We start from the raw sequence: 227,786 nt of genomic DNA, 5'->3' as shown, positions 1-227,786 counted from the left end.
GCCCGCATACGCCGGCGAGTTCCCGGCCATGCCATAGCCCGAACAGTCCCTCGCCGTGCTTCAGGAACTTGTTGCGGCCGCTTGCCCAGCCATCGGCCAACCGCACCAGCATCCAGTAGCCTTCCAGCCGGCTCTCGTCCTTCAACGCGTCGAAGGCCGCCACGGTTGGTCGCAAACGCTTGAGCGCATAGTCGATCTCCGGGCCAACCTCTCGGCCGATCTCCGGACTGACCTCTGGCGATCCACCCATGCGCCTACTCCGCCGGCCGCGTCTCTTCGAGCACGCTTTCCTCGTGATAGAGGAAGCCGCCGGACTGGCGCTTCCACAGCCGGGCATAGAGCCCATCGCGCGCCACCAGTTCGTCATGCGTGCCTTGCTCGACGATGCGGCCGCCGTCGAGCACCACCAGGCGATCAAGTGCCGCGATCGTCGACAGCCGGTGTGCGATGGCGATCACGGTCTTGTTCTCCATCAGCCGCGTCAGATTCTCCTGGATCGCCGCCTCGATGTCGGAATCGAGCGCCGACGTCGCCTCGTCGAGGATCAGGATCGGCGCGTCCTTGAGGAAGACGCGGGCGATCGCCACGCGCTGGCGCTGGCCGCCCGACAGCTTGACGCCGCGTTCGCCGACAAAGGCTTCGTAGCCCTGGCGATCCCTGTTGTCGCGCAAGCTCAGGATGAATTCGTGGGCCTCGGCCTTCTTGGCCGCCGCGATCACCTCCGCGTCGGTCGCATCGGGCATGCCGAGCTTGATGTTGTCGCGCAGCGAGCGATGAAACAGGGCGGTGTCCTGGCTGACGACGCCGATATTGGCGCGCAGCGAATTCTGCGTCACATCGGAGACGTCCTGGCCGTCGATGGTGATCCGGCCGCTTTCGAGGTCGTAGAGGCGCAGGATCAGGTTGGCCAACGTCGTCTTGCCGGCGCCCGATGGCCCGACCAGCCCGACCTTCTCGCCCGGCTTGACGACAAGGTCGACGCCGTTGAGCACGCCAAACCCCTTGCCGTAATGGAACTCGACATTCTTCACGTCGATGCGCCCACCCGTCACGACCAATTCCCTGGCATCCGGGGCATCGGTCAGCCCCAGCGGCTGCGAGATCAGCGCCTTGGAGTTCTCCAGCACGCCGAGGTTTCGCAAGATACTGTTCATCTGCATCATCAGCCGGCCGAGCAGCATGTTGAGGCGCAGCACCAGCGACAGCGTGAAGGCGACGGCGCCGACGGTGATCGAGCCCTCGACCCAGAGATAGACGGCAAAGCAGCCGATCGCCGTGATCATGATGCCCGACAGCGTCGTCAGCGCCATGCGCACGCCGGTCAACCGGCGGGTGAAGGGGCGCAATGCGTCGAGATAGATGTCGAAGCCGTTCCTGATGTAGCGGTCGTCGCCGTCCGCCGCGAAAAGTTTCAGCGTCTGCACGTTGGAGTAGGAATCGACGATGCGGCCATTGATCATCGAGCCCGCCTCGGCCGTCGCTTCGGCGTGCTTGCGGATTGCCGGCAGATAGCGCCTGGCCAGAAAGCCGAAAGCGGTGATCCAGATCACCACCAATGCCGCCAGCCTGAGATCGAGTCCTGCGACCAGTGCCAGCGTCGTCACCGTATAGACGATCATGAACCAGACGACCTCGATGAAGCTTTCCATCAGGTCGCCGGTCGCCTGCCCCGCCTGCCAGACTTTCGTCGCGATCCGGCCGGCGAAGTCGTTCTGGAAGAAGGCGTAGGACTGGCGCGAGACGTGCCGGTGCGCCTGCCAGCGCACCAGATTGTAGAAGCCGGGCGTGATCGTCTGCTCGTCGACCAGCGCCGAGAGGGCCACGACCATTGTGCGGAGGACCAGCACCACTGCGACCATGAACATCAGTTCGGGGCCGGCGGCGGTCCATAATGCATGCCAGCTCCGCTCGCCGGGCAATTGATCGAGAATATCGACCAGCCGCCCGACGAAATAGAACAGCCCGGCCTCGACCAGCGGCGCGATGCCGCCGACGACCAGCATGGCGAAGAAGGCGAACTTCGCCTGGCCGACATAGTGCCAGAGGAAGCCGGCGACGCTGGCCGGTGGCCGAAGATGCGCCGGCTCCCTGAACGGATAGACCCAGTTTTCGAACCAGCGGTAGACGGCTGTCATCATGCGGCGGCCATCATTCTGCGGCTTGCCCCTTCGCGCCAATGTCGTTGGCGACACTGTCGTTGGCGGCGCCGACCGGACTGTCCTCGAACAGGAATCCACCCGACTGGCGCTGCCAGAGTTGCGCGTAGAGCCCGCCGCCGGCGACCAGTTCCTCGTGCGAACCCTCCTCGATGACGCGGCCCTGGTCCATCACGACGAGCCTGTCCATCGCAGCGATGGTCGACAGCCGGTGCGCGATCGCGATGACGGTCTTGCCCTGCATGAGCTTGTAGAGATTCTCCTGGATGGCGGCTTCCGCCTCGGAATCGAGCGCCGACGTCGCTTCGTCAAGGATAAGAATAGGCGCGTCCTTCAACATAACGCGAGCAATGGCGATGCGTTGCCGCTGGCCACCGGACAGTTTGACGCCGCGGTCGCCGACATAGGCGTCGAAACCCTTGCGGCCGCTATGGTCCGAAAGCGCCGATATGAAATCCAGCGCCTCGGCCCGCCGTGCCGCCTCGACCAACATCTCATCGCTCGCATCGGGCCGGCCATAAAGGATGTTCTCGCGCACCGAACGATGCAGCAGCGAGGTGTCCTGTGTGACCATGCCGATCTGGGCACGCAGCGAATCCTGCTTCACGCCGGCGATCTCCTGGCCGTCGATCAGGATCCGGCCGGATTCCAGGTCGTAGAAGCGCAGGAGGAGATTGACCAGCGTCGACTTGCCGGCGCCCGAGCGTCCGACGATGCCGACCTTCTCGCCCGGTTTCACCGCCAGCGACAGGTTTTCGATGACGCCCTTCTGCTTGCCGTAGTGGAAGCGGATGTCCTCGAAGCGGATATCGCCTTTTGAAACGTTGATCTCCCTGGCATCCGGCCTGTCCTCGACGAGGCGCGGCAGCGAGATGGAGGCAATGCCGTCCTGCACCGTGCCGATATTCTCGAACAGGCCCGACATTTCCCACATGATCCACTGCGACATGCCCCACATCCGGAGCACCAGGCCGATGACCACGGCGACCGCGCCGATCGTCACAGCTTGCCCCATCCACAGCCACAGCGAGATGGCGGTGACCGAGAACAGCAGAAGCGCGTTCAATATGTAGAGCGAGCCGAACAGCACCGTCACCAGCCGCATCGACCGGTAGACCGTGTCGAGGAAGCCCATCATGCCTTCCCTGGCGAAGGCGGCCTCGCGGCGCGAATGACTGAACAGCTTGACCGTCTGGATGTTGGTGTAGCTGTCGACGACGCGGCCGGTCATGGTCGAGCGCGCATTGGCCTGCTCCTCGCCGACCTTGCCCAGGCGCGGGATGAAAAAGCGCAGCAACAGGATGTAGCCGACCAGCCAGACCCCGAGCGGCGCGGCCAGCCGCCAGTCGGCCGAACCGACGATCAGCAGCATGCCGAGGAAATAGACGATGACGTAGTTCAGGACGTCGATCACCTTGATGACGCATTCGCGCACGGCGAGCGCCGTCTGCATCAGCTTGGTGGCGATGCGGCCGGCGAATTCGTCTTGGTAGAAGCTCATCGATTGCTTGAGCAGATAGCGATGCACCTGCCAGCGGATGCGCATGGGATAGTTGCCCATCAGCGTCTGCTGGTTGAGCAGCGAATGCAGCCAAACCGTGCCGGGCAGCGCGAACAGCACGATGAACGCCATGCCGGCGAGCTTCCAGCCCTCCGTCTGCAGGAAGGTCTCGCGGTTCTGCCCCGACAGCCAGTCGACGATGCGGCCAAGGAAGCCGAACATCCACACTTCCGCGATGGCGATGGCCGCCACCAGTACCGCATCGATAAGGATATAGGGCCATGCGCCGCGCGTATAATGCAGGCAGAAGGCAACCAGCGTCTTGGGCGGTTCGACCGGTTCCGCAGCCGGGAACGGATCGAGCCTTCTTTCAAACCAGCTAAACAACAACATTAGGGCATGCCTGTAAAATCTGTTTTCCGCTTACGCGGCTTGGCGACGTACAAAGTCCTCGGATCGCATGGCGTCGAGGGCCGACGCTCCGGAATCATCCGGAGCGTCGGCCCTGCTTCGCGCAATATAGGGGCTCGCCGGCTTTTCGCCGACAGCCACCTTTGTCGATGCTGACGACACGGTGCCACCAGTGCGGTTTTTCGCGCCCGGCCGGATCAGCCGGATGATGCGGCGCACCAGCGACGGTCGGCTCAGGTCGGGAACCGCGTGCGAGAAATCGACATCCGGCAGCATGCCGCGATGCGGACGCCGGCGCACTTCGGCATGAACCGCCGACGAATAGGTTTCGCCGATCAGCAGCGCCCAGGTCGGCAGCCGGTGGATATGCAGGCTCCTCGAGCCCGGTATTCTGTATGGATCGAACATCGGTCCGTCCTCCGTGTTGAAATAGAGATAAAAAGGATGATCGACATCGTGCCGCGGGATCGGCGGCGGATCAGTCGGGACGCCTTGGGACGGGGCCATCGGCCCCTTCGGCAGCTTGAAAAACATCGCAGGATTCCTTCGAAGACCAGGGTATGGTTTCGGCGGAGATCGGTGCGGAAGTGCCTAAAAGATCAGGAGAAACGTCGTACCGAAACCGCCAGGGCGCAAGTAAGCCCACGGGTGGGGCGCTGGATGTGCATGGTCATCATGAATTACCCCTCCTTCGGTTCGGGTTGACAATGCTGGTCGTATACCCGACTTCGAAAAAAATGGCCACCCGCAGGTCCAGGAATTTCCAAAACCAGGAAGCTGCTGTGGCCGATCTGCCACTTATTAGAAGGACGCGAAAGTGAACCGTGGTCTCCGCATCGCGCTCTACCAGCCTGACATAGCTGGCAATACCGGGACAATCCTGCGCTTCGCCGCTTGCCTCGGCCTTGGCGTCGACATCATCGAGCCGGCCGGCTTCCCGCTTTCCGACAGAGCGCTCAAGCGCGCCGGTATGGACTATCTCGAAATGGCCGACCTGACCCGGCATGTCGACTGGAATGCCTTCGAGGAGTGGCGCAAGGCCCGCGCGGACCGGCTGGTGTTGCTGTCGACCAAGGCCACGGCCCGCTACACCGACTTCAGCTTCACCGACCGCGACATCCTCCTGTTTGGCCGCGAATCCGCGGGCGTGCCGGATCCAGTCCATCAGGCGGCGGATGTTCGGCTGACGATCCCGATGCAGCCCACCGCGCGCAGCCTCAACGTCGCCCTTTCCGTGGCCATGGTGGCGGGCGAAGCCATCCGGCAACTCGGCTAGGGGATCGCCGGCAGCGCGGTCCGCGGTGATTTTTGCCCAGGCGCACATCCGCCTTCTCCTTCGTTTGCACATCCAGGCTTTCTTGGCTACAAGCTCAACTTAACTTGAGGTCAAGGGGAAAGTGCGAAGATGGCGCCGGTAACGGAATTGACGGTCGGCCAAGTGGCCGCGCGCAGCGGCGTGGCGGTGTCGGCGCTGCATTTCTATGAAGCCCGCGGGCTGATTCGCAGCCACCGCACCTCCGGCAACCAGCGCCGCTACGGCCGCGATGTCCTGCGACGCGTGGCCATAATCCGGATTGCCCAGGAGGTCGGCATCACGCTCGCGGAGATCGGTGTCGCACTTGAATCATTACCTGAAGGCCGCACCCCGACGCGCGAGGATTGGAATCTGCTTTCAACGGCTTGGCGCGATAGCCTCGATCAGAAAATCAGCCAGCTGAAGAAGCTGCGTGATGGCCTGACCGACTGCATCGGCTGCGGCTGCATGTCGATCGACAAATGCCCGCTGAGGAACAAAGGCGATAGGCTGGCCAGGGAGGGAACGGGCGCGAGAAGGCTGTTGGTCGAGCGTTAATCCGCTGCCGGCAGGCGCCTGATCGTGAACTCGATCAGATCGCCCGGGCGCTCGAACCAGCTTTCGATCTCGGTCCAGTAGGCCTGCTTGGGAAAGCGCTCGAACCATTCCTTGGCCTTGAGCCGGGCATCGGAGCGCGGCAGGACGAACGTCTCGCGCAAAAAGCCGTCGCGTGGCATACGCGCACGCTCGGCCCGGCTTTGGTCGAGCCTTTTCTTCAGGCCATCCAGCGGCGGTCTTGCCGGGGTGCGCACGAAGCAACTCCTTACACCCTAAATCAGACGGGACTTGACCCTGACCCTCAAGAGATTAGGGATCGCGCCGGCAAAAGACGAGTCATTTATCGGGAATCCCCACAACGGGTGGCCCACAACCGGAGACGGCACTTGGAACGACCCGAAATACCGGCAGGGCTGCCCGCCGACATCGAAGAGAAGAAGATGAAGGCCCGGCTTTGGTTCGAGGCGCTGCGCGAGCGTATCTGCGGCGCTTTCGAGCAGATCGAGCAGGACCTCGGGGGTCCGCTCGCCTCGTGGTCGCCCGGCCGCTTCGAAAAGACACCGTGGGAACGCGATCAGGGCAAGGGCGGCGGCGGCACCATGTCGATGATGCATGGCCGCGTCTTCGAGAAGGTCGGCGTCCACACTTCGACCGTTTATGGCGAGTTCTCGCCCGAGTTCAGGAAGCAGATGCCCGGCGCCGAGGAAGACCCGCGCTTCTGGGCATCGGGCATTTCGCTGATCGCGCATCCCTGGAACCCCAACGTTCCGGCCGTGCACATGAACACGCGTATGGTCGTCACATCCAGGCAATGGTTCGGCGGCGGCGCCGACCTGACGCCAGTGCTCGACCGCCGCCGCACCCAGGATGATCCCGACACGGCAGCCTTCCACCGCGCCATGCAGTTCGCTTGCGAGAAGAATGCCGACGTCGCCGACTATCTGAAATTTAAGGCCTGGTGCGACGAGTATTTCTTCCTGCCGCACCGCAACGAGCCGCGCGGCACCGGCGGCATCTTCTTCGACTGGCTGCATTCGGGCGAGGAGAAGGGCGGCTGGAACGCCGATTTCAACTTCGTCCAGGATGTCGGGCGTTCGTTCCTCGTCGTCTACGGCCACCTCGTGCGCGCCAACTTCAACGAGAACTGGACCGATGGCGACCGCGACGAACAGCTCATCCGCCGCGGCCGCTACGTCGAATTCAACCTGCTTCACGATCGCGGCACCATCTTCGGCCTGAAGACCGGCGGCAATGTCGCCTCGATCCTGTCCAGCCTGCCACCGGAGGTGCGCTGGCCATGACCTCGGCGGGCGGGGTGCACGATGCTTTGATGCAACCATGCCGCCCCTCCCGTGTTATAGCTTTCGCCCTGCTTACGTCTGACCGACCGTAAGCCAAAAGTGGCGGAGCCTCGACCGGCTCCATGGAGCAAGAGGAGAAATCCCATGAAGCAATTTCACTGCGGGTCGCTCGTTCCCGGCTGCGAATGGCACACACGGGCCGACGAGGAGGCCGAGGTGATGCGCCGCGCCGTCGAGCATATGCGCGAGACGCATGGCGAGACGACCATCCGCGAGACGATGATCGAGGCGATCCGCTCGCGCATCGAGAAGGTCCGCGACGCCGCGTAGGTGCGGCGGGGGGTTTTCAGGTAATAACAAAAGAACCGCGGTGCGCTTGGGTAACGCGTGCCGCGTCGATTTATTTGCGAGACAGTGCCTGCATCTCAAAAAATTATATTTGCTCCAGCTAAAATAAACCGTGCGGTAACCGAACCCGTGCGATCGTCGGACTGATTTCCAGACTACAGGGGGCTGCCAGAGAAGCCCGTCGCCGGCAGGCACTGGTCCGGAATCGGTGGGCGAGGTGTTCGCGCATGCGCGAAAAGTCCGGCAATCGTGCCAGTTTGTGCGCAACGGCGCTCCTGCCGTGGGCGCTCCTTGGCGCGTCGCCGGCGATTGCCCAGGACATGACGACATCGCTCATCGACATCCATCAGGGCTCGCCGGTCAGCGACAAGGCGAGAGGCCTGGGTGACGGCGGGTATGAGTTGCAGACCGGAAGCCGGGTATCGTTCAACCAGTGGTACCAGACAAACTGGGTCGACACGCATGTGGACCTGATGACGCAGATCACGCAGGACACCGGTATCCTTTGGGGATTTGGCACTGGGGAACAAGGCGAGAAGTATCGCATCGCGCCCAGCCTCAAGCTCGGATTCCTCACACAGCTGCATCCGAGCGCGAACAGCATCCTGTCCCTGTCGTTCACCACGACCTTCGGCGGCAAGCTCAGCGAAAAGCCCTGCCAGGCCGATTATGGCGATCTGGGCACCTTCAGCGTCAATTGCCGGCTCGCCGCCGGGGAGATGGCACCCGAGGAAACCTTGAAATATCTGGCTAACGCTAAACCGGAGAGCCAGCATCTGTGGCTGAATTACCGTGTTACTTTCTGATCGCGAGGGGCCGGGCACGAGATGTCGCGTAGCCGCGGAAGATCCGCGATCCTCCGTCCTAGCTTCTGTTTGAACCGGGGTAAAAACATGTCAAATACGCATTGGAAATTCGCTATTGCCACGGCCCTCGCCCTCCTGCCGGCATCGATTGCCGTGGCTCAGGAAGCTGTCGGTCCAGATCCGCTGTCCGCGCTCTGCGGCGGCGGTCAATCCAACGCATCCATATGCCTGAGCGCAACCCTGCCGGCGGCCACGTCGCAGACCTTGCAAAACTGGATGAGCCCGGATGTCGGGGCCGCATGGCGTGCCGGTTACAAAGGCAAAGGCGTCACCATCACGATCGTCGACGACTTCTCCAGCACCTCGAAGTTCAGCGGCAATTTCGGCATCGGCACCCAGACCCAGCGCCATGGCGAATGGACCCGCGAAGAAGCCAGCATGATCGCGCCGCTGGCGACGATACGGTCGAAAGACTTCTCCACCAGTTCCTCGGTCGCGCTGGCGCCGGGCCTGAACGTGCTCAATCTGAGCTATGGCATGTACGCCAAGGCAGGCTACAGCCCCAGCCAGATCGGATGGAGCGCCGAGGAAGCCTCCATCATCTCCTATGCCACCAAGGGAACGGCCGTGGTTTCGAAGGCCGCGGGCAACGACGCGGTTGCCGTGGGCGGCGTCACCAGCGGCCAGCAGGATTATCTCGACCTCGCCTTGGTCGGAAAGGCATCCGCGATTTTCGTCGGCGCGCTCAACAGCAACGGCACGACGTCGAACAAGGCCACCATGGCCTGGTATTCCAACACCGCCGGCACCAACACGGCTGTGCAGAGCCATTTCCTGGTCGTGGGTGTCACCGGGGACAAGACCGGCCTTTACGGCACCTCTTTCGCCGCGCCGATCGTTGCCGGCTACGCCGCCATCGTGGGCAGCAAGTTCACCAAGGCAACGTCGACCCAGATCACCAACCAGTTGCTGAATACGGCCCGGACCGACACGTTGGCCAACTACAGCGCCTCCGTCTATGGCAAGGGCGAGGCAAGCCTTTCGCGTGCCCTGGCTCCGCTGTCGATCAAGTAGCAGGACGGAACAGCAGGGCAACACCGGCGGAGACCCGGCGTTTCCGACCTACGTGTCAAGCGCTTGCGCGGCGCGTTCGAGCAGCGTGTCGCGATCAGGCGCAAATCCCGCCTCGACCCATTCGGCTTCGAGGTTCTTGAGGATTTCGCCGAGCTTCGGTCCCGGCTTTGCGCCGAGCGCCGTCAGATCGGCCCCTCTGAGCGGAAACTCGGGCCGTTCCCATTTGAGCGCAAAGCCAAGCAGGCGCGAAAAGCCGCCCGCTTGAAGCAATGCGTCATTGTCCTCGACGGCGCGCACCCGCGCCGCGGCAAGCGACAGACGCAGGCGGTCGACAAGCCCTTGCCGGTTGCCGCGATAGAGCCGTTTCGCCAGTTCGCCTTCGGTCGTCTTCGGCTCGACGGCCGTGGTGAGGGCCCAATGGAGCATGCGGTCGGCTTCGGCGGTCGAGAACCTGAGCCTCTCGGCCAACGTCTTCATGCGCGCCGCATCCGGCGGCACGATTGCCTCCAGCCGCAGCATCGGATCCACCGCCCAGCCCAGGTCTTTCTCGGCCTTGGTCAACCCGTGGATCGCATCGATACCCCATTTCTCGCTTTCCGACAGCGCGGCGGTCAGGACACCAGCCTGGCGCATCCACAGCAGTGCGCGTGAGGGATCGGGGGCCGACAAAAGCTTCTTCAGTTCGGACCAGACGCGTTCGGCCGAGAGCTGGCCAAGGCCGTCCTTCAGCCGAGCGCAGGCCTTCAACCCCTCGGCATCCGGCCGGCCGTCGCCATACCAGGCAAAGAAACGGAAGAAGCGCAGGATGCGCAGATAATCCTCGCGGATGCGCGCCTCCGGGTCGCCGATGAAGCGCAGCCGGCGCGCCTCGATGTCGGCGATGCCGCCGACAAGGTCGACAACCCTGCCGTCGGCCTCGGCGTAGAGCGCGTTGATGGTGAAGTCGCGCCGCTCGGCGTCGAGCTTCCAGTCGCGTCCGAACGACACCTTGGCGCGGCGGCCATCGGTCTCGACGTCGGCGCGCAAGGTGGTGACCTCGTAGGGTTTGCCGCCCGCGACCACCGTGATCGTGCCATGTTCGATGCCGGTCGGCACCGCCTTGAAGCCTTCCGCTTCGGCACGGCGGATGGTCTCCTGCGGCAGGCAAGAGGTGGCGATGTCGACGTCGGCGACAGGCTGGCCCATCAGCGCGTTGCGCACGGCGCCGCCGGCGATACGCGCCTCTTCACCGCCTTCGGTGAGCGCGCCAAGCAGGCGCTGCAGATGCTTGTCGGAGAGCCAGTCGGCCCTGCCCGCGATCGAAACACTCACGCATAGAGCCTTTCATAGAGCGTACGGATGATGCCGGCGGTGACGCCCCAGATGCGCCGGTCACCATAGGGCATGTCGTAGAAGAACCATTCGAGATCGTTCCACATGCGGCTGTCGCGCTTGTGATTGGCGGCGTCCATCAGGAAGCGCAGCGGCACCTCGAAGGCGGCATCGACTTCGTCGGCGTTCAAAGCCAATTGGAAACCCGGCCGCACGATGCCGAGCACCGGTGCGATGCGGTAGCCGCTGCCGGCAACGTAATCCGGCATGCGGCCGATGATTTCGATACGATCCTGGCCAAGGCCGATCTCCTCGAAGGTCTCGCGCAGCGCCGCCGCCTCCGGGCTCGCGTCGGTCGCATCGATCGTGCCGCCCGGGAAAGCCACTTGCCCGGAATGATTGCGCAGTCTCTCGGCCCGTTTGGTCAGGAGAACCGTCGCCTCGCCGTCATGGTCGACCACCGGGATCAGCACCGCAGCGTTGCGCAGCGGCTTGCCCGGGTTGAGGCGTGGGTGGCCGGGATTGAAGCGGTGATCGCCATAGTCGTCGCCGGCATGCGCGTCCGGCTGCGCGGCGAAGCGCGCGCGAAAATCCGCCGATGAGAACGGCGCCGGCGATATCTGGTCCATCACGCGCTCAACCGCTTCAACTGATCCGCAGGCATGATCGGAAACACGGCATTCTTCGAGCGCACCGAAAACATCGTCCGGCCGTCGATCTCGATCTCCTCGCCATGCCCCACCAACTCATACATGACCGGCCGCGCCACCAGCGCCTCCAGCCTGCCGCGCACCAGCAGATATGGCTTCAAACCGCCCGTCTCGTTCTCGTCGACGAAGCGCAGCGGCCGCTCCGGCCCGGCCTCGACCACGTCGCCGACATTGGTGCGGAAGGTGATGACCTGATCCTCGCCTTCGCCCGAAACATCCATCTCGACGGCGATGAACGGCGCATCGGCGACGCGGATGCCGACCTTTTCCACCGGCGTCACCAGATAGGTCCTGCCGTCGGCGTCCTTGCGCAGCACGGACGAGAAAAGTTGCACCAGCGGCATGCGGCCGATCGGCGTGCCCAGGTAGAACCAGGTGCCGTCGGCCTTGATCTCCATGTCGAGATCGCCGCAAAAGTCGGGATTCCAGCGCTCGACCGGCGCCGCGCCCTTGCCGGCACGGGCCGCGCGCGAGATCAGCGCCTCGAGGCCTCGGGCCTCGGTGGCCTGCGTAAGGCTTTGTTGGCGATGTTCGTGGTGTTCGCTCATCGTCACGAAATAGTCACTGTTGTTCCGCTTGTCAGCCTAAGTCTGTGATTTAAGTTCCAGCATAGGCGCTCCGCGAGGCCGAATCGCGGCAACCTATGGTATGGTGCGGGCCAGTATTTCCAAACCATGGCATTTCCAACCAAAGGGATCGATGCGGCATGAGCGTGATGGTCAAGGAAAGCCCGATTAGCGAAACGGACATGGTCGCCGAGGCCGAGAAGGCGCTTGCAGACATCTCCAGGATCCGCGACGGGGTTGGCCGGGTGATCTTCGGCCAGGAGCACGTCGTCGAGCGCACCCTGGTGGCGCTGCTTGCCGGCGGCCACGCGCTGCTGGTCGGCGTGCCGGGCCTGGCCAAGACCAAGCTGGTCGAGACGCTGGGCATCGTGCTCGGGCTCGATTCACGCCGCATCCAGTTCACGCCCGACCTGATGCCGTCCGACATCCTCGGTTCCGAGGTCATGGAGCAGGACGAGACCGGCAAGCGCTCGTTCCGCTTCATCTCCGGCCCGATTTTCGCCCAGCTGCTGATGGCCGACGAGGTCAACCGCGCCTCGCCGCGCACGCAATCGGCGCTGCTGCAGGCGATGCAGGAATATCACGTCACCATCGCCGGCGCGCGCTACGATCTGCCCTCGCCCTTCCATGTGCTGGCGACGCAGAACCCGCTGGAGCAGGAAGGCACCTACCCGTTGCCCGAAGCCCAGCTCGATCGCTTCCTGATGCAGGTCGACATCCTCTATCCAGAAATCGAGGCCGAGCGCCGCATCCTTCTGGAAACCACCGGCGTCGAGGACGCCAAGGCCACCAACGTGCTGCAGCCGGCGCGGCTGAAGGAGATCCAGACACTGATCCGCCGCATGCCGGTGCCCGAAAGCGTGGTCGAGGCGATCCTCACCCTGGTGCGCTCGGCGCGTCCCGGCCAAGGCAATGCCGACACCGACAAGCATGTCGCCTGGGGCCCAGGCCCGCGCGCCAGCCAGGCGCTGATGCTGTGCACCAGGGCCCGCGCGCTCTACGACGGACGGCTGGCACCCTCGGTCGACGATGTCAGGGCGCTGGCCGAGCCGGTGCTGCAGCACCGCATGGCGCTGACCTTCGCCGCCCGTGCCGAAGGCACCAGCGTACGCGATGTGGTGGCGAAACTCGTGAAAGGTATTTGATGGCGCGTATCGGCGAGGTCCAGGCTCCGGCAGCGACGCGCGACGCGCTCGCCCGCGGCCGGTTGCGGGCTTCGCTCGTGCCTGACCTGCTGGTCGAGGCGCGCCGCATCGTCAACACCGTGATCGCCGGCTGGCATGGCCGCCGCAAGCGCGGCATCGGCGAGAATTTCTGGCAGTTCCGGCCCTACGTCGAAGGCGATTCCTCGCGCATCGACTGGCGCCGCTCGGCCCGCGACGACCACACCTATGTGCGCGACCGTGAATGGGAAGCCGCCCACACGGTCTGGCTGTGGGCCGATCCCTCGCCGTCCATGCTCTACAAGTCGACCGGCGCCGGCGTTTCCAAGCAATCGCGCGCGCTGGTGCTGACGCTGGCCATGGCCGAGCTTCTGTCGCGCAGCGGCGAGCGCATCGCCTGGCCAGATCTGACCGATCCGTTCACCGCCCGCAACGGCGCCGAGCGCATCGCCGCCCAGCTCATGCACGCCAGCGAGCTGCCGGCAAAACCCGATCTCTCCGACATCAGGCGCTTTTGCGACATCGTCATCGCCAGCGATTTCCTCGATCCGGTCGAAGAGACCATGGCCTGGCTGGACGTGCTCGCCCGCCATGGCGTGCGCGCGCATCTGATCGAGGTCGCCGACCCGGCCGAGGAAACCTTCCCTTATGCCGGCCGCACCGAGTTCACCGATCCCGAGACCGGCGACAAGCTGACCGCGGGGCGCGCCGAAATGCTGGCCGACGAATACCGCCTGCTCTACACCGCCCGCCGCCAGGAACTGGCCAGTTGGTGCAAGCGGCTCGGCTGGAGCTTTACCGTCAACCACACCGACCGGCTGGCGTCCGACGCGCTGGTGCGCCTGCACATGGCGATGACCGCCGATGGCGGTAAGCCCGGCATTTCCGCCGATGGCGGTAAGCCTGGCATTTCCGCCGATGGCGGTAAGCCTGGGAAGGCTGTCGCATGAGCTGGCTGCCGCTCTCCTTCGGCGCCCCCATGGTGCTGTGGGGCCTGTTGGCGCTGCCGGTGATCTGGTGGCTGCTGCGGCTCACCCCACCCAAGCCGCAGACCGAGGTGTTTCCGCCGCTGAAGATCCTGGCCCGCGTGCTGAGGCGCGAGGAGACACCGCAGCGCAGCCCCTGGTGGCTGACGCTGCTCAGGCTGCTGATGGCGGCCCTCGTCGTCGCGGCATTGGCCGAACCGGTCTTCAATCCGCGTGAAAAGCTGCCGGCCGAGGGTGCCGCGCTTGCCCTGGTCATCGACAATGACTGGGCCAGCGCCGCCGACTGGAACAAGCGCGTCGCCACGGCCGAACGGCTGATCAACGACGCCGGCTCGAACGGCGTGCCGGTCGTTATCGCCTTCACCGCCGAAAAGCCCAATGCGGAGATCGGCCCCTTCGATGCCGCCGCCGCACTCGACCGCTTGCGCGCCGCCAAGCCGCGGCCGATCCCGACCGACCGGCCCGCCGTCTATGCCCGCGTCGCCGGCGTGCTGGGGGGCTTGCCCGGCGCCAGCGTCGCCGTGCTCGCCGATGGCCTGGCGGCAAAGGGCGACGAGGCCGCCTTCAACACGCTGTTGTCGAAAAATGCCGCCCGCGTCGTCTGGGCGGTGGCCGACCGGCTTTCCCTGACCGGCCTGACGTCTGCCGAAAACCAGGTCGATGGCTTTGCCCTGACCGCCGTCCGCGCGCCCGGCGATCCCGCCCCGGCTCAGGTCACCGCCGGCGCCTTCGACGACAAGGGCCGCCGCATCGCCGATGCGACCCTGACCTTCGCGCCGGGCGAGGCCGCGGCCACCGGCACCATGGCGGTGCCGTTCGAATTGCGCAACGACTTCGCCTCGATCGCGCTCGATGGCGAGCGGCATGCGGGTGCCGTGCGCGTGCTCGACGAAAGCTCCAAGCGCCGCCGCGTCGGGCTGTTGTCGCAAGCCGAGGCCGACCAGGCGCAGCCGCTTCTGTCGCCGCTCTACTACATCAGGCGCGCGCTGCAGCCCTTCGCCGATCTGGTCGAGCCCTCCAGCGCCGATCTCGCCGACGCCATCCCGCAGATCCTCGACCAGAAGCCGGCGATGATCGTCATGGCCGATATCGGCACCATTCCCGCCCAGGTTCGGCAAAGGCTGGTCGACTGGGTCGACAATGGCGGCACGCTGGTGCGCTTCGCAGGCTCGCGGCTGGCCGCCGCCGGCAATGATGACGATTTGCTGCCGGTCCGCCTGCGCACCGGCGAACGTTCGCTCGGCGGCGCGCTGTCATGGACCTCGCCGCAGCCGGTCACCGAATTTCCCAAGGCCGGCCCGTTCGCCGACCTGGCGCCGCCGACCGAGGTCACGGTGACCAGGCAGGTGCTGGCCGAACCGACACCCGACATCGTCGAGCGCACCTGGGCCGCCCTTGCCGACGGCACGCCGCTGGTCACCGGGCTGAAGAAGGGCAAGGGCACGCTGGTGCTGTTCCACGTCACGCCCGAGGCGACATGGTCGAACCTGCCGATCTCGGGCAGTTTCGTCGAGATGCTGCGCCGCATCGTGCAGCTGTCGCGCAACCAGGGCGCGGCGGTCGCCAATGCCGAAGCCGCCGCCACGTCGCTGGCACCCTATCGGATGATCGCGGCCGACGGCTCGCTGGTGCCGCCGACACCGGATGCACGGCCGCTGGTGCCGGGCGCTGGCACGCTGCCGGTCACCTTCGAGAACCCGCCAGGCCTATATGGTTCGGAGACCGGCGTCTTCGCCCACAATCTGCTCGATGTCGCAAGCACCTTCGAGCCACTGGCGCGCCCGCAAGTGACGGTGCCGGTCACCACCATCCAGTATGCCTTTGATGAATCGCGCAACCTGAAGGGCGCGCTGGTCGCCGCGGCTCTGTTGCTGATGCTGCTCGACACGCTGGCGGTGTTGTGGATGGGCGGCCTGTTTTCGCGCCGGCCGCGCCGCGCCGGTGCCGCGGCAACCGCCGCCGCCGTGCTGATCGCGCTTGGCGCGCTGTTCGGCCACGCCGACCTTGCCCGTGCCGACGACGCCAAGCCGGGTGACCGGGGCGCTATCGAGGCAATTTCGAAAACCCGCATCGCCTATGTGCTGACCGGCGTGCCGGGTGTCGATTCGATCAGCCGCGCCGGGCTCGAGGGCCTGACCCGCTTCCTGATCGAGAAGACGGCGCTCGAACCAGGGGCGCCGGCCGGCGTCGACATTTCGAAGGACGAGCTGTCCTTCTATCCCCTGATCTACTGGCCGATCGACCCGGCGGCACCGATGCCGAGCCAGGCGGCCATCGCCCGCATCGACGCCTATATGCAGCAAGGCGGCACGGTGCTGTTCGACACGCGCGACCAGTTCGCCAACGGCATCGGCGCCGATTCCACCAGCCCGGCGACCGAGCGGCTGCGCGACATTCTCGGCAACCTCAACGTGCCGCCGCTGGAGCCGGTGCCGTCGGACCATGTGCTGACCAAGTCCTTCTTCATCCTGCCCGAATTTCCAGGCCGCTTCGCCGGCAGCCCGCTCTGGGTCGAGGCATCGCTCGATGCCAGCAATGCCGACAACCGGCCGGTACGCACCGGCGACGGCGTGTCGCCGATCATGATCACCGCCAATGATTTCGCCGGCGCCTGGGCAGTCGACGAGAATGGCGACCCGCTCTTGCCGACCGTGCCCGCCGACCCGATGCAGCGGGTCTACGCGCTGCGCGCCGGCGTCAACATCATGATGTACATGCTGACCGGCAATTACAAATCCGACCAGGTGCATGTTCCCATCCTGCTCGAACGTCTGGGGCAGTAGGATGATGCGTTTTCTTGCGCCCCTCACGATGATCGATCCTCCCCCGACGCGGGAGGATAGGGCATGAACTGGTCGATCTCCTTCGAACCGCTTCTATCCTGGCCGCTTTTGGCCCTGGTGCTGGTGCCGTTGGCGCTGCTGGCGCTCGTCGGCCTGTGGTTCCGCCAGCGCGGCGCGGTCCTGCGCTTCGTCGCCCTGTTGGCGCTCGCCGCCGCCCTCTTCAATCCGGTGTTCCTCAATGAGGAACGCGAGCCGCTGAAAAGCGTCGTCGCGCTGATCGTCGACCGCAGCCAGAGCCAGGATATTGGCGACCGCACCAAACAGACCGACGAGGCAGTGGCCGGGTTGCAGCAGCGTCTTGGCAGCTTCAAGCAGTTCGACGTCCGCGTTGTCGAGGCCGGCAAGTCCGACGCCGCCGAGGAGCGCACCGAAACACGGCTGTTCGGCGCGCTGGAAGGCGCCTTCCGCGACGTGCCGCCCTCGCGCATCGGCGGCGCCATCATGATCACCGATGGCGAGGTGCATGACACGCCCTCGGGCACGCCCGATTTCAACGCCCCGCTGCATGCCTTGATCACCGGCAACGATCACGAAAAAGATCGCCGCATCCGCTTCGAGAACGCGCCGCGTTTCGGCCTTGTCGGCAAGCCGCTCGACATGAGCTACCGCGTCATTTCGACCGAAAACGAGACCGGACCGGTCGATGTCAGGGTCTCGGTCAATGGCGAGCAGGTTTCGGTCGAGCATGCCACCGTCGGCCAGGCCATGCCGCTGCAGGTGACCATCCCGGGTGCCGGCCGCAACATCATCGAACTGGCCATCGACCGCGAGCCGGGCGAACTGACCGACACCAACAACCGCGCCATCGCGCTGGTCGACGGCATCCGCGAGAACCTGCGCGTTCTGCTCGTTTCGGGCGAACCGCATGCTGGCGAGCGCACCTGGCGCAACCTGCTGAAATCCGACGCCTCGGTCGATCTCGTCCATTTCACCATCCTGCGGCCGCCGGAGAAGCAGGACGGCACGCCGATCAATGAATTGTCGCTGATCGCCTTCCCGACCCGCGAACTGTTCGTCGAGAAGATCAAGGATTTCGACCTGATCATCTTCGACCGCTACCAGCACCGCGACGTGCTGCCGATCCTCTACTACGACTACATCTCCGAATATGTCGAAAAGGGCGGCGCGCTGCTGATCGCGGCCGGTCCCGAATATGCCGGCGAGGCGTCGATCGCGCGCACGCCGCTGATGTCGGCCCTGCCGGCAATGCCGACCGGCGAGGTCGTCGACAAGGCCTTTTATCCCCGCCTCACCGAACTCGGCCAGCGTCATCCGGTGACGCGCGGCCTCGATGGTTCGGCCACCGAGCCGCCGCACTGGAGCCGCTGGTTCCGCACCATCGGCGTGCAGAACCCGCAAGGCGAAGTGGTAATGAAGGGAGCCGACAACCGGCCGCTGCTGCTGCTCGACCGCAAGGGCGAAGGCCGCGTCGGCATGCTTCTGTCCGATCAGGGCTGGCTCTGGGCGCGCGGCTTCGAGGGCGGCGGCCCGCATGTCCAGCTCTACCGGCGCATCGCCCACTGGCTGATGAAGGAGCCCGAGCTCGAGGAAGAACGGCTGACGGCCGAGGGACGCGGCATGGTCCTGGAGATCCGCCGCCAGACCATGGCCGACGATCCCGGCCCGGCGCAGATCATCACTCCGTCCGGCAAGACGCTCACCGTCAAGCTCGACAAATCCGAACCCGGCGTCTTTCTCGGCAGCGTCCAGACCAGCGAGATCGGCCTCTTCCAGGTCGCCAATGGGGATCTTACCGCGCTCGCTCACGTCGGCCCGGTCAACGCGCCCGAATTCGCCGACGTCGTCTCCACGCAGGAGCGGCTGAAGGCGCCGGCGGACGCCACCGGCGGCAGTGTGCGCCGGCTGGCCTCGTCCACGGGCAGCGACGTGACGCTGCCATCCATCGTGCCGGTGCGTTCGGCCGGCGAAGCGTCGGGCAGCGACTGGATCGGCCTGCGCACCACCGACGACAGCGTGTTGAAGGCCGTGTCGCGCGTACCGCTATTCGGCGGCTTCCTCGGCCTCGGCCTGCTGCTTCTGGCGATGGGCTCGATGTGGTACCGCGAGGGAAGGTAGCGGAGCGCTCTTCCCTTCTCCCCTTGTGGGAGAAGGTGGCCTCGCGAAGCGAGGTCGGATGAGGGGTGCTCCAGCTTGGCGCCGACGACACACCGGCACCCACCCCTCAACCGTCTCGGCGCTGCGCGCCGATCCACCTTCTCCCACAAGGGGAGAAGGAAAAAGCGCCCTCCCCTACTCCTCCGGTTCCGTCGTGAACAACAGCGGATAACCCTTCGCCTTGCCGGCGTCGGTGGCTCTCGTCGCCTTGGTCTCGGCGACATCCCTGGTGAAGACCGCGACCACGCAGACGCCGTGCCGGTGCGCGGTGATCATGACCCGGTGCGCCTGGTCCTCACTGAGCTTGAACTCGCCCTTCAGCACCGTCACCACGAATTCGCGCGGCGTGAAATCGTCGTTGACGAGGATGACCTTGTAGAGCTTCGGCCGCTCTGTCTGCGGCTTGACCTTTACGCGCGGTTTTGTGGCGATTTCAGGCATTCGAACCGACTGTTTCGCGATCGAGCTTAAGTCCGCATTTTGCCACGGGCGGCAGCGATCGTCCATTTGCGGACCGTCGGCGGGCACGCCCGGTCCTTCACGATCATGTGGGAAATGGTCTGTCGCGGTTCAACGGCCCTGACGGCCGAAGATGCGGCGACTTGCATCGGCATCCGCCCGGCGTTCCAGCCATGCCGCGATCGGCCATCCGGCAACGCAGATCAGTGTCGCGCCGGCGAGCACGATCAAGAGCCAGGCCTGCACGGGCGTGATGTAATCCCAATTGCTGGAAATCGCCGGCGCGAACAGCGAGGGCTCGGTGCGCCCGCTTGCCGGATCCGGCACGGGGCTGGCGGTGAGCAGAATCAGCACCCTGGCGGCGCCGGTGGCAACCAGGCCGCCGATCACCATGGAGCGAAAAATGGACGAAGGCCGCTTCTTCATGCGGATTGTCCTACAGGGCCGGCATTGCAAACGGGTTAAGCACGATCGAGATGCGTGGCTGGAAGCCGCCGGTGTTCAGCTCATCGATCATGCACTTGGCAGAAGGCCGCCCCAGCCGGTTTGCGGCTGGAGCGGCCTTGCTAGAACTGACCTCGAAGCTGATCAGGGCTTCTTGGGAGCAGCCTTCGCGGGGGCCGCCGTCGCGGGAGCCATCTTCGCGGGGGCCGCCTTCGCGGGGGCCTTCTTGACCGGGCACTTGTGCTTCTTGGTCTCCTTGCAGACGGTCTTCTTGGCGACCTTCTTCGGAGCAGCCTTGGCCGGAGCGGTGGTCGTCGCGGCAGCAGCCGGAGCGGTGGTCGTGGCGGCGGCAGCCGGGGCAGCGGTCGTGGTGGCGGCTGCATAGCCGAGAACCGGCATCGAGAAGGCGAGAGCGACGGAGAGACCAAGGGCGGACAGGATGGACTTGTTCATGGCTTCATTTCCTTTTGTATGCGGGTCTTTTTGAGTGTCACTGGACCGGGTCGTTCGGTGTCACTCCAAGCAGCTTCAGAGCATTGGCGAGCATCCGGATGCCCTGCGCCTGTTTCTTGGCGGCACAGTACCGGTTGCCCTTCCTCTGAAGTGCCTTTGCCGCGGTGACCTGCGTTGCCGTGGCATGGGTTTCGAGGGCTTCATCAAATTGGTGGCTGAGATTGGCGCACCGTTCGCTCCGGGTGAGCGGCGCCTTTGCATCCGATTGGCCGACAGCGGCAGTGAGCAGGCCAAGGCCCAGCAAAACTCCCAACAAACTGATCGACAATCTTGGCATTGGTTTATCCGTGAACCCGGAGACTAGCGTCGCAGCCGATGACCTGACCGCCACGGCACCTTTATGCCGACCTACCTTTTCAGGAGTTTTTCCCAATTGTAGAATTTTGTTTCTGGATTGTGTCTGGCTAGGCCGGGGCCAGGCCGGCCGTCGCTTTCCATGTGGAGAAGGCGGAATTCATTCTCCCTTGAAAAGCAAGGCACTGGCCAACATATGGCCCGAATTCTATCGTGTGGCTCACCAGCCAAGAATGGCTTGGCCGGCAAACCAGACAGGGCAGCTGTGAAATCCGATGCGCACATACTGATCGTCGACGACGACAAGGGCATCCGCGACCTGCTTCAGGAGTTCTTCCAGAAGCGGGGCCTGCACACCTCGGTTGCCGCCGACGGCAACGAGATGGAAGCCATCCTGCGCCGCTCGCAGGTGGACCTCATCGTGCTCGACGTGATGCTGCCCGGCAGGAGCGGGCTGGAACTGTGCCGCGACCTGCGCGCCCAGTATACGACGCCTATCATCATGCTGACCGCCGTCACCGAGACAACGGACCGTGTCGTCGGCCTCGAGATGGGCGCCGACGACTATGTGCCCAAACCCTTCGACCCGCGCGAGTTGCTGGCCCGCATCCGCGCCGTGCTGCGGCGCAATGGCGCCACAGAGCCCAAGCGCGCCACCAGCAAGCAGATTTACCATTTCGCCGGCTGGACGATGGACTGCTCGCGGCGCCGGTTGACCGCGCCCGACGATGTCAGGGTCGAACTGACCATGGCCGAGTTCAACCTCCTGCACACCTTCGTCAAGAGTGCCCAGCGCGTGCTGACCCGCGACCAGCTCATCGAACTGTCCGGCGGCGACAGCGACTATTCCTTCGACCGCAGTATCGACATCCTGGTCAGCCGGTTGCGGCGCAAGATGGAAGATGATCCCAAGACGCCCAAACTGATCCTCACCGTGCGCAGCGGCGGCTACCAGTTCCTGCCCGAGACGACCTCCGAATGAGACGTTTCCTGCCGCAGACCTTGCCTGTCTGGGTGCTGCTGATCGTCATTGCCGGCCTGCTGATCAGCCAGGTCGCGACGCTCTACATCGTGTCGCGCGACCGCGCTGCTGCCAATGACGTGGTCGACCTCTACCGCCTCAACGACCGCGCCTTCTCGCTCGTGCAGCTGATGAGTGGCGCCACGCCGGAGGAGCGCAAGGCGACCGCCGCGGGCCTGTTCAACTCAACATACGCGCTCACCGTCTCGGACACGCCCGCCGTCACCTCCTCGATCGCCGGCGATGACGAACTGGCCGAGCTCGAGGACATTCTTGTCGGCCGGCTGTCGAAGTTCGGAATCACCGACGCGCGCGTGCGCCGCGATCCGGCGACGCGCGAAGCCGACGATGCCGGCGGCGCCGCGCCGGGCCCCGATATCGGCCAGGTCGAGCGGGACCTCCTGGTGCTGGCCGCCGATTTCGCCCAGAGCGACAAGCTGACGGCCTCGCTGCGCTTCGCCGACGGCCAGTGGCTGAACTTCACCGAACCGATCACGCCCGTCGGCCCGATCCTGAGCATCGACAGCCTGCCGCTCTATGCGCTGATCGCCGGGCTGGTGGTGATCATGTCGATCTGGTCGCTGCGCCGGCTGACCGCGCCCTATCGGATGATGGAAACCGCCGTCAACCGGATCGGCAATGATCTCAAGAGCCCGCCGGTCACCGAGAGCGGCAGCCGTGAGGTGCGCGCCGCCGCCAGGGCGATCAACGCCATGCAGAAGAGGCTGCGCGAATATGTCGAGGACCGCGAGCACCTCGCGGCGGCCCTTGCGCACGACCTGCGCACGCCGATGACAAGGATGCGGCTGCGTCTGGAACTGTTGCGCAGATCACCGGCGCGCGAAGCGCTCGCCCACGATCTCGCCGACATCGAAAGCATCGCGAGCTCGGTGATAGACTTCGCCAAATTCGAGGTCACGGAAGAGAAGGCCGAGAGGATCGATTTCTGGTCGCTCGTGGAATCGATCGCCGACAGCTACGAGACCGTTTCCTTCGACAATGACGACACCCGCTCACGCGGCCTGATCTGCATGGCGCGGCCGGTGGCGCTCAAGCGCTGCGTTACCAATCTTGTGCAGAACGCCGTCACCTACGGCAAGCATGCGCATCTCAGCCTCAGCCGCTCGGACGGCACGATCACGCTCGCCATCCGCGACGAAGGGCCGGGCATACCCCAAGCCCAGATCGACGCCGTGTTCGGCTCCTTCGTGCGCCTCGAACACTCCCGCAACCGCCAGACCGGCGGGCTCGGGCTTGGGCTGACCATCGCCCGCAACATCGCGCGGGCGGCGGGTGGTGAAGTGCGCCTGTCCAACCACCCGCAAGGTGGGTTGCTGACGGAGCTGAGGCTGCCGCTGGCGGCTTGAGCCTTGTCGCTTGGGGCCTCTACCGCCGCAGCACCGCGCTCAGCACATCCCTGATGCCGATGGCGCCGACGAAGCGGGACTGGTCGTCGAACAACGCCACCGGCGCCGTCTGCGAGCGGTGCATGGCCAGCATCACGGTTTTCAGCGACGTGCCCGGATTGGCCCAGAACACCTGACCTGCTTCTTCGGGCTGGCCCTCTATCCCGGTGCACGACGTCCACACCGCCGGCTTGCCGTCGCGTTCGGCCGCCGCCACCAGCCCGTGCTCGTCGATCTTGAAACGGGTCGTCTTGCGTCGGTCGAGCCACACCCAGCCGTCCGTGCCCTGTTCGAGATCGCGGCGGTCGCGCATCACGTTCCATGCGGTCAACACCGAGAGCGGGTTCACGTTGGCGATGAAGTCGCGGACATAGTCGTTGGCGGGGCGCAGCACGATGTCTTCCGGCGCGCCTGTCTGCACGATACGCCCGCCCTCCATGATGGTGATGTGGCTGCCGATCTTCAGGGCCTCCTCGAGGTCGTGGCTGACGAAGATGATGGTCTTCTTCAGCTCCGCCTGCAGCTGCAGAAGCTCGTCCTGCAGCTTGGTGCGGATCAGCGGGTCGAGAGCCGAGAACGGCTCGTCCATCAACAGGATAGGCGCCTCGGTGGCGAAGGCGCGCGCCAGACCGACGCGCTGCTGCATGCCGCCCGAAAGCTCATGGGCGTATTTGTTCGACCATTGATCGAGGTTGACCAGCTTGAGCTGGCGATGCACCCGCTCCTTGCGCTCGGCATCCGGCACGCCGGCGAGTTCGAGACCCAGGCCGACATTCTCTTCCACCGTGCGCCATGGCAGGAGGCCGAACTGCTGGAACACCATCGCCACCTGTTTCTGTCGCAGCCGCCGCAAGGTTGGCTCGTCGCAGGTGACGACGTCGACCGTACGGTCGCCGTCCTTGACCAGCACTTGTCCGCGCGACACCACGTTGAGCCGGTTGACCGCGCGAAGCAGCGTCGACTTGCCGGAGCCCGACAGGCCCATCAGCACCGAGATTTCGCCTTCATGCACGGTGAGGCTGGCGCCTGCGCAGCCGAGCACATTGCCGGTCTTCTCGAGGATCTCGGCTCGGGTAGCGCCCTTGTCGATCATCGCCAGCGAGCCGGCCTGGTCGGCGCCGAAGACGATATCGACATTCCTGAAATCGACGGCGACGGTCATTTCTTGCCTCCAACGCCAATGCGGGTCATCCGGTCGAGCACGATGGCGAGCACGACGATGGCGAGACCGGCCTCAAGGCCAAGGTCGATGCGGCGCGAACCGAGCGCCCGGTTGATTTCCGTGCCCAGACCACCGGCGCCGATCAGGGCCGCGAACACCACCATCGACAGCGACAGCATGATCGACTGCGTCAGGCCCGCCATGATGGTGGGCAGTGCGGAAGGCAGCTCGACCTTCCACAACAGCTGGCTCTTGGTGGCGCCGAAGGCCTCGCCGGCCTCGATGATCGACTTCGGCACCGAGACGACGCCGAGATGAGTGAGCCTGACCGCGGTCGGGATGACGAAGATGATGGTGACGATCAGGCCGGGCGCGTTGCCGAGGCCGAACAGCGTCAGCACCGGGATCAGGTAGACGAAGGTCGGCAGTGTCTGCATCAGGTCGAGCACCGGCAGCATGACGCGGTAGACCTTCGGCTTGTGCGCCGCCCAGATGCCGAGCGGCACGCCGATGGCCATCGCCATGGCGGCGGCGGCCACGACCAGCACCAGCGTCTGCACCGTCTGCTTCCAGAGGTTCTGGTTGATGATGAAGATCAGGCCGAGGAAAACGCCGATGGCGAGCGGCCGCGAGCGCTGCAGCAGCCAGGCGACGACGGCGATCACCAAAGCGAGCAGCACCGGCGGCACCATCAGCAGGATGTTGACCAGACCGTCGAGGATGAAATTCAGGCCATTCGAGAACGCCCTGAACACAGTGTCGAAATGGTCGGTGAGGAACCCGAAGAAAGCCTTGCCCCAGGGCCCGATCGGAATCTTGTAATCGACCAGGAATTTGGAAATCGGATCCATCTTGCCCCTCTTTGGCCTGCGCCGTCCTTGCCGGACGGTCATCTTCTCACAGCATATGAAAAAGGGCAGCCTTTTCCAGTGGCTGCCCTGTTTTTGAGGTCACGCCGAAATCAAAGCCGGCTCAGCTCCCGAGCGCGGTCTTGACCGCCGCCGCCGCGTCGCCGCCGTCGAAGGTGGTCACGCCGGCGATCCAGGGCTTGATCGCATCCGGGTTTTTCTTCAGCCAGTCGGTTGCCACCTTGTTGGCATCGCTGCCCTTCAGGATGGCGTCCATCATCTGGCCTTCCATATCCAGATTGAACTTCAGGTTGGTGATGAACTTGCCGACGTTCGGGCACTCGGTCGTGTAGCCCTTGCGCACGTTGGTCGAGACGGTGGCGGCGCCGAAACCGCTGTCGCCCATGCCGTCGAGATAGGTGATCTTCATGGCGCCCATCACCGGATGCGGCGTCCAGCCGAGGAAGGCGATCCACTCATTGTTCTTCATCGACTGCTCGGCCTGCGTCAGCATGCCGGCCTCCGAGGATTCGACCAGTTCGAACCCGTCGAGATTGTCCTTCGGGTTCTTGATCATGTCGAGGATGATGCGATTGCCGTCATTGCCGGCCTCGATGCCGTAGATCTTGCCGTTGAACTTGTCCTTGAACTTGCCGAGATCGGTCAGCGTCTTGACGCCGGCATCCGCGACATAGGTCGGCACGACGATGCCGTAACCGGCGCCGGCCAGGTTCTGGCTGACGGTCTCGACCGAACCGTCGGCCGTGTAGTCCTTGATGTCGTTGGTCATCGACGGCATCCAGTTGCCGAGAAAGACGTCGAGGTCCTTGTTCTTCAGCGACGCATAGGTCACCGGAACCGAGAGCTGGATCACCTGCGGCTCGTAGCCGAGCGCGGTGAGCAGCACCGAGGCCAGCCCGGTGGTGGCCTGGATGTCGGTCCAGCCGACATCGGAGAGGCGAACCGCCTTGCAGCTTGCCGGATCGCCGGCGAAGGCGGCGCTCGTGGACAGGAAGGCCGCCAAGCCGAGGCCGGCGACGAAGGAATTCATACGCGACATCTGTATTCTCCCATTGCGATTCTTTGGCGGGGCGAAGTTACGGTTTTTGTGTCCGCCTTGTTTCGTCAGCCAAACACCATTCTGGAGTGGTTTCAAGCGCTAAGACAATCACGATCAACGGCGCTGGCTGGCCAATCAGCGACACCGCTGACGCTTTCCGTGCCAAGCCTGAGCGCAATCTGCCTCGGCAACGGCGGCTTTTTCAGGGGAATGCGGCGGCGGCCCCTCCCCGCGCGGCGGCAAGTCGGCTTAAGGTCTGTTTGGATTCAGGTCAGGCCGCGCCGAAAATGGTGGGCTCCGAGAACCGGAGCGGAGCGTACTTTGAGTACGCGAGCACCGGAAGCGGAGGAACCGCCTTTTGCAGGCCGGCCTCACCTGAATATGAACAGACCTTAAAGGGCGGCATGGCCAAGCTTTATTTCCATTACGCGACGATGAACGCCGGCAAGACGACCATGCTGTTGCAGGCATCGTACAATTACCGCGAGCGCGGCATGACGACGATGCTGTTCGTCGCCGGCCATTACCGCAAGGGCGATACCGGCCTGATCTCGTCGCGCATCGGGCTGGAGACGGAAGCCGAGATGTTCCGGGACGGCGACGACCTGTTCGCCCGCGTGGCCGAGCATCACCAGCACACGGCGGTGCATTGCATCTTCGTCGATGAGGCGCAGTTCCTGGAGGAGGAGCAGGTCTGGCAGCTTGCCCGCATCGCCGACCGGCTCAACATCCCGGTCATGTGCTATGGCCTGCGCACCGATTTCCAGGGCAAGTTGTTTCCCGGCTCGCGCGCGCTGCTGGCGATCGCCGACGATCTGCGCGAAGTGCGCACCATCTGCCGCTGCGGCCGCAAGGCGACCATGGTCGTGCGCCTCGGTCCCGACGGCAAGGTGGCCCGGCAGGGCGACCAGGTGGCGATCGGCAAGGATGTCTATGTCTCGCTCTGCCGCCGCCACTGGGAAGAGGAAATGGGCCGCGCCGCACCCGACGACTTCATCGGCTTTGTCAGCGGTTGAAACGAAGGCCCGCTGGACGTCGGCCTCGGGTAGCCGGCTGCCACCTCTTGCAGCCACGCCATTCTATGGTGCCTTTGTTAAGGTCAGCGCCGTATTTTCACGCGCTCAGCCAGAACTCTCCGGGGTCAGCCATGCTTCGAGCCGTCTTGTCCGCCAGCCTTCTTTTGCTTGCCACTTCCCTTGCCGCCCGGGCCGGAGGCGATCCCATCCTGGGCAAACATGTCTTCAATCGGTGCATGGCCTGTCATGAGGCGGCGACCGACCACGACAAGGTCGGCCCGCATCTGATGGGCGTCGTCGGCCGCAAGGCGGGGACCGCCGAAAGCTTCCTCGGCCATTATTCGGATGCCATGAAGAACGCGGGGGCTGCCGGTCTCGTGTGGGACGAGGCAAATCTTGCCGAATACCTCAAATCGCCCAAGCTGAAGGTGCCCGGCAACAGGATGGCCTTTGGCGGCCTGGGCAATGACGACGACATCGCCAACGTCATCGCTTATCTGAAAGCCGATCCCAAGCCCTGAGCAGCCGTTCGTTGTCGGACGGGGCGACTTGTGCGCGCCGGGTCGGGGCTGCAAAGCGCCAGTTGTTGTCGAGTTTCAGAACGATCCGCTTCGGCGTCGACTGATTGCTTTGCCGGCATGAAAGTTCAAAATCAGCTGAACCAGGCTTGGCCGGCCAGTTGATCCCGCCATGACCACGGCTCCATTACCATTCAAGGGTTCGGCCGAATATTTGTTTTCGCGCCGCGCACTCTCTTCACGTCTTTCAATCCCCTGATACCCCACATATATTCGCCGCTGTTCGCAACCAGCGAGCGGAAGCCGAAGCGGGAGGCCCCTATGGCGACATTGCAGAATTTCGATGCCGAAATTGCCAAGACCAAGCAGGTCGTCCAGGATATGCGCACCAAGATCGAGCAATCCGGCACCGTGCTCGACACGCTCGCAACCGCCGACAAGAAGATTGGCGACGCCAATTTCGACATCGAGAACGCCCGCATCGAGGATGTGCTGAAGCAGCAGAAGGTGATGGAAGGCAACATCGCCGACCTGATCATCGGGCTCGAGGACGCCACCAATGTCTTCGGCGCCGAGTTCGAGAGCATGAAGAACTATACCGGCTGGGAAAACTTCGTCGGCGTTTTTTCGGCGCAGCGCAAGCAGCGCATGCGCACCGACCGCGTGCGCAACATGTCGCTCGCCGGCAATTTGCAGGAACTGCTGGCCAAGTCCGACACCATCGTCGGCATATTGAAGGCGCAGAAGGAAGTTCTCGACCAGCGCTACAAGACCTCCGAGGCCAGCCTGTCGCAGGTTATCGAACGCCGCAAGACCACCATGACCAACCTCGAAGCCGTGCAGAAGCGCATCGAGGAGCTCAATCCGATGTTGCTCGACATTGAGAACAAGATCGCCGCCTCGACCAGCCAGAAGGACCGCACGCAGCTCGAGGGCGAGCGCTCCAAGCTCGCCACCGAATACAATGAAAAGCAGGCCAAGGAGCAGGAGCTGCTGGCCGAAAGCCAGACGCTGGAGCGCTACACCTCGATGTTCCAGACCTTCGTCGATTCGCTCAACAACCAGATCGCCGCGCAGTCGACGCTGATCAACAAGCTGACCATCGATACCGAGCAGCGCATCGTGCTGTACAAGGCTTTGGAAGATTCCTTGAAGACCGCCGCCCAGCAGGACGTCGCCCACAAGATCAACACGCTGGGCAGCCAGGTCGACAACACCGCCGAGGAAACCATGGCCGGCATCGGCGCCGCCTCGCAGAAGCACATTGGTGACCTGCTGGAGATGCACGAGAAGAACATGGTGGCCAGCGCCGACATCCAGCGCCGCAAGAAGCTGGCCGACGATGCCTTCGCCCGCCGCTTCGACGAGGTGCTGAAGAAGCACAATTCGGCCAACTACGTGCAGTCATAATTGCCGCGCGCACCGGTGCGACAATCCCAGGGCTGACAGCATGACCCCCGAAAACGACGCTGCGGCGCGGTATTTCTCGGCAATCACGGCCGCGCTCAGCGGCCTTGAAGTGTTCATGCGCGACGACCGCTCGCCGCTCTACCGGCACGGCATCGTCGCCAGGATCGTTGCCGAATACATCGCCCGGCTCGACAAGTCCTTCTCCTGCTGGCGCAATCGGCTGGGCTTCATGGACACGTTCCGCATTTCGCGCGCCGAAAGCGGTTTCCCGGTGTTCCAGAACCTGCTCGAACTGGAGAACGACCGCCGGCAGGCTGATGCACGCCTTGCCAACATCCCGCTGGCCGGCGAACTGCGCGAGGAGATGGCCGACTTCATCCTGCGCCACAAGACGTTCCCCGAGGCGCTGCAGAAATCGATGGCCGAGCGGCTCTATCTCGAGGACGTCAAGAGCGAACAGACCTTCGGTCCGTTCACGCTGGCGCAGACAGCCAAGGTGTCGGTCAATCCGAAGACGGCGCGGCCTTATTATCTGGTCCACTGGGCGACCTTCGACGGCAGCGCCAACTTGCCCTTGATCTACATGGTGACGGTGGAGGATTCCTCGGAAAGCATGGTCAGCCAGCTTGTCGACCGGAGCGGCAAGCTCAACGACAAGGTCGACATTCCGCTGCCGGTCGACGGCTTGCTCAACCCCGAGCTTGCCCACCGCTTCGACGATTTCACCGAGAAGAATTCGGCCTATACGCTGTCGCCGGCGACCATCGCGGTCAACCTCGACAAGGATTTCGAGCCACTGCACCCCAAGCAGCTGAGGCGCGTGGTGCTCGGTCCCTTCTATTCGGCGGGCATTACCGACAACAATTCGACGGTGACGGAAGTGCTGGCCAAGGTGCGCAAGCCGGAAAACGCCTGGCTTTTGACCTGGACCATCCAGGAGGTCTACTCCAAGGGCGAGAAGCCCGGCCGCAGGGGCCTATTCTCCAGCGAGAAGACGACGCAGGAATTCTTCATCAACACCGACGACCTGGAGGCCGCGCGCCAAGGCGTATCGAGCTACGAAAACCACGCGCTGATCCCGCACGAGGCCTACCAGGCGCTCTACGCCGCCGGCGAAGCACAGAAGATTTTTGCCGGCTACAAGGTTCACATCCTGTCGAATGGACAGGTGATATCGGATGTCTAGGAACCTGCTTTGCGTCATTGAAAACCACACAGCACCGAGGCGCCAGCAATGACCGCCGCAGCTAAAATATCCGGCAAGAAGCGGCAGCTCGATGCGCTCAAGAGGAGAGTTCGGCCCGGCGCCCTGGAAGGCTTGGAACACAGCCAGCGTATCGACATAACGTACACGTCGAACGCGATCGAGGGAAATACACTGACGGCGGGCGAGACAGCCCTCGTTCTGGAAAAAGGCATCACGATCAGTGGCAAGCCGCTCAAGGATCACCTCGAGGCAATCGACCACGCGCGCGCATTGAGTTGGGTACTCGAAATCCCTTCAAAGGACGACCATCCGATCATGGAGGCGGACATCCGCAATCTTCATCATCTGGTCGTGGCGAATTCCAAGCCGGAGATAGCCGGCCAATACGCCGACAGCGCTCGTTACGTGAATACGAATGTCGGCGTATTCAATTTTCCCGCCCCCGTGGAGATTCCAGCGCTGATGGAGGTTTTTTGCCGGTGGTTGAGCGCAGCGCCAAGCACACCACGAACTGCCTTCGAGGCTCATCGGCGCTTTGTCGCCATTCACCCGTTCAACGACGGCAACGGACGCACAGCGCGCCTTTTGATGAATCTGGTGTTGGCACGCGGTGGATACCCGCCGGTAGCGATCCGCCCGGAAGATCGCCCCGATTACATTGCAGCGCTTGAGATCGACCAGAGCGGCGGCGGGCACATTGCTTTCGACAAGCTGCTTTTCGAAAGGCTGGATCAGACTTTGGACATCTATCTGGACGCAGCGCGTCAGGCGCAGGATCGTTCTGCGGAAGCCGGGAAAGTAATCCCGATAAGGAGCTGACCATGGACACCGGCCTGACCACCATTCCGGAAGCGGCGATCGAAAAGCACCGCGCCACCGCGCAGAGCTTCATCACCCGCATCGTGGTGCTGGAGGATCCCTCGCGCGAATCCGGCACCGCACTCGCCGGCACCAACCGGCGCTTCGTCTCCACCGTTTCGGTCGGCTCGGTGCGCCGCACGCGCGAGGTCGAGCTGTCGAAGACCGTCGGCGCCGTCCATCCCGACGACCAGTTGCTGACCATCCCGCAGCACACGCTGCTCTTTCGCGCCCGGCGCGGCACGGCGATCGCGCTTGCGGTATCGGACGTGTTCGCCGAAGGCTCCGATCTCGAGAGCCTGCAGGCCAGGAACACCCGCGCCCCGCTCGAAGGCGACGAGGCGTCCGCCTTCAAGAAACTGCTGTCGGCTTCGGCCTATATTTCGGCCTTCAGCCTGTCGTCCTATCTGTTCCAGCTGATCGACAGCGACGGCGAGGCGCCAAACGACATTCCGGAACCCGACTTCCTGTTCGACACGCCGCAGGATGCGGTGAAGTCGATCCTGGCAGGCCTCGACAAGGCAATAGCGGGCTCGTCCGACGACACCGACCTGATGACCAGGGCGCGTGCCTTTGCCCGCGTCGCCATCGACGGGCTTTTGGCGCGCAAGGGCCGCTTCGACGGCATCGGCCCGTTCGAGAACGCCCATATCCGCATCGACGCCGACGACTTCACCCTCGACGGCTTCGATGTCGCGCCGGGCAAACGCTCGAAGCCGCTGGTGATGACCTTCAAGACGCCGGAAGAGGTCGTCGGCAACCACATCGCCAAATACCAGTCGGTCAAGCTCGCCAAGATGCTGATGGCCTATGATTTCGAGCGCGAGCTGAACCCTTTCGTGGAACTCGGCGGCTTCCTGTTCACCTTCATCGGCGACGGCGCGCCCGGCACCGGCAAGACGACGCTGATCCAGATGATCGCAGGCCTCGTCAACGGCTATTGCCAGGTTGCCGGCTATCCCTTCGCCTATGAGAATTTCGGCGTCGACCAGATTTCGTCCTACCAGGGCAAGTCGGGCCAGAACTGCCGCCAGTTCATCAACAATGTCTTGAACCCGCGCGTCATCGGCTTCGGCACCATCGACGACATCGACCAGGTGGCCGCCAGACGCTCCGACGACCGCGCCTCGGCCGGCCAGCAGGAGATCACCGGCGTGCTGATGGATGCCTTCGCCGGTGCCGCCACCGTGGTGCGCGGCAATTGCTCGTTCGGCATGTTCTCCAACTACCCGGAAAACGTCGACGACGCGCTGCGCCAGCGCGCCGGCGCCCGCTGGCTGGTCGACGGGCCGCAGACGCGGGACGACTATATCGACATCTTCGTGCTACTCGCCGGCAAGAACCACGAGATCCCTCTGGGCAAGCACGAGCTATACGCGGCGCAGGAAATCCAGCGCGCCGTGACCGAGGCCTATGAGGAGCATGAAAAGCCGCAGGAGGAAGGGCTGATGCGGGTCTATGAGCGCTACATGAAGGAAAACGGCGCGCCCAGGACCATGGCCGACATCGGCACCTACCTGCATCTGATCAAGGATGCCGAACCGCGCTTCACCGGCCGCGCCATCAAGAACGTCACCGACGCCATCAAGATGCGCGCCATGGACATCGAGCTTCCCGACGACTGGTTCGAGAAGCCGGAAGCCTTCATGCACAAGAGCTACGACGACAAGAAAGCGATGATCGAGGACCTGCGCGGTCCGTTCTCGATGGACATGGTCATGCAGGAGATCAACCGCTACGCCGACAGCGAGTTCCGGTATTCCGACAAATCCGACGATGCCGCGGTGGAAAAGCTGCTGCGTGACGCAAGGCTGCGCGAACGCGCCGCGCGTGAGATGGAGGAGATGAAGAAGAAGGGTCTGTGGAATGCGTAAGGTGAGCCAGCGTTCCCTTCTCCCCTTGTGGGAGAAGGTGTCGCCGCAGGCGACGGATGAGGGGTGCTCCAGCTTGGCAAGGACGGTGTTCCTTCGCGCACCCCTCATCCGTCTCGGCGCTGCGCGCCGATCCACCTTCTCACACAAGGGGAGAAGGGAAGCCCGCGCCCCTCATCCGCCCTTCGGGCACCTTCTCCCCGTAAGCGGGGAGAAGGCATAATGCCCCACGCCAAAAAAACCGACCTCCTTCGCGACAACGAACTCATCTACGGGCGTCTGCTCCCCGTCGACGAAGCCCATCTCATCCAGCGCTACAACAAGGCGCTGGCCGCTTTCGGCCTCAAGCCCACCAAGCTGAAGAGCTTCCAGATCGACCGCACCGGCTTTTCTCCCGAAGTGGCCGAGGAGTGTGGCGACTACGACTATCTCGACCCCAATGAGGTCAACCGCCGCTTCATCATCCTGACGCCGTCGCAGATCGACCTGCCGGTGGTGCACACCGCCTTCTCCAACACCTCGCAGCTGATGTTCGAGTTCATGTCCAGGAACCAGCGCGCCATCGACGCGCTGACCATCAAGGACGTCATCTACGGCGAGATCGAGGATTCCGTTCCCAAGGTCAACGACATCGAGGATCTGCTGTCGATCAACCAGGTCGAGTTCAAGGTGCTGTCGGCGGAAGACGTGCTGGGCAAGGCCGCGGAACTCGGCAAGCTCGTCGACCGGCTGAAGCAGGAGCCCGACGCCTGGCGCGACAATGCCATGCTGACCCGCATGGTCGAACTCGCCAAGGTCTGCGGCGACATCCGCGAGAACGCGCTGGTGCCGGACCAGGTGATCTTCCGCCACAACGCCTACTGGACCAGCCATTTCGGCGGGCTCTACGTGTTCGTCGATCCCGACATGACGACGGTGATCAGCGATCCGGCCGCTCCTGGCTTCCGCCGCTCGCGGCCCTGGCAGGTGAGCTATCTCTCGATCAAGGATGCCGACAAGGTGTTCAAATTCCTGGCAGCCACCGGCCGTATCGAACTGCCGCGCGCCTCCTGGATCGAGGCCTCGGGCTACCTTGAGCATCGCGCCGAAATGGTGGTGCGCGCGCTGATCCGCGACGCCGAGCCGGACCGCAATTTGACCGATGTCGACAAGGTCTGGCTGCAGACCTGGATCCAGAGCCACGCCGACTTGATCACCAAGGACGGCAATTTTCCCTTTCTCAACGCCGCCAAGCGCGAGATCGCGCAGCTCGGCCACCTCAAGATCGACGATGTCTTCCCCCAGCAGCGCTTCCTGGTGGTCCGCGCCAAACCGGACCACCCCGACGCCTGGCTGACCAACCGGCTGATCTCGGATTTCGTGCCGTCGGACTTCGTCTCGCGCTACATCTTCAACAAGGACGGCTTCTACAAGGACTATGACGGCTTCAGCGACGCCTGGCGATCGCATGTTGTGGACGTTCTGAAAACCACATATTTGAAGGACAAGGTGGCGTTTCGCACACGCCTCTACGGCCTGACCGACTAGAACGAAATGAACCGTCATTCCGTTCTAACTTGTTGTTTTGGTGCATGATGTTATCCAAAAAGTCTGCAACTTTTTGGCATCATGTTGAGGGGGTGACATCGCCATGCTCGATCCGATCGTGAACTTCTTCACCGGGATTTTCCAGTGGATCGGCCGCGGCATCGGCCTTTTGATCGGCGTGATCCTGTGGCCGTTCATGTGGGCCGGGCGCTGGTACGGTCAGCGCGGCTGGATCCTGAAGGCGATAGTCGGCCTGGCCCTTTTGGTGCTGATCGGCCTCTACGCCAACTTCTTCTACGCCACCCAGTGGTGGAACAATTTCAACCCGAACTACCCGGACACCTATACGTTCGAGAAGCGCAATGTTTCGGCCGGTGAGCAGGTGGCCGCCGGGACCGGCACGGACACGGCCAAGACTTGCGGCAACTCCGGCATCGCCCAAGTAGCGGCGGACCTGACGGACTTCAACGTCAACCAGAATGCCTGGATTTCGTCGATGATCCTCTACAAGCTCGGCCTGTTCGGCATCGACTGGGACAACACCCCGTGGATGGACAACAAGGCCTCTTTCCAGCGCGGCATCAACCAGGCGGTGCGGCGCACGGCGACCGAGCTTGCCGACAATCTCGGCCGCGTCCGCACCACCTCGCAGATCGACGCCGACCTGCAGGACGCGCGCGGCAATCTGCAGTTCGACGAATACACCTGGTATTTCGGCGTGAGCCCGTTCGGGCCGAAGACGCCGACACCGAGCTACTATCGCGACGCGGTGCGCAAGCTGCGTTCGTTCAATGCCCGGCTCGCCACCTGTCAGGCCACTTTCGATGCCCGCGCCGACAATCTGAAGCAGTATATCGACCGCATCGCCAGTGACATCGGCTCGACTTCCGCCATCCTCAAGGAGCGCGCCGAGAACCACAACAATGGCTGGTTCGACACCCGCGCCGACGACCGCTACTGGTTCGCCTATGGCCAGCTCTATGCCTATTACGGCCTTATGAAGGGCGCCCAGGCCGATTTCGAGGACGTCCTCAAGGAAAAGCACCTGCAGAGCCTCTGGGATACGATGGACGCGCAGTTCGTGTCGGCCCTGCGTATCCAGCCCTTCATCATCGCCAACGGTCGCGAGGACGGCTGGCTGCTGCCGACGCATCTGACGACGATGGGCTTCTACATCCTGCGGGTGCGCTCCAACATGGTCGAAATCAGCAACGTACTGACGCAGTAACGGCATTGGCGGGCAGCGACGGCCCAATGCATGTCGCCCAAAAGTGATCCCGGTTTTGGGAGAACGACATGCATCAGAGATGGCGAATTTGCGCCGTCGCGTCTGTCGCATTCCGTGCATTGCGCGGCTGTTTTGAGACGGCGGAAGCGTCCCTGCTCTGGCTTCTATACGGCGCGGCAAGCGGAGCCATAAAGAACCGGGGATAGGTCGGCCCGCCGCAGAGGAATTTTCTCTATAGGAAACATAGTTGCATGAAAGTTGACGCAACCGCAGCGACAGGGTTAGATGCCCGCGCGTCCGGTTCCAGCCTTCTTGCAAGAGACATCAACCCCGTCCCCTCCACCGTCCAATCCAGAGGAAAGCCGTCATGGCCGAAGTGAAGTCCGACATCGAGATCGCGCGTGGCGCCAAGAAAAAGCAGATCCAGGAGATCGGCCAGAAGATCGGCATCCCGACCGAGCATCTGCTGCCCTACGGCCACGACAAGGCCAAGATCTCAGCCGAATTCATCAAGTCGGTAAAGGGCAACAAGGACGGCAAGCTGATCCTCGTCACCGCCATCAACCCGACGCCTGCCGGCGAAGGCAAGACCACCACCACCGTGGGCCTCGGCGACGGCCTGAACCGCATCGGCAAGAAGGCGATCGTCTGCATTCGCGAAGCCTCGCTCGGCCCGAATTTCGGCGTCAAGGGCGGTGCCGCCGGCGGCGGCTACGCGCAGGTGGTCCCGATGGAGGACATGAACCTCCACTTCACCGGCGACTTCCACGCCATCACCACGGCGCACAACCTTCTGTCGGCGCTGATCGACAACCACATCTACTGGGGCAATGAACTCGGCATCGACACCCGCCGCGTGGTGTGGCGCCGCGTCATGGACATGAACGACCGCGCGCTGCGCGAGATCATCGCCTCGCTCGGCGGCGTCGCCAACGGTTTCCCGCGCGAAGCCGGCTTCGACATCACCGTCGCCTCCGAAGTCATGGCGATCCTGTGCCTCGCTACCGACCTGAAGGATCTGGAAAAGCGCCTCGGCGACATCATCGTCGCCTATCGCCGCGACAAGACGCCGGTTTTCGCCCGCGACCTCAAGGCCGACGGCGCCATGGCCGTGCTGCTCAAGGACGCCATGCAGCCGAACCTGGTACAGACGCTGGAGAACAACCCGGCTTTCGTCCATGGCGGCCCGTTCGCCAATATCGCGCATGGCTGCAACTCGGTCGTCGCCACCACCACGGCGCTGAAGCTCGCCGACTACGTCGTCACCGAAGCCGGCTTCGGCGCCGATCTTGGCGCCGAGAAATTCTTCGACATCAAGTGCCGCAAGGCGGGCCTGAAGCCGGCGGCAGCCGTCATCGTCGCCACCGTGCGCGCCATGAAGATGAATGGCGGCGTCAAGAAGGAAGACCTCGGCAAGGAAAACATCGAGGCGGTGAAGAAGGGCTGCGCCAATCTCGGCCGCCACATCGAGAACATCCGCCAGTTCGGCGTGCCGGCGGTGGTTGCCATCAACCACTTCTATTCTGACACCGACGCCGAGATTCAGGCGATGAAGGACTATGTCGCCTCGATGGGCGAAGAGGCTATCCTGTGCAAGCACTGGGCCAAGGGCTCTGCCGGCATCGAGGACCTCGCCAACAAGGTGGTGGCGCTGGCCGAATCCGGCGCCTCGCAGTTCGCGCCGCTCTATCCCGATGCCATGCCGTTGTTCGAGAAGATCAACACCATCGTGCAGCGAATCTATCGCGGCTCGGAGGCGATCGCCGACAAGTCGGTGCGCGACCAGTTGCACGCCTGGGAGCAGGCCGGCTACGGCAATCTGCCGGTGTGCATGGCCAAGACCCAGTACTCCTTCTCGACGGATCCAAACCTGCGCGGCGCGCCGACCGGCCACACCGTGCCGGTGCGCGAGGTCAGGCTTTCGGCCGGCGCGGGCTTCGTCGTCATCATCTGCGGCGAGGTCATGACCATGCCTGGCCTGCCAAGCAAGCCGTCGTCGGAGAAGATCTTCCTCAACGAGGCCGGCCAGATCGAAGGCCTGTTCTGATCCTCTGTCCCGACAATTGAAAAGGGCGCCGCATCGCCGCGGCGCCCTTTTTGTTTGCGGATCGTGCTACGCGGCGCTGCGCGCCAGTGCCCGCTGGTTGGACACGTAGATGGTGTCGCGTTCCGGCAGCGTGCCGGTCTTCAGGCAGTCGATCCATTCGGCGGTCTTGAGCACGGCAGCGAAACGGGACTGCAGGATGATGCTCACCACGCGATGGATTTCCTCGGCCGAGGCATAGCCGGCGCTGTTGGCGTAGGGCACCGAACCGGTTGCGTCGGACAGGAACTCGACCGCGAAGCCCATATGCACGGCGTGGATGATGGTCGACAGGTCGCAATTGTGCGTCATGTAACCGATGACCGCGATCGTATCGACGGCGTTGGCGCGCAGCCAGGCCTCGAGATCGGTGCCGGTAAAGGCGCTCGGCAAATTCTTCTCGACATAGTGGTCGCGACGACGCTTGGCGATCTCGGGATGCAGTTCGCCGCCATGGCTGCCCTTGGCGAAGATCGGCGACGTCTCGGGCGCCATCTGCTTGACGACCACCACCTTGATGCCGGCAGCGGCGGCGGCATCCATGGCGCGTGTCACGTTGACGACGCTGTCGCGGAACGGCGGATGCTGGATGGCCAGGTTACCGCCGTCATAGTCGTTCTGGACGTCGATGACGACGAGCGCCCGGCGCGGCGCGGTGTTGGCTAGGTCAGACATGGTGTTTTCCTTCCGGCTTGAATGCGACGGACCGAAAATAGGATGGTTGGCTGGCAGTCAAAAGTGGCCCGATTGACATCATTCGAAAGAATTGGGACAATCCGCATTCACACTGGAAAATCGCCGCATGACCGCTCCCATCATCGCCGTCCTCGCCTTCGACGGCATCAGCCCGTTCCATCTCTCCGTGCCTTGCCTGGTGTTTGGCGCGGACCGCACTGGCCTTGGCCTGCCGCGCTTCGACTTCCGTGTCTGCGGCATCGAGGAAGGGCTGATCCGGACCGATGCCGGGCTAAGCATCCTGGTCCCGCACGGGCTTGCCGCGCTCGAGGACGCCGATATGGTCATCATCCCGAGCTGGAAGGATCTCGATGCGCCCCTGGCCAAACCGCTCGAGGACGCGCTCGGACGCGCCCACCGGCGCGGCGCGCTGATCGTGGGCCTGTGTCTCGGCACCTTTGCCATCGCCGCCGCCGGTCTGCTTTCGGGTCGAAAAGCCACCACCCACTGGGCCTATACGGAGCAGTTGCGGGCTCTCCATCCCGACATTTCGGTCGATGCCGACGTGCTCTATGTCGATGACGGCGACATCGTCACCTCCGCCGGCGTCGCCGCCGGGCTCGACTGCTGCCTGCACATCGTGCGCGCCCGCTACGGCGCGGAGGCGGCACTGCGGCTCGCGCGGCACGTCGTGCTTTCGCCGCACCGGCAGGGTGGACAGGCGCAGTTCATCGAACGCCCCGTGGCAAAAAGCGCCAAGGCCGACCGCTTCACCGGGGCGCTGGACGCGGTTCGCGCGACGCTTGGCGAAACGCACAGCCTCGACAGCGTCGCCGAAGCCGCCGGCCTGACGCGGCGCACCTTCACCCGCCGCTTCCAGAAATCGATCGGCACCAGTTTTGGCAACTGGCTGACCAGCCAGCGGGTCGAACTGGCGCAGCGCTTGCTGGAAGCGACGGAGAAATCGATGGACATCGTCGCCTTCGAGGCCGGCTTCGGCAGTGCCACATCGCTGCGCCAGCACTTTTCCGCGCGGCTCAGGACGTCACCCGCGCAGTACCGGCGTGAATTTTCCAGGCGGAGCGAGCGGGACGAGCGCACGGCGGGCGCCCTGTCGCATTGATTGCCGACGAAAGCACCCTCAACCGCGCTTGACCACCCGCGCCGGATTGCCGACCACCGTCGTGTTCGCCGCCACGTCGCGCGTCACCACCGCCCCGGCGCCCACTATGGCGCCCTCGCCGATGCTGACGCCGCCAAGGATGACCGCGCTGCCGCCGATCCAGGCATTGTCGCCGATCGTGACCGGCCTGGCGATCTCCAGTCCCGCCTGCCGACCTGCCGGCTCCTTATGGTGCTCGGCACAATAGATCTGCACATTGGGGCCAAGCAGCGTCCCTTTGCCGATGCGCACCGAAGCGGTATCGAGGATGGTGCAGTCGGCATTGAGGAAGGCGCCGTCGCCGAGGAAGATGTTGAAGCCGTAGGCGCAATGGAAAGGCGCCTCGATGCGGGCGCCCTCGCCCACGCCGCCCAGCAGTGTCCGCAGGGCTGGCCCGAGGTTCCCGCGCTGACGGGGCGGCAGCGTATTGTGTTCGAACACGGCATCCGCGGCCACGGCGCGCAACGCGCCAAGATCGTCATCCAGGCACCTGTACCATTCGCCGGCCGCCATTTTTGCACGTTCGCTCTGAACCATGGCAGTGCCTCCGTTTGACATCATTGCGAACAGCGCCGAGGCAAGGACCAGGACATGAACCCTTAAGCCAGGATACGCGGCCTTACGGAATTGGTCACCGTGCTATCACGACCTTGATTGGAAGCGGCCATTCGCGACCTGCTCCAGCAAATGAAAATAGTTCAAGACCGCTGTCGATTTCCGGCAGGCTCATTCGTCTTCACGATAAGTGGCCGAAGAAATTCGCCCAGGCAAGGAAACGACAGCGATGACAATCACGATCACGGCTTTTGAACGATCGCCCGATGGCGGCAAGGGACTGGCGCGCGATACCCGCGTTCGCTGGGCGCTGGAAGAAGTGGGGCAGCCCTATGAGGTTCGTTTTGTTTCCTTCGCGGGGATGAAGGCGCCTGAGCACCTGGCCATCCATCCCTTCGGCCAGATTCCCACCTATGAGGACGGTTCTCTCTCGCTGTTCGAGACCGGCTCGATCGTCTTTCATCTTGCCGAGCAGCATGCGGGCCTGCTGCCGAAGGATCGCAAGGAGCGCGCACGTGCGATCACGTGGATGTTTGCCGCATTGAACACTATCGAGCCGCCGGTCCTCGAATTGACCACGGCAAGGATTTTCGAAGCTGACAAGCCCTGGAGCGAGGAGCGCCTGCCGCTGGTAAAGGATCGTGTTCGCGCCCCGCTGGACAGGCTCTCGGCTCATCTGGGCGTCGCCGACTGGCTCGATGATGCGTTCAGCGCCGGCGATCTGTTGATGGTATCGGTGCTGCTGCGACTGAGAATGTCAGGCATTCTGGACGAGTATCAAAACCTGGCTGCCTATGTCGCGCGCGGGGAAGCACGACCCGCTTATATCAGGGCTTTCGCCGCTCAATTTGCGGTCAACGCACCATCAGTCAACTGAAACATTGACTCGTGGAGCCGAGCATGTTCGCTCGGCGCTTCCAGCCCGGCCACGTTTGCACGCTTGTGAGTCTACGGCCTAGTCAAATATCCGGCCTATGGTAGCCTGCCGTCTCAGGGCCGTCCCGGCCCGGGATCGAGGGGGATCGACCATGCTCTACATTCTTGCACTTCTGATCGGCGTCATTGCCGGCCTGCGCGCCATGACGGCACCTGCTGCCGTCGCCTGGGGCGCCTATCTCGGCTGGCTGCCGGTTGCCGGCACCTGGGCGAGCTTCATGAGCCATTGGGCGGCTGTCGGCATCTTCACCATCCTGGCCATCGTCGAACTGATCACCGACCAGCTGCCGTCGACGCCAAGCCGCAAGGTGCCGCAGCAGTTTGGCGCCCGCATCCTGCTCGGCGCCTTCTCTGGCGCGGTGATCGGCGCGGCCGGCGGCGCCACCATCGTGTGCCTGATCGCCGGCGCCATCGGCGCGGTCATCGGCACGCTTGGTGGCGCCGAAGCGCGCGGCCGGCTGGCGGCCGCCTTCGGCAAGGACCCGCCCGCCGCCTTCATCGAGGACGCGGTGGCGATCATCGGCGGGCTGCTGATCGTGGCGGCGGTGGCATGACGGCCCAGACCTTGAACGCAAAGACCTTCGACGCCATCATCATCGGCGCCGGACAGGCCGGCACGCCGCTCGCAGGCCGGCTCAACGCGGCCGGCATGACGGTGGCGCTGATCGAGCGGAAGCTGGTTGGCGGCACCTGCGTCAACACCGGCTGCATCCCGACCAAGACGATGGTGGCAAGCGCCTATGCCGCGCATCTCGCTCGCCGCGCCGCCGACTATGGCGTGACGCTCGGCGGTCCGGTCGGCGTCGACTATAAAGCGATCAAGGCGCGCAAGGACAAGGTATCGGGCGCCTCTCGCACCGGGCTCGAGACCTGGATCGCCGGCATGGACAAATGCACGCTCTATCGCGGCCATGCCCGCTTCGAATCCGCCAACACGGTGCGTGTCGGCGACGATCTTTTGACCGCCGAAAAGATCTTCCTCAATACGGGTGGCCGCGCCTCGGTGCCGGACCTGCCCGGCATTCACGACATCGACTATCTGACCAACTCCTCGATGATGGATCTCGACGTTTTGCCGCGCCACCTGATCGTCGTCGGCGGCAGCTATATCTCGCTCGAATTCGCGCAGATGTTCCGCCGCTTCGGCTCGGACGTCACCGTCATCGAAAAGAGCCCGCGCCTGACCGGCCGCGAGGACGAGGACGTCTCGGCCGTCATCCTGTCGATCCTCGAAAACGAAGGCATCGCTGTTCATGTCGGCGCCGACGACATCGGCTTCGCCAGACAGGGCGAGGACATTGCCGTGACCTTCTCCGCCGACCAGCCGCCCGCGATAGGGTCGCATGTGCTGCTGGCGCTGGGACGCACTCCCAACACCGATGACCTCGGCCTCGACAGGGCCGGTGTCGAGGTCGACAAGCGCGGCTTCGTCATTGTCGACGACCAGCTGCGCACCAGCGTGCCCGGCATCTGGGCTATGGGCGATTGCAACGGCAAAGGCGCCTTCACCCACACCTCCTACAACGACTACGAGATCGTCGCCGCCAATCTGCTCGACAATGACCCACGGAGGATCAGCGACCGCATCGAGGCCTATGCGCTCTACATCGACCCGCCGCTCGGCCGCTGCGGCATGACCGAGACGGCGGTGAGGAAATCCGGGCGCCGCGCGCTTGTTGGCCAGCGGCCGATGACGCGCGTCGGCCGCGCCGTCGAGAAGGGCGAGACGCAAGGCTTCATGAAGATCCTGGTCGACGCCGACACCAGGGAGATCCTCGGCTGCTCGGTGCTCGGCCCGGGCGGCGACGAGGCGGTGCATTGCGTGCTCGACCTGATGTACGCCAAGGCGCCGGTCGACACGCTGGCGCGCGCGATGCACATTCACCCGAATGTCTCGGAACTGCTGCCTACCATCGCCCAGGAGCTGAAGCCGCTGGCCTGAGCCACTCTCGTCAAGCTCCCGACTTTCTGCATTGCTGCATTGCGGCAATAGACGTTGTGCCCGGCAGGGATCCTCGCGCAGTCTGAAATTGAACCGATTCAGTCTGGACCTCTCATGCCTTTGCCGATCCTTGCGCTTGCCATTGCGTCCTTCTGCATCGGCACCACCGAATTCGTCATCATGGGCCTGCTGCCGGAGGTCGCCGCCGATCTCGGCGTGACGATCCCGGCCGCCGGACTGCTGGTCACGGGCTATGCGCTGGGCGTCGTCTTCGGCGCGCCCGTTGTGGCCATGGCCACCGCGCATCTGCCGCGCAAGCCCGTGCTGGTGGGGCTGGCCGCTTTGTTCGTCGTCGGCAACCTCTTCTGCGCCATCGCGCCCAATTACTGGCTGCTGATGGCCGCGCGCGTCTTCACCGCTTTCGGCCACGGCGCCTTCTTCGGCATCGGCTCGGTCGTCGCCGCAAGCCTGGTGCCGCGCAACAAGCGCGCCAGCGCCATCGCGCTGATGTTCGCCGGCCTGACGCTCGCCAACATCCTCGGCGTTCCGGCCGGCACCGCGCTCGGCGAAGCCTTTGGCTGGCGGGCCACGTTCCTGGCCGTGGTCGGCATCGGCCTGATCTCGGTCGCGGCCATCGCCTGGCTGGTGCCGTCGGACGTCACGGAACCGAGCGGCGGCGGTCTGCGTGCCGAAGTCCGCGTGCTTGGCAAGCTGCAGGTGTGGCTGGCGATGCTGATCGCGGCACTGACCTCGGCCAGCCTGTTCGCCGTCTTCACCTATATCAAACCCTACCTCACCGAAGTGTCGGGCCTGTCGACAGCGGCGGTCACCTGGGTGCTTCTGCTGTTCGGCGCCGGCATGACCATCGGCAACATCATCGGCGGCAGGCTGGCCGACTGGAAACTGATGCCGACGGTGATCGGCACACTGCTGCTGATGGCCCTGCTGTTCCTCGGCTTCATCCAGTTCGGCGCCATCGCCAGCGTCGCCATCGGCATCGTCTTCCTGTGGGGCGTGCTCATCTTCGTCGTCGTGCCGCCGCTGCAGATCCGTGTCGTCGAGGCGGCGTCGGAAGGACCGAACCTTGCCGCCACGCTGAACCAGGGCGCCTTCAATGTCGGCAATGCCGGCGGCGCCTGGATCGGCGGCGTGGCGCTGTCGGCGGGCGTTTCCTATGCCGATTTGCCGCTGGTCGGCGCGGTGCTCGCCCTGCTGGCGGTTGGCGTGGCGGTGCTATCGCAGGCGCTGGACAGGCGCGCGCCGGTCGCCGCCCTCCAGCCTGCCGCCGAATAACTGCCTGTCCTCCCAAAAGTGCGCAGCGGTTTTGGGTCAACGACATGCGGCAAGGCAAAAGACTACTCTTGCGCCCATAGCGCGGCGGGCTGGACCAATCGACATCGGCACCTTCAAATGGGCATGTCTTCTCGCTCTTGATGGAGAACGTCATGCAGAAATCGATCGAACGCATCGCCGGTGACAGCGACGGGGTTTCCTACGAATTCCCCGTGTTCCGCTTCGACGGCGCCGACAAGGCGGCCCCGTCGACCTACCTGCAGGCCGCACTCCATGCCGGCGAATTGCCGGGCGTCGTCGCCATCGATGCGTTGATACCGATGTTGAGCAAGGCCGAGGCCGAAGGTCGTATCAAGGGCAACATCACCATCGTGCCCTGGGCCAACCCGATCGGCCGCGCGCAATATCATTTCGGCGAGCACCAGGGCCGCTTTCATCTGGGCACCCGCACCAACTTCAACCGCGGCTTTCCGCTGCTGGCCGCGCCCGACGCCAGGCTCTTGCCAGACGCCACCTTTGGCGGCGCCGACCAGCGGCTGAAGTCGCGCCTAGTGCAGCTTTCGCTCGGCCACGACATCGTGCTCGACCTGCACTGCGACGACGAGGGCCTTGCCTATCTCTATGTCCACTCCAGCCTCTGGCCAGCCATGGCCGATTGCGCCGCCGCCATGGGCGTCGATGCCGTCGTGCTGTGGAGCGAGGACACCGACGGCACTTTCGAGGGCGCCTCGATCATGCCCTACCAGAACGCATCAGCCGATGTGGCGAAGCTTGACAGGCGCGTCGCCACCACCGTCGAATATCGGGGCATCCTCGATGTCGATGGCGCGCTCGCCTCGGCCGACGCGGCAGGCCTCTACCGGCTGCTGGCGATGCGCGGCGTGATATCCGACACCACCCTCCCCGCACCCGGCCCGTTCACGGGTGTCGCGGCGCCGCTGGAAAACATCGACATGATGCCCGCACCCCGTGCCGGTGCCGTCCTCTATGACGTGAAGCCCGGCGACCGCGTCGCCAAGGGCGCGCGCCTCGCCACCATCGTCCACGCACCGGGCGAAGCCGATGGCCGCACCGAAGTGTTCGCGCCGCAGGACGGCATCATCCTGACGCGGCGCTCGCGCCGCATCATCCGCGCCGGCGAGGACCTGTTGAAACTGGTCGGCGACAGGAAGAGCGGCGACGCCAGGTCGGGCACGCTGGAAGACTGAGCCTCCGTCGAATCCAGTTGCGCCGCCGCCCAATCGCCGCTAAGGGAATCGCCATGAACATGCGTTCGACCAAGACCATTTGGTGGTGGGCCTGCTGACAGCGGCCTGTTTTAACGCGTGCGCGTGAAAAGAGAGGTGGCCGCAACGGAATGTCCGGGCGGCCATTTGTTTTTTTCAAGCCATTCCCGGGTCCGTTGCCCAAGTAGCTGATGGAGACGGCAATGACGTTGAAGGTTCTGGAAAACGGCGCTGAAAGCTTCGTGACGGCGGGTGGCATCACCATCACCCGCGTGCGCCACGACCGGCCCTATGAAGGGGCGATCGACACTTATGTCGATGGGCTGAATTCCCGTCGGGGCGCGGTGTTTTCCTCCAATTACGAATATCCCGGCCGCTATACGCGCTGGGATACGGCCATCATCGATCCGCCGCTGGTCATCTCCGCGCGCGGCCGTGCCATGCGCATCGAGGCGTTGAACGGCCGTGGCGAGGCACTGTTGCCGGTCATCGGCAGGACGCTCGGCGGTCTCTCCGAGGTCACGATCGCCGAGACTTCGAAAAAGCTGATCCGCCTCGACGTCGCCAAGCCCGGCCGTGTCTTCACCGAAGAGGAACGCAGCCGCGTTCCCTCGGTCTTCACCGTGCTGCGCGCCATCACCGCTCTGTTCAAGACGGCCGAAGATGCCAATCTCGGCCTCTACGGCGCCTTCGGCTACGACCTCGCCTTCCAGTTCGACCCGGTCGACCACACGCTGGTTCGCAAGGAAAGCCAGCGCGACCTGGTGCTGTTCCTGCCCGACGAGATCCTGGTCGTCGACCACTATTCGGCCAAGGCCTGGACCGACCGCTACGACTATGCGGGCGAGGGTTTTTCGACCGAAGGCCTGCCGCGCGACCAGATCGCCGAGCCGTTCAAGACCGCCGATCGCATCCCGCCGCGCGGCGATCATGAGCCCGGCGAATACGCCAATCTGGTGCGCCGGGCGATGGACTCTTTCAAGCGCGGCGACCTGTTCGAGGTCGTCCCCGGCCAGATGTTCTACGAGCGCTGCGAGACGCAGCCATCCGAGATTTCGCGCAAGCTGAAGTCCATCAACCCGTCGCCCTATTCCTTCTTCATCAATCTGGGCGAGAACGAATACCTGATCGGCGCGTCGCCTGAGATGTTCGTGCGCGTCAACGGCCGCCGCGTCGAGACCTGCCCGATCTCCGGCACCATCAAGCGCGGCGACGACGCCATTTCGGACTCCGAGCAGATCATCAAGCTGCTCAACTCCAAGAAGGACGAATCCGAGCTCACCATGTGCTCGGACGTCGACCGCAACGACAAGTCGCGGGTCTGCGATCCAGGCTCGGTGCGCGTCATCGGCCGCCGCCAGATCGAGATGTATTCGCGCCTGATCCATACGGTCGATCATATCGAGGGGCGGCTGCGCGAGGGCATGGACGCTTTCGATGCGTTTCTCTCGCACGCCTGGGCGGTCACCGTCACCGGCGCGCCGAAACTGTGGGCCATGCGCTTCATCGAGCAGAACGAGAAGAGCCCGCGCGCCTGGTATGGCGGCGCCATCGGCATGGTCAACTTCAACGGCGACATGAACACCGGCCTGACCTTGCGCACCATCCGCATCAAGGACGGCATCGCCGAGGTGCGCGCGGGCGCTACATTGCTCTTCGACAGCATTCCCGAGGAAGAAGAAGCCGAAACCGAACTGAAAGCATCCGCCATGCTCTCCGCCATCCGTGACGCCAAGACGGGCAATTCGACCAGCACCGAGCGCGCATCCGCGCGCGTCGGCGACGGTGTCAACATCCTTTTGGTCGACCACGAGGACTCCTTCGTCCACACGCTGGCCAACTACTTCCGCCAGACCGGCGCCAATGTCTCGACCGTGCGCACGCCGGTGCCGGAGGAAGTCTTCGACCGGCTGAAGCCCGATCTCGTCGTGCTGTCGCCCGGACCCGGTACGCCCAAGGATTTCGACTGCGCGGCGACCATCAGACGAGCGCGCGCCCGCGACCTGCCGATCTTCGGCGTCTGCCTTGGCCTGCAGGCGCTGGCCGAGGCCTATGGTGGCGAACTCAGGCAGTTGCACATTCCCATGCACGGCAAGCCGTCGCGCATCCGCGTCTCGAAGCCGGGTATCATCTTCTCAGGCCTGCCGAAGGAAGTCACCGTCGGCCGTTACCACTCGATCTTCGCCGATCCGGTGCGCCTGCCGGATGATTTCATGGTGACAGCCGAGACCGAGGACGGCGTCATCATGGCCTTCGAGCACCGCAAGGAGCCGATCGCAGCGGTGCAGTTCCATCCGGAATCGATCATGACGCTCGGCCACAATGCCGGCATGCGCATCATCGAGAACATCGTTGCGCATTTGCCGCGCAAGGCCAAGGAAAAGGCAGCCTGACGGTAATGGCCGAAGCCGAGAACACCATGGCGATCACGGCGAGGGCCGCCGCGAAGCGCAAGGTCGCCACCCTTGCCTTCTGGTCGATCGTGATCGCCTTTGTCGTGCTCGCGCTGAAAGCCGCCGCCTGGTACATAACCGGATCCGTGGCGCTCTATTCGGACGCGCTGGAATCGATCGTCAACGTCATCGCCTCGGTCGCCGCCTTCTGGGCGATCCAGGTCAGCTACAAGCCGGCCGACCAGGATCACCCCTTCGGCCACCACAAGGCCGAGTATTTCTCGGCCGTGCTCGAAGGCGTACTGATCGTGCTCGCGGCGCTTTTGATCCTGAACGAAGTCTGGCGCTCCTGGCAGGCGCCGGCTCCGCTCGAACAGCCTTGGAAAGGCCTTGCCGTCAACGGCGTCGCCACCGTCATCAATGCCTTCTGGGCCTGGGCGCTGATCCGCGTGGGCCGAGCCGAAAAGTCACCGGCGCTGGTCGCCGACGGCAATCACATCATGACCGATGTGGTAACCTCGATCGGCGTCTTCGGCGGCTTGGTCGGAGCAATCCTGACTGGCTGGCAAATCCTCGACCCGGCACTGGCCGTCATCGTCGCGCTCAACATCCTGTGGCAGGGCTGGCATGTCATCGGCTCGTCGATGAACGGCCTGATGGACCGGGCCGTCGGCACGGCGGAGCACATGCGCATCCGCGACATCATCTCGGCCAATTGCAAAGGCGCGATGGAGGTGCACGACCTCAAGACCCGCATCGCCGGCCGCGCCACCTTCATCGAATTCCATCTGGTCGTCGACGCCGACATGTCGGTCGGTGCCAGCCACGTCATCTGCGATCGCATCGAGGACGCGCTGAAGGCCGAACTCCCTTCGGTGCGGGTGACCATCCATGTCGAGCCGGATGATGAGGCAAAACTGCCCAAGGGTACGACGGCGGTGCCGTTCGCCTGAGGCGGTTCACCAAGTCTCGATTGAGAGGCCGTTGATGCGCTCGAATTCCCGGACGTTGCGGGTGATCAGAATGAGGCTTCTAGCGCGCGCCTGCCCGCCAATGAGCGCATCATAGGGGCCAATTGGCGTCCCCAACGCTGCAAGCGTTGCCCGAATCTCTCCGGCATGCCTCGCGTCCTCTCGATCGAATTCAAGCACCGGGAATTGCAAAGCTTCGATGCGCGCCAGATTTTCAGCTCTTCTCTGGCTCCTTTCGGCACCATAGTACAGTTCATGTGCCACGATCGCCGAAAGCGCAAAATCCTGCGGCGTGTGCTGTTTCAGAAGCGCGAGTAGACTCGCGTCACCTTTGATGACGGCAATAACGGCGTTGGTATCAAGCAGATAGATCACTTGAAGATGTCGTCCAAGGCAGGTCTATCCTGCCCCTCCTGCCGTTCCAGCGCCGCTTCGACAAAATCCTCGTCGACTGGTCCGATCACCTGGTCAAGCCACGCCCAATCCTGCACGAGTGGCTCAAGTATGACAGTATGCCCATGGCGACGGATCGAAACCTCGTCCGTTTCGAAACGAAACTCTTTGGGCAGACGCACAGCTTGTGACCGGCCCGACCAGAACACCTTTGCCTTGTCCATCATGCCATCCTCAAATGAGATATAGCAAAGATATATCCCTTCGCGGCATTGTAGACAAGCCCGTGCTTACGGCGCACACGCCGATTGCGGCATCGCCTCCAGCCGATAGACCTTGTCATCGGACTTGGTTTTGCCGTCGGCGGCTTTCGAGCACAGGTCGACGATTGCAATGCTGCTGTTGGGATTGGCCAGCATGATAGTGCCGTTGGCGCCGCGCTTGAGGAAGATTTCCTTTTGCGCGATGTCGCACGAAAAATCGCTCATCTTCGAACTCGCGGCGCAACGCCACTGGTCGGCCTCGCCCTGGCAGGAATAGGTCTGCGTGACCTTGGCCCCCTTCCGCCGTGTCGTGACCGAGACGGCGATGTCGGCGCCGTCGGGCCAGTTCGCGACATCACCGCCCGAGGCGTAGGAAGCGAGTTCCACGGACCCGCGGAACACCCGGATCGACTGCGTCAACTGATCGGGATGCGAACTCATATGCGCTGCATCATAGTCGCGCCCGTAGCAGAAGGCCTGATCGGGTTTGAACCGCTCGCGCAACGGCGGCCCGAGCGCCGGGTCGATCGGATCGATCCGCGCGAACTCCGCCTTGCAGGTGGCGACCGGCATCGGATCGAGGCGGAAATTGTCGTCTTCCGAACCGAGCGCCTGCCTGACGTATTCCGCCTTGCCGAGTTGCTCCTCTGAGTCCGGATCGAGGTAGATATCGGACGACAGGTCCGACAGGATCAGCCGGCCCTTGTCGTCGACCTTCAGCGACGCCAGCGTACGGTCGCAATCCATGCCGCAGCGGATCGGGCCCGATTTGTCGTCCTCGGACTCGTGATTGCACCAGCCGCCGGCCCATTCCGGCGCCTTGGCGCCACGCACCGTTGTGGTGAGGAAGCCATTGTAGGACGTATCCGAATTCGCGTTCGGTTCCTCATTCGGACGGCTGACCGGATCATGGCCGTAGTAGAAGAAGATCCGCGCCACTTTCTGCTTCGGATGCGCCTTGAGGTGCGCCGCGTCATAGACCCGGCCGAAACAGGCGTCCGCCCCGCTGGGGCTGAGTTCGGTGAGCTTGAGCGCATCCTCGGCAAAAGCAGAACCCACAAGTCCGGCAAGCAGTATGGCGCCAAGTCCGGCGCTGGCGAACGTCTTCCATTCCCTGAACGCCATGTGCCCCCCTCCTCCGCATCGACAGGACGTAAGGTCAATTTATGCTAGTATTGCGGCAGCGGCCACGCAAATCGCGCTGCGCCGGCAAGCCAGGGAGGGGACGCCATGCGCCGACGCGACATGTTCCGGGCGGCTCTCGCCGGACCCGGAACGCTTCTCGGCCTGCGGGCGGTCCGGGCGGCAACCACCGAGCCTGCCAGGCTGAAGGTCGCCTATCACCTCAGCGACCTCGACAAGGTCAATTTCGTGCTCGGCAACATCAAGAACCATTATGAGGGCACCGGCGGCAACGTCGAGATCGCGCTGGTCGTGCATGGTCCAGCCCTTGCTGGCTTCAGGTCGAAGGGCATATCGGCGGCGATTTCGGGGCGCTTTGCCGGTCTTGTCCAGCAAGGGCTCGACCCGCATGCCTGCGGCAACACCATGCGCGGCATGGATATCACGCTCGCCGACCTGCTCGACGGCTTCCATGCCGCCGACCAAGGCGGCGTCGTCAAGCTCGCCGAACTGCAAAGCCAGGGCTATGTCTATCTCAGGCCTTGAAGCGGCACTGCCTTGAATGCAAGGGTGGCAAGACCCGCCAAGAATCTCGGAAATCCCCGGAGGAACAGCAGTGCCCCAGACAGCCCCTGGTCTTGTCATCCCCGATCTCGCCGGTAAGGCGGTGCTGGTCACCGGCGCCTCGACCGGTATCGGCGCGGCGCTCGCGCTCGCCTATGCCGAGCAGAAATGCAAGGTGGCGCTGCACTACAATTCCAGCCGCGACGCCGCCGAGAACCTCGGCCAGACCATTCGCGACGGCGGCGGCGAGGTCTTTCTTGTCCAGGGCGATTTTTCTCTTCCCGCCGATGTCGAACGCGTCGTCGAGGACAGCGCGCGACATTTCGGCCGCCTCGACGGGCTGGTCAACAATGCCGGCGGCATGCTTGGCCGCATCCCCTATGCCGAGCAGACCGAGGCGCATTACGACGCGGTGATGGACCTCAACGCCCGCTCGGTGCTGACCGCCTCGCGCAAGGCGATGCCATGGCTGAAGAAACAGGGCGGCTTCATCGTCAACACCTCGTCGATCGCCGCGCGCAATGGCGCCGGCGGCGGCGCCGGCCTTTACGGCTCGGCCAAGGCTTTCGTCTCCAACGTCACGCGCGGCATGGCCAAGGAACTGATCGGCTTCGGCATTCGCGTCAACGCCGTGGCGCCGGGCACCATCCTCACTCCCTTCCACGAACGCTATTCGACCGACGAGCAGATGAAGGGCATGGTCGCCACCATTCCGCAGGGCCGCGCCGGCACGGCGCAAGATTGCGTCGGCGCCTATCTGTTCCTCTCATCGGACCTGTTGAGCGGCTACATCACGGGCCAGGTGATCGAGGTCAATGGCGGCCAGTTGATGCCTTGACCAGCGACCGGCATACTGGACACACTCCTTTCGCGCCAACCCTGGGGGAGACGACGACATGTACGGACTGATCGGCAAGATGCGGGCGGCGCGCGGCCAACGCGACGCTGTCATGACTGTGCTGCGCGAGAGCACCGGCGCCCTGCCCGGCTGCCTGAGCTATATCATCGCCACCGACCCGGCCGACGCCGACGCGATCTGGGTGACCGAAGTGTGGACCGATCAGGCAAGCCACAAGGCCTCGCTGCAGCTTCCGGAAGTCCAGGCGGCCATCGCCAAGGCGCGGCCCTTCATCGGCGGCTTCGAGTTCCAGGTGGAGACGCATCCCGTCGGCGGCTTTGGGTTGGCTGAGGCCAAAACCGGCTGAGGCGCCGGGACCTGCTTTTCCGGTACGCCGGGGTTCGCATTTTTCGCATCCCGGTCTAAGACCAGAGCATGGATTCCGCGGCCGAGCAGCCACCTCCCGACCAGCCCGCCGTCGAGCGCATGACGCGGCTGGGCAAGCCTTGGCAATGGCTGATCCTGCTGGTTATCTCCGCGCTGTTTGCCGGTGCGCTGGAACTCGCCGCCTTGCCGGCGGCGCTGCTGATCGGACCGATGCTGGCGGCCATCGTCGCCGGCACCAATGGCGCCACGGTGCGTGTGCCGCGCCTTCTGTTCGGCTCCGCCCAGGCTATCGTCGGCTGCCTCGTCGCGGCTTCGATCTCGGCCGATATCTTTCCGGTCTTCTACAAGGAATGGCCGCTGTTCCTCGGCGTGGTGATCGCCACCGTCGCGGCCTCCAGCCTGCTTGGGTGGCTGATCAGCCGCTGGCGCATCCTGCCCGGCACCACCGCCGTCTGGGGCTCGTCGCCGGGGGCCGCCACGGCCATGGTGCTGATGGCCGGCGCCTTCGGCGCCGACCAGCGCCTGGTCGCCTTCATGCAGTATCTGCGTGTCATCTTCGTGTCGATGACGGCAGCCCTCGTCGCCAAGATGTGGGTCGACACCTCGGGCATCGAGGTCCCGCCCATCGTCTGGTTCCCGGCGATCGACCCGCAACCCTTCGCCGCCACGATCGGCATGGCAATCGTCGGCGGCCTGGCGGGCAGGCTTTGCCGGCTGCCCTCGCCCTTCTTCCTCGGCAGCTTCATCGTGGGCACCGTCATCCATCTTGGCCTCGGCGTGCCGATGCAATTGCCGCAATGGCTGCTGGCGGTCAGTTACGCGATGGTCGGCTGGTCGATCGGCCTGAACTTCACCAGGCCGATCCTGCGCCATGCGGCACGCGCCCTGCCGCAGATCATCGCTTCGATCATCGCACTGATCGCTTTTTGCGGCGGCCTTGCCTTCCTCATCAGCCATCTCGCCGGCATCGACCCGCTGACCGCCTATCTGGCGACCAGCCCCGGCGGCATGGACAGCGTCGTCATCATCGCCGCCGCCGCGCACAACGTCGACATCTCCTTCGTCATGGCGCTGCAGTCGGCGCGTTTCCTGATCGTGCTGCTCGTCGGCCCGAGCATTGCGCGGGTGGTGGCCAGAAGCATCAGGGAGTGAAAGCCCGGCACCGGGCGATGTTACCGCGCCGCCGCGAGCCGTTCGGGAAGGAAATCGACGAAGACGCGCACCTTTGGCGACAGATGGCGATTGGAGGGCCACAGCATCCGGAACTGGCCGCGGCCGTCGATATGGTCGTCCAGCACGGTACGCAGTTTTTCTTCGCGCAGCGCCTCGCGCACCAGGAAATCGGGCATGCAGGCGATGCCAAGACCGGCGATCGTAGCGCCTTTCAAGGCCTCCATGTTGTTGCAGGTCAGCATCGAACGGATCAGCGGTTGCGCGCTCCCGGTAATGAACGGCCAGTCCAGCAGCCTGCCGCTGTTGAGATAGCGGAAGTTTATGCCGAAGTGCCCGATGAGATCCGCCGGCACGCCGGGTATGCCATGGCGCTCGAGGTAGGAAGGCGCCGCGCATAGCAGCATGCGAAAGGGCGCAATGGGTTTCGACACCAATCGTGAATCGGGCAGCTCGCCGCTGCGGATCGCGACGTCGATACCTTCCTCGATGACGTCGACGATCCGGTCGTTGAAATCGATGTCGAGCTCGATCTCGGGAAACCGCGCCATGAACTCCGACAGCACCGGCAGCAAGAGATGATAGGTGACGATCGGGGTCGAGACGCGCAGCCGCCCGCGCGGCGTCTCCCGTGTCCGCGACAGCATCGCCTCGGCATCATCGATATCGTCGAGGATACGCCGCACGCGCTCGTTGAACAGCTTGCCCTCTTCCGTCAGGCCTATCCGCCGCGTGGAGCGCTGCAGCAGCCGCACGCCGAGTTCCTGTTCGAGCCGCGCGACACTTTTGCCGACCGCGGAAGCGGAGATGCCGAGCGCCCGGCCGGCGGCGACGAAGCTGCCGAATTCGGCGGTGCGGGCGAAGGCCAGAAGGCCGCTGAGGCGATCCATCAAACGGCTCCATTCGAGCGTTTCAGTCCGTTATGTCGAGATATTTGATACCATTTTTCCGGAGCCGTCGCCGACCTATCTTGGTCGCATGACCGGGCGCCGCGATTGCGCGGCATGCCGGCACAGACTGCTCAGATAGGAAAATCCATGACCTTGAAGATCACAATCGGCCCGGCCGAGAGATGGCTCGTGCTCTTGTCCGTATGCCTTGCCGCCATGACGATGCCCCTGACCTTCACCGGCCCGGCCGTCGCGCTCTCCCGCATCGCGGCCGATCTCGGCGGCAGCCCGATCGCGCTCAACTGGGTGACCAACGCCTTCATGCTGACCTTCGGCGCCAGCCTGATGGCGGCGGGCGCCCTGGCCGACAATCATGGCCGCAAGCGGATCTTCCTCGTCGGTCTCGCCCTCTACATCCTCGCTTCGCTCGGCGCGATGCTGGCGCCCGACATCGCCTGGTTCGACGTCTTCAGGGCCGCGCAAGGGCTGGGCAGTGCCTTGGCCTTCGCCGGCGGCGCCTCCGCACTTGCCCAGGAATTCGAGGGACCATTGCGGCTGCGCGCCTTCTCCTTACTCGGCACCAGTTTCGGCATCGGGCTGGCCTTTGGCCCGATCGCTTCCGGCCTGCTCATCGCCGCGTTCGGCTGGCGGTCGATCTTTGTTCTGGTCGTGGCACTCGCGGTCGCCTCGGCGATCCTCGGCCTGCGCACCATCAGGGAATCGCGTGACCCGGATGCGACCGGCCTCGACTGGGCGGGCGCCGGCACCTTCACGGTGGCGCTGGCCTCGCTCACCTATGGCGTGTTGCAGGCGCCGCAGAGCGGTTGGGCCGATCCTCTGGTGGTAACGCTTCTCGGCGTTACCGTCCTTTGCTTTGTGCTGTTCGTCGTCGTCGAGCGGCGCGCGCGCCGGCCAATGCTCGATCTCACCCTGTTTCGCTTTCCTCGCTTCGTCGGCGTCCAGTTTCTTGCGGCGGCGCCCGCCTATGGCTTCGTGGTCCTGCTTGTGCTTTTGCCGATCCGCTTCATCGGCATCGAGGGGATGAGCGAGATCAAGGCCGGGCAATTGATGATCTGCCTCTCGGGGCCGTTGCTGGTCCTGCCCTTGCTCGCCGGCCAGCTCGCGCGCTGGATCGCTCCGGCCACCATTTGCGGCGTTGGCCTGCTCGTCGCGGCGGCTGGCTTGGTCTGGCTGAGCCTGACGCCATCGATCGACGTCGCGCTGGTCGCGCCGCTGATCCTGATCGGCGTCGGCATCGCCTTGCCCTGGGGATTGATGGATGGCCTGGCCGTCAGCGTCGTGCCAACGGAGCGCGCCGGCATGGCGGTCGGCATCTTCAACACCACGCGTGTCGCTTGCGAGGGTGTGGCACTGGCCATCGTCATGGCGACGCTGTCAGGCTTCACCGCAGGGCAGCTCGCCGCTCGAGGCGCTGCGCCGTCCAGCGACGCGGCTGCCGCGGCGCAATTGCTGGTGACCGGTAATGTCGGCGGAACCGCGCAACATTCGCCGGCGGCCGGCGCCGCCGTTCTGGTCGAGGCCTACGAAACGGCGTTCGACAGGCTGCTGATCGTCCTGGCGGCAATCACCATCGTCACCGCCCTTGTCGTGTTCCTCGGCCTGCGCCGAGGATCCGCGCCCGAACACGAAACCGTACCGGTGCCGGCCTGCCAGGAAGGGTAGGTGCGGCTGATGACAAGGCAAGCGGCGGATGGGCTCTGGTGTGGTCATTCATGCGCGCGCAGGTGCAGTGAGATTCAGGTCAGGCTGAGTCGAAAATGGTGGCTTCCGAGAACCGGAGCGGAGCGTACTTAAAGTACGTGAGCACAGCTCTATTGCGACGCAATAGAGCGGGGAAGCGCAGGAAGCCGCCATTTGCAGGCCAGCCTCACCTGAATATCAATGCACCTCAATCCAGCCTGTGCATCAGATCATCATCCAGCCAGCGGCCGAAGAAATAGACCAGTTGCTTGTGCCACCACGGCCAGTCATGGCTGACGTCGCCGCCCCAATAGTCGACCCAGGCGGGAATGGACTTGTCGCGCAGGATCTGTTCCAGCTGGCGCGTCTCGACCAGCATGCGCTCTTCCCAGGCGCCCTGCCCGCAGCAGAAGATAAGCCTCAGCGCCTTCAGCCGCGCCAGCAATTTCGGGTCGACGATGCCGGGCAGATAATCGAGCGGCGAGTTGTAGAAGATGTCGCCGTCGAGCGCCTTGCCGAAGAAATCGCGGGCCGAATAGACACCCGACAGCGAGATGACGCCGCTGGCGAGTTCGGGAAATCGGAAGACGAAGTTCGAGGAATGGTAGCCGCCCATCGAACAGCCTGAGAACAAGGGCTTCAGCCGCCGTCCGCCATTGGCCTGCGCGGCGGTTTCCAGGAATTCCGGCAGCGCCTCCTCTCGCACATAGCGGAAATAGGCCTCGTGGCGGGCGATGCGGTGCGCGGGGTCGGCACGCTTGTCGAAGAAGGATTCCGAATCGATGCCGTCCACCGTGAACAACTGGATGCGGCCGGTGTCGATGAATTCGGCGAGCGCGCCCACCCCGCCGGAATCCTCGAACTGGTAGAACCGGCCCTGCGAGGTCGGGAACACCACGACGGGCCGGCCGGCATGGCCATAGCGCTTGTACTCCATGTCGCGGCCGAGATTGCGGGCGAAAGCCTTGTGATAGGAAATGTCCATGTCCTCAAGCCTTTTCCGCGTGGATATAGGCAACCGCCTCGCGCAGCTCCGCCTGATCCTTCGAGCGCATCTGGTAGGCGTAATCTCCCATGGCGCGGCTGAAAACCTTCTCGATGGCCTGATGGTGGACGATCTTGTCGCGGTGCGCGGCTAGCACGTCCGCATGGCTGTGCAAATAGTCGAGGTGGCGCTTGCGGCTGGCATAGGCGGTGAAATACTTGCCTTCATAGGGGCCGCCGGCTGCGTCCCTCACGACCATGTCTGCCCAGGCCGCATAGACGTCGATGTCGAACGTGTAGTTGATCGCGTCGGTCATCCAGGCGCCGGGCGGGCGCATGTTGACCTCCAGAGCGATGATGCGGTCGTCCCTGGTCTCGAACAGTTCGATGTGGAAAAAGCGTTCGCGCACGTCGAATGCTTTCAGGATCTTGCCGCCGGCCTCCTCTACGACAGGCCTGATCCGGGGAAAGCAGGTGTAACTCATGTGGCGGTCCTTGTTGACCACCTCCATGACGCTCTGGTCGTAGCGATGGCTGGCCGCCAGCACCACCTCGCCGTCGCGGTTGACCAGCCCGTCATACGTCACCACCAGCCCCTCGATGAACTGCTCCATGACGAAGGTCACATCCTCCGGCTTGTCCCGGAAGAACTGGTCGAGCTCTTTCGCATTCGAGATCTTGAACGTGTTCGAAGCGCCGGAGCCAGAATCCGGTTTTACCACCACGGGATAGCCGACGCGGCGGATGAAGGTCATGGCGCCGGCCCGGTCGGAGCATTTGCGCTGCGCGATGGTCTCGACGCCGCTCTTGCGGAAGAAGGCGCGCATGCGGCTCTTGCGCTTCAGATTCTTCACGAAATCGAGCTTGGTGCCGTAGATGTTGAAGTCGGTGCGGATGTTGGCTTCCAGTTCCAGCCAATGCTCGTTGAGCGATTCGAACCGGTCGATGCGGCCCCATTTGTGGATGAAATGTCCGATCGCCCGGAACACCGCATCGTAGTCTTCCATGTCGGCGATACGGTAATATTCCGAAAGCGCTGCCTTCAGCTTGCCGTCCAGAGCGTCAAAGGGTGCGTCGCCAATCCCGAGCACGGTCGCGCCGGCCTTCTTCAGCCGGTCGCAGAAATCGGCGCCGTTGGCGGGAAAATGCGGCGAGAAGAACACGAAATTCATGGATGACCCCTGCCGGCGGCACCCCGCCACCGTTCAAGTCTGGCGCATTTGCAGCGCGCGGGGAAGAGCATCCGCGTTAGGGATAAAATTCGACCGGGCCGGCCCCGCTTGCCTCCAACAGGCCGCTCCTGTATGAGAGCGGCCATGAACACGCGCGCCACCACCGCTTCCCGTCAGACCGGCTTTGCCGGCGAGACCGTTCGCGCGCTTGCCTCGACCCTGCTTCTTCTCGGCCTTATCGGCGATCGCCGGGTTCGCTGAAGGAGCGCCCGGCGGTCGAACCGCCGCGCAAGCGCATGCTCCTTGGCAAATCATATCAAGCGAACGAAAATCTGGTAAAGGCGCCGCTTGGCACCACATCCGCCTGAAAGGTGGACCGCCAGCCGCCGGGAGAAACGACGATGAACGCACGAGAAGACATCCGCGCCAGCGAGGCCGCGACCGGCAAGCAGGTCGGCCGGGGCATGCCGGACGCAGCCCGAAAATACCAACCTTATCCTACGGTCGGTCTCACCGACCGGACCTGGCCCTCGAAGGTGATCGACAAGGCCCCGATCTGGTGCTCGGTCGACCTGCGCGACGGCAACCAGGCACTGATCGATCCGATGGGCCACGAGCGCAAGGCGCGCATGTTCGCGCTGCTGCTCGACATGGGTTTCGAGGAGATCGAGATCGGCTTCCCGTCGGCTTCGCAAACTGACTTCGACTTCGCCCGCTGGTGCATCGAGGAAGGCAATGTGCCGGCCGATGTGTCATTGCAGGTGCTGGTCCAGTGCCGGCCCGAACTGATCAGCCGCACCTTCGAGGCGCTCAACGGCGCCACCAACCCGATCGTGCATTTCTACAACTCGACCAGCGAATTGCAGCGCCGCGTCGTCTTCGAGAAGGATGTCGGCGGCATCAAGCGCATCGCCACCGACGCCGCCAAGATGATCACCGACATGGCGGCCAAGGCGGGCGGCGGCTACCGTTTCGAATATTCGCCGGAGAGCTTCACCGGCACCGAACTCGAGGTCGCGCTGGAGATTTGCAACGCCGTCACCGAGATCGTCAGGCCGACGCCTGACAACAAGCTGATCATCAACCTGCCGTCGACCGTCGAGATGTCGACGCCCAACATCTATGCCGACCGCATCGAGTGGATGTGCCGCAACCTCGACGCCAGGGAAAACCTGATCATCTCCCTGCATCCGCACAATGACCGCGGCACCGGCATCGCCACCACCGAACTCGGTCTGATGGCTGGTGCCGACCGCGTCGAAGGCACGCTGTTCGGCAATGGCGAGCGCACCGGCAATGTCGACATCGTCACCCTGGCGCTCAACATGTACACGCAAGGCGTCGATCCGGGCATCGACTGCTCCGACATCAACCGGATGAAGGACGTCTATGAATATTCGAACCAGCTGAAGATTCCCGAGCGCCATCCCTATGTCGGCGAACTCGTCTACACGGCCTTTTCCGGCTCGCACCAGGACGCCATCAACAAGGGCATGAAGGCGCTGAAGAAGGCCAACACGCCGCACTGGGAAGTGCCCTATCTGCCGATCGACCCGGCCGATGTCGGCCGCAGCTACGAGGCGATCATCCGCATCAACTCGCAATCGGGCAAGGGCGGCATCGCCTATGTGCTGCAGGCCGATTACGGCCTCAATCTGCCGCGCAACCTGCAGATCGAGTTCAGCCAGGCGATCCAGGCGATCACCGATGCCGAAGGCAAGGAGGTTCCGGCCAAGCGCATTTACGAGCGCTTCCTGGAGACCTATGTCGACCAGCCGGGCGCGCGGCTGAAATTCCTCGACCACCACACCTATCCCGATACCGAGGTCAAGGGCCGGCGGGTGATCGAGGCGGTCATCCTCGACAATGGCAAGGAAGTGACGATATCAGGCACCGGCACGGGCCCGATCGACGGCTTCGTCGATGCGCTGTCGCGCCATGTCGGCGTCGACATGTCGGTGCTCGATTATTCCGAGCACTCGTTGCAGCGCGGCTCGAACGCGTCGGCCATCTCCTATGTCGAGATGGAATATCCCGGGGGCAAGCTGTTCGGCGCCGGCATCAACACCAACATCGTCGCCGCCTCGCTGGAAGCGGTGACGTCGGCGGCCAATCGTATCGTCGGTCGCAAGGCGCGGTAGCATCGGCCGGTCGGCGGCGCCGGAGGCAGGAACAGCTCTCCGCGCCGCCACTTTTTCAAGCCCGCAAAAGGCTCTGGCCTCGACTGGCCGATGCCGACTCTCACGACCATGCCGTGGCTTATACCGGCAGGGCCGTTAACCACCAGAGTATTCTCCGGTGAGGTACGCGATCGCATAATGGGTGCATACTTGTGTGCCGGTGCGGGAACTATATGATCGCGCCTCAACCTGTGCCGACTTCGAGAGGATCGACACTTGCAGCATGCCACGCCTGCCGCCCCCGCAGTGCGCGAGACACTAGAGCGACTGCTTGCCAGCGAAACGTTCGGACGATCCGAGCGTGCACGCAAGCTGTTGCGTTATCTTGTCGAGCGCGAACAGGCAGGCGAAGCCGACCGGCTCAAGGGCTTTTCCATCGCCATGGATGTCTTCGGCAAGGATGGCGATTTCGATCCTTCGACCGACGCGGTGGTACGCGTGCAGGCGGGCAGGCTACGCGAGCTGCTGCAGCAATATTTCGCCAATGAAGGCGTCGCGGAGCCGTTTCGCATAGCGATACCGCGCGGCAGCTATGTCCCGGCCTATGAGCTCAACGCGATCCGCTTGCCGGAACCTGCGAAACCCGCCGAGCAGATCGAAGCCGTAGCGGCACCATCCGAGCCCCCCGGTGATGCCATTGCCGCCGCTGCATTGCTGGCACCGGCGGCGGCGCCGGAGCCCTCGGTGGCACGCCATCTCCGGTTCTTCTGGATGGCGATCGCCGTGGTCATAGCCATGCTCGGCGTTCTGATATTGCGTCAGGGAAGCGGTGCGCTGCTGGCAGGCAGCGACCTTGCGACCACGCTCGAGACCGCGGGCCTGACCGGCAGCATCGCGCCGTCCGCCGCCAGCGAGGCTTTGCCGCTCGTCTACATCGCCGTCAAGGCCAGTGGCACGGATGCCAGCCGTGTCGCCGCAACGCTGCGTGCCGGACTGAGCGGCTTCGATACGATCGACTTCATCGGTCGCGACACCGTCAACAAGACCGATCCGGTCGCTAGCGCGACGAGCTTCATCTTCGATATCCTGCCTGGGCCGGATACGGGTGACATCACGATCGAACTGCAGAGCGTGGCGACCGGACGGGTGCTTTTGTCGCGCAACCTTACCGCCGCCGACAGCGCGCCGACCACCGTCGAGAGCCGTATAGCCGGCATCTTGACGTCCGCTCTTCCCGCTTCCGGCATGATCTACAGCTATCTCGAACAGAGCGGCATACAAACCGCCCTCACGCAGTGCCTGACGCTCAACGACAAATATTATCTCGACCAGAACGCCAGGACCCACGAGGCCGCCTATCGCTGCCTCGAAACCCTCGCCGAAAATGGCGCCAAATCACCATTGGTCTATTCGGAAATCGCCTCGCTCCACCTGGAGGCCGTGAACGACCACTACGCCTATCCGCCGGATGCCACGATCGAGAAGGCGATGACATTCGCCCATCGCGCCGTGCAGATGGGGCCGACCAGTCCCTACGCGCATCGTTCCTACGGCTACATCAATTCCCGTCTTGGCAACGCCGACGAGGCGCTGCGCTGGATGCGCAAGGCCTATGACCTCAATCCCTACGATCTCGCCATGGCCGCCGCTTATGGCTACGGGCTGATTTTCGCCGGCCGCTATGCCGAGGGGACGCCGATCCTGGCCCAGGCGGTGGACGCCTCCAGCGGTCATCCGACATGGTGGGATTTTGGACTTTTCGCCGGCGAACTCATGCTTGGCGACACGAACAAGGCCGCGATCGCCAGTTCCTCTTTGAGAACAACCGCAACGAAGTCGCACTATCTTGCCGCCCGGCTGATCGGTGCCAAGATCGCCGGTCAGGACAATCTGGCGCGCAAGCTGGTCGACGAGCTGACCGCCAAATTTCCGAAATTCGCCGCCGACCCGCGCGCGACCTTCATCGACCGGAAATATCCGCCCGATCTGACCGAGCGGCTGGTTGGAGCCCTGCGCGCGGCAGGCCTCGGCAACGCGAGCTGACGTCCTCCGAACAGGACTGTTTGGACCGATCGAATTGTTGGCCGCCGAAAGCAGGTGGCAAAGTCCCGATATGACTGATTTGCCGGCTTTGTCACGCGAACTCGCGAGATCGGGAGGTCGCAAGCGCCAGTCGTCGTGAAAATTTTACTGGCCATCGTTCTGGACAAGGGGCAAACCAGCCGCATTTCTCACCTTGCCGTTCCGCAATAAAGCTCTCAGATTTCATGATCGCATCGCTTCACGTCGCCGAACAGGGTGCTGGCTCGAAGGCCATCGTCCTGCTGCATGGTTTCGGCGGCTGCCACGATATTTGGCACGACGTGATCCCGGCGCTGTCGCCTTCGGTACGCACACTCGCCTATGATTTGCCGGGGCACGGGCTGTCGCTCGATTTCCCCGGTGCCGGCCCGGCCAAGCTGGCGGCAAGGGCCGTCCTGGCCGATCTCACCGCGCGATCGGTAAAGCGCGTTCATCTGGTCGGCCACTCGATGGGCGGCGCGGTGGCGGCGCTGATGGCACTGGCCGAGCCCGAGAAGGTGGCGTCGCTGACACTTCTGGCGCCTGGCGGCTTCGGCACCGAGATCAACGGTCCGCTGTTGCGCCGCTTTGCCGCCGCAAGGGACCCATCCGACATCCAGGCGTGCCTCTCGGCGATGTCGGGACCACAGACGCGGCCCATCGATCACGCCGTGGACGCCCTTGGGGACATGCGCGGGCGGCCCGGCCAGGTCGAGAAACTCATCGAGATCGCTGCCGCCATGACCAGCCAAGACCGGCAGGGCGTCATCCCGCGCGACCGGTTGGAAACACTGACCATGCCGGTGATGGTGGTCTGGGGAAGCGATGACCCGATGCTACCCTCTAGCCATACGGACAATCTGCCCGTGCAATTCCATGTGCAGCACGTCCCGGGGGCTGGCCATATGCTGATCGAGGAGGCGCCCGAGCTGATCGCCACGATCATCCGGCGCAACATGAACCGCCGCGCCAGGCCCTTGCGCCCGAAATTAGCCGCGACCGGCTGACAGGGCCAGCGCGACACCGCACGGGCGCCTCGCCGCCTTGATCGCGCCAGTGCATTTTGCCGGCGGCTGTGTTAACTGCGTGTTAACCAACCCCGCGAGGCAGACGCCGATGAAGGACGCAGGCGAGAAGATCGATCCGTCAAGCAAACTGTCCGATGCCATCCGTGACGTGAAGAACGCCTTCGCTGACCGCGACGATGTCGTCGTCGACATGCGCGAGGCGCACCGCATGCGCCTCGACCTCCTGGCCGCGGACCTCGCGCCCGTCTTTGCCGATGTGCCAGCCGACATGGACAATTTCGACTTTGTCGTCTCCTCGGGGTTACAGCCGCGCCTGTGGATCGATGCCGTCAGCCATGTCGCGATGGGGCGCGACCGCCGCACCTACCGCTTCCTCAAGGACACTCGCATTGGCCGTGTCGTGCTTGCCGAATCGACCGAGATGAAGCCGGTCGCCGATTCCGTGACGCGTTATGTCGCCGAGCGCATCGTCGAACGCCGGAGAATGATGGAGGGTGGCGTCGAGCCGGCGGTCGCCGGCATGAGACGCGCCGAGGTCACGGAAGCCGAGCCGCCGCTGCGAGCCTCGACGCAAGGCAAGGGCTGGTCGGCCTTCCTGTCGGGCCTTGGGCTGGTCGCCGCCGGCGGACTGGTTGGTCTCGCGGTGTCGGCGGCGCTGTTGTGGGACCGCGTCTCGGCCATGGTTCTCAACTGGCGGCCATAGCCGCGTCGGGCTCGACACCGAGTTCCACGGTCTGGAGATCGGAGGGCGGTATGGACGGTCCGGTCAGGCCGCGTCGCGTCAGGCGGATGCGCCAGTTTCCCTTTTCGCCGTCGATGTCGAACAGATTGTACTGTGCTGCCGGGTGATTGCCGCCAGGGGCCTGGCCAGCGGCGGCGACCCCGACGACCGGGACCTTTGCATCGCGAAGCCCGATCTGGAACAGCGACGGCAGATGCGAATGGCCGTGCAGCACGAGCTCCGCGCCGTGGCGGCGGATGATCTTGTGGAAGCGGGCGATGCCGAACAGCCGCTTGTGCTGGGAGACGGCGCCCCGCACCGGCGGGTGGTGGATCATGATCGCGCGGAACAGCCCTTGCTTTGCCGTGCTCTCGAGGATCTTGCCGAGCCGAGCCGCCTGCCCCTCCATGAAGAAACCATTGGCCATGAAGGGCGCCGTGGCGCGCGCCGTCGAGACGCCGATCAGCGCGACATTGCCGCGCACGCGCAGATAGGGAAATGCATTGCGATCGACCGGCGTGTTGACACCATCGCCGCTCATCCACGCCGTCCATGACCGGCAGATCTTGTCGAAGGCACCGGGAACATAGGCGTCATGGTTTCCCGGCACGACCGAAACGTCATGCGGCGACCCGAGCGTCTCGAGCCAGTGTTTGGCCATCTCGATCTCGCCGTCGAGCGCCAGGTTGACGAGATCGCCAGTGACGGCGAGATGGTCAGGGCTTTGCGCCTTGATGTCGGCGACGATGGCGTCGATGACCGCATCGTGCATGTGGCGGCGGCGGTTGCGCTGCCAGTTGACGTAGCCGAGCACGCGCTTGGAGGCGAGATCGCGATAGGATACATCGGGAAGCGGCCCCAGATGGACATCGGAAATATGCGCGAGCCTGAACATTCCTCCTTCATAGGCGACGTGCACGCCGCTTTCCACCCACGGTTTCGCTACTGATGCCGACCGATGACGAAGCCGCGTTCCGCCAGACCGGCTGGGCGGGCTTGAGGGCTCGGCTGTTCCATCTCTATTTCGTGCTGCGGCGGCCGATGACGCTCGGTGTGCGCGGCCTGATCCACGATGCCGCCACCAATTCCGTCTTCCTCATTCGCCACACCTATGTGCCCGGCTGGCAGCTTCCCGGCGGCGGCGTCGAGGTTGGCGAGACGCTGGCCGAGGCGCTGGCCCGCGAACTCGCCGAAGAGGGCAACATCGCGATGGCCGCCACGCCGGCGCTGAAGTCGATGCATTTCAACCGCCGCGCCAGCCGCCGCGACCATGTCGGTTTCTATCTCATCGAAAATTTCAGCCAGACCGCGCCGAAACTGCCCGACCATGAGATCGCCGAGGCCGGATTTTTCCCACTCGACCGCTTGCCGGAAGGCACCACACCGGCGACGCTGCGGCGGATCGCCGAGGTTTTCGGCAGCGTGCCAGCATCGCCCTATTGGTAGATCAGGCCGCCGCCCTCGCGAACTTCGCCCGATTATGCGGCGCGCCATAGTCAAGCGCCGGTCCCACCGGCACGATCCGCGTCGGATTGATCGTTTCGTGGCTGCCGTAATAATGCGCCTTGATGTGATGCAGGTTCACCGTACCCGCTACACCGGGCACCTGATAGAGGTCACGCAGATAGTTCGACAGGTTCGGATAATCGGCGATGCGGCGCAGGTTGCACTTGAAGTGGCCGACATAGACCGGGTCGAAGCGCACCAGAGTGGTAAACAGCCGCCAGTCGGCCTCGGTGATGCGGTCACCCACCAGATAGCGTTGCCTGGACAGGCGGTCCTCCAGCCCATCGAGCGTCGAAAACAGCTCGCCGAACGCTTCTTCATAGGCCGCCTGCGTGGTGGCAAAGCCGGCGCGGTAGACGCCGTTGTTGACGGAGGGATAGACCAGCGCGTTGATCGCGTCGATCTCGCCGCGCAGTGCCTGGGGATAGAAATCGAGGCCGGCATCGCCCCATTGATCGAAGGCTGAGTTGAGCATCCGGATGATTTCGGAGGATTCGTTGGAGACGATGGTCTGTTCCTTTTTGTCCCAAAGCACCGGCACCGTCACCCGCCCCGAATAGGCGGAATCCGCCCTGGTGTAGATTTGGTGCAGGAAGTCGAGGCCATAGAGCGTGTCGCCGGTGGCGCCGTCCTCGGCGACAAACGTCCAGCCATTGGCGCCGAGGAAATGATGCACGATCGAGACGGAGATGACGCCTTCGAGCCTCTTCAACGCGCGAAAGATCAGCGTCCGGTGCGCCCAGGGACAAGCGAGCGAAACATAAAGGTGATAGCGGCCGGGCTCCGCCTTGAAGCCTCGGCCGCGGCCTTCCGCCGGTGCACCGTCGCGCGTGATCCAATCTCGCCACTGCGATTGCGGCCGCACGAACCTGCCACCGCTTTCCTTGGTGTCATACCAGCGGTCTTGCCATTTACCGTCGACCAACAATCCCATGGAAATATCCTTTCGCGTTTCCACTTCATGTAGAGCGCGATGCAGCATTGCGGAATTAGTCAGGACTGAACAGATCGTCAATCGGTAGGGCCAGCGAACGGGTCGATTGCGGCGGCGCAAAATTGATGCTAGCGGACACTTTGCATGTTCGATTTTGCTTTGATCCGGTTTGACCGACGACGAAAGGGCGCCCGCGCTTGATGAAGCGCTGACTGGCGAATGCTGCCGTTTGCAGCAACCTTTCCTCCTCTACCGGAACGCAAAGACCATGAGCCTTGCCGACGTGAAGTACCTGCCGGAAACCCCGGCGCACGATCCTGAAATCGAATCCATCAATGACGAGGCCTTCGGGCCCGGTCGTTTCGTGCTGGCCGCCTACAAGATCCGCGAGGCCGGTGGGCATGAGCGCGCTCTGTCCTTTGTCGCGGTCGACGGCGAGCTCGTCGTCGCCTCGGTGCGCATGACGCGCATAGCGGCCGGTGCCGGCCGGGCGCTGATGCTTGGGCCGCTCGCGGTACGGCCCGCTTTCAAGAATCTCGGCATCGGCCGCCGGCTGGTGGCGATCGCACTGGAGGCCGCCGCCAAGGCCGGTGCACCCGCCGTGATCCTGGTTGGCGACGAGCCCTATTACGGGCCGCTCGGCTTCAAGCGCATACCGCGCGGCCAGATTTCGATGCCGCGGCCTGTCGACCTCGACCGGCTGCTGTCGCACGAGATCACGCCGGGCGCGGTGGCCAGGCTTTCGGGCGAGGTCGGCCACGCCAGCCAGGCCAGGATCGTCGAGCACGCCTGAGGCAGCTTCGGGAAGGGTATGAACGGGGCCGCGGTTCGCCGTTTCTGCAAGACGGCGAACTGCTCCATCTTGACCTCGTCTGTCGATCCGGGCCTGATCCGTCCCCGTTCTCATAGAAAGCCCATTCTCACAGGAAGGATGACGCCATGAATCCCAACGGCCAGATCGCGATCGTGACCGGCGGCGGCTCCGGCCTTGGCGAGGCAACCGCTCGCGCGCTTGCCGCCAAGGGGGCCCGTGTCGCCATCCTCGATGTCGGCATCGAGCGCGCGGCCAAGGTCGCGGCCGAGATCGGCGGCATCGCCGTCCAGTGCGACGTCGCGAGTGCCGACAGTGGTGCCGCCGCCCTCGCCGATGTCGCCGCCAAGCTGGGCGAGCCGCGCATCCTGGTCAATTGCGCGGGCATCGCCATTGGCGTGAAGACGATCGGTAAGGACGGCCCGCATCCGCTCGACCAGTACCGCAAGGTGATCGAGGTCAACCTGATCGGCACCTTCAACATGATCCGCCTGGTTGCCGACCGCGCCGCCAAACTCGAGCCGTTGCAGGGCGGCGAGCGCGGCGTCATCGTCAACACCGCCTCGGTCGCCGCCTATGACGGCCAGATCGGCCAGGCGGCCTATTCCGCCTCCAAGGGCGGCGTGGTCGGCATGACGCTGCCGGTGGCGCGTGATCTCGCCCGTTCCGGCATCAGGGTCTGCACCATCGCGCCCGGCATCTTCAAGACGCCGATGATGGCCGGCATGCCGCAGGACGTGCAGGATTCGCTGGGCGCCGCCGTGCCCTTCCCCTCACGCCTCGGCGAACCATCCGAATATGCCGCACTTGCCCTGCACATCATCGAAAACCAGATGCTGAACGGCGAAACCATCCGCCTCGACGGCGCCATCCGCATGGCGCCGAAATAGCGCGAGCCGAAGTTGTCGGAAGACCGAATCCGGCCGGCAAACGCCGATAAGCGAGACAAATTGTGGCGAGCGTTTCGATGCAGCAAAATCAAAATAAGGATGTGATCCGAGAGACCGACGCCGAGGCGATCCGGTTGACGAAAACGCTTCTGCGCAGTGCCCGCTTCGGCGCCCTGGCGGTGCTGGAGCCACAGACCGGGGCGCCGCTGGCGAGCCGGGTCGGCGTCGCTACCGACATCGACGGCGCGCCGCTCATTCTGGTGTCGATGCTCGCGGCGCACACGTCGGCCCTGCTTGCCGATCCGCGCTGTTCCCTGCTGCTTGGCGAACCTGGCAAAGGTGATCCGCTGGCGTATCCGCGGCTGACGCTGGTCTGCCAGGCATCGCGGCTGGAACGCGACTCCCAGGCGCATGCCCGTGCCGAGCGCCGCTATCTCAACCGCAATCCCAAGGCTAGCCTCTATGCCGGGCTCGGCGACTTTTCGATCTTCCGCCTGGAACCGCAACGCGCCAGCCTCAACGGCGGCTTCGGCAGGGCCTATCTGCTCGAACGGGCCGACCTCCTCACCAATGGAGCCATCATCGAAGAACTTGCCGGAAGCGAACAATCGGCCGTCGAGCACATGAATGCGGACCATCTCGACGCGATCGCCATCTATGCCCGTCATTTCGCCAAGGCAGCTGGCGACGGCTGGACGATCGCCGGTTTGGACGCCGACGGCATGGATCTGGTGTCGGGGGACAATGTCTGCCGGGTATTCTTCCCGCAACCGCTGGTAAAGGCTTCGGAATTACGTCCCGCCCTGGTCGAAATGGCCAGGATCGGCAGGGCCGCATCGGAGGCATAAGACGAAACTAAATTGCATTTGATCAAAAGCAACCCTTGAGATTTGAAAGAAATGTTCTAGGCTTAGCTGTGGTGCTGACTCGTCGGCACCTTCACAAGTGAATTTATGGATTCAGGCACCATTGCCCCCATGGCGCCTCGATGAGCAAACAGCATGGGGCATCAATGGTCTCGACAAAGCTAATCGCGAACGCCGAATCGGCTGCCGAATTTCTGATGCTGATGGGCAACGAAAAACGGCTGTTGATCATGAGCTATCTGATCGACGGTGAAATGTCGGTCGGCGCCATCGCCGAAAAGGTGATGCTCAGCCAATCCGCCCTCTCGCAGCACCTGGCCAAGTTGCGGGCGCTCGACCTCGTGGACACCCGCCGCGATCGTCAGATGATCTACTATTCCTGCAAATCCGATGCGGTGCGCGAACTGCTCGCCGTGCTGGACGGCATCTTCGGCAGCAGCAAGGAAGATCTGTCCCAGATGGCGCAGAGATTGCGCCGCGCCGGGACTTGACCGGACGCTGCCGCGGCCGTTTACCTCGCTGACGATTTCCGGAGCGTGGCTCATGTGTCTTTCGCGGCACACGAGCCACGCTCTTTATTGTTGAGCGGGACATGGACCCAATTCGCATCGACGATCCACGCGACCCACGTGTCGCGGCCTATCTTGATATCCGCGAGCGCGACCTGGCCGGCCGGCAAGGCCGCTTCGTCGCAGAAGGCAAGGTGGTGCTCGACCTGCTTTTGTCGTCGAGCCGCTTCAGCGCCGAATCCATCCTGGTCTTGGAAAACCGGCTTGGCGGCCTGGAGGACATACTGCGCAAGGCACGAGCGGACCTGCCGGTCTATGTCGTCGCCGGTGCGGTGATGGACGCGATCGCCGGATTCCACATGCATCGCGGCATCCTGGCCATCGGCCGCAAGGCGACGCCCCTGCCGTCTGGGTCATTGCTGGATGCCTTGCCCGCTCAAGCCCTGGTCGTCGTGCTTGTCGGCATCGCCAACCATGACAATATGGGCTCGATCTTCCGCAACGCCGCCGCTTTCGGCGCCGATGCGGTGCTGATGGACGCGACATGCTGCGATCCGCTGTACCGCAAGGCGATCCGGGTTTCGGTCGGCGCCGCGCTCAAGATCCCTTTCGCGTCCTTCGCCGACACGGCGGATTTCATGGCGGACCTCGATCGGCGGGGTTACCACCAGTTCGCACTCTCGCCGCGCGGCCGGATCGACATACGCGATGCACGGCGCGGCGAGCGCCTGGCGCTCTATCTCGGCACCGAGGGCGAAGGCCTGCCCGAAAGCCTGCTTGCCCGCTTGCAAACCGTGCGGATCACCATGTCGAATGGCTTCGACAGCTTGAACGTCGCTGCCGCCTCGGCCATCGCCCTGCATCATTTCTCGCGCTGACGGGCGCCGTCTGAGGCCAAGACGCCCGCGATGCCAGCCCGCACCGCGTCAGTTGGCTTCTGCCTTCTGCAAGGCGCGCACGCGGTCGGCGAGGCTGCGGTCGTGGCCGGCGGAGCGGTTGTCCTGCGGTGCCGCCAGCGCCTTGGCGATCGGTGAATCGGGGCCTTCGAGCTTGGCTGTCAGGTGGACGACCTCCGCCGCCAGTTCGTTCATCTGCTCACGCAGCGCGGCGCTGTTGCCATTCGCCAAACCCGACGATGCCACGGCGCCGAGATCCGCCTTCAGCCGCTTGTTCTCGCGCGCCAGCGCCGTCAGCCTGGCCTCCAGCCGCTCGCGGTCGCCGTCGAGCTTGGCAATCGCCCGGTCCATGTCGTCGCGTTTGCCAGCCTCGTCATGCCGGTCCGACTCATCGGGCTTGCCAACCAGCCGCAAGGCCGGGGCGCCGTCCTCGGCTTTCGTTTTTTCCCGCAACCGCGCCAACTCCTTTTCGCGCCGATCAAGCTTGTCCTCACGGTCGGCGAGCGTTGCCAGCAGCCGCTCGACCTTCTTGTCGAGTTCGGCGGCCCTTTTCTTCTCGGCCTTCAAGGCATCGCGCGCGGCCTTGCTCTCGGCCGCGATCTCCTGGCCGCGCCGATCGGCTTCCTTGCGCTGGCCGCGCAGCAGCGAGATGTCGCTGGCGAGCTTCTGCAATTCGGATTCGCGGGCCACGAGTTCGATCTGGCGGCTGCTGGAGGCAAAACTGGCGTCGTCATACATGCGCTCCAGCTTCTCGAGCTCGAGCGCCCGCCTTTCCAGCTTTCGTTCGGTTTCCCTGAGCCGCTCCGAAAGCTGATGCAGTTCCTCTTCGCGCCGCCGCAACGCTTCGTTCTTGGCGCCGAGTTCGGCGAGCGCGTGGTCCTTTTCCGTGCGCTCGACCGCCAGCCCCTTCAGCGCCTCGCGGCCGCGGTTGATCTCGACGAGCTGTTCGGCCACCTTTTCACGCAGCGACTTGACGTTGATTTCGAGGCGCCGGGTCGTCATGGCGTACTCGGCCCGGATCCGGTCCTTGTCGGCCTGGATCTCGGCTTGCGTCAGCGGAATGGAGGCCTCGATGCGCCTGCGGGTCAGTGCGACGGCACGCCGCCAGACGGCCGGAGCCACCATCAGCGCCAGAAAGCCGGCACAGAGAAAGCCGAGGGCAAAGAACAGGACCGACTGAACCAAAGGACTACCCGTTATCGACGACAACTTGGAAGGCTGGACTGTGCCATCTTGGCATGGCGGAAATCCGGCACCGCGGCAAGGGCTTGCCGCGGCTCATTCGGGTGGTGGGCTCGGGAATCCGGTCAAACTGTCCGCGATTCGATCATGTTGGACAGATCAGAACGGGTTCCAGGTCGCCCGCTCGGTCAGTTTCAGATAGCCGAGATTGACGCCGAGCCGGGCGCCGACGCCGGTACGGATCGGCACCAGCAGCACATTGTTGTTCTTCAGCACGTTGAAGCCGACACCCGCCACCACATAGGCCGAACCGGCGACGCCGCCATAGCGATTGTAGAGGTTGCCGACATCGTCGAGATTGTAGACCAGCATCATCACGCGTGATCCCTCGCCGCCGAAATCCCAGCCCAGCGACGGGCCTTGCCAGAACACTTTGTGATCGCCGGCATTCTTGGTGTAGAGCGTGCCTTCGCCATAGGTCAGGCCGCCGATCAGCGCACCGGATCCCTCCTCGCCGAGCAGATAGCCATTGGGCAGACCGTAGGAGGCGAAAATCTTCTCCACGACGGTGGCCAACCCGCCCGACGTCGCGCCGAAGAACTTGTGGCCGGAATCGATAATTTCCTGAGCGGTGTACTCCTGGGCCCGCAAGGGCGATGTCGTGAAGACGAGAACGCCCATGAGCGTGATCGCCATTGAGAGGACGCGGAGAAAACTCCGGTCATAGAATCGGGAAAACATGCTTCCAATCTCCGTCATGAAGCACTTTCGCCGACGCCTCGCATCCGTACGGCTCTTTTTAGGCGGCCGTTAAGGATGACTGTTAGGGGCAAACTATGCCGTAATCCTTTTTCAACCATTAAATTCCCACATGAAGATGGCGGTTCGAAGGCTGTTTGGGGAGCGCGCGGGGCCAGCAGCCTGGGCAAACACGCCATTTGCCCCGCCGACAATCTTGGATTTGTTGCTGTACGAACGAGTGCTGTGTATTCAGAAGGCCTCGGGTTGGAACGTGATTCGTGTGGGTAGCGCGATAGCAGGTCGCCCGGTCACGACTAGTGGAATTTGCAGGGATTTTCACCGATGGCCGATCTGTTCACCCTCTCCGCCCCCGATCTGGCGGCGCTCTTGTGCAGCCGCGTCTGCCACGACATCATCTCGCCGGTCGGCGCGATCAACAACGGGCTTGAACTGCTCGACGAAGGTGGTGCCGACGAAGACGCCATGCGTCTCATCCGCCAGAGTGCAAAGAACGCCTCCGCCCGTTTGCAGTTCGCCCGGATCGCCTTCGGCGCCGCCGGCTCGGCAGGCATGATGATCGACACCGGAGATGCCGAGGCCGTCGCCATCGCCTTCCTCAAGAACGAGAAGCCGGAATTGGTCTGGAACGGCATCCGCGCGCTGCTGCCCAAGAACAAGGTCAAGCTGCTGCTCAACCTGCTCCTGGTCGCCAATGCCGCCATTCCGCGCGGCGGCAAGCTGGTGGTAACGCTCGAAAATCTCGAAACCGAGCCGCGTTTTTCGCTTTCGGCAAGCGGGCCGATGTTGCGTGTGCCGCCGAAATTCCTCGAACTGCATTCCGGTCACAAGCCGGAGGAGCCGATCGACGCGCATTCGGTACAGCCCTATTACACGTTGCTGCTGGCCCGCGAGGCCAACATGACCATTTCGATCCATGCGACGGCTGAAGAAATCGTCCTTTCGGCGGCCTGAAATCGACGCCGGCAGCGCGATCGAACAAAGTATTTCAATCTGAAATATTTCATTGACGCCCCAATCGGGGTGCGATGAACTTTGCCTGCCCGGCAATGCCGAAGCATCCGCAAGGAAAAGCGCGTCGAACGGTATCTTTGCAAAAATTTTACCTAACGGCTTTTCGGCTTCTTTACCAGATCGGTCTAGGCTACGCCGCAGATGCCCCGCACGACCGGATTGCCAAAGGGCAAAGAGGACCCGGAAAATGAAACGCTGCATGTTCGTCGACGATTCAAGCGTCATCAGGAAGGTCGCAAAACGCATCCTGGGCGGTTCCGACATGATGGTCATCGAGGCAGCCAGCGGGCTTGACGCACTGGAGATGTGCGCGGCCGACATGCCCGACATCATCGTCGTCGACGGCGCCCTGCCGGACATGCAGGCGATCGACCTCATCCGGCGCGTGCGCGCCATGGAAAGCCCGATCAAGCCGCAGATCCTGATCTCGCTGGTCGAACTCGATATCGCGTCGATCATGCGCGCCAAGCGCGCCGGCGCCCAGGGCTATCTGTTGAAGCCCTTCAATCGCCCGCAACTGCTCGAGCGCTTTCGCGCCTTGAAGATCGCTGCCTGAACGCTGTTCCAGGAGAACCGCGGCGGCCTGCCGTCTGTCCGGCAGTGCGCAAAAACAAATGATTGTCGGCCTACAATGCAAAAACCCGGCCATGGCCGGGTTTTTTAGAAAAGCTCTGCCGGCTGCGCTCAGGCGCTGACGCGGATGTCTTCCGGTTCGCGCAGCACATAGCCGCGACCCCAGACGGTCTCGATGTAGTTCTGGCCACCGGAAGCGGCGTCGAGCTTCTTGCGCAGCTTGCAGATGAAGACGTCGATGATCTTCAGTTCCGGCTCGTCCATGCCGCCATAGAGGTGATTGAGGAACATTTCCTTGGTGAGCGTGGTGCCCTTGCGCAGCGAGAGCAGCTCCAGCATCTGGTATTCCTTGCCGGTCAGGTGCACGCGCTGGCCACCGACCTCGACGGTCTTGGCGTCAAGGTTGACCACCAGATCGCCCGTGGTGATGACCGACTGGGCGTGACCCTTGGAGCGGCGCACGATGGCATGAATGCGCGCCACCAGCTCGTCCTTGTGGAACGGCTTGGTCATGTAGTCGTCCGCGCCGAAGCCGAGGCCGCGTACCTTGTCCTCGATGCCAGCCATGCCGGAGAGGATGAGGATGGGCGTCTTTACCTTGGAGAGGCGAAGCGTTCTCAAGACCTCGTAGCCGGACATGTCGGGCAGGTTGAGGTCGAGAAGGATGATGTCGTAGTCGTAGAGCTTGCCCAGATCGACACCCTCTTCGCCGAGGTCCGTCGTATAGACATTGAAACTTTCCGATTTCAGCATCAACTCGATGCTTTGTGCGGTTGCACTGTCATCTTCTATCAGCAGAACACGCATTTCATTCCCCTTTTCTGCCGCCGGACCATTTCACGACCCGTCCTGCCCCGGAGCAGTGGTTGCCTTGTAGAGAGGCTGCCATCGAATGGTTAACAAAACCTAATTTCCCGTTCATTACGGTATCAGATTTTTTAACCCCTTTCTACACCCTCTTGAATCTAATAACGAATCACAGACCAAAATTCCTAATGCGACACATTAATAACCTGGACTAAGTGACTCCAGGGACTCATCGACGCGGCTTCGCTTCGGCGGCCGGAATTTTTACCCGGCCTTAAGCCCTGACCCGTATGATTAACAATGCCCGTAAACGAATGGTTACCGCCGGCAAAAAACTTTAGGGTTTTGTTTCCCATAGTGCGGGGAAAGCCGGTGGATACGGGCAGTGCTTGGGCCTTTCCAAGTGGTTTGGACGATATGTGCGGGTGTGCGTTTCCGGGAGTACCGAATCATGAAGTCACGTGAAAACCTCGTCCGGCTGAAGCAGTTTCAGGTGAATGAGAAGCGGCGGCAGATGCTGCAGCTCGACATGATGATCGCCGAGTTCGAGCGCATGGCCGTCGAACTGGAGCTTCAGATCACCGCCGAGGAAAAGAAAGCCGGCATCACCGATATCAACCATTTCGCCTATCCGACCTTCGCCAAGGCGGCGCGTCTGCGCCGCGACAATCTCAGGAACTCGCAAGGCGACCTCGCCCAGCAGCGAAGCGCCGCCGAATCATTACTCGGCGAAGCTGAAGCGGAGCTTTCCAAGGCTGAGATGCTGGAATCGCGCGATACCAAGATTCGCGAGGCCGAAACCGGCGGCCGCAGCGCCATGATCGGCTGAACCGGCCGACATCGGCGCTATTCGGCACGCGCACAAGCGCGCCCGCTGTCGGGACGGCAACCTGAACCAGCGCCGGCTGGCGCCGCGAAGTGCTGCTGGCGCACAAGACCTAGGCCGCCCAGTCCGCCTCATTTCCGTTGGTCGCCCTTGCCCGGGCATCCTTGATATCGGGCGCATGCTGCTCCGCCCACGATCTGATCTGGGTAAGCAGTTCCGCCAGGTTCTGGCCGAGCTCGGTCAGTTCATATTCCACGTGTGGCGGAATGACCGGATAGACCTCTCGCCGCACAAGGCCGTCACGTTCCAGCACTCGCAAGGTCTGGGTCAGCATCTTGGGCGTGATGCCTTCGAGCTTGCGGGCAAGCGCACCATTGCGCATCCGGCCTTTGCGCAGCGCGCAGACAACCAGATAGACCCATTTGCTGGCCAGCATTTCCAAAACGGTGTGCGACGGACATGTCCGCCGGAACGCGTCATAGCCAAAGGGGGAGTCGCAATCACTATCCATAAGGTACCTATATATCAGAGAGGTACATACTAGACAATAGGTCTTTACTCTCCAAATGATAGTGGCATCGATCAACAGGAGAGATTTCATGCGTGCCGTTACCCAGAATGCCGTCGGCGGACCCGACGTTCTTGTCATCGCCGAATTGCCCGATCCCACGCCGAAGGCCGGCGAGGTGCTGGTCCGCGTCAAGGCGGCCGGCATCAATCCCGTCGATGGCGCGGTGCGCGCCGGCAACTATCCGCTGCTCGGCGAGCCACCTTTCATCCTTGGCTGGGATATTTCGGGGACGGTCGAGGCACTCGGCGCCGGCGTCACCAGCTTCAAGGTCGGCGACGACGTGTTCGGCATGCCGCGCTTTCCCAAGCAGGCCGCGGCCTACGCCGAACTGGCAGCCGTGCCGGCCGATGACATCGCGCCGAAGCCGAAGAGGGCGGACCACACCCGGGCCGGCGCATTGCCGCTGGCCGGTCTCACCGCCTGGCAAGGCCTTGTCCGCCATGGCGCACTGCAATCAGGCCAACGCGTGCTGGTGCACGCCGGAGCTGGCGGCGTTGGCCATCTGGCCGTGCAGATCGCCAAGGCGCGTGGTGCTTACGTCGTTGCCACGACCAGCCCGGGCAAGCTCGACTTCGTGCGCAAGCTGGGCGCCGATGAGGTGATCGACTACACCAAGGGTGATTTCACCAGCCAGATCAGCGACATCGACCTGGTGCTGGAGCCGCTGGGCGGCGACCATGCCGATCGCTCCCTGAAGGTGCTGAAGCCCGGCGGCGTGCTGGTGTCATTGCTCAATGTCAACGACGCCACGCGCGCCGACGCCAGTTCGCGCGATATCAGGGTCGAGCGCATGTCGGTGATGCCCGACCGCGAGGGCCTGCTCGAGCTCGCTGGGTTGATCGACGCGCAAAAGCTTGCCGTCCACGTGGCCAGGACTTTTCCGCTCGACCAGGCGGGAGCCGCCCACGCCTTTCTCGCCACCAGGCCGATCGGCAAGGTAGCACTGACGATCTGAGCGGCGACACCGTCGCTCCGAAAGAAAAAGGGCGCGGCTTGCCGCGCCCTTTGATCGTGGTGAGGCCGGCCTAGTGCCGGTATTGCTGGATACGCGTGGTGCGCAGCCCGGCAAGGCCGTATTCGTCGATCGACGCTTGCCAGGACAGGAATTCCTCCGTGGTCAGCTTGTAGCGCTGGCATGCCTCTTCAAGGCTCAAAAGTCCGCCGCGCACCGCTGCAACCACTTCCGCCTTACGCCGGATGACCCAGCGACGCGTGTTCGTCGGCGGCAGATCGGCAATCGTAAGCGGGCTGCCGTCAGGCCCGATAACATATTTGACTCTAGGTCTAACCAGATCGGTCATCGTACTCTCTACAAAAAACTCAAAGACCCAATCCCCGCCACGTTACCGCCACAGCTTTAAAAATTGCCTAAGCAGACCCTAATGACTAGGTAAGGATCGTGAACGCCGCGTTAGTCTTTTAGCGGGCATTTGAAATATGCGGCTGGAAGCCCTGTTTTGGCCGGGAGAAATGTATCCATTCGCAGCGTTCGCGACGCGCCGCCGGTCGCCCTGCAAGCTGGCGCAGCAGGAAAGCTTGACCTATATTCTCGACATTGGCATTCAGACGCCGCGTTAGAATGAAAGCACCATGAACAGCCTCGACCTTCCCGGACGCCCAGAAAACACCCGCATCGTCGTCGCCATGTCGGGCGGCGTCGATTCATCCGTGGTCGCCGGCCTGCTGAAGCGCGAGGGCTACGATGTCGTCGGCGTCACCTTGCAGCTCTATGATCATGGTGCGGCAACGCATCGGGCCGGATCATGCTGCGCCGGCCAGGATATCGACGATGCCCGCCGCGTCTCCGAGACGCTGGGCATTCCCCACTATGTGCTCGATTATGAGGAGCGGTTCCGCAAGGCGGTCATCGACCCCTTCGCCGAGAGCTATGTCGCCGGCGAAACGCCCATTCCTTGCGTTTCCTGCAACCAGACGGTCAAGTTCGCCGATCTCCTGGCCACGGCCAAGGATCTCGGCGCCGATGCGCTCGCCACCGGCCACTACATCCGCTCCGGCGCCAATGGTGGCCACCGCGCCCTCTACCGGCCGGTCGACGCCGACCGCGACCAGAGCTATTTCCTGTTCGCCACCACGCAGGCGCAGATCGACTATCTGCGCTTTCCGCTTGGCGGCCTGTCGAAGCCGCAGGTTCGCGCCATCGCCGAGGAGATGGGGCTGACGGTCGCCGCCAAGCAGGACAGTCAGGACATCTGCTTCGTGCCGCAGGGCAAATATTCCGACATCATCGCCAAGCTGAAGCCGGCCGCCGCCAATCCGGGCGACATCGTCCATATCGACGGCCGCGTGCTTGGCCGCCACGAGGGCATATTGCGCTACACGATCGGCCAGCGCCGTGGCATCGGCATCGCATCGGGCGAGCCGCTCTATGTCGTCCATCTCGATGCCGAGCGCGCCCGCGTCGTCGTCGGCCCGCGCGAGGCGCTGGAGACGCACAAGATCTATCTGCGCAACATGAACTGGCTGGGAGACGGCGCACTCGCCGATGTTCCCGCTGGCGGCATCGAGTTGTTCGCCAAGGTGCGCTCGACCAGGCCGCCACGGCCGGCGGTGCTGCGCCACGAGGCAGGCGTGACCTCGGTCGAACTGGCCGATGGTGAATCGGGCATCGCGCCCGGACAGGCCTGCGTGCTCTATTCCGACGACGGCAACGAGGCCCGCGTCTTCGGCGGCGGCTTCATCGAGCGTTCCGAGCGCGGCGCCGAGGCCGAGGCGATGCTGAACCGGCTCGCCGCCAAGCCGGCGCGGGTGCCCGCCGAATAACACCCTCTCAAAGACCGTTTCGAAATCCACTTTAGGCAGCCATCAGATGGCCGCCCCAGTAGAATTTCCAAACAGTAGAATTTCCGAACAGTCTCAGGATTTGGTGTGAGTGACGGTGCCAGCGGTCAGGATGCGCAGCACCCTGATCGCTTCCTCGCCGCTGGTGCGCGGTTCGGCGCGCGTCTCGATGCACTGGATGAAATGCTCCAGCTCGCGCGTCAGCGGCATGCCCTGGGCAACCGCGACATAGGACGGCTCGTTGGTGGTGAACGCCCACTGGCCGCTGTCCTGCCACACCGCGTGGCGGTAGACCGCAAGCTTACGCTCCCATGGCTCGACATCGTCGAACACAGCCATCGCCTTGGTGCCGACCACGGTCAGCCGGCGCTCGCGATAGGGGTTGAGCCGCGACGTGAAGAGATGGCTGCGCAGCCCGTTGGGAAAGCGCATATGCAGGTGCGCGAAATCGCTGAGATTGTCGAGGAGTGCCGCCCCCTCGCCGCGCACCTCGATCGGCTCGGTGCCGGTGATGGCCAGGATCATCGACAGATCGTGCGGCGCCAGGTCCCATAGCGCATCATTCTCGGTATGGAACTTGCCGAGCCCCAGCCGGTGCGAATGGATGTAACGGACCTCGCCGAGCTCGCCCTTGTCGATCAGCCCTTTCAGCGTCTCGAAGGCGGGATGGAAGCGCAGGACATGGCCGACCATGAACACACGCTTATTGTCCTTGGCCGCCTGCACCGAGCGCTCGGCATCGGCCACCGTCAGCGCGATCGGCTTTTCCACCAGCACGTCCTTGCCGTTCTCGACGGCGCGCACGGCTAGGTCGGCATGGAACTGCGGCGGCAAGGCCATGATGATGGCGTCGATGTCATCGCGCACGAACAGCTGGTCCGGCTCGATCGCCAGGCAGTCCTGTTCGCTGGCGAAACCTTCGGCGCGGGCACGATTGGTGTCGGAAACCGCGTGCAACGCGCCGAGCGCCTTGAGGGTGCGGATGTGGTTTGAGCCCCAGTATCCGCAACCGAGGACTGCAATGCGCGGCTTCATCTGTTTCAAACTCTAAAAACTCGTGGCCGAGACATAGCGACGTGCCCCGTCGAACTCAACCCCGGCGGCCGCATCCAGGTGTTCGCGCGGCAAAGCTTTTCGCCATCGAGAATATGCGCCTCTATCGAATGCATCGAAGCTTGACAGGCTCGCCCTCCCAACCTTATATCCGCCCGACCTTGGCGAACGCCTCGAAATGCCTTGCGATTTAAGGCGGATTTCGGGCCTTTCGCCGCCCTGGCGGGGTAGCTCAGTTGGTTAGAGCACGGGAATCATAATCCTGGGGTCGGGGGTTCAAGTCCCTCTCCCGCTACCACTTCAAACCCACTATCGCACGCAATGTTTGTATTGCGGCGGCCTATTGATGCGGCCCGCTTTTCGGCATGCGGGTTCGCTGGGTGGAGAGCCACGGTCGAGGGCGGCCCAAGATTGCAGGCGCCGCCCCCATCCCGGCATGTTTCGGCAGAGCGCAAAATGGGCCGGTCCAACCGGCCCATCCTCGATCACTCCTCCTCAACGGGTGCCGGGACCTCATCCGGTAGGATTTGCGGTCCAACCCGGTCGGCAACGAGCATCGAAAGCATCATCTCGACAAGGCCGTTGGCGGCCCCCTTCTCGCCACCGGTAGCGCCGATCTGGATCTGCGGCACGAGCGGTAGCCTGCCATTTTCGATCGCCTCGGCGAAGCGCATGAGAACCTGCGAGTTGAGCTGATAGTCCGGGCCGCCGAAGGCCGCGACCTTCTTCTCGGTGGCTTCGGCCTCCGCCAGGCCGACGGCGCGAACCCTCTCGGCATCCGCAAAACCGGTCGCCTTGATGCGTTCGGCATCGGCAAGCGCGATAGCCTTGATCATGTCGGCCTCGCCCTGGCCGCCGAGGCGCACCTTCTCGGCCTCTGCCTTGGCAGTGACCTGAATGGTTTCCGCCTGCTGGCGGGTGCGGGCGAGTTGCGCCTTGCCCTCGTTCTCGCTGATCTCGATGGTAAGCGCCGAAGTCGTGATCTTGGCTTGCTGTTCGGCGAGCGCCTCCTTCTCACGCAACGTGCGTTCCTGGATGGCCGCCTTCTCCTGCAATTTATAAGTCTCGACCTTTTCGACCGCAATCTGGCGCTCGCGCAGTTGGATAAGGATCTGCTCTATGCTGTTCTGGCCATTGCCGGCACGTGGCGTACCAATCAACACTTCCTGCAGCTCGAGGCTGTAGGAATTGAATTTCTCCCGCATCTCCTCGCCCGATTTGCGCTGGATATCGCTACGCTCCTGCAAAAGCTGGATCAGCGTCTTTGTCTGGGCGATATTCTTGAAATAAGCAGAAACCATCGGATCGAGCGTTTGTTCGACCAGTCGCTTGATGTCACCGAAACGCTGCACCACGAGTGGCGCCTTCATATAGTCGATATGCACGACGACGGACAGCGGCAGCACAGGCTCGAACGCATCCTTGGTGATCAACGACACCTCGGACAGGTTCTCGTCCAGCCTGTGTTCGCCAAACTGCTCCTTCGTCCATTTGAGCACGAAGTTGGTGGTCGGCACGGTGATGATATTGCCGGCATAGGTATTGAACGCATACTTGCCTGGCAGCAGCGGCGTCGACCAGACACCGCGTGCGCCGATTTCGACCAGCTCGCCGTGACGGTATGCCTGCCCGGATATATCCGTGCCGTGGCGGCCGTTATAGGAGACGACGACACCCACCGTGCCAACGTCAATGATCGTCTTCTCGACCAGTTCGACGGTCGCGAAAATGCGATTGAGGAAGTAGCTGCCGTCGGCCAGCACCTGCAATTGCCTGCCACGGTAGCCGCCGGCATTGAGAAACTTCTCAGGGTCCTGGAAATTGTTGTGGAAGTTCGGATCGTTCGGATCATTGGCCACGGTCGGTGCGATGATCTCGCCGTCCGGCAGGGCCGGACCGTCATGGATGGTGACGATACCGATCATGTCCTCGGCATTGTGGATGACGACTGGCTCAAAGCCGCCCCGCTCCGAGATCATGCTGGACATATTGGCAAAAAGGTTTTGCTCCGACGAGCTCAGATTAACGGAATGGATCGACTGGGCGGTGAGCACGATGAACTGTGCGAGATTGATGGCATAGGTGCCTTCACGCAAGATCTTGCGTTGCGGCCCTTTCTGTCCGCCTTTTTCGAGAAAGCCGCGCACATCCTGGAAATCATCGGCGTCGGTGTTGGAAGCAAGTGTCTGCGTCGGAGGCAGCGGCTTGCCATCTCGGGCAAAGACATAGCCGATCTGGCCCTGCGGGATGGTGACAAGATTGGCGCGATGCATCGAATACTGGAACGGCATGAAGAAATGCAGGCCGCCGCGCACGACTTCCGGCTGATAGCCTGCCTCACGGTTGAGCGCGATGAAGCCATTGCTGACCGAGCCGCGAAAACTCCATAGTTTTTCCAAGATGCCGAGCCTGTCGTTCGGGATGTAGCGGACCACGCCGCTCCACCAGAACAGGATCGCCAGCACGATGACGAGCACGGCCACCTCGACAGCCATCCATTCCATCGGGCCGAGATATTGCAGGGCTTCCATCTTTTCTCTCCTATGGGCGCGCGGGTTCGTTCACCCGACGGTCACCCGGTTGGTGTTGATTTATGAAGCGGGGAGATTGCGCACCGACGCGCTCGACGCACTAAGGGCGTGTCGAACGTTTGGGCTGCTCATTGTATGGGAAAATGACCGCGCATCCCGAGTCCCCAGTGAGGGCAGGCGTGGCCGTGAGCGATGTTACATCGGTGTTGCCTTGATAGACATAACAGAGAATGACGTAGGGATCGCGCCTACAGGTTTAAAGATATTCCGCGCGAAAATCGTATAAATCGCTGAAACAGCATCTCGCTTACACTACTACGGACTCACTCTAGATGAATATCGCTAGAAGTGGGGTTTGAAGCCGGATACGCGATGGTTGCGCCGAACTGCGCGGCTCAAATGTCCACGCTCGCGAAGGGCGGCGGTACTCGAACGCAAACCGCGGTTGCCCCCCGCCAAAAAAGCTCCTCCCAAGCGGCCGTTGGTATCTTGTCGCTTGGAGTGTGCCTCCTTTGCTGGCGACATGATATTTCTCGCGCGCTGAAGGGCTACTGCCGGGCGTTTCAGCAATGACTAAAGGAACCGAACGGCGATCGCCGAATTTTGCTTCAAGCGGATCTCGAAGGATCCGCGTTTCTGGAGCACCTGCATGAGCAACACGAGCGTCGAAGTCTCGGAGAAACAGAGCAACATTCGGGCAAAAGGGCCAGTCCAGCGATTCCTGCGCACAATCGGACCTGGCTTCATCACAGGCGCTTCGGACGACGACCCTTCGGGCATCGGCACGTACAGCCAAGCGGGCGCCCAGCTGGGGTTCAATGTCGGTTGGACCATGGTATTCACTTTTCCGCTCATGGTCGCGATCCAGGAGATAGCCGCGCGGATAGGGCGGACGACAGGTCGAGGTATTTCCGGCAATCTCTCCCGATACTACCCGCCTGCCCTGATGTATTTTGTAGCCTTGCTTTTGTTCGCCGCCAACGTGATCAACATCGGAGCGGACCTGAGCGCGATGGCTGATGCGCTGCGACTGCTGGTGGGCGGCCCAAGCTCGCTTTACGTCCTTGCGTTCGGCGCGGCATGCGTTCTGGCGATCGTCTTTCTCGACTACAGCCGATACGTCACGGTCCTGAAATGGACAACGCTGAGCCTCTTTGCCTATGTGGTGGCTGCGTTTCTGGCTGATATCCCATGGGGGGAGGCCCTCAAGGGGGTCGTTCTCCCGCACATGGAATGGAACCGAGCGTTCTTCACGACGCTTCTGGCCATACTCGGCACCACGATTTCTCCCTACCTGTTCTTCTGGCAGGCGTCGCAAGAGGTCGAAGAGGAGAAGATCGACCCGAAGGCCAAGCCGCTGAGATGGGCACCGTGGCAGGCGTCGGGCGCCTTCCAGCGCATTCGCGCCGACACATTAGTGGGCATGGCTTTTTCGAACCTGATAGCCATTGCAATCATCGTCACGACCGCCGCCACCTTGCACAAGGCCGGAGTGACCGACATCAATTCCTCCACCGATGCGGCCAAGGCGCTGGAGCCGGTCGCAGGCAAATTCGCATTTGCGATCTTTGCAATGGGGATTATCGGCACCGGCCTTCTCGCGGTTCCGGTTCTGGCGGGCTCGGCCGCCTTCGCCGTGGGTGAGGCGCGCCGTTGGCCAGTGGGACTGGAGCGCAAGCCGAAGGAAGCGATGGCATTTTATGCAACCTTGGCCGCTGCTGTGGCGCTGGGTATGGGGATCATGTTCACGCCGATCGATCCCATAAAGGCGCTTTATTGGAGCGCTGTCATCAACGGCATATGCGCCGTCCCTGTAATGGTCGTCATGATGCTGATGACCGGGCGCTCCGACATCATGGGCGAATTCCCCGTTGAGGGTTGGCTGCGCTTTCTCGGATGGCTTGCGACAGTCACAATGGGACTGTCCGTGGTCGGCCTTGCGCTGCAGTGGGTCTTTTGAATGCCGCGAGTCCCAACCGGGTTGGGGAAGCCTACCGCAACACCGTCATCAGCAGGGGCGTGTGGGGCCGTTCGGTCGATCTAGCCCCACTTAGCCTGCGAACGAGTACGGAAAGCCCCGCTTTCGTCGAATCGATCCACATAGCCTCAGGCGGGTCCCTGTCGCCCGCAACCTGCCGGCCGTGGCTGTCGATGTGTCGATGGCCTCTAATGCCGGATCATGCCCGCATCGACGTTGAGCGTCTGGCCGGTGATCCAGCGCGCGTCATCGGATGCGAGAAATGCCACGACATCGGCGATGTGTTCGGGCTGGCCCTTGCCCTTCATCGCCTGCAGCATCTCGACGAAGCCGAACGCCTCGTTGTGCGGGCTGGCCTTGACGCCCTCGCTCTCGATCAGACCCGGCGTCACCGCATTGGCGGTGATGTTGTACTTGCCAAGCTCGGTAGCCAGCGCCCGGGTGAAGCCGATGACGCCGCCCTTGGCCGCTACATAGGCCGCCATGTTCGGTGTGCCGGCGAAGAAGGTATTGGAGGCGATGCTGATCACGCGTCCGGCCTTGCCCGCCGCCCGCATCTGGTCGGTCGCCGCCCGGGTGACGATGAACGTCCCTGTCAGGTTGACGTCGATGATCTTGCGCCAATGGTCGAGGTCGACATCGTCCCAGGCGACGAACGGCACGATGCTGGCATTGTTGACCAGGATGTCGACGCCGCCGGTCAGCGCGTGGATCTCGCCGAACAGCGCCTTGACCGAGGCCGGATCGGCAATGTCGGCGGCGACAGCCTTCGCCTTGCCGCCGATCGCGGTGGCCGCGGCCTTCGCACCCTCGGCATTGATGTCGCTGACGATGACGGTCGCGCCGTCGGCCGCCAGCCGCGCCGCTATCGCCTTGCCGATGCCCTGTGCGGCGCCCGTCACCAGCGCCGTCTTTCCCGCAAGCCGTTCAGTCATGAAATTTCTCCTCAATGCGCAATCTGGTGATGTTTGTTCAGGCGTCGGCGTCGATCACGGCCAGCGCCGCGTCGATGCCCTTGCCGACCGCAAGCTTCCGGCCGGCCGCGTTCATTGCGCCGCCGAGCGCCGTCAGTGCCGCGATCGCGTAGATCGGCTGCGCCGTCGGGCCCATATGGCCAATGCGCGTCAGCTTGCCCAGCGTTTCGCCGCGGCCCGACGAAAACACCACGCCGTAGCGGGCGCGCGCTGCCTGGCGAAGTGCTTTCTCGTCGACACCATCCGGCGTGCGGACAGCGGTCGTCGTCGGCGAGGCGATCGTGTCGCTGGCGGCCCAGATCGACAGGCCCATCGCGGTGGCGCCCGCACGCATGGCCTTGGCGGTCAGGGCATGGCGCGCCCACACCGCTTCCGGCCCCTCGTTGAGATAGAGGTCGAGCGCGACATCGAGCCCGTTGATTTCCGAGACCGATGGCGTGAACGGAAACGGCTTTTCCCTCGACCAGGCATTTTCCCAATCGACGATGCTCAGCATCGATGCGCGCGGCGCCAGCGGATTGGCCTTCATCTTGGCCCAGGCCCGCTCGCTGACGCCCATCATGGTCAGGCCGGGAGGTGCGCCGAGGCACTTGTTCGGCCCGGTGACGTAGATGTCGGCCTTGCAGTCCTCCGGATGCGTCTTCATGCCCCCGAACGACGAGACGGCATCGACGATCAGGTAGCCGCCATGCGCCGATACCAGCGCGCCGATGGCATCGATCGGATTGATCGTGCCCGACGGGGTGTCGTGATGGCAGACGGAGACGACCGTGATTTCCGGATGCGCCTTCAGCATGTCGGCAACCGCCTGCGGGTCGATCGCCTCATTGTAGGGCACCTCGATCTCGAGCAGATGCGGCGAATAGCGTTTCGCCCAGTAGCCGAACCCCTTGCCGTAGACACCCGAGGCAAGGTTGAGCACCACGTCGCCGGGCGTGATCAGCGACGCTGCCGCCGCTTCCAGGCCCAGCACCGGCTCGCCATGCAGGATGACAGGCTTGTTGGAAAGCCGCATCGCCTTCTGCGCCTTGTCGACGACCTTCTCGTAGAAGAGCTGGAAGGCCGGGTCGTAATCGTAAAGCACGGTGCGGCCGAGGCCCCGCAGCACCTCGGCATAAGCGTTCACCGGTCCAGCGGTCAGGGTGATGACCGGATCGGCGTGTTCGAGATAGCGCATGGTCTTGGTCTCCGGATTGGCGGCGGTCAGCCGTAGAACTGCGTGCCGGTTTTGTAGGTTTTGAAGTTGTCCATGTCGTGCGAGTACATCAGCTCGGCGCCGTGATCCTCGGCAAGTTTCTTCACCTTGCGCATCGAATTGACGCCCGCGACCGGGTCGATATGGAAGGCTGCCTGGCAAAGCGTTTCAAGGCTCTTCTGCGTATAGGCGGCGTCGATCGTGAACATGATCGGCTTGCGCTTGGGAAACTCGACTAGGAGGCTGTAATGACCGATCGAGTGCCCGGGGGTCGAGATCAGCTTGACGCCCTTGGCGAGGTCGACGTCACCGTCAATGCCCTCGAAGGTCGAGTTGGCGCGCGTCGTGTCCTCCAGCAACTGGGCGGTCGCGCCACGCGCTTCGGCCGCCTCGGCCGAGAAGCTCAAGTCGGAATAGCCGAGATGTTCGAAGGGCTGCGGATTGCAGGCCTGCGGGACCTCCGTGCGATGGCAGATCTTCTTGGCGTGCGGAAAATACTTGTTGCCGCCGCAATGGTCGAAATGGAAATGCGAGTTGACGACGACGTCGATATCCCTGGGCTCCAGCCCGAGCAGCGCCAGCGCGCCGGGAATGGTCTGGTGCTTTTCCTGGATCGGCTTCTCGAAGGGCAGCACCTTCATGACGTGGTCATAGTCGTAGCCGGTGTCGATGAGGAAGCGGCCCTCGGCATGCTCGATCAGGATCGAGTAGACGGGGAAGCGCACTTCGCCGCCCGGGCCGCGGTTCCAGAAGACATGATAGCCGTCGAGGACGAGCGAGCCGCCGTCGAGCAGGTAGACCTTGGTATCCGACATTGTTGCCTCCGTTTCCGGCGCGGGTCCCATCCGCGCATCTGGTTTCTGTCAGCGCGCGCCGCGCTCGTATGGAATGCCGAGCGCCGCCGGCAGGCTGGCCCGCCGCCCGAACAGCACCAGCATGATCATCACCGCCAGGAACGGCAGCATCTGGATGACGTCGGTCGGGATGTTGATGCCCGCCACCTGCATGGCCGTGGTCAGCGACAGGCAGACGCCGAACAAAAGCGCCCCGAAGAGCACCCAGACCGGACGCCCGCGCGCCAGCATGGCCAGCACGATGCCGAGAAAGCCGGCGCCATTGGTGATGAACGGAATGAACAGGCCCGCCCCGACATTGGCGAGATAGGCGCCGCCGAGCCCGGCCAGCGCGCCGGTCGTCAGCACGGCGATGGTTCGGGTCCTGATGACGTCGATGCCGGCAACGTCGAGCGCGGCCGGCTTGTCGCCGGCGGCCTGCAGATTGAGGCCGAGCTGCGTGCGCCGGTAGAGGTAGCCCATGCCGAACACAAGGGCGACCGCCAGATAGACGATCAGATGATGCTTGAAGAAGGCCGGGCCGATGATCGGAATGTCCGACAGCAGCGGAATGACGGTTGCGTCCGCCGCCGGCAGGCGGGGATAACTGCGCGAGAACTGGAAATGGTGAAGCAGCGCCGTCAGACCTTCGAGACCAAGCGTCAGCGCGATGCCGATGACGATCTGGTTCAGCCCGATGCGCACGCAAAGCAGCGCCATGATCAGCGCCACCGCAATGCCGCCGGCCGCACCCGTGAGGAAGCCCAGCCACAGCGATCCCGAATAGAAGGCGCCGACGAAGCCGAGATAGGCGCCGGCCAGCATCATGCCTTCGATGCCGATGTTGAGCACGCCGGCCTTTTCCGACATCTGTTCGCCGAGGCCGGCAAGCAACAACGGGATGGCCGCCGTGACGGCGCCAAACAGCAACGCGCTGAGAAAGACTTCGCTGAACAGCCCGGTCATGTCAGGCCTTTCTCGACTGGTGATAGCGGTGGTCGACATACTCGGCGAGAGCGAGCACGATCAGCACGATGGAGACCAGCACCAGCGTGAAATGATTGGGCACGCCAAGTCGCCGCGCCGCGCTCTCGCCGCCGATCGACAGCACCGAAAGCAGGAACACGAAGCCTATCGCGGCAAAGCCGTTCATGCGGGCGAGAAACACGGCCGGAATGACCGCCAGCCCATAGGCGGGGTTCCAGTCGGCGCGGACATTGCCCTGCACGCCGATGATGTCGACAGCGCCGGCAAGACCCGCGAGTCCGGCCGAAATGGCAAAGACCGCAATGGTCAGCCCGGGCACGCCCAGCCCCGCATGAACCGCGGCGCGCGGGTTGGCGCCGACGATCCGCAATTTCAGCCCGAATGCCGTGCGCGTCATCACCAGATGCACGATGATGATTGCCGCCAGGCCGAGCAGCAGGCCACTGGTGATCGTGGTTTCAAACAGGCGCGGCAGCCGGTCTTCCACCGGCAGCGTGCGGGTCTGCGGCACGGTCGTGCCTGGATCGCGAAACACCAGCTTGACCAGCACATTGGCAAGCGACGTGCCGAGGAACGTCATCATCAGCGTGGTGATGATCTCGTTGACGCCCTGATAGGCGCGCAGCAGCGCCGGCACCAGCGACCAGATCATGGCCACCAGCATGGCGATCAGGAACGAACAGAAGAGCGCCAGCCAGGCGGGCAATATCTGCACCAGCACCGGAGCGCTTGCGGCCGCGGTGACCGCGCCGAGCAGGAACTGGCCGTCGCCGCCCAGATTCCACATGCCGGCGCGAAAGGCCACGATCAGGCCGGCGGCGAGAAACAGCAGCGGCGCCATGCGCGTCAGCGTCTGCTGGATGCCGAGCGGCGAGAACAGGCCCTTTTCCAGCACATAGCCATAATAGGCGAGCGGGTCGACGCCCACGGCAAGCAGGATGCAGCCGGCGATGACGAGAGCGGCAAGGATCGGCCCAATCGTCATCAGCAGCCGATGCAGAATGTCACGGCGCGTGGCCGCCCCGCTCGTGGCATCGAGTGCGGTGGCGCTGGCGGCGGGTGCGGTGTCGATGCTCATGCGGCAAGTCCGATCATCAGGCGGCCGACCCTGGTGCGGGCGTCGTCGGCATTGGCGACGGTGCCGACCAGCGCGCCATTGGCGATCACCGCGATGCGGTCGCACATGCTGAGCAGTTCCTCGAGGTCGGTGGAGATCAGGAGCACGGCGAGGCCGCGTGCCGCCGTGTCGCGGATGCGCTGGCGCGAGGCCAGCGTGTTGGCGAGATCGAGCCCGTAGGTCGGCTTGTTGAAGATCACCACCTTCGCGCCCTCGGCCAGTTCGCGCGCCAGCAGCACCTTCTGGATGTTGCCCCCCGAAAGCCGCGCGACCGGCGTCTTCAGGCTTGGCGTGCGCACATCGTATTCGCGCACGAGCTCGGCGGCGCGCTTGTCGATCTCGGCGCGCTGCTCGACGCCGCCGCGCCAGAAGGGCGCCGCGCCGACCTGCTTGAGGAAGAAATTGATGGAGACCGGGAACGTGCCGACAGTGCCCTCGCCCAGCCGGTCGTCGGTCAGGTAGCGAAGACCGCGCTGGCGGCGTTCGCCGACACTCAGGCCCTCGATGGCGGTGCCCTCCAGCCGGACCGAACCACCGGTCGCCACGCGCTGGCCGGCCAAGGCCTCCGCCAGTTGCTTCTGGCCGTTGCCGTCGATGCCGGCGATGCCGAGTATCTCGCCCGGACGGATGTCGAAGGAGATCGACGACAGGCCGGGCGCGTTGTCGGTCGGCGCGACCGTGAGATCCGCGACCTGAAGCAGCGGCGCGGCTTGCGCATCGACCGCGCGGGCCGGGCGTTCGATCGCTTCGGGATCGTCCTTCTGCTTGCCGAACATCAACTCCACGATCTCGGAAATGATCTCCTGTTCGCCAAGCGCGCGAAACCGCTCGGGTGGTATTTCGCCGACCTTGCGGCCGAGCTTCAACACCGAGATGCGGTCGCCAAAGGCGGCCGCTTCCTTGAGCTTGTGGGTGATGAAGACGATCGCCAATCCTTGCTCGACGAGGCGGCGCATCAGTGCGCCAAGTTCCTCGATGCCCTTCGGTGTCAGCATCGAGGTGGATTCGTCGAGGATCAGCAGGCGGCTGTTGCGCACCATGGCGCGCAGGATCTCGACCTGCTGCTGCTCGCCGAGCGAGAGTTCCGAAACCCTGGCATGCAATTTCACCGTAATGCCGAGGCTGCGGGTGATCTCGGCCACGCGGGCCTCGAGCTCCTCGGTCCTGGGACGCTGCCACCACGGCCCGCCAAGAAGCAGGTTCTCGGCGACCGTCAGGGTGGGTACCAGCATCATGTGCTGGAACACCGTTCCGATGCCGAGCGCCAGCGCATGGCGCGGCGATGTGATCGGCGTCGGTTTGCCGTCGACAAGGATGCGCCCCTCGTCCGGCTGCTGCAGGCCCGACAGCATGCCGATCAAGGTGGATTTTCCCGCGCCGTTCTCGCCGAGCAACACATGCACCTCGCCAGGGCGGATCGACAGGTCGATGCCGTCATTGGCGACAATGCCGGGAAAGCGTTTGGTCACGCCTTCAAGCGCGACGATGTCGCTGATATCGACGGGCGATGAAGAAAGACTGCTCATGAAAGCCCAGCACCAGAAAATGGGAACGGTCCGGAGGAGCGAACCGATCGCCCCTCCGGCAGCCGACTTTGATCGCCTTACTGGGCGACGCTTGTCATCAGCGCCCTGACGGCGGCCGCGTCATAGACCGGCTCGACCTTGATCTTGCCGGAAATGACGTCCTCGCGCAGCGCCTGGATTTCGCCCCAGACCTTGTCCGGGATGGCGGCGGTCTTCAGCAACTGCACGGAATCGTCCTTGAGGCCGATCGAATAGTGCTTGGTACCGAACGTGTCGGCCTTCAGGTCGGCGATCATCGCCGCGTAGACCGGTTCGATGTTCCACACCACCGACGACAGCAGGAAGCCCTTGTCGATCGGCGACTTGTCGCCGATGACGTCGATGAAATAGACCTTGCCGCCATCGGCGGCCTTTGTCGTCTCGACCGCCTGCAGCATGCCGAAGCTGGAGCCGTTGCCCTGGCCGAAGATGATGTCGGCGCCCGAGGCGATAACGCTTTCGGTGACGCGCTTGCCGCCTGCGGCGTCACTGTAGGCGGCCGGCCCGATCACCGCATAGGTGATCTTGACGTCCGGGTTCTCCGCCTTCACGCCCTGCGCGAACGCCGCCGACTGCGAGTTCCACGATGGCGGTTCGCCGGAGACGACGATGCCGACCGACTTCGAGCGCGACATCTTGGCGGCCAGACGGCCGGCCAGATAAGCGCCCTGGTGACCGCTCAGCGTGTAGTCGGCGACGAGGCCCTTCTCCAGGCCGTTCGGCGTGTCGACGATCGCCACCGGAACCTTCAGTTCCTTGGCGATCTCGGGCGCCGAGGTGTTGTAGCCGCTGGCATGCGCGATCAGCAGGCTGGCGCCGTCGGACGCGAGCTCGCGCAGCGTCGGACGGACATCTCCATAGCCGAGGCCCTGGGCCACGACCACCTCGACGCCGGCGGCCTTGCCGGCTGCCTTGGCGGCGTCGATGCCCTGCTGGTTCCAGCCATAATCCGTGCCCTCTTCGGGCGTCAGTATGGCGATCGACTTGACTTCGCCGGCAAGCGCGCCGCCCATCAAGACACCGCACAATATAAATGCACTTACACTGCTCTTAAGGATCTTAAACATATTACCCTCTCTGTTTGATTTTCCAATCAATATTCTTGTTGTTATTGCGCCGAAGCGAGATAGACTGCCTGAGAAAACTACCCCATGGAGCTCAGGCAAAGTGAAAATCCGTTATGCCCTTCCCGTGATTTTGGCGTTCACATCGCTCGCCAACGCGGTTGAGTTGCACCATGTGATTGTCCGCAAGGGCACCGACGGGCTCGACATGGTGCCGTTGACGATATCGAATGCGGGCAAGCAAGGCGTGTCCTGCAACGCCGACTTTGCCCACTGGTATTCGGAAGGGATCGCCACGATCGAGCCGGGCAAGAGCGCTCGCATCGAACTCTGGTTCGACCCCAAGACCGGCACCTTCACCATTCTCAACGACAAGCGCGAGAACCTGCCGGTCGAGCGGCTGTGGTGCGGCCTGTCTGGCCGCGCATACGCCACCCGCGCGCAGATCACGCTCGACCGGACCGACGCCGCCAAGGGCGCGCGCGCGGTGTCCTGCAGCATGCTGCAGGACGGCCTGGCGTGCCGGTAGGCGCTCATTGATGCGTCCGCCCGGAACATCGTGCCTTATTCCTTCGCCAGGAACTTGTCGGTGAAGACGTCGTCGGCCGACAGCGCCGCCTTGAGCACGCCCTGGTCGGTGAGCGTCTTCAGGGTTTCCTCCCACTGCGTCTTCGTCATCCAGCCGAGGCCATGGTCCTTGGTGTCGGGGCTGTTGAAGGTCGAGGCGATGTCGGCGTTGATCTGCGCCAGCAGCACATCCTTCTTGTCCGCATAGCCCGGAGCAGCCTTCGCCGTGATCTCGGCGGCTTCTTCCGGATGGGCGACGACATAGTCGAAGGCTTCTCTGTATGCCTTGACGAAGCGGGCGGCGACGTCGGGCTTGTCCTTGATCATCGCCTCCGAGGTGAACAGGCCAGAGCCATAAGCCTTCCAGCCATGGTCGGCGCCCATCATGATGCTGAGCGAACCCGGACCGCCCGCCTTGGCCTCCAGTTCGGGCACCTCGGCGTCGACATAGCCGACCACCGTCTGCACCCGGCCCAGAAGCAGATAGCTCTCATAGGGCGGCGAGACGCTGTTCAGCGTCATGTCCTTTTCGGTCAGGCCATTGGCCGCCAGGAAGCCCTTGAAGAAGATGTATGTCGAGCCCGCCGGATGGATGCCGATGGTCAGGCCCTTGAGATCAGCCGGCTTGGCGAGCTTCACCGTCTTTGCGAGCGACATGATCGCCAGCGGCGAGTGCTGGTTGACGGCGGCCACCGCCACCACCGGAACGTTCTGCGAGCGCGCGACGGCAAGCGTGGGGAGATCGCCGAAACCGAAATCCGCGTTCCCGTTGCCCACCAGCCGCATGGCATCCGGCGAACCCGAACCCTTGCGGATTTCGGCGACGTCGATGTCGTTCTTGGCGAAGAAGCCTTTTTCCTTGCCGACGAAGAACATGGCGTGGTTGCCACGAACGACCCAGTCGAGCTGGACAGTGACCTTGTCCGCCGCCAGCGCCGCGTTCGAGAAGCCAAGCGCCCCGGCAAATGCCGCAAGCGTGGCTACCTTGATAAGTGAGCGTCTCAGCATTTTTGTTCCCTTTTATTGTCGGTGGTTGATCGAGAGGCCTAGGCCTGGCTGAATTTGGGTGCCCACGGCACCACGATGCGTTCGAGGATTTCGGCCGCGTAGTAGAAGGCGATGCCGAGCACGGAGACGAGCAGCAGCGCCGCGAAGACCAGCGCGGTGTCGAGCTGGGTCGAGGCGAACTGGATGACGTAGCCCAACCCGTCCGAGGCGCCGGCGAATTCGCCGACGATGGCGCCGATCACGCTTAGCGTGGCCGCGATCTTGGTTCCCGCCATCAGGTTCGGCAGCGAATGCGGGACGCGGATCCTGAACAGGATCTGCGTCGGGCTGGCGCCGACCGAATTCATCAGCGACAGCAGCGAGCGATCGACCGATTGCATGCCGGCCAGCATCGACAATGTCACCGGGAAGAAGGCGATGACCAGGATCAGCCCGATCTTGGGCGCCAGCCCATAGCCGAACCAGAGAATGAAGATCGGCGCCAGCGCCACCTTGGGCACGTTCTGGAACAGCACCACCAGCGGATAGAGCGCTCGCCCCAGCCAGTCGAAGCGCACGATGACCAGCGCAATGGCGACGCCGACCACGACGGAGACAAGGAACCCGAACAGGATCTCGCCCGCGGTCACCAGGGTCGCCTGCATCAGCGTTTCCCATTGCGCGACCAGCGATTGCGCGATCTCGGACGGGGCGGGAATGATGAAGGCGGAGATGGCGAAGGTCCGCACCACGGCTTCCCAAACGATGATCGTCGCCAGCAGAAGTATGACCGCTGGGAGCCAGCTGCCGGTCGCGGCCGCCCAGTTCGAGGCAAGCCGCGAGTCGGAGAGATTGGGGATGGGTTGATCGCTCATGACGCGCCTCCCGGTTGATGGCTGGCGCGCAGCATGGTGCGCAGTTGAACCACCAGCCTGACGAACTCCGGATCTTCCGTCACCGACAGATCGCGTGGATAGGGCAGGCCAATGTCGAGGCTCTCGGTGATCCGGCCGGGCTTGATCCCCAGCACGTGGACATGGCGCGACAAATGAATGGCCTCGTCGATGGAGTGCGTGACGAGAACGATGGTCTTGCCGGTGCGCTGCCAGATCTCCAGCAGCGACTGGCCCATCGAATCGCGGGTAATGGCGTCGAGCGCGCCGAACGGCTCGTCCATCAGCAGCACCGCCGGATCGAGCGCCAGGGCCCGCGCGATGGCGACGCGCTGGCGCATGCCGCCCGACAATTCGTTTGGACGCTTGTGGGCGGAATCGCCCAAGCCAACCAGCTCAAGCATCTCCTGTCCGCGTGCCCGCAGCTCCGCGCGCGACAGCGACTTGTCGGCGATGCCGAGCAGCATGGATGCGTTGTCGACGGCATTCTTCCACGGCAGCAGGTTGGCGTCCTGGAAGACGAGGCAGATCATGCGCTTGCGCGCCGCCTCGACTGGCGAAAGCCCGGCGATCGAAACGCTGCCGCTTGTCGGATTTACCAGCCCGGCCAGAACCTTGAGCAAGGTACTCTTGCCGCAACCGGAAGGACCGATGAGAGAAACAAACGATCCCTTCGGCACCGAAAGATCGATGTTCTGCAGAACCAGTTGCCTGGCCATGACCACCGAAACGCCCTTGGCGGAGATCAGGTCGTCGTGACGGATATGGGCCGGCCGGCCGCCGGCTGCACGAATGGTCTCAACGCGCATGGTTTGGTCCTCCATGCGGCGCCCCAATCCAACCGGCCTTGTGAGCACGATGTGTCATTGGCTACTCCCGGCCTTCCAGGATGCGCCGCACGGCGACGAGTTTGCCCGCCCGCTCGCCTTGCAGCGCCTTGATCTGCTCGGGCGTATAGGAGAACATGCCCTCCCCCGACTTGATGCCGAGCTTCGACGCATTCGTCTTTTCCAGCACCATCGGCGCGACATCGTCGCGATTGGAGAGATCGGCGTTGAGGAAGGACGAGACGGACTTGTAGATATCGAGGCCCGCCATATCGAGCAGCGCCATCGGCCCGATCACGGCGATCTTGTAACCGATGCCCCAGGACACGCAGGTGTCGAGATCTTCCGGCTCGATGACACCGCGCTCGACGAGGTCGACCGCCTCGCGCAGCAGCGCATAGAGCACGCGGTTCTCGACGAAGCCCGGAACGTCCTTCTTGACCACCACCGGCAACAGGCCGATCGAGCGGATCAGGTCGCGGATAACAGTCACGATCCGCGGCGCGGTCTTCTCGCCTGCGATCACCTCGATCATCGGAATGATGTGCGGCGGGTTCGACCAGTGCATGCCCACCATCCGCTCCGGATGCGAGATATGCGCCTGCAGCTTGGTGATCGGGATGCCCGACGTGTCGGACGCGACGATCGTGTCCGACGCGATCAGGCTGTCGATCGTGCGATAGACATCGGCCTTGATCGAGATATTTTCAGGAACGTTCTCGATGACGAGGTCGGCGCCCGATACCGCGTCCGCGATATCATCCGTGAAGCGGACCGTTCCGGCGCCGGCCGGAGGCACCGCGATACCCAGGGAATCCAGAACGGTCTCGGCGACGCCCAGCATGGCCCCCGCGCGCTCGATCGCCGCCGGGGCAACATCGTAGGCGACGACCTGCAGGCCGCCCCTGGCAAGCCGGGCGGCCATGCCTGGCCCCATCGTACCCAGACCGATGATGGCGATACGTTGGATCATCACGCTGCCCTGCTTTCCGTTGCTGCTTTTGATGCCGCGATGAGGTCGGCGGCTTTCTCGGCAATCATGATCACCGCCGCATTGATGTTTCCGCAGACCAGGTCGGGCATGACGGACGCGTCCACCACCCTAAGGCCGTCGACGCCGCGAAGGCGCAATTGCGGGTCGACGACCGAGGCCGTATCGGCCCCCATGCGGCATGTCCCGGCCGGATGATGCACGGTGATGGAGGTCTTGCGGATATGCTCGTCGATCTCCTCGTCGCTCTGGCATTTGGGACCGGGAAAGAACTCCGCCTCGATGAAGGGCTGCATGGAGGGCTGCGCCGCGAGATCCCTCGCCACCCGGAAACCGGCCCGAAGGGACTCCCAGTCTTTCGGCGAAGCGAGGAAATTCTGATGGATCAGCGGCGCCGCGAGAGGATCGGCCGAGGGCAGTTTCACCGCCCCCCGGCTTTCAGGCTGCGTCGCCACGATCCGCGTGGCGAAACCGTCCGGAAATGGCGCCTTGAACGGCTTGAGGTATGGCCACGCGGCGAGCGGGGCCGCCGTAAACAGCAGTTGCACATCGGGCAACGGCCGTTCCGGACCGCTTTTCAGGAAGGCGACAACGCCGCCGGGGACATCGCCCGAGAAACCCCGACCCGTGAAGTAGGTCTTGGCGAAATCGAACCCGATCCGATCGGCACGCATGTTGCGAAGGAAAGGGCCGCCCGGAGCCCGGCGTCGGTACATGAGAATGACCGAGACGTGGTCCTGCAGGTTCTTGCCGACCGCCGGCAGGTCGACCCGCGTCTGGATACCGTGCGCCGCCAGTTCCTCCGGCGCCCCGATGCCGGACAGCATCAGGAGTTGCGGCGTGTTGATGACGCCGCCCGAGAGCAGGACTTCCTTGCGGGCGACGACCGTCCGTTCGCCGCCGCCGTGGTTCATCACCACCCCGGTGGCGCGCGTGCCCTGCAGGATGATCTTCGTCGCCGTCGCTCCGGTCAGGACGGTCAGGTTGGGCCGCTTCAGGGCCGGCCGCAGATAGGCGGACGCGGTCGAGCTGCGCCGGCCTTTCGAAATCGTCATCTGCAGGCGGCCGAACCCTTCCTGCCGCTCACCATTGTAGTCGTCCGTCTGCGGATAACCCGCCTCGACGCTGGCTTGCGCAAAGGCGTCGATCAGCGGGTCCTTGTAGCGGCAGAACTGGGTGCTGACTGGACCATTGCCACCACGAAAACGGTTGCCGCCCCCTTCCCAGCTTTCCTGCTTCTGGAAATACGGCAGGACTTTATCGTACGACCAGTCTTGGAGCCCGCTGGCCGCCCAACGGTCGTAGTCGCCGCGATTGCCCCGCACATAGGCCATGGCGTTGGTCGACGACGACCCGCCGATCACCTTGCCGCGCGCGCACTCGACCCTGCGGCCTCCGACATTGTCTTCCGGCTCGCAGAAATACATCCAGTCATGGCGGCGCTCCGTCAGGATCTTACCCCAGCCAAGCGGTATGTGGATCATGGGGTCGCGATCCCAGCCGCCGGCCTCCAGCAACAGCACCGAACATCCGGGGTCGGCGCTCAGCCGGTTGGCGAGCACGCAACCGGCCGATCCGGCCCCAACGATGATGTAGTCGTAACTTTCCGCATGCGGCATGGTTTTGTTGCTTTCGCCTGACGCTCGGGCGCCAGAGAATTATCGAGATCGAGACCGGAGAGCTTGGCTCGGACCAAGCTCTTCCAGGCCATGTTCAAGGATCAGGCAAGGCCCACTTGCCTGAGACGCTGCGACCAGTGATTCCATCCTCGATCGATCTGGGCACCGACGAGTTTTCCTGCGGTCTTTATCTCGCCCGGCGACAGATATTTGACATTGCCGATCCGCAGGCCGGCCGTGAGCGCTGCCGCTTCCTGTTCGAGATAGAAGGCGCGGAAGACGACCTCCCGCACTGAGTTGCCGACATTGACGACGCCATGCCGCGCCATGAGGACCACGGTCTGGTTGCCGAGACTTTCGGCGATATCCGCGCAGACCCCGGGGCTGCCGCCGAAGAGATCCGTCTCGTCGCCATTCTTGTCGCGAATCTCGTAGACCGGGACCGACTCGCCGATGAATGCGCCCATGTGGGTGACCGGCCGAAGCGGCGTATCGACGAAGCAGTACGGCAGGACAGCCGGAGAATGGGTGTGGAGCACACACTGAACGTCGGGCCGCGCCTTATAGATCTCGCTGTGGATGTAGCGCTCAAGATAGGAGGGTCTGTTATCCGACGTCTCGCCGTCGAGATTGAAACGCTGGATGTCGTCGACGGTAATCAGGCTCGGAGCAAGCTTCTGGGCCAGGAAGAAGCTTTCGGGATCCTCCGGGTCACGGGCGCTGATGTGCCCGAACGTATCCATAATGCCTTCGTTCAGAAGGATCTTCGTCGCTGTGACCAGCTCTTCGAAGACCTTCTGGTGCACGGGGCCGTTGTCTCTCATTTCCAATTCTCCCATTGCGGTGACAGCGACCATTCTTGTTGTTGTTATCGGTCGCCGGCGCCGCGGATTTCACTTGTTTTCGTAGATGCCGACGATCCGATTCTGCTCGATGATGTTGCCGGCATATTTCTGCAGGAACTCCTCCCTGGTGGGTGTCCCTTCGACGTGGGTGTCCAAGGCATAGACCCAGAAGTAGTAGTGATGTTCGCCATGGCCAGCGGGCGGCTGAGGCCCGTAATACTGCTTGCCGCCGGCGCCATTGGGGCCGACGCGGAATTTTTCCTGCGCGTCCGAAAGATCGGTGGTCGACGGATCGATGCCGTAGACGACCCAGTGCGTGAAGCCGTTGGGCAACGGCGCGTCGGGATCATGGCAGATGACCGCGAGTTCCTTCGCGCCTGCCGGCACGCCGCTGACCGTAAGCCTGGGCAACACATTGCCTTTGTCGCCGGCATGCTCGTCGCGCAATTTCCCGAGCGGCTTGAAATCAGCCGATGTAATCTTGAGGTCCTTGATGTTCAGGGGCATGGAATTCGTCCTTCGCCAATTTCGATCGAACTAGACACCGACCTTGAGGTCGGCGACGGTTTTGCCTCCGACGCGCTGATGCACGCGCGGACCCGATGCGACGGCGACGCAGATCAAAAGCTCATCGGGGCGCGGGCCATCCGGCACGGAAAAGGTGACCGCATCATAGTGGGAACGGATGTAGAGCTCGTCCTTGTGGGCAAGCGGGATATCGATGGATGTGCCGGCGGCGGCGACCTTGCTGACCGACGAAATCCAGGCCTTGCCGCCCCCGACCTGCTGCCGCAGCGGATCTCCGAACACCGTGGTGATGCAGGCGACGACATGCTCCTGTTCGCCTGATGTGCCCGCGATACCGCCCTTGCCATAGCTTTCGACCGGCCTGTTGCCGAGCAGCGCCACGGCCCGCTCACCGAGCGCATGACCGATGGCTGAGCTCGGATTCGTCAGCTCGGACAGTTCGGCGACGAACTTTCCGGCATACGGATTGCGTATGACGACGCCAGTCGCGACTTTGACGAGGGTCTCGCCAGGCTGGCCGCCGTCATGCCGGCTTTCCTGGACCGAGGCGTACCAACCCCTGACGTCATAGTCCCGTTCGACTTCACTGGAATAGTTCATCTTTATCTCCTGAAGGGTGCGCGCAGTTTCCGCACGCGCCGATTAATTCGTTGACCGCCGGTCCGAGCTTACTGCGGCCATGAGAAGACGCCGCGCAGCGGGTCGTAGCGGGCTGCTTCCAGAGCTGCCGGCGTGAACATGTTTCCCTTCGAGAGCGAGCGGTTCGCCGCGTAGTCGCCGGACAGCGCCTGGCAGCGATCGGTGATCGGGCGAATGCGCTTCTCCCACGCGACGAGCGCGTCCTCGACCGAAGAGCCCGCCTCCAGGTCCTGCGAGAGGCTGAAGGCATTGACCATCGCGCAACCGGCGCCCTGGGCAAGAGCCGGGCACATCGCATGAGCGGCATCGCCCACGAGGGCGACCTTGCCTCTTGTCCAGCTGTCCAGCTTGGTCGTTTCGTACTTGTCGTACCTGGCGGTTTTCAGCTTCGCCGCCTCGATCAGGCAGGGCTCCAGGAAAGGAAACATCTCGACCCAGACTTCAAGGTCGATCGGAACCTGCGAACCCCGCGGATCGGCGGCCGGAGCCATGAGGCCGAGATAGAGCTCGTTCTCGTTGCAGGGCGAATAGAGGATGCGCTGAACCCGTGGCCAGAAGTTCCACATGTCGATGGTGTTGTCCCACTCGCCGTGGCCGAGTTCCTTCTTCTTGCGAGGAACGATCAGCCGGATGAGGCCATCTTTGGAAACCCATCGGTCCTGCTTGAAGCCGATGGAATCCCTGACCTTGGAGCCAACGCCGTCGGCGCCGACGATCAGGTCGGCCTCGAGAACCTCTCCGGTCTGAAGCGTCAGGCGGCCTTCCGGATCTGCGGCGACCGCTTCGGAGTTGACTGATATGTCGACACCCAGCGCACGGGCGCGGTTGACCAAGGCATCGTGCAGGTGGCTGCGGGTCATGATGCGCCAGGGAAGACCGTTGAACGTCTCCTTGGAAACCGACTTGTTGTGCATCCAGGTCTCGTAGGTGGGAGGCGTGTGCGAACCTTGGAGAACATCATCCAGGGCGCCCAGTCCCTCCAGCACGCGAAGGCCATTGTGCCAGAGATAGATACCCGCGCCGAAGGCCCGGAGCTCCGAGCTCTTTTCGTGCAGCCTGACGTCCCAGCCGTTTTGCCTCAGAGCGATGGCGGCTGTCAGGCCGGCAAAGCCGCCGCCAGCGACCTCGGCACGGCGCGCCTTACCCTGGGTTCTGTTTACATTGGCCATTTTCTATCCTGATGCTGCGTACAAGAAGACGGCGTGCTGGGCCGTCAGGCGTCGATGAAATTCGTGATGGCTTTCAACGTGATCTCGGGAGAAACCTCGTTGACGTAATGGTCGGCGCCCGGAACGACGACCACGGGCAGATCCGGCCGCAACCGGCTTGTTTTTGCAAGCGCCGCCGCCGAAACCAATTTGCTCGCCTCGCCCCGAACGATGAGGACGGGCTTCGTCACGTCCCGATAGGCGGGCGCCAGGTCTGATCGCAGGCCCTTGGCTGTCCGGGCCATGGCCTCGGGCGACGCCAATGGCCGCAGCCCGCCGTCGACCCGATGATAGCCGCTCTCGGCTCGGATCTTGATGGCAGCGGCGGGAATGTTGGTATAGCGGCCGGCAAGATAGGCTTCGACGGCATCGATATCCTGGAAAAGCTGGCTTCCCGCATTCACGCGGGCTTCCAGCGCATCAAGCGCCTCGGTCTCGATATATGGCGTGAAATCGATTGCGACGACCGAGCGCACCAGATCCGGATATCTCACGGCGGCGGTGACGGAGTTCCTCGCGCCAAGCGAATGTCCGACGAGGATGGCAGGACCCCGGTCGAGCGTGCGGATCAGGCCGGCAATGTCGTCAGCATAGTCATTCGCCTCGTAGCCGCTTTCCGGCTTGTCGCTGAGGCCATGCCCCCTCTGGTCGACAGCTACGGTCGTGAAACGATCCGAGAGCCGAGCCATCAACGGCGTGAAGACCGCCGAGTTGGAGGTTATGCCGTGGAAAAACAGCATCAACGGGCCGTTGCCCGTCTCGCGCACGTTCAAGGCGATGCTGCCGGTGTCGATGCGTCGCGAGCCAAATGGGTCGCAAGCTATCTCTGCCGCCATGTTCATGATCCTCACCATCACTGCCCGTCTCCTTCAAAAGGATCATACAGCCGGGAGCACGTCAAGAAGATTGTCTGACATTCTTGCAATCTTCAGATTTGACAATCTGGCTATTTTCCACCGCGTCGCGTATGGTGCCGCGGAGATTGCGACTCAAACCTATGAGACGTTGCCCATGCCTCCAGATTTGAATTTGCGGATTTCGCCACGGACGGTGCAGCGGGAGACCGTCGACAAGTTACGGCTCGCCATCTTCTCCGGAGTGTTCCAGCCGGGAAGCCGCCTCATCGAAAGTCAGCTGTGCACACAGCTCGGCATCAGTCGCCCGTCGCTGAGGGAAGCTTTGCGCAGTCTCGAGGCCGAGCGCCTGATCGAGATTGTACCCAACCGCGGGCCATCAATACCGTCACTTTCGTGGGAGGTGGCAACCGCCATCTACGAGGTTCGAGAGCTGCTGGAAGTCGAGGCGGCGGGACGATGCGCGTCGAGAATTTCCCCGGAGCAGTTGCTTGAACTCGAGAAGTCTCTTTCCGCGTTCGAAGAGGCGGCATCCAGCAATGACAGCCTGGCGCAGGTCATGACCGCCGCGGACTTCTATTCGATCATACTCTCGAATTGCGGGAATCCCATTCTTGAGGAAGTCCATCGCGGCCTGGTGGCCAGGATCAGCTTCTTTCGAGGACGATCGATGTCATTGGAAGGCCGGGCACAAAGCAGCCTGGCGGAGATGAAGGAGATATTCGAATCCATCGCCGCCGGCGATGAGAAGGCCGCACGCAAAGCCTCGAAGAATCACCTGTTGAAGGCGAAAGCGGCAGCGAAGATGTCCATGGACAGCGCGATTTGAGTTTTTCGGAAGGCGGTTGCTCCGTCTGAAAACTCGAAATCCTTCATGACATTGCGGATCGACGGTCCGCCGAACGCGAATCAGGCGGGGCTCACCCCGTCAGGGTTAGACATGCCGGCCGTCGAAGCCGGCAGATGGAGTGATGATGACCAGTGCCAATGTCGAGCGCAGAGCGGATGCCGATATCGTCATCGTCGGCGGGGGGTCGGCTGGCGCGTTGCTTGCAGCGCGACTGAGTGAAGAGCCGGACAGGCGCGTTCTGCTGATCGAGGCGGGTGAAGAGGCGGCGGACCCCGACATCTGGAACCCCGCCGCCTGGCCGGCGCTTCAGGGGCGCGGCTACGATTGGGACTATCGCACGGAGCCGCAAACCGGGACTGCGGGCCGGGTGCATCACTGGGCGCGCGGGCGGTTGGTGGGCGGCTCGAGTTGCCTGCATGCGATGGGCTACATGCGCGGCCATCCCCTCGACTTCCAGGCATGGGTCGACGCGACCGGCGATGACAGGTGGAGCTGGGATGGATTGCTGCCCGCGTTTCAGGCTATCGAGGATCACCCGCTCGGTGGCAACGGCCTTTACGGCAAGGGCGGGCCGATGCCCGTCCATTTGCCAACCGACGAGGTAAGTCCAGTCGCACGCGCGTTCATCGAAGCCGGCGCCTCGCTCGGCCTGCCGCGTCTCGAAGGTCACAACAGCGGACAGATGATCGGCGTCACCCCGAATTCCTTGAACATTCGAGACGGTCGGCGGGTCACGGTGGCCGACGCCTGGCTCACGCCGACGGTTCGAAGCCGCAAGAACCTGACCATTCTTACGGGATCGCGGGTGCGGCGGCTCAAGTTGGAGGGCAATCAGGTCCACGGCCTCGAGGTCGTGGGGCGGCAGGGTCGGGTCGAAATCCTTGCGGATCAAATCGTGCTTTGCGCCGGCGCGCTGGAAAGTCCGGCCTTGCTGATGCGCTCGGGCATCGGCCCGCACGATATACTCGACGCCGCGGGCGTCAGCTGCGTGATCGATATGCCGGAGATCGGTCGAAACCTTCAGGACCACCTGCTTGGTGCCGGCAACCTCTATGCGGCCCGCAAACCCGTTCCCCCCTCGCGCCTCCAGCACTCGGAGTCGATGGCCTATATGCGGGCCGACGGGTTTACCGGCACCGGCCAGCCCGAAATTGTCGTTGGTTGCGGCGTCGCGCCGATCGTATCCGAACGCTTTCAGGCGCCGGCCGCTGGCACGGCATATTCGCTGCTGTTCGGGATCACCCATCCGACGAGCCGCGGCAGTCTGCGCATAAGCGGGCCGGAACTCGACGATCGATTGATCATCGACCCCGCATACCTGCAAAGTGGTCGGGACCGTGCGCTGTTTCGCCAGGCGCTCGAGGCAGCCCGGACAATCGGACATCGAGATGAACTCGCTGGCTGGCGAGAGCGCGAGCTCCTGCCAGGCACCCTGAACAGTGCGGCTCAAATGGATGACTTCATCGCGCGGTCGGTCATCACGCATCACCATCCCTGCGGCACTTGCAGGATGGGCAAGGACCCGGACGCCGTCGTCGATGCGAATCTCAAGCTCAAGGCGCTCGACAATCTTTTTGTCGTTGACGCGTCGGTCATGCCCAGTCTCACCGCGGGGCCGATACACGCCGCGGTTCTCGCTATCGCCGAGACCTTCGCTCGCCGGAAAATCCTGCTGTCTTGATCCGAGGGCTGCGCGTCCGTTCCTTCGCTACAAGGCTCGGGCCGCTGTCGCCATGCTCCTCAACGCGCGCTGAGCGCGACCATGCGGTCAAGGGCAGCGCCAAGGCCTTTCAGCGACACCGGAAAACTAAGCGTGGTCTCGGCCGCGGTGGTGACGTCGAGCTTGATTTCGGTACCTGCCTTGAGCTTCTGCATCAGCGCCCGGTCGATCGGAAACAGCGCCACGCAGCCATTCGGCAGGCAGGTCCTGAACTTCAACGGCCCGACAGGCGGCTGGTCGTCGATCTGTGCCGCCACGCCGGGATCGAACAGGATGCCGAAGGGCAGCAGCAAGGTTCCGATCAGTCCGCCCTTCTGCCCCACGCGCAACTCCACGGCCAGTAGCCTCTGGCCGTTTTTCTGCGTCTGGTCCTGCGTGACCGTGCAGACCCGGGCATTGTCCTGCATGCCGCAGGCCAGCTGCCAGTCCTGATAGGTTTCCTGGAGCGACGATGCGCCGTTCGGAAGCGACGCCGCCTGCTGCTGTTGCGCGAAAGCAGCCGGCAGCGAAGCGGAGAAGGCAGCCGCGCAGAGGGCGGCTGCCTTCAGCGAAAAATATCTACGAACCAATGAATGCGGCCTTCTCTTCGGTGCCGGGCAAATGCCCAAAGTGTCGGCTTCGAGACGCCGTTATTCTCACGTACAGACCCATTCGCGGATCTTGCATTGGATCCCCCCTGCCTCGCAGGCCTGCAGCGCGAGGTCCTCCGCCTCCCGGCGGGTCTCGGCCGAGTTCACGCCCCAGGGAGTGAACCGGTGCTCCACCTTGTCGGCCACGGCGAGCGCGCCGCAATGCTTGTAGGGAAATCCGGTCTCGTCGTCGTCCGTCCAATGGCGGTGATTGCGGAACACGGCAACGACATTGCAGGCTTTTCCACCGGCATTCTCGCAATATTTCTGCGCAATGTCCTTCGCTTCCTGCCGCTTGTCGGCGCCCCAGAAGAAGCCATACTTGGTGTCGGTCTGGGAATAGGCGATTGCCGCCCAGATGCCTTTCTCCTCCTGTGGCGGCTCGGACGGCTCCACCAGATCGGCCGAGACGACCTGCCCGCTCCACAGCAAGGCCATGCACAAGACTGTCAAACGTCGCGATTTCATGGTCCGCAATCCTTTCCAGGGCGTCTCGCCCATTCGCCTGACATCCTCACTTGGCCGCCGATGCGATGGAAATCACCACGCATGTGTTGCCCGTCGGCAGCAGAAGCGCTTCGCCCGTGTTGCCGCCAAGCTCGTACACTTCGACCTGTCCGAGATGGTCGGTGATCTTGCTGCCTTGCGGAAGAACGGACGGAATGTCGGCGCACGGACTGGCGAACGGCGCCACCCGCACCATGGCGCCCTCGCAGCCCGAAGCGGTGGGCGAGGCGAAGACCACGCCGGCCGCAGGCCCGCTGTAACGGTCCGTGGCATAGTCCATGCCGACAAAGGCCTGGACGGCGTGCTTGTCGGCGGCCTGGTCGTTCCACAGGGATTTGACGCTGTACTTCGCGCCGGTCGTCAAAAGCTGTCCGAGCACCGGAAAGATGGTCGAGCAGGCCTGCACGCCGGCCTGCTTGACGTGCTGGAGGAAGGGCGAGTCCGGCAGTGCGGGAGCGGCGGCCGCCTCGGCCTGAGCGGCCGTCGGGCTGCCGACCAGACCGGCGATCGCGGCATAGTTCGCACCGGCGAAGCCAATGCCCATCATGGCCAGCCCCAGCAGCGAAAATCCAATGACGCGCGGCCACCGCCGCGGCGGCTCGACGGTTCTCTTGCGGTCCGGCTCGACGACCCGTCGCCGATCCGGCTCGACGGTCGGATTGCTGCGCGTCGCGGAGATGAACGGGTCTTGCTGGCTCACGGTGCTGCCTCGGCTATTTGACTGGCGCAAGGGCCTCGGACAGCCCCTTGAGCGTTGCGGTGACGGTAATGGTCTGGCCATCGACGGTCGGATAGGAAATCGCCGGCGTCGCCTTCTGCGCTATCTCCTGGCGCATCAGGGGTCCCACCGGCAGCATGCCGACGCAGACCATTTCGTTGCAGCCGTTCAGATGCACGTCGATCGGCTCGGCGCGCCCATCGAACTTCAGCGACACAAGCCCATCGCTCCTGGCGTTCGGCGCGGTGCGCAGGATCATGTAGGGCTTGCCGTCCTGGGTGGCGGCGAGCGACCAGCTGAACGCCATCTTGCCGGCGCCGTCCTCGATCACCTGCGAGACATTGCAGACCTTCTTGCGCGCCTTGAGGTTCTCGTCGCAGATCAGCGTCCAGTTCTCGAAAGGACGGATGGTGCGCTGGTATTGTCCGAGCTTCACGTCGGGAGGCACGACCACCTCGGAGGGCTTGATCCTGTAGGGCGAAGCCACCTGCCCGGCAGCCGGCGCCAGCCCGCCGGCAAGCGCCAGGCAGGTCAGGCATGCCATGGCAAATCCGGGAAAGCCAAACGGCTTTCCCGAGTCTGCGTCTAGCCTGTCATGGCCGGTTCGCCTTTTCATTGCCGCCCTGTTGTCCGCCTCAGTTCAAGGTGAAGCTCAGGCCGGCGCCGACACCGACATTTCCACCCGCCGCCGTGCCCGACAAATTGCCACGGATGCGGCCATCCTCGCTGGTGTAGCCGGCGCCGAAGGCAAAGGCGCTCGAATCCCGCCAGAAGCCGCCGCCGGCCGCCACGCTCAGCTTGCCGGGACGGTCGTCATAGCGCAGCGAGGCTGCCGCCAGTCCGATTGCCGCCGCCTGCCGTGCTTCGTCCCTGATGCCGCTGATGTCGGAATTCAGCTGGCTGAGCTTCTGGTCGGTATAATTGTTGGCCTGCTGCAACGTCGTGACCGCCACCTGGTCGGTATAGGTCTTGCTCTGAGCCAGGTTCAGGTTCAGCTGGTTGACGTTGACCGCGTCGGTGCCGGTAACGCCGGGGCCGACATTGGAGATGACGACAGGCGCATTCGGGTCACCGCCCTGCAGCGTTATCTTGTTGGTCTTGGTCGTCGATCCGTCCGGATTGTTGACGGTGTCGTATTGCACGGTGTTCTGGACGGTGCCGCCGATGCCGCCGATCGTCTTGGTCAGGTCCTCGATCGCCGTGTTGGTGGCGTAGAGCTGCGACCCGTTGATCGCATCGGTGCTGCCGGAGGAAACGCGCCCGGCGGCGACATTGGTGATCGTCCGCTCGGTTCCGGCATCGCCGACGCTGACGGTCCCGGTCGGGGTCGTGCCGGCGAAGGCGTAGGTCTTGCCGTTGATGACCGTGCTGGACGTGCCGACGGCGGTCTGCGACACCGAACCCGAACCGAGCGCCACATCGCTGGCGTTGTTGGCCTTGGCGCCTTGGCCGAGCGCGACGGCGCCCTGCCCCGTGGCTGTCGAGCCATTGCCGGCGGCAAGGCTGTTGGTGCCGCTGGCCACGCTGGCCGGCCCGATCGCGACGCTGTCGGTGCCGCTGGCGGTGGAGTCGGCCAGCGTCGAATTGGCGTGGAAATACTTGATGCCACCGCCATTGTTGATGTTGGTCAGCGCATTGTCGACAGCAGTGAAACCATCAAAGACGGTCGAATAATTGTTGCCCTGGATGGTGTAGGTCGGGCCGGTGATCGAGCCGTCGGGATTGACCGTGGTGCCGCCGCCGAACAGGTTGGAAACGTTTTGCGAGACGCCGCGCAGCTGCGAGACGTTGACGGCATCGGTCCCGGCCGAGCCCGCCGCGACATTGGTGAGCTTGCGCTCGGCGCCCGCGGCGCCGATCGACACTTCGCCGGCCGAGGTCTGCGGAGCGGTCAGGCCAAAGGCGGCGTAGCCGGCCTGCGCGCCAACCGTGGTGGTTGACGACGCACCCAGTGCGACGCTGTTGGCGAAGGTGCTCTGGGCGCCGGCGCCGAGCGCCACCGACTGGATGCCCGATGCGGTCGAGTCGGTGCCGAGCGCGATGCCGTCGGCCAGCATCACATGAGCGTTCTGGCCGATGGCGGTGCCGCCAGGCGCCGTCTGGTCGACGATGGCGCCATTGCCGATGCCGACGCCATTGTCGCCGTTGACGACCGTGGTCGGACCGACCGCGACCGATTCCGCACCGACCGCCAGCGAATCGCCAGCGGTCGAATTGGCATGGAAATATTTCGTCGAGGTGGCAGAGACCGCCGCGATCGCCCCCGCCAGCTGGCGCACCGTCACGGCGTCCTGGTCCTGCGTGCCGTCGGCGACGTTGGTGATCTGCCGGTAGGAGGTGGCGGTACCGACCGAAACGGCGCCGAGCAGCACTTTGTCGGTGGTGTTGTACTGGATGAAGTTCGACGGACCTGCGGCGATCTGCCCGGAAGCGGGAGCGATCGCGCGATCGGACACCGAGCCCGAACCGAGTGCCACGCTGCCGTCGATGCTGGCCGCGCTGTCGCGGCCGAGCGCCAGCCCGCTGACGCCGGTCGCGGTCGCCTGGTAGCCGACGGCCGTGGAGCCGACGCCCTGTGCGAAGGAGTCCGTTTGCGCCAGTCCGGCCTCGTTGGTGCGGGCATAGCGGATGCCCACGCCATTGGCGTCGGTATAGGCGGTCGAGGTGTCACCGGCGATGTTGTTGATCGTGTTGCCGAGATTGGTCACGCCGCTGCCGATGGTGCTGAGCGTGGTGCCGATGGCGTCGACGGCCTGGTTGGTGGCGGCGAGCTGCGAACCGTTGATGGCATCGGTCGACGTCGAGCTGATCCGCCCCGCGGCGACATTGGTGATAGTGCGTTCCGCGCCGGGCGCGCCGATGCTGACCGTCGAGGTCGGGTTGGTGCCCTGGAAGGCGTAGGTGGTGCCGTTGATCACCGCGTTGGGCGTGCCGACCGCTACGGCGGTCACCGAACCCGAGCCGAGCGCCACGTCGCCGGAGCTTGCCGCCGCCGCCGCACCGTTGCCGAGCGCGACATTGCCGGCGAGGCCGGCGGCACCCGCAGTGGAGCCGTTGCCCAGCGCGACGGAGCCTTGCCCGATCGCCTTGTTGCTGTTGCCGATGGCGACAGCACCGTTGGCCGTATTGGCCGCGGTGGCGGTTGCCGTGCCGTCGCTGTTGGCGATGTTGTTGGCGCCGCCGGTGAAGGCGCCGGTGCCGCTGGCGAAGCTAGGATCGCCGATGGCCACCGCGCCGTCGCCGTAAGCAACGTTGTCTGCGCCGATTGCGACAGCCTTCCCCCCGGTCGCGATCGCCCTGGTGCCGATGGCGACGGAGTCGGCGGTATCAGCGGAAGACTGGAGACCGACCGCGATGGCGTTGGTTGCAGTCGCCGCGCTTTCACGCCCCATCGCAAGGGCGTCGTCCCCGGATGACGTCACGTCCGTGCCGACGGCGATGGCGCTCTGTCCGCTGGCGCTCGTCGCAAAACTGGTCTGGCCGATATAGACGGAGTTTATCCCGGACGCGCTCGTCCCAGCGCCGACAGCGACGGCATTCACGGCGGTGGTTCGGGCACCACTGCCGAGAGCGGTACTGCCGGCTCCGCTGGCACCGGCGTTGACGCCGGCGGCGAGGGTATTATTTGCCGTCGCGCTGGCCAGGACGCCGAATGAGGAGGCGTTTGCGCCGCTGGCAACGGCCCCATTGCCGACTGCCGTGCTAAAGTCGGCAGTGGCCTGAGTGGCCTGGCCGAGCGCGACGCCGAAGCCGCCGGAAGCAAGCGAATTGGTGCCGATCGCGATGCTGTTGGGCAGGGCCGTGTTGGCCTGAACGCCTGCCTGCGCGTTCACGCCGAATGCGATGGACTGGTTGCCCCAGGCCTTGGCTGCATCACCCATCGCCGTGGCGCTTGTGCCGATCGCGGCGGCCTGACGTCCTACGGCAGTGGAATTGGCACCGCTGGCGACAGATCCCCAGCCTCCGGCGAACGAATTGGCGCCGCTGGCGGTGGAACTGGTGCCGACCGCCGTGGAGTTACCTCCCGAAGCGACTGAGAAGGTACCCAAAGCATTGGCGCCGGCCAAGGTGGCACTCGCCTGAACGCCGATCGCTACCGAATTGGTGCCACTCGAGATCGTGCCCTGGCCCAGCGCCATCGCGCCGCCGGCGCCGGTGGCTTTTGCGCTCAGGCCGAGAGCCACCGAGTATTGTGCCGACGCAACGGATGAACGTCCGACCGCGATGGCGTCGACCTGGGATGCCGTCACATCCGTGCCGATGCCGATGGCGCTCTGTGCCAGCGCTCCTGTTCCAGCAACGGTGCGCGAACCGAGATAGACCGAATTTAGCTGCGTGGCTTGTGCCTGGAAGCCGAGAGCCACTGCGTTCTGGGCGCCAGCGGCGGCGAAGCTGCCTTGGGCGAGAGAATCCAATCCGGACGCAACGGTGTTTGTGCCGAAAGCGCTCGCGCGCAGCCCGCTCGCAGCAGCGAAGTTGCCTACGGCAGTCGAATTCTGCGCGGTCGCCGCGGATCCTTGACCCATGGCGACAGCCCCGCCGCCTTGGGTTTGCGCATCGACTCCGATCGCAACTGAATTATTCCCGTTGGAAATCGCTCGGCAGCCGATGGCCATGCCTCCCGTCGGCGCTCCGACGGTGGCCGTATATCCTGTGCAACCGATCGCGATGCCGTTGGCACCACTCGCCGTTCCGGCGCCCGCTGTATAGTTACCGCCTGGAATAACTTGGCCAAATGCCTGAGGCCCAATAACCAGCCCCAAGGCGCCGAAAACAGCCCCAATCGCACCGATACCCCGATCTTTACGACGCATGCCTAGAACGCGGGACGCCATGCGCAGTACAGCCATCAGGCGGCGCCGGGCCGAGCGGGAGCGAGGATCGGCATTCGCGATCCAGTGACTGGCGAAAAGCGCCGCGCGATGCTGGACAAACGAGTGACGTGAGATGCAATTGTCGGTCATGGTCCCTCTCAGCGCGCCAGTCGGCATGAAAATGTCAGACAATTCCCCCAAGCGGCAGAAAGACATGATTCTTGTGCGCGGTATTTCACGATCTTGCTGTGTCGTAAGAAAAAATCGCGGAACAACTCGGCAGAGGTTAACGGCTTATTACTTTAGCCGGAACTTTAATAGGTATCACCTATATTTCCAAGATATGCCGCAGCTTATCCGTCACCTGGTCTTCGAGATAAGCTTGTTCGAGCGCGACCGCAGTGGCGTTACATGCCGGTATTTCTTCATCATGGTGGTGAAATGGCTCTGGCTCGAGAAACCGCTGAGATGGGCAATGTCGGCGATCGCCAGGCTGCTCTCGGCAAGCAGTCTCTCCGCAAAATCCAGCCGCAGATCGAGAATATACTGATGCGGCGGCATCCCGAACGTCCGCGAGAAGGCCCGCACGAAGTGATAGGATGAAAGCCCGCAGACCGCGGCCATCTCGGAAATCGCCAGCTTGCGCGAGAAGTTCTCATCCAGGAAGTCCCGCACCTTGCCCGCACTGCTGGCGGAAAGCCCGCCTTTTACATTCGCCAGCGGCTGTCTCACCACATCCGCAATCCATCTTGGGGGGGCATCATCGCGCCGCACCGTTTCGGCCTCCTGAGGGGTCCCTGCGCAAGCCAAACCTTGGCGGCGTCCACGCGGTTCCCGGAAAAATAAATCGTGATGGACCAGTCTGGACCGCCATTACCGGGGGAATTGTCCGGGCCGGTGGAATTGTTCGAACAAGCCGGACGGACGGTGGTGAGGGCGAGCCGGCAAGAGATATCCCACTCCCCTCGACATCCATGCCGGTGGCAATCCTCGAAGCATCCGGGCGCATCGATCAATTTCTCGCCTCGACCATGGGCGCATTCGCGATGGACGTATTTTGCAGAACACCGATTTCCTTGCAGGAAATCCCGGTCTCCGAGCCCCGGGCACCTGATGGGGCGGCTTTGCCATACCGCGCGGCGCGGCTCTCCCGGCGAAGCCGTCCGGTTTTCTCTTGGACTCCTGGCCGTAATCGTTTCCGGTTGCAGGCGCAGAAGCGCCTCAGTTTCTGGCGGAAGCATAACCAGTTGGTGTCCTTCCCCTGTATTTCTTCATGGTGGAGGCCAAATGACTTTGATCCGAAAACCCGGCGAGGATCGCCGATGTCGAACTCATGAGCAGCCAAAGCCGACAGCGCTTCGGGAGAGATGGAGACCAGGGCATTTTCCCTGGTCGCGGACCAGGCAAGATTGCTGTCCACGCCGGCGGGATTGATGACGAGACACCCGACCGGCGCATCGTATTGCTGGAGCTTGTCGCTGCCGAGCGAGGCCCTCAACTTGCGTATGGGCGCAAGCACGATGCCTACGGAGTGTTCCTTGGCCGGGAATGCCTGCGAGCCTGGCCCGGGAACGGAATAGATCACGCTTCCTTGCGCGGTGGCCCTTCGCGGACCGGCACTTTCAGGAATGATGTCCAGGACGTATCGAGCTGTCCGCTCCCGATCGATGCCTCGGGAAACGCCGCTTTCCCGAGCCTCGTCCGCATTGTTCATTCGCGCTGCCTCAGCCGTATCGACGCTACTTCGAATACCCTTTTCCCGACCCGAACGCAGCGTAACGCACACACCTTGGCTTGGGAAGAACTCCCACGCGCAAAGAAAAATCTTTATTCGAGAAAAGAAAAAAATGGCCAGCGAATAGGAGTTGACGAGCGTTCATTTTCGCCTGGCGCGAGGCCTCGTCATCCGGAGTTTCGCCGATCGGTCCTGGCACGACCGGTCATGCGATTCTGTATTCTCGTCAACGACTGATTGAGGCCGTTGGCGCAGCCTGCGCGGATCATAACCTGTCCGCGAGATCGACGCCTGCGGTGTGGATCCGGTTATCGGCGGCCGCTGCTACAGATCACCGCGCCGTTTCTCGTACAGATCCCAAGCGAGTTCCACGAAAGCCAGAAGAACGTCGTCCCGATTCCAGCCGGCAGCCACCGCCGCCTGGACGATCTCATTGATGAGAGGCAGCAACTGGTCCTGGCATTCGGCCGACATATCGCCGTCGCCCGCGGGTGGCCCTCGGAAGTTGAAAGTCATCATTCGGCGCCCCCCTCGCCTTCAATCGAAGTGTTACATCGGTAATTTCATTCCCTCTGATATACAATAGATGTGGTACCAAAGAACAGGAAGCCCCAGCGAACCAAGGCAGCACATGACGATGCCGGATCACCCCGGATCTATGCTTTCCCATGGGTCAGGGTGGGCTTTCCAAAGGGAACTCTGTCGACGCTTGATCGACCAACTGCTGAACGCTCGAATGACCGCCCGCTGTAACGGGAGAGCAATGCTTCGCGGCGGAGACTCTCGCGATCAACGACGCGCTTGCTGCCGCGCGTCGCCTCGTGACGGTCGACGACGCCCAAGGCCGGTGATGGCGAATAGGCTGCCGCGCAGGACGCCGTCCCGGGAAAGCGCGGCAGCGGGCCGCGTCAGAAGGCGACCTGGTCGCCGCCCTTCAATGACAGGATTTCGCGCGCCTCGTCCGGTGTCGCCACTTCCATGCCAAGCCCTTCGATGATCTTGCGCGCCAGCACGACCTGCTCGGCATTCGATTTGGCGAGTTTGCCCTTGCCGGCCCACAGGCTGTCCTCCAGCCCGACGCGGATGTTGCCGCCAAGCGCCGCCGACTGCGCGGCGATGCGCAACTGGCTGGCGCCGGCGCCGAGCACCGACCAGCGAAACTGGTCGCCAAACAAGCGGTCGGCGGTGCGCTTCATATGGGCGACATCCTCCGGATGCGTGCCGATGCCCCCAAGCAGGCCGAACACCGACTGCACGAAGAAGGGCGGCTTCACCAGCCCGCGATCGGCGAAATGGGAAAGGTTGTAGAGATGCGCGATGTCGTAGCACTCGAACTCGAAGCGCGTGCCGTTGTCGTAGCAAGTCGCCAGAATGTATTCGATGTCCTTGAACGAATTGCGGAAGACGAGATCGCGCGTCGCTTCCAAATGCGGCTTTTCCCAGTCGAATTTGAAGGTCTCGTATTTGTCGGCGAGATGGTAGAGCCCGAAATTGATCGAACCCATGTTGAGCGAGGCCACTTCCGGTTTGAACTGAGCGGCCGGCTTCACCCGCTCCTCGACCTTCATGTAGGGACTGCCGCCGGTGGTGATGTTGATGGCGGCATTGGTGCCTTGCTTGACGCGCGGCAGGAAGCGGGCAAAAGCCTCCGGCGTCTGGTCGGGCCTGCCGGTCTCGGGATCGCGGGCATGCAGGTGCAGGATTGCCGCTCCCGCCTCGGCCGCCGCGATCGCTTCCGACGCGATCTGGTCCGGCGTGATAGGCAGATAAGGCGACATGGTCGGCGTGTGGATCGCTCCGGTCACCGCGCAGGTGATGATGACCTTGCCCCTGGCCACCGTGGCGCCGGGCTTGCGGCTGGTTTCTTTCATTGTCCGAACTCCTGATCCGATTTCTTCTTGTGCGCCGCCAGCGCCATCAGCCGGCGATCGCGCCACACTTGCCGCTCGCCTAGTTTTTCCCTCGGCAGGCGTTTACCGCGCTCGGCCTCGACCGTCTCCATCACCTCGCCCGCCCAGTCGACCCGGCGCAACATCTGCGGGAAGATGTTGGAATAGATGCCCTGGTAACGCTCGACATAGTCGCGCACGCCGCCGGGCGCGTTGAGGTCGATGGTCTCGAACGGTCCCATGAAGGACCAGCGCAGCGCCAGCCCGTCGCGGATGCCGATATCGACGTCCTCGACGCTGGCATAGCCGTCGGCGACGAGCCGGAACGCTTCCTCCAGCAACGCGCCCTGCAGGCGGTTCATGATGAACCCGTCGAGTTCGCGCTTCATCACCAGCGGCGCATGGCCGGCCTCGATGAGGAAGGCGCGTGTTCTTTCGAGCGTCTCGGCCGATGTCCACGGCGCTGGCACGACCTCGGCGGCGGGAATGAGGTAGGGCGGATTGATCGGATGCATGACAAGGCAGCGATGCCGCCCTTGCAAATGGTCGGTGAATTTCGACGGCAACAGCGCCGAGCTGGAACTGGCGATCACCGCTCGCGGATCGGCAGCAGAGTCGATCAGCGAAAACACCTCACGCTTGACCTCGAGATTTTCCGGCGTGTTCTCCTGGACATGGACCGCGCCGGCCAGCGCCTCGCCGAGTTCGGCGGCAACAGTGATGCGATCGAGCACGGTGGCGGCGGACTGTCCCCGCAGCAGGTCGTTGGCAGCGAGATCGCCGAGCACACCTTCTATGTAGTCGCGCGCGCCGCCGGTCGCGGCGCGGGACTGGTCCCACATGCGGACGTCATGACCGGCGCGCGCGAAACTGATCGCCCAGGCCCGCCCGATGAATCCGCTGCCGACGATCGCAACCTGTGCCATGGATCTTGCCCTCAAAGTGTTTCGACATTGCCGTCGACGCCGAGCGACTGGCCGGAAATGTTTATCCCCGCATCCGAAAGCAGGAAGGCGACCATCGAGGCGACATCATAAGGGCTGGTCATGCGGCGCAGCGAGATGTTCTGCAGATAGCGCCCGGTCATTTCTTCGTGGCTGATGCCGATCTGCCTGGCGCGCGCCGAGATGACGCCCTCGATGCGGGGACCCTCGATGATGCCGGGCAGGATGGCATTGACCCTGATGCCGTGCGGCCCGAGCTCCTTGGCAAGGCTCTGTGTGAAGCCGATCACGCCGAACTTGGCGGCCGAGTAAGGCGTGCGGAAAGCATAGCCGTGGCGGCCGGCGGCCGACGACATCGAGACGATCGAGCCGCCTCCCGCCGCCTTGATCATCGGCACGGCGCGCCGCGCGCACAGGAACTGGCCGGTCAGGCAGACATCGAGACAGCGCCGCCAGTCGTTCGGCTCGATCTCGTCGACGCCGCCGGTCGGGCCGGCAATGCCGGCATTGTTGATCAGGGCATCGAGCCCGCCGAGCTTTTCGGCGACCGTCTCGAACAGCCGGTCGACGTCGTCTTCGTGTGAGACGTCGGCCTTGACCGCGGCCACCAGATCGATCTTGCCGGGAGCGGCAGCCAGCGCCTCGTCGGAAACGTCGCAGACGACGATGCGCGCCCCGAGCCGCGACAGCGTGTCGGCGATGGCGAAACCAATGCCGCCGGCGCCTGCTGTCACCAGCACGCGCTGTCCATTGAGGCCGGCCAGAAATTCCGCCGCCGTTTCAGGTGCCTTTGTGCTCATCGTCCGTCCTTCCCATCGAGAACCTGTGGCTGCAGATCAGCCCCTATTTCAACATGCTGCACGATTCGGGAAACTATTCGACCGCCAACCAACATCATCAGGAGATGTTCGCGGCCCTGTGTGATCGCGACGGCGACGCCGTCAAGGCCGCGGTGCGCGCCGATATCGACGCCGCTTTCAATGTCCTGGTTGGCTTGCTCAAATAACCGTGCGCCGGCCGTTCTCTCACCGGCGGAGCCCAATGGGTGAGTGTGGAAATCGCCGGCTGCATTGCCTTCCGCGGGCGCTCGCTGGATAGTCCTGGCAATGTTCGAGACCCTGGCGATTCACTGGCCCCAAATACTGGCGATCATCTCGGTGGTGATGGCGACCATCGGCATTGCCCATGCCGTCATGACCAAGGAGGACGTCCGCGCCGCCACCGGCTGGGTCGGCATCATGGTGCTGTCGCCGATTCTCGGCGTGCTGATCTATGCCGTGGCCGGCATCAACCGCATCCGCCGCGCCACGATCAGCGCGCAGCGCCCGCTTGCCGAGGGCCTGGTGTCGGCCAAGCATGAGCGCGACGTCGCCGCCGAAGAGGCGCTGATCATCGAGCGCTATGGACAGCGGTTCACCGGCCTCAGAACGCTGGGCGACAGGGTGGCGCGGCGCGCGCTCAACCCGGGAAATGCAATCGACGTGCTGGAAAGCGGCGACGAGGCCTACCCCGCCATGTGCGCGGCGATCGACGGGGCCGAGCGCAGCGTCCTGCTCGAGACCTATATTTTCGACAATGACGCGGTCGGCCTGCTTTTCGTCGAAGCGCTGGCCGGCGCTGTCCAGCGCGGCGTCACCGTGCGTGTGCTGATCGATGCCGTCGGCGCCCGCTACTCCGTCCCCAGCATCCTGGGGCATCTGCGTCGCGCCAACATCACGGCGGATGTCTTCAACGGCAACATCGTCATGGGCCTGCGCTTGCCTTATGCCAATCTGCGGACCCACCGCAAGATCCTGGTGGTCGACGGCACGGTTGCCTTTACTGGCGGCATGAACATCCGCAAGGGTTTTTCGGCGGAGTTCGCCGGATCGAACAGCGCCAAGGACACGCATTTCCAGGTCACCGGACCCGTTGTCGCCGATCTCTTCTCGGTCGCCGCGGAAGACTGGCGCTTCGCCACCAAGGAGGCGCTGAAGGGCGATGCCTGGCGGATCACACCGGTTTCACCGCCCGCTGGCCAGCCGATGCTGGTGCGTGCGGTTGCATCCGGGCCGGACGCCAGCAACGAAACCAACCACAAACTGATGATCGGCGCCTTCTCGGTCGCGCGCAAGTCGATACGCCTGATGTCGCCCTATTTCCTGCCGGACCGGGAACTGATCAGCGCCCTGGTTACCGCGGCCAGGCGCGGCGTCGAGATCGATGTCGTGGTGCCGGCGGTGAACAACCTCTTCCTCGTCGACCGCGCCATGACCGCCCAATTCGACCAGATCCTGAAGAATTATTGCCGCATATGGCGCACGGAAGGCCCCTTCGATCATTCCAAGCTGCTTTCGATCGACGGCGTATGGGCTTATGTCGGGTCCTCCAACCTCGATGCACGTTCGCTGCGGCTCAACTTCGAGATCGATCTGGAGGTCCTCGACGCAGGTTTTGCCACCGAGATCGAGACCCGGATCGGATCGGCGATCGAAACGGCCGTTCCAGTGACGTTGGCCTCCTTGCGCGCCCGGCCCTTCGTCATCCGCCTGTTTGACCGCATCCTCTGGCTGGGATCGCCCTATCTCTGAGAAACCCTGTCTTTAACAAAATGACGTGTTTGCCCGATAGCGTAACGCCAACCATGGAACATCGGCCAAAAGACTATATTTCTAGGTGCATGGTGAGAACAGCAGGGATGATGGGCGCGCTATGCGAATGAATGGGCGCAGCCTGCCGGCCAGCATGCTCCTGTCCATTCGCGACAGGCGGATGCGCAAGGCCAACGCCTTTTCGCCGAAGAAGGACGGCGTCACCGGGACGCTGGTCGCCTCCTACAACGTCCACAAATGCATCGGCGTCGACCGCAAGTTCGATCCCGACCGCACCAGCCGCGTCATCCGCGAGATCGCCCCCGACGTCATCGCCCTGCAGGAGGCCGACAATCGCTTCGGCGACCGCGACGGGCTCCTCGACCTGCACCGTCTCGAACTGGAAACCGGCCTCGTGCCGGTGCCCATTTCCGCAACGGGCAAAGGCCATGGCTGGCATGGCAATGTCCTGCTGTTCAAAAGGGGCGTCGTTCGCGACGTGCATCAGATCAGGCTTCCAGGTCTCGAACCCCGCGGTGCCGTGGTGGCCGAGATCGATCTCGACGGGAACCAGTCCTTGCGCATCATCGCGGCCCATCTCGGGTTGCTGCGCCGCTCCCGCTCACAGCAGGCCCAGGTCGTGTTGGATATCATGAACAGCCCCGACGAGAAGCCGACGCTCCTGCTCGGCGACCTGAACGAATGGCGGCTCGGAAACCGCTCCGCGCTGAACACGCTGCACGCGACCTTCGGCCCGCAGCCGCCAGCAGTCCCCACCTTCCCGTCCAACCTGCCGCTGCTGGCACTCGACCGGATCATGGCCAACCGGCACGGCATGATCGCGACCGTCGAAGCGCATGACACGCCGCTGTCGCGCGTGGCCTCCGACCATCTGCCGCTGACCGCCTTCGTTCGCCTGTAGCATGTGGCCGATAACACCTTGATGTCGCCGGCGTCGCAAAGCGTGTGGATTCGGGCGGAACACCCGGTTCTTCAGCGAGTTTATGTGTTGAATATACAGGAGGATGGAATGAAAAAGTTGATTTTGGCCTCGGTGCTGGCATTCGCCGCGACAGCGGCGGCGATGGCGCCAACCCAAGCCGCCAGCCTGACTATCCAGTCCGACGACGGCGGCCAATATTCCTCGGATGACGATTCCGGAATCGTCGTTCGCCGTCATCATATGCGCCACTATGACAACGAGTATGACGGCGACCAGAACGCTCAGTACGATGACTACGACAATGGCGGCTACCGCTGGCGCCACCACCATCACCGCTGCCACACGGAAACGATTGTGCATTGGCGCCACCACCACAGAGTGTTCGAGGACGTTCGCGTCTGCGGCTGAGGTCGCTCCGTCTCCTGATCCAACCGTCTCCTGATCCAACCCTTGGCGGGTTGCCGCCAAGGATAGCCGTTGACAGCCGTCGCCTCCCGCCGACGCCGCCATTGCCGCATTGCACAAATTTCCGAGCATGCCCACAATGCGGGCATGATCCGAACTTCACTCGCCGTCCTGGTGATCGACGAAAACCGCATCCGTGCCTCGATAATCGAGGCTGGCTTGCGCGAGGCGGGCCATCAGCGGGTCACCGTCATCCATGACGTCAGTGGCATTGCGCGCCGCATCGCCGAGATCGAGCCCGACGTCATCGTCATCGATCTGGAAAACCCCAACCGCGACATGCTGGAAAACATGTTCCAGCTGTCACGTGCGGTAAAGCGGCCGATCGCCATGTTCGTCGACCGCTCCGACCAGGCCTCGATCGAGGCCGCGGTCGATGCCGGCGTTTCGGCCTATGTCGTCGACGGGTTGAGGCAGGAGCGCGTCAAGCCGATCCTCGACATGGCGGTGAGCCGCTTCAACGCTTTCTCGCGCATGGCGCGCGAACTGGACGAGGCGCGCAGCGAGCTCGAGAGCCGCAAGGTGATCGACCGCGCCAAGGGCATCCTGATGAAATCGCGCGGCCTGAGCGAAGAGGCCGCCTATATGCTGCTGCGCAAGACGGCGATGAACCAGAACCGCAAGATCAGCGATATCGCCCAGAGCCTGGTGACTGCCGCCGGGCTTCTCGGACCGGGGGACGAATAGACATGGGCGCCGAGCATCAGATCACCGCCGGCTTCATGCCGCTTTTCGATAGCGCCGTCCTGGTGGCAGCCGGCGAACTGGGCTTTGCCGCGCGCGAAGGCATCGATCTGGCGCTGCACCGCGAGACCTCCTGGGCCAACATCCGCGACCGCATCGCCATCGGCCATTTCGACCTTGCGCACATGCTGGGACCGATGCCGCTTGCCTGCAATCTTGGCCTCACCCCCCTCGCCTCCGAGACCATCGTGCCCTTTTCGCTGGGGCTCGGTGGCAACTGCGTCACCATCTCCAACGCCGTCTGGGCCGGCATGGCGGCGCACGGCGCCGTACCCGATCTCGATCCGGCTCGCGCCGGCGCGGCCCTCGGTGCGTTCATCCGCGAGCGGGCGGCCGCCGGCCGCGAGGCGCTGCGCTTTGCCGTCGTGCACCCGCATTCCGGGCACAATTACGAACTGCGCTACTGGCTTGCCGCCTGCGGCATCGATCCAGAGCGGCAGATCGAGATCGTGATTGTGCCGCCGCCCTTCATGGCCGACGCGCTGGCCACTGGGCGCATCGACGGCTATTGCGTCGGCGAACCCTGGAACAGCGCCGCGGTGGCGGCCGGCACCGGCCATATCGTCACCGTGAAGGCGCTGCTCTGGCGCAACAGCCCGGAAAAGGTCATCGGCGCGCGCAAGGCCTGGGCCGAGCAAAATCCCGAGGCCCTGGCTGCACTGCTGCGCGCATTGCATCACTCGGCGCGCTGGTGCCAGGACCCTGCAAATCGCGCCGAACTGGCGGCGCTGATGGCGCAGCCCGGCTTCCTTGGCCAGGAGGCGGCCGTTCAGATGCCGATCCTGACCGGGCATCTGCAGCTCGGCGGCGGCGCACAGCGGGCCGTCGAGGACTTCTTCGTGCCTTTCGACAAGGCCGCCAATTTCCCCTGGAAGAGCCATGCGCTGTGGTTCTACACCCAGATGGTGCGCTGGGGTCATGTCGCGCACACGCCGGAGAATCTCGCCATCGCCCGCGACTGCTACCGGCCCGACCTTTACCGGTCGGCGCTGAAGCCGCTCGGCGTCGCGCTGCCGGGCGCCAATGCCAAGGTCGAGGGTGCGCTGAAGGTGGCGACGCCGGTGGGCTCGGCGGGCGCCAGCCTGGTGCTCGGCCCGGACGGCTTCTTCAACGGCCAGATCTTCGATCCGGACGAGATCGACGCCTATGTCGACAGCCAAAAAACGACCCTCGGAGAAGCCTGATCATTTCTGCGCCATCCTTGTGCATTGCACAAAAATTATGCGCCCCTGTAGGCAAGGTGATCAATGTTTGACCCCAATCGCGGTGGATCGAGTTGCCGCGTGATGCTCCGATCCCACTGAATTCATTTGATGTTTTCTTCCAGAAGGAAACTGGCACGGTTCCTGCATTGAAATGAGCGAGCCCTTCTCGGGCAACGGAACAGGCGTCCAATGGCGGGCGCCACAGGCAAAGCTGCCGCTCAGGCCACTGCGCAATCCCCAGGGATGCGCGAAGGCCTGGACGGCGGCTTTTTTGTTTTTGGCCGAACACGCAATCGACGGCGCTTCCAAGGCGCTCAACCGGAGACGACGATGACGAAACGGATCGGAACTGGCACATCCCTCAAGGATTTCACCCGCCGTGATTTTCTGGCCAGCAGCGCGCTGACGGCGGGACTGTTTATTGCCGCAAGGTCATTGTTTCCTGCGGGCGCCCATGCCGAAGGCAAAGGTCCCGAAGTGACCGGCGCCAAGCTCGGCTTCATCGCGCTGACCGATGCCGCGCCTCTGATCATCGCCAAGGAGAAGGGCCTGTTCGCGAAATTCGGCATGCCTGATGTCGAGGTGCTCAAGCAGGCCTCCTGGGGGGCGACGCGAGACAATCTGATGCTCGGCGGCGAAGCCAACGGCATCGACGGCGCCCACATCCTGACGCCGATGCCTTATCTCATGCACACCGGCAAGGTGACGCAGAACAACCAGCCGCTGCCGATGGCAGTCGTCGCTCGCCTCAACTACGATTGCCAGGGCATTTCAGTAGCCCAGGAGTATGCCGCCACCGGCGTCGGCCTCGATGCCTCCAAGCTGAAGGACGCCTTCGCCGCCAAGAAGGCGGCAGGCAAGGAGGTCAAGGCCGCCATGACCTTCCCGGGCGGCACACATGATCTGTGGCTGCGCTACTGGCTGGCCGCCGGCGGCATCAACCCCGACAAGGACGTCTCGACCATCGTCGTGCCGCCGCCGCAGATGGTGGCCAACATGAAGGTCGGCAACATGGACGTGTTCTGCGTCGGCGAACCGTGGAACGAACAGCTCGTCCACCAGGGCGTCGGCTTCACCGCCGCCACGACCGGCGAGATCTGGAAGGGTCATCCGGAAAAGGCGCTCGGCCTGCGCGCCGCCTTCATCGAGAAATACCCGAACGCCACCAAGGCGATCGTCATGGCGGTGATGGCGGCACAGCAATGGTGCGACGCCAAGGAGAACAAGGACGAGATGGCCGCCATCATCGGCAAGCGGCAATGGATGAACGTGCCTGTCGCCGACATCGTCGGCCGCCTCAAGGGCGACATCAACTACGGCAACGGCCGGGTCGCCACCGCCACCGACCTCTACATGAAATTCTGGAAGGGCGGCGTCTCCTATCCATTCAAGAGCCACGACAGCTGGTTCCTCGCCGAGAACATCCGCTGGGGCAAGTTCGCGCCGACCACAGACATCAAGGCGCTGGTCGACCAGGTCAACCGCGAGGATATCTGGCGCGAGGCAGCCAAGGAACTCGGTGTCGCGGCAAGCGACATCCCGGCCTCGTCTTCGCGCGGCGTCGAGACTTTCTTCGACGGCAAGACTTTCGATCCGGCCTACCCCTCGGCTTATCTCGACAGCCTGACGATCAAGGCATCGGCCTAGTCAGGCCAAACGGCATTTCGCCGTCTCTCGTTCAGTTCGACCAGACGCCACGGAGTTTTCCCAGGACATGTCCATCCAAGTCATCGAGGACACCAAGGTAAAAGCATTCCCGGCCAAGCCGGCCGAGGTGGTCGCCTTCACCGCCAAGACGCGGCGGCGCATTGATCTGGTATCGATCGCAGGCAAGGTCGCCAGCGCCCTCGTCCCGCCCGCCATCGTCATCGCCCTTCTGCTCGTCGTCTGGCAGGTCGCCTGCTCGTCGCCGACGGCAAGCCTGCCGCCGCCGAGCCAGGTATGGAACGAAGCCTATGACCTGATCGCGCATCCGTTCTTCGACAACGGCCCCCAGGACATCGGTCTTGCCTGGCGGGTGCTGATCTCGCTGCAGCGCGTCGCCATCGGCTTCGGCATGGCGGCGGTGGTCGGCGTCGCGCTCGGCGCGCTGGTCGGTCAGTCGGTCTGGGCGATGCGCGGCCTCGATCCGGTGTTCCAGATCCTGCGCACCGTGCCGCCGCTCGCCTGGCTGCCACTGTCGCTCGCCGCCTTCCGCGACTCCAATCCATCGGCGCTGTTCGTGATCTTCATCACCTCGATCTGGCCGGTCATCATCAACACCGCCGTCGGCGTGCGCAACATCCCGCAGGACTACCGCAACGTCGCCCGCATCCTGCGGCTGAACCAGCTCGAATTCTTCGTCAAGATCATGGTGCCGGCCGCGGCGCCTTACATCTTCACCGGCTTGAGGATCGGCATCGGCCTATCCTGGCTTGCCATCGTCGCAGCCGAAATGCTGACCGGCGGCGTCGGCATCGGCTTCTTCATCTGGGACGCGTGGAACTCGTCACGGCTGCCCGACATCATCGTCGCGCTCGCCTATATCGGCGTCACCGGCTTCTGCCTCGACCGCCTGGTCGCGGCGGTCGGCGCCTTTGTCACCCGCGGCACGACGGCAAAGTGAGGACAGCGCCATGACCGCCTATCTCAAACTCGACCACATCGACAAATCCTTCGCGCGTGGCGGCCAGGTCAGCGAGGTGCTGAGGGACATCAGGCTGACCATCCACAAGGGCGAATTCGTCTCCATCATAGGCCATTCGGGTTGCGGCAAGTCGACCTTGCTCAACCTGATCGCCGGCTTGACCAAGGTTTCCGCCGGCGCCGTGCTTTTGGAAGACAAGGAAGTCGACAGCCCCGGCCCCGAACGTGCCGTGGTGTTCCAGAACCATTCGCTGTTGCCGTGGCTGACCGTCTACGAAAACATCAACCTGGCGGTGTCGAAAGTCTTCGGCCGTTCGAAGAGCAAGGCCGAGCGGCATGACTGGATCATGCGCAATCTCGACCTCGTGCAGATGGCGCATGCAAGCGACAAGCGCCCGGCCGAAATCTCCGGCGGCATGAAGCAGCGCGTCGGCATCGCACGGGCGTTGGCCATGGAGCCCAAGATCCTGCTGCTCGACGAGCCGTTCGGAGCTCTCGACGCGCTGACGCGCGCCCATCTGCAGGACGCCGTGATGGATATCCATTCCAGGCTCGGCTCGACGACGATCATGATCACCCATGACGTCGACGAGGCGGTGCTGCTGTCCGACCGCATCGTCATGATGACCAACGGTCCGGCCGCGACCATCGGCGAAGTGCTTCCCGTGCCGCTGGCGCGGCCACGCCGGCGCATCGAACTTGCTTCCGACCGCACCTTCCTGCGCTGCCGCGAGGCGGTGCTGAAATTCCTCTACGAACGCCACCGCTTCGTCGAAGCCGCGGAGTAACGCCATGACCGAAAAACTCGTCATCATCGGCAACGGCATGGCCCCCGGGCGCATGCTGGAGCATCTGCTGGAGCAGGCGCCGGGCCGCTACGCCGTCACCATCTTCAACGCCGAGCCGCGCGTGAACTACGACCGCATCATGCTGTCGCCGGTTCTCTCCGGCGAGAAGGCCTATGAGGAAATCATCATCCATGGCGACGGATGGTACATCAAGCACGGCATCACCCTCTACAAAGGCCACAAGATCGTGGCCATCGACCGGACGGCGAAGACGATCACCTCCGATCATGGCGTCACCGAGCCCTACGACAAGCTCGTCATCGCCACCGGCTCGGTGCCGTTCATCATCCCGGTGCCGGGCCACAATCTGCCGGGCGTACTGACCTATCGCGACCTGGACGACGTCCAGGCAATGATGCTCGCCGCCCAGTCGCGGGCCAAGGCCGTGGTCATCGGCGGCGGCCTGCTCGGATTGGAGGCGGCGGCCGGCCTCAACGCGCAAGGCATGGACGTCACCGTGCTGCATGTCATGCCGACGCTGATGGAGCGCCAACTCGATCCGGCCGCCGGCTATCTCCTGCAGCGCGCGGTGGAGGAGCGCGGCATCAAGGTCATCACCAAGGCCAACACCCAGGCGATTACGGGCAATGGCAAGGTCGAGCAGGTGGAACTCGCCGACGGCACCATCATCCCGGCGACGCTGGTGGTGATGGCGGTCGGCATCAGGCCAAACGCCGCGCTGGCCAAGGATGCAGGCGTCGCCGTCAACAGAGGCATCGTCGTCGATGCCGGCATGCGCAGCAACGACCCCGACATCTTCGCGCTCGGCGAATGCGCCGAGGTGGGCGGCATGGTTTATGGGCTGGTGGCGCCGCTCTACGAGATGGCGCGTGTTGCCGCTCATCAGCTTGCCGGCGACGAGACAGCTGCCTTCGTCCACATGGACACGCCGACCAAGCTCAAGGTCACCGGCATCGACCTCTTTTCGCTCGGCGACTTCGCCGACGGCGACGACCGCCAGGAGATCGTGCTGCGCGATGCTTCCGCCGGCGTCTACAAACGCCTGGTGCTCAAGGACGACCGCATCATCGGCACGGTGCTTTATGGCGAGACATCGGACGGCGCCTGGTTCAACGACCTGAAGAAGAAACAGACCGACATATCGCAAATGCGCGATACGTTGATCTTCGGCCAGTCCTACCAGGGGGGTGCCCCGCTGGACCCTATGGCGGCCGTTGCAGCCTTGCCGGATGATGCGGAAATCTGCGGCTGCAACGGCGTTTGCAAGGGCAAGATCACGGGCGCGATCACGGGCAAGGGCCTGACTTCGCTCGACGACGTGCGCGCCCACACCAAGGCGTCGGCCTCCTGCGGCTCCTGCACCGGGCTGGTCGAAAAGCTGATGGTGTTGACCCTCGGCGACACCTACAACCCGGCCGCCGTACAGCCCATGTGCTCCTGCACCACGTTCGGCCATGACGAGGTGCGTCGGCTGATCAAGGCCAAGGCGCTGAAGACCATTCCGGCGGTCATGCAGGAACTGGAATGGAAGACCTCCTGCGGCTGCGCCAAATGCCGGCCGGCGCTCAACTACTACCTCGTCTGCGACTGGCCTGACGACTACGCCGACGACTACCAGTCGCGCTTCATCAACGAGCGCGTCCACGCCAACATCCAGAAGGACGGCACCTATTCGGTGGTGCCGCGCATGTGGGGCGGCGTGACCAACGCCGCCGAACTGCGCGCCATCGCCGACGTCGTCGACAAGTTCGAGATCCCGATGGTCAAGGTCACTGGCGGCCAGCGCATCGACATGCTCGGCATCCGCAAGGAGGATTTGCCGGCGGTGTGGGCCGATCTCGGCCAGGCCGGCTTCGTTTCCGGCCATGCTTACGCCAAGGGGCTGCGCACGGTGAAGACCTGCGTCGGCTCGGACTGGTGCCGCTTCGGCACGCAGGATTCGACCGGTCTCGGCATTCGCATCGAGAAATTCATGTGGGGCTCGTGGACCCCCGCCAAGGTCAAGATGGCGGTGTCGGGTTGTCCGCGCAACTGCGCCGAGGCGACGTGCAAGGATGTCGGCGTGATCTGCGTCGACAGCGGCTACGAGATCCACTTCGCCGGTGCCGCCGGTCTCGATATCAAGGGCACGGAAGTGCTCGGCCTGGTCAGGACCGAGGACGAGGCGCTGGAGCACATCGTGGCGCTGACGCAGATGTATCGCGAGCAAGGCCGATACCTCGAGCGCATCTACAAATGGGCCAAGCGCATCGGCATAGCCGAGGTCAAGCGCCAGATCATGGACGATGGCGAGAAGCGTCGAGCCTATTACGAGCGCTTCGTCTTTTCGCAGAAGTTTGCCCAGGTCGATCCGTGGTCCGAGCGCGTCTCCGGCAAGGACAAGCACGAGTTCCGGCCGATGGCTTCGGTCGGGTTTGCGCAGGCGGCGGAGTGACCCCCATGACCTGGACCGCCATCGGCACCCTCTCCGACATCCCGCGCCGTGGCGCGCGTTGCGTCGCCACACCACAAGGCAAGATCGCCGTCTTCCGCACAGCGGACGACGCGGTCTTCGCCATCGAGGACCACTGCCCTCACAAGGGCGGACCGCTGAGCCAGGGCATCATCCATGGCGCGGCCGTGACGTGCCCTCTGCACAATTGGGTCATCTCGCTGGAGACGGGCAAGGCGCTTGGCGCCGACGAAGGCGCCGTGCGCACCATTCCCGTGAAGCGGGAAGGCGAGCGCCTGTTCATCGCGCTGGAAGCGCTGGCCAGCCGCGCCGCCTGACATGGAGATCGTTGACGCGTGCGAGGTGAGGACCACCTGCCCCTATTGCGGGGTGGGCTGCGGCGTGCTGGCAAAGGTCGCCACGGACGGGCAGGTGTCCGTCCGTGGCGACCCCGATCATCCGGCGAATTTCGGCCGGCTCTGCTCGAAGGGCTCCGCGCTCGCCGAGACCATCGGCCTCGACGGCCGGTTGCTCCGTCCGCAAATCCACGGCCGGGGCTCCTCTTGGGACGAGGCGCTCGACCTCGTCGCCTCGACCTTCTCGCAAGTCGTTACCGACCATGGTCCCGACGCGGTCGCCTTCTACGTCTCCGGCCAGTTGCTGACCGAGGATTACTACCTCGCCAACAAGCTGATGAAGGGCTTTGTCGGCTCGGCCAACATCGACACCAATTCGCGGCTCTGCATGGCTTCGTCCGTCGCCGGCCACCGCCGCGCCTTCGGCTCCGACACGGTGCCGGGAAGCTACGAGGATCTGGAACTGGCTGATCTGGTCGTGCTGGTCGGATCCAACCTCGCCTGGTGCCATCCGGTGCTTTATCAGCGCATCGCGGCTGCCCGCGAAAAACGGCCCGAGATGAAGGTGGTGCTGGTCGACCCGCGCCGCACCATGACATCTGATATCGCCGACATGCACCTGGCGATCGCGCCGGATGGCGACGTCGCCCTGTTCACCGGCCTGCTGGCATGGCTCGGTCAGCACAATGCGCTCGACCGTGCCTATATCACGGCGCATACGTCCGGCTTTGGACAGGCACTGTTCGCCGCCTCGGCGCTCGACCTTGCCGGCGTCGCTGCCGCCACGGGGCTCAGCGAAGACGAGATCGGACGTTTCTACAGCCTGTTTGCCAGGACCGAAAAGACCGTCACCGTCTACAGCCAGGGCGTCAACCAGTCGTCCCAGGGCACCGACAAGGTCAACGCCATCATCAACTGCCATCTTGCCACTGGCCGTATCGGAAAGCCCGGCGCCGGACCGTTCTCGGTCACCGGCCAGCCCAATGCCATGGGCGGCCGCGAGGTCGGCGGCATGGCCAACATGCTCGCCGCCCATATGGAGATCGAAAATCTCGAGCATCGCGAACGCGTGCGTCGCTTCTGGAAGACACCGGAGATTGCAGGCAAGCCCGGCCTCAAGGCGGTCGAGATGTTCAAGGCGGTTGCCGACGGGCGCGTGAAAGCACTGTGGATCATGGCCACCAACCCGGTCGATTCGATGCCGGATGCAGGCGCCGTCGAAGCGGCGATCAAGGCCTGCCCCTTCGTCGTGGTGTCGGACGTGCTGGCCGAGACCGACACGGTCCGCCATGCCCATGTCCGGCTGCCGGCGACGGCCTGGGGCGAGAAGGACGGCACCGTCACCAATTCCGAGCGCTGCATCTCGCGCCAGCGCGCGTTCTTGCCGGCCCCCGGCGAGGCGCGGCCCGACTGGTGGATCATTGCCGAGGTGGCGCGGCGCATGGGCTTTGACGACGCGTTTGCGCATGAAACGCCAGCGGAGATTTTTGCTGAGCACGCCGCGTTGTCAGGATTCGAGAATGACGGCGCGCGGGATTTTGACATCGGGGCCTATGCTGATGTTGACGCCGATGGGTATGAAGCGCTTGCGCCGTTTCAGTGGCCAGCACTTCAGCCAGGCGGAAGTACTCAAGCTGAACCTCCGCCCGACGCGGTCAACTCGACCGGGCACCAGCCCACTCGCTTCTTCGCCAACGGCAACTTCTACACGCCCGACCGCAAGGCGCGCTTCATCGCCATCCGCCCGACCGTCGAAACCCGCACCACCCCCGACTTCCCGCTCATCCTCAACACTGGCCGCATCCGCGACCACTGGCATACCATGACCCGCACCGGCAAAAGCCCGCGCCTGTCCCAGCACATCGCCGAGCCCTTCGTCGAAATCCACCCGGTGGATGCGCAACGCCACGGCGTTGGCGATGCTGACATCGCACGCGTCTCGACTCCGCGCGGCGAAGTGCTGGTCCGCGCGCTGGTGACCACGCGCCAGCGTCAGGGCAGCCTGTTCGCGCCGATGCACTGGACCGATCAATTCGCCGCCAGGGGTCGGCTCGACACGCTCACCACATCGCTTACCGATCCGGTGTCGGGCCAGCCGGCGCTGAAGCATGTCGCGGCCCGCATCGAGAAATTCACCGCTCGGGCATTCGGCTTTGCCGTGACACGCAAAGGGCCCGTGGCGATGGCCGACTATTGGGCGGTAGCCAGATGCCGGGGCGGCTGGCGGGTCGAGCTCGCCTTTGCCCACGACGATGTCGACTGGACGGCCTTCGCCGGTTCGCTCTTCGATGCTGCGGATGGCGAAATGCTTGCCTATCACGACCGCGAGGCCGGCCAGCACCGCATCGCCGCCTTCGACGGCGAGCATCTGGCGGGTGCCTTGTTCATCGCGCCCGGTCCGGTCGCGGTGTCGCGCGGCTGGGCGGCCGAGCAACTCGATGAGGTCCACGCCAGCCAGCGGCAGCGTTTCAGGATCGTCGCCGGCCGCGCCGGTGCCGAGCGGCCAGATGCCGGCGCGACCGTCTGCTCCTGTTTCAACGTTGGGGTCAACCAGATCACGGCTGCCGTGGCGGCTGGCTGCACCAGCGTCGACGCCATCGGCGCCACGCTGAAGGCGGGCACCAATTGCGGCTCCTGCCGGTCCGAGATCCGGGCGATCATCGCGGCCAATCGGGTCCAGGCCGCCGAGTGAAGGCGACATGCCCCCCGCCGGGCCGGCCTGAACTCCGGTCGGAAGGTGGGATCGAACCTGTCCAACAGTTAATTCGACTTCGCCGGGGGTGATGGGGGTGAAAGATGCCTCCATGGACCAGCAAAAGGAAATGCCCCTGCGGACAACCGTCGCACCACGCCGCTCGCTTGGCTGGATTCCACCGTTCGGCTGACCATAGTTGGGAGGCGTTTTCCAAGCCATGGCAAGCGGTTGGCGGAATGCGCATGTAACCGTGCCGTGGATCTGTGGCTCGGCTGGCCCTGTCCTTCGCAATTGGTACGTCTGGACACGCGTGGTGAAGACTGGAAAATGGGGAACGCAACCTCGCCATCCGAGGTGATTCAAAGCATCGGGAGATCAGCGCTGAATCTGGAAGACATAGCCGGCCATCCGGCCTTGCACCGCTACGTTCAGGAACAGTCGCAGTCCCTGATCCGTATCTACGAGGAAAGCCCGCGGCTGGCTTCCATCTTTGCCACCCAGCAGCGTTGGCTGTTGGGTCATGTCGGCCTTGCCATGCACTTCAGGCGCGACCCGAATGACCGCCGCAAGGAACTGACCGTATCGCGTTTCATCGAGGTCGTGCACAAGAATGCGGTGGCCAGCCGCAATACCGCGGACGCCTTCATCAAGGAGATGCTGCACTACAACATCGCCGAGTATGTGGCGGGCGGGGACGGTCGCACGCATCCCCTGCAGCCGACAGCGGCGACCATCGAGCGATTCACCGGCTGGGTAACAGCCCATCTGCGCACGCTTGACCATATCGACGGCGGCGACCGGCTGGCCAGATATTTGGAGCGTCCCGAGATGCTTGCCACGCTGCAGCCCCTGGTGGCTGACGGACTGCTTGCGTCCAAGCCGGTGCGCGAACCCAACCAGACCTTTTCCCTGTTCATCTGGCTCAACAATGGCGGCATCGTCATGGACTGGCTGATGTCGGGCATCGACCCCGCCCACGCCGGCCTGGAGCGGATTCCGACCAGCGTGGTTTCGATCGGTGACTTCGCCAAATGGCTCAAGCTGTCGCGGACCCATCTCGGCCGCAAACTGCGCACGGCAGAGGAGCTCGGCAGCATTGGCTGGCTTGGTCAGCGCGGCCATTCGGTGATGTGGGTGTCGCACCGATTTTACGAGGAATACATGACCGTCCAGGCGGCCAAGCTGGCCGTCGTCGACACGGCCTTCAAGGCCTGCTTCCCGCCATCGCAAGGCGACGGCTGAGCAGCGGCACACGAGAGCCATTTCAGCCGTGATACGTTTCCGTCCGGAATTGTGCCAGAACAGGTGGATTGACCGGTTCCGCGTTTGCGTGGCTGCGCGACGCCGACGACCTCGGCAGCGTCGGCAGGCTCTGCCAGCGCCCAGTTACGAAAAAGCCGACGCTGGACAAGTGTCGGAAGCTGTCCAGCGTTACAGCCGCGTGTACACCCTCCACCTGTGTCGATTGATGCTCGCGCAGCTGATCGACACTGACGGGGCAACCCCTGGCGTTCTCAATCGATGTCGAACGAGACGCCTTGGGCGAGCGGCAGCGCCTTGGAATAGTTCACCGTGTTGGTGGCGCGGCGCATATAGGCCTTCCACGCATCGGAGCCGCTCTCGCGGCCGCCCCCGGTTTCCTTTTCACCACCGAACGCGCCGCCGATTTCGGCCCCGGAGGTGCCGATGTTGACGTTGGCGATGCCGCAATCCGAGCCGTCCACACCGAGGAAACGCTCGGATTCCTGCAGGTCACGGGTGAAGATCGACGACGACAGGCCGGCGCCGACAGCATTGTGCTCGTCGAGCACGGCATCGAAGTCGGAATACTTCATCACATAGAGGATCGGCGCGAAGGTCTCTTCCGTCACCGGTGCAACCTGTTTCGGCATTTCGACCAGCGCCGGATGGACATAATAGGCATCGGAATGGCCGTTCTCGACACGCGTCCCGCCGGTCACCTTGCCGCCATGGGCGGTCGCTTCGCTCAGGGCCTTCTGCATGGCATCGAACGCGGCCTTGTCGATCAACGGCCCAACCAGCGAGGAGGTCTCCAGCGGATTGCCGACCGAAACGCTCTGATAGGCCTTCTTCAGGCGCGGCACCAAGGCATCGTAGACGCTGTCATGGACGAACAGGCGGCGCAGCGTCGTGCAGCGCTGGCCGGCCGTGCCCATGGCGCCGAAGGCGATGGCGCGCAGCGCCATGTCGAGATCGGCCGTCGGGCAGACGATGCCGGCATTGTTGCCGCCCAGTTCCAGCACTGCGCGTGCAAAACGCTTGGCCAGGCGAGGACCGACATCCCGGCCCATGCGGGTCGAGCCGGTGGCCGAAACCAGCGGCACCTTGGGATGATCGACCAGGATCTCGCCGACCGCGCGGTCGCCGATCAGCACCGGCGCCAGGCCTTGCGGTGCGTCGGGGCCGAAACGCTTGACGGCACGCTTGAAGATCGCTTCGCAGGCAAGCGCCGTCAGCGGCGTCTTCTCGGAAGGTTTCCATACCACGGCATCGCCGCAGACCAGGGCAAGTGCCGCGTTCCACGACCACACCGCGACCGGGAAGTTGAAAGCCGAGATGACACCGACGACGCCCAGCGGATGCCAGGTTTCCATCATACGGTGGCCGGGACGCTCGGTGGCGATGGTCAGCCCGTACAATTGACGGGACAGACCGACGGCGAAATCGCAGATGTCGATCATTTCCTGCACTTCGCCGAGCCCTTCGGAGGGGATCTTGCCGACCTCGATCGACACCAGCCGGCCAAGCTCAGCCTTGTGCGCCCGCAGTTCCTCGCCCAGCAGCCGCACCAGTTCGCCGCGCTTGGGACCTGGCACCAGCCGCCAGGACTGGAATGCCTTGTGCGCTCCGTCGATGGTCTTTGCCGCATCGGCCGGCGAGATCGTCTTCAGCGCCGCGATCTGCTCACCCGTCACCGGGCTGCGCACGATCAGGTCGCCGCCGTCAAGCGCCTCCTTGGCCACGCCCAGTTTCGCCAGAAGCTCGGCCGTTTCCTTCGCTATCGTCATTTTTGTTCCTTTCAGATCCCGCCGCTCATATGGCTGGGGTCAACGCCTTGCGCCATGCCTTCCCGGCGCCGTCGCGGCTGGAAGGGGCTGTCATGGCGTGCCATTACCTGTTTCAGGGGAAAATCGCCACCCCGGCATGGTCCAAGCCCAAGCCCCACGATTGAGCCAGACGATCCTTGGGATGAACGGGCAGAGTGTGCTCAGTTTGCCTTTTTCGTCGGCGCGCGCACGGCGCCGTCCTTGATCAGGCGGTCGATATGCATGCGGATATGGGCTGCTTCCGCCGCCGTGTTGGCCAGCGCGATGGCGCGGTCGAAGGCAATGCGTGCCTCCTCGCCCCGGTCGAGCTGCATCAGAAGCCCGCCCTTGAGGCCGAAGAAATGGAAATAGCCGGAAAGCCTCGGCTCGAGCGGCTCGATCATCGCCAGCGCCGCTTCCGGTCCACGCACCTTGGCGACCGCGACCGCACGGTTGAGTGTGATGACCGGCGACGGCTGCATCTGTTCGAGCAGGCCGTAGAGCAGGTCGATCTCCACCCAGTCCGTGTCCTCGGCTTTCGCCGCCCGCGCATGGAGTGCGGCGATCGCCGCTTGCACCTGATAAGGACCGGGCTTGCGGTGGCGCAGGGCCTTGTCGACCAGCGCCAGCCCTTCCTCGATCATCTTGCGGCTCCACAGGCGCCGATCCTGGTCCTCGAGCAGCACGATCTCGCCGTCGCCGTCGAAACGGGCCGGTGCGCGCGCGTGCTGCAGGAGAAGCAATGCCGTCAGCCCCATGATCTCCGGCTCGGTCTGGAATAGCCTCAGCAGCAGCCGGGCCAGCCGGATCGCCTCCTCGCACAGCGGCGCGCGGGCCGGCGCTTCGCCGCTGTTGGTCGAGTATCCCTCGTTGAAGATCAGGTAGACCATCGCCGCGACCGCAGCGAGCCGTTCGGAGCGCTCGACCGCGCCTGGCGTCTCGAACGGTACGCCGGCATCGGCAATGCGCGCCTTGGCGCGGGTGATGCGCTGTTCCATGGCGCTCTCGCCGACCAGGAAGGCACGCGCGATCTGCTTGACGGTGAGGCCGGAGACGATGCGCAGCGCGACCGCGATCTGCTGCGTCGCGGGCAAATCAGGGTGACAGCAGATGAACAGCAGCCGCAATATGTCGTCGCGGTAATGCGCGCCATCAAGCCGCTCGGCGATGTCGCTCTCGGCATCTTCCAGATCGGAGATCTGGTCTTCCTCCGGCATCGGCGCCTGCTTGGCGCGCTTGCGCACCGCGTCGATGCCGCTGTTGCGGCCGACAAAGATCAGCCACGCCGCTGGATCGCGCGGCGGCCCATTCTGCGGCCAGTTCTTGAGCGCCCTGAGGCAGGCATCCTGGAAAGCTTCCTCCGCGGTATCGAGGTCGCGGAAATAGCGCAGCAGCGCGCCCATCGCCTGCGGACGGGCGGCACTGATGGCCGAGCTTATCCAGGCAAGTTCGGTCATACGGCAACCCCGGTGGGATTGAAGACGGACACCGGCCTGATCTCATACGAGCCGCCGCTCGGGTTGACCTCGGAGAGCTCGCGGGCGAATTCCACGGCCTCGTCGAGATCGGCGCATTCGAGCGTGTAGAAGCCAAGGAATTGTTCCTTGGTCTCGGCGAACGGCCCGTCGATGACAACGGATTCGCCCTTGACCTTCCGCAGCGTCGTCGCCGCTGTCGTCGGCAAAAGCCGCGCCACCGGGCCGAGCCGGCCGGCCTTGGCATATTTGTCCTGGACGTTGAGGAGATTGGCCATCACTTCGTCGTCCTGCGCCTTGCTCCAGGAGCTGACGACGTCTTCGGAAGCATAGCACAGGATGGCGTAGAGCATGATCGGTCCTTTCTGTATCAAAGGACGAAACAGTAGGACCGATCCCGACACGGCGTCGATAAAAAAATCCGGCAGCTGCGGATTCGGTGTTCGTCAGTCGCGCCGGGTTAGCTTTCGTGTGTTTCCAGCCATCTCAGCACAAGCGCCTCCTCCTCATCGAGACCCTCTATGGACCGCTTGCGCTTGTTGGCTTCCGCCATTTCGGCAAGCAGCCGTCCCTGCGACCAGGCCTCGAAAACCTGCGGATGGATATAGCATTTGCGGCTGACCGCACGCGTGTTGCCCAGCCGCTCGGCCACCTTGTCGATGACGCTGTTCATCACCCGCTTTTGCTGCGCCTGGCTTTCGGGCAGTTGCGTCTGCGCAAACAGTGACGCGGCGTGGATGGTGCCGCCCCACGTGCGGAAATGCTTCGAACTGAACGCGTCGCCGACCGCTTCGCGTATATAGTGGTTGACGTCGTCGGAGCGCACAGGGCGCCTGTTGCCGTCCTCGTCGAGATATTGGAACAGCTTCTGCCCCGGCAGGTCCTGCGCGCCCCGAACGATCCCGGCGATGCGGCGGTCGACCAGCTTCAATCTCCATTCCTTGCCGGACTTGCCCTTGAAGGCGAAGCGCAGGCTCGATCCCTTGATGTCGACATGCCGGTCCCGCAATGTCGTCAGGCCGAAGCTCTTGTTGTCGCGTGCATAGGCGGCATTGCCGACGCGGATCATCGTATTGTCGAGCAGCCAGACCACCGCGGCGACGACCCGTTCGAGCGGCAGGCCGCGACGGCGCAGGTCGCTGTCGATCCTGCGCCGAAGGTCCGGCAGGCTTTGGGCGAAAGCGACGAGGCTCGAATATTTGGCGCCGTCGCGCTCCTCGGCCCATTGCGGATGATAGCGATACTGCTTGCGCCCCCGCTGATCCCTCCCGGTCGCCTGGATATGCCCGTTCGGATCGGGCGAAATCCAGACATCGGTCCAGGCCGGCGGAATGACGATCGCCGCGATGCGCGCCCTGGCGGCGTCGGACACCGCTTTCCCCTTCGGTCCTCTGTAAGTAAATCCCTTGCCAGCCTTCAGCCGGCGGATACCGGGCTCGGCATCGCTGACATAGGTCAGCGCGGCATGCTCGGCTGAGCTTTGCGCCCCGTTCCGCGGCGATGCATCTGTCTCCGCCGACGGGCTGAGCGACAGTCCTGATCTCTGCAGCATGTAAGCTCCACGCAAATACGCGTAGATAAGCTGCTGGTTGACTGCTGGTTCCACACGCCGTCTGCAAAGCAGGCGATCCTGCTGGCGTCGGCGCCTGGCGCGGCGCGAGGCCTACAACGCGCCCTGCATCTGGGTCAGCGGAAAGGACAGCCGGCGCCGCACCTTGAGCTTGAGCGTGTAGCGCAGGCAGCGCCAGGCTTCCGAGCGCCGTTTCGGTGCGGCCGCGGCCACCGCCAGGAAGCGCGACGCGGTCTCCAGGTCGCCCCTCGCATAGTGGACGCGGGCGATCTTGAGCGCGACAAGGCCCTCTCTGGCTTTCAGTGCCGAAATCGGGATGCCGCAATCGGTGAGCATCCGCAACTCCCGGCGCCAATCCAGGAAGCGGCGCGCCGGGTTGACCGTGAAGCGATCATCGGAGCGCTCCGCTGAAACTTCGTAAATCATGACGGGACGCTGAACCATGGCCAGCGACGCCTTGCTCATCAGTCGCGCCCAGAACAGCGTGTCCTCATCGAAGGCGAGCCCGACTGGGAACCGGGTCTCGCCGATGAGACGCCGGGAAGCCAGCACGCTGCCCACCGCCACCGAGCGTATATCCCCCTTCACATAGGCGGAGGCATTGGTGAGGCAGGCCGCGGTATATCCGTTTGGCACCTTGATCTGCCGGTCCTCGCCGTTCACCCTGCGCCGGAAGGCGCCGACGATCATGTCGGCCTTGGGCTGGCTTTCCGCTTGCGACAGCAAGGAGCGCAAGCCACCCTGAAGATGCAGGTCGTCGGCATCGATCAGGTAGACCCATGGATGGATCGCCTCATCGAGCGCCAGGTTGCGGGCGCCGCCGGCGTCGCGGCAATTGGCCGGCAGTACACGGAGCGGCAGGGAGGATCGCGCGGCCGCCTGCCGCGCAGCATCGGCCGTGCCATCGGTCGATTGATCGTCGACCAGCAGAATCTCGCCGATAAACCCGGCCTCTCCGCCAAGCGACGCCAGCGTTTTGGCAATCGTTGCCGCCGCATTGTGCGCGGGTATGACGACGCTGACAGTTTTCAATGACAAACCCGCACCTGTACGCAGCCGCTTAAGACTATTCTCCCTCGGAACGAATACAGACTAAAGCAATTCCAGGTAAAGTGCGAAACGGTTTTTCCGTTCGGAATTGCGCCAAATCAAGGGGTTAGAGCGGCTCGCCGTTTCCGTGAAACGGTGAACTGCTCCAATGGCCTCATCGATGTTTGAGAAGTCTACTCCATCTATCGCGGGCACTCGCGGCGCCGGGCAAGTCGGCGCGCCCGTTTTCACGCCTTTTCGAGCACCACCGGGATGACGTCCACGGCCTGCTCCCCGACCTGGCCGCCGGTCGTCTTCAGCACACCGACGATGGGCGCCACATCCGAATAGTCGCGCCCGTAACCGACAGTGATATGGTCGTTGGAAGCCCGCATGCCGTTGGTCGGGTCGAACTCCTGCCAGCCGGCATCACGCCCGCACCAGACCTTGACCCAGGCATGCATGGCATCCGCACCTTCCAGCCGGGGCTTGCCCTTGGGCGGAATGGTGCGCAGGAAGCCGCTGACATAGCCGGCCGGAATGCCGAGACCGCGCAGCCCGGCGATCATGATGTGGGAGAAATCCTGGCAGACCCCGCGCTTCAGCCGGAAGGCATCGCTGGCCCGGGTCCGCACCGTGGTCGCTTCGCCATCATAGGTGAAATCGCGATGGATGCGGTTACACAGGTCCGTCGCCGTCCCAGCGGCCGAGTTTCCGACGCTGTCTTGCGCGAATGCGGTGATCGCCGCATCGATACCCGCATGGCTGCTGGCGGCCAGGAAATGGTGCGGCGAGGCGGGCGCCAGCGACCGCACGGCGGCCAGTTCCCGCCTGAGCCGGCCGATATCGGGCGACACGTCGAGCCCGGGCTCGGGCCGCGACACCGCCACGCGCGCGCTCATCCTTATGTCGAGCGCTTCATGCGCGTCGCGAAACGCGATCGAAGTGACGTTGTTGCCGAAAAAATCGGTGAAGTCGGATCGTTCATTGGGCGCCGGCTCGAAGGAGAGCGAAGCGGCGATGACCCGTTGCACGCCGCTGATGGTCGGCGGCAGCACCCGCACCTGATGCCGGCCGCCGCCGGCAGCGGCGGCGTAGTCGTAATGAAGCAGAAGCCGGATGTCGTACAGCATGGCCATTGCTTTCTAGCCGAAATAGGCTCTGGCGAGGCTGTTGTAGAGGCCGCCGATTTCGCTGGCGAGTTCGTTCAGCGCCTTCGTCGTCATGTCAGCCGGTTCCTTGATGGCGATGGCCGTGTTGAGCTGCAGGATCTCCTTGGCCGCTGCCGACATATGCCCCTCGCCGCCTGTCGTCGGCAACAGCCCGATCTCGGCCTTCAGCCTTTCCAACTGGAACAGGATGGAGCGTGGATTGAGCGGATCGAGCGCCAGGAGATCGATCACCGTGCGCCGGCCGGCCTGCACCGGATATTGCCGGCGATGGGTCATGACGCTGTCGCCGATCTCCAGCATCATATCCAGCGCGCCATCCGGCGCCTTGCTGCCGGTCAGTCGGGCCAGCGTGCCGGCGATCTGGATGCCGCGCTCCAGCCGCCGGCCGATCTCGAGGAAGCGCCAGCCCGCGAACCGGTACATGTTCTCATGCAAAAGGCCTGAGAATCCGGCAAGCTTGCGCAGGATGACGGTCATGGCCCGCGTCGCGTCGTCGCCGGGCGCCACGGTGGTAGCGAACTGATGGATGGTCTTCGACAAATCCTTGAGCGCCAGCCAGCCATCCGGCGAGAAACGATCGCGGATCTGGCCGGCGCTGTAGACGGCGCTGTCGAGCGTACCGATCAATCCTGACGGGATCGCCGTCTCGACATCGATGCCGAACGGTTCGAGATAGTCCCTGATGTCGGCCAACAGCGGCATATCGGGATCGGATGTTTCGGCGAGCCGCACATGATAGGCGCGCAGGATGCGCACGGTGTCTTCCGAACGTTCGATGTAGCGGCCGAGCCAGGTCAGGTTTTCCGCCGCGCGGCTGGGCAGGCTGCCCGGCTTGGTGCGGTTGAAGCTGTCACCCTCTTGCGGCAGCAGCGTCTCGCGCTCGACCGGTTTGTCACTGACCACCCAGACATCGGCCGCCTGGCCGCCGCGCTGCATGGCGATCGCCGTCGGGTCGAGCGACAGGCCGACACGGGCGAAACCGCCCGGCATAACCGTCCAGCCCTCGGGCGTGCGCGCCAGATAGACGCGCAGGCTCGCCGGCCGGGGCTCCAGCCAGCCGCCGACATAGACGGGCGTCGTCGAAAGCGTCACCGCTTCCTGGCCAACGAAGGCCTCGCCATCGCGTTCGATGCGCGCCACCAGCTCCGCCCGTTCCCCGACCGACAGCGCCGAGCCGAGCTTTGTCTGTCCGTCATCCTCAAAGGCAAGTCTTGTCGACAGCGCCGGGCCGACCACCATGCGATCGATATTGGCGAGCACATGGGCGCGCTCCGTCTCCTGCCCGCACCACCATGTCGCCACACTGGGCAAAAGCAGCTCCTCGCCCCACAATTCGCGCGCGATCTTGGGCAGGAAGGCAAGCAGCGCACGCGTCTCCATCAGGCCAGAGCCAAGCGCATTGACGGTGGACACCGTGCCTTGCCGGATCGCTTCGACCAGGCCCGGCGTGCCGATCTGCGAATCCGGGCGCAGTTCGAGCGGATCGGCGAAGGCGGCGTCGAGCCGCCGCCACAGCACGCTGATCGGCATCAGGCCGGACACGGTGCGCACCATCAGCCTGCCGCCGGAAACGGTCAGATCCTCGCCTTCGAGCAGCATGATGCCGAGGTAGCGGGCGATATAGGCGTGTTCGTAGTAGGTTTCGTTGAGGGGGCCCGGCGTCAGGATGGCGACGCGGCCGTCGCTCTCCTTTGCCATGCCGATCAGCGCATCGCGGAAGCGACGGAAGAAGCCGGCGAGCCGGTGCACATGCATCTCGCCATAGATGTCGGACAAGGCGCGCGTGGTGGCGACGCGGTTCTCCAGCGCGAAACCGGCGCCTGAAGGCGCCTGGGTGCGGTCGCCCAGCACCCACCAGCGGCCGTCAGGGCCCCGGCCGAGTTCGAAGGCGCAGAAGTGCAGGAAATGCCCCCCCGCCGGCGTGGTGCCAACCACGGGTCGCAAATATTCGGGGCTCGCCGCGATCAGCCCTGCCGGCAGGATGCCTTTGTCGATCAGCCGGTTCTGCCCATGGATATCGGCGACAATTTCCTCGAACAGGTCGGCGCGCTGCACCAGGCCGGCGCTGATCGCCTGCCACTCGCTGTCCTCGATGAGCACGGGAATATGCGCCAGCGGCCATTCGCGCTCGTTGGCGCCCGCCTTGTCATAGACGCGGTAGTAAACACCGGCATCACGCAGATACTGGTCGGCGCGGGCGAAGCGCTGACCGAGCTTTTCGGCCCCGAGTTCGTCCAGCGCCTCGACAAAATGCTTCCAGACCGGACGGGGATTGCCCGAAGCGTCAACCATCTCGTCGACGACGCCATCGATCGGCTGGTAGTGCTCCAGCAGGCTGTGGGCCTGCGGCTTGCCGCGTACCCTTTTGTGATTCCCCTTTGCCATGTCAGATCACAGTCTTGGTGGACGCCTGAGGTCAAGGGTCATCGGGAAATCTTCCGCCGGCTGTTCCTCGCGCAACACATAGCCGGACGGCGTATGGCCGCGTGGTTCGAAGCGGGCGAGCCGCCGTGCCTCCGCCTCGTTGCCGTTGACCGGAAACGTGTCGTAGTTGCGCCCACCGGGATGCGCGACATGGTAGACGCAGCCGCCTACCGCCCTGCCGGACCAGCGATCATAGATGTCGAACACCAGCGGCGTGTTGACCGGCAGCGCGGGATGCAGCCCCGAGGCCGGCTGCCAGGCCTTGAAGCGCACGCCCGCCACCGCGACCTCCCTGTCGTCGGTAACCCTCATCGGCACGATGCGGCCGTTGCAGACGATCGCGTGGCGCTCCGGATTGAGACCTTCGGTCTTGACCTGCAGCCGTTCGACCGAGGAATCGACGAAACGCACCGTGCCGCCGATCGCGCCCTGCTCGCCCATCACATGCCACGGCTCCAGCGCCTGCCTAAGCTCCAGCTTGATGCCGGCATGCTGGACTTCGCCGCAGAAGGGAAAGCGGAATTCGAGCTGGGCGTCGAACCATTCGGGCCGAAACTCGAAGCCGTTGAGCTTGAGGTCGTCGAGCACCTCGAGAAAATCCGCCCAGACATAGTGCGGCAGCATGAAGCGGTCATGCAGCGAGGTGCCCCAGCGCACGAAGCGCCCGTCGAGCGGGTTCTTCCAGGCGCGTGCGATGATTGCCCTGACCAGCAACTGCTGCGCCAGAGACATGCGCGCATTGGGTGGCATCTCGAATCCACGGAATTCGACAAGGCCAAGCCGGCCAGTTGGGCCATCGGGGGAAAACAGCTTGTCGATACAGATTTCCGAGCGGTGCGTATTGCCGGTGACGTCGGTCAACAGATTGCGGAACAGGCGGTCGACCAGCCATGGCAGAGGTGGATTACCCTGGTCGGGATGCGGCACCTGCGCCATCGCGATCTCGAGTTCATAGAGCGAATCGTGCCGCGCCTCGTCGAAGCGCGGCGCCTGGCTGGTCGGGCCGATGAACAGGCCGGAGAACAGATAGGACAGCGAGGGACGCCGCTGCCATTGCAGCACCAGGCTTTTCAGCAGATCGGGCCGGCGCAGGAACGGGCTGTCGTTGGGCGTGGCACCGCCGACCACGACATGGTTGCCGCCGCCGGTACCGGTGTGGCGGCCGTCGATCATGAACTTGTCGGCGCCCAGCCGCGTCTGCCGCGCCTCCTCGTAGATCGCCGTCGTGGTCGCCACGCAATCCTGCCAGTTCGAGGCGGGATGGATGTTGACCTCGATGACGCCGGGATCGGGTGCCACGCGGATGACGTTGAGGCGCGGATCGTGCGGCGGGCCGTAGCCCTCGATATGCACGGGAAGGCCTATCGCCTTTGCAGCGTTCTCGGCAGCGGCCACGAGTTCGAGATAGTCTTCCAGCGCCTCGACCGGCGGCATGAAAACGCACAGCCTTCCGTCACGCGGTTCGACCGAAAGTGCCGTGCGCACCGCCCCGCCGATTTCGGTGATCTCCTGCTCGACGCGGTCCTGCTGGCCACTGACAGCGGTGAAGGATACCGCCTGCTGGCGGCGGGCCATTTCGTCGGCGCCTTCCAGTTCGGCCGGAGCGGCCGTCGGCAAGATCGCTTCCCGCACGGGGAGCGGCCCACGCGGCAGCGACGGATCGACAGGCACGATGTAGGGAAATTGCGCCGGCGGCACATAGGGCAGCGTTCCCAACGGCAGACGATAGCCGACCGGCGAATCGCCGGGCACCAGGAACAACCGGCCGCGCCGCGTCGTCCATTTTTCCGACCGCCAGCGCTGGCCGGACGCCTGGCTGTTCCAGCGCTGAACCGGCAGCACATAGCCGGACGGCTTGGTCAGCCCGCGCTCGAACACCTTCGCCATGCGGCTGCGCTCTTCCGGGTCTTCCAGCTTGGAGTTGGACGGGTCGACATTGTCGGGCAGCTTGCCTTCCTTGAGCAGCCATTCGGCTGGGTCCTCATAGGCTTCGCTGACCATGGAGGTGTCGATGCCGAGCTCGCCGGCGATCGCCGTCAGCAGGCTTTCGGCCTGTTTCGGCCCGATATCGGCCGAGCTTTTCTCCCGCGCGATCAGCGACGGGTCGCTCCATACCGGCTCGCCGTCGGCGCGCCAGTAGAGCGAAAACGTCCAGCGCGGCAGGCTTTCACCGGGATACCATTTGCCCTGGCCGTAGTGCAGAAAGCCTCCCGGTGCGAAGCGCTCGCGCAGCCGGCGGATCAGCGCGTCGGCCTTTTCGCGCTTGGTCGGCCCGACGGCGGCCGTGTTCCACTCGGCGGATTCGAAATCGTCGATCGACACGAAGGTCGGCTCGCCGCCCATCGTCAGCCGCACATCCCCGGCCGCGAGCGCGGCATCGACCTTGTTGCCGAGCGCGTCCAGCGCCTGCCAGCTTTCATCCGAGAACGGCTTGGTGATGCGCGGATGTTCGGCGATGCGATCGACCCGCATGTCGAAGCCGAACTCGACATTGGCAAAGCTCGCCATGCCCGAAATCGGTGCCGCATTGCGGAAATGCGGTGTCGCGGCCAGCGGCACATGGCTCTCGCCGGTGAGCAGGCCGGAGGTCGGGTCGAAGCCGATCCAGCCGGCGCCGGGAAGATAGACCTCGCACCAGGCATGCAGGTCGGTGAAATCGACCGATGTACCTGCCGGCCCATCCAGCGCGACAAGGTCGGGCTTGAGTTGGATCAGGTAGCCCGAGACGAAGCGCGCGGCGATGCCGAGATTGCGCAGGATCTGCACCAGCAGCCAGCTTGAATCGCGGCACGAACCCTTGCCCGCGGCCAGCGTTTCCTCCGGTGAGAAGACGCCGGTCTCCATGCGCACGATATAGGCGATCTCGCGCTGCAGCCTTGCATTGAGGTCGACGAGGAAATTGACCGTGTTGGGCGCGCTGCGGTCGACGGATTCCAGGAAAGCCGAGAGAAGCGGCCCCGCCGGCTCCGGTGTCCGGTAGATGGCCAGATCCTCCCTGATTTCCTCGGGATAATCGAACGGGAACGCCTCCGCCGACGGTTCGACGAAGAAGTCGAACGGATTGTAGACGGTCATGTCGGCGACGAGGTCGACCTCGATCTTCAGCTCCGTCACCGGCTCGGGAAAGACGAACCGGGCGAGGAAATTGCCGTAGGGATCCTGTTGCAGATTGACGAAATGGTTCGCCGGTTCGACCTTCAGCGAATGGCTCAACACCTTGGTGCGGGAATGCGGTGCAGGCTGAAGCCTGATGATTTGAGGGCCGAGCACCACCGGCCGGTCATATTTGTAGTGGGTCAGGTGGTAGACGGCTGCCAGAATTGCCATGGGGCCCCGGGATCGGCGTTTAGCTGGCCGAACCCTGCCACATCTGGCCGCCATTCTCCAAGCGGATGTTGCGGCGCACCTAAACTAAAGAACCCGTTGCCGGCTTAAAGTCGCTCAAAAGAACGCCTGTATCCCCGTCTGCGCCCGTCCAAGGATCAGCGCATGCACGTCATGCGTGCCCTCATAGGTGTTGACGGTCTCGAGGTTCTGCGCGTGGCGCATGACGTGGTAGCCGATCTGGATGCCGTTGCCGCCATGCATGTCGCGGGCCTGGCGGGCGATATCGAGCGCCTTGCCGCAATTGTTGCGCTTGACGATCGAGATCATCTCCGGCGCCATCTTGCCCTCGTCGAGCAGCCGCCCGACGCGCAAGGATGCCTGCAGCCCAAGCGCGATCTCGGTTTGCATGTCGGCGAGCTTCTTCTGGTAAAGCTGGGTGCCGGCCAGCGGCTTGCCGAACTGCTTGCGGTCCAGGCCATACTGGCGAGCGCGATGCCAGCAATCTTCCGCCGCTCCCATCGAGCCCCAGGAAATGCCGAAGCGGGCCCGGTTGAGGCAACCGAACGGTCCGCCGAGGCCCTTGGCATTGGGCAGCAGCGCGTCCTCGCCGACCTCGACGCCTTCCATCACCACTTCGCCGGTGATCGAAGCGCGCAGCGAGAGCTTGCCGCCGATCTTGGGGGCCGAAAGCCCCTTCATGCCCTTTTCCAGCACGAAACCGCGGATCTCGTCCTTGCCGTTCTCGCCCTTCACCTTCGCCCAGACGACGAACACGTCGGCGACCGGCGCATTGGAAATCCACATCTTGGAGCCGGTCAGCTTGTAACCGTTGGCGGTCTTTTCGGCGCGGGTCTTCATGCCGCCGGGGTCGGAGCCGGCATCCGGCTCGGTCAGGCCAAAACAGCCGATCCATTCGCCACTGGCGAGCTTCGGCAGGTACTTCTTGCGCTGTTCATCCGAGCCATAGGCGTAAATTGGATACATCACCAGCGACGACTGCACCGACATCATCGAGCGGTAGCCGGAATCGACACGTTCGACTTCCCGCGCCACCAGCCCATAGGTGACATAGTTTGCGCCGAGGCCACCGAACTCCTCCGGGATGTTGATGCCGAGCAGGCCGGCCTCGCCCATCTCGCGGAAGATCGCCGTGTCGAAAGTCTCGTTGAGATACGCTTCCTCGATGCGCGGCGCGAGCTTGTCGGCGGCAAAGGCGGCAGCGCCGTCGCGCACCATACGCTCATCTTCCGAAAGCTGGCCCTCGATCAGGAACGGGTCTTCCCAGACGAATGCATTCTTGTCAGCGGCCATGGCTTTTCGATCCTTCGAAGGGTGAAGCCCGGCTTATCGGCCTGTGCCTTGAAAAAATCAAACGAAATTGCTTCACCGATCAATGAGCGTTAGGAATGGATCATGAGTGTCCAGCGTCGCCTTTTGCCCAACATCAGTGCCCTCGCCGCCTTCGAGGCGGTGGCCCGGCTCGGCTCCTTCACCGCCGCTGCCCAGGAGCTGGATTTGACCCAGGGTGCGGTCAGCCGGCAGATCAGGCTGTTGGAAGATCAGTTCGGCCGCCGATTGTTCGAGCGCGACAGCCGCAACGTCCGCCTGTCCACGGCAGGCGAAATCTATGCCGAGACGGTGCGTTCGGCCCTTGGCCAATTGCGCGACGCGGCGCTCGGATTGATGAGCAATCAGCATAGCGGCATCCTGAACCTCGCCATTCTGCCGACCTTCGGCACGCGCTGGCTGATGCCGATGATCCCCGATTTCGTCGAAAGCAATCCCGACATAACCATCAACTTCGTCACCCGTGTCGGCCGCTTCGACTTCGCCCGGGAGAGGCTGGATGCGGCCATCCACTTCGGCCTGCCGGACTGGCCGGAAGCCGACTCGACGCTTCTGGTGCGCGAAACGGTGGCGCCGGTGGTGTCGCCCGAATTCCTCGCCGGCCGCGCCATCGCCACGCCGGCCGACATCGGCCGTTTGCCGCTGCTGCACATGACGACGCGCCCAGGCGCCTGGACGGAATGGTTCGAGCATCAGGCTCTGAGCGCTCCGACCGGACCCGGAATGCAGTTCGAACAGTTCGGCACCGCCGCCCAGGCCTGCATGGCGGGGCTCGGCGTGGCGCTGTTGCCGCTGCTCCTCATCGAGGGTGAATTACAGCGCGGCCAGCTTGTGCCAGCGCCCGGCCAGCCGATGCAAAGCCGCAGCGCCTATTACCTCGTCGTTCCCCACGACAAGCGCGGCTATCCACCGGTTGCCAGTTTTCGAGACTGGCTGCTGGGCCGGCTCGAGAAGGAGCCGGCTGTTCTGGCGTGGTAGCTACTTCCGCTTCAGCGCGTCCGCCAGCGCCGCCCCAAACGCACCTTGCTCTGCCGGCCGCTCCGGCTGGCGCTGCGGCGCCGGCGAGCGTGGCGCCGGCCTGCCGCCGCCATTGTCGCGCGGTCCGCCCTTCGATGCGCCGCCCTCGCCGCCATCCCTGCGCATGGACAGCGCGATGCGCTTGCGCTTGATGTCGACATCGACGACGCGCACCTTGACCACGTCGCCGGCCTTGACCACCTCATGCGCGTCCTTGATGAAACGGTCGGCAAGCTGCGAGACATGCACCAGCCCGTCCTGGTGGACGCCGATATCGACGAAGGCGCCAAACGCCGCCACGTTGGTCACCGTCCCTTCCAGCAGCATGCCGGGCTTCAGGTCCTTGATGTCGTCGATGCCGTCGGCGAAGGTCGCGGTCTTGAAGCCGGGGCGCGGGTCGCGGCCGGGCTTCTCCAACTCCGCCAGAATATCGCGCACCGTCGGCAGGCCGAAACGCTCGTCGACGAAGACACGGGGATCGAGCGCCTTGAGCGCCGCGCTGTCGCCCATCAGCGAACGCACGTCGCGCCCACAGGCCGCCACGATCTTCTTGGCCACGCCATAAGCTTCCGGATGCACCGACGAGGCATCGAGCGGCTCGCTGCCATTGGCAATGCGCAGGAAGCCGGCGGACTGTTCAAAGGCGCGCGGTCCAAGCCGCGCCACCTTGAGCAGTTCCTTGCGGCTGGCGAATGGTCCGGTCGCATCGCGATGTGCGACAATGGCGTCGGCGAGCGACGCGCCGAGGCCCGAGACGCGCGCCAGCAACGGCGCCGAGGCGGTGTTGAGATCAACGCCGACCGCGTTGACGGCGTCCTCCACGACAGCTTCCAGTGAGCGGCCGAGCCGGTACTGGTCGACATCGTGCTGATACTGGCCGACACCGATGGATTTCGGCTCGATCTTGACCAGCTCGGCCAGCGGGTCCTGCAGGCGCCGAGCGATCGACACCGCGCCGCGCAGCGACACGTCGAGGCCGGGAAACTCGGCCGCCGCCGCCGCCGAGGCCGAATAGACCGAGGCACCCGCCTCGCTGACGATCACCTTGAGCGGCTTCGGACCTGCCCCCGCGGGCATGTCGGACAGCATGTCGGCCACCAGCTTTTCCGTTTCTCTGCTGCCGGTGCCGTTGCCGATCGAGATCAGTTCCACCTTGTGCTGGCGGATCAGCGCGGCAAGCTCGGCCTGCGTGCCACGCACATCGTTCCTCGGCGGGAACGGATAGACCGTTGTCGTCGCCACCAGCTTGCCGGTGCCATCCACCACCGCCACCTTGACGCCGGTGCGGATGCCGGGATCGAGCCCCATCGTCGGCCGCGAGCCGGCGGGTGCCGCCAGCAGCAGATCCTTCAGGTTGCGGGCAAAGACGTGGATCGCCTCTTCCTCGGCCCGTTCGCGCAGGTCGCGCATCAGATCGAGCGTCAGGTGCAGCGACAGTTTTATCCGCCAGGTCCAGCCGGCGACCTCCATCAGCCAGCGGTCGCCCGGCAGGCTGCCGCCGATGGCATAGGCGTTGGCGATCATCCGCTCGACCGGCTTCACCGGCGAGGTGTCATCCGCGTCGACCTCGATGTCCAGCGACAGCACTTCCTCGTTGCGGCCGCGCAGCATGGCCAGCGCGCGGTGGCTTGGCGCCGTGGACCATCGCTCGACATGGTCGAAATAGTCCGAGAATTTCGCGCCGGCTTCCTGCTTGCCATCGACCACCCTGGCGCGCAGGAAGGCGCGCTCCTTCATGTAGGTCCGCAGCTTGCCGACCAGATCGGCATTTTCCGCGAACTGCTCCGACAGGATGTCGCGCGCGCCCTCGAGCGCCGCCTTGGCGTCGGCCACCTCCTCGGTCACATACGCCAGCGCCACCTCAGCGGGCACCAGCGAGCGGTCTGCGAGGATTGCCTCCGCCAAAGCCCCCAGGCCTCGCTCGCGGGCGATCTCGGCCTTGGTGCGGCGCTTCGGCTTGTAGGGGAGATAGATGTCTTCCAGCTCCGCCTTGGTGACCGCCGCCGCGATCTTGGTTTCAAGCTCTTCGGTCAGCTTGCCCTGTTCGCGGATCGAGCCAAGGATGGTGGCGCGGCGCGCATCGAGCTCGCGCAGATAGGCGAGCCGCTCGGCAAGGTCGCGCAGCTGCGTGTCGTCCAGCCCGCCGGTCACTTCCTTGCGGTAGCGCGCCACGAACGGCACCGTCGCACCCTCATCGAGCAGTCCGATCGCTGCGGCCGCCTGTTCGGGCCGCGCCTTGATTTCGGCCGCGATGATGGCTGCGATGCGCTTGATGTCGGATGCCATGTTATTCCCACTCTTTTCGAAAAGAGCGGCGACCATAGGCGCCGACGTTCACATCGCCAACTGCTGAGCGCTTCGCCGGTGCGCGAGGTCCACAGGAAAGCATGTCTGCTATCGAACGTCAGCGTTGCCCCTCACCTGCCTGCCGGCATCCTCTCCCCGTATAGTGACGGGGAGAGGGGCTGTCTCACTGGCTTCGCCAATCACCAACGTCGCAAGAAGTGAGCCGACATTGCTGCCAGCTCCTTCTCCCCGTCCCTATACGGGGAGAAGTGCCCGGCAGGGCGATGAGGGGCGGCGCTACCGTTTGATAAACCGGCTCACCACCCCCAACTCAAATCATCCGGCTCAGCGCCTCGAAGAACGCGACGATCTCGACATCCAGAGGATCGTCGACCGGCTCCGGCTGCGACGACATCTTGGCGATCACCACTTCGGTCCTGGGATCGACGTAAAGCCACTGGCCATGGATGCCGATGCCGCAATAGGCGCCATTTTCGAAGCCGGTCTGATACCATTTGTTGCGATAGCGGCCCTTCGGGAACAACGGCAGCATCGCACCGCGCTGCCAGGCTTCCGAGCTGCCGCCGGTGACCGTGGTGTCGCGCACCCAGGCTTCGGGCACGATGCGGCGGCCGTTGGCCGTGCCGCCCTGCCGCATCATCTCGCCGATGCGCGCCAGGTCACGCGGCGTCACCGAAATGCCGCCGGCGGTGCGTGCCGTGCCTTCCATGTCGACGCCGATCGAGGCTTCGCTGACGGCGCCGAGCGGCAGCCACAGTTTCTCTCGCATCAGATCGGGGAAGCGCTGTCCCGACGCCCGCTCCAACAGCAGGCCGAGCAGGTCGGAATTGGGCGAGCGGTAGCGGAAGGTCTGGCCATGCGGCTCGGCAAGCCGCTGCAAGGTCAGGATGAATTCGCGCAGGCTTTCGGTGCCGCCGCCGGGATTCCACAGCGTCGCGCGGCGATAGCGGGCGAAGGCGCTTTCCGGATCGAGATAGGCCTCCTCGAAATCGAGGCTGACGCTCATGTCGAGCACATGCCGCGCGCTCGCATCGCCATAGGCCGAACCGACGGCTTCGGGGATATAGTGCGTCACCGGCGCCTTGGGGTCGAACACCCCCTCGCCTTCCAGTATGCCGGCGATGATGGCGGTCACCGATTTGCTGATCGAGAAGATGATGTGGCGGGCGCCGAAATCCATATACGGGGCGAACCAGTCGCCTATGACCTTGCCGCCTTTCATCACCGTCAGCGCGTCGGTGCTGGAGCGCAAGAGAAACTCGGCCACCGTCTCTGGCGCACCGGCAACCGAAACCTTTTCGCCGAGCAAGCCGGCCAAGTCCCGCACAGGAGCTTCAACGACGCCCGGTGACGCAGCCACGCGTGCCGTCGGCACCAGTTCGCCGAGATTCTGGAATGACCAGCGGTTGAACGGGTTCTCGCGCCAGTTGCCGAGCAGCACCTCGTTGCGGCGGAAGCCGTAGCGGGTCTCGAACGCGGTCTTGCCGGTCATGGCGTTTCCTCCCAGTCTTTTCTTTCTTGAGGTTCAGGCGAGCGCCGCGGCGATGGCGTGCACGGCCTTCAGCGTTGCCACGGAATAGGCCATGTTGCTGAAATCCGGGTAGGTCGACAGCTTCACCACCACCATTCCGGTGTTCCAGTCGATGTGGATCAACTGCCCGAACACACCCCGGCACATCAGTGCCCGCGACCTGGAATTCTCGATCCAGAACTGGTTGCGGTAGCTGCCATCGGGCAGGCTGACGGAGAAATCCGGACCATGCGTGCCAGTGCGCGTCGCCTCGATCCAGTCGGCCGGCACGATGCCGCCGCCATTGTCGAGGATCAACTGGCCAAAGCGGGCGTAGTCGCGCAGCGTCGCGTTGAAGCCGCCATCGGCCAGCGCATAGCCGGCGCTGTCGACGGTGAAGCAGGCGCTTTCGTCGGCGCCGAGCTTTTGCCAGAGTTCCTCGGAAACCAGCTGCGCCAGCCGCTTGCCGGTCACCCGTTCCATGATGAAGGCGAGCACATCCGTCTCGATCGAGCGGTATTCGAACTGAGCGCCGTGCGGGCGCACCGTCTCTTTCAAGCCCAGGATCAGCTCGAACATGTGTGAGGGCCAGCGGAAATCCGGATCGCTGCCCGGTGGCACCGGCTTCCAGCCGGTGGCGACATCGACCTGACCGATGTCGGAATAGCGGTCGGTATATTCCTCGGAGAACCGCACGCCGGTGGTCATGTCCAGCACATGCTGGACGCTGGCGCCGGCCCAGCCGGTGGCGCCAAGCTCCGGCAAATAATCGGTGACCGGCCTGGCCGGATCGATCAGGCCGCGTCCGGCCAGTATGCCGAACACCGAGCCGGTGACGGACTTGGCCATCGATTGCGACAGATGCAGCGTGCGTTCGTCCATGCCGTTGAAATAACGCTCATAGGCGACCTTGCCGTGCTTGAGCACCAGGAACCCGTCCGTATAGGTCTCGTCGAGCAAGCCGGCGAGCGTCGAAGGCCTGCCCCCGCTGTCCTCGACCGCCAGTCCGTCGAGATCGACCTCGGCGCGTTCGAGACGACGGCGGTGGCCAGTGCCGCGCCAGACTTCGGCGGTCGGCAGAATTTCCCTGATGTGCTGGAAAGCCCAGCGGTTCCAGGGCGGCCTGTCCCAGTCGAGCTTCGGCGGCACCATTGCGGGCGGCGAGCCCTGCATGATCGGCGGCCGCGGATCGCTGTTGCGGTAGGAGTCCATGAAAGGCCATTCCCGGAAAAGAAAAGGCCCGGCGGCATATGCCGCCGGGCCCCCTGGGGTCTGTGACTACTTCTGCAGTTCGGTCCAGATCTTGGTGTAGAGCTCCTGCGTCTCTGGCGCGCACATCTGCTGCAGTTCACCAAGCGGCTTGGCGTCTGCCGGGATGACGACTTCCGGAGCGTCCTTCATGTCGGCCGGCATATACTTGTCCGAACCGGTGATGGCATTGGCGTAACGGTGGAAGGCCGACAGGCCCGCCGCGTTTTCCGGATCCATGATGAAGTTCTGGAACAGCTTGGCGTTCTCGACGTTCTTGGCTTCCTTCAGGACGACGACGTTGTCGCTCCACAGGCCGTAGCCTTCCTTCGGATAGTTGAAGTGGATGGCCGGATTGGCCAGGCGCTGGCGCAGCGCCGAGCCGTTCCAGTCGCTGGTTGCCTTGAAGTCGCCGGCGCCCATCTTCTCGATGGTGTTGTATTCCATGGCGATCCAGTTCGGCTTGGCCGCCACCAGGAGATCACGCACCTTCTTCAGCACCGCCTTGTCGTTGGTGCACTGCTGGCCGCCGACATACTTGATCGCGGCGAACATCACGTCGCCCATCTCCGGCACGACGTTGGTCTTGCCCTTCAGTTCGTCAGGCGTGTTGAAGATGATGCCCCAGGTGTTGGCCGGGCCCTTGTAGGCATCGGTATTAACGACGACGCCGATCGTGCCCCAGGCCCACGGAACAGTGTATTTACGGCCGGGGTCGAAGTCGGGATTGGCCCATTCGGGCGCGATGTTCTTGGCGTTCTCCATCTGGCCCGGGTCGGTCTCCTGGACGAGGCCTTCCTTGATCCAGATCGGCACGTAGGTCTGCGAGGGCACCGCTATGTCGAAGCCGGTGCCGCCCTGGCGGACCTTGGCCAGCGCCGTATCGTTGGAATCGTAGTCGGTGATCGTGACCTTGACGTTGTATTTGGCTTCGAACTTCTTGATCACGTCCGGGCTGGTGTAGTTGCCCCAATTGTAGATGTTGAGCACGCCATCGGCGCGGGCGAGGCCCGTCGAAGCGAGCAGCGCCAACCCCATGGCGGTCGCTGTGGTTTTCCAGTTCATCGTTCTAACTCCCATTATCGGTTTCAGTCTCGTTTCCTGCTGACGAAGAAAAACAACGTGACGATCGCGACCGAAAGCAGCAGGAAGGCGGTCGATATCGCGTTGATCTCGGGTGTGATGCCGCGGCGGATCTGGCCGAGCATGTAGGTGGGCAGCGTGTCCTGGCCGCCCGATTTGACGAATTCGGTGATGACGACGTCATCGAGCGAGATAACGAAGGCCAGCATCAGCCCGGCCAGGATGCCGGGCCACAAAAGCGGCAGCGTGATGCGGCGGAAGGTCTTCCACGGCGTGGCGTAGAGATCTGCCGCGGCGCGTTCCAGCGTCAGGTCCATGTTCTCCAGCCGCGCCCGGATCGGCAGATAGGCAAAGGGGATGCAGAACGCCGTATGCGCGGCGACCAGATAGCCGATGCCGGAATAGCCGGTGAAGATCTTGATGCGCGAGAAGAAGATCAACAGCGCCACGCCGGTGACGATCTCGGGCACCATCAGCGGCTGGTTGATCGCCGCGTATTTGAAGGTGAGACCGGGATAGGACGCCGTGCGCGTGGTGGCGAGCGCGGCCATGGTGGCGAAGATGGTCGACAGCACCGCCGCGATGGCGCCGATCTGGAACGAGCGCAGCGTCGCATCGATGACTTGCGTGTTCTGGTATGCCGACTGGAACCATTTCAGCGAAAAGCCGCCCCACTCCGAGGTCGAGCTTGCCGCATTGAAGGCATAGACCACCAGCACGAAAATCGGCAGGTAGAGCACGATGAAGCATGTCGCCGCGATCGCGGTGAAGCCCGGCTGGTGCTTGATGGAGAAGTTGCTAGCCATGCCGCACCCCTGACTTGCCGGCATTGCGCACATAGGCAAGCAGCGCCGCCATGACGATGATCATCACCGTGATCGACAGGGCCGAGCCGAGCGGCCAGTTGCGGCCCTGTCCGAACTGCAATTCGATCAGGTTGGACAGCATCATGTTCTTGCCGCCGCCGAGGACGCTCGGCGTCACATAGGCGCCGAGCGCCGGAATGAAGACCAGGATCGAGCCGGCGATGACGCCGGGTTTGACCAACGGAAAAATGATCTTGCGCAGCACCTTGAAGCGCGTCGCGTAGAGATCGTAACCCGCCTCGACCAGCCGGAAGTCGAGCTTCTCCATGCTGGCGTAGATCGGCAGCACCATCAGCGGCAGATAGACATAGGCCATGCCGATCAGGATCGCCGTGTCGGTATAGAGGATCTGGATCGGCGCCGAGACGATGCCGAGCTTCAGAAGGATGGTGTTGACGATGCCTTCGTTGCGGATGATCTGCAGCACGGCGAAGGTCCGGATCAACAGGTTCGTCCAGAACGGGATGGTGATCAGGAACAGCCAGAGGTCGCGTGTTTTCTCACTACGCGTGGCCATGAAATAGGCGGTCGGGAAACCGAGCGCCAAGGTGGCGAGCGTCGTCACCACCGCCAGCTTGATCGAGCGCCAGAAGATGGTGACATGCGCCGCCGCGAGCGACAGCGTATCGTCGAAAATATCGCGTTCCAGGAATACCGACGTCCAGGCATCGCCCGAGAACAGCCATTTCACGTCGCCATAAGCGCCGGGCGTCAGGAACGAATAGACCAGCACGATCAGCAGCGGGCCGGTGGCGGCAAACAGGATGACCAGCAGCGCCGGCGCTGACAAAAGCCAGCGGTCACGGACATCGCGCCGTTCCGCTGCCTTGGCGACTTCTTCCGCGGTGGCCATCAGTCCCTCAGCACTTGCGCGGCGTCGTTGCCGACGATGATGCCGACCTTGTCGCCGCGCTCGAAACCGCAGCCCGCGCTGCGCGTGTTCTGCTGGCGCACGGTGAAGGCCTCGCCGCTGTCGAGATGGACATGGATATGCGTGTCGGTGCCGAAATAGACGATGTTCTCGACCGTGCCCGACAGGTCGCCCTTGTCCTTGGTCAGCTTGGCATGCTCGGGCCTCACCACCACGGTGGCGTTGTCCTTCGGCTGAAAGCCTTCGGCAACGGTTGCCTCGATGGTGGTACCGGATTTGAGCGTCGCGCGCGCCTTGCCACTGCCGACGCCCGAGATGGCGGCGGTGAGGAAATTGGTTTCGCCGATGAAGTCGGCCACGAAGCGTTCCGCCGGCTTGTCGTAGATGTCCCAAGGCGAGCCGACCTGCAGGATCTTGCCCGACGACATCACCGCGATGCGGTCCGACATGGTCAACGCTTCTTCCTGGTCGTGGGTGACGAAGATGAAGGTGATGCCGGTCTCGTGCTGCAGCCGCTTCAGCTCGATCTGCATCTCCTTGCGCAGCTTGTAGTCGAGCGCCGAGAGCGGTTCGTCGAGCAACAGCACCTTCGGCTGCGGCGCCAGCGCCCGGGCCAGCGCCACGCGCTGCTGCTGGCCGCCGGAAATTTGGCCGGTGCGACGACCGGCCAGAGCTTCCATCTTGACCAGCTTCAACATCTCCGCGACGCGCGCCTTGATCTCGGCCCTCGGCTTGCCCAGCATTTCAAGGCCAAAGCCGATATTGTCGGCGACCGTCATGTGCGGGAACAGCGCGTAGGACTGGAAGACGGTGTTGACCGGCCGCTTGAAGGGCGGCAATGGCGCGATGTCCTGGCCGTAGAGCAGGATCTCGCCGGCTGTTGGAAAGTCGAAGCCGGCGATCAATCGCAGCAAGGTGGTCTTGCCGCAGCCGGACGGTCCCAGCAGCGTGAAGAACTCGTTTTCGCGGATGGACACCGAGACCTTGTCGAGGGCAGCGACCTGCCCTTCACCCGATCCGAAAATTTTGCTGACGTTTACTACTTCAATCGCATTCCGATCCGGTTTGTCCGGCACGATTACGCCTCACTGTTGACCCCGCTCTTGCTGGCGGAGTTTGTCCCCTGTTGGATGTGACCACATGGCCGGAAGGATGGCAAGCCCGGCATTGAATCACAGTTCAGTCAGTCCTTAGACAGCAAGCCTCATGCCATTGTCAGGCCTGATAGGTGATCTTGCCGCCGCAGATCGTCGTCACCGGCCGCAGCTTGTGCAGATCGGCCGGCGCCGTCTTCTCGATATCGGCCGACAGCACCACCAGATCCGCCATGTAGCCTGATTTCAGCATGCCCTTGCGATGCTCGGCGAATTCCGCGTAGGCGCCCTCGACCGTGTAGGCGGCGATCGATTCATGCAGCGAGAAGCTCTGGTCGGGATCGTTTTCTGCCCACGGTTTGCGCAGCGCTGCCGCCTTGATGCCCAGGATCGGATCGATCGGCGATACCGGCCAGTCCGACGCGAACACGACATGGGCGCCGGCATCCTTCAACGTCCGCCAGGCATAGCTGAGCGGCCAGCGGGCCGGCCCGATGCGCGATACGGTCGGCTCCAGCGGGAAATCCATGGCGCCGGGCGGATGCGGCGGCTGCATGGAAGCGATGACGCCGAGTTCGGCAAAACGCGGCACGTCCGCGGCGGTGGTGACCTCGATATGTTCGACGCGATGCCGGCTGTCACGCTTGCCATTGGCCTTCTGCGCCGCCTCGTAGCCGTCGAGCACGGCGCGCACCGCGCCGTCACCGATCGAGTGCACCGCGATCTGCAGCCCGCGCCTGTCGATGGCGACTGCCAGATCGATGAACTGCTGCGGCGTGAACAATGGCTCGCCGACCCAGTCGGGCCGATCGGCATAAGGCTCGATCATGACCGCCGTCCAGGAATCGAGCACTCCGTCGTAGAACACCTTGACCATGCCCGATGACAGCCACTCGCTGTCGTAGCGTTCGGCCATGACGGAGGCCTTGCCGAGCATGTCGAGCGTCATGAAATTCTTGTAGTGGAAAGGCATCCGCACGCGGCATGGCAGGCCTTCCTCGGCCTCGATCTCGGCCAGCAGTTCGAGCTGGTAGAGGTTGCCGTCCATGTTCTGGATCGAGGTGATGCCGTGGCGCGCGCACCAGGCAAGCCCGCGCCGCATGATGTCGCGGTCGAAAGCCCGTTCTTCCGCCGACGGCATCGGGTCGGGCTCGCCGCCAGTCGCCAGGCCCAGCCGCACGCGGCCTTCGCCGGCAAGGTCGAGAACCGGGCCGAAGGCCTCGCCTTCGCGCAATTCGCCCGCTGCCAGGCCATCGTCGCCCATGACGATCTCATTGCCCGGCCCAAGCGTGCGCCCATTGAGGATGCCGGCCAGTTCAAGCGCCTTGGTGTTGGCCCACATCGTATGGTGGTCGGGGGCGGCCATGACGAAAGGCCGGTCCGGCAGGATCGCATCGAGATGGTGACGCGTCACCCGCTCGTCGTCGAGCACGGTGTAGTCGACGCTCTGGCCAACCAGCATCCGCGCGTCGGGGTGCGTCGCTGCATAGTCGCGGATCGCCTTCTGCAGCGCCTCGAACCCATGCACGCCAGCCAGTTGCAGATGGGCGAGCTCGGCGGCGCCGGAAAACAGATGCATGTGGGCTTCGATGAAGCCGGGCAGGACTGATCCGCCAAGCGCATCGATGACCTTGGTAGCCGGTCCCTTGAACTCTTCGATAGAGGTGCTGCTGCCGATGGCGATGATGGCGCCGTCCTTGACGGCAACGGCTTCGGCGGCGGGATTGTCATTGTCCATGGTCAGCACACGACCGTTGAGGACAATCAGATCCGCACTATGACCCGCACCCGTGACCGACATCGCGACTCCGCGCTTTTGACGACTGACTGAGACCGGCAAAGCTCGTGCCCAACGACCCGCCACACCACGGAGCGTGGGCTATCGGACAACGAATGATGCCGGCGCGCTGTCTTCGAGATTCCCCTTGTTATCCCGAGAGACAGTGTGGATAAAAGAATGCGACTGATTATTCGCGTTTGTCAACATGCCGGATTTAGAATGTATTGTGGACAGCACGCTCCGCCTGTGTTGGGACCAGGCGGGGAACGAGGGCATCAAGCAGTGAAGCGCAGTCTCGACCGCAAAACCAGGATAGCGCTTGAACCGCGCAAGCAGCCGCGGCAACAACGGTCCAGCAAGGTGGTCGACAGGATTCTCGACGCCGCGCTGATCCTGACGCGGGAGCAAGGAACCAAGACGCCGACGACGCTCGCCATCGCGCAGCGCGCCGGCCTGTCGGTCGGTTCGGTCTACCAGTACTTTCCCAACAAGGAAGCCATTCTTCTGGACCTCGCCAGGCGCTGGCTGTCATCCTTTCCCGAAGTGATCGCGCGGCGCATCAAGGTCGCCCCGCCGACCAACCGGGAAGAGTTTCGGCGTGAAGTGCGCAAGCTCTTCATCGACACCTCGAAGCTCTACCTCGAAAACGCCACCCTGATGCCGGTGATCGAGGCCATTTCGGGCAATGCCGACCTGCGGCCGATCCAGAACGAATATGACGACCAGATCATCGCCCTCTATGCCGCATGGCTCCAGCATGTGAATCCGGCGCTCGAAGGCAAGATCGCCAGCCGGCTCGGCGTTGTGATGATGGAGGTCGGGCATGCCTGCCGGCTCGTGGGGCTGAAGAAGGACCGCAGGACATTCGACCTCATCGAGGACGATGTCGAAACCATGTGGCTCGCTCTGCTGAGCCCCTATCTCAATCTTGGCTGATTTTGTACTTCGAGAGGAATTTCATGAAGACTGTCTATTCGCCGCTTCACGCCGGCCATGCCGGCCAGATGGAACTGGTTACTTCAGCCATCGTGCCCGGCTTCGAGAAGCCCTCGCGGGCGGAGTTCATCAAGGCGCGGGTCGAAAGCGAGAAGCTCGGCGCGATCATCGCACCGGTCGAGCACGACCTTGCCGCGGCCAAGCGCGTCCACAGGTCAGACTATATCGACTTCCTGCCGACCGTCTGGCCGCAATGGATCGCCGAGGGCCACACGGGTACGGCGATGCCCTTCACCTGGCCGACGCGCGGCCTGCGTGGCGACGTGCCGCCCAAGCGCATCGACGCCCTGCTCGGCTATTATTCCTTCGACGGCGGCGCCACCTTCGTCGAGGGCACCTGGGCCGCGATCAAATCATCCTATGACGTGGCGCGGACCGCCGCCGGCCTGGTCAAGGACGGCGAGAGAGCGGCCTTTGCGCTCTGCCGACCGCCCGGCCACCATGCCGGGGCCGGCTTCATGGGCGGCTACTGCTACATCAACAACGCGGCGGTCGCCGCGCAATGGTTCCGCGACCAGGGCGCCAAACGCGTCTCGATCCTCGACGTCGACTATCACCACGGCAACGGGACGCAGGAGATCTTCTATGACCGCGCCGACGTGCAGGTGATCAACCTGCACGGCGATCCGATGGTCGAGTACCCGTTCTTCCTCGGCCATGCCGACGAGCGTGGCGCCGGCGCCGGCGAAGGCTTCAATATCAACTATCCCATGCCGTTCGGCACCGGCTGGGACGCCTGGAACGTCTCACTGGAAGACGCCTGCGCCAGGCTCGCCGCCTACGCGCCCGACATCGTCGTCGTCTCGCTCGGCGTCGACACTTTCGAGAAGGACCCGATCAGCCAGTTCAAGCTGAAGACATCAGACTATCCCAAGATCGGCCGGCGCATCGCCAAGCTCGGCCTGCCGACGCTGTTCGTCCAGGAAGGCGGCTATGCCGTCGAGGAGATCGGCATCAATGCCGTCGGCGTGCTGACCGGCTTCGAGGACCGGTAGATCGTCGTCCAGGGAACGCAGCCGGCTGCGCGGAAGACGGACAAAGGAAGGGTGGCGTCAGCCGCCCTTTTTTGCATCCACCGGCACCCCATGAGGCCATCGCAAACGCCATGGCCGGCCCGTGCGGCTCGACGTTCCCGCCATGGAAAGGCACGGAAACCGGCCGCTGAGTCGCAGGCAGAGTCCCCCAGATTCGATTTTGTCAAATCGCGTTTGATGTCAGATTCATCTGCGGGTAGATTAGACCCGAATCAGCCGGTCCTCGGGGGGCGCGGCGACCACCCAAAGTCTCACGTTCCGGATTTTTCCGGCGCCAGACGCGGACGTCTTCGCGTTCCCTGAATGGATTCCGTCTGGTTGGGCGCGGCCCCGCGCCTCGTGTGTGTCTCGTAAAAGTAACGCGTTTTCGAGTTCGGCGGCTGGCTCTCCAGCAACCGGACATCAGAACCGATTCCGGCCAAAAGCAGCAGATGAGCAGTCCCGCCGCGCCTCTTCAATCCGACACATTAGGCTCGCGCCTGACGTCGCGCGGTGATCTCACCAGCTTCTTCATGGAACTGACCGCCGAGATCGGCGCCGACAGCTACATGCTGGTCGCCATCGTCCATGACCAGGACCGCAACGATGCGCGTATCGTCTCCTCGAACTGGATCTTCGACGTCATCGAGCTGATCGGCAAGCGGCTGATCGCCGGCCTTGCCCAGGGACCGCTCACCACGGCACCCGGTATCCGTCCGACACCGCTGGTGGCGGCCCAGGCGCCGGAGGCCGACGGGCTGGTCTCGGGCGAAGAAGCCCGGCTCCTCGACGTGCTCGGCCATGCCGAGATCTATTCACTGCGGCTGAATGTCGGCCGTCAGCGCCTGTTCGCCTTGTTCTCGGCGGCGGCCGCCGGCCGGATCGACCAGCCGGCGCTGATGAGGGCGCAGCTGAAATGCTGCTACGCGCTCTCGCATATTCCGCAGTTGATCGCCGCCGCCGCCATGCAGGATCCGCTGTCGGACCGCGAGCGCGAATGCCTGTTCTGGGTTTCGGAAGGCAAGACCACCGACGAGGTGGCGGTCATCCTTGGCGTCTCCTCCAACACTGTCAACAGCTACATCACCCACGCCATCCAGAAATTCGCGGCCTCGAACCGTGCGATGGCCATCGCCACGGCGATCAGGAGTGGCATCATTTGAAACACGCCGACATCAAGGACGCCGCGGAAGCCCTTTTCAACGAGCAGCGCAGCCCTTTCGGCGCCTTCTCGCTTGGCTCCGAAACGCATCACGCCGTCACCATTCCCGATGCGGTGCGCCGCTGCCGCTGGATATCAGTCGACATCAACGCCTCGGCCTTCGGCCTGTTCTTCGTCAGCCCGTCGCCCGAGCGCGCCCGGCTGGTCCCGTGCTTTGATTCCGATTATCCCGGCACCGCGGTGGCGACGAAGTTCATTTCGGGCGCCAATGGCGAGGAGATCGTGCGCCATAGCCGGATTTCGACCGAGCCGCGCTGGTGGACGGATGATGGCGTGGCGGCCATGGCCGGCATGTTCGGCAGTCTCGCCTGGACCGGACAGATGGCGCCGCTGACACCCGGATCGAGCGGCATTGCCTTTCCCGTCCATGCCGATCGCGGCCAATGCGGGCTCGTCGTCTTCCTGGGATCGGAGATCGCGCTGCCGCAGGATGCACTCTACGAAATCCACGCTCGCTGCTTCTCGCTGTTCGCCGCCGTCGCGCGCATGCGTCCGGGCGATGCCGGAAGAATGCGCTCGATCTCCAAGCGCGAGCTCGAATGCCTGAAGCTGACCGCCAACGGCAACACCAGCGAGGAGATCGCGCGGCTGCTGAAACTATCGGTGCATACCGCCAACCAATACCTCACCCAGTCGACCCAGAAGCTCAATGCCGTCAACCGCAACCAGGCGGTCGCCAAGGCGCTGCGGCTGGGGCTTATCGAGTAAGAGCTTCGACCTTGCGGATGCGGGCCTGTTCAATCACAGCCTCCAGCAGCGCCGTATTATGCTGGGGGTCTTCGCCCGGTTTTTCAAACGACACGTAGTTGACCACGACCGTGTTGCCGGTCTCGCTCAGCGTCAGCTGGAAATAGACGGTCACGCCGGGTGGCCTGAGCTCCAGGTCGAGCACGATGCGCGGGCTGCCGCTCCAGTCGACATGCGCTTCGCCGCCATGGCCGAGCCTCAGCGTACCCGGCATGAAGAACAGCTCCGCCGCTGAATCGACCAGATCCGACAGGCAGGCGAAATGCTCCAGCCGGATGAAGGCGATATAGTCGGCGACGTCGATCAGTCTGAGTTCCACCACCACCTGTTCGATGGCGCTGGCGACGATGATCTCGCGGGATTTTGCGTGCGGTTGGCGGTTCATGAAATCTGTCTGCGCTCAGCCTTTTTCGAGTAGACGATCCGCACCAGTTCGGCGACGGCCTGGTAGAATTGCGACGGGATCACATTATCGACCGAAACTTGCTTGTACATGGAGCGGGCGAGCGCCACGTCCTCGAAGATCGGGATGTTATGTTCCTTGGCGATTTCGCGAATTTTGAGCGCCACGAGATCCTGCCCCTTCGCCACCACCAGCGGCGCCGAATCCTCGTCGCGCACATATTTCAGCGCGATCGAGAAGTGGGTCGGGTTGGCGATGACAAGCGTCGCGCGCGGCACTGCCGTCATCATCCGCTTGCGCGCCCGGTCGCGGGCCAATGAACGCAGCCGCGACTTGACGATCGGGTCGCCCTCTGACTGCTTGAACTCGTCCTTGACCTCCTGCTTGCTCATGCGCAGGTCCTGCCTCCAGTGGAAGCGCGACCAGACGATGTCGACCGCCGCGATCAGTCCCATGACGAAGACGATCGCCACCAGTATGTCGACGGCGATGCCGCGGATGACGAGGCCGAAAGCGACCGGATTGGTGATCATCCCGGCAAGCAGCTTGCGGTGATCCTCCGACAGCGTGAAGGCGAGCACGGCGATGGCAAAACCGACTTTTGCAAGGGACTTCAGGAATTCGACCCAGCCCTGGGCGCCGAACATCCGGTTCCAGCCCTTGACGATCGAGATGCGTGACATCTGCGGCCTGATCCGCTCACCGACGAATTGCGGGATGTTCTGCAGCACCGAGGCGCCGATGCCGGCAACGGTCAGCAGCACCAGCAGGCTGAGCACGGCGCGGCCGACTTCCAGCATCACGATCTTGTAGAGGTCGATGACATCGGTCTCGGTGTCCATCGGCCAGGCCTCGGGCTTCTCGAGAAACATCGACAGGAACATGCCGAGCTCGACGATGGCGTCCTTGGCATAGAAGACGGTAAACACCAGTATGGCGACAAAGGAGGCCAGGATCGCGGTTTCCCTCGAATGGGGCAACTTGCCCTGTTCGATGGTGTCGCGGATCTTCTTTTCCGTCGCCTCTTCGGTTTTCGAATCCTTGTCGACGGCGTCGGACATGCCTTAGGCGGCGTTCTGCGTCGAGGGAAGTTCGAATGCGCCTTCGCGCGACAGCCGGATGGTGGTGGTCACGATCGTCTTGCGTGCCGCCATGATGTCGGCGGCGGGGACACCCTCCGACCCTTGCCCGAGTTCGGCCTCGATCATGCGCCGGGAGCGGGCGCCGATCGCCAACAGCACCGCTTCGGCCAGTGCCGCCGACGTGCCGCGCAGCGCCAGCGTGACAAGCTCGGTCGACAGCCCGTCGAACAAAAGCACGCGCGCCTTCTGGGTGAGCAGCGGCAGGTCGTCGAAAGCGAACAGCCGGGCCCGAACACCGTCGAGGTCGGGCGTGCCGGCGGCTTCGAGATCCTGCATGACCTCGTCGAGCAGGGGCTTTTCCAACTCGTTGAGCACGCTGGCGACGCGCGCCTGCCCGGCCGACGTGTCCTTGGTCGAGGTGTCCGACAGCACGCTGGCGCGCAGCCTGTTCTCGACGATCCTGGTGGCGGCGGCCGGAACGTTGGCCATCGTCACCATGCGCTTGATGATTTCGCCGCGCATTGGCTTCGTCAGCGTCAAAAGCACGCTCGCCGCCGCCTGCGGCGCCAGTTTCGACAGCACCATGGCCGCCGTCTGCGGATGTTCGCCCGCGAGGAAGGCGCCGAGCCGCGCGGGCTCGAGCTTTTCGAGATCGGGCCAGATCGGCGGCGGCCCTTCGGGCGCAGCCTCCGGTTTCTTGTTGCCCATGATGGCGCTCATCTCTTCGGGCGAGAGCGACTCGTTGAGGATGGTGTCCATCCTGTCGGCGGAATCGAGCAGGCCCGCGCCTTCGGTGAATTCGGCCTCGAATTCGGCAACGATACGCTCGAGATCGCTCTGTGGAATGGTCCTGAGCAGCCGGGCGCCCTCGATCAGCGCCTTCAGCTCTTCCTGCTTGAAGAATTTCAGCAGGCGGCTGGCGGACGGTTTGCCCATCGCCACCAGTATGGCGGCCGCCTTCTGTGCGCGTGTCAGGGTCGTCAGCGGCGTTGTCATGCCTTTCGCCTCCGCTGCCATCGGCAAGCCCTGCCAGCCATGTCTAGGCGCCCTTCGTGCCGGCGATGATTTCGGTCAGCCTGATGCCGAAGCGCGAAGGGTCGCTTTCGAGCACGGTGATCTCGCCGCGCGCTATCTTGCGGCCATTCACCACGACATCGACCGGTTCGCCGATGCGGCGGTTGAGCGCGACCGTCGAACCCTTCTGCAGCGCCATCAGATCGGCAACCGCCATCTCGGTGCTGCCGAGGATGATCTGGACATCGACGGGGATATTCATGATGACGCTGGAATTGGCCGATGCCGCGGCCCTGGCTGCCATCTCGGGGCGCTGCTCTTCCTCATGCAGGACCCCGCGCAATTCCTCGATGGCGCGATCGAGCTGCTCGTCCGGCTGGTCGAGCTCTGGTTCTACCTTGGTCTTGGCCATGCGTCGTCTCCAAAAGCTCAGGCGCGCCCGGCACCGGCCGGCATGAGCCCATCGATGAAGTCCTGCCCGGCATCGAAAGGATGCCTGATTCGGACGGTGTAATTCTGCCCCAGTTTGCCGAACTCGCATACGAACAGCGTCTGGCCGCGCGCGCCGAGGCGAGCCCGTGATTGCGCCGTCTCATCGAAATCGATGACCTGGCCCACTTCGAGATTGGCGAGGTCCCCAAGCGTCAGCCGTGTCAGCGGCATGGTGGCTTCGAGCGCCACGGTCGAGCGCATCACCTCTTCCGAAAAGCGAGCCCGCCAGCTGGTGACGTGATCGTCCTCGCTGACGCCGGCCGTACCATCGCGGCCGGCCAGCACGATACGCTGCGGCATCATCACCGTGATCGAGCCGGTGTCGACCGGCGTCGAGATGCCGAGGATGATGCGGATCGCGGCGCCGTCGCGCAACACGTGTCGCCTGGCCTCGAGGCCCGACATTGCGCGCGGCGCGGGCAGCCGCAGTTCGAGCGAGCGCTGCCCCGATCCGTTCAGCGCCTGCGCAACCTCCTGGAACACCATGGACGAGACATCGGCTTCGATCTGCGACAGGTCGCGCTCGATCGGCGACACCGGCATGTCCGGGTCGCCGCCGAACAGCGTCGAGACGATGATCGCGATCGCGGCAGCGTCGATGACGAGGGTCATCGCATCGGAGGATGCCGGTGAGCCGACAACGGTCATGGCGAACGTCTCGCCGGCGCGCGAACGCGCCTCGGGGACACGACTGATTTCCACGGTCCTGAGGTCGACGCTCACGGGAGTTCCAAGCTCGCTCGAGAGCGCCTTCTGCAGCAGCGGTACTGCCCGTTCGGCCATGGCGCGGCCGGCGTCGATGACCTGGTCGGCCTCGCCGCTGTCGCCGACCAGGCGCTCGATGATCAACGAACGCGCTTGCGAGGGGCTGCCCGGACTCGTCATGACAGTTTTGGCACCGATCTGTCGCGCATCGCTCAGGCGGCCTTCTTCTCGGCGCTGGCGGTGTTCATCGTGCTCTGCTCGACGGCGTCGATGGTCGGCCGCTCATAGGAGGAGATGGTCTTGCGGCCGAACTCGATCGCCACCTGCGGCAGCGCGCCGTTCATGTAGGCGAGCAGCGTCTGCTTGACGATGATGTAGAGGCGGTTCTTCTTCTCGCGCACCGTCTTGATCTTGGTGGCGACAGGCCCGACCACCGCATAGGACAGGAAGATGCCGAGGAAGGTGCCGACCAGCGCGGCGCCGATCAGGCCGCCGAGGATTTCCGGCGACTGGTCGAGCGCACCCATCGCCTTGACCACGCCGAGCACGGCGGCGACGATGCCGAGTGCCGGCAGGCCGTCGCCGACCGCGACCAGCGCGTGATAGGCCTTCATCTTGTCGGACTTGATGGTCTGGATTTCCTCGTCCATCAGCGCCTCGATCTCGTGCGAGCGGGCATTGCCGATGATGATGATGCGGCAGTAGTCGCAGATGAAATTCATCAGGTCGTGATTCTTGAGCACGGTCGGAAAGGCCTGGAAGATCGCCGACTCCTCCGGATTGTCGATATGCGCCTCGACCTCGCTGCGCGACTTGGAGCGCAGCTCGCGCATCAGGCTGTGCAGCACGCCAAGCGTTTCCAGATAGTCCTGCTCCTTAGGCACAGCCTGCTTGAAAGCTTCGAGAATGCCCTTGCCGGTATCCTTGACCGTCTTCATCGGATTGGCGACCAGGAAGGTGCCGAGCGCGGCGCCGCAGATGACCACGGCTTCCCATGGCTGCACCAGCACGTGCAGATGCCCGCCCATGGCCATGAAGCCGCCAAGGACGCAGCCGAGCGTCACCACAAGTCCAATCAGAATGCCCACGACCGGTCCTTCCGCATTTCACGTCGGACAAGGGATAGCCCCCGTGCCTTGTGTGAGGCTTGAATCGGAGCCGCCATGGGGCCGAATGTTGGCGATTCAGTTTCGCGCAAGGAAGTGCGCTTATTGTGCTGGCATAGCTTCGGCCGGAGGCGCGTCCTTGCTCAGTACCTATACCAGCTACCAGTTGATCACCAAAGACATCAACAAGTCGATCGACCGTATCGAGCAACAGCCGACGGTCGATCGCGATACCAAATATTATCTCGCCAACATCACCAAGGTGAAATCGATCGACGATTTCGTCAACAACGACCGCTTGTTCAAATATGCCATGAAGGCCTACGGGCTGGGGGACATGGACTACGCCAAGGCGTTCATGGTCAAGGCGCTCAAGGAAGGCGTTTCCAACCCCAACAGTTTCGCCAACAAGCTCACCGACAAGCGCTACGCCGCGTTCGTCACCGCCTTCAACTTCGCCGCCAACGGTGCCGATGCGACCATCTACAACAAGGCGCAGCAGCTGGTGGCGAAGAACTACGCCACGCAGGCGCAAATCGCCGGCCTCGATCCGAATTCCGCCTATGTGAAGGGCGAGACGACCTACTATCTTGCCAACATCACCAAGGTGAAGTCGGTCGACGATCTGATGTCGAACAGCCGGCTCTACACCTACGCGCTGGCGGCGTACGGCCTCGATTCGGCGACGGAGAACAAGGACCTTATCAAGCAGGTCCTGCAGGGTGGCGTGCGCGACCCCAACAGTGTCGCCAACAAGCAGACGAACCCGGCTTACGCGGGACTGGCCACGGCCCTCAACTTCGAACAATACGGCGAAAATGCCACCACCATCAATCCGGCGCAGCAGCCGACCGTCGACAAATACATGCGCCAGACGCTGGAAGAGGATGCCGGCCAAACCAATGAGGGCGTGCGGCTGGCGCTCTATTTCAACCGCAAGGCGCCCGACATCACCAGTTGGTACGACGTGTTGGCCGACACCGCGCTGGCCAGCGTGGTGCGCACCGCGCTGGGGCTGCCTGATTCCTTCGCCACCGCCGACATCGACAAGCAGGCGCAACTGTTCGAGCAGAAGCTCGACATCTCGGATTTCACGGATCCCGTGAAACTGAACAAGTTCCTGACCCGCTTCACCAGCATGTACGAGATCAACAACCCGACCTCGACGGCCGTGACATCGATCAGCGTGCTCTTCGCCAAACCGGTCACATCGGGCATCTCCACCGACCTGATGATGGCCATGCAGAAACTGAAGTTCTGATCATGCGAGACAGTCTTTACGTCGCCCTCTCCGCGCAGATGGCCCTCGAGCGGCGGCTCGATACGATCGCCGACAATGTCGCCAACGCCAGCACCGTCGGCTTTCGCGCCACCGGCGTGAAATTCGAGGATGTGGTGTCGGGTGCAGGGCAGAAGTCGGTATCGTTCGCTTCCTCCGGCAAGACCTATCTGTCGGGGGCTCACGGCGCCATGACAGAAACCGGCAACCCATTCGATTTCGCCATCCAGGGCGACGCCTGGTTCGCCATCGACACGCCGGCCGGCACCGTCATGACTCGCGACGGCCGCTTCTCCATGAACGAGAATGGCGAGCTGATGTCGGTCGAGGGCCACCCGGTGCTCGACGCCGGCGGCGCGCCGATCCAGCTCGATCCCCGCAACGGCCCGCCCAAGGCGGGCGCCGACGGCTCGCTGCGCCAGAACGAACAGCTCGTCGGCTCGATCGGCCTCTACAATTTCGACCCGGGCGAGAATTTCGTGCGCTACGGCAATTCCGGCATTGTGCCCGCACGCACGCCCGAACCGGTCACCGACCGTTCCGATGTCGGCATAGCGCAAGGTTTCGTCGAGGAATCCAACGTCAATCCGGTGCTGGAAATGACCCGGCTGATCATGGTCCAGCGCGCCTTCGAGAACACCGCCGCGATGATGCGGCAGACCGATTCCTCCACCGATGAGGCGATAAAGACGCTCGGCTCGAAGTCGTAGCATGTCGTCAGAGCAGCCATCCATCCGCGCACCCGAAAGACAGCTCCAGCCGGCGCCGAAAGATCGGCTTGACGCTTTGGAGCGGGTCATCAGACGCTTCGGCGATGGTGACGGGCTGGTCAAGCGCGGCGGCCTCGTCACCGAAGTCACGCCCACGCACTACAAGGTGCGCGGCCTTTCCGATTTCACCCGGCTGGGCGACATTGTCGAGCAGCGCGGCCAGGCCGGCGCGCGTCGCGGCGAGATCGTCAAGATCAGCCGTGACGAGGTTGTGATCGCCCCCTTCGAACGCAGTGCCGACGCCGGCATCGGCGATGCCGTGTTCCGCAGGGGTCCGCTCGCGGTGGCGCCGCATGCCTCATGGCGCAGCCGCGCCATCGACGCGCTCACCCGGGCGATCGATGGTGGTCCGCCCTTGATGAGGGGCGACGACATGGCGCCGATAGCCGCGACGCCCGGCGCCATGGCGCGGCAGCGTGTCGGCACAGCCTTCATGACCGGCGTCAAGGTCATCGACATCTTCACGCCACTCTGCTTTGGCCAGCGCATGGGCGTTTTCGCCGGCTCCGGCGTCGGCAAGTCGACGCTGTTAGCCATGCTCGCCGGCGCCGACGCGTTCGACACCGTCGTCGTGGCGCTGATCGGGGAACGTGGCCGCGAGGTCCGCGAATTCCTCGAGGATACGATCGGCGACAGCATGGCCAAGACCGTCGCCGTCGTCGCCACCAGCGACGAGAGCGCCATGATGCGCAGGCGGGCGCCCGACACCGCCATGCGTGTGGCCGAGCATTTTCGCGACCATGGCCACCGCGTGCTTCTGGTGCTGGATTCGATCACCCGCTTCGCTCACGCGCTGCGCGAGGTGGCGACGGGAACCGGCGAGCCGCCGGTCGCGCGCGGCTATCCCGCCTCGGTCTTCACCGAACTGCCCAAGCTGCTCGAGCGCGCCGGCCCCGGGGCCGAAGGTAAAGGCTCTATAACCGCCATCATTTCCGTGCTGGTCGACGGCGACGACCACAATGATCCGGTCGCCGATTCCGTGCGCGGCATTCTCGACGGCCATGTCGTGCTCGACCGCGCGATCGCCGAACAGGGCCGCTATCCGCCCGTCAATCCGCTGTCATCCATATCGCGGCTGGCAGGCAAGGCCTGGAGCATCGAGCAGCGAGCCCTGGTGACGCGGCTGAAGTCGATGATCTCCCGCTTCGAGGACACCCGCGACATCCGCCTGCTCGGCGCCTATCAGGGCGGCGTCGACGCCGAACTCGACATGGCGGTGCGCCAGGTGCCCCTGATCTATGAGGCGCTGACGCAATCACCCAGGGACCGTCCGTCCGCCGATCCGTTCTCCGACCTTGCCCGCCATCTCAAGGGAAAGCAGAATGTCGAACCAGGAGACTGAACGCCAGTACACGGAGCGCCTCCTGAACGAGATGATCGCCGAGGCGAACGCCGCGGAACAGGCTCGAGCGGAGGAGGCCAGGGTCGCCAAAGCAAACGCCGCCGGCGCCATTGCTGCCAGGACCGCGGCTGTTCTGGCCAGGGCCGTCAAACCGGCTCTCCCCAGATCCGAACCTGTTCTGGGCCGGACCGCCCTTTCCTCAACGCATGTGGCTCCCGGCGTCGATGCTCCGGAGATGATGCAGGCCAGCCGCGAATTGCTGATCGAAGACCTTTTTCCGGTCGCCGAATGGCCGCAACCGCCAAAGGCGCAATTTCCAAAATTGCGAAAGAAGGCGGACCGTCGCAGCGACGTCGTCATCGCCGCGCTCGGCATCACGCTAGGCCTGATCTGCGCTCTGTTTCCCTGGTACATTTTCTTCAACCAGGACCAGTTCGGCGTCCAGGCGATCAAGTTCGGCGGCACCGGCACCAATTCAGGACGCGTGGGCGGCGGCGTGGTCGCGGCACGCAGCGCGCCGCTGACCGCCAAGGACGTTCCCAACGCAGGTGTCGACCTGCTCGCCACCGGCGCGGTGCAGGACGATGCCAAAACGGAGCCGCCCGGCGACCAGCCCTTCCCCGCCGATATCGCGAAGTTCCGCATGGTCCATGTCGCCAACGGCCGCGCCATGATCGAGGACGACACCGGCCTGTGGATGGTCCAACGCGGTTCGACGCTGCCGGATTCCAGCAAGGTCTCGGCGATCGAACAGCGCAACGGCAAATGGGTCATGCTCACCAGCGCCAACCAGGTGATCGAGCTTTCCAGGTAATGCCGTCTCGGCCTTGCCCAGAGCCGGATCCAAGATAGAGCAGAATATCGTCCGAAAACCGCTTCATACTTTTCGGCATCCTGCTCTAGCGACCGTCCGCAAGGTCCACGCAAGACTGGCGGCCTAGTCTTTGGGCACATGCCCGGAGATTCCCATGGAGCCTGTTTCCCTTTTCGATCTCGCCGCCAAGCAAGCGCAGTGGCTGTCCGTGCGTCAGTCGGCCGTGGCCGGCAACATCGCCAATGCCAACACGCCGGGCTACACGGCAAACGATGTCGAGCCTTTCGAGAAGGTGCTCGACCGTACCGCGGTGTCGCTTGAGATCACCGAGCCCGGCCATCTTGGCAGCGCTGCCACCAATGCCGGCTTCGCCATCAAGCCGCAGGACGACGACGGCGTGATCTTGCCGTCCAAGAACACGGTCGTGCTTGAAGACCAGCTTCTCAAGGCCGGCGAGGTGCGCCGCTCCTTCGAGCTCAACACGGCCATCGTCAAGGCATTCCATTCAATGATGATGATGGCGGTGAAGAGCTGACCATGGACGCGCTGACCGCAGCCCTCAAAGTCGCAGCATCAGGCCTCGGCGCCCAGTCCGAGCGCTTGCGCGTGGTTTCGGAAAACCTCGCCAACGCCCAGTCGACAGGAACCACGCCGGGCGCCGACCCTTATCGCCGCAAGACCATCAGCTTCGTCTCCGAACTCGACCGGGCCTCCGGCAGCTCGACCGTTGAGGTGAACTCGATCGACCGCGACCCGAGCGACTTTCCCGTCGAATTCCAGCCCGGCAACGAGGCCGCCGACGACAAGGGCTATGTCAAGATGCCCAATGTGAACGTGCTGATCGAAATGGCCGACATGACCGAGGCCAACCGCTCCTACGAGGCCAACCTGCAAGTCGTGAAGCAGGCGCGCGACCTCATTTCAATGACCATCGACCTGATGAGGAACCAATGATCGTCAACGGCATCGGCGCGCTTAACCTGAAGCCTGGGCTGGGCGACACGGCTACCGAACTGCTGCAAGGCGGCGTTGCGCCGGCGGCATCGGGAAACCTCGGCACCTCCTTTGCCGAGGCGGTGAGCCAGGCAGCCTCCAAGACCGTCAGCACCATGCAGAATGCCGAGCAGGTGTCGCTGCAGGCGCTCAAGGGCGACGCCGACACCCGCCAGGTGGTCGATGCCGTGATGAGCGCCCAGCAGGCGCTGCAGACCGCCGTTGCTATCCGCGACAAGGTCGTTTCGGCATATCTCGAAGTCAGTCGTATGGGCATCTGAGGAGCAGGCCATGAAAGCACTCGCCATCGCCGCCACCGGCATGAATGCCCAGCAGACCAATCTGGAAGTCATCGCCAACAACATCGCCAACATCAACACCACCGGCTACAAGCGCGCGCGCGCCGAATTCTCCGACCTGCTCTACCAGGTCGATCGCACGCAAGGTGTGCCGAACCGTTCCAACGCATCGCTGGTGCCGGAAGGCGTTTCGATCGGTCTCGGCGTCAAGACGACCGCGGTGCGCAACGTCCACACACAGGGCGAACTGACCAGCACCGGCAACAGTTTCGACATGGCGCTCACCGGCAGGGGCTGGTTCCAGATCGAAGGTGCCGATGGCGGCACGCTCTATACGCGCGCCGGCGCCTTCAACACCAACGCCACCGGCCAGCTGGTGACGGTCGACGGCGCCAACGTCATTCCGGCCATCACCGTGCCGGTCGACGCGGTCGAGGTCATCGTCAACAAGACCGGCCAGGTCTTTGCCCGCATCGACGGTCAGACCGACCTGCAGAATCTCGGCCAGCTCCAGATCGTCAACTTCGCCAACGAGGCAGGCCTGGCACCGCTCGGCGACAATCTGTTCCAGGAAACGACAGCCTCCGGTCCCGCCAATGTCGGCGTGCCCGGCGATCCAGGCTTCGCCACCATCCAGCAAGGCTATCTCGAGGCTTCCAACGTCGATCCGGTCAAGGAAATCACCGAACTGATCTCGGCGCAGCGCGCCTATGAGATGAATTCCAAGGTCATCCAGGCCGCCGACGACATGGCCTCCGTTGTGTCCAAGAACATCAGGTAACGGATGATGGCCATGCCGATCTCCCGCTCCGCATTCCGCCGCGCCGCGCTGACCCTTGCGCTGGTGGCCGGCGGCATGCCGGCTTTCGCCCAGGAATCGACGAGTCAATCGGCAAGCCAATCGACGGGCCAGTCGGCCAACCAGATTGCCACCAATCAGCCCGCCGGCGAGGTCGTGCTGATTCCCAACCGCGTCATCTATCCCGGTGAGACCATCGAACTCGCCGCGCTGAAACAGGTCACCCTCATCACGGGCAAGCACAAGCCCGATGCGGTAGCGACCCGTTCCGAGGAACTCCAGGGCAAGATCGCCAAGCGCACGCTGCTGCCGGGCCGCTACATTCCTTCCGCCGCCATCCGCGAGGCCTGGCTGGTCGAACAGGGTGCGGCCGTGCAGGTCTTCTTCGTCGCCGGCGGGCTGACGATCACGGCCACCGCCGTGACCTTGCAACCGGGCTCGGCCGGCGACTTCATCAAGGTTCGCAACAGCGACAGCGGCAAGATCCTCTCCGGCACGGTGATGGCCGACGGCACCATCCAGGTCGGCGCTTCATGATGCGGCCGTTTGCCCTTCTGCTCGCGGCGGCACTTGGCCTGCAGCCGGCGCTGGCCGATGGCTTGACGCCCAAGGCCAAGCGCGAGCTCGCCGCCAAGAATGGCGGTGTCTACGACGATCCGGAATATGATCCGGCCACCACCACGCGCATGTTCCGCGTTTCGCCCGGGCCGAGTTCGCTGCCGCCAGGCCAGGTCGCCTCGCGCATCAAGGACATCGCGCAGCTGCAGAGCTCGCGCGACAACCAGCTCGTCGGCTACGGCCTCGTCATCGGGCTCGCCGGATCCGGCGACAGCCTGCGCAACTCGCCGTTCACCGAACAGTCGATCCGCGCCATGCTCGAAAATCTCGGCATCGCCACCGAAGGCGGCAGCGCGCGCGCCAAGAACGTCGCCGCCGTCATCGTCACCGCCAACATGCCACCCTATGTGCAGTCGGGCGCACGCATCGACATCGACGTCTCCTCGATGGGCGACGCCACCTCGCTTGCCGGCGGCACGCTGATCATGACGCCGCTCAAGGCGGCGGACGGCGAGATTTACGCCGTCGGCCAGGGCGCGGTCATCGTTTCCGGTTTCACCGCGCAGGGCCAGGCCGAGCAGTTGACGCAAGGCGTGCCGACCGCCGGCCGCGTGCCGAACGGCGCCATCGTCGAGCGGCAGGTGAAGGCCGAATTCGACGACCAGTCGACGCTGACGCTGCAATTGCGCAATCCAGATTTTTCGACCGCCATCCGCATCGCCGATGCGATCAACGACTACACCGCCCAGCGCTTCGGCATGCGCGTGGCGGCCGAGCGCGATTCCCGCACCGTGCAGATCAGGCGGCCGAAGAGCGTGTCGGCGGCCCGCTTCTATGCCGAGATCGAGAATCTGGTGGTCGAGTCCGACACGCCGGCTCGCGTCGTCATCGACGAGCGCACCGGCACCATCGTCATCGGCAACGACGTCAAGATCTCGCGTGTCGCCATCAGCCACGGCACGCTGACGGTGCGCATCACGGAAGCGCCGCGCGTCGTGCAGCCGGAACCCTTCTCCAAGGGTGAAACCGCCGTCGAGCCGTTCACCGCCATCGATGCCAGCCGGCCCGACGCCCGCGTTGCCGTGCTCGATGGACCCGACCTGCAAACCCTCGTTTCCGGCCTCAATCGTCTCGGCGTCAAGCCGGACGGCATCATTGCCATCCTGCAAGGCATCAAGTCGGCCGGCGCCCTGCAAGCCGATCTGGTTCTCCAATAGCGATGCCGATGATCTCCTCCCTCTCGTCTCGTGAAAGACGCCGCTCCCGCATATTCCTGTTGGCGGCCGCGCTGGCGGCCATGCCTGTCCTTGGCGGCGCACACGCGGACGATGCCGTGCGGCAGGTTCTGCCCGGTGGGCAGCCCACGGTCGCGCCGCAGCAATTGACGCGGGAGAAAGCACCGGACCAAAGCGAGATAGAGCGCTTCTGTTCCAACATCGCCGACGCCGCCCGCGACCGCCGCTATGCCTTGCAGGCGGAGGAGTTGAAGCAGCTGCAGGCCGGCATTGACGAGCGCATGAAGGCGCTGGACGCAAAGAAAGCCGAATACGAGACCTGGCTGAAGCGGCGCGAAGTGTTCCTGGCCAGGGCCGAGGACGGCGTCGTCAAGATCTATGCCGGCATGAAGCCCGATGCGGCTGCCGAACGCCTGGCAATCGTCAATGCGGACCTCGCCGCGGCCATCCTGATGAAGCTCGATTCACGCAAGGCCGGCGTCATCCTCAACGAAATGGACCAGAAGGCGGCGGCGACGCTCACCGGCATCATGGCCAGCGCAGCCCGAAGGGTAGATCCGTCATGATCCGCAAAATGCTCATCCTGTGCGCGGCCGCAGCGCTGTCGGGCTGCGGAACCAACTTCAAGGAGATCGGCAGGGAACCGACCATGTCGCCGGTCGGGTCGGGCATCGGCAGCGACGGGGCAGCGCCCTACAGCTATCCTCAGCCGCCCGCCACGCCGGTCAAGAAGTTCTCTCTGTGGGACGATCGTCAGAGCCGGCTGTTCACCGATCCCAGGGCGCTGCGCGAAGGCGACATCCTGACCGTCAGGATCAAGCTCAACGACAAGGCCAACTTCAAGAACCAGAACGACAGGAGCCGGACTGCCGCGCGCAAGCTGGGCTATGACGTCACGCTGGGATGGGAAGGCAACAGCACGAGCGGCAAGGGCGACGCCGGCTTGAGCTCCAGCACCGAGACCAACGCCGACGGCGAAATCAAGCGCTCGGAGAACCTTGAGCTCAACGTCGCCGCCGTCGTCACCGAGGTCCTGCCCAACGGCAATTTGATGATCAGGGGTTCGCAGGAAGTGCGCGTCAACTACGAACTCAGAGTGCTCACCATCGCCGGCATGGTGCGTCCGTCGGACATCGGCGCGGAGAACACCATCTCCTATGAACGTATCGCCGAGGCGCGGATCTCCTATGGCGGCCGCGGTCGCGTCAGTGAGGTCCAGCAGCCGGCCTACGGCCAGCAGGTCCTCGACCAGGTTCTGCCGTTCTAGGTCTTGGCCTTCTGGGGATTGGAGAGCAAAGCACCGTGGCCAATGTCGAACAGGTTCAGCCTCGCAAGGGTCCTTCCCTTGCCATCCAGGGCGCCATGCTGCTCGTGGTGACGGCCGCCGCCATCGGCATGGGCTGGATGTCGGGTGGCTATCTCAAAGGCGTCGGCGCACCATCATCGGTGCCGGTTGCGCCTGAAAATGAAGGCAAGGTCGCGCAGCCCGCCGCCACGCAACAACCGGGCACGGGCCCGACGCTTGTCGCACTGGCGCCGATCACCACCAATATCGCCTCGCCTGCCGATACATGGATCAGGATGGAAGTATCCGTGGTCTATGACGCGCCGCAGCCGCCGGCCATGGCGGAGGATATTCAACAGGATCTTCTGGCTTTCGTGCGCACCCTGAAAATGCACCAGATCGAAGGCGCCAGCGGCTACCAGCACCTGAAGGCCGATCTCGACGAACGCGCCTCGATCCGCAGTCAGGGGCACGTCAAACAGGTTCTTATCAGGACATTGCTGCTCGAATGAGAAAATTCCTTCTTGCCGCGGTACTGATCGGTGCCGCCACCTCTGTCGCGGCGGCCCAGCAACTCGACCTCGGTGGCATCGGCAAGGCCGATGGCACCACCGTCGGCTACATCATCCAGATGTTCGGCCTGCTTACCGTCTTGTCGGTTGCACCGGGGCTTCTGATCATGGTGACGAGCTTCACCCGCTTCGTCATCGCCTTCTCGATCCTGCGTGCCGGCATCGGCCTGCAATCGACGCCGGCGAACCTCATCCTCATTTCGCTGTCGCTGTTCATGACCTTCTATGTCATGGCGCCGACCTTCGATCAGGCGTGGAACACCGGCGTCAAACCGTTGATGGACAACCAGATCAGCCAGACCGAGGCCTTCGAGAAGATTTCCGATCCCTTCCGCACCTTCATGCTGCACAATGTGCGCGACAAGGACTTCGACCTTTTCGCCGACCTCGCCCGCGAGCGCGGCCAGGTCGTTGCCAAGGAGACGGTCGACCTGCGCATCCTGGTGCCTGCTTTCATGATCTCCGAGATACGCCGCGGCTTCGAGATTGGCTTCCTGATCGTGCTGCCATTCCTGGTCATCGACCTGATCGTGGCCACCATCACCATGGCGATGGGCATGATGATGCTGCCGCCAACAGTGGTGTCGCTGCCGTTCAAGATCCTGTTCTTCGTCCTGATCGACGGCTGGAACCTGCTCGTCGGCAGCCTGGTGCGCTCTTTCACCTGATCGTCCGCGCTCGACATCAGGCATCGCGCGCCCGAGGAATCGGACGGCGCGAGCATCATCGAATTTTCTCCGAATTATTTTCGATTAACCGTCCGATTTAGTCCTTTGGTAGGGACTCGCCGCCATAGTCGCTCGCAGATGGCGGGTGACCCAAACGCAACGGTCATTGGCATGATGCCGCTCCGTCATACCGGACAAACCGGTATGCAAAAAACACCTGTAAAAACAAGGTACGAGTAGCCATGGCCAGTATCATGACCAACGCCGCAGCGTTGACCGCGCTGCAGAGCTTGAACGCCACCCAGAAGAGCCTCGACACCACCCAGTCCCGCATCTCGACGGGCTATCGCGTCTCCCAGGCTTCGGACAATGCCGCCTACTGGTCGATCGCCACCACGATGCGCTCCGACAACCAGGCCATGTCCACCGTTTCGGACTCGCTCGGCCTCGGCGCTTCGAAGGTCGACACCGCCTACACTGGCATGAACAGCGCGATCACCACCATCAACTCGATCCAGCAGAAGCTGACCGCGTCCTACGGTCAGACCGACGCCGCCAAGGAAAAGACCCAGGTCGAAATCGCCGCCCTTCAGGCACAGCTCAAGGGTTACGCCGACTCCGCCACCTTCTCCGGCACCAACATGCTGTCGGTGTCCACCGCCTCGGGCACGGCAGCCGACGTCAAGGTCGTTTCGGCTTTCAACCGCACCTCCGCCGGCGCGGTTTCGATCTCGACGATCGACGTCAAAGTCGAAAGCATCAAGCTCTATGACTCCGGCGCCGCGCCGACCGCCAAGGGTATCCTCGACACAGCCCGCCTTGGCACCACTGGCGCTGCAACCACCACAGCACAGGCCCCGACCCTTGGTGGCCCTATCGTTGCCGGCGATACCTATTCGGTCGCCAGCCTGGCCATCTTCTCGGGCACCACGGCCGCCAGCGACGCTCAGATCTCGCAGATGATGACCGTCGTCGACGCCGCGCTCAAGGACATGACGACCGCCGCTACCAAGCTCGGCGCCGCCAAGAGCTCCATCGACCTGCAGAAGACCTTCACGCAGAGCCTGATGGACTCCATCGATCGCGGCGTCGGCCAGCTCGTCGATGCCGACATGAACAAGGAATCGACCCGCCTCCAGGCTCTGCAGGTCCAGCAGCAGCTCGGCGTCCAGGCGCTGTCGATCGCCAACGGCTCCTCGCAGTCGATCCTGTCGCTCTTCCGCGGCTGATCCCTCTCGACCGACCAAACCAGGCAAACGGGCCGCGCCAAAAGCGCGGCCCGTTTTGCGTTTGCTCCAGCCCCGCGCAACCCTCGTTCCTTAACCCTCTGAAGCTGGCTTTTAACAGGCCATTAACCATAACGAGCTAGTCATGGTTAACCAATGACTACAACGGATTGCCGAATCGGCCCGATCGGGGTGGCGGCAATCCAGGGGCGGGTCGAGCGGCTCGCGAGGGCAACGCCGGTCTTTGAGAAAGACCGGTCTGAAAAAAGGAGCGAGTTTCTTGGCGAGCATCATGACAAACGCCGCGGCGTTGACCGCACTTCAAAGCCTTAACGCCACCAACAAGTCGCTCGAGCAGACCCAGGCCAGGATCTCGACCGGTTACAGGGTCTCCGAAGCATCCGACAACGCCGCCTACTGGTCGATCGCCACGACGATGCGCTCCGACAACCAGGCGCTGTCGACAGTGCAGGACGCGCTCGGCCTCGGCGCCTCGAAAGTGGACATTGCCTATACCGGCATGAACAATGCGCTGGATACGATCGGCAAGATCAAGACCAAGTTGCTTTCGACCATTGGCCAGACGGCAGCCGCCAAGGCAAAGACGCAGACCGAGATCACGACGCTTCAGGCGCAGATGAAGTCCTTCGCCGACGCCGCCACTTTTTCGGGTTCGAATTATCTTTCGGTGACGTCCAACGCCGCCAATGGTGGCGTCCAATCTGACGCCAAGATCGTCTCGTCCTTCAATCGCTCCTCCTCGGGCGCAATCTCGCTCGGAACGATCGACATCAATTTGGAGAGCACCAAGCTGTTCGATTCCGGCCTTCCTGCCGTCGTCAAGAACCAGGGCACGCTCGACCGCCAGACCTCGGTCTACTCCACCGCCGCCGCCCAGGCCTTGTACGACGCCGCCTATGCGACAGCACTCGCTGGCGGCGGCACGGACGCCGCCGCCAACACCGCTGGCCAGACCGCGGCCGCGGCGAGCACGGCCACGAAGATCGACAACGTCTCCGCGTTCAATCTCGACATCACCGCGGCCGGCGTGACCGACGACATCATCACCCAGATGATCGGCAAGATCGACAACGTCATGGCTCAGTTGACCGACCAGGCCACCATCCTCGGTTCGGCCAAGAGCAGCATCGATCTGCAGAAGACTTTCACGCAGAGCCTGATGGACTCCATCGACCGCGGCGTCGGCCAGCTCGTCGATGCCGACATGAACAAGGAATCGACCCGCCTCCAGGCGCTGCAGGTGCAGCAGCAGCTCGGCATCCAGTCGCTGTCTATCGCCAACAGCTCCTCGCAGTCGATCCTGTCGCTGTTCAAGAACGGCTAGTTCAGCCTTAGCCGACGGATACTTCGACTTCCAATTCACGGGCCGCGCCGCAAGCGCGGCCCGATTTCATTTTCGCACAAGCTTCGAGGCTTAGTGTTCCGGCGGACAGTCATGCTGGGAGTCGCTCAACCGTGCCGCAACAGATCCAGAGCATCATCTCGAATCTCCGCGGCTTTGGCGTCAGGCGCCTCGCCATGCTGGCGGGCGTCGCTGTCCTGGTGATGGGCGTCATCGGCATTGCCTCGGTCTACCTCAACCGCCCGGCCTATGACACGCTCTATGTCGGGCTCGACCGCTCCGACGTGAACCAGATCGGCCTCGTGCTGGGCGAGGCTGGCATCGGCTTCGACGTCGGCTCCGACGGAACCTCCGTGCTGGTGCCGGCCGGCACCACGGCGCAGGCCCGCATGCTGCTTGCCGAGAAGGGCCTGCCGACCAGCGCCAATGCCGGCTACGAGCTGTTCGACAATGTCGGCGCGATGGGCCTCACCTCCTTCATGCAGCAGATCACCCGCGTGCGTGCGCTCGAAGGCGAGATCGCCCGCACCATCCAGTCCATCGCCGGCATCAAGGCGGCACGCGTCCACATCGTCATGTCCGAGCGCGCCAATTTCCGCCGCGATGAACAGCAGCCATCCGCCTCGGTCGTCATTCGCTACTCCGGCATCGACGCGGAGAAGAGCGCCATGTCGATCCGCCACCTCGTCGCCGCCGCCGTCCCTGGCCTGTCGGCCGACAAGGTGACGGTGCTCGATTCCAACGGCAATCTGCTGGCCGCGGGCGATGATCCCTCCAACACCAGCGCCGCCCGCACACTCGGCGTCGAGCAGACCGTGGAGGCGCAGATCGGCGACAACATCCGCCGCGCGCTGACGCCCTATCTCGGGCCTGACAATTTCCGCGCCAGCGTCAAGGCCGACGTCAACACCGACACCCGCCAGACCGAAGAGACGATCTTCGATCCGGAGTCCCGCGTCGAACGCTCGGTGCAGTCGGTGCGCGCCAACGAGAACAGCAATCAGAAACAGGCCTCCACCCCGGCCAGCGTCGAGCAGAACCTGCCCGAGACCCAGGCGACCAGCACCGAGGGTCCGCAGACCTCCTCGGCGAACGACCGCAAGGAGGAAATCACCAATTACGAGATCAACTCCAAGAAGATCGCCACCGTCTCCAATGGCTACAGCGTCACCAAGATGTCGATCGCAGTCGTCGTCAACCAGGACCGGCTGAAGGCGATCCTGGGCAAGGACGCGACGCCCGACCAGATCGCCAAGCGCGTCGCCGAAATCCAGAAGATGGTGAGTTCCGCCACCGGCTTCGACGACAAGCGTGGCGACGTCATCGACGTCTCGGCGGTCGAGTTCATCGACGGGCTGGACGGCGAGGCGATCCCGCAGGGGGGAATGCTCGATTCCATCGGCCAGCATGCCGGCACGTTGATCAATGCCGGCGCCTTCATTGTCGTGGTGTTCCTGGTCGCCTTCTTCGGCTTGCGGCCGATGGCGGCCGCGCTGACGGCCAAGGCGACGCCCGCCATAGCAGGCCCCAATTTCGATGAAGTCCAACGCTCTCTGCCGACCCCGGAGGCAGCCGCTTCCGCCGATGCGGGTGCCGCCGTCGGCGCCTTGCCCGGCACGCGTGCCGGCGCCACCCCGCTCGACGATTTGCGCCAAAAGATCAGGCCGGCCCCGCAGGAGCGGCTTGCCCGCATGGTCGACATCAACGAGGAACGCACCGCGCAGATCCTGCGCAAATGGGCGGCCCAGGAAGTCGCGGCGTAGACCATGCCCTCCGCAGCCCTCTTCGATCTTCTTCCGGACTTCGGCGCGCGCGCGCAACGCGCCAGCCAGCCCCAGCCCGCCGCCGAGCACAAGCCCGAGGCGGCGGCACCGCCGGCCGATATCGGCACGCTGATCGCCGAGGCGGTTGCCCAGGCGGAGGCAGCGCTCGGCGAGCGGCTTGCCGCGACCCATCAAGCAGCGCTGGAAGCGGAACGCCAGGCAAATGCCGAGGAAGCGAGGGCGTTTCTCGACAGCTTCGGTGGCGATGTCGGTAAGGCGGTTTCGTCGCGGCTCGACGCCATGGAGGCGCGCGTGACGGATCTTGTCGGCGCCACGGTCGCCCGCATCATCGGCGGCGTTGTCAGCGACGATCTGCGCAAGCGCTCGCTTGAAGCGCTCGCCGGCGCGATCCGCGAAGCCGTTCGCGATGGCGAAGCCGTGCGCATCGCCGTCCGCGGGCCACTCTCGCTGTTCGAAACGCTGAAGGCATCGCTTGGGCCGCGCGCCGAAAATCTCGACTTCATCGAGGCGCCCGGCTTCGACCTGACGGTCACCATCGACGAGGCCGTGTTCGAGACGCGCATGGCCGAATGGTCGGCAACCCTTTCCGAGGTCCTGTCATGAGCGTCGCCGATGCCGATCACGGCAGGCACGAGATCATCATCGTGCGGCGCGGGCATGACGACCACGACGAAGGTCATCATGGCGGCGTCTGGAAGATCGCCTTCGCCGACTTCATGACCGCGATGATGTGCTTCTTCCTGGTCATGTGGCTGATCAATGCCGCCAACGAACAAACCAAGGCGGCCGTCGCCAGCTACTTCAATCCCGTCAAGCTGGTCGATCGCGAGTCGAGCCGCAAGGGCCTCCAGGATCTCGGCAATGGGCCGCGCTCGGTCGGGCTGATGGCCGACGAACCGCAGGAAGCGACAACCAAGGCCGGGCAGGACGGCAGCGGCGCCGCGGGCTCATCCAACCGCAAGCAAGACAAGCAGGAACCGCAGCAGTCGCAACAGTCCGACGAGCATCTCTTCGCCGACCCCTATGCGGTGCTCTCGGAGATCGCCACGGAGACCGGCGTCATGCAGAATGTCAGCCAGAAAGGCGACGGCGGCGCGCAGAATTCTGGTCCGGCGACGGGCGCCTCGGGCGGCGCGTCCTACCGCGATCCCTTCGAGCCTGACTTCTGGTCGCAGCAGGTCGCCGCACCTGGCGCCGAGGCGAGTGCCCAGCGCCCCAGGGTCGAGGGCGATCCGCTCAAGCCCGGCGACAAGGCTGCCGAGACACAGATCGCCAAGGTCAAGGCCGTGCCGCCGGCACCACCGGTCAAGGACGCACCGCTGGAGCCCCTGGCCGGGGATGGCAAGGACGCAGCCGCGACAATGGTCAAGGCCGGCGATATGAAAGCCGGGGATGCCAAGGCGGGCAACGCCAAGGCTGGAGACAGCAAGGCTGCGGATACGCCCAAGGCCGTCGCGCAGCAGGAGGCCGCAAAGCCCGAGGCGGCGGACAAGGCTCCGACCGCCGCCGCGGTGAAAGCGGCCGCCGACGTCAAGCAGCAGCTTGCCGATGCCTTCAAGCCCGGCGACAAGCTGCATGACGGTGTCTCGGTCGAAGCCACCGACAAGGGTGTCGTCATCTCCATCACCGATCAGCTCGACTTCGGCATGTTCGAGGTCGGATCGGCGGTGCCGAGCCGTGAACTGGTGCTGGCGATGGAGAAGATCGGCCGCATCGTCAACAGCCAGAAGGGCACCATCAGCATCAACGGCCACACCGATGCGCGCCCTTTCCGCAGCGCCAACTACGACAATTGGCGGCTGTCGACGGCGCGCGCGCATTCGGCCTACTACATGCTCGTGCGTGGTGGCGTCGATGAACGCCGTATCACCGAGGTTGCCGGCTTCGCGGATCGCCAGCCCAAGGATCCGGCAGACCCGATGTCGGCGGCCAACCGCCGCATCGAGATCCTGATGGCGACCGGCGGATGAAGAGGGGGGCGCTGACCAGCCGCCTGACAGGCCTGTTGCTGCTGGCCGCGGCGTGTCCGTCCACGGGCCTCGCCCAGGATACGCTGCAGCCCTATCAGCTGGTGCGCTCGTTGCAGCTCGTCCAGGACCGTATCGCGGCCGGCGATCATGCCGCGATGCCGATGCAGGCCAAATTGCTCGAGATGACCGATGCCCGGTTGCGCGCCGCGGATGCCGAGGATTTCAAGGACCCCAAGAATTTTCGCGCGCTGCTGGTCTACGGCATGAGCGGCGGCAATCCGGTGACCGTCGAGGCGGCCGTATCGCGCGCCGCCTCCGATCCGCGGAACCTTGCCATCGCCAAAGGCGTGATCGGCTATCTGAACGGCCGGCCCGGCGAGGCGATCGAAGCCTTGAGGCCGATCGACCCGATGACCCAGCCAAGCGATCTCGGCGCGTTCCTCGCTTTGGTCAAAGGGTCACTGCTCGCCACGGACCAGCCGACCGCCGCGCTGATGCTGCTCGATGAGGCCAAGCTGCTCAGCCCCGGCACTCTGGTCGAGGAAGCGGCTTTGCGGCGCTCGGTTGGCATTGCGGTGACGCAAGGCGACGCGGCACGGTTCGCGCTTGCCTCGACCCAATATGCCGAGCGCTATCTCTATTCGCCTTACGCCAGCCAGTTCGCCGACTCCTTCGTCTCCGGCGTCATCGCACTGCACATGTCGATCAGCCAGGACAAGCTTGCCGACATCACCTCGATGATGGATCCCGAACGCGAGAAGGTGATCTATCTGCGCATCGCCCGCCGCGCCGCGATTGACGGCATGAGCGACTTGTCGGCCTTCGCCTCGGCACGGGCCGAACACGGTCGCGACGGCAACACCAATCAGGGCGATCCGCGCGCCCTGCTCTATTCCAGCCTGTCCACGGTGACCTCCGATACCATCGAGGACGTGCGCGCCAAACTGGGCAAGATCGACCGCGGCAAATTGTCGGACGGCGACCGCGCCTTGCTCGACGCGGCCCAGGCCATCGCCGGCGAAGTGGTGGCGCCGCCTGCCTCACTTGCGGCCGCAAACCCGGCGCCCGCACCAGTGGTGCCGGCACCCGAACCGGAGGTTGCGGCGGTGCCGACCACTGATGCCGCCGGATTGCCCCCCGTCGAGGGCGCCGTCTCCGAACGGCCGGCCGTGGCGCCATCCCTGGCCGCCGCGCCTGCTGCGCCGAACGCATCCGCGCCGGCAACCGACGCGGCAACCGCCCTGCCGGCATCGGCGCCGGCGGCCTCGGCCAGCGCCGACACGACAGACCCGACCGACGCCGCCATGACAAAAACCCGTCGACAGCTCGACCTGATCGACCAGATGCTTGGAGCCGCCCCGAAATGACCCCCAGCCTCGGCCCGGCCCTGCCAGGATTTACCGCCGCGCGCACGGCCGAGCAGCCGGCCGCGCCTGGAAAGAAGGACGACACCGGTTTCGGCAAGATGGTGCACGGCGGCGCGAGCCCTACCAATTCAGAAAAGCAGCCACCGGCCGAGGCCGGCTCTCGCGATCCGCGCTGGAGCAGGCTTGCGGCAGACCTTGCGGCGAACACTGGCGAGGATGAGCCGATGCCCGCAGGCAAGGCAAGGACCACGCCGAGTGGATCATCTGCCGCGAAATCCATGAAGGACGGCAAGGACACCGGGACGGACAAGGATGCCGATGCCGACGCGTCGGCCATCGAACCGGGTACAACCGCGCTCGACGAGCATCTGCCGCTGCTGATGGCGTTTCATGACCTGCGCCATTTCTCGACGTCAGCCAAGTCGGCCGACTCGAGCGCGGGCGAAACAGGACAGGACGCCGCTGTCGTTGGACAGCTTCCCTCGAAGGGCTATCGGCAGAAATCCGCCGCCGCGAGTGACGGTCTCGACCCCATCTCCAAGCCTGAGCGGGTATCGCTCGCAGACGGGCCGTTGACCAAACTCGACGGTCAGCTCGTCCGCGATGCCGCCGGCGCGCCAAGACACGACGGCATGATCGAGGCCGGCCCCCTGCCCGAGACATCCGCGGAGGTGCCGGGCGTGGAGACGAAGCAGGCGGCGCCGCAGCTGAAATCCATCGCCGACCTTCAGTCTTCATTGCGGTCCGAACCAGGAAAACAGCAGTCGGCGGCGGCACGCATCGACGTCGTTTCCGAGCGCAGCTTCCCCGCGCCGCCGCAGGCCCCGATGAGCCAGGCGGCCCTCAACGTGATCGGCGCCATTTCAGCCGACGGCGGCCCGAACCAGGCGCTCGCCACGGCGTCCGCGACCGCTCAGCTGACGGGCTCTGTTGCCGTTCCGACACATGTCTTGAAGATCGAACTTCACCCGGCCGAACTGGGCATGGTCACGGCCCATCTTCGGCTCTCCGGAGAACAACTGTCGATTGAGTTGAAGCCCGAAACACACGATGCCTATCGCCGGCTTTCCAGCGACAGCGAAGCGATCGTCAAGTCGCTGCGCGGGCTCGGTTTCGAGGTTGACAAGGTGACCATACTGCAACCATCGATTGCAGTCACCTCCACAACCCGGACGGATACAACCGCCTCCGTGAGCGCGGCACCCGGCCGCGATCCATCATCCTTCCAGCCCGGAAACTCCGGCGGCGGCAATAATGGGGCCGGTGGCCAGCAGTCGGGTCAGCATTCCGCAAGGGGTAGCCATGATGATGCGCAAACACACGGCCGCGTCGCTTCGCCTTCTCGCGAGCGCGCTGGCGGCGATATATTTATCTAGCCTCGCGAGCAGCGCCGGCGCCGCCACCAATCCCTGCGAACCTGAGATCCTGCGTGCCGCCGACCGCTATGGCGTGCCCGCCGGCATCCTCTATGCGGTCGGGTTGACGGAAACCGGCAACAAGGGCAGTCTTCAGCCCAACGCATTGAATATAGAAGGAAAAGCAGTCTTTCCGAGAAGCCGAACCGAAGCGCTTGCCGCCTTCGCCAACGCCCAGCGCGAGGGCAAGACGCTGATCGATCTCGGCTGCATGCAGATCAACCATCACTACCACGCCTCGCATTTCCGCAGCGTCGAGGACATGCTCGACCCACGCCAGAACGTCGACTACGCGGCGCGCTTCCTGGCCAGCCTCCATGCCCGCCACGAGACCTGGTCGATGGCCGTCGCCCGCTATCATGCCGGTCCCGACAACGACCCGGCGCAGAAGGTCTATGTCTGCAGGGTGATCGCCAACATGGTTGCCACCGGCTTTGGCAAATGGACCACGAACGCGCGCACCTTCTGCAACCCGTAAGCGCATTTTCTGCTTCTAATACATCAATCCCCGACTGCGGAGCGGTTCGGCACGACTTGGTCAAGACTTGCACCCGCAAGCATATCTGGCTGCACGCTAATGCAACCGATCCGATTCCAGACTCCCAAGAAACTAGTTATAAGAAATGACGGTTGTTCAGGATTCCCGGCAGCGGATACGCCTTTCCCCACGGGGCAAATGTGCTGATTCGGAGGCGGGGCCGATGATCGTTATCGTTGACGAGCGAGAGCTCGTGACAGAGGGCTACAATTCACTTTTCGACCGCGAGGGGATCGCCTGCGCCGGTTTCGCACCGGGCGAATTCGGCGAGTGGGTCAACTCGGCCGCCGACACCGATCTGCGCTCGGTCCGGGCCTTCCTGATCGGCGACTGCCGTGACGGCGCGATCTCGCCGCGCCAGATCCGCGACCGCACCGGGGCTCCGGTCATTGCGCTCAGCGAGCAGCATTCGCTGGAAAACACGCTGCGGTTGTTCGAGAGCGGCGTCGACGACGTCATCCGCAAGCCGGTGCACATCCGCGAAATCCTGGCCCGCATCACCGCCATCCGCCGACGCGCCAGCGAGGACGTCGCCTATACCGAGATCGGCGCCATGCGCATCTTCATGGACGGCCGCGATCCCGAGATCGACGGCCAGCCTTTGCCCTTGCCGCGCCGCGAGCGCCGTATCCTGGAATATCTGGCGAGCAACCGCGGCCGCCGCGTCACCAAGACCCAGGTGTTCAACGCCATCTACGGCATCTTCGACGAAGAGGTCGAGGAGAACGTGGTGGAGAGCCACATCAGCAAGTTGCGCAAGAAACTGCGCGAGAAGCTGGGCACCGACCCTATCGATTCCAAGCGCTTCCTCGGCTACCGGCTCGTGTTCTGATGCGGCGCCGCGCCAGCCTCGCGCAAGACAGGACGCGTAGCCTCGAAGCCAGTGGCATGGATATTGCGGAGACATCTCGATGAGCCTCTACGGAATGATGCGGACCGGCGTTTCCGGCATGAACGCACAGGCAAACCGCTTGTCGACGACAGCCGACAACATCGCCAACTCCGACACCACCGGCTACAAGCGGTCCTCGGCTGAATTTTCGACGCTGATCATGCCGTCGACAGGCGGCGCCTATAATTCCGGCGGCGTCACCACGACGATCCGCCAGGCGGTCAGCGATCCGGGCGTGCTTCAATACACGACATCGGTTTCCGACCTTGCCGTCAGCGGCGATGGCTTCTTCGTCGTCCAGGATCCCAGCGGCACGCCTTTCCTGACCCGCGCCGGCGCCTTCGTGCCCGACGCACAGGGCCGGCTGGTCAATGCCGCCGGCTTTCAGCTGATGGCCTACAGCTACGCCAATGGCACGCCGGCGGCGACAGTGAACGGCTTCGAAGGTCTCGAGCCGGTCGTCATCTCCGACCAGGGACTGACCGCGACACCGAGCACCGAGGGTAATTTCAGTGGCAATCTGCCGGCGGGCGCGACACCGGTCGCTGCCGCCAACCTGCCCAGCGCCAACGCCGCCACCGCACAGTACACTCAGAAAACGTCGATGGTCGCCTATGACAATCTCGGCAACAAGAAGCTGCTCGACGTCTATTTCACCAACACCGGCACCGGCACCTGGGAGGTAGCAGTCTTCGATCAGTCGAAGGCAACGCCTGGAACCGGTTTTCCCTACGCCGTCGGCGGCGCGCTCGGCTCAGCCAACCTGACCTTCGATACCACGACGGGCAAGCTGACCGGCACACCCACAGGCATTTCATTCACCGTGCCGGGTGGCGCCAGCCTCAATCTCGACTTGTCGAAGCTGACCCAGCTCGGGACCGGATTCACCGTTTCCGATGCCCAGGTCAACGGCAATGCGCCGAGCACCATCGACAAGATCCAGATCAGCAAGGATGGCACCATCTACGCTCAGTACAAGGATGGCACCTCCAAGCCGCTCTACAAGATTCCGCTGGCCGACGTGCAGAGCCCCGACCAGCTCAAGGCGCTGCCTGGCAACGTCTACGCGCAAGGCACTGAGTCCGGCGCGGTCCGTGTCGGCTTTGCCAATGAAGGCAAGGCCGGCTCGATCATCTCCGGCGCGCTCGAGAATTCCAACGTCGATATCGCCGAGGAATTGACCGACATGATCGCGGCCCAGCGCAGCTATACCGCCAATTCGAAAGTCTTCCAGACCGGTTCCGATCTGATGGACGTCCTTGTCAACCTGAAGAGATAACCGGGCTCCGCCCGTGAAAGACCAGCATGTCGCTTTCCACCGCACTGAGCATCGCCCAATCGGCGCTTCTGGCCACCTCGCGGCAGACAAGCGTCGTCACGCGCAATGTGGCAGACGCCGACAATCCGAACTATTCGCGCCGCATCGCGCTCGTCACCAGCACGACGCCCGGCGCACGTTCGGTTGATGTCCAGCGTGCAGCCAACGACCTGCTGTTTCGCCAGAACCTCGGCGCCCTGTCCGCCTACGCCGGCCAGAGCGCGCTTTACAGCGGCATGGATCAGCTCGACGTTTCAGTGAATGGCGTCGACAACGCCTCCTCACCTTCGACTGCGATCGGCAACCTGCAGCAGGCGCTGCAACTATACGCGACCTCGCCGTCCAACCAGAATCTTGGCGCGAGCGTCATCGACGCGGCCAAACAGGTCGTGCGGTCCCTGAATGAAGGCTCCAAGGCCATTCAGGACTTTCGTACCCAAACCGACGGCCAGATCGATACCGCCGTCAAAGATCTCAACTCGCTGCTCAACCAGTTCCAGGATGCCAACACGGCGGTCATGTCCGGAACCCGTTCCGGCACCGACGTTTCCGATGCGCTCGACCAACGCGACGCATTGTTGAAGAAGATCGCCAATTACATTCCGGTATCGACCTTCACGCGTGGCGACAATGACATGGTCATCACCACCGGTGACGGCACGACATTGTTCGAGACGATCCCACGCACCGTCAGCTTCGCCCCCTCCTCGGGCTATGCGGCGGGTGCGGCCGGCAACACCGTCTATATCGACAACGTACCGGTCTCGGCGGGCAGCGGCGGCAACACCACCGCCAGCGGCACGATTGCCGGCCTGCTGCAATTGCGTGACGGCGTCGCCTCGACAATGCAGGGCCAGCTCGACGAAACCGCGCGCGGCCTGATCACCGCCTTTGCCGAAACCGCACCGTCGATGCCCAACGCGGCCGGCCTGTTCACCTGGCCGGGCGCACCGGCGGTGCCAGCCGCAGGCACGCTCGTCGATGGCCTTGCTGGAACGATCAAGATCAATGCCGCGATGGACCCCAGCGCCGGCGGCAACCCGACATTGCTGCGCGATGGGGGCGCCAACGGCGCCGCCTACGTCGCCAACACCACTGGCGGGCCTTCATACTCCAATCTTCTGGTCGCCTATGGCGACCAGCTCGACAAGCCGATGACGTTCGATCCCTCGGCCGGGATTTCGGCAACCTCCAGCGTTGCCGACTACGCCGCCAATTCGATAGGCTGGTTGCAGGGCATTCGTCAGCAGGCTTCGACCGCCGCCGACGCCAAGGAAGCCCTGGCACAGCGCAGTGCCGATGCCTTGTCCAACGCAACCGGCGTCAATGTCGATCAGGAAATGTCGCTGATGCTCGATCTCGAGCACACCTATCAGGCATCCGCCCGGATGATGAAGACCGTCGACGACATGATGACGGCGCTGTTGAACGCGGTGGGATAAGCCATGACCTTCGTCTCCTCTGCTGCCCTTACGAATGCCATGCGCTATCAGCAGATGCGCATGCAAGCCGATCTCGTCAAAGCCACGAAGGAGTCCTCGACCGGCAAGGTCGCCGATGTCGGTCTGGCACTTGGTGGACGTACCGCCCAGTCCGTTACCTTTTCGCGCGACCTCGACCGGCTCAACGTCATTGTCGATTCCAACGGACTGGTGGCCGCCCGGCTCTCGTCGACCCAGACCTCGCTCGGCCAGCTCTCCAACGTCGCGCAGACTTTCCTGTCCAGCCTGACCACCGCATCGTCGGGCGACAACTCAGACAGCCTGACCCAATCGACCGGCCAGACAACTATCCAGCAGCTTACGTCGATCCTCAACACGAGCGTCAACGGCGAATATCTGTTCGCTGGCACCAACACCGACGTCAAGCCGATCAACGATTTCACCGCCGCCGGCTCTCCCGCCAAGGCTGCCTTCGACGCCTCCTTCGTCGCCAAATTCGGCTTCACGCCCGCTGACCCGCTCGCGGCCAACATCACCGCGGCCCAGATGGACGATTTCATCACCAACTATGTCACGCCGCAGTTCCTCGGCGCGGGCTGGCAGACCAACATGTCGAATGCCACCGACCAGCAGATCGTCAGCCGCATCGCGCTCAACGAAACCACCGAGACCTCGACCGGCGCCAACAACGACGGCATCAGGAAGCTCGCCATGGCGGCGGCCATGGTCTCCAGCCTGATGTCCACCAATATCAGCCAGGCGGCAAAGGACAGCATCATCGACCACTCGCAGAAACTGGTCGGCGAGGCGCTGAGCGGCATCGCGCAGGTCCAATCCCAGACCGGTATCGTCCAGAAGCGCGTGTCCGACGCCAGCGACCGTATGAAAACGCAGATCGACCTGTTCGAACGGCACATTCTGGATCTCGAAGCAGTCGATCCGGCGGAAGCCGCGACCCGCGTCGCCGACCTGACGCAGCATATCGAGACGTCCTTTGCTCTGACGGCGCGCCTGCAGCAGCTCAGCCTGTTGAATTACCTGACCTGAAAGCACTCTGAACCGGAACGGTAGAGCCAACGATGTACCAATTCTCCTACGCCGACGTCCAAAGCACCTCCGTCACGGACGCCAAGGACCGCGAGCGCGAGCTGCTGACCCGCTCGATCGACATGCTGTCGGCTGCTGCGGCGGCCGGCCGGGATTCGATGGAGGCCGTGGAGGCACTGAATTTCACCAACCGTATCTGGACTGTCTTCGTCGAAGACCTCGGCTCCAGCGACAATGCGCTCCCCAAGGAATTGCGCGCCAACCTGATTTCCATCGGCCTGTGGCTGCTGCGCGAGGCGGAGGACATCCGCCAGGGCCGCACCGACAATTTCGAGGGGCTGATCGAAGTATCCCAGATCATCCGCGACGGCATTCAATGACCAACACGCTGAAGATATCACTGAAGCCCAACGAGAAGATCTACATCAACGGTGCGGTCATCCGCGTCGACCGCAAGGTCACCGTCGAGCTGATGAACGACGTGCAGTTCCTGCTCGAGAGCCACGTGATCCAGGCCGACGAGGCGTCGACGCCATTGCGGCAGCTCTACTTCATCGTGCAGGTCATGCTGATGAACCCCGCTGGTGCCGATGAAGCGCGCGAGATGTTCCGCCGCTCGCTGCCGCTGCTCATTGCAAGCTTCGAAGACGCCGAGATCGGCAACGCGCTGAAACAGGTCGACCGCATGGTCGGCGAGGATCACATCTACGAGGCCTTGAAGGCGATCCGTTCGCTTTATCCTCTCGAACGCCGCGCGCTTGGCGGCAATGACGACGTTCCGGGCGCCGCGCGCCCGCTGGCCGTGGGAGCACGATACTAATGACCGTGGACATGACGACTTCGATACCGGTTGGCGCCAACCAGACCACCACGCAGACCGCCAAGACCGCTGTCGACTACAACTCGTTCCTGAAACTTCTGATCGCCGAGATGAAGAACCAGGATCCGACCAAGCCGATGGATTCGACGCAGTACGTCGCCCAGCTCGCCACCTTCTCGCAGGTCGAGCAGTCGGTGCAGACCAACACCAAGCTCGACCAGATCATGCAGTCGTCGGCGCTGTCGCAGGCCGACGCTCTCATAGGCCGCAACATCACCTCGGCCGATGGCAAGACCACGGGCACGGTGGCGTCGGTGACGCTTGGCAGCAACGGACTGATCGCAGTGCTGCAGGATGGCACCACGGTCCCCGTCGGCGCGGGCGTGTCGATCAAGCCGGCGAGCTAGGCCAACCGCCACATGAATGAGGCCGACGCTCTCGACATCGTCCAGTATGCGGTGTGGACGGTGCTGACCGCCTCCGCGCCGGTGGTGCTGGTCGCAATGGCGGTCGGCATCGGCATCGCGCTCATCCAGGCACTGACGCAGGTCCAGGAGATCACCTTGACCTTCGTGCCGAAGATCGTCGCCATCATGCTGGTGGTGGCGCTTACGGGTCCCTTCATCGGCGGCCAGATATCGGCTTTCACCAATGTCATCTTCGAGCGCATCCAGAACGGTTTCTGATCTGGAACCTTCCGGGACGGTGCGGCTTCCCTTCGGAATGCCCTGAAAGCGGCGGCCCGCTTGCGGTTGACCCGGTTCCGGCTAGATTGCCGTGTTGGCCACTCCCGGCCAGGCGATCGTTTTGTCCCAATGGCTTCTCGCAGAACCCCGGACCAGCCCAGACCGGCCGGCACGCCATGTGCGGCATAGCCGGCGTCTGGCGCAAACGCGATCCGATCAGCGGCGGCGACATCGCCGACGTCAACAGCATGATGCAGGCGCTGGCCCATCGCGGGCCCGACGACCATGCCAGCTGGAACGACGGCCGGCTGGCGCTCGGTCACCGGCGGCTGTCGATCATCGATCTGTCCGCGCAGGCGCGCGAGCCCATGCTCACAGCCTGTGGCAAGGGCGTGCTGGTCTACAATGGCGAGGTCTACAATTATCGCTCGCTGCGGGACGCGCTGGAGGCTGAGGGCAGGCGGTTCCGGACGGTCTCGGATACAGAGGTGGTTCTCGAAGCGCTGCATCACTGGGGGCCGGACAAGGCGATCCCGATGTTCGACGGCATGTTCGCCATCGCCTATTTCGACGCGCGTGCCGGCGCCCTGTGGCTCGCGCGCGATCGTCTCGGCATCAAGCCGATGTCGGTGGCCGAGACGGGTGAGCGAATCCTGTTCGCCTCCGAGGACAAGGCGATCCTGGCCTGCGATGGCGTTGCACGGAGCGTGGATGCGCGCGAGATCACCTTGCGCCTTGCCTGGCAGAGCCGTGACTCCTGTTCCAGCCTGTTCCAGGGCATAGAGCGGCTGCCGCCGGCAGGCCTGTGGAAGATCAGCGATGCCGGCATTGAGAAGCGCTGTTTCTGGCATGTCCTCGATGCGCTCGTCCCCGCCCGCATCGTTGGCGATACGGCCAGCGACGCCGAGCACATGGCAACGCTGGAAGCGCTGATCAAGGACAGCGTCGAGCTCCATTGCATCGCCGATACCAGCCTGGCCGCGGCCTGCAGCGGCGGTGTCGATTCTGGTCTCGTCACCACGCTGGCCAAACGGTTCAGGCCGGAGATGACGGCCTATGTCGTCGATCCCGGCATTGGCCACAGCGAAGCCGATGACGCCGAGCGCACCGCCAGCCAAGCCCATGTGCCGCTGAACAGGGTGCCGGTCGACAAGGACCGGTTCCTCGACCTATGGCCGAAGACCATCTGGCATCTGGAAAGCGACGGTTGGCATGCAAGCCATGTCTGCCTGCTCGCGCTCGCCGAGCAGTGCCGGGCCGATGGCATCAAGGTGCTGCTGACCGGTGAAGGCGCCGACGAACTCTTTGGCGGCTACGACTGGCAGGAAGCCAGCCTGAAATTGTGGCGGCCCTGGTCCTGGCCGAGGCGGCTGTTTCTTTCGAAGCGAAGCCTGACCCGCAAATTCGAGCGCCAGCGTCATGCCCCGTTCCGCACATCGATCGCGGGTGGCCATGCCTGGGATCGCAATATCGTGCTCAGGGCGCTTTCGCCGGAATTGAATTTCCTTCAAGCGAAGATCTTCGACCGGCTGGAGCCGGTGACGCCGCTTGGCGACCGCGCCTTCCTTGGATGCTGCCTTCACGACATGTATTCGCATCTGCAGGATCTGCTGAACCGGCATGACCGGCTCAGCATGGCGGCCTCGGTTGAGCTCAGGGTGCCGTTCCTCGAAAACCGGCTGATCGACTTCGCGATCCATCTGCCTCGGCGACACAAATACCGCCAGAAGCAAGGAAAATGGCTTTTGAAGAAAGTCGCGGAAAAACACATTCCACTTCAGAACGTGAGGGCCAGGAAGAACGGTTTCCAGGTATCGGCGAACTTCACAGCCGGCACCGAGTCCCTGTTGCATGGCGGCTTTCTGCGCGATGCGATGAAGTGGCCGGCATCTTCGGTCGCCGACCTGATCGACCTCGCCAGGCGCGATCAGGCCTCGAGGCTTCGGCTGGTGGGAATGGAGCTTTTCCTTCGTCTCCATGCCGGCGGCCAATCCACCGGCCACCTGACCGAGGCACTGCACGCGGCCGTCGCCGAGGCGCGCTGAAACGTCAGGTTGGAGGCGTGTGGCCCTTCGCTATCCCCTTGTTGGACCATGATCTTCCCCGCAAGGCATTCGCGCTTTGCGCCGCGATGCCATAGTTTCGGCAAATCATGCGGGGAAACGGATCACCGCAAGGATCAGCGCGCCGTGGCAGGAACCCACCGATGATTGACGAAAAGCCGGATAGCGAAAGCGTCTCGGCGCTGGCGCCGTTCCGGCACGGCATCTTCCGCGCCGTATGGGGCGCAAGTCTCGTCTCCAATTTCGGCGGCTTGATCCAGGGCGTCGGCGCCGCCTGGATGATGACCACCATCGCCACCTCGCCCTATCAGGTCGCCCTGGTCCAGGCCTCGACCACCTTGCCGATCATGCTGTTCGCGCTTGTCGCCGGCGCCATCGCCGACAGCTTCGACCGCCGCAAGGTGATGCTGGTCGCCCAGACCTTCATGCTGGTCGTTTCGGTGCTTCTGACCGCCTTCACCTATCTGGACCTGATCACGCCGTGGACGCTGCTGGCCTTTACCTTCCTGATCGACAGCGGCACGGCGCTCAACAGCCCGTCATGGCAGGCCTCCGTCGGCGACATCGTTCCGCGCAACAAGGTGCCTGCCGCCGTGGCGCTGAATTCCATGGGGTTCAACCTGACCCGCAGCGTCGGCCCGGCGATCGGCGGCATCATCGTCGCGGCCGCCGGCGCGGCCGCCGCCTTCGCGGCGAACGCGGTGAGCTATGTCGGCCTCATCGTCGTGCTGGCACGCTGGAAACCGGATCTACCGGTCTCGACCTTGCCGCGCGAGTCATTGGGGGCCGCCATGGGCGCCGGCCTGCGTTACGTCGCCATGTCGCCCAACATCGGCAAGGTGCTGGTCAGGGGCGCGGCCTTTGGCTTCAGCGCCGGCGCGGTGCTGGCGCTGCTGCCGCTGGTGGCGCGCGACGTCGTCAAGGGCGACGCGCTGACCTACGGCATCATGCTGGGCGCCTTCGGCATCGGTGCCGTCGGCGGCGCGCTGATCAGCGTGCGGCTGCGGCAGTTGCTCTCCAGCGAGACGATGGTGCGCTGTGCCTTCGCCGGCTTCGCTGCCTGCGCCTTCAACGCCGCCATCAGCCAGCATGCCTGGCAGACCTCGCTCGGCCTGCTGGTCGGCGGTGCCTGCTGGGTGATCGCGCTGTCCCATTTCAACGTCACCGTGCAGATGGCGACACCGCGCTGGGTGGTCGGCCGGGTCCTGTCTGTCTATCAGACCGCCACCTTCGGCGGCATCGCGCTGGGCAGCTGGATCTGGGGTGTCGTTGCCGATGCGCATGGCGCCGAGACGGCGCTGATCGCCGCGGCCATCGCCATGCTGGCCGGCGGCGCCATCGGCCTCGTACTGCCGCTGCCGCAGCAGCAGGTGCTCAACCTCGACCCGCTCAACCGCTTCAAGGAACCGCACCTCGCGCTCGACCTCAAGCCGCGCAGCGGCCCGATCGCCATCATGATCGAATATGTGATCCGGCGCGAGGACGAGGCGGAATTCCTCGCCACCATGGCCGAGCGCGGCCGCATCCGCCGCCGTGACGGCGCCCGCAACTGGACGCTGGCGCGCGATCTCGAAAATCCGTCGATCTGGATCGAGCATTACCACACGCCGACCTGGCTCGAATATGTCAGGCATAACGGCCGCATCACCCATGCCGATGCCATGGTCGGCGAACGCTTGCGGGCGCTGCACTCGGGCGACGAGCCGCCGCGCGTGCGCCGCGTCATCGAGCGCCCGACGACAGCCGGCACGGCTCTGGTGCCGGCCAAGGGACCGATCGAGCACTGACGACTCGGAGAACGCGGGCGGCTTATCCCTCCCCCGACAGGTCCCGGCGCGCCTTTTCGAGTTCCTCGGCATAGCGCCGCATCAAATGGCCCTCGGTCAGCAGACCGAGCACGATGTGGTCGGCGAAATCCTCGACCACGGCCAGTTCCTCGGCGCCGGCGCGCTGGAAGGTCTCGGCGGCGGCCTGCACGTTCATGCTCGGCACCAGCACGGCATCCTTGTACCGGGCAAGATCGCGCACCGTCGCCTCGCCTCCGGAAGGATCGCTGTGCAGTTCGGCCACGATCAGCACGCCGACATACTCATCCCCCGGATCGACGGCGATTACGCGCTGGGCCGACCCCAGCGGGAATTCCTTGCGGAAGGCGGCCAGCGTCGTCGACGCATCGATGGTCTTGATATCCTTGCGCATCATCGAGCCGACGGTCAGGCTGCGCATCCAGCCGACATCGTGGGCGCTGCGGATCGTCTCGCCGCGCAGGTGGAAGCGCCAGGTGGAGAACGAATAGCCGAAGGTCTCGCGCACCAGGATCGCTGCCATGATCGAGGCGGCCAGCACCACGCCGGTGAGCGTCAGGTCGCGTGTCGATTCCAGCGCCAGAAAGGTCATGGTCAGCGGACCGCCGACGACACCGACGGCAAGCGAGGTCATGCCGACGACGGCGGCGACGGAGGGGTCGATGCCAGTGGCCGGCGAGACGAGCGCCATGACACCGGCAAACGCCTTGCCGAGCAGCGCGCCGAGGAACAGCGAGGCGAAGAACAATCCGCCGCGAAAGCCCGAGCCAAGCGAGATGGCCGACGCCGCCAGTTTCAGCACGAAGACGCTCGCCACCACCGCCAGCCCGTAATTCATGGCGAACTCGCGATGCAGCGCGCCGTGGCCGCTGGACAGGACCTGCGGCGTGATCAGCCCCAGAAGCCCGACCAGGACACCGCCGATGACGGGGCGCAGCGAGGCATCGACCGACAGCCTGTTGAAACCGCGTTCGATCAGCGTGACCAGTTGCATGATGGCGATCGAGGCCGCCCCGCCAAGCAGGCCGAGCAGCAGGAACGGCACATATTGGCTGGCGGTGAGTTGCGGCAACCCTGAGAGCTCGAGCGGAAACGGCACGCCGCCGAACACTTCCGCCGTCAGCGAGGCGGAGATCGCCGCGGTCATGACCGGCGCGACATTGGCGACCGAGTAGATGCCGATGACCAGTTCGAAACCGTAGAAGGCGCCGGTCAGCGGCGCATCGAAGGCGGCGGCTATGGCGCCGGCGGCGCCGCAGCCGACCAGGATGCGGACATCGTTGCGGCGCAACCGGAAGGCGCGCGCCAGCCGCGAGGCGACGCCGGAGCCGACCTGCGTATAGCCGGCCTCCAGGCCGACCGAAGCGCCGAAGCCGCTGGAAATCATCGTCTGGACGACGATGATGAAGGTATCGGTCAGTGACATGCGCCCGCCATAGAGCGCGTTGGCCTCGATCGGGTCGACCGGCGTGCGGAATTTCCGAAGCCTGAGCCAGACCACCGATATCCCGAGCAGGATGCCGCCGATCGCCGGGATCAGTGCCTGCATCGGATCGGCAAGCGAGAACATGCCGGACAGCCGGCCGCCGGGCTGGACACCGAACAGAAGCCCGTGCAGATCCTGCACGATCTGGCTCATCGCGGTGACCAGCATGCCTGCCATGACGCCGACAACGCCCGCCAGGATGACCACGGCAATGCCGCGCGCCTCCAGCAGAGGGATTGACCTCAGAAGCACCGCGCGCAGCCGGCGGGCGTAGACTTGGGGTTGGTTTCTGGAAAGCACGGGGCGGCTCGCCGATATCAAAGGCAAAGGAAGACCCGCCTGATACGCCGGGCGGCACGTCATGACAACCACAATGCCGACATCGAAGGCGCCAATATGGCCGCGATGCCGCCAGCCTTTCCAGCCCTGGATCGGAAAGCCACCGGCGCGGTGGTCAATCCGGGATCGTCAGCGGGCCGCAATCGTCGTCGGCAATGAAGGTCGCCAGCAGTTCGGCCGGCTCCGTCGTGCTGGCATTCTCGGCGAAGAGATGGATCGCCCCGGGCGGCTCGAACCATGTTTGTCCCTGCGCATAGGTGCCGACGGGGCCGCCCGCCAGTTGTGAACGCAGCGTACCCTTCAGCACGAAGGCGCTGACCGAGCCCGGATGCCGATGGCGGGGCGTATAAGCATTTGGAGGAAATGCGACGACGACCGTGGTGATCGACTTGCCCGGTACGTTGGGTAGCCTTTCACAGGAGACAGGCGTGACGACCGTCTTGGGCCGTGCGGCGGAGCTACCCTCGGCAGCGCCTTCCATGTTCATGTGCGTTTCCATGCCGACCGGCTCGACAGCCATCAAACCCGGACCGGTCCACTTGGCCGCCAGCGCGAACAGAACCGCGACGGCACTGACGGCGATCAGGGACTGGCCGGTCCGCAAACGAGCTTGATGGGTGATCATGTCGATGTCTCCGAGCGGATTGGTTCAGGCGGGCAAGCGGAAATCGGCGCGCCAGCCGAGTTCCTCGGCCGCCTTTCGCGTCGAGACGGCCTCATTGGATTCGGCAATGTTGAAGATGCCTGGCGCGCCCTTGTCCAGTGCAAGCAGCGCCGCATAGGCAGCCGCATCGACATGCAGCGGCGACGCCCCGGCGGGCGTGTCCGCTCCTGTTCCGGGGCCGTAGAGCTGGCCATAGCGCAGGACGATGCCGGCGAATGGTGCATTGAGCACGGCCGTTTCGAGCGCGATGACCCCGCCGACGCTGATTCCGCGATTGCCGCTCGCGCCGCTATCCAGCGGATCGGCCTCGGCATGCGGCTCGGAGCCTGGCGCGAAGGCCCAGGCGATGCTTTGCGCCACCATGCGCCTGACGCCGGATGCGACGGCCGCGGCGACCAGATTGCGTGTGCCCTCCTCGCGGATGCGGGCGTTGCCCACGACAGCTTCGGCCATGCGGCTCGGGTCCAGGCCTGCCGGCAGGTCGGTCAATTGGTGGACGACGATGTCGGGGCGGGCAGCACGCATCCACCGCGACAGTGCGTCGGCATCGAACACGTCCACAACCGCTGGCTCGACGCCAAGGGTCCCTAATTTGGCGGCTCTGTCGGCATTGCGCGTAGTGCCCGTCACCTGATGGCCGGCGGCCAGGAGTTGCGGGATCAGCCGCTGCCCGATGGCGCCCGAAGCGCCGGCGAGAAAAATCCGATAGGCCATCGTCATCGTCCTTGCTCTGCTATAATCTCAGGGTTCGAACAACATATAAGAGCTCTTACATCATGCGCAAGCCAGATCAACATGCCTCGGTTCCGGCTCCGGGCGAAGGCAAACGCGGCGAGCAAGGCTATCTCGGCTATCTCCTGCGGCAGGCCGCCGGCGCGCATCGGCTGAGGGTCGACCGGGCGCTGGCCGACCTCGGCGTGACGCAGCCGCAATTCGTCACGCTGACCATGCTGGCGGCCTATCCCGGCCTCTCCAACGCCGATCTTGCCCGGCTGGCGCTGCTCACCCCGCAAACGCTCAGCGTCATCGTCACCAATCTGGAGCGCGCCGGCTCGCTGCTGCGCAAGCCCCACGCCGTACATGGGCGCATCCAGCATATCGAGCTCAGCCCCCGTGGACAGGCGCTGCTGCGGCGATGCCGGGACCGTGTGCATGCGATCGAGACCGAACTGGCCACCGGTCTGTCGGCGTCGGAGGAACGAGCCGTCAGGCGGTGGCTGGTCGGCGTTGCCACCGCCGATACCGCCGAAACCTGATTGCTTGCTGGCGGCTGGCGAGGTGCCAGACCGTTCAGGTCGGCATGGGTTCGCCGGCCTCGTAGAGCACCAGATTGCGCTCGCCGATGCCGAGCCCCGGCCAGCTCGCGCGCCAGTCGGCGATGTGCGGCGAGCGGAAATGCGCATCGAGTGCCGGCCGGTCGCGCCATACCTCGGTGACCCGGATCAAGCCGGGATCAAGCACATCCTGCGCGTAGGAATATTCAAGGCATCCGTCCTCGGCGCGGCTGGCGCGGACCATGCGCTCCATCACCGGCCTTGCCTCGTCGAGCCTGCCGGGCGGCAGGCGGATCGTACCGATGATCAGCAGCATGGATAGTCCTTCGCGAGAGAGTCGATCCGGCCACTCTCCCACCCTCGCGCAAGCTTGGCCAGCTACCCTCGCCGGGCTGTCGCATGCTCGGCAGCCCTATGGGTTCGAGGACGAGAATGGCGATCAGCGAAAGCATCCAGCCCGGCGCGGTGGCCAAGAACGGCCGCGACATCTTTTTCGCGCTCGGCATCGTCATCATCCTGGCCGTGCTGTTCCTGCCGATCCCGGCCTTTCTCATCGACATCGGGCTGGCCTTCTCGATCGCGCTTTCGGTGCTGATCCTGATGGTGGCGCTGTGGATCCAGCGGCCGCTCGATTTCTCCTCGTTCCCGACCGTGCTGCTCATCGCCACCATGCTGCGCCTGTCGCTCAACATCGCCACCACGCGCATGATCCTGTCGCATGGCAATGAGGGCACGCACGCCGCCGGCTATGTCATCGCCGGCTTCTCCAAGCTGGTCATGGCCAGCGACTTCGTCATCGGCCTCATCGTCTTCATGATCCTGATCGTGGTGAACTTCATCGTCATCACCAAGGGCGCCACCCGTATTGCCGAGGTGGGCGCCCGCTTCACCCTCGACGCCATCCCCGGCAAGCAGATGTCGATCGACGCCGATCTCTCCGCCGGCATGATCGACGACAAGACCGCGCAGCTGCGCCGCCGCGAACTGGAAGAGGAATCCTCCTTCTTCGGCTCGATGGACGGTGCCTCGAAATTCGTGCGCGGCGACGCCATTGCCGGCCTCATCATCACCGCCATCAACATCGTCGGCGGCATCGCCATCGGCTACATCAGGCACGGCATGGGCATGGGCGAGGCCGCCGACGTGTTCATCAAGCTGTCGGTTGGCGATGGTCTCGTCACCCAGATCCCGGCGCTGATCGTCTCGCTCGCCGCCGGCCTCTTGGTTTCCAAGGGCGGCACGCGCGGCTCCACAAACCAGGCCGTGTTCGGCCAACTCGGTGCCCATCCGCGCGCGCTCTATGTGGCGGCGGCGCTGCTGGTTCTGCTCGGCCTGATGCCCGGCCTGCCACTGTTCCCGTTCTTCGCGCTGGCCGCCGGCATGGCTGGCCTCGGCTATGTCATTCCGATGCGCCACAACCGCGCGGTCGCCGAGGCCGAGGCATTGAAGAGCCAGGAGAAGGCGACCAAGGCCGAGGAAGAAAAGAACTCGGTCAAGGCCTCGCTCGCCACCGCCGAGATCGAACTCCTGATCGGCAAGCAGCTTTCGACCCGGCTCCTGGTTTCGCATCAGGAACTGGTCTTCCGCATGTCCAAGATGCGCAAGAAATTCGCGCAGCAATACGGCTTCGTCGTTCCGGAAGTCCGTGTCGCCGACGACTTCGCAATCCCGCCGAAAAGTTACCAGATCAAGGTGCACGGCACCGTGGTTGCCGAATATTCGATGCGCGTCGGCGAGATCATGGTGCTGCTCGGCAACCGCGACATACCCGAAATCCCCGGCGAGGAAATTCGCGAGCCAGCCTTCGGCATGCGCGCCTATTCCGTCATGGAAACCTTCGCCGAGGACCTGAAGCGCGAGAACTTCACCTTCGCCGACAACATGTCGGTGCTGCTCACCCATCTCTCGGAAGTCATCCGCAACAACCTGCCGCAGCTGCTCTCCTACAAGGACATGAAGGCGTTGCTCGAACGCCAGGACCAGGAATACCGCAAGCTCGCCGACGAGATCTGCACCACCCACATCTCCTATCCCGGCCTGCAGGCGGTGCTGAAGCTTTTGCTTGCCGAACGCGTCTCGATCCGAAATCTGCATTTGATCATCGAGGCCATCGCCGAGATCGCGCCGCATGTGCGCCGCACCGAGCAGATCGTCGAACATGTGCGCATCCGGATGGCCCAGCAGATCTGCGGCGACCTGTCGGAAGGCGGCGTGCTCAAGGTGCTGCGCCTCGGCAACCGCTGGGATCTTGCCTTCCATCAGAGCCTCAAGCGCGACGCCAAGGGCGAGGTGCGCGAGTTCGACATTGATCCGCGCCAGTTGGAGGAGTTCGGCCAGGACGCCACCAAGGCGATCAAGAAACACCTGGAAGCCGGCGAGCGCTTCGTGCTGGTCACCGCGCCCGACGCGCGCCCCTATGTACGCATGATCATCGAGCGCCTGTTCACCACGCTGCCGGTGCTCTCCCACGTCGAAATCGCCAAGGGCGTCGAGATCAGGGTGCTCGGGACCATATCGTGAGCGTTCTCTCGCAGGCCGTCGTCATCGCGGCGTTCCTCGCCTTCTGCCGCATCGGCGCCTGCTTCATGCTGATGCCGGGCCTGTCCAGCGCCCGCGTGCCCGTCCAGGTCAGGCTGTTCGTGGCGGTCGCCGCCACCGGCGGCCTGCTCGCCTTCCTGTGGGACAAGATCTTTCCCTTCGTCGATCCGCGTCCGCAGGTCCTGGTGCCGATGATCATTTCGGAACTGCTGGTCGGCGGGCTGATCGGCGCCATGACCAGGCTCTACATGGAAGCGCTGCGCTTCATGGGCTCGGCTATCGCCATGCTGATCGGCTATGGCGGCTCCGGCGGACCGGCGATCGAGGAGCCGGAGCCGCAGGCGGCGCTCGCCGCCATCATTTCGTTCTCGGCGCTGCTGATGCTGTTCGTCTTCGACTTCGATCACGAGATCGTCCGTGCCCTGGTGACGTCCTACACGGTCGCGCCGGTCAACGTCTTCTTCAACCCGCAGGCAGCGCTGGTCGACATCACCGACACCGTGTCGGACACGTTCTTCCTGGTCATCCGCCTCGGCAGCCCGTTCGTCGCCTATGCCATTCTCGTCAACCTGACGATCGGCTTCGTCAACAAGCTGACGCCGCAGATCCCGATCTATTTCATTTCCCAGCCCTTCGTCATCGCCGGCGGCATGCTGATCTTCTATTTCGCCGTCGGCACCATGCTGTCGCTGTTCGTCGACGGCTTCGTCGACCTCACACTGGCGAGGTGACATGAGCACGCGCAAGGATCGCTTGAAGAAACTGGTCAAGGTGCAGGCGCAGCTGAAGGCCCTGCACGAGACCCGCCACGCCACCTTCGTCGCCGCGGCAAACGCCGCCGAGACCGAGGCCCGTGAATTGATCGGCCATTTCGACCAGGACAATTCCCTCTCCGGCCTGTTCCCCGATCTCTATCATCGCCGCATCGCCCAGGCCGTCGTGCGTCAGGAAGAGAGCCTGGAAAGCGCCAGGCAGGAAGCCGGCCTCATCGCCGCGGCAAGCGCCCGCACCAACATGGTGGAGCGCGCCTACAAGGACGTGCGCAACCGCGACGAGCGCGAGAGATCAGACCGCGAGCGGCTGGACCTAATCGCGCAGAAGCGTGGCGAGGAGTAGCGTCGAACATCATGCTGGCCTACTCCAAGTTGACTGATTGATGGCACGACGTGAATGACCGTTTGCGCCGATGTCAGTAGCAGAGGGCGACTCCGCGATCGACCATAAACAGACCTACGGCGTCCGGACGCATAAGTTGCACAGAAACGGCTGCTGGGAACCCTAATGCTACCGGAACCAGGAGGGAACTGGCTGGTAGCCAAAAGACTCTCAATTTGCAGCTGCTTTACTTCCCGAGGCCACCCCTTTGAACACGGACAACGAATCTACTTGATCAAGCATTGAGCACATCTTGTTAGGAGAATCGAAATCAAAGCCCATACACTTCACATCAGCAGCACATGCCAATACGCAGTCAGCATATGTGCTGGTGATGTTCGAGTATGAATTGCCTACTACGACAGTGTTTTTGTAGAAAACGAGACTAGAGTATTGAACTTTGTTCGCCACGGCCTGCTTGACGGCCACAGCAGCATCGGGAGCTCTCACTAAGACCGATGCGTCTCCTTTCATGAAACATGCGGAGTGTTTCTTGTCATAGGTGATTGCCTGACACCGGTTGTCGCCCTCGCATTGGATTTGGCATTGCTCGAATGAGACATTCCAAACAGGCATGCTCGGGAGGTCGAAGCCCATTGCATCCCAGCCATCCTGAACAACGAGCTTCTGGGCTTCCTCGGCACGGCCAGGGGGCATATTATAGTCATTGCCGCTGAACGTCCTGTTGTCGAGCCACGCACATTTCGATGCGAGTTCCAGAGCCGATGCATCATTCAGGCCGATGGATGCAAGTGTAGCCAAGGGCGCCGCGGGCGCTTGGGGGCGATCAGTAGGGGAGGGTCGGTTTGCTAAGTCTACGTTTACATCGACGCCATTTACTATGCGACGTGTGTAGCACCATGCACGATCCCATGTCGGGTCGTTCTCGTCGCTAAAATGGTGGCCAGAAACCAATGACCAGTGCGAACCTCCCCAGTCTATTTCCCGCGTGAGGAACTTGTTGAAGTCTTCAGTCACGATGTCAGGTTTAGGAGCCGGCGGGGGCGAGGCAACCTCCGACCTAGGGGCTGGTTCAGGGATGGGAATCGTTGTCCGTTCCGTCTTGCCCTCCGAGACTGTCTCTTTGGGCGCAATGTTATCGGTTCCCTTATGATTCCGAATGGTATCTACGGTTGGTGAAAGTCTGAACTCACGCCCGAAAAATAACGCCGCTCCATAGCCGATGCCGACGGCGGCGACCGCTACTGCAGCCCCCGTCATCATCCTGCGGAAGGCATTTGCCCGTGCTATCTTGTCATAGGCAGCTGCCTCAGCCTGCAGAGTCGGGATAGCCGCCTGCTTCACGACTAAGTCAACGGCTCGCTCGAGAAGCTCCGTATTATGCCTGACCAGCACTGTTGCGACCACCTTTAGCGGCCACTTTGACGAGATCGACGACCTCTGGTGGCAAATCCTCGTTTAGCGCCTTTCGCAGGGCATCCGGATCGTCGGTGAGGATGGGTACATAGAGAATTTCCTTCACCACCTTTTCAACAGGAACCTCAACGCGTTTCTCGACCTCCCTGTCGACGGAAACTTCAAAGGGCACTTTGATCGTACGAACCCGGCGCCATCGCCACCGTAAGAGCAATCGTCGAACCAGACGCGACAGCGGGCTCTCAGTACGACTTTCGGCTTGTGCAGCGATACGCTGCAAACCAAGAGCCACCATGGCAGTGATTGGGCCGGCCAATCCTGCAATCACGGCGAGGGAGCCGAACCAGATTGCAGAGACTCTCCCCGCTTGAGGCTCACTCACTTCTTCCGGCTTTTCGCCGTACCAGCGGGCTGCGATTCGTCGAATCTGGTCTGTCCTGGCGAGCGGGATGCGCTTCTTCTCAAGTTCGCTCAACTGCTTTGCTATCTCGTCTCGCCGCGCTTGATTGGCAGCTAGGGTACTAGCTTTCGAAGCTTCCGCCGTCTGTGCTGCTGACAGTGTCTCCCTCGCCTGATCGAGCCGGCGCTCCCAATCTGCAGTTATTGCATCAAGCGTCTTCTCAAGGTCGCTTCGTCGGCTCTGGAGCACCTGTCTCTGGTCTGCCGTCATCTTTGGGCTTTCAAGCCTCAAACGGTCGAAATCGCTTCGAGTACCCGCGATCTCTTGATCGACAGCCGCGATTTGCGATTCATACTTTGCCTCGATCTTAGCGCGAGGATTGGCAAGTTTCCCAATCTCGTCCTCCCAGCGCTTTGCCGAAGCTGTGTCGCCAGTTTCTCGGGCGTCTCTAATCCGCTCCACGTAACTGTCTCGTTGCCTTTCAAACTCCTCTACTGCTTGCTGAACTCGACCATCTCGCTCGGCAACTAGGTCCACTCGTCTTTGCTCTTTCTCCCGGACCTGTTCTCGTGCTCTGGACGCTTCTGGCGTTAGAGCAGTCGTCGCTAGAAGTTCGGTGTCGACGTCTGCGATACGGCTTTGAATTTCCTTCCGAGCCTTATCGGCAAGCGCGCTGATCTCTTCCAGATCCGCTCTGGCTTTGGCGGCCTGATCTGCTTGCTTTGCGAACTCGTCTGCAGCGTCAAGCTTCGCATTCTCTCTGGTGAGCGAATCGATGCCGTCGGCGAGTTCTTCATATTGCAATTCGCGGAGCGTGCCAGCGCGCTCCAGCCCCAACAAAACTGTCTCAAAAGTGATGCCTGCTAGAAGTAGGAGAAACACCAAGATCACAGGCTTCCACAGCCAGGACACGCTATATAAAAGTGTGGCGATTGGAATCTTCGTTAGCTCAGCGATGGAAACGATAAAAAACGGGGCACTGGCGAGAATAAGGTCCATCGCCGTGGCAGATTGACTTGCTTCGAAAGCTTGAAAGCCCAAAACAAGGCCTGTGGCTAATCCAATAATCGACGCTATGATCTCTAATGCCCATGCGCCACGATATGTCCACTGGCCATAGCTGGCCAGCTTTTGGCTCATACTTGCGTGCATCAGGCGCCCCGTCTCCCCAATATCCCCAAGCCATATTGTCATCTTGAATGAGCAATTGCATCAAAAAACACCGTCGACGCGGCTAATATCCGTGAAATCGAGAAACACCGTTACTTTCCGAGATAGCTATCGGATGTGCAACCCGACAGCCGCAGGTGCAAGTACATGCCACGGGATCTGCCAAAGACAATCGAGTATACCCGTCCCGTGAAAATTCGGTTTGACATGCAATCGTTTAGCAAAGCGTTTCGCTTGCAACTCGGCCGCCATCCTGATCCAACCTGCCGTTTCATCAGCAGTCGCCGAGACCATTGGGCCTCGTCGCAGGAGCATTTGCGCCGAGGCTCACAGAATAGCCTTGTGACTGAACTTGATGGCCAATGATGCCGATGGCCTGGTTGGTGGTAGGCTGAGTACCCTCCGCGTGCTCGGCGTGCTAAACTGATGCGCGAAAGATGGCCATAAACAAAGCGCACTTCTGGCGGCCAAGCTTACCGATGTTCCGAACGCGGCCTAGCGGACACCGCAATGGCACCTTCTGGACAGATCGTTCTAGAAACTGGACCGCGTGCTTTCAGCCTAAAGGCGACACCAGAACGTCTGCTCGGGAAGCGCCACTCGTAGCGCGAAGCAAACAACCGAACCACACTCCAGCATCTCCTCACCCCCCGCAAGCCTGCCACAAGCTTGTTGAGGCATGGTCCTGGCTAAGGAAACCCGGCAAAAGGCGGACTTTCTTGGCGATTTCTCCACCCAGCGACATCGTGATGGATGTCGCCCGAGCTGCCGATCCGATGGATATCGAGGCTGCCCGCGCCGCGCTGACCAAGCGCGCCGGCGGCGTCGCTGGCACGTTTTCGGTCGACACCGCGGCTTCTGTCGATGCCGGCTCGATCCTGTCACGCGCGACGGCCGACAAGGCCGCCGCCACGGCCGATCCTGCCAAGAAGTTCAAGAAGTTCGAGGCGATGGTCTTGCAGACCTTCATCGAGAACATGCTGCCCAAGGACACCGAGGGCGTCTACGGCACGGGTCTCGCCGGCGACATGTGGAAATCGCAGCTCGCCGAGCGCGTCGCCGACGTCATGGCCGATCGCGGCGGCATCGGCATCGCCAAGTCGCTGCTCGCCGACCACTACATGGACGGCAAGCGCAAGGTGCCGATCGGCCCGGTCTCGAATGGACCGGAAAAGACCGAGATCGACCAGCAAACCCGTCTGTCCACCTCGCTCGTCCAGGAATTGCAGCGCAAGGCCGCCAGGTCGATGACCGGCGACGAGACAACCATAAAAACAGACATCAAGATCTAGACTGGGAAACACCATGGCCGACTCTTCCGAATTCACCGCCAACCTGCCAGCACGAGCGACCGCGCCGGACACACCGGCCCCGTTCGCTCGGCCTGGAAACCTTGCCGCCATCATCGGCCGCATCGAGGAGGTGGTCGAGGAAGAGACCGCCGGCATCCGCAGCGATACAAGCTATGACCTCAAGGCGTCGAACGCCCGCAAGAGCCGTTATCTCTACGAGCTCACCCGCGCCATGAAGGGCGGCAGCGAGGCCGAATTCCTCGAGCAGCATCGCGAGGGCCTGACCCGGCTGCGCCAGAAGCTGGCGAAGAACGAGGCCGCTATCCTGGCGCATCTGAGCGCCGTCAACGAGGTGGCCGGCCTGCTGCGCAGCGCCATTCAGCGCGCCGAAACCGACGGCACCTACTCCGCCGGCGAATTCGGCAGGCTGAAAGGGTAGAGCGCGGCGATGCCGGGCTCGGATTCAAAATGATCAAGGTCATCGCCATAGCGGTCTGGATCTGCGCCGCCACGCTCGGCGCGGTGTTCTATTCGTTCCAGGCCGCCGGCGAACGCGGCGTCGGCGAGAAACCCAAGCCGATGCTTGGCGGGCTGGACTACGTCAAGACCGACGTCATTTCGGTGCCGCTGATCCACGATTCAAAGATCGACGGCTACTTCCTGGCCAAGCTCGTCTACACCGTCGAGCCCGAGCAGATAAAGAAGCTGTCGATCCCGGCCGAGGCGCTGATTACAGACGAGGTCTACAGCTATCTCTACGCCCATCCCCAGATCGACTTCACCAAGAAGGCGACGGTCGACCTCGATGCCTTTCGTGCCGCCATCCGCGACACGATCAACACACGTGTCGGCGCAACCCTGGTGCATGAGGTCCTGATCGATCAGGTCAATTTCCTGAGCAAGGATGAGATCCGCGACAACTGGCTGCGCCGGCGGCAGGATGCCAGCACCCCCGCGACCGAGACGCCTAAGCCGGTCAGCGCGCATTGAGCTATCGGCCGTCGGGCCGGCGCCAGCGGTCCCGATAGCAGTCGGCGCCGGGGCCGATGCCCGCAATTTGCGTTGACGTAAACGTCAATCCAAAGCTATATGCGGCAGCGATTGTAATCGCCTCAGAGGCATGGGCTTCGGCCGGACCGAAATGCCCTGCGCGACAGAATGCAACCAGACAGGAGAACAGCGTGAGCGTTCAGGAGATTGCCGAGAAGATCAAGTCGCGCGTGGCCAGCAGCGGGTTCGATCGTTCCGTGAAATTCGACACCGGCAGCGACGGCGTCATCGTCATCGACGGCGCAACCGTCTCGACCACGGACGCCCCCGCCGACTGCACCATCAAGCTCTCGCTCGACGATCTGGATTCGCTGATCGCGGGAGACCTGAATCCGACCATGGCCTTCATGACGGGCAAGATAAAGGTCGAAGGCGACATGACCGTCGCCATGGCGCTGAGCCAGTTGATCGGCTGAACGGACGTGGCCGCCAGAAGCGGCTTTGAGATGACAAAACGCCGCCTTTTCAGGCGGCGTTTTGTTTTTGAAGGGCAGTCGCGCTTAAGCCTCACGCGCCAGGATCGGCGCCTGTGCCTTGAGCTTGCGGCCGGACGCCTTCAGCGTCCCCTCGGCGCCATCGAGCGCGCCCTCCACCAGTTCCAGGGCCAGCAGGCGGTGCCGCTCGTAAGGTCCCGGCATGGCGAGCGCGCCGGTCCTGGCGGCCGAAAAGCCGAAGCGGCCATAGTAGGGCTCGTCGCCGACCAGCAGGATCGCCGCATGGCCGAGGCGCGCGGCTTCCGCGATGGCATGCCGCATCAGCGCCGAACCGATGCCGGCACTCTTGAGCGAGGGGTCGACGGCGAGCGGGCCAAGCAGCAGCGCCGACGAACCGCCGTCGCCCAAGGTGACATCCCATAGCCGCACCGTGCCGGCCACGCCGCCCGAGGCATCGCGCGCGACGAAGGCAAGACCCTCCGAGGGCCGACGGCCACGCCGCAGCTTTTCCGACGATTTGGTCTTGCGCTTCGGCCCCATGGCGCGATCGAGCAAGGCTTCGCGCGCCGCCACGTCGGCAACGGTTTCGGCAACCACGGCCAAGGCCGGCGCATGAGCTACGATTTCAACTGACATTTCCATTTCCGCGATCCCTGGCGAGCGGAGATCTGTTCCACAGGCGAGCCCAAGCGGCGACGGGCGCCCACCTGGGATGATCTGATCGGTTCTTTCGAACCGTCAGATCACGTAGGATCGGAGAGGCTCGAAGCCGTTGAAGGCGACCGCCGAGTAGGTGGTCGTGTAGGCGCCGGTGCCTTCGATCAGCACCTCGTCGCCGATGGTCAGCGACAAAGGCAGCGGATACGGCGTCTTCTCGTACATCACGTCGGCCGAATCGCAGGTCGGGCCGGCGAGCACGCAAGGCGCGGTCTCGGTGCCGTCATGCGCGGTGACGATCGGGTAGCGGATCGCCTCGTCCATCGTCTCGGCCAGGCCGCCGAACTTGCCGATGTCGAGGAACACCCAGCGTACATTGTCGTTGTCGGCCTTCTTCGAGATCAGCACGACTTCCGACTTGATGACGCCGGCATTGCCGACCATGCCGCGGCCCGGCTCGATGATCGTCTCGGGAATGGCGTTGCCGAAATGCTTGCGCAGCGCCGAGAAGATCGCCTGGCCATAGGCCTGCGCCGCCGGCACGTCACGCAAATAGCGGGTCGGGAAGCCGCCGCCCATATTGACCATCTTGAGCACGATGCCTTCCTCGGCGAGCGTCGCGAACACCTTCTTGGCGTCGGCCAGCGCACGGTCCCATGCGGTCAGGTCGGTCTGCTGCGAGCCGACATGGAACGACACGCCATAGGCGTCGAGGCCGAGGCCCTTGGCATGGCGCAGCACATCGACGGCCATGGCCGGCACGCAGCCGAACTTGCGCGACAGCGGCCATTCGGCGCCTTCGCCATCGGTCAAAACGCGGCAGAAGACGCGTGCGCCGGGAGCGACGCGGGCGATCTTCTCGACCTCCTCGACGCAATCGACCGCGAACAGCTTGATGCCGAGCTGGTAGGCGCGTGCGATGTCACGCTCCTTCTTGATGGTGTTGCCGAAGGAGATGCGGTCCGCCGGCGCACCGGCGTCCATCGCCATCTCGACTTCGGCAACGGAAGCGGTGTCGAAGGACGAACCCATCGCAGCAAGCAGGCGCAGGATTTCCGGCGCCGGGTTTGCTTTCACCGCATAGTAGATCTTGGAATCGGGCAGCGCCTTCTCGAAGGCGCGGAAATTGTCGCGCACGACATCGAGGTCGACGACGAGGCAGGGGCCGGACGGACGTCGGGTGGCGAGGAAGTCGAGAATGCGCTGGGTGGCCATCGGGTTTCTCCATCGCGCCTTTCGGCGCGCACAAGGGTGCGGGCGCGGGCTGTCGGCCTCGCGAACACGCGGTCAAACAAAGGCGGGACGGAAAATCCATGGAACCAGCCGGTGGAGACCCCGGAACCATGAAACGCCGTCTCGCGGCGATGAACCTTGGCCTTGCCCGGCTTCGGTTCGCTTTGTCTGCCTTGGCTTGGATTGGGAGAACCCCGTTCCGCACTGCCGGCAATGAAGGTGTGCCTCTTCAGTAACCCCGGTCTTTGGACAACCGGCAGAGAACCAGAAAGGCCCGCACCGTCGTTGCTTCAAGGTGTCCTCGGTCTGGCGGTTGGCCGCTAAACCGACTGGAGGGGTTGGCTCCAGTTACCTTACCGATTTCCCTCACCATTCGAGGATCGGCGGACACCCACAGGCACGTGCGACTTTGGGCAAGCGCGATATAAGAGCGAAGCATTTCACAATCAATAAAAATCGTATCCCAGGTTGTAAAATTTCTGGCATCGAACAATGTTGGCGCAACCGTATCCGGATATCGAACGATGACAGGCACACACGGCCCCTTCAACGCCTTTCTCGATCTCCGCCAGATGCCGGTGGCGCATGCCGAGCTTGGGCCGCTGGCCGGGCTGCGGCTGGCGGTCAAGGACATTTACGACGTCGCTGGCTACCGCACCGGTTGCGGCAATTTGCAGAAATTCGCCGGAGGCCACGCCGCTTCGCGCACGGCAGGCGCCGTGCAGATGATTCTCGACGCGGGCGCGCGTTTCGTCGGCAAGACCCAGACCGACGAACTCGCCTTCGCTCTGTTCGGCCAGAACGCGCATTTTCCGTTTCCGGTGAACCCGGCGGCTCTCGACCGCGTCACCGGCGGTTCGTCTTCGGGGTCGGCCGCGGCGGTGGCGGGCAGGCTGGCCGACATCGCAACGGGGTCCGACACAGGTGGTTCGATCCGCGCGCCGGCGAGTTTCTGCGGGCTGATTGGCCTCCGCACCACGCATGGCCGCATTTCCCTCGACGGCACCATGCAGTTGGCGCCGAGTTTCGACACGTTCGGCTGGTTCGCCGACGACATCGAAACCTACGAGACCGTCGGCAAGCTGCTGCTTGGCCGCGATCCGCATCAACATTCCCTGGATCGGCCGCTGACGCTCGGCTGGCTGGACGAAATGATCGCCCGGCCGGCGCTCGCCGAATTTGCAGGAATGAAGGCGCTGGCGAGCGCGGTGTTCGGTACGCCGGCGACGCCGATGTCGCGCTTCAGTTCTTCTCCGGATGAACTCTACTGGTGCTTTCGCCGGCTGCAGGCCAGGGAGGCCTGGACGGTGCATGGCGAATGGATCACCAGCGGCGAGCGCGACCTTGGGCCTGGGGTCGAGGAGCGGTTCGGCTTCGGCCGTGCCGTCGACGATCGGACGGCACAGGCCGAAAAAGTGCGCCGGCTGACTTTTCGCGGTGAATTGAGCGCCCTGCTCGGCAAGGACGGTTTCCTTATTCTGCCGACGGTGCCGGGTCCGGCGCCTTATGTCGACAGCACACCCGAGCAGTTCCAGGCCTATCGCGAGCGCGCCTTGCACCTTCTGTGCCTGGCCGGGCTCTCCGGCTTTCCCCAAATCACCTTGCCGATCGGCTCGGTTGCCGGCGCACCGTTTGGACTTTCGCTGCTTGGCCCTTCCGGCAGCGACATTGCCCTGATACGGCTCGGCCGAAAACTTCTAATGCATGTCGCGCAAAAGTGACCTCGGTTTTGCGACGACGAGATGCATCAAACAACACTCAAAGCGCGTCGCGTGAATTCATTTCGACGCGACGCGCTTTGGACGCAGCACAAAGGGCCTGAATAATGGACACACTGACCCGCATGCGCGCCTTCATCGACGTCGTCGAGGCCGAGGGCTTTTCGGCGGCGGCGCGCAAGATCGGCCGCTCCAAGGCGCTGCTGTCGAAATATGTGCGCGAGCTGGAGGACGAACTCGGCGCGCTGCTGCTGAACCGCACGACGCGCCAGTTCTCGATGACCGAGGCCGGCCACACCTACTACCGTCGCGCCTCCGAGATCGTGCGCGAAGTCGACAGCCTGGCCGACGCCGTGCGCGAGTCCTCCGGCGATGTGCGCGGCCGCATCAAGCTGTCGGCGCCGCGCACCTTCGCCGACGCGCCGATCGGCCAGTCGCTGATCGACTTTGCCAAGCAGTATCCCGACATCGTGCTCGACATCCAGCTCGACGACCGCTTCGTCGATCTCGTCGAGGAAGGCTTCGACCTCGCGGTGCGCATCTCGCGGCTGGAGAATTCGTCGCTGATCGCAAGGCGCCTGGCGCCGTTCTCGATCAAGCTCTGCGGTTCTCCCGAACTGATCGCCAAGCATGGCATGCCGACACGGCCGCAGGATCTCAGCCACATGCCCTGCATCGTCGACACCAATGGCCGCGGACTGAACAACTGGCCGTTCAAGGGCGACAATGGCGACCCGGTGAGCATTGCCGTGTCGGGCCCGATCGAGGTCAACAGCCCGATGGCGGCGCGCGCCGCGGCCCTGTCGGGTCTTGGATTTTGCATCCTGCCGGATTTCATCGCCGCGCCTGACCTCAAGAGCGGCCAATTGGTGGCGGTGCTCGACGACCGCATCCTATCGGGCGGCGGCATCTTCGCCGTCTACCCGCATCGCCGCTATCTGCCGGCGAAGGTGCGCGTTTTCGTCGACTTCCTGGTGCAGTGGTTCAGGACGCGTGAGAGCGCCTGACCTGCCTCAGGCCTCGAGGCGCGTCGCGCCGCGAAGCGCTTTGAGTTCTCGTTGCGTGCGTGCCGTTGTCCCTGAACCGCCGCGCACTTTTGGGTGACATGCGCCGACAGTCCCAATTTCGCCCCCTTTCTGGTAACCTTCGGCAACTCTTTCCGAAAGCCAAGGGAATCGCGACCGCGAATGTATTTGAAACGGCACGCAATCACGCTGGCTTCGGCCTTGGCGGCGACTTTCGCCGCGACGGGACCGGCCGAGGTGCATCCGCACGTCTTCGCCGAGGCACGCCTCGACGTGATCCTGGCCCCGGATCACCAAAGTGTGAAAGCGCTGCGCCATCTCTGGCGCTTCGACGATCTGTTTTCGAGTACGGTGATGATGGAGTTCGACAAGAACTCCGACCTGAAGCTTGACGACAAGGAGCTGAAGGAGGTCGCCGACACGGTCCACGCCTCGCTGGCCGAGTTCAATTACTTCCAGCTCGTCACGCAGGACGGCAAGGACGTGGCGATGACGCCGCCGCCCCACCTGATGGCCAATTTCGACAACGACCAGTTGATCATCCTGTTCGAGTCCGAGCCGAAGGCGCCGATCAAGCTGACCGGCAAGATCGACATCGGCGTCTATGATCCGACGTTCTACACCGCGATCGACTTCACCGAGGATTCCAACATCACGGTCGAGGGCCTGCCCTCGAACTGTGCCAGCAAGGTGGTCCGTCCTGATCCGGACGAAGCGATCAAGGAAAACCAGAAGACCCTGACGGATGCCTTCTTCAACGATCCGACAGGCACCGACATGAGCAAGATCTTCGCCACCAAGCTCGAACTGACCTGTCAGCCAGAAGGATGAACCCGGTGACGAAACCGTCCCTGCGTTTGGCATTCGGCCTGTTGGCCATCGCTTTTGCCACGATGCATTTCGCCAATGCCGCGCACGCCCAGAGTTCGCTCGGCATCGGCGTCAATGATGGCATGGCGCCCAGCACCGGTCCGTTCGCCCACATCCTGATGTGGATCAACCTCAGGCAGCAGGAATTCTATCGCGCGCTGGCGACGGCCATGAAGGCGATGCGCCAGGACAATAGCAAGCTCTGGGTGCTCATCGGCCTGTCCTTCGCCTATGGCATTTTCCACGCCGCCGGCCCCGGTCACGGCAAGGCGGTGATCTCCTCCTACATGGTGGCCAACGAAGTGGCGCTGAAGCGCGGCATCCTGTTGTCCTTCGTCTCGGCGCTGCTGCAGGGCCTGACGGCGATCCTGGTGATGCTGCTTGCCTATTTCGTCCTGCGCGGCACCACGATCTCGATGACCGATGCGGCCTGGTTCATGGAGATCATGAGCTTTGCCCTAGTCACCCTCTTCGGCGCCTGGCTTCTGTGGCGCAAGCTCGGCCCCGCCGTCCTGCACCTGTTTGGCAAGGGGCCGGCCTACAGCCTGTCGGCGGCCAATGCCGGCCATTCGCATGGGGCTCATTCCCATGGCCACTCGCATGCAGGCCATTCGCATGCCGCTCATTCGCACGCGCTGCGCGCGTATGACGATCACGACCATGTGCATGACCATTCACACGATCATCACGACCATGGCGCGCATGACCATCATCACGACCATGGCGCGCACGATCACGCGCATCATGACCATGCGATCGGCGAGGTCTGCGAAACTTGCGGCCATTCGCACGCGCCCGATCCGGCAATGCTGTCCGGTGACCGCTTCGACTGGCGCACCGCCTGGTCGGCGGTAGCGGCGGTCGGCATCCGCCCCTGCTCCGGCGCGCTGATCGTGCTGAGTTTCGCGCTGCTGAACGGGCTCTGGCTCGGCGGCTTGCTGTCGGTGCTGGCGATGTCGATCGGCACCGCCATCACCGTCTCGGCGCTGGCGACGATGGCCGTGACCGCTAAGAACTGGGCGGTCTATTTCGCCGGCGACGGCCGCATGGGCAACCGTATCCACTCGATCGTCGAGATCGGCGGCGCGGCCTTCGTGTTCCTGTTTGGACTGCTGCTGCTGTCGGCGAGCCTGACAGGCGGCGTCTAGGCCTCCACCACGATCGAACGGGTGGCTGCGGACCTCTAATTGGGTATCTTGCCGCCCAGCTCATCCTCGATATGGGCGCGGATGATCTCGTCGAAACTCTTCTCGGCGCTGAAGCCAAGCTCGCGTGACCGCCGCGCCTCGAACCGGGTCGGCCAGCCCTTGACGATCGTCCAGATCGTCTCGTCGGGCACCTCGCGGATCAGCTTTGCCGTCTTCGATCCGGCGATGCGTTCCAGCGCCTCGATTTGCTCGCCAACGCTGACGGCGACGCCCGGCATCGTCAGGTTGCGGCGCGGCCCGACGGCGGCACCGTCGATGCCAGCCGCATGGATCAGGAAATTCACCGCCGAGCGCGGGCTGGCATGGGTATGCACGACCGAGCGCGGCACCGGCAGGATCGCCTCCTGCCCGCTCAGCGGCTCGCGGATGATACCGGAGAAGAAGCCGGAGGCCGCCTTGTTCGGCTTGCCCGGCCGCACGCAGATCGTCGGCAGCCTTATGCCGATCCCGTCGAAGAAACCGCGCCTGGAATAGTCGGCGAGCAGCGCTTCGCTCATCTGCTTCTGAGTGCCGTAGGAGGTCAGCGGCGTCGGATGGAAGTCGTCCGGTATGACATCCGGGAACGGCGCGCCGAACACCGCGATCGACGAGGTGAAGACGACGCGCGGCGCGAATCCGCCCAGGCGGATGGCGTCGAACAGCGCGCGCGTGCCGTCGAGGTTGACGCGGTAGCCGAGGTCGAAATTCGCTTCCGCCTCACCCGACACGACGCCGGCGAGATGAAAGACGACATCGGGACGTGATGCGACAAGGCTCTCGGCGGCGCCTGCTTCGGCAAGGTCACCCGTGTGCAGTGCGACGCTGACGCCGTCCATGGCCGGCGCCTGCGGTGGCACGATGTCGTGCAGATCGAGCGCGGTGATCTTCTTGCCCCGCAGCGTGCCGTCCTTGGCCAGCCGGGCGATGACCTTGCGGCCGACCATGCCCGCGGCGCCAGTGATCAGAATGCGCATGTCCGATATCCCTTACTTGTCCCGATTATTACGCTGGGTGCGCGCGCGCAGCCAGAACACCAAGAAAAACGCCAGCACGAAGACGGTGCCGAAGATACCCGCCAGCACGGTCGAAAAACTGCCGAGTGCCAACATCATGGTCGGCAGGTAGAAGGCTGCAATGCCGAACACAAGCATGATCCAGACCGCCGCGATGGCCGCATTGCGCGTGTCACGGTCCATCATGCCGCACCGGAGCGGCGGTCGTTGATCGGGCTGAGTTTCAAAGCTGGAGAACTCCTGAGGCAGGTCCGATCGATGGTCATCGGTCGGACCTAGTGATAGTGGCCGTGATGCGCAGCCGCATCGTGCCCATGCTGATGCTCATGATCGTGGTCGTCACCATCGTCGGCGCACTGGCCGAATTCCGGTTCCACGGTGGCATGGCTGATGCCGTGTTCGCTGGCAAGCCGCTTCTTGATGGCGCTGACGGCCTGATGCGCATCGACGCCCTCGTTGAGGCACGCATGCAGCGTCGCCATGCTGCTTGTCCCGTCGATCGACCAGATATGCATATGGTGCACTTCGCGCACACCCTGGACCGTTGCCTGGATGTCCCCGGCGATCAGGTCGCGGTCGAGGCGCGGCGGTACGCCTTCGAGCAGGACGTGGGCGGCGGCACGCATCAGCGACCAGGCGGTGGACAGGATCAGCAACGAGACCAGCACGGACAGGATCGGGTCGATCGGCGTCCAGCCGGTCGCCAGGATGACCAGTGCCGCCACGATCGCGGCTGCCGAGCCGAGCAGATCGCCAAGCACATGCAGGATGGCGCCGCGCATGTTGAGGTTGTCTCGATCGCCGCCATGCAGCACCAGGAAGGAGCCTATGTTGACCAACAGGCCAAGGATCGCCACCACCAGCATCGGTCCACCCAGCACCGGCGCCGGTGTCTGCAGGCGATCCCAAGCCTCGTAGACGATCCACAGCGCGATGACGAAGATGGCGATGCCGTTGGTGTAGGCCACCAGCGTCTTGACCCGGCCGAAACCGTAGGTGAGCTGGCCGGTCGCCGGGCGGCTTGCCAGATGAAAGGCATACCAGGCCAGGCCGAGCGCGATGGCGTCGGCGAGCATGTGGCCGGCATCGGCCAGCAGCGCCAGTGACCCCGTAAACAGACCGCCGAGCGCCTCGGCGACCATGAAGCCGGCGGTAAGGCAGGCCGCGATCAGGACGCGCTTCTTGTCGGTCGAGCCATGCACATGGCCGGCGCCGTGATCCTGCCCGCCGTGATCGTGGGTATGCGACAAATGGCAAACTCCCGTTAGGCGCCGAATTCCGCGCGAAAATCCTCGAGCCGCCTCTTCTGCTGGCCGTCGCCATCGAAATTGGCCGGATCGAGCCAAGCTTCATAAGCCTTGCGCAGAGCCGGCCATTCCTTGTCGATGACCGAATACCACGCGGTGTCGCGGTTTTCACCCTTGACGATGAGATGCTGGCGGAAAATGCCCTCGAACTTGAAGCCGAACCGTTCCGCCGCGCGCTTCGACGGCTCGTTGCGGTTGTTGCACTTCCATTCGTAACGGCGATAGCCGAGTTCGTCGAAGATGTATTTCATGAACAGGAACTGGGCTTCCGTCGCCGCCGGCTTGCGCGAGATGAGCGGTCCCCAATAGATATTGCCGATCTCGATGACGCCATAGGTCGGATCGATGCGCATCAGCGTCTGGCGTCCCGCGATCTTGCCGCTGGCCTTGTCGATGACGGCGAAGAACAGCGGATCCTCGCTCGCCTCCACCTTATCCAGCCATGGCTGGAAGGCAGCGCGGGTTTCCGGCGGATAGTCGGGCAACCAGGCAAAGCGGCCATCGACGTCGGATACGGACGAGGCTTCGTAGAGACCGTCGCCGTGCTTCGCGGCGTTCAGCGGCTCGAGCCTGACGGTCCGTCCCTCCAGCACCTTGCGCTCGGGCCGAGGACGTGGCTGCCAGTTTTCAAGATTTTCCGTCACCAGAATCTCCAATCCGTTGACTTTTGCGAGCGGACGCTCACAAAAACGCTGCCGCAGTGTAAGAACCACAGGGACGGGAAAAATGCTCCACACGATTTCGGCCTTCGACCGTCTCGGCGAGGAAAATGCATTCGCGGTGCTGGCGCGAGCAACGGCACTTGCCCAACAGGGCCGCGACATCGTCAACCTCGGCATCGGCCAGCCAGATTTCAAGACGCCGCAGCACATCGTCGAGGCGGCGATCAAGGCACTGCGTGACGGTCACCATGGCTACACGCCGGCCAACGGCCTCTTGGCAACGCGCGAGGCGGTGGTGCGCCGCACGCTGACCACCACCGGCGTCGAGGTCTCGCCCGAGGCGGTGATGATCATGCCCGGCGGCAAGCCGACCATGTTCGCCGCCATCCTGATGTTTGGCGAACCGGGCGCCGAGATCCTCTATCCCGACCCCGGCTTTCCCATCTACCGCTCGATGATCGAATTCACCGGTGCGACCCCCATTCCCGTGCCTATGCGCGAGGAGAACGGCTTCGCCTTCTCGGCGCAAGAGACGCTGGCGCTGATCACCTCGAAGACCAGGCTGTTGATCCTCAACTCGCCGGCCAATCCGACCGGTGGCGTCACGCCCCGGGCCGAGATCGAAAAACTGGTAAAGGGGCTGGAGAAGCACCCCGGTGTCGCGATCCTCTCCGACGAGATCTACGACGTCATGACCTATGACGGCGAGACGCATTGTTCGTTGCTCGGCTTTCCCGAGATCCGCGACAGGCTGATCGTGCTCAACGGCTGGTCGAAGACCTGGGCGATGACCGGCTGGCGCATGGGCTGGTCGATCTGGCCAAACGGCGACAAGGGCGCCCATCTCTACGACAAGGTGCGCAAGCTGGCGGTCAATTGCTGGTCCTGCGTCAACGCGCCGAGCCAGTTCGCCGGCATCGCGGCCATTGACGGTCCGCAGGACGATGTCGACAAGATGATGCGCGCCTTCGACAACCGCCGGAAGATCGTGGTCGAAGGCCTGAATGCCTTGCCAAACATCTCCTGCATCACGCCCAAGGGCGCCTTCTATGCCTTCCCCAACGTCTCGAAGACCGGCTGGAAGGCCAAGAAGCTCGCCTCGGCCCTGCTCGACGAGGCCGGTGTGGCGCTGATCGGCGGCCCCGATTTCGGCATTCTGGGCGAAGGCTATATCAGGCTGTCCTACGCCAACTCCGAGGAGAACATCCTGCGCGCGCTGGAGCGGATCGGGGCGTTCCTCGCCAAGTGAGCTTCAAAGCGGCCCGCTGCCCTTCCGGATTATTTGCGGCTGGCCGCCATGGCGGTGTCATGAGCCGTCGGGAGACGCGTGGTCAAGGCTGGGCGCAAATGCCGAGAACAGCTACGGTTTTGGGATCAAGATCCAACCGAGGTGCCCCTCAATGTTCTATGCAATCCTTGCCTATCACGTGGAAGATGCGATCAAGGCGCTGACGCCGCAAGAGGATGCGGCACTGATGGCTGAGTTGCTGAAGATCAACACCCGGCTTCGTGACGAGGGCATCCTTGGACCGTCCGCGCGTTTGGGGGCGACACGGGATGCCTGCACCTTGCGCGGCCCGGGCGACGGCGTGATCATCGACGGCCCTTTCGCCGAGACCAAGGAACAGTTGCTCGGCCTCTATGTCGTCGACTGCGCCACGAGGGACGCGGCCATCGCGATCGCCCGTGACCTTCGCAGGGTCAATCCTACCGCCGTCTACGAGATCAGGCCGATTCTACTGTTCAAGCCCGGCGTGCCGTTGGCGGGCAAATGAGCCGGCGGCGAAAGCCATGCCGGTGCCCGTCGTTCACCCACGCCCAACGAATGGCATCTTGGTCGCCATCACAGTCATGAACAGCACGTTGGCGTCGAGCGGCAGGCTGGCCATGTGCACCACCGCATCGGCGACGCGCTGGACATCCATCACCGCTTCGGCTGATATCGAGCCATTGGCCTGCGGCACGCCGACGGTCATCGGCTGTGCCATGTCGGTCAGCGCATTGCCGATGTCGATCTGGCCGCAGGCGATGTCATAGGGGCGGCCATCCAACGCCAGCGTCTTGGTCAACCCCGTAATCGCATGCTTGGTCGCCGTATAGGGCACGGAGCCCGGACGGGGCGCATAGGCCGATACCGAGCCGTTGTTGATGATGCGGCCGCCCATCGGCTTCTGCTTGCGCATGGCGCCGAAGGCGGCGCGCGCGCACAGGAACGAACCGGTGAGATTGACGCCGACAATATCGTTCCACACCTCGACCGGGATCTCGTCGATCGGTGTCGACTTGTATCCCATGCCGGCATTGTTGAAGAGCAGGTCGACACGGCCGAAAGCCTCCACCACCGTCTCGAACAGATCGTCGACCTCACCGGCCTTGCTGATGTCGCAGGCAACCGCCAATGCCTTGGCCTCGGTCGGGCCGATCTCGGCGATCGCGGCATCCAGCACCGGCTTGCGGCGCCCGCAGAACACCGTGTTCCAGCCAGCCTTGAGCAATGCCGTGGCGACGCTCTTGCCGATCCCGGTGCCAGCGCCGGTGACGATGGCGGTTTTTTGCTCGGTCATGGCAGATGTCCTCCGGCAGCGCCGCGCGTGCCTGTCTGATTGTCAGTGTTTTGGCTCAAGACAGGAAGGCATCGCAAATGACGGCGGCGATGGCAAGCGCGGCCACCGGACGACGCGCTCGAAAGGTACGGCCTGTTTTTTCGGAGAAATCCCGGCAAGGGCCGACAAAAAGGGCGGTCATTGGCGACCGCCCTGATCTGAACCGGGCTTGGGAGGAGGAAAGCCGATCCGACTGTGTAAAATCATGCGCTTCCTGAGTTAACGAAAAGTTAACGCCGGAAAGGCCCCGCCTGTCCGTTTTGGCCTACCAGCGCGGGTTGGGCGAGGTCCCAGCCTTTGCCGCCGGCACCTTGGCCGCCGAAACCGTCGCCTCGACATGGTCGACCAGCGCGTCCGGCAGGCCAAGCCGGCCGGCGAGCAGGTCGAGATAACCGCGCTCGGCGCGCGTGTCGGGATCGATGGTGAGGCGCGACGCGGTATAGAGCTCGAGCTTCTGCGCGTCGGTGTGGGCGCCCGCCACCAGCGCGTCGAGGTCGAGCGGGCGCTCCAGCTCCGCCATCAGGAATTTTTCCGCATCGGTGCCGATGCCGGCGAGGCTGAGCTTGCCGGCGATCTTCTGGCGCTCCTCGTCGTCGACATGGCCGTCGGCCTTGGCCGCCGAGATCATCGCCCGCACCAGGGTCAGTGTGAACTCATCCTCGCCTTGCGGCGCCTGCGACGGGTGGAAGGCGGTGTCCTTGGGGGGCGGCAGCAATTCCGGCTCGCTGGCGGCGGGCGCCTGCTCCGGTGCGTTGCCGGCCTTGTAGTTCTGATAGGCCTTGTAGGCGAGGCCACCGATGGCGGCCAGGCCACCGAGCTTCACTGCGGCACCCGTCACCTGCCGGCCGGCACCCGTTCCAAGCAGCACGGCGGCCAGCGCACCGGCGGCCAGCGGATTGTCCTTGGCCATCTGCACGGCTTGCCCGGCCTTGTCGCGGACGGTGCCGCTGGTGCCGGGAACCTGCGAGCCGAGCAGATCGTCGAGAAGCTTCTTGGGATCGAACATCAATGCCTCCAGGATTTGCCCGGCCGAACGGGCGGGTTTCGAACGCCGAAGACGTAGGTCCCGAAGCTTGACATTGCAATGACAGGTGGCCGCTTTGCCCGGCCCGGCCCCTCATCAGGATCCGATGTGTGGTCCCCTGCCCCGGGCTTGCGCGAGCTCGACCTGCCGCTGGCGCTCTGCATAACGCTTGCGGTCTTCATCCGAGCGGGCATCGAAGCAGTGCGGGCACGAAACCCCGGTGGCATATTTCGGCGACATCAGGTCGCTCTCCGTCAGCGGATGGCGGCAAGCGCGGCACAATTCAGCACCGCCCTCCGCGAGGCCGTGCGACACCGAAACCCGCTCGTCGAAGACGAAGCATTCGCCCTGCCACAGGCTCTGTTCCGCCGGCACCTGCTCGAGATATTTGAGGATGCCGCCCTTGAGATGGAACACATCCTCGAAGCCGAGCGACTTCACATAGGCGGTCGCCTTTTCGCAGCGTATGCCGCCGGTGCAAAACATCACCACCTTGCGGCCTTCGAGATCCGCCCGGTGCGCTTCCACCCAAGCCGGAAATTCGCGGAAGCTCGCCGTCGCCGGATCGACGGCGCCCTTGAAGGTGCCGATCGAGACTTCATAGGCGTTGCGCGTATCGATGACGATCGTGTCGGGCTGCGAGATCAGCGCATTCCAGTCGCCCGGCTCCACATAGGTGCCCGCGCTTGTCGCCGGGTCGATGCTCTCGACACCCATGGTGACGATCTCGCGCTTCAGCCGCACCTTCATGCGGTGGAACGGCATGGCTGCGGCGCTGCTGTACTTGACCTCGAGGCTCGACAGACCGTCGATCGTTTCGATGTGCTCGATCAGCGCGGCGATCGCTTCATCGCTGCCGGCGACGGTACCGTTGATGCCCTCATGCGCCAGCAGCAGCGTGCCCTTGATGCCGCGTCCGCAGCAGAAGGCCGCAAGCGGCGCGCGCAACGCCTCGAAAGCGTCGAGCCGGGCAAAGCGGTAGAGCGCGGCGACGCGGACTGGCTGGGATGGCGCGGGCAGTGTTGTCATTGCCAGAGCAACTAGACGCTCGTGGAAGTCGATTCAAGGTGAAACGGGTTCGGACCGACTGTCATGGCCTTGTCGGGAAAGAACCTTTAAGCTCGGCGGCAACGCGTGACATCGCGCCGCGACCGGTTCCGTGGACAGGGCAATACCCGTCTGCTAATCGGTTAAAATTCGCCTCGATGCGGCCCTCGACAAGGAGAGACAGATGCCCAGCAAGACCGAGAAACTCCTGTCGCTCCTCAATGGCCAGCCGGTCATTCCGGTGTTGAAGATCGCCAATGTGGCGGATGCGGTGCCGCTGGCCCGTGCTCTGGCGCGTGGCGGCTTGCCGGCGATCGAGATCACGCTCAGGACCGCGGATGCGCTCGAAGCGATCCGTCGCGTGGCGGGCGAGGTCGAGGAAGCCATAGTCGGCGCCGGCACCATTCTGGACAGCAAGCAGTTCGACGAGGCGGCCGGTGCCGGTTCGCGCTTCATCGTCAGCCCAGGCATCACCCGCGAGCTTCTGGCGGCCGCCGCCGACAGCCAGGTTCCGTTGCTGCCCGGCGCCATCACGCCGGGCGAGATCATGGCGGCGCGCGAAGCCGGCCTGCGCTTCCTGAAATTCTTCCCGGCCGAACAGTCCGGCGGCATCGCTTCGCTCAAGGCTTTTGCCTCGCCGCTGGCCGACGTCAAATTCTGCCCGACCGGCGGCATCACCGGCAAGAACGCGGCCGACTATCTCAGCCTGTCCAATGTCATCTGCGTCGGCGGTTCGTGGGTGGCGCCCGACGACATGGTCAAGGCCGGCAAGTGGGACGAGATCGAAGCTCTCGCACGCGCTGCCAGCAAACTCGCGAAATAGCCTTCCGGACGGCACGAAAAAACCCGGACGACTCGCGTCGACCGGACTCTTTGACTGGCTGGAGCAATTCCAGGAAAAGTGCGTAGCGGTTTTCCCGGGAGAAGCGCGTAGCGCTTCCCCTTGGGAATTGCGTAAAAACAAAAGGTAAGAGCGGGTCAGAGATTCTATCAAACTCAGGGCCGCTCTAGACGCGGTTAGTTGCAGACCTTGACCGTCTCGGTCACCTTGCGGTGATGCCGCCAGTGCATCACCATCCTGGTCCGGCAGTGCTTCTTCATGTGCATATGATTGTCGGTCTGACGACAACTGTCTCCGCCTGTGACGGAGCGAGCGCGGCCAATGCCGCCGCCAGTGCCAGAACTGACGCCAGTAGAATTTTTTTCATGAAGATCCCCAGGTTGGAACGGACCCACCTCAACCCGGAAACGGCTGGGCTGTTCCGGCTTCACGAGAAGTTCAGCCGATCCTGCAGGATCAAGGCGCCGCGCGTGTCGTGCCTTGCAAAAAGCCGCGCGGGTCGCCCGGCGCGGCTTCGGCAATATTGTGGCCTGTTCGCTACTTCGTCTGGAAGCGCGCGACCGACATGAACTTGACGGCATTGCCGGTAAAGCGGCTGGCGTCGGCCATCTGGTTGCTCGGCTGGAAGCCGGCCGTATAGACCTCGCTCGGCGGCGTATGCACGATGCTGTAGGCGTAGCCCGGCGCGGTCGTCGCGCTCGAAACGGTGGCGACGTTCTCGCCGCTGGTCAGCGCCCAGCGGGCGGCCTGCGGCGCCGCGGCCACAACCACGGCCCTGGGGCCAGGCTTCTGATCGCGGGCGGTGGCCCTGGCTTCCTTGCGGGTCGTCTTCACGCCGGCGCCGATCGCGGCGGCCGGATCGGAACCGGCAGGACGGGCGGCAACAGCCTGGCGCGGCGACGCCGCATCGACACCAGACGGATCGTTGAACGCCGAACGCGGTTCTTCGGACAACGAGGCCACCTGATATTCGTCGGCGGTGCCGACCTGGGCGTTGGCCTCGTCGAGCACGGCCTTGACGGCATCCGGCTTGGTCGGCTCGGGACGCGCTGTCGGCACCACGGAGAAGGCGTCCGTCGCGGTCTTGCCCTGGTCAGCCGTTTCGGCCAGCGCCATCAGCACATCCTTGCTGGGCGGCGGTGCGAGATCGGCCGGCAGCGAGCGCTCGGGGCGCCATGTCGGCAGTGGGATGTTGTTGAGGGCAACCTGCGCTGGATCGGCAGCCGCGGCTTCCGCGATCGCTGCCGGATCGGACTTGCCGAAAGGCATGTTCGCCGGTGCCTGCGCGGTCGCCACTGCCTGTTCGGTGGTGGCCGTGGCGTCCGCCATGGCGAAGGGAACATTCTCAGGTGGCTGTGCGCCCACATCGGCCTTCGGCCGCGGCGCGAAATCGGGCAGCGGGATTTCCTTGGCCGGCAGCGCCGCGATAATCGTCTCCGGCGTGTTCTTCTCCGGTTCCGGAGCCTGCTCGTCGGCAACCTGCGGAATCTCGGCGCGCTGGGCATTCTCGGGGGCGACGATGGCGATACCGGGCAGGTCGCTGCTCTTGGCGGTCGCGGCCGGCTTCAGATTTCCAGCCTTGGGCGCAGGCGCGGCCGAGGCGGTCTCCACGTCGGCACTGTCGTCGGCCTCGTCGGCGCC

The 227,786-nt window shown here is 63.8% G+C and carries 217 protein-coding genes and 1 tRNA gene (2 of these 218 cut by a window edge); 119 read left to right on the top strand and 99 right to left on the bottom strand.

The window, feature by feature from the left end:
* The 4 genes in view from EN845_RS10140 to EN845_RS10125 are tightly spaced (at most 30 nt apart) and all read right to left on the bottom strand, a layout consistent with a single transcriptional unit that may run on beyond the window.
* Positions 1-250, bottom strand: partial view of a GNAT family N-acetyltransferase gene (locus EN845_RS10140; protein ID WP_127869765.1) — the 5' portion only. Its footprint begins 254 nt before the window's first position; the window shows 250 of its 504 coding nt (coding positions 1-250); the start codon lies at positions 248-250; its stop codon lies beyond the left edge, outside the window.
* Positions 251-254: 4 nt separating this feature from the next.
* Entirely contained in the window at positions 255-2,138 is a 1,884-nt protein-coding gene (locus tag EN845_RS10135; RefSeq protein ID WP_127869766.1) for an ABC transporter ATP-binding protein, read from the bottom strand.
* Between the two features lie 10 nt (positions 2,139-2,148).
* The gene (locus EN845_RS10130; RefSeq protein WP_127869767.1) at positions 2,149-4,050 is read right to left on the bottom strand and encodes an ABC transporter ATP-binding protein; all 1,902 of its coding nucleotides are present in this window, start codon (positions 4,048-4,050) and stop codon (positions 2,149-2,151) included.
* A gap of 30 nt (positions 4,051-4,080) precedes the next feature.
* On the bottom strand, positions 4,081-4,602 hold the full coding sequence (locus EN845_RS10125; protein WP_167531306.1) for a hypothetical protein: 522 nt from the start codon (positions 4,600-4,602) through the stop codon (positions 4,081-4,083).
* Between the two features lie 283 nt (positions 4,603-4,885).
* Between EN845_RS10125 and EN845_RS10120 the strand changes: the two genes are divergently transcribed.
* Both EN845_RS10120 and soxR read left to right on the top strand, forming a co-directional pair.
* Entirely contained in the window at positions 4,886-5,344 is a 459-nt protein-coding gene (locus tag EN845_RS10120) for a tRNA (cytidine(34)-2'-O)-methyltransferase (RefSeq protein WP_127869768.1), read from the top strand.
* Between the two features lie 129 nt (positions 5,345-5,473).
* A complete protein-coding gene (gene soxR, locus EN845_RS10115; RefSeq protein ID WP_127869769.1) occupies positions 5,474-5,920 on the top strand; it encodes a redox-sensitive transcriptional activator SoxR in 447 nt (148 codons plus the stop codon).
* Here soxR and EN845_RS10110 read toward each other — a convergent pair.
* On the bottom strand, positions 5,917-6,174 hold the full coding sequence (locus EN845_RS10110; RefSeq protein ID WP_023770299.1) for a hypothetical protein: 258 nt from the start codon (positions 6,172-6,174) through the stop codon (positions 5,917-5,919). The genes soxR and EN845_RS10110 overlap by 4 nt on opposite strands.
* Before the next feature lie 132 nt (positions 6,175-6,306).
* On the opposite strand from EN845_RS10110, the gene hemF reads away from it, so the two are divergent.
* The 4 genes from hemF (at position 6,307) to EN845_RS10090 (ending at position 9,449) form a co-directional block, all read left to right on the top strand.
* Positions 6,307-7,221, top strand: a complete 915-nt coding sequence (hemF, locus tag EN845_RS10105) for an oxygen-dependent coproporphyrinogen oxidase (RefSeq protein WP_127869770.1) — start codon at positions 6,307-6,309, stop codon at positions 7,219-7,221.
* A gap of 144 nt (positions 7,222-7,365) precedes the next feature.
* Positions 7,366-7,551 (top strand): DUF1059 domain-containing protein, encoded by a 186-nt coding sequence (locus EN845_RS10100; protein ID WP_027047304.1) that lies wholly within the window; start codon positions 7,366-7,368, stop codon positions 7,549-7,551.
* Positions 7,552-7,796: 245 nt separating this feature from the next.
* A complete protein-coding gene (locus EN845_RS10095; RefSeq protein WP_127869771.1) occupies positions 7,797-8,375 on the top strand; it encodes a hypothetical protein in 579 nt (192 codons plus the stop codon).
* A gap of 87 nt (positions 8,376-8,462) precedes the next feature.
* The gene (locus EN845_RS10090) at positions 8,463-9,449 is read left to right on the top strand and encodes a S8 family serine peptidase (RefSeq protein ID WP_127280919.1); all 987 of its coding nucleotides are present in this window, start codon (positions 8,463-8,465) and stop codon (positions 9,447-9,449) included.
* Positions 9,450-9,497: 48 nt separating this feature from the next.
* Here the strand turns inward: EN845_RS10090 and EN845_RS10085 are convergent, their stop codons facing one another.
* Genes EN845_RS10085 through EN845_RS10075 form a run of 3 tightly spaced genes read right to left on the bottom strand, consistent with a single transcriptional unit; the run spans position 9,498 to position 12,018 of the window.
* Positions 9,498-10,760, bottom strand: a complete 1,263-nt coding sequence (locus tag EN845_RS10085) for a CCA tRNA nucleotidyltransferase (protein ID WP_127869772.1) — start codon at positions 10,758-10,760, stop codon at positions 9,498-9,500.
* Entirely contained in the window at positions 10,757-11,389 is a 633-nt protein-coding gene (locus tag EN845_RS10080) for a CoA pyrophosphatase (RefSeq protein WP_127869773.1), read from the bottom strand. The genes EN845_RS10085 and EN845_RS10080 overlap by 4 nt, the downstream gene beginning before the upstream one ends.
* Positions 11,389-12,018, bottom strand: a complete 630-nt coding sequence (locus EN845_RS10075) for a DUF1285 domain-containing protein (RefSeq protein WP_127280907.1) — start codon at positions 12,016-12,018, stop codon at positions 11,389-11,391. Before EN845_RS10075 ends, EN845_RS10080 begins: the two co-directional genes overlap by 1 nt.
* Before the next feature lie 158 nt (positions 12,019-12,176).
* On the opposite strand from EN845_RS10075, the gene EN845_RS10070 reads away from it, so the two are divergent.
* The 4 genes from EN845_RS10070 to EN845_RS10055 all read left to right on the top strand — a co-directional run bounded on the left by EN845_RS10070 (position 12,177) and on the right by EN845_RS10055 (position 19,104).
* Entirely contained in the window at positions 12,177-13,181 is a 1,005-nt protein-coding gene (locus EN845_RS10070; RefSeq protein WP_127869774.1) for a MoxR family ATPase, read from the top strand.
* Positions 13,181-14,149, top strand: coding sequence for a DUF58 domain-containing protein (locus tag EN845_RS10065; RefSeq protein WP_127869775.1), 969 nt, complete (start codon positions 13,181-13,183; stop codon positions 14,147-14,149). Before EN845_RS10070 ends, EN845_RS10065 begins: the two co-directional genes overlap by 1 nt.
* Complete coding sequence (locus EN845_RS10060) at positions 14,146-16,968, top strand: DUF4159 domain-containing protein (RefSeq protein ID WP_127869776.1); 2,823 nt, start codon at positions 14,146-14,148, stop codon at positions 16,966-16,968. The genes EN845_RS10065 and EN845_RS10060 overlap by 4 nt, the downstream gene beginning before the upstream one ends.
* A 63-nt stretch (positions 16,969-17,031) precedes the next feature.
* Positions 17,032-19,104, top strand: coding sequence for a hypothetical protein (locus EN845_RS10055; RefSeq protein ID WP_127869777.1), 2,073 nt, complete (start codon positions 17,032-17,034; stop codon positions 19,102-19,104).
* Between the two features lie 174 nt (positions 19,105-19,278).
* Here EN845_RS10055 and clpS read toward each other — a convergent pair whose 3' ends face one another.
* From clpS to EN845_RS10035, 4 genes are all read right to left on the bottom strand, one after another.
* The gene (clpS, locus tag EN845_RS10050) at positions 19,279-19,584 is read right to left on the bottom strand and encodes an ATP-dependent Clp protease adapter ClpS (protein WP_127278085.1); all 306 of its coding nucleotides are present in this window, start codon (positions 19,582-19,584) and stop codon (positions 19,279-19,281) included.
* A gap of 129 nt (positions 19,585-19,713) precedes the next feature.
* Entirely contained in the window at positions 19,714-20,028 is a 315-nt protein-coding gene (locus EN845_RS10045; RefSeq protein ID WP_127278086.1) for a hypothetical protein, read from the bottom strand.
* Positions 20,029-20,190: 162 nt separating this feature from the next.
* Entirely contained in the window at positions 20,191-20,499 is a 309-nt protein-coding gene (locus EN845_RS10040) for a hypothetical protein (RefSeq protein WP_127869778.1), read from the bottom strand.
* Positions 20,500-20,536: 37 nt separating this feature from the next.
* Positions 20,537-20,836 (bottom strand): hypothetical protein, encoded by a 300-nt coding sequence (locus tag EN845_RS10035; RefSeq protein WP_127278088.1) that lies wholly within the window; start codon positions 20,834-20,836, stop codon positions 20,537-20,539.
* 282 nt (positions 20,837-21,118) lie between these two features.
* Between EN845_RS10035 and EN845_RS10030 the strand changes: the two genes are divergently transcribed.
* Both EN845_RS10030 and EN845_RS10025 read left to right on the top strand, forming a co-directional pair.
* Positions 21,119-21,835, top strand: coding sequence for a response regulator transcription factor (locus EN845_RS10030; RefSeq protein WP_127278089.1), 717 nt, complete (start codon positions 21,119-21,121; stop codon positions 21,833-21,835).
* Positions 21,832-23,241, top strand: a complete 1,410-nt coding sequence (locus EN845_RS10025; RefSeq protein WP_127869779.1) for an ATP-binding protein — start codon at positions 21,832-21,834, stop codon at positions 23,239-23,241. Before EN845_RS10030 ends, EN845_RS10025 begins: the two co-directional genes overlap by 4 nt.
* Positions 23,242-23,260: 19 nt before the next feature.
* On the opposite strand, the gene choV is transcribed toward EN845_RS10025, so the two are convergent.
* From choV to EN845_RS10010, 3 genes are all read right to left on the bottom strand, one after another.
* Positions 23,261-24,442, bottom strand: coding sequence for a choline ABC transporter ATP-binding protein (gene choV, locus EN845_RS10020; RefSeq protein WP_127869780.1), 1,182 nt, complete (start codon positions 24,440-24,442; stop codon positions 23,261-23,263).
* Entirely contained in the window at positions 24,439-25,293 is an 855-nt protein-coding gene (gene choW, locus EN845_RS10015; RefSeq protein ID WP_127869781.1) for a choline ABC transporter permease subunit, read from the bottom strand. Before choW ends, choV begins: the two co-directional genes overlap by 4 nt.
* A 121-nt stretch (positions 25,294-25,414) precedes the next feature.
* Positions 25,415-26,350 (bottom strand): choline ABC transporter substrate-binding protein, encoded by a 936-nt coding sequence (locus EN845_RS10010; protein WP_127278093.1) that lies wholly within the window; start codon positions 26,348-26,350, stop codon positions 25,415-25,417.
* Between the two features lie 404 nt (positions 26,351-26,754).
* On the opposite strand from EN845_RS10010, the gene EN845_RS10005 reads away from it, so the two are divergent.
* From EN845_RS10005 to EN845_RS09965, 9 genes are all read left to right on the top strand, one after another.
* Positions 26,755-27,366 (top strand): thymidine kinase, encoded by a 612-nt coding sequence (locus EN845_RS10005; protein ID WP_127869782.1) that lies wholly within the window; start codon positions 26,755-26,757, stop codon positions 27,364-27,366.
* Positions 27,367-27,497: 131 nt separating this feature from the next.
* Entirely contained in the window at positions 27,498-27,887 is a 390-nt protein-coding gene (locus EN845_RS10000) for a cytochrome c family protein (RefSeq protein WP_127869783.1), read from the top strand.
* A 318-nt stretch (positions 27,888-28,205) separates the two neighbouring features.
* Positions 28,206-29,294 (top strand): hypothetical protein, encoded by a 1,089-nt coding sequence (locus EN845_RS09995; RefSeq protein ID WP_027143401.1) that lies wholly within the window; start codon positions 28,206-28,208, stop codon positions 29,292-29,294.
* Positions 29,295-29,334: 40 nt separating this feature from the next.
* Positions 29,335-30,480, top strand: a complete 1,146-nt coding sequence (locus tag EN845_RS09990) for a hypothetical protein (RefSeq protein WP_127869784.1) — start codon at positions 29,335-29,337, stop codon at positions 30,478-30,480.
* 48 nt (positions 30,481-30,528) lie between these two features.
* Complete coding sequence (locus EN845_RS09985; RefSeq protein ID WP_127869785.1) at positions 30,529-31,320, top strand: Fic family protein; 792 nt, start codon at positions 30,529-30,531, stop codon at positions 31,318-31,320.
* Between the two features lie 2 nt (positions 31,321-31,322).
* Positions 31,323-33,233, top strand: a complete 1,911-nt coding sequence (locus tag EN845_RS09980) for an ATP-binding protein (RefSeq protein WP_127869786.1) — start codon at positions 31,323-31,325, stop codon at positions 33,231-33,233.
* Positions 33,234-33,452: 219 nt separating this feature from the next.
* Complete coding sequence (locus tag EN845_RS09975; protein ID WP_127869787.1) at positions 33,453-34,757, top strand: DUF6638 family protein; 1,305 nt, start codon at positions 33,453-33,455, stop codon at positions 34,755-34,757.
* A gap of 103 nt (positions 34,758-34,860) precedes the next feature.
* Positions 34,861-35,985 carry a DUF2333 family protein gene (locus EN845_RS09970; protein WP_127279963.1) on the top strand — a complete coding sequence of 375 codons (1,125 nt, stop codon included), beginning with the start codon at positions 34,861-34,863 and terminating at the stop codon, positions 35,983-35,985.
* A gap of 367 nt (positions 35,986-36,352) precedes the next feature.
* Positions 36,353-38,032 (top strand): formate--tetrahydrofolate ligase, encoded by a 1,680-nt coding sequence (locus tag EN845_RS09965; protein WP_127869788.1) that lies wholly within the window; start codon positions 36,353-36,355, stop codon positions 38,030-38,032.
* A gap of 66 nt (positions 38,033-38,098) precedes the next feature.
* Here EN845_RS09965 and EN845_RS09960 read toward each other — a convergent pair whose 3' ends face one another.
* The gene (locus EN845_RS09960) at positions 38,099-38,743 is read right to left on the bottom strand and encodes a cysteine hydrolase family protein (RefSeq protein ID WP_127280886.1); all 645 of its coding nucleotides are present in this window, start codon (positions 38,741-38,743) and stop codon (positions 38,099-38,101) included.
* 127 nt (positions 38,744-38,870) lie between these two features.
* Between EN845_RS09960 and EN845_RS09955 the strand changes: the two genes are divergently transcribed.
* Positions 38,871-39,866: a helix-turn-helix domain-containing protein gene (locus EN845_RS09955; protein ID WP_127869789.1), complete on the top strand. Its 996-nt coding sequence runs from the start codon at positions 38,871-38,873 to the stop codon at positions 39,864-39,866.
* 18 nt (positions 39,867-39,884) lie between these two features.
* Here the strand turns inward: EN845_RS09955 and EN845_RS09950 are convergent, their stop codons facing one another.
* On the bottom strand, positions 39,885-40,442 hold the full coding sequence (locus tag EN845_RS09950) for a sugar O-acetyltransferase (protein WP_127869790.1): 558 nt from the start codon (positions 40,440-40,442) through the stop codon (positions 39,885-39,887).
* Between the two features lie 247 nt (positions 40,443-40,689).
* Here EN845_RS09950 and EN845_RS09945 point away from each other — a divergent pair, with 247 nt between their 5' ends.
* The 7 genes from EN845_RS09945 to EN845_RS09915 all read left to right on the top strand — a co-directional run bounded on the left by EN845_RS09945 (position 40,690) and on the right by EN845_RS09915 (position 49,203).
* A complete protein-coding gene (locus EN845_RS09945; protein ID WP_127869791.1) occupies positions 40,690-41,337 on the top strand; it encodes a glutathione S-transferase family protein in 648 nt (215 codons plus the stop codon).
* Between the two features lie 151 nt (positions 41,338-41,488).
* The gene (locus EN845_RS09940) at positions 41,489-41,950 is read left to right on the top strand and encodes a DUF4126 domain-containing protein (protein ID WP_127869792.1); all 462 of its coding nucleotides are present in this window, start codon (positions 41,489-41,491) and stop codon (positions 41,948-41,950) included.
* Between the two features lie 11 nt (positions 41,951-41,961).
* On the top strand, positions 41,962-43,338 hold the full coding sequence (locus tag EN845_RS09935) for an FAD-containing oxidoreductase (protein ID WP_127870020.1): 1,377 nt from the start codon (positions 41,962-41,964) through the stop codon (positions 43,336-43,338).
* A gap of 114 nt (positions 43,339-43,452) precedes the next feature.
* A complete protein-coding gene (locus tag EN845_RS09930) occupies positions 43,453-44,631 on the top strand; it encodes an MFS transporter (protein WP_127869793.1) in 1,179 nt (392 codons plus the stop codon).
* 152 nt (positions 44,632-44,783) lie between these two features.
* Complete coding sequence (locus tag EN845_RS09925; protein ID WP_127869794.1) at positions 44,784-45,839, top strand: succinylglutamate desuccinylase/aspartoacylase family protein; 1,056 nt, start codon at positions 44,784-44,786, stop codon at positions 45,837-45,839.
* Positions 45,840-46,060: 221 nt separating this feature from the next.
* Positions 46,061-48,250 carry an anthranilate synthase gene (locus EN845_RS09920; protein WP_127278958.1) on the top strand — a complete coding sequence of 730 codons (2,190 nt, stop codon included), beginning with the start codon at positions 46,061-46,063 and terminating at the stop codon, positions 48,248-48,250.
* A 5-nt stretch (positions 48,251-48,255) separates the two neighbouring features.
* On the top strand, positions 48,256-49,203 hold the full coding sequence (locus tag EN845_RS09915; RefSeq protein WP_127278957.1) for a cation diffusion facilitator family transporter: 948 nt from the start codon (positions 48,256-48,258) through the stop codon (positions 49,201-49,203).
* A 6-nt stretch (positions 49,204-49,209) separates the two neighbouring features.
* On the opposite strand, the gene EN845_RS09910 is transcribed toward EN845_RS09915, so the two are convergent.
* The 3 genes from EN845_RS09910 to EN845_RS09900 form a co-directional block, all read right to left on the bottom strand.
* The gene (locus tag EN845_RS09910) at positions 49,210-49,596 is read right to left on the bottom strand and encodes a type II toxin-antitoxin system VapC family toxin (protein ID WP_127278956.1); all 387 of its coding nucleotides are present in this window, start codon (positions 49,594-49,596) and stop codon (positions 49,210-49,212) included.
* Positions 49,593-49,838 (bottom strand): type II toxin-antitoxin system VapB family antitoxin, encoded by a 246-nt coding sequence (gene vapB, locus EN845_RS09905; RefSeq protein ID WP_127278955.1) that lies wholly within the window; start codon positions 49,836-49,838, stop codon positions 49,593-49,595. The genes EN845_RS09910 and vapB overlap by 4 nt, the downstream gene beginning before the upstream one ends.
* A 66-nt stretch (positions 49,839-49,904) precedes the next feature.
* Complete coding sequence (locus EN845_RS09900; protein ID WP_127869795.1) at positions 49,905-51,002, bottom strand: hypothetical protein; 1,098 nt, start codon at positions 51,000-51,002, stop codon at positions 49,905-49,907.
* 105 nt (positions 51,003-51,107) lie between these two features.
* Here EN845_RS09900 and EN845_RS09895 point away from each other — a divergent pair, with 105 nt between their 5' ends.
* From EN845_RS09895 to EN845_RS09880, 4 genes are all read left to right on the top strand, one after another.
* On the top strand, positions 51,108-51,545 hold the full coding sequence (locus tag EN845_RS09895) for a DsrE family protein (protein WP_127869796.1): 438 nt from the start codon (positions 51,108-51,110) through the stop codon (positions 51,543-51,545).
* Between the two features lie 70 nt (positions 51,546-51,615).
* On the top strand, positions 51,616-52,401 hold the full coding sequence (locus EN845_RS09890; protein ID WP_127869797.1) for an SDR family oxidoreductase: 786 nt from the start codon (positions 51,616-51,618) through the stop codon (positions 52,399-52,401).
* Between the two features lie 58 nt (positions 52,402-52,459).
* Positions 52,460-52,768 (top strand): putative quinol monooxygenase, encoded by a 309-nt coding sequence (locus EN845_RS09885; protein WP_023770344.1) that lies wholly within the window; start codon positions 52,460-52,462, stop codon positions 52,766-52,768.
* 68 nt (positions 52,769-52,836) lie between these two features.
* Complete coding sequence (locus EN845_RS09880) at positions 52,837-53,940, top strand: AbrB family transcriptional regulator (RefSeq protein ID WP_127869798.1); 1,104 nt, start codon at positions 52,837-52,839, stop codon at positions 53,938-53,940.
* A 20-nt stretch (positions 53,941-53,960) separates the two neighbouring features.
* Here the strand turns inward: EN845_RS09880 and EN845_RS09875 are convergent, their stop codons facing one another.
* The gene (locus tag EN845_RS09875; protein ID WP_127869799.1) at positions 53,961-54,848 is read right to left on the bottom strand and encodes a LysR family transcriptional regulator; all 888 of its coding nucleotides are present in this window, start codon (positions 54,846-54,848) and stop codon (positions 53,961-53,963) included.
* 147 nt (positions 54,849-54,995) lie between these two features.
* On the opposite strand from EN845_RS09875, the gene EN845_RS09870 reads away from it, so the two are divergent.
* Entirely contained in the window at positions 54,996-56,531 is a 1,536-nt protein-coding gene (locus EN845_RS09870; protein WP_127869800.1) for an MFS transporter, read from the top strand.
* Positions 56,532-56,757: 226 nt separating this feature from the next.
* On the opposite strand, the gene EN845_RS09865 is transcribed toward EN845_RS09870, so the two are convergent.
* Together EN845_RS09865 and EN845_RS09860 are read right to left on the bottom strand one after the other, a co-directional pair.
* Positions 56,758-57,534, bottom strand: a complete 777-nt coding sequence (locus EN845_RS09865) for an alpha/beta hydrolase-fold protein (RefSeq protein ID WP_127278818.1) — start codon at positions 57,532-57,534, stop codon at positions 56,758-56,760.
* Between the two features lie 4 nt (positions 57,535-57,538).
* Positions 57,539-58,705 carry an ATP-grasp domain-containing protein gene (locus tag EN845_RS09860; protein WP_127869801.1) on the bottom strand — a complete coding sequence of 389 codons (1,167 nt, stop codon included), beginning with the start codon at positions 58,703-58,705 and terminating at the stop codon, positions 57,539-57,541.
* A gap of 401 nt (positions 58,706-59,106) precedes the next feature.
* On the opposite strand from EN845_RS09860, the gene leuA reads away from it, so the two are divergent.
* The 4 genes from leuA to EN845_RS09835 all read left to right on the top strand — a co-directional run bounded on the left by leuA (position 59,107) and on the right by EN845_RS09835 (position 64,617).
* A complete protein-coding gene (leuA, locus tag EN845_RS09850) occupies positions 59,107-60,846 on the top strand; it encodes a 2-isopropylmalate synthase (RefSeq protein WP_127869802.1) in 1,740 nt (579 codons plus the stop codon).
* 255 nt (positions 60,847-61,101) lie between these two features.
* Positions 61,102-62,868: a hypothetical protein gene (locus tag EN845_RS09845; RefSeq protein ID WP_127869803.1), complete on the top strand. Its 1,767-nt coding sequence runs from the start codon at positions 61,102-61,104 to the stop codon at positions 62,866-62,868.
* A gap of 224 nt (positions 62,869-63,092) precedes the next feature.
* Positions 63,093-63,893, top strand: coding sequence for an alpha/beta fold hydrolase (locus tag EN845_RS09840; protein ID WP_127869804.1), 801 nt, complete (start codon positions 63,093-63,095; stop codon positions 63,891-63,893).
* Positions 63,894-64,002: 109 nt separating this feature from the next.
* A complete protein-coding gene (locus EN845_RS09835) occupies positions 64,003-64,617 on the top strand; it encodes a hypothetical protein (protein WP_127280843.1) in 615 nt (204 codons plus the stop codon).
* On the opposite strand, the gene EN845_RS09830 is transcribed toward EN845_RS09835, so the two are convergent.
* Positions 64,601-65,530 (bottom strand): metallophosphoesterase, encoded by a 930-nt coding sequence (locus EN845_RS09830; RefSeq protein ID WP_127870021.1) that lies wholly within the window; start codon positions 65,528-65,530, stop codon positions 64,601-64,603. The genes EN845_RS09835 and EN845_RS09830 overlap by 17 nt on opposite strands.
* Positions 65,531-65,583: 53 nt before the next feature.
* Between EN845_RS09830 and EN845_RS09825 the strand changes: the two genes are divergently transcribed.
* The gene (locus tag EN845_RS09825) at positions 65,584-66,081 is read left to right on the top strand and encodes an NUDIX domain-containing protein (RefSeq protein WP_127869805.1); all 498 of its coding nucleotides are present in this window, start codon (positions 65,584-65,586) and stop codon (positions 66,079-66,081) included.
* A gap of 1 nt (position 66,082) precedes the next feature.
* Here the strand turns inward: EN845_RS09825 and EN845_RS09820 are convergent, their stop codons facing one another.
* The gene (locus EN845_RS09820) at positions 66,083-67,075 is read right to left on the bottom strand and encodes a glutathione S-transferase family protein (protein ID WP_127869806.1); all 993 of its coding nucleotides are present in this window, start codon (positions 67,073-67,075) and stop codon (positions 66,083-66,085) included.
* 268 nt (positions 67,076-67,343) lie between these two features.
* Here EN845_RS09820 and EN845_RS09815 point away from each other — a divergent pair, with 268 nt between their 5' ends.
* The 5 genes from EN845_RS09815 (at position 67,344) to EN845_RS09795 (ending at position 71,029) form a co-directional block, all read left to right on the top strand.
* Positions 67,344-67,868: an N-acetyltransferase gene (locus EN845_RS09815; protein WP_127869807.1), complete on the top strand. Its 525-nt coding sequence runs from the start codon at positions 67,344-67,346 to the stop codon at positions 67,866-67,868.
* Positions 67,869-68,014: 146 nt separating this feature from the next.
* On the top strand, positions 68,015-68,776 hold the full coding sequence (locus tag EN845_RS09810) for a 3-hydroxyacyl-CoA dehydrogenase (protein ID WP_127869808.1): 762 nt from the start codon (positions 68,015-68,017) through the stop codon (positions 68,774-68,776).
* 77 nt (positions 68,777-68,853) lie between these two features.
* On the top strand, positions 68,854-69,624 hold the full coding sequence (locus EN845_RS09805; protein ID WP_127869809.1) for a HugZ family protein: 771 nt from the start codon (positions 68,854-68,856) through the stop codon (positions 69,622-69,624).
* Positions 69,625-69,788: 164 nt separating this feature from the next.
* Positions 69,789-70,133, top strand: a complete 345-nt coding sequence (locus EN845_RS09800; RefSeq protein WP_127280947.1) for a metalloregulator ArsR/SmtB family transcription factor — start codon at positions 69,789-69,791, stop codon at positions 70,131-70,133.
* Positions 70,134-70,234: 101 nt separating this feature from the next.
* Complete coding sequence (locus tag EN845_RS09795) at positions 70,235-71,029, top strand: RNA methyltransferase (RefSeq protein ID WP_127869810.1); 795 nt, start codon at positions 70,235-70,237, stop codon at positions 71,027-71,029.
* Between the two features lie 48 nt (positions 71,030-71,077).
* Here the strand turns inward: EN845_RS09795 and EN845_RS09790 are convergent, their stop codons facing one another.
* Positions 71,078-72,232, bottom strand: coding sequence for a hypothetical protein (locus EN845_RS09790; RefSeq protein ID WP_127869811.1), 1,155 nt, complete (start codon positions 72,230-72,232; stop codon positions 71,078-71,080).
* A gap of 156 nt (positions 72,233-72,388) precedes the next feature.
* Positions 72,389-72,925, bottom strand: a complete 537-nt coding sequence (locus tag EN845_RS09785; RefSeq protein ID WP_245458768.1) for an EipA family protein — start codon at positions 72,923-72,925, stop codon at positions 72,389-72,391.
* Positions 72,926-73,312: 387 nt separating this feature from the next.
* Here EN845_RS09785 and EN845_RS09780 point away from each other — a divergent pair, with 387 nt between their 5' ends.
* Positions 73,313-73,942 carry a histidine phosphotransferase family protein gene (locus tag EN845_RS09780; RefSeq protein ID WP_127869812.1) on the top strand — a complete coding sequence of 210 codons (630 nt, stop codon included), beginning with the start codon at positions 73,313-73,315 and terminating at the stop codon, positions 73,940-73,942.
* Positions 73,943-74,189: 247 nt separating this feature from the next.
* Positions 74,190-74,558, top strand: a complete 369-nt coding sequence (locus EN845_RS09775; RefSeq protein ID WP_127869813.1) for a response regulator — start codon at positions 74,190-74,192, stop codon at positions 74,556-74,558.
* Between the two features lie 128 nt (positions 74,559-74,686).
* Here EN845_RS09775 and ctrA read toward each other — a convergent pair whose 3' ends face one another.
* Positions 74,687-75,382 carry a cell cycle two-component system response regulator CtrA gene (gene ctrA / locus EN845_RS09770; RefSeq protein WP_006203583.1) on the bottom strand — a complete coding sequence of 232 codons (696 nt, stop codon included), beginning with the start codon at positions 75,380-75,382 and terminating at the stop codon, positions 74,687-74,689.
* Positions 75,383-75,833: 451 nt separating this feature from the next.
* On the opposite strand from ctrA, the gene EN845_RS09765 reads away from it, so the two are divergent.
* Positions 75,834-76,211, top strand: a complete 378-nt coding sequence (locus EN845_RS09765) for a flagellar export protein FliJ (RefSeq protein ID WP_027146385.1) — start codon at positions 75,834-75,836, stop codon at positions 76,209-76,211.
* A 109-nt stretch (positions 76,212-76,320) separates the two neighbouring features.
* On the opposite strand, the gene EN845_RS09760 is transcribed toward EN845_RS09765, so the two are convergent.
* Positions 76,321-76,719 (bottom strand): helix-turn-helix domain-containing protein, encoded by a 399-nt coding sequence (locus tag EN845_RS09760; protein WP_127870022.1) that lies wholly within the window; start codon positions 76,717-76,719, stop codon positions 76,321-76,323.
* Positions 76,720-76,807: 88 nt separating this feature from the next.
* Between EN845_RS09760 and EN845_RS09755 the strand changes: the two genes are divergently transcribed.
* A complete protein-coding gene (locus tag EN845_RS09755) occupies positions 76,808-77,734 on the top strand; it encodes an NADP-dependent oxidoreductase (RefSeq protein WP_127869814.1) in 927 nt (308 codons plus the stop codon).
* 70 nt (positions 77,735-77,804) lie between these two features.
* Here the strand turns inward: EN845_RS09755 and EN845_RS09750 are convergent, their stop codons facing one another.
* The gene (locus EN845_RS09750; protein ID WP_006203587.1) at positions 77,805-78,080 is read right to left on the bottom strand and encodes a DUF1153 domain-containing protein; all 276 of its coding nucleotides are present in this window, start codon (positions 78,078-78,080) and stop codon (positions 77,805-77,807) included.
* A gap of 289 nt (positions 78,081-78,369) precedes the next feature.
* Between EN845_RS09750 and mnmA the strand changes: the two genes are divergently transcribed.
* Positions 78,370-79,560, top strand: coding sequence for a tRNA 2-thiouridine(34) synthase MnmA (gene mnmA / locus EN845_RS09745; RefSeq protein WP_127869815.1), 1,191 nt, complete (start codon positions 78,370-78,372; stop codon positions 79,558-79,560).
* Between the two features lie 93 nt (positions 79,561-79,653).
* Here the strand turns inward: mnmA and EN845_RS09740 are convergent, their stop codons facing one another.
* A complete protein-coding gene (locus tag EN845_RS09740) occupies positions 79,654-80,613 on the bottom strand; it encodes a Gfo/Idh/MocA family oxidoreductase (protein ID WP_127869816.1) in 960 nt (319 codons plus the stop codon).
* 239 nt (positions 80,614-80,852) lie between these two features.
* Here EN845_RS09740 and EN845_RS09735 point away from each other — a divergent pair.
* A tRNA-Met gene (locus EN845_RS09735) sits at positions 80,853-80,929 on the top strand.
* Between the two features lie 187 nt (positions 80,930-81,116).
* On the opposite strand, the gene EN845_RS09730 is transcribed toward EN845_RS09735, so the two are convergent.
* Positions 81,117-83,162 carry a flotillin family protein gene (locus tag EN845_RS09730; protein WP_127869817.1) on the bottom strand — a complete coding sequence of 682 codons (2,046 nt, stop codon included), beginning with the start codon at positions 83,160-83,162 and terminating at the stop codon, positions 81,117-81,119.
* A 649-nt stretch (positions 83,163-83,811) separates the two neighbouring features.
* Between EN845_RS09730 and EN845_RS09725 the strand changes: the two genes are divergently transcribed.
* Positions 83,812-85,122: a divalent metal cation transporter gene (locus EN845_RS09725; protein WP_127869818.1), complete on the top strand. Its 1,311-nt coding sequence runs from the start codon at positions 83,812-83,814 to the stop codon at positions 85,120-85,122.
* 206 nt (positions 85,123-85,328) lie between these two features.
* On the opposite strand, the gene EN845_RS09720 is transcribed toward EN845_RS09725, so the two are convergent.
* The 7 genes from EN845_RS09720 to EN845_RS09690 form a co-directional block, all read right to left on the bottom strand.
* A complete protein-coding gene (locus EN845_RS09720) occupies positions 85,329-86,075 on the bottom strand; it encodes an SDR family NAD(P)-dependent oxidoreductase (RefSeq protein WP_127869819.1) in 747 nt (248 codons plus the stop codon).
* A gap of 37 nt (positions 86,076-86,112) precedes the next feature.
* Entirely contained in the window at positions 86,113-87,291 is a 1,179-nt protein-coding gene (locus tag EN845_RS09715; RefSeq protein WP_127869820.1) for an alanine--glyoxylate aminotransferase family protein, read from the bottom strand.
* A 26-nt stretch (positions 87,292-87,317) separates the two neighbouring features.
* The gene (locus EN845_RS09710) at positions 87,318-88,124 is read right to left on the bottom strand and encodes a 4-pyridoxolactonase (protein ID WP_127869821.1); all 807 of its coding nucleotides are present in this window, start codon (positions 88,122-88,124) and stop codon (positions 87,318-87,320) included.
* Positions 88,125-88,172: 48 nt separating this feature from the next.
* Positions 88,173-89,108: an ABC transporter permease gene (locus EN845_RS09705; RefSeq protein ID WP_127869822.1), complete on the bottom strand. Its 936-nt coding sequence runs from the start codon at positions 89,106-89,108 to the stop codon at positions 88,173-88,175.
* Between the two features lies 1 nt (position 89,109).
* Entirely contained in the window at positions 89,110-90,207 is a 1,098-nt protein-coding gene (locus EN845_RS09700; RefSeq protein WP_127869823.1) for an ABC transporter permease, read from the bottom strand.
* Positions 90,204-91,772 (bottom strand): ABC transporter ATP-binding protein, encoded by a 1,569-nt coding sequence (locus tag EN845_RS09695; RefSeq protein WP_127869824.1) that lies wholly within the window; start codon positions 91,770-91,772, stop codon positions 90,204-90,206. The genes EN845_RS09700 and EN845_RS09695 overlap by 4 nt, the downstream gene beginning before the upstream one ends.
* Before the next feature lie 77 nt (positions 91,773-91,849).
* Positions 91,850-92,878 (bottom strand): BMP family protein, encoded by a 1,029-nt coding sequence (locus tag EN845_RS09690; protein ID WP_127869825.1) that lies wholly within the window; start codon positions 92,876-92,878, stop codon positions 91,850-91,852.
* A gap of 100 nt (positions 92,879-92,978) precedes the next feature.
* On the opposite strand from EN845_RS09690, the gene EN845_RS09685 reads away from it, so the two are divergent.
* Positions 92,979-93,404, top strand: a complete 426-nt coding sequence (locus EN845_RS09685; RefSeq protein WP_127869826.1) for a hypothetical protein — start codon at positions 92,979-92,981, stop codon at positions 93,402-93,404.
* A 35-nt stretch (positions 93,405-93,439) separates the two neighbouring features.
* Here EN845_RS09685 and EN845_RS09680 read toward each other — a convergent pair whose 3' ends face one another.
* From EN845_RS09680 to EN845_RS09635, 10 genes are all read right to left on the bottom strand, one after another.
* The gene (locus EN845_RS09680) at positions 93,440-94,450 is read right to left on the bottom strand and encodes an ABC transporter substrate-binding protein (RefSeq protein ID WP_127869827.1); all 1,011 of its coding nucleotides are present in this window, start codon (positions 94,448-94,450) and stop codon (positions 93,440-93,442) included.
* 38 nt (positions 94,451-94,488) lie between these two features.
* Entirely contained in the window at positions 94,489-95,304 is an 816-nt protein-coding gene (locus tag EN845_RS09675) for an ABC transporter permease (protein ID WP_127869828.1), read from the bottom strand.
* Positions 95,301-96,131, bottom strand: a complete 831-nt coding sequence (locus tag EN845_RS09670; RefSeq protein WP_127869829.1) for an ABC transporter ATP-binding protein — start codon at positions 96,129-96,131, stop codon at positions 95,301-95,303. The genes EN845_RS09675 and EN845_RS09670 overlap by 4 nt, the downstream gene beginning before the upstream one ends.
* A gap of 61 nt (positions 96,132-96,192) precedes the next feature.
* Complete coding sequence (gene fhmpcd1, locus EN845_RS09665; protein WP_127869830.1) at positions 96,193-97,122, bottom strand: 5-formyl-3-hydroxy-2-methylpyridine 4-carboxylate 5-dehydrogenase; 930 nt, start codon at positions 97,120-97,122, stop codon at positions 96,193-96,195.
* Positions 97,122-98,759, bottom strand: a complete 1,638-nt coding sequence (locus tag EN845_RS09660; protein WP_127869831.1) for a choline dehydrogenase — start codon at positions 98,757-98,759, stop codon at positions 97,122-97,124. Before EN845_RS09660 ends, fhmpcd1 begins: the two co-directional genes overlap by 1 nt.
* A gap of 101 nt (positions 98,760-98,860) precedes the next feature.
* Positions 98,861-99,583: a class II aldolase/adducin family protein gene (locus EN845_RS09655; RefSeq protein ID WP_127275694.1), complete on the bottom strand. Its 723-nt coding sequence runs from the start codon at positions 99,581-99,583 to the stop codon at positions 98,861-98,863.
* A 69-nt stretch (positions 99,584-99,652) separates the two neighbouring features.
* The gene (locus EN845_RS09650; protein WP_127275690.1) at positions 99,653-100,111 is read right to left on the bottom strand and encodes a YbhB/YbcL family Raf kinase inhibitor-like protein; all 459 of its coding nucleotides are present in this window, start codon (positions 100,109-100,111) and stop codon (positions 99,653-99,655) included.
* Between the two features lie 30 nt (positions 100,112-100,141).
* A complete protein-coding gene (locus EN845_RS09645; RefSeq protein ID WP_127275691.1) occupies positions 100,142-100,732 on the bottom strand; it encodes an amino acid synthesis family protein in 591 nt (196 codons plus the stop codon).
* Positions 100,733-100,800: 68 nt separating this feature from the next.
* Positions 100,801-101,940 (bottom strand): NAD(P)/FAD-dependent oxidoreductase, encoded by a 1,140-nt coding sequence (locus EN845_RS09640; protein WP_127869832.1) that lies wholly within the window; start codon positions 101,938-101,940, stop codon positions 100,801-100,803.
* A 44-nt stretch (positions 101,941-101,984) separates the two neighbouring features.
* A complete protein-coding gene (locus EN845_RS09635; protein WP_127870023.1) occupies positions 101,985-102,821 on the bottom strand; it encodes an alpha/beta hydrolase in 837 nt (278 codons plus the stop codon).
* Between the two features lie 64 nt (positions 102,822-102,885).
* Here EN845_RS09635 and EN845_RS09630 point away from each other — a divergent pair, with 64 nt between their 5' ends.
* Together EN845_RS09630 and EN845_RS09625 are read left to right on the top strand one after the other, a co-directional pair.
* A complete protein-coding gene (locus tag EN845_RS09630) occupies positions 102,886-103,662 on the top strand; it encodes a GntR family transcriptional regulator (protein ID WP_245511694.1) in 777 nt (258 codons plus the stop codon).
* A 145-nt stretch (positions 103,663-103,807) separates the two neighbouring features.
* A complete protein-coding gene (locus EN845_RS09625) occupies positions 103,808-105,364 on the top strand; it encodes a GMC family oxidoreductase (RefSeq protein ID WP_127869833.1) in 1,557 nt (518 codons plus the stop codon).
* 59 nt (positions 105,365-105,423) lie between these two features.
* On the opposite strand, the gene EN845_RS09620 is transcribed toward EN845_RS09625, so the two are convergent.
* The 11 genes from EN845_RS09620 to EN845_RS09570 form a co-directional block, all read right to left on the bottom strand.
* Positions 105,424-105,972, bottom strand: a complete 549-nt coding sequence (locus tag EN845_RS09620; protein WP_127869834.1) for an invasion associated locus B family protein — start codon at positions 105,970-105,972, stop codon at positions 105,424-105,426.
* Between the two features lie 66 nt (positions 105,973-106,038).
* Positions 106,039-106,500 carry a DUF4189 domain-containing protein gene (locus EN845_RS09615; protein WP_027144313.1) on the bottom strand — a complete coding sequence of 154 codons (462 nt, stop codon included), beginning with the start codon at positions 106,498-106,500 and terminating at the stop codon, positions 106,039-106,041.
* Between the two features lie 46 nt (positions 106,501-106,546).
* Positions 106,547-107,239, bottom strand: coding sequence for a hypothetical protein (locus tag EN845_RS09610; RefSeq protein ID WP_127279742.1), 693 nt, complete (start codon positions 107,237-107,239; stop codon positions 106,547-106,549).
* 13 nt (positions 107,240-107,252) lie between these two features.
* Positions 107,253-107,801, bottom strand: coding sequence for an invasion associated locus B family protein (locus EN845_RS09605; RefSeq protein ID WP_127869835.1), 549 nt, complete (start codon positions 107,799-107,801; stop codon positions 107,253-107,255).
* A gap of 91 nt (positions 107,802-107,892) precedes the next feature.
* Complete coding sequence (locus EN845_RS09600) at positions 107,893-112,221, bottom strand: YadA-like family protein (RefSeq protein WP_127869836.1); 4,329 nt, start codon at positions 112,219-112,221, stop codon at positions 107,893-107,895.
* 210 nt (positions 112,222-112,431) lie between these two features.
* Positions 112,432-112,845, bottom strand: a complete 414-nt coding sequence (locus EN845_RS09595; RefSeq protein ID WP_245511693.1) for an AraC family transcriptional regulator — start codon at positions 112,843-112,845, stop codon at positions 112,432-112,434.
* 238 nt (positions 112,846-113,083) lie between these two features.
* Positions 113,084-113,785 carry a hypothetical protein gene (locus EN845_RS35425; RefSeq protein ID WP_189522865.1) on the bottom strand — a complete coding sequence of 234 codons (702 nt, stop codon included), beginning with the start codon at positions 113,783-113,785 and terminating at the stop codon, positions 113,084-113,086.
* A gap of 345 nt (positions 113,786-114,130) precedes the next feature.
* A complete protein-coding gene (locus EN845_RS09585) occupies positions 114,131-114,325 on the bottom strand; it encodes a hypothetical protein (RefSeq protein ID WP_127869838.1) in 195 nt (64 codons plus the stop codon).
* A 389-nt stretch (positions 114,326-114,714) separates the two neighbouring features.
* Positions 114,715-115,677, bottom strand: a complete 963-nt coding sequence (locus tag EN845_RS09580) for a 3-keto-5-aminohexanoate cleavage protein (protein ID WP_127869839.1) — start codon at positions 115,675-115,677, stop codon at positions 114,715-114,717.
* Positions 115,674-116,621 (bottom strand): 3-hydroxyacyl-CoA dehydrogenase, encoded by a 948-nt coding sequence (locus tag EN845_RS09575; protein WP_127869840.1) that lies wholly within the window; start codon positions 116,619-116,621, stop codon positions 115,674-115,676. Before EN845_RS09575 ends, EN845_RS09580 begins: the two co-directional genes overlap by 4 nt.
* A gap of 11 nt (positions 116,622-116,632) precedes the next feature.
* Positions 116,633-117,439 (bottom strand): SDR family oxidoreductase, encoded by an 807-nt coding sequence (locus EN845_RS09570; RefSeq protein WP_127275587.1) that lies wholly within the window; start codon positions 117,437-117,439, stop codon positions 116,633-116,635.
* On the opposite strand from EN845_RS09570, the gene EN845_RS09565 reads away from it, so the two are divergent.
* The 13 genes from EN845_RS09565 to EN845_RS09505 all read left to right on the top strand — a co-directional run bounded on the left by EN845_RS09565 (position 117,430) and on the right by EN845_RS09505 (position 132,724).
* On the top strand, positions 117,430-117,645 hold the full coding sequence (locus EN845_RS09565; RefSeq protein WP_245511692.1) for an FCD domain-containing protein: 216 nt from the start codon (positions 117,430-117,432) through the stop codon (positions 117,643-117,645). The two genes, EN845_RS09570 and EN845_RS09565, sit on opposite strands and share 10 nt — an antisense overlap.
* Positions 117,646-117,745: 100 nt before the next feature.
* Positions 117,746-119,209 (top strand): phosphatidylserine/phosphatidylglycerophosphate/cardiolipin synthase family protein, encoded by a 1,464-nt coding sequence (locus EN845_RS09560; protein WP_127869841.1) that lies wholly within the window; start codon positions 117,746-117,748, stop codon positions 119,207-119,209.
* 121 nt (positions 119,210-119,330) lie between these two features.
* Positions 119,331-120,131 carry an endonuclease/exonuclease/phosphatase family protein gene (locus EN845_RS09555; RefSeq protein ID WP_127869842.1) on the top strand — a complete coding sequence of 267 codons (801 nt, stop codon included), beginning with the start codon at positions 119,331-119,333 and terminating at the stop codon, positions 120,129-120,131.
* 108 nt (positions 120,132-120,239) lie between these two features.
* Complete coding sequence (locus tag EN845_RS09550) at positions 120,240-120,560, top strand: hypothetical protein (protein ID WP_127275590.1); 321 nt, start codon at positions 120,240-120,242, stop codon at positions 120,558-120,560.
* Positions 120,561-120,704: 144 nt separating this feature from the next.
* Positions 120,705-121,304 carry an ANTAR domain-containing response regulator gene (locus tag EN845_RS09545; protein ID WP_127275591.1) on the top strand — a complete coding sequence of 200 codons (600 nt, stop codon included), beginning with the start codon at positions 120,705-120,707 and terminating at the stop codon, positions 121,302-121,304.
* Between the two features lie 2 nt (positions 121,305-121,306).
* The gene (locus EN845_RS09540) at positions 121,307-122,545 is read left to right on the top strand and encodes a CmpA/NrtA family ABC transporter substrate-binding protein (protein WP_167531304.1); all 1,239 of its coding nucleotides are present in this window, start codon (positions 121,307-121,309) and stop codon (positions 122,543-122,545) included.
* 351 nt (positions 122,546-122,896) lie between these two features.
* On the top strand, positions 122,897-124,213 hold the full coding sequence (locus EN845_RS09535) for a CmpA/NrtA family ABC transporter substrate-binding protein (RefSeq protein ID WP_127869844.1): 1,317 nt from the start codon (positions 122,897-122,899) through the stop codon (positions 124,211-124,213).
* A 67-nt stretch (positions 124,214-124,280) separates the two neighbouring features.
* Complete coding sequence (gene ntrB / locus EN845_RS09530) at positions 124,281-125,171, top strand: nitrate ABC transporter permease (RefSeq protein ID WP_127869845.1); 891 nt, start codon at positions 124,281-124,283, stop codon at positions 125,169-125,171.
* Between the two features lie 10 nt (positions 125,172-125,181).
* Positions 125,182-125,979: an ABC transporter ATP-binding protein gene (locus tag EN845_RS09525; protein ID WP_127869846.1), complete on the top strand. Its 798-nt coding sequence runs from the start codon at positions 125,182-125,184 to the stop codon at positions 125,977-125,979.
* A gap of 4 nt (positions 125,980-125,983) precedes the next feature.
* The gene (gene nirB / locus EN845_RS09520) at positions 125,984-128,434 is read left to right on the top strand and encodes a nitrite reductase large subunit NirB (RefSeq protein WP_127869847.1); all 2,451 of its coding nucleotides are present in this window, start codon (positions 125,984-125,986) and stop codon (positions 128,432-128,434) included.
* Between the two features lie 5 nt (positions 128,435-128,439).
* Positions 128,440-128,769: a nitrite reductase small subunit NirD gene (gene nirD / locus EN845_RS09515; protein ID WP_127869848.1), complete on the top strand. Its 330-nt coding sequence runs from the start codon at positions 128,440-128,442 to the stop codon at positions 128,767-128,769.
* A gap of 1 nt (position 128,770) precedes the next feature.
* Positions 128,771-131,479, top strand: a complete 2,709-nt coding sequence (locus EN845_RS09510; RefSeq protein ID WP_127869849.1) for a nitrate reductase — start codon at positions 128,771-128,773, stop codon at positions 131,477-131,479.
* Between the two features lie 330 nt (positions 131,480-131,809).
* Positions 131,810-132,724, top strand: coding sequence for a hypothetical protein (locus EN845_RS09505; RefSeq protein WP_127869850.1), 915 nt, complete (start codon positions 131,810-131,812; stop codon positions 132,722-132,724).
* Between the two features lie 272 nt (positions 132,725-132,996).
* Here EN845_RS09505 and EN845_RS09500 read toward each other — a convergent pair whose 3' ends face one another.
* From EN845_RS09500 to EN845_RS09460, 9 genes are all read right to left on the bottom strand, one after another.
* A complete protein-coding gene (locus tag EN845_RS09500; protein ID WP_127869851.1) occupies positions 132,997-134,511 on the bottom strand; it encodes an aldehyde dehydrogenase family protein in 1,515 nt (504 codons plus the stop codon).
* Between the two features lie 200 nt (positions 134,512-134,711).
* Complete coding sequence (locus EN845_RS09495) at positions 134,712-135,986, bottom strand: RNA polymerase sigma factor (RefSeq protein WP_127869852.1); 1,275 nt, start codon at positions 135,984-135,986, stop codon at positions 134,712-134,714.
* Complete coding sequence (locus EN845_RS09490; protein ID WP_127275602.1) at positions 135,983-136,357, bottom strand: YciI family protein; 375 nt, start codon at positions 136,355-136,357, stop codon at positions 135,983-135,985. The genes EN845_RS09495 and EN845_RS09490 overlap by 4 nt, the downstream gene beginning before the upstream one ends.
* A 107-nt stretch (positions 136,358-136,464) precedes the next feature.
* The gene (locus EN845_RS09485; RefSeq protein ID WP_127869853.1) at positions 136,465-137,556 is read right to left on the bottom strand and encodes a DNA topoisomerase IB; all 1,092 of its coding nucleotides are present in this window, start codon (positions 137,554-137,556) and stop codon (positions 136,465-136,467) included.
* Between the two features lie 111 nt (positions 137,557-137,667).
* Entirely contained in the window at positions 137,668-138,606 is a 939-nt protein-coding gene (locus EN845_RS09480) for a glycosyltransferase family A protein (RefSeq protein ID WP_127869854.1), read from the bottom strand.
* A 245-nt stretch (positions 138,607-138,851) separates the two neighbouring features.
* Positions 138,852-139,736 (bottom strand): transglutaminase family protein, encoded by an 885-nt coding sequence (locus tag EN845_RS09475; RefSeq protein ID WP_127275605.1) that lies wholly within the window; start codon positions 139,734-139,736, stop codon positions 138,852-138,854.
* 12 nt (positions 139,737-139,748) lie between these two features.
* Positions 139,749-142,160, bottom strand: coding sequence for a circularly permuted type 2 ATP-grasp protein (locus EN845_RS09470; RefSeq protein WP_127869855.1), 2,412 nt, complete (start codon positions 142,158-142,160; stop codon positions 139,749-139,751).
* Between the two features lie 6 nt (positions 142,161-142,166).
* Positions 142,167-145,526, bottom strand: a complete 3,360-nt coding sequence (locus EN845_RS09465) for a transglutaminase family protein (RefSeq protein ID WP_127869856.1) — start codon at positions 145,524-145,526, stop codon at positions 142,167-142,169.
* 114 nt (positions 145,527-145,640) lie between these two features.
* Entirely contained in the window at positions 145,641-146,837 is a 1,197-nt protein-coding gene (locus tag EN845_RS09460) for an acyl-CoA dehydrogenase (RefSeq protein WP_127279617.1), read from the bottom strand.
* 102 nt (positions 146,838-146,939) lie between these two features.
* On the opposite strand from EN845_RS09460, the gene EN845_RS09455 reads away from it, so the two are divergent.
* Positions 146,940-147,851, top strand: coding sequence for a LysR family transcriptional regulator (locus EN845_RS09455; RefSeq protein WP_127869857.1), 912 nt, complete (start codon positions 146,940-146,942; stop codon positions 147,849-147,851).
* Here the strand turns inward: EN845_RS09455 and EN845_RS09450 are convergent, their stop codons facing one another.
* The 8 genes from EN845_RS09450 to EN845_RS09410 all read right to left on the bottom strand — a co-directional run bounded on the left by EN845_RS09450 (position 147,852) and on the right by EN845_RS09410 (position 158,670).
* Positions 147,852-150,176 carry a Tex family protein gene (locus tag EN845_RS09450; protein WP_127280465.1) on the bottom strand — a complete coding sequence of 775 codons (2,325 nt, stop codon included), beginning with the start codon at positions 150,174-150,176 and terminating at the stop codon, positions 147,852-147,854. It lies immediately after the preceding gene.
* Positions 150,177-150,507: 331 nt separating this feature from the next.
* Positions 150,508-151,689, bottom strand: a complete 1,182-nt coding sequence (locus EN845_RS09440) for a serine hydrolase (protein WP_127869858.1) — start codon at positions 151,687-151,689, stop codon at positions 150,508-150,510.
* 33 nt (positions 151,690-151,722) lie between these two features.
* Positions 151,723-152,919, bottom strand: a complete 1,197-nt coding sequence (locus EN845_RS09435) for a serine hydrolase (RefSeq protein WP_127869859.1) — start codon at positions 152,917-152,919, stop codon at positions 151,723-151,725.
* A 66-nt stretch (positions 152,920-152,985) separates the two neighbouring features.
* Positions 152,986-154,020: an extracellular solute-binding protein gene (locus EN845_RS09430; RefSeq protein WP_127869860.1), complete on the bottom strand. Its 1,035-nt coding sequence runs from the start codon at positions 154,018-154,020 to the stop codon at positions 152,986-152,988.
* Positions 154,021-154,043: 23 nt separating this feature from the next.
* Positions 154,044-154,844 carry an ABC transporter permease gene (locus EN845_RS09425; RefSeq protein ID WP_127275698.1) on the bottom strand — a complete coding sequence of 267 codons (801 nt, stop codon included), beginning with the start codon at positions 154,842-154,844 and terminating at the stop codon, positions 154,044-154,046.
* Complete coding sequence (locus EN845_RS09420) at positions 154,837-155,757, bottom strand: ABC transporter permease (protein ID WP_127869861.1); 921 nt, start codon at positions 155,755-155,757, stop codon at positions 154,837-154,839. The genes EN845_RS09425 and EN845_RS09420 overlap by 8 nt, the downstream gene beginning before the upstream one ends.
* Positions 155,757-156,851 (bottom strand): ABC transporter ATP-binding protein, encoded by a 1,095-nt coding sequence (locus EN845_RS09415; RefSeq protein ID WP_127869862.1) that lies wholly within the window; start codon positions 156,849-156,851, stop codon positions 155,757-155,759. Before EN845_RS09415 ends, EN845_RS09420 begins: the two co-directional genes overlap by 1 nt.
* 139 nt (positions 156,852-156,990) lie before the next feature.
* Positions 156,991-158,670 (bottom strand): amidohydrolase, encoded by a 1,680-nt coding sequence (locus EN845_RS09410; RefSeq protein ID WP_127869863.1) that lies wholly within the window; start codon positions 158,668-158,670, stop codon positions 156,991-156,993.
* 261 nt (positions 158,671-158,931) lie between these two features.
* On the opposite strand from EN845_RS09410, the gene EN845_RS09405 reads away from it, so the two are divergent.
* The 4 genes from EN845_RS09405 to EN845_RS09390 all read left to right on the top strand — a co-directional run bounded on the left by EN845_RS09405 (position 158,932) and on the right by EN845_RS09390 (position 162,588).
* Positions 158,932-159,585 (top strand): TetR/AcrR family transcriptional regulator, encoded by a 654-nt coding sequence (locus EN845_RS09405; protein WP_127869864.1) that lies wholly within the window; start codon positions 158,932-158,934, stop codon positions 159,583-159,585.
* Positions 159,586-159,608: 23 nt separating this feature from the next.
* Positions 159,609-160,640, top strand: coding sequence for a histone deacetylase family protein (locus EN845_RS09400; protein ID WP_127869865.1), 1,032 nt, complete (start codon positions 159,609-159,611; stop codon positions 160,638-160,640).
* Between the two features lie 470 nt (positions 160,641-161,110).
* A complete protein-coding gene (locus EN845_RS09395; RefSeq protein ID WP_127275704.1) occupies positions 161,111-161,821 on the top strand; it encodes a helix-turn-helix transcriptional regulator in 711 nt (236 codons plus the stop codon).
* Positions 161,818-162,588 (top strand): helix-turn-helix transcriptional regulator, encoded by a 771-nt coding sequence (locus tag EN845_RS09390; RefSeq protein ID WP_127275705.1) that lies wholly within the window; start codon positions 161,818-161,820, stop codon positions 162,586-162,588. Before EN845_RS09395 ends, EN845_RS09390 begins: the two co-directional genes overlap by 4 nt.
* Here the strand turns inward: EN845_RS09390 and EN845_RS09385 are convergent.
* The 6 genes from EN845_RS09385 to motA are packed head-to-tail and all read right to left on the bottom strand — an operon-like array spanning position 162,578 to position 167,411.
* Entirely contained in the window at positions 162,578-163,012 is a 435-nt protein-coding gene (locus EN845_RS09385; protein ID WP_127275706.1) for a hypothetical protein, read from the bottom strand. The genes EN845_RS09390 and EN845_RS09385 overlap by 11 nt on opposite strands.
* Positions 163,009-164,091, bottom strand: a complete 1,083-nt coding sequence (gene flhB, locus EN845_RS09380) for a flagellar biosynthesis protein FlhB (RefSeq protein ID WP_127275707.1) — start codon at positions 164,089-164,091, stop codon at positions 163,009-163,011. Before flhB ends, EN845_RS09385 begins: the two co-directional genes overlap by 4 nt.
* Positions 164,092-164,094: 3 nt before the next feature.
* A complete protein-coding gene (locus EN845_RS09375; RefSeq protein WP_127869866.1) occupies positions 164,095-165,108 on the bottom strand; it encodes a flagellar motor switch protein FliG in 1,014 nt (337 codons plus the stop codon).
* Positions 165,109-165,151: 43 nt separating this feature from the next.
* Entirely contained in the window at positions 165,152-165,538 is a 387-nt protein-coding gene (gene fliN / locus EN845_RS09370) for a flagellar motor switch protein FliN (RefSeq protein ID WP_127275709.1), read from the bottom strand.
* A gap of 17 nt (positions 165,539-165,555) precedes the next feature.
* On the bottom strand, positions 165,556-166,503 hold the full coding sequence (locus EN845_RS09365) for a FliM/FliN family flagellar motor switch protein (protein ID WP_127869867.1): 948 nt from the start codon (positions 166,501-166,503) through the stop codon (positions 165,556-165,558).
* Between the two features lie 32 nt (positions 166,504-166,535).
* Positions 166,536-167,411, bottom strand: a complete 876-nt coding sequence (motA, locus tag EN845_RS09360) for a flagellar motor stator protein MotA (RefSeq protein ID WP_127869868.1) — start codon at positions 167,409-167,411, stop codon at positions 166,536-166,538.
* A 157-nt stretch (positions 167,412-167,568) separates the two neighbouring features.
* Here motA and EN845_RS09355 point away from each other — a divergent pair, with 157 nt between their 5' ends.
* The 32 genes from EN845_RS09355 to EN845_RS09200 all read left to right on the top strand — a co-directional run bounded on the left by EN845_RS09355 (position 167,569) and on the right by EN845_RS09200 (position 197,761).
* A complete protein-coding gene (locus EN845_RS09355; protein WP_127275711.1) occupies positions 167,569-168,690 on the top strand; it encodes a DUF1217 domain-containing protein in 1,122 nt (373 codons plus the stop codon).
* 2 nt (positions 168,691-168,692) lie between these two features.
* Positions 168,693-169,418: a flagellar basal-body rod protein FlgF gene (gene flgF, locus EN845_RS09350; protein ID WP_127869869.1), complete on the top strand. Its 726-nt coding sequence runs from the start codon at positions 168,693-168,695 to the stop codon at positions 169,416-169,418.
* A 1-nt stretch (position 169,419) separates the two neighbouring features.
* Positions 169,420-170,820: a flagellar protein export ATPase FliI gene (gene fliI / locus EN845_RS09345; RefSeq protein ID WP_127869870.1), complete on the top strand. Its 1,401-nt coding sequence runs from the start codon at positions 169,420-169,422 to the stop codon at positions 170,818-170,820.
* Positions 170,801-171,634, top strand: a complete 834-nt coding sequence (locus EN845_RS09340) for a hypothetical protein (RefSeq protein ID WP_127275713.1) — start codon at positions 170,801-170,803, stop codon at positions 171,632-171,634. Before fliI ends, EN845_RS09340 begins: the two co-directional genes overlap by 20 nt.
* 154 nt (positions 171,635-171,788) lie before the next feature.
* Positions 171,789-172,169: a flagellar basal body rod protein FlgB gene (gene flgB / locus EN845_RS09335; protein WP_127869871.1), complete on the top strand. Its 381-nt coding sequence runs from the start codon at positions 171,789-171,791 to the stop codon at positions 172,167-172,169.
* Between the two features lie 2 nt (positions 172,170-172,171).
* The gene (flgC, locus tag EN845_RS09330; RefSeq protein ID WP_127275715.1) at positions 172,172-172,588 is read left to right on the top strand and encodes a flagellar basal body rod protein FlgC; all 417 of its coding nucleotides are present in this window, start codon (positions 172,172-172,174) and stop codon (positions 172,586-172,588) included.
* Positions 172,585-172,908, top strand: coding sequence for a flagellar hook-basal body complex protein FliE (locus tag EN845_RS09325; protein WP_167531303.1), 324 nt, complete (start codon positions 172,585-172,587; stop codon positions 172,906-172,908). The genes flgC and EN845_RS09325 overlap by 4 nt, the downstream gene beginning before the upstream one ends.
* A 10-nt stretch (positions 172,909-172,918) precedes the next feature.
* A complete protein-coding gene (gene flgG, locus EN845_RS09320; protein ID WP_127275716.1) occupies positions 172,919-173,707 on the top strand; it encodes a flagellar basal-body rod protein FlgG in 789 nt (262 codons plus the stop codon).
* 6 nt (positions 173,708-173,713) lie between these two features.
* Positions 173,714-174,262, top strand: coding sequence for a flagellar basal body P-ring formation chaperone FlgA (gene flgA / locus EN845_RS09315; protein WP_135865557.1), 549 nt, complete (start codon positions 173,714-173,716; stop codon positions 174,260-174,262).
* Positions 174,259-175,500, top strand: coding sequence for a flagellar basal body P-ring protein FlgI (locus tag EN845_RS09310; RefSeq protein ID WP_127275718.1), 1,242 nt, complete (start codon positions 174,259-174,261; stop codon positions 175,498-175,500). Before flgA ends, EN845_RS09310 begins: the two co-directional genes overlap by 4 nt.
* Before the next feature lie 2 nt (positions 175,501-175,502).
* Positions 175,503-176,084, top strand: coding sequence for a MotE family protein (locus tag EN845_RS09305; protein ID WP_167531302.1), 582 nt, complete (start codon positions 175,503-175,505; stop codon positions 176,082-176,084).
* Positions 176,081-176,785: a flagellar basal body L-ring protein FlgH gene (gene flgH / locus EN845_RS09300; protein ID WP_127281130.1), complete on the top strand. Its 705-nt coding sequence runs from the start codon at positions 176,081-176,083 to the stop codon at positions 176,783-176,785. The genes EN845_RS09305 and flgH overlap by 4 nt, the downstream gene beginning before the upstream one ends.
* Before the next feature lie 35 nt (positions 176,786-176,820).
* Positions 176,821-177,315: a flagellar basal body-associated FliL family protein gene (locus EN845_RS09295; RefSeq protein ID WP_127869873.1), complete on the top strand. Its 495-nt coding sequence runs from the start codon at positions 176,821-176,823 to the stop codon at positions 177,313-177,315.
* Positions 177,312-178,043 (top strand): flagellar type III secretion system pore protein FliP, encoded by a 732-nt coding sequence (gene fliP, locus EN845_RS09290; RefSeq protein ID WP_027144757.1) that lies wholly within the window; start codon positions 177,312-177,314, stop codon positions 178,041-178,043. The genes EN845_RS09295 and fliP overlap by 4 nt, the downstream gene beginning before the upstream one ends.
* A gap of 242 nt (positions 178,044-178,285) precedes the next feature.
* Positions 178,286-179,272: a flagellin gene (locus tag EN845_RS09285; protein WP_127869874.1), complete on the top strand. Its 987-nt coding sequence runs from the start codon at positions 178,286-178,288 to the stop codon at positions 179,270-179,272.
* 277 nt (positions 179,273-179,549) lie between these two features.
* Positions 179,550-180,614 (top strand): flagellin, encoded by a 1,065-nt coding sequence (locus EN845_RS09280; RefSeq protein WP_127277944.1) that lies wholly within the window; start codon positions 179,550-179,552, stop codon positions 180,612-180,614.
* Between the two features lie 131 nt (positions 180,615-180,745).
* Positions 180,746-182,395 carry a flagellar basal-body MS-ring/collar protein FliF gene (gene fliF, locus EN845_RS09275; RefSeq protein WP_127277943.1) on the top strand — a complete coding sequence of 550 codons (1,650 nt, stop codon included), beginning with the start codon at positions 180,746-180,748 and terminating at the stop codon, positions 182,393-182,395.
* A 3-nt stretch (positions 182,396-182,398) separates the two neighbouring features.
* On the top strand, positions 182,399-183,019 hold the full coding sequence (locus EN845_RS09270; RefSeq protein WP_127277942.1) for a hypothetical protein: 621 nt from the start codon (positions 182,399-182,401) through the stop codon (positions 183,017-183,019).
* Positions 183,016-184,386, top strand: a complete 1,371-nt coding sequence (locus tag EN845_RS09265) for a MotB family protein (RefSeq protein ID WP_127869875.1) — start codon at positions 183,016-183,018, stop codon at positions 184,384-184,386. Before EN845_RS09270 ends, EN845_RS09265 begins: the two co-directional genes overlap by 4 nt.
* On the top strand, positions 184,383-185,753 hold the full coding sequence (locus EN845_RS09260; protein ID WP_127869876.1) for a chemotaxis protein MotC: 1,371 nt from the start codon (positions 184,383-184,385) through the stop codon (positions 185,751-185,753). Before EN845_RS09265 ends, EN845_RS09260 begins: the two co-directional genes overlap by 4 nt.
* Positions 185,754-185,851: 98 nt before the next feature.
* Positions 185,852-187,129, top strand: a complete 1,278-nt coding sequence (locus EN845_RS09255; protein ID WP_245511691.1) for a flagellar hook-length control protein FliK — start codon at positions 185,852-185,854, stop codon at positions 187,127-187,129.
* A complete protein-coding gene (locus EN845_RS09250; protein WP_167531313.1) occupies positions 187,059-187,646 on the top strand; it encodes a transglycosylase SLT domain-containing protein in 588 nt (195 codons plus the stop codon). The genes EN845_RS09255 and EN845_RS09250 overlap by 71 nt, the downstream gene beginning before the upstream one ends.
* A gap of 223 nt (positions 187,647-187,869) precedes the next feature.
* Complete coding sequence (locus EN845_RS09245) at positions 187,870-188,538, top strand: response regulator transcription factor (RefSeq protein ID WP_015315897.1); 669 nt, start codon at positions 187,870-187,872, stop codon at positions 188,536-188,538.
* A gap of 79 nt (positions 188,539-188,617) precedes the next feature.
* Positions 188,618-189,877, top strand: a complete 1,260-nt coding sequence (locus tag EN845_RS09240; protein ID WP_127277938.1) for a flagellar hook protein FlgE — start codon at positions 188,618-188,620, stop codon at positions 189,875-189,877.
* Between the two features lie 26 nt (positions 189,878-189,903).
* Entirely contained in the window at positions 189,904-191,358 is a 1,455-nt protein-coding gene (flgK, locus tag EN845_RS09235) for a flagellar hook-associated protein FlgK (protein WP_127869878.1), read from the top strand.
* 3 nt (positions 191,359-191,361) lie between these two features.
* Entirely contained in the window at positions 191,362-192,405 is a 1,044-nt protein-coding gene (locus EN845_RS09230; protein ID WP_127280388.1) for a flagellar hook-associated family protein, read from the top strand.
* A 32-nt stretch (positions 192,406-192,437) separates the two neighbouring features.
* Entirely contained in the window at positions 192,438-192,785 is a 348-nt protein-coding gene (gene flaF, locus EN845_RS09225; protein ID WP_127869879.1) for a flagellar biosynthesis regulator FlaF, read from the top strand.
* The gene (flbT, locus tag EN845_RS09220; RefSeq protein WP_127869880.1) at positions 192,782-193,225 is read left to right on the top strand and encodes a flagellar biosynthesis repressor FlbT; all 444 of its coding nucleotides are present in this window, start codon (positions 192,782-192,784) and stop codon (positions 193,223-193,225) included. The genes flaF and flbT overlap by 4 nt, the downstream gene beginning before the upstream one ends.
* Positions 193,225-193,632, top strand: coding sequence for a flagellar hook assembly protein FlgD (flgD, locus tag EN845_RS09215; RefSeq protein WP_127280391.1), 408 nt, complete (start codon positions 193,225-193,227; stop codon positions 193,630-193,632). Before flbT ends, flgD begins: the two co-directional genes overlap by 1 nt.
* Before the next feature lie 12 nt (positions 193,633-193,644).
* The gene (gene fliQ, locus EN845_RS09210) at positions 193,645-193,911 is read left to right on the top strand and encodes a flagellar biosynthesis protein FliQ (protein WP_013893193.1); all 267 of its coding nucleotides are present in this window, start codon (positions 193,645-193,647) and stop codon (positions 193,909-193,911) included.
* Positions 193,912-194,087: 176 nt separating this feature from the next.
* The gene (asnB, locus tag EN845_RS09205) at positions 194,088-195,956 is read left to right on the top strand and encodes an asparagine synthase (glutamine-hydrolyzing) (protein WP_127869881.1); all 1,869 of its coding nucleotides are present in this window, start codon (positions 194,088-194,090) and stop codon (positions 195,954-195,956) included.
* Between the two features lie 161 nt (positions 195,957-196,117).
* A complete protein-coding gene (locus EN845_RS09200; protein ID WP_127869882.1) occupies positions 196,118-197,761 on the top strand; it encodes an MFS transporter in 1,644 nt (547 codons plus the stop codon).
* Between the two features lie 22 nt (positions 197,762-197,783).
* Here the strand turns inward: EN845_RS09200 and EN845_RS09195 are convergent, their stop codons facing one another.
* The 3 genes from EN845_RS09195 to EN845_RS09185 all read right to left on the bottom strand — a co-directional run bounded on the left by EN845_RS09195 (position 197,784) and on the right by EN845_RS09185 (position 200,982).
* Positions 197,784-199,565, bottom strand: a complete 1,782-nt coding sequence (locus EN845_RS09195; protein ID WP_127869883.1) for a chloride channel protein — start codon at positions 199,563-199,565, stop codon at positions 197,784-197,786.
* 154 nt (positions 199,566-199,719) lie between these two features.
* On the bottom strand, positions 199,720-200,229 hold the full coding sequence (locus tag EN845_RS09190) for a cupin domain-containing protein (RefSeq protein WP_127869884.1): 510 nt from the start codon (positions 200,227-200,229) through the stop codon (positions 199,720-199,722).
* Positions 200,230-200,253: 24 nt separating this feature from the next.
* Positions 200,254-200,982 carry an NAD(P)-dependent oxidoreductase gene (locus EN845_RS09185; RefSeq protein WP_127869885.1) on the bottom strand — a complete coding sequence of 243 codons (729 nt, stop codon included), beginning with the start codon at positions 200,980-200,982 and terminating at the stop codon, positions 200,254-200,256.
* Between the two features lie 62 nt (positions 200,983-201,044).
* Here EN845_RS09185 and EN845_RS09180 point away from each other — a divergent pair, with 62 nt between their 5' ends.
* Positions 201,045-201,524, top strand: coding sequence for a MarR family transcriptional regulator (locus tag EN845_RS09180; RefSeq protein WP_127869886.1), 480 nt, complete (start codon positions 201,045-201,047; stop codon positions 201,522-201,524).
* Positions 201,525-201,558: 34 nt separating this feature from the next.
* On the opposite strand, the gene EN845_RS09175 is transcribed toward EN845_RS09180, so the two are convergent.
* On the bottom strand, positions 201,559-201,858 hold the full coding sequence (locus EN845_RS09175; RefSeq protein WP_127869887.1) for a putative quinol monooxygenase: 300 nt from the start codon (positions 201,856-201,858) through the stop codon (positions 201,559-201,561).
* A 116-nt stretch (positions 201,859-201,974) separates the two neighbouring features.
* Between EN845_RS09175 and flhA the strand changes: the two genes are divergently transcribed.
* From flhA to EN845_RS09160, 3 genes are read left to right on the top strand one after another with little or no spacing between them, the layout of a single operon-like run.
* On the top strand, positions 201,975-204,062 hold the full coding sequence (gene flhA, locus EN845_RS09170; protein WP_127869888.1) for a flagellar biosynthesis protein FlhA: 2,088 nt from the start codon (positions 201,975-201,977) through the stop codon (positions 204,060-204,062).
* Positions 204,059-204,811, top strand: coding sequence for a flagellar biosynthetic protein FliR (fliR, locus tag EN845_RS09165; protein ID WP_127869889.1), 753 nt, complete (start codon positions 204,059-204,061; stop codon positions 204,809-204,811). The genes flhA and fliR overlap by 4 nt, the downstream gene beginning before the upstream one ends.
* A 1-nt stretch (position 204,812) precedes the next feature.
* Positions 204,813-205,196, top strand: coding sequence for a hypothetical protein (locus tag EN845_RS09160; protein WP_127869890.1), 384 nt, complete (start codon positions 204,813-204,815; stop codon positions 205,194-205,196).
* A gap of 210 nt (positions 205,197-205,406) precedes the next feature.
* Here EN845_RS09160 and EN845_RS09155 read toward each other — a convergent pair whose 3' ends face one another.
* Both EN845_RS09155 and EN845_RS09150 read right to left on the bottom strand, forming a co-directional pair.
* On the bottom strand, positions 205,407-206,591 hold the full coding sequence (locus EN845_RS09155; RefSeq protein WP_127275863.1) for a PAN domain-containing protein: 1,185 nt from the start codon (positions 206,589-206,591) through the stop codon (positions 205,407-205,409).
* A complete protein-coding gene (locus EN845_RS09150) occupies positions 206,575-208,164 on the bottom strand; it encodes a hypothetical protein (protein WP_127869891.1) in 1,590 nt (529 codons plus the stop codon). Before EN845_RS09150 ends, EN845_RS09155 begins: the two co-directional genes overlap by 17 nt.
* A gap of 737 nt (positions 208,165-208,901) precedes the next feature.
* Here EN845_RS09150 and EN845_RS09145 point away from each other — a divergent pair.
* From EN845_RS09145 to EN845_RS09130, 4 genes are all read left to right on the top strand, one after another.
* Positions 208,902-209,474: a rod-binding protein gene (locus tag EN845_RS09145; RefSeq protein WP_167531301.1), complete on the top strand. Its 573-nt coding sequence runs from the start codon at positions 208,902-208,904 to the stop codon at positions 209,472-209,474.
* Between the two features lie 13 nt (positions 209,475-209,487).
* Positions 209,488-209,913 carry a hypothetical protein gene (locus EN845_RS09140; protein ID WP_127869892.1) on the top strand — a complete coding sequence of 142 codons (426 nt, stop codon included), beginning with the start codon at positions 209,488-209,490 and terminating at the stop codon, positions 209,911-209,913.
* 29 nt (positions 209,914-209,942) lie between these two features.
* Positions 209,943-210,464: a hypothetical protein gene (locus EN845_RS09135; RefSeq protein ID WP_127869893.1), complete on the top strand. Its 522-nt coding sequence runs from the start codon at positions 209,943-209,945 to the stop codon at positions 210,462-210,464.
* A 191-nt stretch (positions 210,465-210,655) separates the two neighbouring features.
* The gene (locus EN845_RS09130) at positions 210,656-210,940 is read left to right on the top strand and encodes an SCP2 sterol-binding domain-containing protein (RefSeq protein WP_027144782.1); all 285 of its coding nucleotides are present in this window, start codon (positions 210,656-210,658) and stop codon (positions 210,938-210,940) included.
* Between the two features lie 84 nt (positions 210,941-211,024).
* Here the strand turns inward: EN845_RS09130 and EN845_RS09125 are convergent, their stop codons facing one another.
* Both EN845_RS09125 and odc2 read right to left on the bottom strand, forming a co-directional pair.
* Complete coding sequence (locus EN845_RS09125; RefSeq protein WP_127869894.1) at positions 211,025-211,600, bottom strand: N-acetyltransferase; 576 nt, start codon at positions 211,598-211,600, stop codon at positions 211,025-211,027.
* A gap of 96 nt (positions 211,601-211,696) precedes the next feature.
* On the bottom strand, positions 211,697-212,830 hold the full coding sequence (gene odc2, locus EN845_RS09120; protein WP_127275858.1) for an ornithine/lysine decarboxylase: 1,134 nt from the start codon (positions 212,828-212,830) through the stop codon (positions 211,697-211,699).
* A gap of 542 nt (positions 212,831-213,372) precedes the next feature.
* Between odc2 and EN845_RS09115 the strand changes: the two genes are divergently transcribed.
* From EN845_RS09115 to EN845_RS09100, 4 genes are all read left to right on the top strand, one after another.
* Entirely contained in the window at positions 213,373-214,569 is a 1,197-nt protein-coding gene (locus EN845_RS09115) for an amidase (protein ID WP_127275857.1), read from the top strand.
* Between the two features lie 104 nt (positions 214,570-214,673).
* The gene (locus EN845_RS09110) at positions 214,674-215,573 is read left to right on the top strand and encodes a LysR family transcriptional regulator (protein ID WP_127275856.1); all 900 of its coding nucleotides are present in this window, start codon (positions 214,674-214,676) and stop codon (positions 215,571-215,573) included.
* A 180-nt stretch (positions 215,574-215,753) separates the two neighbouring features.
* Complete coding sequence (locus EN845_RS09105; protein ID WP_127275855.1) at positions 215,754-216,422, top strand: DUF1007 family protein; 669 nt, start codon at positions 215,754-215,756, stop codon at positions 216,420-216,422.
* Positions 216,419-217,609, top strand: a complete 1,191-nt coding sequence (locus EN845_RS09100; protein WP_127869895.1) for a nickel/cobalt transporter — start codon at positions 216,419-216,421, stop codon at positions 217,607-217,609. The genes EN845_RS09105 and EN845_RS09100 overlap by 4 nt, the downstream gene beginning before the upstream one ends.
* A gap of 35 nt (positions 217,610-217,644) precedes the next feature.
* Here EN845_RS09100 and denD read toward each other — a convergent pair whose 3' ends face one another.
* The 4 genes from denD to EN845_RS09080 form a co-directional block, all read right to left on the bottom strand.
* Positions 217,645-218,622 (bottom strand): D-erythronate dehydrogenase, encoded by a 978-nt coding sequence (gene denD / locus EN845_RS09095; protein WP_127869896.1) that lies wholly within the window; start codon positions 218,620-218,622, stop codon positions 217,645-217,647.
* Positions 218,623-218,634: 12 nt separating this feature from the next.
* A complete protein-coding gene (locus tag EN845_RS09090) occupies positions 218,635-218,847 on the bottom strand; it encodes a hypothetical protein (RefSeq protein WP_127869897.1) in 213 nt (70 codons plus the stop codon).
* Positions 218,848-218,936: 89 nt separating this feature from the next.
* Complete coding sequence (locus tag EN845_RS09085; protein ID WP_127869898.1) at positions 218,937-219,911, bottom strand: cation diffusion facilitator family transporter; 975 nt, start codon at positions 219,909-219,911, stop codon at positions 218,937-218,939.
* A gap of 14 nt (positions 219,912-219,925) precedes the next feature.
* Entirely contained in the window at positions 219,926-220,612 is a 687-nt protein-coding gene (locus tag EN845_RS09080) for a GNAT family protein (protein WP_127869899.1), read from the bottom strand.
* 82 nt (positions 220,613-220,694) lie between these two features.
* Between EN845_RS09080 and EN845_RS09075 the strand changes: the two genes are divergently transcribed.
* Together EN845_RS09075 and EN845_RS09070 are read left to right on the top strand one after the other, a co-directional pair.
* Positions 220,695-221,879, top strand: coding sequence for a pyridoxal phosphate-dependent aminotransferase (locus EN845_RS09075; RefSeq protein ID WP_127275850.1), 1,185 nt, complete (start codon positions 220,695-220,697; stop codon positions 221,877-221,879).
* A 151-nt stretch (positions 221,880-222,030) separates the two neighbouring features.
* A complete protein-coding gene (locus EN845_RS09070; protein WP_127869900.1) occupies positions 222,031-222,405 on the top strand; it encodes a YciI family protein in 375 nt (124 codons plus the stop codon).
* 33 nt (positions 222,406-222,438) lie between these two features.
* Here EN845_RS09070 and EN845_RS09065 read toward each other — a convergent pair whose 3' ends face one another.
* The 3 genes from EN845_RS09065 to EN845_RS09055 all read right to left on the bottom strand — a co-directional run bounded on the left by EN845_RS09065 (position 222,439) and on the right by EN845_RS09055 (position 225,286).
* Positions 222,439-223,194, bottom strand: a complete 756-nt coding sequence (locus EN845_RS09065) for an SDR family oxidoreductase (RefSeq protein ID WP_127275848.1) — start codon at positions 223,192-223,194, stop codon at positions 222,439-222,441.
* Between the two features lie 304 nt (positions 223,195-223,498).
* Positions 223,499-224,239: a tellurite resistance TerB family protein gene (locus EN845_RS09060; protein ID WP_127869901.1), complete on the bottom strand. Its 741-nt coding sequence runs from the start codon at positions 224,237-224,239 to the stop codon at positions 223,499-223,501.
* A gap of 114 nt (positions 224,240-224,353) precedes the next feature.
* Entirely contained in the window at positions 224,354-225,286 is a 933-nt protein-coding gene (locus tag EN845_RS09055; protein ID WP_127869902.1) for a rhodanese-related sulfurtransferase, read from the bottom strand.
* Between the two features lie 202 nt (positions 225,287-225,488).
* On the opposite strand from EN845_RS09055, the gene EN845_RS09050 reads away from it, so the two are divergent.
* Positions 225,489-226,127, top strand: coding sequence for a 2-dehydro-3-deoxy-phosphogluconate aldolase (locus tag EN845_RS09050; RefSeq protein ID WP_127276952.1), 639 nt, complete (start codon positions 225,489-225,491; stop codon positions 226,125-226,127).
* A gap of 555 nt (positions 226,128-226,682) precedes the next feature.
* Here EN845_RS09050 and EN845_RS09040 read toward each other — a convergent pair.
* Positions 226,683-227,786, bottom strand: partial view of a DUF882 domain-containing protein gene (locus EN845_RS09040; protein ID WP_245464298.1) — the 3' portion only. The gene runs 711 nt beyond the window's last position; 1,104 of the gene's 1,815 nt are visible here — the last part of the coding sequence; its start codon lies off the right edge, out of view; it ends in the stop codon at positions 226,683-226,685.

Origin of the sequence: Mesorhizobium sp. M8A.F.Ca.ET.202.01.1.1 (assembly GCF_004791595.1) — a bacterium.
In the GTDB taxonomy this organism is placed as follows: Bacteria; Pseudomonadota; Alphaproteobacteria; order Rhizobiales; family Rhizobiaceae; genus Mesorhizobium.
Note: the sequence above shows the minus strand (reverse complement) of the source record. Positions and strands in the feature narration are given on the sequence as shown.

Excerpts from the sequence above, each read along its gene's own strand:
- EN845_RS09100 (WP_127869895.1), top strand. The coding sequence starts at position 216,419 with ATGAACCCGGTGACGAAACCGTCCCTGCGTTTGGCATTCGGCCTGTTG.
- EN845_RS09885 (WP_023770344.1), top strand. The coding sequence starts at position 52,460 with ATGTACGGACTGATCGGCAAGATGCGGGCGGCGCGCGGCCAACGCGAC.
- flgC (WP_127275715.1), top strand. The coding sequence starts at position 172,172 with ATGGACGCGCTGACCGCAGCCCTCAAAGTCGCAGCATCAGGCCTCGGC.
- EN845_RS09740 (WP_127869816.1), bottom strand. The coding sequence starts at position 80,613 with ATGAAGCCGCGCATTGCAGTCCTCGGTTGCGGATACTGGGGCTCAAAC.
- EN845_RS09680 (WP_127869827.1), bottom strand. The coding sequence starts at position 94,450 with ATGCTGAGACGCTCACTTATCAAGGTAGCCACGCTTGCGGCATTTGCC.
- EN845_RS09395 (WP_127275704.1), top strand. The coding sequence starts at position 161,111 with ATGAGCAGTCCCGCCGCGCCTCTTCAATCCGACACATTAGGCTCGCGC.
- EN845_RS10065 (WP_127869775.1), top strand. The coding sequence starts at position 13,181 with ATGGCGCGTATCGGCGAGGTCCAGGCTCCGGCAGCGACGCGCGACGCG.
- EN845_RS09600 (WP_127869836.1), bottom strand. The coding sequence starts at position 112,221 with ATGACCGACAATTGCATCTCACGTCACTCGTTTGTCCAGCATCGCGCG.
- EN845_RS09880 (WP_127869798.1), top strand. The coding sequence starts at position 52,837 with ATGGATTCCGCGGCCGAGCAGCCACCTCCCGACCAGCCCGCCGTCGAG.
- fliQ (WP_013893193.1), top strand. The coding sequence starts at position 193,645 with ATGAATGAGGCCGACGCTCTCGACATCGTCCAGTATGCGGTGTGGACG.
- flhB (WP_127275707.1), bottom strand. The coding sequence starts at position 164,091 with ATGTCCGACGCCGTCGACAAGGATTCGAAAACCGAAGAGGCGACGGAA.
- EN845_RS09500 (WP_127869851.1), bottom strand. The coding sequence starts at position 134,511 with ATGACGATAGCGAAGGAAACGGCCGAGCTTCTGGCGAAACTGGGCGTG.
- EN845_RS09310 (WP_127275718.1), top strand. The coding sequence starts at position 174,259 with ATGATGCGGCCGTTTGCCCTTCTGCTCGCGGCGGCACTTGGCCTGCAG.
- EN845_RS09760 (WP_127870022.1), bottom strand. The coding sequence starts at position 76,719 with ATGGATAGTGATTGCGACTCCCCCTTTGGCTATGACGCGTTCCGGCGG.
- EN845_RS10010 (WP_127278093.1), bottom strand. The coding sequence starts at position 26,350 with ATGTCGCGTATGAATTCCTTCGTCGCCGGCCTCGGCTTGGCGGCCTTC.
- EN845_RS09340 (WP_127275713.1), top strand. The coding sequence starts at position 170,801 with ATGTCGAACCAGGAGACTGAACGCCAGTACACGGAGCGCCTCCTGAAC.
- EN845_RS09825 (WP_127869805.1), top strand. The coding sequence starts at position 65,584 with ATGCCGACCGATGACGAAGCCGCGTTCCGCCAGACCGGCTGGGCGGGC.
- EN845_RS09805 (WP_127869809.1), top strand. The coding sequence starts at position 68,854 with ATGCAGCAAAATCAAAATAAGGATGTGATCCGAGAGACCGACGCCGAG.
- EN845_RS09555 (WP_127869842.1), top strand. The coding sequence starts at position 119,331 with ATGCGAATGAATGGGCGCAGCCTGCCGGCCAGCATGCTCCTGTCCATT.
- EN845_RS09940 (WP_127869792.1), top strand. The coding sequence starts at position 41,489 with ATGCTCTACATTCTTGCACTTCTGATCGGCGTCATTGCCGGCCTGCGC.
- EN845_RS09900 (WP_127869795.1), bottom strand. The coding sequence starts at position 51,002 with ATGGCGTTCAGGGAATGGAAGACGTTCGCCAGCGCCGGACTTGGCGCC.
- flgH (WP_127281130.1), top strand. The coding sequence starts at position 176,081 with ATGATCCGCAAAATGCTCATCCTGTGCGCGGCCGCAGCGCTGTCGGGC.
- mnmA (WP_127869815.1), top strand. The coding sequence starts at position 78,370 with ATGAACAGCCTCGACCTTCCCGGACGCCCAGAAAACACCCGCATCGTC.
- EN845_RS09700 (WP_127869823.1), bottom strand. The coding sequence starts at position 90,207 with ATGAGCATCGACACCGCACCCGCCGCCAGCGCCACCGCACTCGATGCC.
- EN845_RS09690 (WP_127869825.1), bottom strand. The coding sequence starts at position 92,878 with ATGTTTAAGATCCTTAAGAGCAGTGTAAGTGCATTTATATTGTGCGGT.
- EN845_RS09540 (WP_167531304.1), top strand. The coding sequence starts at position 121,307 with ATGGGCGCCGAGCATCAGATCACCGCCGGCTTCATGCCGCTTTTCGAT.
- EN845_RS09800 (WP_127280947.1), top strand. The coding sequence starts at position 69,789 with ATGGTCTCGACAAAGCTAATCGCGAACGCCGAATCGGCTGCCGAATTT.
- EN845_RS09400 (WP_127869865.1), top strand. The coding sequence starts at position 159,609 with ATGAAGACTGTCTATTCGCCGCTTCACGCCGGCCATGCCGGCCAGATG.
- EN845_RS09420 (WP_127869861.1), bottom strand. The coding sequence starts at position 155,757 with ATGGCCACCGCGGAAGAAGTCGCCAAGGCAGCGGAACGGCGCGATGTC.
- EN845_RS09460 (WP_127279617.1), bottom strand. The coding sequence starts at position 146,837 with ATGGCCGCTGACAAGAATGCATTCGTCTGGGAAGACCCGTTCCTGATC.
- EN845_RS09715 (WP_127869820.1), bottom strand. The coding sequence starts at position 87,291 with ATGCGCTATCTCGAACACGCCGATCCGGTCATCACCCTGACCGCTGGA.
- EN845_RS09055 (WP_127869902.1), bottom strand. The coding sequence starts at position 225,286 with ATGACAACACTGCCCGCGCCATCCCAGCCAGTCCGCGTCGCCGCGCTC.
- clpS (WP_127278085.1), bottom strand. The coding sequence starts at position 19,584 with ATGCCTGAAATCGCCACAAAACCGCGCGTAAAGGTCAAGCCGCAGACA.
- EN845_RS09185 (WP_127869885.1), bottom strand. The coding sequence starts at position 200,982 with ATGGCCTATCGGATTTTTCTCGCCGGCGCTTCGGGCGCCATCGGGCAG.
- EN845_RS10100 (WP_027047304.1), top strand. The coding sequence starts at position 7,366 with ATGAAGCAATTTCACTGCGGGTCGCTCGTTCCCGGCTGCGAATGGCAC.
- EN845_RS09895 (WP_127869796.1), top strand. The coding sequence starts at position 51,108 with ATGCGCCGACGCGACATGTTCCGGGCGGCTCTCGCCGGACCCGGAACG.
- EN845_RS10040 (WP_127869778.1), bottom strand. The coding sequence starts at position 20,499 with ATGAACAAGTCCATCCTGTCCGCCCTTGGTCTCTCCGTCGCTCTCGCC.
- EN845_RS09755 (WP_127869814.1), top strand. The coding sequence starts at position 76,808 with ATGCGTGCCGTTACCCAGAATGCCGTCGGCGGACCCGACGTTCTTGTC.
- EN845_RS09485 (WP_127869853.1), bottom strand. The coding sequence starts at position 137,556 with ATGCTGCAGAGATCAGGACTGTCGCTCAGCCCGTCGGCGGAGACAGAT.
- flaF (WP_127869879.1), top strand. The coding sequence starts at position 192,438 with ATGTACCAATTCTCCTACGCCGACGTCCAAAGCACCTCCGTCACGGAC.
- EN845_RS09305 (WP_167531302.1), top strand. The coding sequence starts at position 175,503 with ATGCCGATGATCTCCTCCCTCTCGTCTCGTGAAAGACGCCGCTCCCGC.
- EN845_RS09615 (WP_027144313.1), bottom strand. The coding sequence starts at position 106,500 with ATGAAATCGCGACGTTTGACAGTCTTGTGCATGGCCTTGCTGTGGAGC.
- EN845_RS09945 (WP_127869791.1), top strand. The coding sequence starts at position 40,690 with ATGACAATCACGATCACGGCTTTTGAACGATCGCCCGATGGCGGCAAG.
- EN845_RS09440 (WP_127869858.1), bottom strand. The coding sequence starts at position 151,689 with ATGACCGGCAAGACCGCGTTCGAGACCCGCTACGGCTTCCGCCGCAAC.
- EN845_RS09955 (WP_127869789.1), top strand. The coding sequence starts at position 38,871 with ATGACCGCTCCCATCATCGCCGTCCTCGCCTTCGACGGCATCAGCCCG.
- flgF (WP_127869869.1), top strand. The coding sequence starts at position 168,693 with ATGCGAGACAGTCTTTACGTCGCCCTCTCCGCGCAGATGGCCCTCGAG.
- EN845_RS09605 (WP_127869835.1), bottom strand. The coding sequence starts at position 107,801 with ATGGCATGCCTGACCTGCCTGGCGCTTGCCGGCGGGCTGGCGCCGGCT.
- EN845_RS09375 (WP_127869866.1), bottom strand. The coding sequence starts at position 165,108 with ATGACAACGCCGCTGACGACCCTGACACGCGCACAGAAGGCGGCCGCC.
- EN845_RS09105 (WP_127275855.1), top strand. The coding sequence starts at position 215,754 with ATGTATTTGAAACGGCACGCAATCACGCTGGCTTCGGCCTTGGCGGCG.
- EN845_RS09875 (WP_127869799.1), bottom strand. The coding sequence starts at position 54,848 with ATGGATCGCCTCAGCGGCCTTCTGGCCTTCGCCCGCACCGCCGAATTC.
- choW (WP_127869781.1), bottom strand. The coding sequence starts at position 25,293 with ATGGATCCGATTTCCAAATTCCTGGTCGATTACAAGATTCCGATCGGG.
- EN845_RS09110 (WP_127275856.1), top strand. The coding sequence starts at position 214,674 with ATGGACACACTGACCCGCATGCGCGCCTTCATCGACGTCGTCGAGGCC.
- EN845_RS09785 (WP_245458768.1), bottom strand. The coding sequence starts at position 72,925 with ATGGCGATCACGCTCATGGGCGTTCTCGTCTTCACGACATCGCCCTTG.
- EN845_RS09985 (WP_127869785.1), top strand. The coding sequence starts at position 30,529 with ATGACCGCCGCAGCTAAAATATCCGGCAAGAAGCGGCAGCTCGATGCG.
- EN845_RS09920 (WP_127278958.1), top strand. The coding sequence starts at position 46,061 with ATGACGTTGAAGGTTCTGGAAAACGGCGCTGAAAGCTTCGTGACGGCG.
- EN845_RS09535 (WP_127869844.1), top strand. The coding sequence starts at position 122,897 with ATGACGAAACGGATCGGAACTGGCACATCCCTCAAGGATTTCACCCGC.
- EN845_RS09425 (WP_127275698.1), bottom strand. The coding sequence starts at position 154,844 with ATGGCTAGCAACTTCTCCATCAAGCACCAGCCGGGCTTCACCGCGATC.
- EN845_RS09325 (WP_167531303.1), top strand. The coding sequence starts at position 172,585 with ATGATCGTCAACGGCATCGGCGCGCTTAACCTGAAGCCTGGGCTGGGC.
- EN845_RS09580 (WP_127869839.1), bottom strand. The coding sequence starts at position 115,677 with ATGAAAGAAACCAGCCGCAAGCCCGGCGCCACGGTGGCCAGGGGCAAG.
- flgK (WP_127869878.1), top strand. The coding sequence starts at position 189,904 with ATGTCGCTTTCCACCGCACTGAGCATCGCCCAATCGGCGCTTCTGGCC.
- EN845_RS09970 (WP_127279963.1), top strand. The coding sequence starts at position 34,861 with ATGCTCGATCCGATCGTGAACTTCTTCACCGGGATTTTCCAGTGGATC.
- EN845_RS09385 (WP_127275706.1), bottom strand. The coding sequence starts at position 163,012 with ATGAACCGCCAACCGCACGCAAAATCCCGCGAGATCATCGTCGCCAGC.
- flgB (WP_127869871.1), top strand. The coding sequence starts at position 171,789 with ATGGAGCCTGTTTCCCTTTTCGATCTCGCCGCCAAGCAAGCGCAGTGG.
- EN845_RS09990 (WP_127869784.1), top strand. The coding sequence starts at position 29,335 with ATGACCCCCGAAAACGACGCTGCGGCGCGGTATTTCTCGGCAATCACG.
- EN845_RS09775 (WP_127869813.1), top strand. The coding sequence starts at position 74,190 with ATGAAACGCTGCATGTTCGTCGACGATTCAAGCGTCATCAGGAAGGTC.
- EN845_RS09455 (WP_127869857.1), top strand. The coding sequence starts at position 146,940 with ATGAGTGTCCAGCGTCGCCTTTTGCCCAACATCAGTGCCCTCGCCGCC.
- EN845_RS09830 (WP_127870021.1), bottom strand. The coding sequence starts at position 65,530 with ATGTTCAGGCTCGCGCATATTTCCGATGTCCATCTGGGGCCGCTTCCC.
- EN845_RS09490 (WP_127275602.1), bottom strand. The coding sequence starts at position 136,357 with ATGCTCTACGCCATCCTGTGCTATGCTTCCGAAGACGTCGTCAGCTCC.
- EN845_RS09475 (WP_127275605.1), bottom strand. The coding sequence starts at position 139,736 with ATGCTGTACGACATCCGGCTTCTGCTTCATTACGACTACGCCGCCGCT.
- EN845_RS10075 (WP_127280907.1), bottom strand. The coding sequence starts at position 12,018 with ATGAGCGAACACCACGAACATCGCCAACAAAGCCTTACGCAGGCCACC.
- EN845_RS09150 (WP_127869891.1), bottom strand. The coding sequence starts at position 208,164 with ATGCACGCAAGTATGAGCCAAAAGCTGGCCAGCTATGGCCAGTGGACA.
- EN845_RS09470 (WP_127869855.1), bottom strand. The coding sequence starts at position 142,160 with ATGGCAAAGGGGAATCACAAAAGGGTACGCGGCAAGCCGCAGGCCCAC.
- asnB (WP_127869881.1), top strand. The coding sequence starts at position 194,088 with ATGTGCGGCATAGCCGGCGTCTGGCGCAAACGCGATCCGATCAGCGGC.
- EN845_RS09560 (WP_127869841.1), top strand. The coding sequence starts at position 117,746 with ATGTTCGAGACCCTGGCGATTCACTGGCCCCAAATACTGGCGATCATC.
- EN845_RS09140 (WP_127869892.1), top strand. The coding sequence starts at position 209,488 with ATGGCCGACTCTTCCGAATTCACCGCCAACCTGCCAGCACGAGCGACC.
- fhmpcd1 (WP_127869830.1), bottom strand. The coding sequence starts at position 97,122 with ATGATCCAACGTATCGCCATCATCGGTCTGGGTACGATGGGGCCAGGC.
- EN845_RS09190 (WP_127869884.1), bottom strand. The coding sequence starts at position 200,229 with ATGATCACCCATCAAGCTCGTTTGCGGACCGGCCAGTCCCTGATCGCC.
- EN845_RS09720 (WP_127869819.1), bottom strand. The coding sequence starts at position 86,075 with ATGACTGAACGGCTTGCGGGAAAGACGGCGCTGGTGACGGGCGCCGCA.
- EN845_RS10025 (WP_127869779.1), top strand. The coding sequence starts at position 21,832 with ATGAGACGTTTCCTGCCGCAGACCTTGCCTGTCTGGGTGCTGCTGATC.
- EN845_RS09125 (WP_127869894.1), bottom strand. The coding sequence starts at position 211,600 with ATGGAAATGTCAGTTGAAATCGTAGCTCATGCGCCGGCCTTGGCCGTG.
- EN845_RS09730 (WP_127869817.1), bottom strand. The coding sequence starts at position 83,162 with ATGGAAGCCCTGCAATATCTCGGCCCGATGGAATGGATGGCTGTCGAG.
- nirD (WP_127869848.1), top strand. The coding sequence starts at position 128,440 with ATGACCTGGACCGCCATCGGCACCCTCTCCGACATCCCGCGCCGTGGC.
- EN845_RS09060 (WP_127869901.1), bottom strand. The coding sequence starts at position 224,239 with ATGTTCGATCCCAAGAAGCTTCTCGACGATCTGCTCGGCTCGCAGGTT.
- EN845_RS09265 (WP_127869875.1), top strand. The coding sequence starts at position 183,016 with ATGAGCGTCGCCGATGCCGATCACGGCAGGCACGAGATCATCATCGTG.
- leuA (WP_127869802.1), top strand. The coding sequence starts at position 59,107 with ATGAACGCACGAGAAGACATCCGCGCCAGCGAGGCCGCGACCGGCAAG.
- EN845_RS09640 (WP_127869832.1), bottom strand. The coding sequence starts at position 101,940 with ATGGCCAATGTAAACAGAACCCAGGGTAAGGCGCGCCGTGCCGAGGTC.
- EN845_RS09075 (WP_127275850.1), top strand. The coding sequence starts at position 220,695 with ATGCTCCACACGATTTCGGCCTTCGACCGTCTCGGCGAGGAAAATGCA.
- odc2 (WP_127275858.1), bottom strand. The coding sequence starts at position 212,830 with ATGGCCACCCAGCGCATTCTCGACTTCCTCGCCACCCGACGTCCGTCC.
- EN845_RS09860 (WP_127869801.1), bottom strand. The coding sequence starts at position 58,705 with ATGAATTTCGTGTTCTTCTCGCCGCATTTTCCCGCCAACGGCGCCGAT.
- EN845_RS09260 (WP_127869876.1), top strand. The coding sequence starts at position 184,383 with ATGAAGAGGGGGGCGCTGACCAGCCGCCTGACAGGCCTGTTGCTGCTG.
- EN845_RS09430 (WP_127869860.1), bottom strand. The coding sequence starts at position 154,020 with ATGAACTGGAAAACCACAGCGACCGCCATGGGGTTGGCGCTGCTCGCT.
- EN845_RS09510 (WP_127869849.1), top strand. The coding sequence starts at position 128,771 with ATGGAGATCGTTGACGCGTGCGAGGTGAGGACCACCTGCCCCTATTGC.
- EN845_RS09065 (WP_127275848.1), bottom strand. The coding sequence starts at position 223,194 with ATGACCGAGCAAAAAACCGCCATCGTCACCGGCGCTGGCACCGGGATC.
- EN845_RS09670 (WP_127869829.1), bottom strand. The coding sequence starts at position 96,131 with ATGCGCGTTGAGACCATTCGTGCAGCCGGCGGCCGGCCGGCCCATATC.
- flgD (WP_127280391.1), top strand. The coding sequence starts at position 193,225 with ATGACCGTGGACATGACGACTTCGATACCGGTTGGCGCCAACCAGACC.
- EN845_RS09925 (WP_127869794.1), top strand. The coding sequence starts at position 44,784 with ATGCAGAAATCGATCGAACGCATCGCCGGTGACAGCGACGGGGTTTCC.
- EN845_RS09410 (WP_127869863.1), bottom strand. The coding sequence starts at position 158,670 with ATGTCGGTCACGGGTGCGGGTCATAGTGCGGATCTGATTGTCCTCAAC.
- EN845_RS10070 (WP_127869774.1), top strand. The coding sequence starts at position 12,177 with ATGAGCGTGATGGTCAAGGAAAGCCCGATTAGCGAAACGGACATGGTC.
- ntrB (WP_127869845.1), top strand. The coding sequence starts at position 124,281 with ATGTCCATCCAAGTCATCGAGGACACCAAGGTAAAAGCATTCCCGGCC.
- EN845_RS10135 (WP_127869766.1), bottom strand. The coding sequence starts at position 2,138 with ATGATGACAGCCGTCTACCGCTGGTTCGAAAACTGGGTCTATCCGTTC.
- EN845_RS10005 (WP_127869782.1), top strand. The coding sequence starts at position 26,755 with ATGGCCAAGCTTTATTTCCATTACGCGACGATGAACGCCGGCAAGACG.
- EN845_RS09995 (WP_027143401.1), top strand. The coding sequence starts at position 28,206 with ATGGCGACATTGCAGAATTTCGATGCCGAAATTGCCAAGACCAAGCAG.
- EN845_RS09525 (WP_127869846.1), top strand. The coding sequence starts at position 125,182 with ATGACCGCCTATCTCAAACTCGACCACATCGACAAATCCTTCGCGCGT.
- fliN (WP_127275709.1), bottom strand. The coding sequence starts at position 165,538 with ATGGCCAAGACCAAGGTAGAACCAGAGCTCGACCAGCCGGACGAGCAG.
- EN845_RS09750 (WP_006203587.1), bottom strand. The coding sequence starts at position 78,080 with ATGACCGATCTGGTTAGACCTAGAGTCAAATATGTTATCGGGCCTGAC.
- EN845_RS09655 (WP_127275694.1), bottom strand. The coding sequence starts at position 99,583 with ATGAGAGACAACGGCCCCGTGCACCAGAAGGTCTTCGAAGAGCTGGTC.
- EN845_RS09465 (WP_127869856.1), bottom strand. The coding sequence starts at position 145,526 with ATGGCAATTCTGGCAGCCGTCTACCACCTGACCCACTACAAATATGAC.
- EN845_RS09135 (WP_127869893.1), top strand. The coding sequence starts at position 209,943 with ATGATCAAGGTCATCGCCATAGCGGTCTGGATCTGCGCCGCCACGCTC.
- EN845_RS09090 (WP_127869897.1), bottom strand. The coding sequence starts at position 218,847 with ATGATGGACCGTGACACGCGCAATGCGGCCATCGCGGCGGTCTGGATC.
- EN845_RS09645 (WP_127275691.1), bottom strand. The coding sequence starts at position 100,732 with ATGAACTATTCCAGTGAAGTCGAACGGGACTATGACGTCAGGGGTTGG.
- EN845_RS09570 (WP_127275587.1), bottom strand. The coding sequence starts at position 117,439 with ATGAGCACAAAGGCACCTGAAACGGCGGCGGAATTTCTGGCCGGCCTC.
- EN845_RS10000 (WP_127869783.1), top strand. The coding sequence starts at position 27,498 with ATGCTTCGAGCCGTCTTGTCCGCCAGCCTTCTTTTGCTTGCCACTTCC.
- EN845_RS09365 (WP_127869867.1), bottom strand. The coding sequence starts at position 166,503 with ATGACGAGTCCGGGCAGCCCCTCGCAAGCGCGTTCGTTGATCATCGAG.
- EN845_RS09180 (WP_127869886.1), top strand. The coding sequence starts at position 201,045 with ATGCGCAAGCCAGATCAACATGCCTCGGTTCCGGCTCCGGGCGAAGGC.
- flgG (WP_127275716.1), top strand. The coding sequence starts at position 172,919 with ATGAAAGCACTCGCCATCGCCGCCACCGGCATGAATGCCCAGCAGACC.
- EN845_RS09780 (WP_127869812.1), top strand. The coding sequence starts at position 73,313 with ATGGCCGATCTGTTCACCCTCTCCGCCCCCGATCTGGCGGCGCTCTTG.
- EN845_RS09980 (WP_127869786.1), top strand. The coding sequence starts at position 31,323 with ATGGACACCGGCCTGACCACCATTCCGGAAGCGGCGATCGAAAAGCAC.
- EN845_RS09245 (WP_015315897.1), top strand. The coding sequence starts at position 187,870 with ATGATCGTTATCGTTGACGAGCGAGAGCTCGTGACAGAGGGCTACAAT.
- EN845_RS09675 (WP_127869828.1), bottom strand. The coding sequence starts at position 95,304 with ATGAGCGATCAACCCATCCCCAATCTCTCCGACTCGCGGCTTGCCTCG.
- EN845_RS09270 (WP_127277942.1), top strand. The coding sequence starts at position 182,399 with ATGCCCTCCGCAGCCCTCTTCGATCTTCTTCCGGACTTCGGCGCGCGC.
- EN845_RS09115 (WP_127275857.1), top strand. The coding sequence starts at position 213,373 with ATGACAGGCACACACGGCCCCTTCAACGCCTTTCTCGATCTCCGCCAG.
- EN845_RS09795 (WP_127869810.1), top strand. The coding sequence starts at position 70,235 with ATGGACCCAATTCGCATCGACGATCCACGCGACCCACGTGTCGCGGCC.
- EN845_RS09810 (WP_127869808.1), top strand. The coding sequence starts at position 68,015 with ATGAATCCCAACGGCCAGATCGCGATCGTGACCGGCGGCGGCTCCGGC.
- EN845_RS09550 (WP_127275590.1), top strand. The coding sequence starts at position 120,240 with ATGAAAAAGTTGATTTTGGCCTCGGTGCTGGCATTCGCCGCGACAGCG.
- EN845_RS09545 (WP_127275591.1), top strand. The coding sequence starts at position 120,705 with ATGATCCGAACTTCACTCGCCGTCCTGGTGATCGACGAAAACCGCATC.
- EN845_RS09975 (WP_127869787.1), top strand. The coding sequence starts at position 33,453 with ATGCCCCACGCCAAAAAAACCGACCTCCTTCGCGACAACGAACTCATC.
- EN845_RS09960 (WP_127280886.1), bottom strand. The coding sequence starts at position 38,743 with ATGTCTGACCTAGCCAACACCGCGCCGCGCCGGGCGCTCGTCGTCATC.
- EN845_RS10090 (WP_127280919.1), top strand. The coding sequence starts at position 8,463 with ATGTCAAATACGCATTGGAAATTCGCTATTGCCACGGCCCTCGCCCTC.
- soxR (WP_127869769.1), top strand. The coding sequence starts at position 5,474 with ATGGCGCCGGTAACGGAATTGACGGTCGGCCAAGTGGCCGCGCGCAGC.
- EN845_RS09230 (WP_127280388.1), top strand. The coding sequence starts at position 191,362 with ATGACCTTCGTCTCCTCTGCTGCCCTTACGAATGCCATGCGCTATCAG.
- EN845_RS09495 (WP_127869852.1), bottom strand. The coding sequence starts at position 135,986 with ATGACCGAACTTGCCTGGATAAGCTCGGCCATCAGTGCCGCCCGTCCG.
- fliP (WP_027144757.1), top strand. The coding sequence starts at position 177,312 with ATGAGAAAATTCCTTCTTGCCGCGGTACTGATCGGTGCCGCCACCTCT.
- EN845_RS09250 (WP_167531313.1), top strand. The coding sequence starts at position 187,059 with ATGATGCGCAAACACACGGCCGCGTCGCTTCGCCTTCTCGCGAGCGCG.
- EN845_RS09285 (WP_127869874.1), top strand. The coding sequence starts at position 178,286 with ATGGCCAGTATCATGACCAACGCCGCAGCGTTGACCGCGCTGCAGAGC.
- vapB (WP_127278955.1), bottom strand. The coding sequence starts at position 49,838 with ATGGACAAGGCAAAGGTGTTCTGGTCGGGCCGGTCACAAGCTGTGCGT.
- EN845_RS10125 (WP_167531306.1), bottom strand. The coding sequence starts at position 4,602 with ATGTTTTTCAAGCTGCCGAAGGGGCCGATGGCCCCGTCCCAAGGCGTC.
- EN845_RS10035 (WP_127278088.1), bottom strand. The coding sequence starts at position 20,836 with ATGCCAAGATTGTCGATCAGTTTGTTGGGAGTTTTGCTGGGCCTTGGC.
- EN845_RS09815 (WP_127869807.1), top strand. The coding sequence starts at position 67,344 with ATGAGCCTTGCCGACGTGAAGTACCTGCCGGAAACCCCGGCGCACGAT.
- EN845_RS09870 (WP_127869800.1), top strand. The coding sequence starts at position 54,996 with ATGACCTTGAAGATCACAATCGGCCCGGCCGAGAGATGGCTCGTGCTC.
- EN845_RS09820 (WP_127869806.1), bottom strand. The coding sequence starts at position 67,075 with ATGGGATTGTTGGTCGACGGTAAATGGCAAGACCGCTGGTATGACACC.
- ctrA (WP_006203583.1), bottom strand. The coding sequence starts at position 75,382 with ATGCGTGTTCTGCTGATAGAAGATGACAGTGCAACCGCACAAAGCATC.
- EN845_RS35425 (WP_189522865.1), bottom strand. The coding sequence starts at position 113,785 with ATGAACAATGCGGACGAGGCTCGGGAAAGCGGCGTTTCCCGAGGCATC.
- flhA (WP_127869888.1), top strand. The coding sequence starts at position 201,975 with ATGGCGATCAGCGAAAGCATCCAGCCCGGCGCGGTGGCCAAGAACGGC.
- EN845_RS10130 (WP_127869767.1), bottom strand. The coding sequence starts at position 4,050 with ATGTTGTTGTTTAGCTGGTTTGAAAGAAGGCTCGATCCGTTCCCGGCT.
- flgA (WP_135865557.1), top strand. The coding sequence starts at position 173,714 with ATGGCCATGCCGATCTCCCGCTCCGCATTCCGCCGCGCCGCGCTGACC.
- EN845_RS09865 (WP_127278818.1), bottom strand. The coding sequence starts at position 57,534 with ATGGACATTTCCTATCACAAGGCTTTCGCCCGCAATCTCGGCCGCGAC.
- EN845_RS09625 (WP_127869833.1), top strand. The coding sequence starts at position 103,808 with ATGACCAGTGCCAATGTCGAGCGCAGAGCGGATGCCGATATCGTCATC.
- EN845_RS09575 (WP_127869840.1), bottom strand. The coding sequence starts at position 116,621 with ATGGCACAGGTTGCGATCGTCGGCAGCGGATTCATCGGGCGGGCCTGG.
- EN845_RS10060 (WP_127869776.1), top strand. The coding sequence starts at position 14,146 with ATGAGCTGGCTGCCGCTCTCCTTCGGCGCCCCCATGGTGCTGTGGGGC.
- EN845_RS09585 (WP_127869838.1), bottom strand. The coding sequence starts at position 114,325 with ATGATGACTTTCAACTTCCGAGGGCCACCCGCGGGCGACGGCGATATG.
- EN845_RS09835 (WP_127280843.1), top strand. The coding sequence starts at position 64,003 with ATGAAGGACGCAGGCGAGAAGATCGATCCGTCAAGCAAACTGTCCGAT.
- EN845_RS10055 (WP_127869777.1), top strand. The coding sequence starts at position 17,032 with ATGAACTGGTCGATCTCCTTCGAACCGCTTCTATCCTGGCCGCTTTTG.
- EN845_RS09635 (WP_127870023.1), bottom strand. The coding sequence starts at position 102,821 with ATGAACATGGCGGCAGAGATAGCTTGCGACCCATTTGGCTCGCGACGC.
- EN845_RS09200 (WP_127869882.1), top strand. The coding sequence starts at position 196,118 with ATGATTGACGAAAAGCCGGATAGCGAAAGCGTCTCGGCGCTGGCGCCG.
- EN845_RS09650 (WP_127275690.1), bottom strand. The coding sequence starts at position 100,111 with ATGCCCCTGAACATCAAGGACCTCAAGATTACATCGGCTGATTTCAAG.
- EN845_RS09160 (WP_127869890.1), top strand. The coding sequence starts at position 204,813 with ATGAGCACGCGCAAGGATCGCTTGAAGAAACTGGTCAAGGTGCAGGCG.
- EN845_RS09710 (WP_127869821.1), bottom strand. The coding sequence starts at position 88,124 with ATGTCGGATACCAAGGTCTACCTGCTCGACGGCGGCTCGCTCGTCCTC.
- EN845_RS09175 (WP_127869887.1), bottom strand. The coding sequence starts at position 201,858 with ATGCTGCTGATCATCGGTACGATCCGCCTGCCGCCCGGCAGGCTCGAC.
- EN845_RS09450 (WP_127280465.1), bottom strand. The coding sequence starts at position 150,176 with ATGGCATCCGACATCAAGCGCATCGCAGCCATCATCGCGGCCGAAATC.
- EN845_RS09705 (WP_127869822.1), bottom strand. The coding sequence starts at position 89,108 with ATGACCGGGCTGTTCAGCGAAGTCTTTCTCAGCGCGTTGCTGTTTGGC.
- EN845_RS09965 (WP_127869788.1), top strand. The coding sequence starts at position 36,353 with ATGGCCGAAGTGAAGTCCGACATCGAGATCGCGCGTGGCGCCAAGAAA.
- EN845_RS09240 (WP_127277938.1), top strand. The coding sequence starts at position 188,618 with ATGAGCCTCTACGGAATGATGCGGACCGGCGTTTCCGGCATGAACGCA.
- EN845_RS09505 (WP_127869850.1), top strand. The coding sequence starts at position 131,810 with ATGGGGAACGCAACCTCGCCATCCGAGGTGATTCAAAGCATCGGGAGA.
- flbT (WP_127869880.1), top strand. The coding sequence starts at position 192,782 with ATGACCAACACGCTGAAGATATCACTGAAGCCCAACGAGAAGATCTAC.
- EN845_RS09915 (WP_127278957.1), top strand. The coding sequence starts at position 48,256 with ATGGCCGAAGCCGAGAACACCATGGCGATCACGGCGAGGGCCGCCGCG.
- EN845_RS10095 (WP_127869771.1), top strand. The coding sequence starts at position 7,797 with ATGCGCGAAAAGTCCGGCAATCGTGCCAGTTTGTGCGCAACGGCGCTC.
- EN845_RS09725 (WP_127869818.1), top strand. The coding sequence starts at position 83,812 with ATGAGCAACACGAGCGTCGAAGTCTCGGAGAAACAGAGCAACATTCGG.
- EN845_RS09950 (WP_127869790.1), bottom strand. The coding sequence starts at position 40,442 with ATGGTTCAGAGCGAACGTGCAAAAATGGCGGCCGGCGAATGGTACAGG.
- EN845_RS09840 (WP_127869804.1), top strand. The coding sequence starts at position 63,093 with ATGATCGCATCGCTTCACGTCGCCGAACAGGGTGCTGGCTCGAAGGCC.
- EN845_RS10045 (WP_127278086.1), bottom strand. The coding sequence starts at position 20,028 with ATGAAGAAGCGGCCTTCGTCCATTTTTCGCTCCATGGTGATCGGCGGC.
- EN845_RS10080 (WP_127869773.1), bottom strand. The coding sequence starts at position 11,389 with ATGGACCAGATATCGCCGGCGCCGTTCTCATCGGCGGATTTTCGCGCG.
- EN845_RS09660 (WP_127869831.1), bottom strand. The coding sequence starts at position 98,759 with ATGCCGCATGCGGAAAGTTACGACTACATCATCGTTGGGGCCGGATCG.
- fliI (WP_127869870.1), top strand. The coding sequence starts at position 169,420 with ATGTCGTCAGAGCAGCCATCCATCCGCGCACCCGAAAGACAGCTCCAG.
- EN845_RS09930 (WP_127869793.1), top strand. The coding sequence starts at position 43,453 with ATGCCTTTGCCGATCCTTGCGCTTGCCATTGCGTCCTTCTGCATCGGC.
- nirB (WP_127869847.1), top strand. The coding sequence starts at position 125,984 with ATGACCGAAAAACTCGTCATCATCGGCAACGGCATGGCCCCCGGGCGC.
- denD (WP_127869896.1), bottom strand. The coding sequence starts at position 218,622 with ATGCGCATTCTGATCACTGGCGCCGCGGGCATGGTCGGCCGCAAGGTC.
- EN845_RS09070 (WP_127869900.1), top strand. The coding sequence starts at position 222,031 with ATGTTCTATGCAATCCTTGCCTATCACGTGGAAGATGCGATCAAGGCG.
- EN845_RS09435 (WP_127869859.1), bottom strand. The coding sequence starts at position 152,919 with ATGGACTCCTACCGCAACAGCGATCCGCGGCCGCCGATCATGCAGGGC.
- choV (WP_127869780.1), bottom strand. The coding sequence starts at position 24,442 with ATGACCGTCGCCGTCGATTTCAGGAATGTCGATATCGTCTTCGGCGCC.
- EN845_RS09050 (WP_127276952.1), top strand. The coding sequence starts at position 225,489 with ATGCCCAGCAAGACCGAGAAACTCCTGTCGCTCCTCAATGGCCAGCCG.
- EN845_RS09255 (WP_245511691.1), top strand. The coding sequence starts at position 185,852 with ATGGTGCACGGCGGCGCGAGCCCTACCAATTCAGAAAAGCAGCCACCG.
- EN845_RS09695 (WP_127869824.1), bottom strand. The coding sequence starts at position 91,772 with ATGAGCAGTCTTTCTTCATCGCCCGTCGATATCAGCGACATCGTCGCG.
- EN845_RS09765 (WP_027146385.1), top strand. The coding sequence starts at position 75,834 with ATGAAGTCACGTGAAAACCTCGTCCGGCTGAAGCAGTTTCAGGTGAAT.